Annotated in this window: 202 protein-coding genes and 1 pseudogene (2 of these 203 cut by a window edge); 95 read left to right on the plus strand and 108 right to left on the minus strand. The window is 72.5% G+C overall.

Annotated features, from left to right (window positions below):
* The 3 genes in view from FRAEUI1C_RS17130 to FRAEUI1C_RS17140 are tightly spaced (each overlapping or abutting the next) and all read right to left on the minus strand, a layout consistent with a single transcriptional unit that may run on beyond the window.
* Positions 1–2,029: the 5' portion of a glycoside hydrolase family 2 gene (locus FRAEUI1C_RS17130; protein ID WP_013424574.1), read on the minus strand. 1,034 nt of this gene lie to the left of the window's left edge; the window shows 2,029 of its 3,063 coding nt (coding positions 1–2,029); it begins with the start codon at positions 2,027–2,029; its stop codon lies beyond the left edge, outside the window.
* Positions 2,026–3,282, minus strand: coding sequence for a galactokinase (gene galK / locus FRAEUI1C_RS17135; RefSeq protein ID WP_013424575.1), 1,257 nt, complete (start codon positions 3,280–3,282; stop codon positions 2,026–2,028). Before galK ends, FRAEUI1C_RS17130 begins: the two co-directional genes overlap by 4 nt.
* The gene (locus FRAEUI1C_RS17140) at positions 3,279–4,430 is read right to left on the minus strand and encodes a UDP-glucose--hexose-1-phosphate uridylyltransferase (protein ID WP_013424576.1); all 1,152 of its coding nucleotides are present in this window, start codon (positions 4,428–4,430) and stop codon (positions 3,279–3,281) included. The genes galK and FRAEUI1C_RS17140 overlap by 4 nt, the downstream gene beginning before the upstream one ends.
* 492 nt (positions 4,431–4,922) lie before the next feature.
* On the opposite strand from FRAEUI1C_RS17140, the gene FRAEUI1C_RS17145 reads away from it, so the two are divergent.
* The 6 genes from FRAEUI1C_RS17145 (at position 4,923) to FRAEUI1C_RS17170 (ending at position 9,565) form a co-directional block, all read left to right on the plus strand.
* Positions 4,923–5,921, plus strand: a complete 999-nt coding sequence (locus FRAEUI1C_RS17145) for an LLM class flavin-dependent oxidoreductase (RefSeq protein WP_013424577.1) — start codon at positions 4,923–4,925, stop codon at positions 5,919–5,921.
* Between the two features lie 74 nt (positions 5,922–5,995).
* Complete coding sequence (locus tag FRAEUI1C_RS17150; RefSeq protein WP_013424578.1) at positions 5,996–7,261, plus strand: aromatic ring-hydroxylating oxygenase subunit alpha; 1,266 nt, start codon at positions 5,996–5,998, stop codon at positions 7,259–7,261.
* Complete coding sequence (locus tag FRAEUI1C_RS17155; protein WP_013424579.1) at positions 7,245–7,568, plus strand: hypothetical protein; 324 nt, start codon at positions 7,245–7,247, stop codon at positions 7,566–7,568. Before FRAEUI1C_RS17150 ends, FRAEUI1C_RS17155 begins: the two co-directional genes overlap by 17 nt.
* Positions 7,569–7,594: 26 nt before the next feature.
* Positions 7,595–8,854 (plus strand): aromatic ring-hydroxylating oxygenase subunit alpha, encoded by a 1,260-nt coding sequence (locus FRAEUI1C_RS17160; protein ID WP_013424580.1) that lies wholly within the window; start codon positions 7,595–7,597, stop codon positions 8,852–8,854.
* Between the two features lie 4 nt (positions 8,855–8,858).
* Entirely contained in the window at positions 8,859–9,194 is a 336-nt protein-coding gene (locus tag FRAEUI1C_RS17165; RefSeq protein ID WP_013424581.1) for a hypothetical protein, read from the plus strand.
* Between the two features lie 59 nt (positions 9,195–9,253).
* A complete protein-coding gene (locus FRAEUI1C_RS17170; protein ID WP_013424582.1) occupies positions 9,254–9,565 on the plus strand; it encodes a DUF1330 domain-containing protein in 312 nt (103 codons plus the stop codon).
* A 100-nt stretch (positions 9,566–9,665) separates the two neighbouring features.
* On the opposite strand, the gene FRAEUI1C_RS17175 is transcribed toward FRAEUI1C_RS17170, so the two are convergent.
* Entirely contained in the window at positions 9,666–12,254 is a 2,589-nt protein-coding gene (locus FRAEUI1C_RS17175; RefSeq protein WP_013424583.1) for a family 78 glycoside hydrolase catalytic domain, read from the minus strand.
* Positions 12,255–12,517: 263 nt separating this feature from the next.
* Between FRAEUI1C_RS17175 and FRAEUI1C_RS17180 the strand changes: the two genes are divergently transcribed.
* The 4 genes from FRAEUI1C_RS17180 to FRAEUI1C_RS17195 all read left to right on the plus strand — a co-directional run bounded on the left by FRAEUI1C_RS17180 (position 12,518) and on the right by FRAEUI1C_RS17195 (position 17,497).
* Positions 12,518–13,735, plus strand: coding sequence for a phytanoyl-CoA dioxygenase family protein (locus FRAEUI1C_RS17180; protein WP_013424584.1), 1,218 nt, complete (start codon positions 12,518–12,520; stop codon positions 13,733–13,735).
* 21 nt (positions 13,736–13,756) lie between these two features.
* Positions 13,757–15,517 (plus strand): ABC transporter ATP-binding protein, encoded by a 1,761-nt coding sequence (locus tag FRAEUI1C_RS17185; RefSeq protein ID WP_013424585.1) that lies wholly within the window; start codon positions 13,757–13,759, stop codon positions 15,515–15,517.
* Between the two features lie 89 nt (positions 15,518–15,606).
* Positions 15,607–16,548, plus strand: a complete 942-nt coding sequence (locus FRAEUI1C_RS17190) for a helix-turn-helix transcriptional regulator (RefSeq protein WP_013424586.1) — start codon at positions 15,607–15,609, stop codon at positions 16,546–16,548.
* A gap of 61 nt (positions 16,549–16,609) precedes the next feature.
* Positions 16,610–17,497 carry an aldo/keto reductase gene (locus tag FRAEUI1C_RS17195; protein ID WP_013424587.1) on the plus strand — a complete coding sequence of 296 codons (888 nt, stop codon included), beginning with the start codon at positions 16,610–16,612 and terminating at the stop codon, positions 17,495–17,497.
* 21 nt (positions 17,498–17,518) lie between these two features.
* Here the strand turns inward: FRAEUI1C_RS17195 and FRAEUI1C_RS17200 are convergent, their stop codons facing one another.
* On the minus strand, positions 17,519–18,211 hold the full coding sequence (locus FRAEUI1C_RS17200) for a class I SAM-dependent methyltransferase (protein WP_041259424.1): 693 nt from the start codon (positions 18,209–18,211) through the stop codon (positions 17,519–17,521).
* Positions 18,212–19,020: 809 nt separating this feature from the next.
* Here FRAEUI1C_RS17200 and FRAEUI1C_RS17205 point away from each other — a divergent pair.
* Positions 19,021–19,740 carry an LmeA family phospholipid-binding protein gene (locus FRAEUI1C_RS17205; RefSeq protein WP_013424589.1) on the plus strand — a complete coding sequence of 240 codons (720 nt, stop codon included), beginning with the start codon at positions 19,021–19,023 and terminating at the stop codon, positions 19,738–19,740.
* Positions 19,741–19,758: 18 nt separating this feature from the next.
* On the opposite strand, the gene FRAEUI1C_RS17210 is transcribed toward FRAEUI1C_RS17205, so the two are convergent.
* The 17 genes from FRAEUI1C_RS17210 to FRAEUI1C_RS17285 all read right to left on the minus strand — a co-directional run bounded on the left by FRAEUI1C_RS17210 (position 19,759) and on the right by FRAEUI1C_RS17285 (position 38,185).
* Complete coding sequence (locus tag FRAEUI1C_RS17210; protein ID WP_013424590.1) at positions 19,759–20,463, minus strand: L-ribulose-5-phosphate 4-epimerase; 705 nt, start codon at positions 20,461–20,463, stop codon at positions 19,759–19,761.
* Positions 20,460–22,220: a ribulokinase gene (gene araB, locus FRAEUI1C_RS17215; protein ID WP_013424591.1), complete on the minus strand. Its 1,761-nt coding sequence runs from the start codon at positions 22,218–22,220 to the stop codon at positions 20,460–20,462. Before araB ends, FRAEUI1C_RS17210 begins: the two co-directional genes overlap by 4 nt.
* A 34-nt stretch (positions 22,221–22,254) precedes the next feature.
* Positions 22,255–23,787, minus strand: coding sequence for an L-arabinose isomerase (araA, locus tag FRAEUI1C_RS17220; RefSeq protein ID WP_013424592.1), 1,533 nt, complete (start codon positions 23,785–23,787; stop codon positions 22,255–22,257).
* Positions 23,788–23,941: 154 nt separating this feature from the next.
* A complete protein-coding gene (locus FRAEUI1C_RS17225) occupies positions 23,942–24,985 on the minus strand; it encodes a LacI family DNA-binding transcriptional regulator (RefSeq protein ID WP_013424593.1) in 1,044 nt (347 codons plus the stop codon).
* 177 nt (positions 24,986–25,162) lie between these two features.
* A complete protein-coding gene (locus FRAEUI1C_RS17230) occupies positions 25,163–25,966 on the minus strand; it encodes a class I SAM-dependent methyltransferase (protein ID WP_013424594.1) in 804 nt (267 codons plus the stop codon).
* Between the two features lie 24 nt (positions 25,967–25,990).
* Positions 25,991–27,313 (minus strand): LLM class flavin-dependent oxidoreductase, encoded by a 1,323-nt coding sequence (locus tag FRAEUI1C_RS17235; RefSeq protein WP_013424595.1) that lies wholly within the window; start codon positions 27,311–27,313, stop codon positions 25,991–25,993.
* A complete protein-coding gene (locus FRAEUI1C_RS17240; RefSeq protein ID WP_013424596.1) occupies positions 27,313–28,095 on the minus strand; it encodes an ABC transporter ATP-binding protein in 783 nt (260 codons plus the stop codon). Before FRAEUI1C_RS17240 ends, FRAEUI1C_RS17235 begins: the two co-directional genes overlap by 1 nt.
* Entirely contained in the window at positions 28,068–29,027 is a 960-nt protein-coding gene (locus FRAEUI1C_RS17245) for an ABC transporter permease (protein WP_013424597.1), read from the minus strand. Before FRAEUI1C_RS17245 ends, FRAEUI1C_RS17240 begins: the two co-directional genes overlap by 28 nt.
* Before the next feature lie 79 nt (positions 29,028–29,106).
* Positions 29,107–30,207, minus strand: coding sequence for an ABC transporter substrate-binding protein (locus FRAEUI1C_RS17250; protein ID WP_013424598.1), 1,101 nt, complete (start codon positions 30,205–30,207; stop codon positions 29,107–29,109).
* Positions 30,208–30,227: 20 nt separating this feature from the next.
* Positions 30,228–31,139: a TauD/TfdA dioxygenase family protein gene (locus tag FRAEUI1C_RS17255; RefSeq protein ID WP_013424599.1), complete on the minus strand. Its 912-nt coding sequence runs from the start codon at positions 31,137–31,139 to the stop codon at positions 30,228–30,230.
* Between the two features lie 61 nt (positions 31,140–31,200).
* Positions 31,201–32,808 carry a rhodanese-like domain-containing protein gene (locus FRAEUI1C_RS17260; protein ID WP_013424600.1) on the minus strand — a complete coding sequence of 536 codons (1,608 nt, stop codon included), beginning with the start codon at positions 32,806–32,808 and terminating at the stop codon, positions 31,201–31,203.
* 26 nt (positions 32,809–32,834) lie between these two features.
* Positions 32,835–34,070, minus strand: a complete 1,236-nt coding sequence (locus FRAEUI1C_RS17265) for an acyl-CoA dehydrogenase family protein (RefSeq protein WP_013424601.1) — start codon at positions 34,068–34,070, stop codon at positions 32,835–32,837.
* Positions 34,071–34,117: 47 nt separating this feature from the next.
* Positions 34,118–34,915: an SDR family NAD(P)-dependent oxidoreductase gene (locus FRAEUI1C_RS17270; protein WP_013424602.1), complete on the minus strand. Its 798-nt coding sequence runs from the start codon at positions 34,913–34,915 to the stop codon at positions 34,118–34,120.
* A gap of 259 nt (positions 34,916–35,174) precedes the next feature.
* Positions 35,175–35,315, minus strand: coding sequence for a putative leader peptide (locus FRAEUI1C_RS41930; RefSeq protein WP_368411197.1), 141 nt, complete (start codon positions 35,313–35,315; stop codon positions 35,175–35,177).
* A gap of 94 nt (positions 35,316–35,409) precedes the next feature.
* Complete coding sequence (locus tag FRAEUI1C_RS17275; protein WP_049806931.1) at positions 35,410–36,228, minus strand: IclR family transcriptional regulator; 819 nt, start codon at positions 36,226–36,228, stop codon at positions 35,410–35,412.
* Between the two features lie 29 nt (positions 36,229–36,257).
* The gene (locus FRAEUI1C_RS17280) at positions 36,258–37,172 is read right to left on the minus strand and encodes a TauD/TfdA dioxygenase family protein (protein ID WP_013424604.1); all 915 of its coding nucleotides are present in this window, start codon (positions 37,170–37,172) and stop codon (positions 36,258–36,260) included.
* 398 nt (positions 37,173–37,570) lie between these two features.
* The gene (locus FRAEUI1C_RS17285; RefSeq protein ID WP_013424605.1) at positions 37,571–38,185 is read right to left on the minus strand and encodes a TetR/AcrR family transcriptional regulator; all 615 of its coding nucleotides are present in this window, start codon (positions 38,183–38,185) and stop codon (positions 37,571–37,573) included.
* 82 nt (positions 38,186–38,267) lie between these two features.
* Here FRAEUI1C_RS17285 and FRAEUI1C_RS17290 point away from each other — a divergent pair, with 82 nt between their 5' ends.
* Complete coding sequence (locus tag FRAEUI1C_RS17290; RefSeq protein ID WP_013424606.1) at positions 38,268–39,143, plus strand: NmrA family NAD(P)-binding protein; 876 nt, start codon at positions 38,268–38,270, stop codon at positions 39,141–39,143.
* Positions 39,144–39,191: 48 nt separating this feature from the next.
* Here FRAEUI1C_RS17290 and FRAEUI1C_RS17295 read toward each other — a convergent pair whose 3' ends face one another.
* Both FRAEUI1C_RS17295 and FRAEUI1C_RS17300 read right to left on the minus strand, forming a co-directional pair.
* Positions 39,192–40,100, minus strand: coding sequence for a glutathione S-transferase C-terminal domain-containing protein (locus tag FRAEUI1C_RS17295; RefSeq protein WP_013424607.1), 909 nt, complete (start codon positions 40,098–40,100; stop codon positions 39,192–39,194).
* A gap of 110 nt (positions 40,101–40,210) precedes the next feature.
* Complete coding sequence (locus FRAEUI1C_RS17300) at positions 40,211–41,173, minus strand: zinc-binding dehydrogenase (protein WP_013424608.1); 963 nt, start codon at positions 41,171–41,173, stop codon at positions 40,211–40,213.
* A gap of 94 nt (positions 41,174–41,267) precedes the next feature.
* On the opposite strand from FRAEUI1C_RS17300, the gene FRAEUI1C_RS17305 reads away from it, so the two are divergent.
* The 8 genes from FRAEUI1C_RS17305 (at position 41,268) to FRAEUI1C_RS17340 (ending at position 47,713) form a co-directional block, all read left to right on the plus strand.
* Positions 41,268–41,894 carry a TetR/AcrR family transcriptional regulator gene (locus tag FRAEUI1C_RS17305; RefSeq protein ID WP_013424609.1) on the plus strand — a complete coding sequence of 209 codons (627 nt, stop codon included), beginning with the start codon at positions 41,268–41,270 and terminating at the stop codon, positions 41,892–41,894.
* Between the two features lie 187 nt (positions 41,895–42,081).
* Positions 42,082–42,855, plus strand: coding sequence for an SAM-dependent methyltransferase (locus FRAEUI1C_RS17310; protein WP_157735453.1), 774 nt, complete (start codon positions 42,082–42,084; stop codon positions 42,853–42,855).
* A 130-nt stretch (positions 42,856–42,985) separates the two neighbouring features.
* On the plus strand, positions 42,986–43,405 hold the full coding sequence (locus tag FRAEUI1C_RS17315) for a YciI family protein (protein ID WP_013424611.1): 420 nt from the start codon (positions 42,986–42,988) through the stop codon (positions 43,403–43,405).
* The gene (locus FRAEUI1C_RS17320) at positions 43,405–44,703 is read left to right on the plus strand and encodes an RNA polymerase sigma factor (protein WP_198318842.1); all 1,299 of its coding nucleotides are present in this window, start codon (positions 43,405–43,407) and stop codon (positions 44,701–44,703) included. Before FRAEUI1C_RS17315 ends, FRAEUI1C_RS17320 begins: the two co-directional genes overlap by 1 nt.
* A gap of 64 nt (positions 44,704–44,767) precedes the next feature.
* Positions 44,768–45,142 carry a hypothetical protein gene (locus FRAEUI1C_RS17325; protein ID WP_013424613.1) on the plus strand — a complete coding sequence of 125 codons (375 nt, stop codon included), beginning with the start codon at positions 44,768–44,770 and terminating at the stop codon, positions 45,140–45,142.
* A gap of 404 nt (positions 45,143–45,546) precedes the next feature.
* Positions 45,547–45,894 carry a hypothetical protein gene (locus tag FRAEUI1C_RS40230; protein ID WP_013424614.1) on the plus strand — a complete coding sequence of 116 codons (348 nt, stop codon included), beginning with the start codon at positions 45,547–45,549 and terminating at the stop codon, positions 45,892–45,894.
* An 11-nt stretch (positions 45,895–45,905) separates the two neighbouring features.
* Positions 45,906–46,388 carry a cation:proton antiporter regulatory subunit gene (locus tag FRAEUI1C_RS17335; RefSeq protein ID WP_041260965.1) on the plus strand — a complete coding sequence of 161 codons (483 nt, stop codon included), beginning with the start codon at positions 45,906–45,908 and terminating at the stop codon, positions 46,386–46,388.
* Between the two features lie 23 nt (positions 46,389–46,411).
* Entirely contained in the window at positions 46,412–47,713 is a 1,302-nt protein-coding gene (locus FRAEUI1C_RS17340) for a cation:proton antiporter (protein WP_013424616.1), read from the plus strand.
* Here FRAEUI1C_RS17340 and FRAEUI1C_RS17345 read toward each other — a convergent pair.
* Positions 47,700–48,728, minus strand: coding sequence for a zinc-dependent alcohol dehydrogenase (locus tag FRAEUI1C_RS17345; protein ID WP_013424617.1), 1,029 nt, complete (start codon positions 48,726–48,728; stop codon positions 47,700–47,702). The two genes, FRAEUI1C_RS17340 and FRAEUI1C_RS17345, sit on opposite strands and share 14 nt — an antisense overlap.
* A gap of 169 nt (positions 48,729–48,897) precedes the next feature.
* Between FRAEUI1C_RS17345 and FRAEUI1C_RS17350 the strand changes: the two genes are divergently transcribed.
* Positions 48,898–49,476: a TetR/AcrR family transcriptional regulator gene (locus tag FRAEUI1C_RS17350; RefSeq protein WP_013424618.1), complete on the plus strand. Its 579-nt coding sequence runs from the start codon at positions 48,898–48,900 to the stop codon at positions 49,474–49,476.
* An 84-nt stretch (positions 49,477–49,560) separates the two neighbouring features.
* Here FRAEUI1C_RS17350 and FRAEUI1C_RS17355 read toward each other — a convergent pair whose 3' ends face one another.
* On the minus strand, positions 49,561–49,893 hold the full coding sequence (locus FRAEUI1C_RS17355; RefSeq protein ID WP_013424619.1) for a putative quinol monooxygenase: 333 nt from the start codon (positions 49,891–49,893) through the stop codon (positions 49,561–49,563).
* A 501-nt stretch (positions 49,894–50,394) separates the two neighbouring features.
* On the opposite strand from FRAEUI1C_RS17355, the gene FRAEUI1C_RS17360 reads away from it, so the two are divergent.
* On the plus strand, positions 50,395–52,524 hold the full coding sequence (locus FRAEUI1C_RS17360) for a phosphocholine-specific phospholipase C (RefSeq protein ID WP_013424620.1): 2,130 nt from the start codon (positions 50,395–50,397) through the stop codon (positions 52,522–52,524).
* Positions 52,525–52,539: 15 nt separating this feature from the next.
* On the opposite strand, the gene FRAEUI1C_RS17365 is transcribed toward FRAEUI1C_RS17360, so the two are convergent.
* Positions 52,540–53,631, minus strand: a complete 1,092-nt coding sequence (locus tag FRAEUI1C_RS17365) for an enoyl-CoA hydratase/isomerase family protein (RefSeq protein WP_013424621.1) — start codon at positions 53,629–53,631, stop codon at positions 52,540–52,542.
* 264 nt (positions 53,632–53,895) lie between these two features.
* On the opposite strand from FRAEUI1C_RS17365, the gene FRAEUI1C_RS17370 reads away from it, so the two are divergent.
* Positions 53,896–55,203: a hypothetical protein gene (locus FRAEUI1C_RS17370; protein ID WP_013424622.1), complete on the plus strand. Its 1,308-nt coding sequence runs from the start codon at positions 53,896–53,898 to the stop codon at positions 55,201–55,203.
* Between the two features lie 6 nt (positions 55,204–55,209).
* Here the strand turns inward: FRAEUI1C_RS17370 and FRAEUI1C_RS17375 are convergent, their stop codons facing one another.
* A complete protein-coding gene (locus tag FRAEUI1C_RS17375) occupies positions 55,210–57,627 on the minus strand; it encodes a sensor domain-containing protein (protein ID WP_013424623.1) in 2,418 nt (805 codons plus the stop codon).
* Positions 57,628–57,998: 371 nt separating this feature from the next.
* On the opposite strand from FRAEUI1C_RS17375, the gene FRAEUI1C_RS17380 reads away from it, so the two are divergent.
* A complete protein-coding gene (locus FRAEUI1C_RS17380; RefSeq protein ID WP_013424624.1) occupies positions 57,999–59,594 on the plus strand; it encodes a GGDEF domain-containing protein in 1,596 nt (531 codons plus the stop codon).
* Here the strand turns inward: FRAEUI1C_RS17380 and yaaA are convergent.
* The 6 genes from yaaA to FRAEUI1C_RS17410 form a co-directional block, all read right to left on the minus strand.
* Positions 59,583–60,458: a peroxide stress protein YaaA gene (gene yaaA / locus FRAEUI1C_RS17385; RefSeq protein ID WP_013424625.1), complete on the minus strand. Its 876-nt coding sequence runs from the start codon at positions 60,456–60,458 to the stop codon at positions 59,583–59,585. The two genes, FRAEUI1C_RS17380 and yaaA, sit on opposite strands and share 12 nt — an antisense overlap.
* 63 nt (positions 60,459–60,521) lie before the next feature.
* Complete coding sequence (locus tag FRAEUI1C_RS17390) at positions 60,522–60,908, minus strand: hypothetical protein (RefSeq protein WP_013424626.1); 387 nt, start codon at positions 60,906–60,908, stop codon at positions 60,522–60,524.
* Positions 60,909–60,949: 41 nt separating this feature from the next.
* Positions 60,950–61,558 carry a hypothetical protein gene (locus FRAEUI1C_RS17395; RefSeq protein WP_013424627.1) on the minus strand — a complete coding sequence of 203 codons (609 nt, stop codon included), beginning with the start codon at positions 61,556–61,558 and terminating at the stop codon, positions 60,950–60,952.
* A gap of 52 nt (positions 61,559–61,610) precedes the next feature.
* Positions 61,611–62,957 carry a tetratricopeptide repeat protein gene (locus FRAEUI1C_RS17400; protein WP_013424628.1) on the minus strand — a complete coding sequence of 449 codons (1,347 nt, stop codon included), beginning with the start codon at positions 62,955–62,957 and terminating at the stop codon, positions 61,611–61,613.
* A gap of 7 nt (positions 62,958–62,964) precedes the next feature.
* Complete coding sequence (locus tag FRAEUI1C_RS17405) at positions 62,965–65,319, minus strand: terpene synthase family protein (RefSeq protein WP_013424629.1); 2,355 nt, start codon at positions 65,317–65,319, stop codon at positions 62,965–62,967.
* Between the two features lie 88 nt (positions 65,320–65,407).
* Positions 65,408–66,805, minus strand: a complete 1,398-nt coding sequence (locus tag FRAEUI1C_RS17410; RefSeq protein WP_013424630.1) for a family 2B encapsulin nanocompartment shell protein — start codon at positions 66,803–66,805, stop codon at positions 65,408–65,410.
* A gap of 1,420 nt (positions 66,806–68,225) precedes the next feature.
* Between FRAEUI1C_RS17410 and FRAEUI1C_RS17415 the strand changes: the two genes are divergently transcribed.
* A complete protein-coding gene (locus FRAEUI1C_RS17415; protein ID WP_013424631.1) occupies positions 68,226–68,681 on the plus strand; it encodes a hypothetical protein in 456 nt (151 codons plus the stop codon).
* Positions 68,678–68,905, plus strand: coding sequence for a helix-turn-helix transcriptional regulator (locus FRAEUI1C_RS17420; RefSeq protein ID WP_013424632.1), 228 nt, complete (start codon positions 68,678–68,680; stop codon positions 68,903–68,905). The genes FRAEUI1C_RS17415 and FRAEUI1C_RS17420 overlap by 4 nt, the downstream gene beginning before the upstream one ends.
* Positions 68,906–68,948: 43 nt before the next feature.
* On the opposite strand, the gene FRAEUI1C_RS17425 is transcribed toward FRAEUI1C_RS17420, so the two are convergent.
* Positions 68,949–70,172 carry an SfnB family sulfur acquisition oxidoreductase gene (locus tag FRAEUI1C_RS17425; protein WP_049806934.1) on the minus strand — a complete coding sequence of 408 codons (1,224 nt, stop codon included), beginning with the start codon at positions 70,170–70,172 and terminating at the stop codon, positions 68,949–68,951.
* Positions 70,173–70,476: 304 nt separating this feature from the next.
* Between FRAEUI1C_RS17425 and FRAEUI1C_RS17430 the strand changes: the two genes are divergently transcribed.
* Both FRAEUI1C_RS17430 and FRAEUI1C_RS17435 read left to right on the plus strand, forming a co-directional pair.
* Entirely contained in the window at positions 70,477–71,058 is a 582-nt protein-coding gene (locus FRAEUI1C_RS17430) for a DoxX family protein (RefSeq protein ID WP_013424634.1), read from the plus strand.
* 70 nt (positions 71,059–71,128) lie between these two features.
* Positions 71,129–72,019 carry an alpha/beta fold hydrolase gene (locus FRAEUI1C_RS17435; protein ID WP_013424635.1) on the plus strand — a complete coding sequence of 297 codons (891 nt, stop codon included), beginning with the start codon at positions 71,129–71,131 and terminating at the stop codon, positions 72,017–72,019.
* 218 nt (positions 72,020–72,237) lie between these two features.
* On the opposite strand, the gene FRAEUI1C_RS17440 is transcribed toward FRAEUI1C_RS17435, so the two are convergent.
* From FRAEUI1C_RS17440 to FRAEUI1C_RS17450, 3 genes are all read right to left on the minus strand, one after another.
* Positions 72,238–73,314, minus strand: a complete 1,077-nt coding sequence (locus tag FRAEUI1C_RS17440) for a nitronate monooxygenase (RefSeq protein WP_041259436.1) — start codon at positions 73,312–73,314, stop codon at positions 72,238–72,240.
* A gap of 421 nt (positions 73,315–73,735) precedes the next feature.
* A complete protein-coding gene (locus tag FRAEUI1C_RS17445; RefSeq protein ID WP_013424637.1) occupies positions 73,736–74,212 on the minus strand; it encodes a GyrI-like domain-containing protein in 477 nt (158 codons plus the stop codon).
* A gap of 62 nt (positions 74,213–74,274) precedes the next feature.
* Positions 74,275–75,927 (minus strand): alpha-keto acid decarboxylase family protein, encoded by a 1,653-nt coding sequence (locus tag FRAEUI1C_RS17450; protein ID WP_013424638.1) that lies wholly within the window; start codon positions 75,925–75,927, stop codon positions 74,275–74,277.
* 529 nt (positions 75,928–76,456) lie between these two features.
* Between FRAEUI1C_RS17450 and FRAEUI1C_RS17455 the strand changes: the two genes are divergently transcribed.
* Together FRAEUI1C_RS17455 and FRAEUI1C_RS17460 are read left to right on the plus strand one after the other, a co-directional pair.
* On the plus strand, positions 76,457–77,158 hold the full coding sequence (locus FRAEUI1C_RS17455) for a cysteine hydrolase family protein (protein ID WP_013424639.1): 702 nt from the start codon (positions 76,457–76,459) through the stop codon (positions 77,156–77,158).
* A 157-nt stretch (positions 77,159–77,315) separates the two neighbouring features.
* Positions 77,316–78,974 carry a permease family protein gene (locus FRAEUI1C_RS17460; protein ID WP_013424640.1) on the plus strand — a complete coding sequence of 553 codons (1,659 nt, stop codon included), beginning with the start codon at positions 77,316–77,318 and terminating at the stop codon, positions 78,972–78,974.
* A gap of 134 nt (positions 78,975–79,108) precedes the next feature.
* On the opposite strand, the gene FRAEUI1C_RS17465 is transcribed toward FRAEUI1C_RS17460, so the two are convergent.
* The 7 genes from FRAEUI1C_RS17465 to FRAEUI1C_RS17495 form a co-directional block, all read right to left on the minus strand.
* Entirely contained in the window at positions 79,109–80,251 is a 1,143-nt protein-coding gene (locus tag FRAEUI1C_RS17465) for an NDMA-dependent alcohol dehydrogenase (RefSeq protein ID WP_013424641.1), read from the minus strand.
* 90 nt (positions 80,252–80,341) lie between these two features.
* The gene (locus tag FRAEUI1C_RS17470) at positions 80,342–81,490 is read right to left on the minus strand and encodes an ABC transporter substrate-binding protein (protein WP_013424642.1); all 1,149 of its coding nucleotides are present in this window, start codon (positions 81,488–81,490) and stop codon (positions 80,342–80,344) included.
* Entirely contained in the window at positions 81,490–82,572 is a 1,083-nt protein-coding gene (locus tag FRAEUI1C_RS17475; protein ID WP_013424643.1) for a phosphotransferase, read from the minus strand. Before FRAEUI1C_RS17475 ends, FRAEUI1C_RS17470 begins: the two co-directional genes overlap by 1 nt.
* On the minus strand, positions 82,569–83,537 hold the full coding sequence (locus tag FRAEUI1C_RS17480; RefSeq protein ID WP_013424644.1) for an LLM class flavin-dependent oxidoreductase: 969 nt from the start codon (positions 83,535–83,537) through the stop codon (positions 82,569–82,571). The genes FRAEUI1C_RS17475 and FRAEUI1C_RS17480 overlap by 4 nt, the downstream gene beginning before the upstream one ends.
* 97 nt (positions 83,538–83,634) lie before the next feature.
* Entirely contained in the window at positions 83,635–84,996 is a 1,362-nt protein-coding gene (locus FRAEUI1C_RS17485; RefSeq protein WP_013424645.1) for an ABC transporter substrate-binding protein, read from the minus strand.
* A gap of 83 nt (positions 84,997–85,079) precedes the next feature.
* On the minus strand, positions 85,080–86,294 hold the full coding sequence (locus FRAEUI1C_RS17490) for a CaiB/BaiF CoA transferase family protein (RefSeq protein ID WP_013424646.1): 1,215 nt from the start codon (positions 86,292–86,294) through the stop codon (positions 85,080–85,082).
* Positions 86,295–86,396: 102 nt separating this feature from the next.
* Entirely contained in the window at positions 86,397–87,551 is a 1,155-nt protein-coding gene (locus tag FRAEUI1C_RS17495) for an amidohydrolase family protein (RefSeq protein WP_013424647.1), read from the minus strand.
* Between the two features lie 139 nt (positions 87,552–87,690).
* Here FRAEUI1C_RS17495 and FRAEUI1C_RS17500 point away from each other — a divergent pair, with 139 nt between their 5' ends.
* On the plus strand, positions 87,691–88,053 hold the full coding sequence (locus FRAEUI1C_RS17500; protein ID WP_013424648.1) for a DUF488 domain-containing protein: 363 nt from the start codon (positions 87,691–87,693) through the stop codon (positions 88,051–88,053).
* 30 nt (positions 88,054–88,083) lie between these two features.
* Here the strand turns inward: FRAEUI1C_RS17500 and FRAEUI1C_RS17505 are convergent, their stop codons facing one another.
* Positions 88,084–88,863, minus strand: coding sequence for an LON peptidase substrate-binding domain-containing protein (locus FRAEUI1C_RS17505; RefSeq protein WP_013424649.1), 780 nt, complete (start codon positions 88,861–88,863; stop codon positions 88,084–88,086).
* A 235-nt stretch (positions 88,864–89,098) separates the two neighbouring features.
* Between FRAEUI1C_RS17505 and FRAEUI1C_RS39045 the strand changes: the two genes are divergently transcribed.
* A complete protein-coding gene (locus FRAEUI1C_RS39045) occupies positions 89,099–89,596 on the plus strand; it encodes a hypothetical protein (protein ID WP_013424650.1) in 498 nt (165 codons plus the stop codon).
* Between the two features lie 5 nt (positions 89,597–89,601).
* On the opposite strand, the gene FRAEUI1C_RS17515 is transcribed toward FRAEUI1C_RS39045, so the two are convergent.
* Genes FRAEUI1C_RS17515 through FRAEUI1C_RS17525 form a run of 3 tightly spaced genes read right to left on the minus strand, consistent with a single transcriptional unit; the run spans position 89,602 to position 92,475 of the window.
* Positions 89,602–90,768: a bifunctional RNase H/acid phosphatase gene (locus FRAEUI1C_RS17515; RefSeq protein ID WP_013424651.1), complete on the minus strand. Its 1,167-nt coding sequence runs from the start codon at positions 90,766–90,768 to the stop codon at positions 89,602–89,604.
* Positions 90,769–91,512 (minus strand): zinc ribbon domain-containing protein, encoded by a 744-nt coding sequence (locus tag FRAEUI1C_RS17520; RefSeq protein ID WP_013424652.1) that lies wholly within the window; start codon positions 91,510–91,512, stop codon positions 90,769–90,771.
* Between the two features lie 30 nt (positions 91,513–91,542).
* Entirely contained in the window at positions 91,543–92,475 is a 933-nt protein-coding gene (locus FRAEUI1C_RS17525; RefSeq protein WP_013424653.1) for a Nif3-like dinuclear metal center hexameric protein, read from the minus strand.
* Between the two features lie 206 nt (positions 92,476–92,681).
* Between FRAEUI1C_RS17525 and FRAEUI1C_RS17530 the strand changes: the two genes are divergently transcribed.
* The 4 genes from FRAEUI1C_RS17530 to FRAEUI1C_RS17545 all read left to right on the plus strand — a co-directional run bounded on the left by FRAEUI1C_RS17530 (position 92,682) and on the right by FRAEUI1C_RS17545 (position 97,350).
* Positions 92,682–92,930 carry a hypothetical protein gene (locus tag FRAEUI1C_RS17530; RefSeq protein WP_013424654.1) on the plus strand — a complete coding sequence of 83 codons (249 nt, stop codon included), beginning with the start codon at positions 92,682–92,684 and terminating at the stop codon, positions 92,928–92,930.
* Positions 92,931–93,111: 181 nt separating this feature from the next.
* Complete coding sequence (locus tag FRAEUI1C_RS17535; RefSeq protein WP_013424655.1) at positions 93,112–95,286, plus strand: PLL family lectin; 2,175 nt, start codon at positions 93,112–93,114, stop codon at positions 95,284–95,286.
* Positions 95,287–95,622: 336 nt separating this feature from the next.
* Positions 95,623–96,336 carry a TetR/AcrR family transcriptional regulator gene (locus FRAEUI1C_RS17540; RefSeq protein WP_013424656.1) on the plus strand — a complete coding sequence of 238 codons (714 nt, stop codon included), beginning with the start codon at positions 95,623–95,625 and terminating at the stop codon, positions 96,334–96,336.
* Between the two features lie 15 nt (positions 96,337–96,351).
* Positions 96,352–97,350 (plus strand): epimerase, encoded by a 999-nt coding sequence (locus tag FRAEUI1C_RS17545; protein ID WP_013424657.1) that lies wholly within the window; start codon positions 96,352–96,354, stop codon positions 97,348–97,350.
* Here the strand turns inward: FRAEUI1C_RS17545 and FRAEUI1C_RS17550 are convergent.
* Positions 97,310–98,710: a pyridoxal phosphate-dependent decarboxylase family protein gene (locus FRAEUI1C_RS17550; protein ID WP_013424658.1), complete on the minus strand. Its 1,401-nt coding sequence runs from the start codon at positions 98,708–98,710 to the stop codon at positions 97,310–97,312. The genes FRAEUI1C_RS17545 and FRAEUI1C_RS17550 overlap by 41 nt on opposite strands.
* A gap of 80 nt (positions 98,711–98,790) precedes the next feature.
* Between FRAEUI1C_RS17550 and FRAEUI1C_RS17555 the strand changes: the two genes are divergently transcribed.
* Positions 98,791–101,046, plus strand: coding sequence for an MMPL family transporter (locus tag FRAEUI1C_RS17555; RefSeq protein WP_041259439.1), 2,256 nt, complete (start codon positions 98,791–98,793; stop codon positions 101,044–101,046).
* On the opposite strand, the gene FRAEUI1C_RS17560 is transcribed toward FRAEUI1C_RS17555, so the two are convergent.
* Positions 100,996–101,649: a cysteine hydrolase family protein gene (locus FRAEUI1C_RS17560; protein ID WP_013424660.1), complete on the minus strand. Its 654-nt coding sequence runs from the start codon at positions 101,647–101,649 to the stop codon at positions 100,996–100,998. The two genes, FRAEUI1C_RS17555 and FRAEUI1C_RS17560, sit on opposite strands and share 51 nt — an antisense overlap.
* Before the next feature lie 115 nt (positions 101,650–101,764).
* On the opposite strand from FRAEUI1C_RS17560, the gene FRAEUI1C_RS17565 reads away from it, so the two are divergent.
* A complete protein-coding gene (locus tag FRAEUI1C_RS17565) occupies positions 101,765–102,805 on the plus strand; it encodes a GlxA family transcriptional regulator (RefSeq protein ID WP_013424661.1) in 1,041 nt (346 codons plus the stop codon).
* Positions 102,806–102,864: 59 nt separating this feature from the next.
* On the opposite strand, the gene FRAEUI1C_RS17570 is transcribed toward FRAEUI1C_RS17565, so the two are convergent.
* The 3 genes from FRAEUI1C_RS17570 to FRAEUI1C_RS39625 all read right to left on the minus strand — a co-directional run bounded on the left by FRAEUI1C_RS17570 (position 102,865) and on the right by FRAEUI1C_RS39625 (position 105,506).
* Positions 102,865–103,164 carry a hypothetical protein gene (locus tag FRAEUI1C_RS17570; RefSeq protein ID WP_041259442.1) on the minus strand — a complete coding sequence of 100 codons (300 nt, stop codon included), beginning with the start codon at positions 103,162–103,164 and terminating at the stop codon, positions 102,865–102,867.
* Between the two features lie 724 nt (positions 103,165–103,888).
* On the minus strand, positions 103,889–104,251 hold the full coding sequence (locus FRAEUI1C_RS39620; RefSeq protein ID WP_013424662.1) for a hypothetical protein: 363 nt from the start codon (positions 104,249–104,251) through the stop codon (positions 103,889–103,891).
* Entirely contained in the window at positions 104,244–105,506 is a 1,263-nt protein-coding gene (locus FRAEUI1C_RS39625; RefSeq protein ID WP_013424663.1) for a ubiquitin family protein, read from the minus strand. Before FRAEUI1C_RS39625 ends, FRAEUI1C_RS39620 begins: the two co-directional genes overlap by 8 nt.
* Before the next feature lie 1,045 nt (positions 105,507–106,551).
* Here FRAEUI1C_RS39625 and FRAEUI1C_RS41115 point away from each other — a divergent pair.
* Together FRAEUI1C_RS41115 and FRAEUI1C_RS41120 are read left to right on the plus strand one after the other, a co-directional pair.
* Positions 106,552–106,773, plus strand: a pseudogene (locus FRAEUI1C_RS41115) (toll/interleukin-1 receptor domain-containing protein); the annotation flags it as partial.
* 113 nt (positions 106,774–106,886) lie between these two features.
* Entirely contained in the window at positions 106,887–107,030 is a 144-nt protein-coding gene (locus tag FRAEUI1C_RS41120; protein WP_232425463.1) for a tetratricopeptide repeat protein, read from the plus strand.
* A 213-nt stretch (positions 107,031–107,243) separates the two neighbouring features.
* Here the strand turns inward: FRAEUI1C_RS41120 and FRAEUI1C_RS41665 are convergent, their stop codons facing one another.
* Complete coding sequence (locus tag FRAEUI1C_RS41665; protein WP_013424666.1) at positions 107,244–107,858, minus strand: TetR/AcrR family transcriptional regulator; 615 nt, start codon at positions 107,856–107,858, stop codon at positions 107,244–107,246.
* Between the two features lie 123 nt (positions 107,859–107,981).
* Here FRAEUI1C_RS41665 and FRAEUI1C_RS17580 point away from each other — a divergent pair, with 123 nt between their 5' ends.
* The 4 genes from FRAEUI1C_RS17580 to FRAEUI1C_RS17595 all read left to right on the plus strand — a co-directional run bounded on the left by FRAEUI1C_RS17580 (position 107,982) and on the right by FRAEUI1C_RS17595 (position 110,563).
* Positions 107,982–108,410: an ester cyclase gene (locus FRAEUI1C_RS17580; protein ID WP_013424667.1), complete on the plus strand. Its 429-nt coding sequence runs from the start codon at positions 107,982–107,984 to the stop codon at positions 108,408–108,410.
* A gap of 64 nt (positions 108,411–108,474) precedes the next feature.
* A complete protein-coding gene (locus FRAEUI1C_RS17585) occupies positions 108,475–109,065 on the plus strand; it encodes an ester cyclase (RefSeq protein WP_013424668.1) in 591 nt (196 codons plus the stop codon).
* Positions 109,062–109,529 carry a hypothetical protein gene (locus FRAEUI1C_RS17590; RefSeq protein ID WP_041259444.1) on the plus strand — a complete coding sequence of 156 codons (468 nt, stop codon included), beginning with the start codon at positions 109,062–109,064 and terminating at the stop codon, positions 109,527–109,529. The genes FRAEUI1C_RS17585 and FRAEUI1C_RS17590 overlap by 4 nt, the downstream gene beginning before the upstream one ends.
* A 50-nt stretch (positions 109,530–109,579) precedes the next feature.
* Positions 109,580–110,563 carry a D-2-hydroxyacid dehydrogenase family protein gene (locus FRAEUI1C_RS17595; protein ID WP_013424670.1) on the plus strand — a complete coding sequence of 328 codons (984 nt, stop codon included), beginning with the start codon at positions 109,580–109,582 and terminating at the stop codon, positions 110,561–110,563.
* Here FRAEUI1C_RS17595 and FRAEUI1C_RS17600 read toward each other — a convergent pair.
* Positions 110,529–111,224 (minus strand): VOC family protein, encoded by a 696-nt coding sequence (locus FRAEUI1C_RS17600; protein ID WP_013424671.1) that lies wholly within the window; start codon positions 111,222–111,224, stop codon positions 110,529–110,531. The genes FRAEUI1C_RS17595 and FRAEUI1C_RS17600 overlap by 35 nt on opposite strands.
* Positions 111,225–111,617: 393 nt before the next feature.
* Here FRAEUI1C_RS17600 and FRAEUI1C_RS17605 point away from each other — a divergent pair, with 393 nt between their 5' ends.
* Positions 111,618–111,974 (plus strand): hypothetical protein, encoded by a 357-nt coding sequence (locus FRAEUI1C_RS17605; protein ID WP_232425464.1) that lies wholly within the window; start codon positions 111,618–111,620, stop codon positions 111,972–111,974.
* A gap of 132 nt (positions 111,975–112,106) precedes the next feature.
* Here the strand turns inward: FRAEUI1C_RS17605 and FRAEUI1C_RS36405 are convergent, their stop codons facing one another.
* The gene (locus tag FRAEUI1C_RS36405) at positions 112,107–113,825 is read right to left on the minus strand and encodes a deaminase (protein WP_013424673.1); all 1,719 of its coding nucleotides are present in this window, start codon (positions 113,823–113,825) and stop codon (positions 112,107–112,109) included.
* Positions 113,826–114,165: 340 nt separating this feature from the next.
* On the opposite strand from FRAEUI1C_RS36405, the gene FRAEUI1C_RS36410 reads away from it, so the two are divergent.
* Positions 114,166–114,528: a hypothetical protein gene (locus FRAEUI1C_RS36410; RefSeq protein WP_013424674.1), complete on the plus strand. Its 363-nt coding sequence runs from the start codon at positions 114,166–114,168 to the stop codon at positions 114,526–114,528.
* A gap of 26 nt (positions 114,529–114,554) precedes the next feature.
* Here FRAEUI1C_RS36410 and FRAEUI1C_RS17620 read toward each other — a convergent pair whose 3' ends face one another.
* A complete protein-coding gene (locus FRAEUI1C_RS17620) occupies positions 114,555–115,415 on the minus strand; it encodes a TIGR03620 family F420-dependent LLM class oxidoreductase (RefSeq protein WP_013424675.1) in 861 nt (286 codons plus the stop codon).
* Between the two features lie 280 nt (positions 115,416–115,695).
* On the opposite strand from FRAEUI1C_RS17620, the gene FRAEUI1C_RS17625 reads away from it, so the two are divergent.
* The 3 genes from FRAEUI1C_RS17625 to FRAEUI1C_RS17630 all read left to right on the plus strand — a co-directional run bounded on the left by FRAEUI1C_RS17625 (position 115,696) and on the right by FRAEUI1C_RS17630 (position 117,849).
* Positions 115,696–116,709: an alpha/beta fold hydrolase gene (locus tag FRAEUI1C_RS17625; RefSeq protein WP_157734971.1), complete on the plus strand. Its 1,014-nt coding sequence runs from the start codon at positions 115,696–115,698 to the stop codon at positions 116,707–116,709.
* A 34-nt stretch (positions 116,710–116,743) separates the two neighbouring features.
* Complete coding sequence (locus tag FRAEUI1C_RS39630; protein WP_013424677.1) at positions 116,744–116,902, plus strand: hypothetical protein; 159 nt, start codon at positions 116,744–116,746, stop codon at positions 116,900–116,902.
* A 200-nt stretch (positions 116,903–117,102) separates the two neighbouring features.
* Entirely contained in the window at positions 117,103–117,849 is a 747-nt protein-coding gene (locus FRAEUI1C_RS17630; RefSeq protein ID WP_013424678.1) for an ankyrin repeat domain-containing protein, read from the plus strand.
* A gap of 206 nt (positions 117,850–118,055) precedes the next feature.
* Here FRAEUI1C_RS17630 and phnF read toward each other — a convergent pair whose 3' ends face one another.
* A complete protein-coding gene (phnF, locus tag FRAEUI1C_RS17635; protein ID WP_041259446.1) occupies positions 118,056–118,811 on the minus strand; it encodes a phosphonate metabolism transcriptional regulator PhnF in 756 nt (251 codons plus the stop codon).
* Positions 118,812–119,002: 191 nt separating this feature from the next.
* Here phnF and phnG point away from each other — a divergent pair, with 191 nt between their 5' ends.
* From phnG to FRAEUI1C_RS17695, 12 genes are all read left to right on the plus strand, one after another.
* Positions 119,003–119,515 (plus strand): phosphonate C-P lyase system protein PhnG, encoded by a 513-nt coding sequence (gene phnG / locus FRAEUI1C_RS17640; protein WP_013424680.1) that lies wholly within the window; start codon positions 119,003–119,005, stop codon positions 119,513–119,515.
* Entirely contained in the window at positions 119,512–120,168 is a 657-nt protein-coding gene (phnH, locus tag FRAEUI1C_RS17645; RefSeq protein WP_013424681.1) for a phosphonate C-P lyase system protein PhnH, read from the plus strand. The genes phnG and phnH overlap by 4 nt, the downstream gene beginning before the upstream one ends.
* A gap of 4 nt (positions 120,169–120,172) precedes the next feature.
* The gene (locus FRAEUI1C_RS17650) at positions 120,173–121,309 is read left to right on the plus strand and encodes a carbon-phosphorus lyase complex subunit (protein ID WP_013424682.1); all 1,137 of its coding nucleotides are present in this window, start codon (positions 120,173–120,175) and stop codon (positions 121,307–121,309) included.
* The gene (locus tag FRAEUI1C_RS17655) at positions 121,306–122,262 is read left to right on the plus strand and encodes an alpha-D-ribose 1-methylphosphonate 5-phosphate C-P-lyase PhnJ (RefSeq protein ID WP_013424683.1); all 957 of its coding nucleotides are present in this window, start codon (positions 121,306–121,308) and stop codon (positions 122,260–122,262) included. The genes FRAEUI1C_RS17650 and FRAEUI1C_RS17655 overlap by 4 nt, the downstream gene beginning before the upstream one ends.
* A complete protein-coding gene (gene phnK, locus FRAEUI1C_RS17660; protein WP_013424684.1) occupies positions 122,259–123,059 on the plus strand; it encodes a phosphonate C-P lyase system protein PhnK in 801 nt (266 codons plus the stop codon). The genes FRAEUI1C_RS17655 and phnK overlap by 4 nt, the downstream gene beginning before the upstream one ends.
* 9 nt (positions 123,060–123,068) lie before the next feature.
* Positions 123,069–123,794, plus strand: coding sequence for a phosphonate C-P lyase system protein PhnL (phnL, locus tag FRAEUI1C_RS17665; RefSeq protein ID WP_013424685.1), 726 nt, complete (start codon positions 123,069–123,071; stop codon positions 123,792–123,794).
* Positions 123,791–124,549, plus strand: coding sequence for a DUF1045 domain-containing protein (locus tag FRAEUI1C_RS17670; RefSeq protein WP_013424686.1), 759 nt, complete (start codon positions 123,791–123,793; stop codon positions 124,547–124,549). The genes phnL and FRAEUI1C_RS17670 overlap by 4 nt, the downstream gene beginning before the upstream one ends.
* Entirely contained in the window at positions 124,546–125,721 is a 1,176-nt protein-coding gene (locus tag FRAEUI1C_RS17675; RefSeq protein ID WP_013424687.1) for an alpha-D-ribose 1-methylphosphonate 5-triphosphate diphosphatase, read from the plus strand. The genes FRAEUI1C_RS17670 and FRAEUI1C_RS17675 overlap by 4 nt, the downstream gene beginning before the upstream one ends.
* Entirely contained in the window at positions 125,718–126,290 is a 573-nt protein-coding gene (gene phnN / locus FRAEUI1C_RS17680; RefSeq protein WP_013424688.1) for a phosphonate metabolism protein/1,5-bisphosphokinase (PRPP-forming) PhnN, read from the plus strand. The genes FRAEUI1C_RS17675 and phnN overlap by 4 nt, the downstream gene beginning before the upstream one ends.
* Positions 126,291–126,636: 346 nt before the next feature.
* Positions 126,637–128,118: an MFS transporter gene (locus tag FRAEUI1C_RS17685; RefSeq protein ID WP_232425465.1), complete on the plus strand. Its 1,482-nt coding sequence runs from the start codon at positions 126,637–126,639 to the stop codon at positions 128,116–128,118.
* Complete coding sequence (locus FRAEUI1C_RS17690; RefSeq protein ID WP_013424690.1) at positions 128,115–128,828, plus strand: TetR/AcrR family transcriptional regulator; 714 nt, start codon at positions 128,115–128,117, stop codon at positions 128,826–128,828. Before FRAEUI1C_RS17685 ends, FRAEUI1C_RS17690 begins: the two co-directional genes overlap by 4 nt.
* A gap of 68 nt (positions 128,829–128,896) precedes the next feature.
* Positions 128,897–130,162: an NADH:flavin oxidoreductase gene (locus tag FRAEUI1C_RS17695; protein ID WP_013424691.1), complete on the plus strand. Its 1,266-nt coding sequence runs from the start codon at positions 128,897–128,899 to the stop codon at positions 130,160–130,162.
* Between the two features lie 90 nt (positions 130,163–130,252).
* Here FRAEUI1C_RS17695 and FRAEUI1C_RS17700 read toward each other — a convergent pair whose 3' ends face one another.
* From FRAEUI1C_RS17700 to FRAEUI1C_RS17720, 5 genes are all read right to left on the minus strand, one after another.
* Positions 130,253–130,504 carry an HGxxPAAW family protein gene (locus FRAEUI1C_RS17700; RefSeq protein WP_013424692.1) on the minus strand — a complete coding sequence of 84 codons (252 nt, stop codon included), beginning with the start codon at positions 130,502–130,504 and terminating at the stop codon, positions 130,253–130,255.
* Between the two features lie 132 nt (positions 130,505–130,636).
* Positions 130,637–131,758 (minus strand): EstA family serine hydrolase, encoded by a 1,122-nt coding sequence (locus FRAEUI1C_RS17705; protein ID WP_013424693.1) that lies wholly within the window; start codon positions 131,756–131,758, stop codon positions 130,637–130,639.
* A 174-nt stretch (positions 131,759–131,932) separates the two neighbouring features.
* Positions 131,933–132,991: a threonine aldolase family protein gene (locus tag FRAEUI1C_RS17710; RefSeq protein ID WP_013424694.1), complete on the minus strand. Its 1,059-nt coding sequence runs from the start codon at positions 132,989–132,991 to the stop codon at positions 131,933–131,935.
* Between the two features lie 36 nt (positions 132,992–133,027).
* On the minus strand, positions 133,028–133,645 hold the full coding sequence (locus FRAEUI1C_RS17715) for a peptide deformylase (protein WP_013424695.1): 618 nt from the start codon (positions 133,643–133,645) through the stop codon (positions 133,028–133,030).
* Positions 133,646–133,744: 99 nt separating this feature from the next.
* Entirely contained in the window at positions 133,745–135,532 is a 1,788-nt protein-coding gene (locus tag FRAEUI1C_RS17720) for a RyR domain-containing protein (protein ID WP_232425466.1), read from the minus strand.
* 268 nt (positions 135,533–135,800) lie between these two features.
* Here FRAEUI1C_RS17720 and mce point away from each other — a divergent pair, with 268 nt between their 5' ends.
* Positions 135,801–136,226 carry a methylmalonyl-CoA epimerase gene (gene mce / locus FRAEUI1C_RS17725; RefSeq protein WP_013424697.1) on the plus strand — a complete coding sequence of 142 codons (426 nt, stop codon included), beginning with the start codon at positions 135,801–135,803 and terminating at the stop codon, positions 136,224–136,226.
* A 73-nt stretch (positions 136,227–136,299) separates the two neighbouring features.
* Here the strand turns inward: mce and metK are convergent, their stop codons facing one another.
* The 3 genes from metK to FRAEUI1C_RS17740 form a co-directional block, all read right to left on the minus strand.
* Positions 136,300–137,556 (minus strand): methionine adenosyltransferase, encoded by a 1,257-nt coding sequence (gene metK / locus FRAEUI1C_RS17730; RefSeq protein WP_013424698.1) that lies wholly within the window; start codon positions 137,554–137,556, stop codon positions 136,300–136,302.
* A gap of 429 nt (positions 137,557–137,985) precedes the next feature.
* Positions 137,986–138,396 (minus strand): nitroreductase/quinone reductase family protein, encoded by a 411-nt coding sequence (locus FRAEUI1C_RS17735; RefSeq protein ID WP_013424699.1) that lies wholly within the window; start codon positions 138,394–138,396, stop codon positions 137,986–137,988.
* Between the two features lie 488 nt (positions 138,397–138,884).
* On the minus strand, positions 138,885–139,385 hold the full coding sequence (locus FRAEUI1C_RS17740; RefSeq protein WP_013424700.1) for a pyridoxamine 5'-phosphate oxidase family protein: 501 nt from the start codon (positions 139,383–139,385) through the stop codon (positions 138,885–138,887).
* A gap of 554 nt (positions 139,386–139,939) precedes the next feature.
* On the opposite strand from FRAEUI1C_RS17740, the gene FRAEUI1C_RS17745 reads away from it, so the two are divergent.
* The 3 genes from FRAEUI1C_RS17745 to FRAEUI1C_RS17755 all read left to right on the plus strand — a co-directional run bounded on the left by FRAEUI1C_RS17745 (position 139,940) and on the right by FRAEUI1C_RS17755 (position 142,643).
* Positions 139,940–140,872, plus strand: coding sequence for an NADP-dependent oxidoreductase (locus tag FRAEUI1C_RS17745; protein WP_013424701.1), 933 nt, complete (start codon positions 139,940–139,942; stop codon positions 140,870–140,872).
* A 312-nt stretch (positions 140,873–141,184) separates the two neighbouring features.
* Positions 141,185–142,093, plus strand: coding sequence for a Dyp-type peroxidase (locus FRAEUI1C_RS17750; protein ID WP_013424702.1), 909 nt, complete (start codon positions 141,185–141,187; stop codon positions 142,091–142,093).
* A gap of 73 nt (positions 142,094–142,166) precedes the next feature.
* Positions 142,167–142,643: a nuclear transport factor 2 family protein gene (locus FRAEUI1C_RS17755; protein WP_013424703.1), complete on the plus strand. Its 477-nt coding sequence runs from the start codon at positions 142,167–142,169 to the stop codon at positions 142,641–142,643.
* Positions 142,644–142,656: 13 nt separating this feature from the next.
* Here the strand turns inward: FRAEUI1C_RS17755 and FRAEUI1C_RS17760 are convergent, their stop codons facing one another.
* The 3 genes from FRAEUI1C_RS17760 to FRAEUI1C_RS17770 all read right to left on the minus strand — a co-directional run bounded on the left by FRAEUI1C_RS17760 (position 142,657) and on the right by FRAEUI1C_RS17770 (position 146,006).
* The gene (locus tag FRAEUI1C_RS17760) at positions 142,657–143,478 is read right to left on the minus strand and encodes a DUF427 domain-containing protein (protein ID WP_013424704.1); all 822 of its coding nucleotides are present in this window, start codon (positions 143,476–143,478) and stop codon (positions 142,657–142,659) included.
* 77 nt (positions 143,479–143,555) lie between these two features.
* Positions 143,556–145,289, minus strand: a complete 1,734-nt coding sequence (locus tag FRAEUI1C_RS17765; protein ID WP_013424705.1) for an AMP-binding protein — start codon at positions 145,287–145,289, stop codon at positions 143,556–143,558.
* 228 nt (positions 145,290–145,517) lie between these two features.
* The gene (locus tag FRAEUI1C_RS17770) at positions 145,518–146,006 is read right to left on the minus strand and encodes a cupin domain-containing protein (protein ID WP_013424706.1); all 489 of its coding nucleotides are present in this window, start codon (positions 146,004–146,006) and stop codon (positions 145,518–145,520) included.
* Between the two features lie 138 nt (positions 146,007–146,144).
* Between FRAEUI1C_RS17770 and FRAEUI1C_RS17775 the strand changes: the two genes are divergently transcribed.
* A complete protein-coding gene (locus FRAEUI1C_RS17775; protein WP_013424707.1) occupies positions 146,145–147,398 on the plus strand; it encodes an amidohydrolase family protein in 1,254 nt (417 codons plus the stop codon).
* 18 nt (positions 147,399–147,416) lie between these two features.
* The gene (locus FRAEUI1C_RS17780) at positions 147,417–147,947 is read left to right on the plus strand and encodes a MarR family winged helix-turn-helix transcriptional regulator (protein WP_013424708.1); all 531 of its coding nucleotides are present in this window, start codon (positions 147,417–147,419) and stop codon (positions 147,945–147,947) included.
* A 35-nt stretch (positions 147,948–147,982) separates the two neighbouring features.
* Here the strand turns inward: FRAEUI1C_RS17780 and FRAEUI1C_RS17785 are convergent, their stop codons facing one another.
* Positions 147,983–148,777 carry a GNAT family N-acetyltransferase gene (locus tag FRAEUI1C_RS17785; protein WP_041259449.1) on the minus strand — a complete coding sequence of 265 codons (795 nt, stop codon included), beginning with the start codon at positions 148,775–148,777 and terminating at the stop codon, positions 147,983–147,985.
* 183 nt (positions 148,778–148,960) lie between these two features.
* Between FRAEUI1C_RS17785 and FRAEUI1C_RS17790 the strand changes: the two genes are divergently transcribed.
* From FRAEUI1C_RS17790 to FRAEUI1C_RS38400, 3 genes are all read left to right on the plus strand, one after another.
* Positions 148,961–149,404, plus strand: a complete 444-nt coding sequence (locus FRAEUI1C_RS17790) for a cupin domain-containing protein (RefSeq protein ID WP_083819587.1) — start codon at positions 148,961–148,963, stop codon at positions 149,402–149,404.
* 176 nt (positions 149,405–149,580) lie between these two features.
* Positions 149,581–149,862, plus strand: coding sequence for an effector-associated domain EAD1-containing protein (locus tag FRAEUI1C_RS17795; protein ID WP_013424711.1), 282 nt, complete (start codon positions 149,581–149,583; stop codon positions 149,860–149,862).
* Positions 149,863–149,877: 15 nt separating this feature from the next.
* The gene (locus FRAEUI1C_RS38400) at positions 149,878–151,371 is read left to right on the plus strand and encodes a toll/interleukin-1 receptor domain-containing protein (protein WP_013424712.1); all 1,494 of its coding nucleotides are present in this window, start codon (positions 149,878–149,880) and stop codon (positions 151,369–151,371) included.
* A gap of 12 nt (positions 151,372–151,383) precedes the next feature.
* On the opposite strand, the gene FRAEUI1C_RS17805 is transcribed toward FRAEUI1C_RS38400, so the two are convergent.
* Positions 151,384–153,069, minus strand: a complete 1,686-nt coding sequence (locus FRAEUI1C_RS17805; protein WP_041259451.1) for an FAD-binding dehydrogenase — start codon at positions 153,067–153,069, stop codon at positions 151,384–151,386.
* A 493-nt stretch (positions 153,070–153,562) separates the two neighbouring features.
* Between FRAEUI1C_RS17805 and FRAEUI1C_RS17810 the strand changes: the two genes are divergently transcribed.
* Positions 153,563–154,267, plus strand: coding sequence for a Clp protease N-terminal domain-containing protein (locus FRAEUI1C_RS17810; RefSeq protein WP_049806935.1), 705 nt, complete (start codon positions 153,563–153,565; stop codon positions 154,265–154,267).
* Between the two features lie 82 nt (positions 154,268–154,349).
* On the opposite strand, the gene FRAEUI1C_RS17815 is transcribed toward FRAEUI1C_RS17810, so the two are convergent.
* Positions 154,350–157,031, minus strand: coding sequence for an ABC transporter permease subunit (locus tag FRAEUI1C_RS17815; RefSeq protein WP_013424715.1), 2,682 nt, complete (start codon positions 157,029–157,031; stop codon positions 154,350–154,352).
* Between the two features lie 177 nt (positions 157,032–157,208).
* Here FRAEUI1C_RS17815 and FRAEUI1C_RS17820 point away from each other — a divergent pair, with 177 nt between their 5' ends.
* From FRAEUI1C_RS17820 to FRAEUI1C_RS17835, 4 genes are all read left to right on the plus strand, one after another.
* Positions 157,209–157,949: an ABC transporter ATP-binding protein gene (locus tag FRAEUI1C_RS17820; RefSeq protein ID WP_013424716.1), complete on the plus strand. Its 741-nt coding sequence runs from the start codon at positions 157,209–157,211 to the stop codon at positions 157,947–157,949.
* 130 nt (positions 157,950–158,079) lie between these two features.
* Positions 158,080–159,306, plus strand: a complete 1,227-nt coding sequence (locus FRAEUI1C_RS17825; protein WP_013424717.1) for an ABC transporter substrate-binding protein — start codon at positions 158,080–158,082, stop codon at positions 159,304–159,306.
* Positions 159,307–159,427: 121 nt separating this feature from the next.
* Positions 159,428–159,904 carry an NUDIX domain-containing protein gene (locus tag FRAEUI1C_RS17830; protein WP_013424718.1) on the plus strand — a complete coding sequence of 159 codons (477 nt, stop codon included), beginning with the start codon at positions 159,428–159,430 and terminating at the stop codon, positions 159,902–159,904.
* Between the two features lie 500 nt (positions 159,905–160,404).
* On the plus strand, positions 160,405–161,943 hold the full coding sequence (locus FRAEUI1C_RS17835; RefSeq protein WP_198318594.1) for a hypothetical protein: 1,539 nt from the start codon (positions 160,405–160,407) through the stop codon (positions 161,941–161,943).
* A 253-nt stretch (positions 161,944–162,196) separates the two neighbouring features.
* Here FRAEUI1C_RS17835 and FRAEUI1C_RS17840 read toward each other — a convergent pair whose 3' ends face one another.
* The 5 genes from FRAEUI1C_RS17840 to FRAEUI1C_RS17865 all read right to left on the minus strand — a co-directional run bounded on the left by FRAEUI1C_RS17840 (position 162,197) and on the right by FRAEUI1C_RS17865 (position 167,062).
* A complete protein-coding gene (locus FRAEUI1C_RS17840) occupies positions 162,197–162,550 on the minus strand; it encodes a hypothetical protein (protein WP_041259455.1) in 354 nt (117 codons plus the stop codon).
* Positions 162,551–162,773: 223 nt separating this feature from the next.
* A complete protein-coding gene (locus FRAEUI1C_RS17845; RefSeq protein ID WP_013424721.1) occupies positions 162,774–163,868 on the minus strand; it encodes a glycoside hydrolase family 16 protein in 1,095 nt (364 codons plus the stop codon).
* A gap of 356 nt (positions 163,869–164,224) precedes the next feature.
* The gene (locus FRAEUI1C_RS36420; protein ID WP_013424722.1) at positions 164,225–165,340 is read right to left on the minus strand and encodes a hypothetical protein; all 1,116 of its coding nucleotides are present in this window, start codon (positions 165,338–165,340) and stop codon (positions 164,225–164,227) included.
* Between the two features lie 239 nt (positions 165,341–165,579).
* Positions 165,580–166,326, minus strand: coding sequence for a maleylpyruvate isomerase family mycothiol-dependent enzyme (locus FRAEUI1C_RS17860; protein WP_013424723.1), 747 nt, complete (start codon positions 166,324–166,326; stop codon positions 165,580–165,582).
* Between the two features lie 136 nt (positions 166,327–166,462).
* Positions 166,463–167,062: a TetR/AcrR family transcriptional regulator gene (locus FRAEUI1C_RS17865; RefSeq protein ID WP_013424724.1), complete on the minus strand. Its 600-nt coding sequence runs from the start codon at positions 167,060–167,062 to the stop codon at positions 166,463–166,465.
* A gap of 115 nt (positions 167,063–167,177) precedes the next feature.
* On the opposite strand from FRAEUI1C_RS17865, the gene FRAEUI1C_RS17870 reads away from it, so the two are divergent.
* The 4 genes from FRAEUI1C_RS17870 to FRAEUI1C_RS17885 all read left to right on the plus strand — a co-directional run bounded on the left by FRAEUI1C_RS17870 (position 167,178) and on the right by FRAEUI1C_RS17885 (position 173,212).
* On the plus strand, positions 167,178–167,975 hold the full coding sequence (locus FRAEUI1C_RS17870; protein WP_013424725.1) for a carboxymuconolactone decarboxylase family protein: 798 nt from the start codon (positions 167,178–167,180) through the stop codon (positions 167,973–167,975).
* 240 nt (positions 167,976–168,215) lie between these two features.
* Positions 168,216–171,521 (plus strand): ATP-binding protein, encoded by a 3,306-nt coding sequence (locus tag FRAEUI1C_RS17875; RefSeq protein ID WP_013424727.1) that lies wholly within the window; start codon positions 168,216–168,218, stop codon positions 171,519–171,521.
* Between the two features lie 45 nt (positions 171,522–171,566).
* A complete protein-coding gene (locus tag FRAEUI1C_RS17880; protein WP_013424728.1) occupies positions 171,567–172,211 on the plus strand; it encodes a hemerythrin domain-containing protein in 645 nt (214 codons plus the stop codon).
* Positions 172,211–173,212, plus strand: coding sequence for a pyridoxamine 5'-phosphate oxidase family protein (locus FRAEUI1C_RS17885; protein ID WP_013424729.1), 1,002 nt, complete (start codon positions 172,211–172,213; stop codon positions 173,210–173,212). The genes FRAEUI1C_RS17880 and FRAEUI1C_RS17885 overlap by 1 nt, the downstream gene beginning before the upstream one ends.
* A gap of 33 nt (positions 173,213–173,245) precedes the next feature.
* On the opposite strand, the gene FRAEUI1C_RS17890 is transcribed toward FRAEUI1C_RS17885, so the two are convergent.
* The 3 genes from FRAEUI1C_RS17890 to FRAEUI1C_RS17900 all read right to left on the minus strand — a co-directional run bounded on the left by FRAEUI1C_RS17890 (position 173,246) and on the right by FRAEUI1C_RS17900 (position 176,456).
* Positions 173,246–174,142 carry a hypothetical protein gene (locus FRAEUI1C_RS17890; protein WP_232425522.1) on the minus strand — a complete coding sequence of 299 codons (897 nt, stop codon included), beginning with the start codon at positions 174,140–174,142 and terminating at the stop codon, positions 173,246–173,248.
* A 347-nt stretch (positions 174,143–174,489) separates the two neighbouring features.
* Positions 174,490–176,067: an MFS transporter gene (locus FRAEUI1C_RS17895; protein ID WP_013424731.1), complete on the minus strand. Its 1,578-nt coding sequence runs from the start codon at positions 176,065–176,067 to the stop codon at positions 174,490–174,492.
* Positions 176,064–176,456: a cupin domain-containing protein gene (locus FRAEUI1C_RS17900; protein ID WP_013424732.1), complete on the minus strand. Its 393-nt coding sequence runs from the start codon at positions 176,454–176,456 to the stop codon at positions 176,064–176,066. The genes FRAEUI1C_RS17895 and FRAEUI1C_RS17900 overlap by 4 nt, the downstream gene beginning before the upstream one ends.
* Positions 176,457–176,654: 198 nt before the next feature.
* Between FRAEUI1C_RS17900 and FRAEUI1C_RS17905 the strand changes: the two genes are divergently transcribed.
* From FRAEUI1C_RS17905 to FRAEUI1C_RS17930, 6 genes are all read left to right on the plus strand, one after another.
* A complete protein-coding gene (locus tag FRAEUI1C_RS17905; protein WP_198318595.1) occupies positions 176,655–177,329 on the plus strand; it encodes a TetR/AcrR family transcriptional regulator in 675 nt (224 codons plus the stop codon).
* Between the two features lie 71 nt (positions 177,330–177,400).
* The gene (locus FRAEUI1C_RS17910; RefSeq protein ID WP_013424734.1) at positions 177,401–179,029 is read left to right on the plus strand and encodes an AAA family ATPase; all 1,629 of its coding nucleotides are present in this window, start codon (positions 177,401–177,403) and stop codon (positions 179,027–179,029) included.
* Positions 179,030–179,395: 366 nt separating this feature from the next.
* Entirely contained in the window at positions 179,396–181,210 is a 1,815-nt protein-coding gene (locus FRAEUI1C_RS17915) for a protein kinase domain-containing protein (protein ID WP_013424735.1), read from the plus strand.
* Positions 181,211–181,358: 148 nt separating this feature from the next.
* Positions 181,359–182,489, plus strand: coding sequence for a site-specific DNA-methyltransferase (locus tag FRAEUI1C_RS17920; protein WP_013424736.1), 1,131 nt, complete (start codon positions 181,359–181,361; stop codon positions 182,487–182,489).
* Between the two features lie 121 nt (positions 182,490–182,610).
* Complete coding sequence (locus tag FRAEUI1C_RS17925) at positions 182,611–183,729, plus strand: hypothetical protein (RefSeq protein WP_013424737.1); 1,119 nt, start codon at positions 182,611–182,613, stop codon at positions 183,727–183,729.
* Positions 183,730–183,772: 43 nt separating this feature from the next.
* The gene (locus FRAEUI1C_RS17930; RefSeq protein WP_013424738.1) at positions 183,773–185,983 is read left to right on the plus strand and encodes an ATP-binding protein; all 2,211 of its coding nucleotides are present in this window, start codon (positions 183,773–183,775) and stop codon (positions 185,981–185,983) included.
* Positions 185,984–186,047: 64 nt separating this feature from the next.
* Here FRAEUI1C_RS17930 and FRAEUI1C_RS36425 read toward each other — a convergent pair whose 3' ends face one another.
* Positions 186,048–187,088, minus strand: coding sequence for a Rieske 2Fe-2S domain-containing protein (locus tag FRAEUI1C_RS36425; protein ID WP_013424739.1), 1,041 nt, complete (start codon positions 187,086–187,088; stop codon positions 186,048–186,050).
* A 259-nt stretch (positions 187,089–187,347) separates the two neighbouring features.
* On the opposite strand from FRAEUI1C_RS36425, the gene FRAEUI1C_RS17940 reads away from it, so the two are divergent.
* Together FRAEUI1C_RS17940 and FRAEUI1C_RS17945 are read left to right on the plus strand one after the other, a co-directional pair.
* Positions 187,348–188,535, plus strand: coding sequence for a sigma-70 family RNA polymerase sigma factor (locus tag FRAEUI1C_RS17940; RefSeq protein WP_157734973.1), 1,188 nt, complete (start codon positions 187,348–187,350; stop codon positions 188,533–188,535).
* A 100-nt stretch (positions 188,536–188,635) separates the two neighbouring features.
* Complete coding sequence (locus tag FRAEUI1C_RS17945) at positions 188,636–188,935, plus strand: DUF1876 domain-containing protein (protein WP_013424741.1); 300 nt, start codon at positions 188,636–188,638, stop codon at positions 188,933–188,935.
* Between the two features lie 71 nt (positions 188,936–189,006).
* Here the strand turns inward: FRAEUI1C_RS17945 and FRAEUI1C_RS17950 are convergent, their stop codons facing one another.
* Positions 189,007–189,528 (minus strand): hypothetical protein, encoded by a 522-nt coding sequence (locus FRAEUI1C_RS17950; RefSeq protein WP_013424742.1) that lies wholly within the window; start codon positions 189,526–189,528, stop codon positions 189,007–189,009.
* A 173-nt stretch (positions 189,529–189,701) separates the two neighbouring features.
* Between FRAEUI1C_RS17950 and FRAEUI1C_RS17955 the strand changes: the two genes are divergently transcribed.
* Positions 189,702–190,445 carry a class I SAM-dependent DNA methyltransferase gene (locus FRAEUI1C_RS17955; protein WP_013424743.1) on the plus strand — a complete coding sequence of 248 codons (744 nt, stop codon included), beginning with the start codon at positions 189,702–189,704 and terminating at the stop codon, positions 190,443–190,445.
* A gap of 7 nt (positions 190,446–190,452) precedes the next feature.
* Here the strand turns inward: FRAEUI1C_RS17955 and FRAEUI1C_RS17960 are convergent, their stop codons facing one another.
* The 9 genes from FRAEUI1C_RS17960 to FRAEUI1C_RS18000 all read right to left on the minus strand — a co-directional run bounded on the left by FRAEUI1C_RS17960 (position 190,453) and on the right by FRAEUI1C_RS18000 (position 201,331).
* Entirely contained in the window at positions 190,453–191,469 is a 1,017-nt protein-coding gene (locus FRAEUI1C_RS17960) for an isopenicillin N synthase family dioxygenase (RefSeq protein ID WP_013424744.1), read from the minus strand.
* Positions 191,462–192,529 carry an isopenicillin N synthase family dioxygenase gene (locus FRAEUI1C_RS17965; protein WP_013424745.1) on the minus strand — a complete coding sequence of 356 codons (1,068 nt, stop codon included), beginning with the start codon at positions 192,527–192,529 and terminating at the stop codon, positions 191,462–191,464. Before FRAEUI1C_RS17965 ends, FRAEUI1C_RS17960 begins: the two co-directional genes overlap by 8 nt.
* A 156-nt stretch (positions 192,530–192,685) precedes the next feature.
* Positions 192,686–194,284 (minus strand): ABC transporter substrate-binding protein, encoded by a 1,599-nt coding sequence (locus FRAEUI1C_RS17970; RefSeq protein ID WP_013424746.1) that lies wholly within the window; start codon positions 194,282–194,284, stop codon positions 192,686–192,688.
* A 123-nt stretch (positions 194,285–194,407) separates the two neighbouring features.
* Positions 194,408–195,394: an ABC transporter permease gene (locus FRAEUI1C_RS17975; RefSeq protein ID WP_013424747.1), complete on the minus strand. Its 987-nt coding sequence runs from the start codon at positions 195,392–195,394 to the stop codon at positions 194,408–194,410.
* Entirely contained in the window at positions 195,391–196,257 is an 867-nt protein-coding gene (locus tag FRAEUI1C_RS17980) for an ABC transporter permease (RefSeq protein WP_013424748.1), read from the minus strand. The genes FRAEUI1C_RS17975 and FRAEUI1C_RS17980 overlap by 4 nt, the downstream gene beginning before the upstream one ends.
* Complete coding sequence (locus tag FRAEUI1C_RS17985; protein WP_013424749.1) at positions 196,254–198,146, minus strand: oligopeptide/dipeptide ABC transporter ATP-binding protein; 1,893 nt, start codon at positions 198,144–198,146, stop codon at positions 196,254–196,256. Before FRAEUI1C_RS17985 ends, FRAEUI1C_RS17980 begins: the two co-directional genes overlap by 4 nt.
* Complete coding sequence (locus FRAEUI1C_RS17990; RefSeq protein WP_013424750.1) at positions 198,139–199,032, minus strand: polysaccharide deacetylase family protein; 894 nt, start codon at positions 199,030–199,032, stop codon at positions 198,139–198,141. Before FRAEUI1C_RS17990 ends, FRAEUI1C_RS17985 begins: the two co-directional genes overlap by 8 nt.
* Positions 199,029–200,612, minus strand: coding sequence for an amidohydrolase family protein (locus tag FRAEUI1C_RS17995; protein WP_013424751.1), 1,584 nt, complete (start codon positions 200,610–200,612; stop codon positions 199,029–199,031). The genes FRAEUI1C_RS17990 and FRAEUI1C_RS17995 overlap by 4 nt, the downstream gene beginning before the upstream one ends.
* The gene (locus FRAEUI1C_RS18000) at positions 200,609–201,331 is read right to left on the minus strand and encodes an aspartate/glutamate racemase family protein (protein ID WP_232425034.1); all 723 of its coding nucleotides are present in this window, start codon (positions 201,329–201,331) and stop codon (positions 200,609–200,611) included. Before FRAEUI1C_RS18000 ends, FRAEUI1C_RS17995 begins: the two co-directional genes overlap by 4 nt.
* Positions 201,332–201,651: 320 nt before the next feature.
* Here FRAEUI1C_RS18000 and FRAEUI1C_RS18005 point away from each other — a divergent pair, with 320 nt between their 5' ends.
* Positions 201,652–202,434, plus strand: coding sequence for a GntR family transcriptional regulator (locus FRAEUI1C_RS18005; protein WP_013424753.1), 783 nt, complete (start codon positions 201,652–201,654; stop codon positions 202,432–202,434).
* A 324-nt stretch (positions 202,435–202,758) separates the two neighbouring features.
* Here FRAEUI1C_RS18005 and FRAEUI1C_RS18010 read toward each other — a convergent pair whose 3' ends face one another.
* From FRAEUI1C_RS18010 to FRAEUI1C_RS18020, 3 genes are all read right to left on the minus strand, one after another.
* Positions 202,759–203,208: a nitroreductase/quinone reductase family protein gene (locus FRAEUI1C_RS18010; RefSeq protein WP_013424754.1), complete on the minus strand. Its 450-nt coding sequence runs from the start codon at positions 203,206–203,208 to the stop codon at positions 202,759–202,761.
* Positions 203,209–203,407: 199 nt separating this feature from the next.
* Positions 203,408–204,448, minus strand: a complete 1,041-nt coding sequence (locus FRAEUI1C_RS18015; protein ID WP_013424755.1) for an LLM class F420-dependent oxidoreductase — start codon at positions 204,446–204,448, stop codon at positions 203,408–203,410.
* Positions 204,449–204,968: 520 nt separating this feature from the next.
* On the minus strand, positions 204,969–205,484 hold the full coding sequence (locus tag FRAEUI1C_RS18020; RefSeq protein ID WP_013424756.1) for a GNAT family N-acetyltransferase: 516 nt from the start codon (positions 205,482–205,484) through the stop codon (positions 204,969–204,971).
* 264 nt (positions 205,485–205,748) lie between these two features.
* Here FRAEUI1C_RS18020 and FRAEUI1C_RS36430 point away from each other — a divergent pair, with 264 nt between their 5' ends.
* The gene (locus FRAEUI1C_RS36430; protein WP_013424757.1) at positions 205,749–207,353 is read left to right on the plus strand and encodes an NHL domain-containing protein; all 1,605 of its coding nucleotides are present in this window, start codon (positions 205,749–205,751) and stop codon (positions 207,351–207,353) included.
* A gap of 58 nt (positions 207,354–207,411) precedes the next feature.
* On the opposite strand, the gene FRAEUI1C_RS18030 is transcribed toward FRAEUI1C_RS36430, so the two are convergent.
* The 5 genes from FRAEUI1C_RS18030 to FRAEUI1C_RS18050 all read right to left on the minus strand — a co-directional run bounded on the left by FRAEUI1C_RS18030 (position 207,412) and on the right by FRAEUI1C_RS18050 (position 210,514).
* Positions 207,412–208,191, minus strand: a complete 780-nt coding sequence (locus FRAEUI1C_RS18030) for a VOC family protein (protein WP_013424758.1) — start codon at positions 208,189–208,191, stop codon at positions 207,412–207,414.
* A 93-nt stretch (positions 208,192–208,284) separates the two neighbouring features.
* Positions 208,285–208,926: a LysE family translocator gene (locus tag FRAEUI1C_RS18035; RefSeq protein ID WP_013424759.1), complete on the minus strand. Its 642-nt coding sequence runs from the start codon at positions 208,924–208,926 to the stop codon at positions 208,285–208,287.
* A 73-nt stretch (positions 208,927–208,999) separates the two neighbouring features.
* Positions 209,000–209,665, minus strand: coding sequence for a TIGR03086 family metal-binding protein (locus tag FRAEUI1C_RS18040; protein ID WP_013424760.1), 666 nt, complete (start codon positions 209,663–209,665; stop codon positions 209,000–209,002).
* Between the two features lies 1 nt (position 209,666).
* Positions 209,667–210,149: an SRPBCC family protein gene (locus FRAEUI1C_RS18045; RefSeq protein ID WP_013424761.1), complete on the minus strand. Its 483-nt coding sequence runs from the start codon at positions 210,147–210,149 to the stop codon at positions 209,667–209,669.
* Positions 210,149–210,514, minus strand: a complete 366-nt coding sequence (locus tag FRAEUI1C_RS18050; protein WP_013424762.1) for an ArsR/SmtB family transcription factor — start codon at positions 210,512–210,514, stop codon at positions 210,149–210,151. Before FRAEUI1C_RS18050 ends, FRAEUI1C_RS18045 begins: the two co-directional genes overlap by 1 nt.
* Positions 210,515–210,937: 423 nt before the next feature.
* Here FRAEUI1C_RS18050 and FRAEUI1C_RS18055 point away from each other — a divergent pair, with 423 nt between their 5' ends.
* Positions 210,938–211,684 (plus strand): CoA transferase subunit A, encoded by a 747-nt coding sequence (locus tag FRAEUI1C_RS18055; protein WP_013424763.1) that lies wholly within the window; start codon positions 210,938–210,940, stop codon positions 211,682–211,684.
* Positions 211,681–212,322, plus strand: a complete 642-nt coding sequence (locus FRAEUI1C_RS18060; protein WP_013424764.1) for a CoA transferase subunit B — start codon at positions 211,681–211,683, stop codon at positions 212,320–212,322. Before FRAEUI1C_RS18055 ends, FRAEUI1C_RS18060 begins: the two co-directional genes overlap by 4 nt.
* A gap of 49 nt (positions 212,323–212,371) precedes the next feature.
* On the opposite strand, the gene FRAEUI1C_RS36435 is transcribed toward FRAEUI1C_RS18060, so the two are convergent.
* Positions 212,372–214,414: a serine/threonine-protein kinase gene (locus FRAEUI1C_RS36435; protein WP_013424765.1), complete on the minus strand. Its 2,043-nt coding sequence runs from the start codon at positions 214,412–214,414 to the stop codon at positions 212,372–212,374.
* A gap of 166 nt (positions 214,415–214,580) precedes the next feature.
* On the opposite strand from FRAEUI1C_RS36435, the gene FRAEUI1C_RS18070 reads away from it, so the two are divergent.
* Complete coding sequence (locus tag FRAEUI1C_RS18070) at positions 214,581–215,528, plus strand: aldo/keto reductase (RefSeq protein WP_013424766.1); 948 nt, start codon at positions 214,581–214,583, stop codon at positions 215,526–215,528.
* 278 nt (positions 215,529–215,806) lie between these two features.
* Here FRAEUI1C_RS18070 and FRAEUI1C_RS18075 read toward each other — a convergent pair whose 3' ends face one another.
* Both FRAEUI1C_RS18075 and FRAEUI1C_RS18080 read right to left on the minus strand, forming a co-directional pair.
* On the minus strand, positions 215,807–216,442 hold the full coding sequence (locus FRAEUI1C_RS18075; protein ID WP_041259463.1) for a response regulator: 636 nt from the start codon (positions 216,440–216,442) through the stop codon (positions 215,807–215,809).
* A gap of 419 nt (positions 216,443–216,861) precedes the next feature.
* The gene (locus tag FRAEUI1C_RS18080) at positions 216,862–217,497 is read right to left on the minus strand and encodes an FMN-dependent NADH-azoreductase (RefSeq protein WP_013424768.1); all 636 of its coding nucleotides are present in this window, start codon (positions 217,495–217,497) and stop codon (positions 216,862–216,864) included.
* Between the two features lie 154 nt (positions 217,498–217,651).
* Here FRAEUI1C_RS18080 and FRAEUI1C_RS18085 point away from each other — a divergent pair, with 154 nt between their 5' ends.
* Positions 217,652–218,245: a MarR family winged helix-turn-helix transcriptional regulator gene (locus FRAEUI1C_RS18085; RefSeq protein WP_013424769.1), complete on the plus strand. Its 594-nt coding sequence runs from the start codon at positions 217,652–217,654 to the stop codon at positions 218,243–218,245.
* 404 nt (positions 218,246–218,649) lie between these two features.
* On the opposite strand, the gene FRAEUI1C_RS18095 is transcribed toward FRAEUI1C_RS18085, so the two are convergent.
* The 5 genes from FRAEUI1C_RS18095 to FRAEUI1C_RS18115 all read right to left on the minus strand — a co-directional run bounded on the left by FRAEUI1C_RS18095 (position 218,650) and on the right by FRAEUI1C_RS18115 (position 224,325).
* The gene (locus tag FRAEUI1C_RS18095) at positions 218,650–219,543 is read right to left on the minus strand and encodes a hypothetical protein (RefSeq protein ID WP_013424770.1); all 894 of its coding nucleotides are present in this window, start codon (positions 219,541–219,543) and stop codon (positions 218,650–218,652) included.
* A 418-nt stretch (positions 219,544–219,961) separates the two neighbouring features.
* Positions 219,962–221,629, minus strand: a complete 1,668-nt coding sequence (locus FRAEUI1C_RS18100) for an ABC-F family ATP-binding cassette domain-containing protein (RefSeq protein WP_041259467.1) — start codon at positions 221,627–221,629, stop codon at positions 219,962–219,964.
* A gap of 390 nt (positions 221,630–222,019) precedes the next feature.
* A complete protein-coding gene (locus FRAEUI1C_RS18105; protein WP_013424772.1) occupies positions 222,020–222,760 on the minus strand; it encodes a DUF4262 domain-containing protein in 741 nt (246 codons plus the stop codon).
* Positions 222,761–223,273: 513 nt separating this feature from the next.
* A complete protein-coding gene (gene msrB / locus FRAEUI1C_RS18110) occupies positions 223,274–223,735 on the minus strand; it encodes a peptide-methionine (R)-S-oxide reductase MsrB (protein WP_013424774.1) in 462 nt (153 codons plus the stop codon).
* A gap of 176 nt (positions 223,736–223,911) precedes the next feature.
* Positions 223,912–224,325 (minus strand): hypothetical protein, encoded by a 414-nt coding sequence (locus FRAEUI1C_RS18115; RefSeq protein ID WP_013424775.1) that lies wholly within the window; start codon positions 224,323–224,325, stop codon positions 223,912–223,914.
* Between the two features lie 123 nt (positions 224,326–224,448).
* On the opposite strand from FRAEUI1C_RS18115, the gene FRAEUI1C_RS18120 reads away from it, so the two are divergent.
* Positions 224,449–224,748, plus strand: partial view of an RNA polymerase-binding protein RbpA gene (locus FRAEUI1C_RS18120; protein WP_013424776.1) — the 5' portion only. Its footprint extends 45 nt past the window's final position; 300 of the gene's 345 nt are visible here — the first part of the coding sequence; it begins with the start codon at positions 224,449–224,451; the stop codon falls past the right edge of the window.

The raw sequence follows: 224,748 nt of genomic DNA on the forward strand, positions 1-224,748 counted from the left end.
CCTGCAGCGCGAGGCGGAGCCGGGACAGGTCCTCGAACGTCTGCCGGTTCCGCAGCCGGACCCGGCCGAGCAGGGCCTCGTCCGCGCCGGACACGACGCGGACGGGGGCGAAGAGGTGGCGTGCCTCGTGGAAGGCGGGCTTGGGACTGTCGTCGGAGAAAAGGACGCCGTTGATGCAGATGACGCCGTCGTTGGGCTGGTCGCCGAAGTCCCCGCCGTAGCGGAACCGGCCGTCGCCGTCGGGGTCCAGCCCGTGGTCGTAGAGCTCCCAGATGAACCCGCCCTGCAGGCCGGGGGTGGACTCGAACAGGTCCCAGTAGGCGCCGAGCCCGCCGGTCGAGTTGCCCTGCGAGTAGGCGTACTCGCAGGCGATGACCGGCCGGTCCGCGTCGGGGTGCGCCGCGTAGGCCCGCAGCGCGTCGAGGACGGGGTACATGGGGCAGACGACGTCGCTGGCGTGGTGGCCGCCGAACCAGTCGTCGTTGATCGCCCCTTCGTAGTGCAGCGGCCGGGTCGGGTCGTACCGGCGGGCCCAGCCGGCGGCGGCGTCGTGGTTGGCGCCGTAGCCGCTCTCGTTGCCGAGTGACCAGAGGAGCACCGAGGGGTGGTTCTTGTCGCGCAGCACCATCCGGGACACCCGGTCGACGAACGCCCCGAGGTAGCGCGGGTCGGCGCTGACGGTCCCGGGATAGGCGTGGGCCTCGATGTTCGCCTCGGCCACGACGTACAGGCCGTACTCGTCGCACAGGTCGAGGAAACGCGGGTCGTTCGGGTAGTGGGACGTGCGGACCGCGTTGATGTTGAACGTCTTGAGCAGGCGCAGCTCGGCGCGGATCTGGTCTTCGGTGATGACCCGGCCGGTCCGCGCGTTGAAGTCGTGCCGGTTCACCCCCTGAATCCACACCCGGCCGCCGTTGACCAGCAGATCCCGGCCGCGGATCTCGACCCGGCGGAAACCCACCCGGACCGTGACCCGCTCGACGACCTCGCCGCCCGGCGCGACGAGCTCGACCTCCAGCGGATACAGACAGGGGTTCTCCGCCGACCACGGCGTGACCGCGAGGCCCTCGCTCTCGAAACGCACGAGGCCGGCGCGGGGCGGCAGCGCGCGGTCCTGCATCCGGCGCGCTCGCACCCGCTGCTCGTCGGACAGCGGCGCTCCCGACGGGGCCAGCGACAGCAGATCCAGCAGCCCGGCGGGGATCACCGAAGGCGGCGGCTGCTCGGGGTACCCGGAGTCGGCGCTGCCCTGCGGAACGCCCGCTCCCGCGCTTCCGCCCGGGACGCCCAGCGGCGCCGGTGCGAACAGATCGGCGAGACGGGTGCGTACCGTCCAGCCGGGCGCGGGCTCCCCGCAGCCGCCGACGGTCACGTCCAGCCGCAGCCGGCCGGCCGCCGTCGTGGCGTCGAAGTCGGCCACGGCCTGGAGGTCGGCGAGGTAGGTGGGGGCGGTGGTGTAGAGGTACACCGAGCGGGCGAGGCCGCCGTGCCACCACTGGTCCTGGTCCTCCACGTAGGTGGCGTCCGACCATTTCACGACCGTCAGCTCCAGGTCGTTCACGCCTGGCCGGACGAATCCGGTGACGTCGAACTCGGCCGCGAGGTGCGAGTCCTTGCTGAACCCGACGTCGTGGCCGTTGAGTCGAACCAGCAGCGCGCTCTCCGCCGCGCCGACGTGCAGGACGACCCGCCGCCCCGCCCACTCGCCCGCGGTGAACCGGCGCCGGTAGACCCCGGTCGGGTTCGCCGCCGGCGGGTGCGGGTAAGGGGCGTCGAACGGCAGGATGACGTTCGTGTACTGCGGACGATCCCCGCTGTCCTGCATCGTCCACAGACCCGGCACCTCGACAGGCCGCCACTGCTCGGCGCGTTCGGCGCGGGGGTCGGGCAGCAGCTGGAAATCCCAGACGCCGTCCAGCACGAGCCGCTCGGGATGCGGCGCCGCGTGCATCGGCACGCGGTTCCAGGAGACGAGCTCGGGCGCGTCCCAGGGCTGGACGGCGGCCAGGCCGGCCACGTTCACGGTCATTCTTGGCCGCTCTCCTTCATCGAGTCGTTGGTGGTGCGCGGCAGGTGCTCCTGGACAGGAATCAGCGAGGTTCCGCCGACCGGCCGGCAGAGGTGAACGACGCCGTCCCGTCCGGTCGCGGCGCGATAGTCGCCGAGGACCGCCCCCGCGAACGCGTCGGCCGATTGGGCGTCGACCAGCGCGAGGACGCAGCCGGCGAAGCCGCCGCCGGTCATCCGGGCGCCGTGGCAGCCTGGAGCGGTGCGGCAGGCGGCGACGGCCGCGTCGAGCTCGGGGCCGCAGACCTCGAAGTCGTCACGCAGGGACCGGTGACCGTCGAGCAGCACCGCCCCGGCGCGGGCGAGGTCCGAGCGCGCCAACGCGGCGACGACGTCCCGGACCCGCGTGTTCTCGGTGACGAGGTGCCGCGCCCGGCGCAGCTCCACCGGATCGAGGCGGTCCGCCGCGTCGGCCGGCAGGTGGTCTCCGAGGTCGCGCAGGCTGGCGACGCCGAGCCCGGCGGCGGCGCGCACGCACTCGGCGCGGCGCTGGCCGTAGGCGCTGGTCACCAGCTCCCGGCGGGTGCCGGTGTCCACGATCGCCACGACCACCGAGTCCGGCACCGCGACCGGGAGCATCGTGAGATCACGGAAGTCGATCCGCAGCGCGTGGCCGGCCGTCGAGGCGGCGCAGGCCAGCTGGTCGAGCAGCCCGGTCGCGGCGCCCACCCAGTGGTTCTCCGCCCGGTGGGCGAGCCTGGCCGCCGCGACCGGGTCCCAGTCTCGCCGCCAGGTGACCGCGCAGGCACGGGCGACGGCCAGCTCCAGGGCCGCGGACGACGACAGTCCGGCGCCGGCCGGCAGATCGCTGGCCAGCGACCCGTACCACCCTCGGGACGCGCCGGCGCCCGCGGCGGCCCCCATCGCCGCGACCACGCCCTCGACGTACCCGGCCCAGCCGGCCTGCGCCCGCGCCGCCCGGCCCGGCGGACCGGACGCGGACAGCGCGGGTGGTGGCAGGTGCACACGTGCCGGCGCCTCGCGATCCTCGGAGAACACCTCGATGAGCGCGCCGGCCTCCTCCGCCGGGCTGAACGCGAGGCACAGCTCCAGGCCGACGGCCAACGGCAGGCAGAGCCCGTCGTTGTAGTCGGTGTGCTCGCCGATCAGGTTCACCCGGCCGGGCGAGCGCACCAGGTAGCGGGGCGCGGCGCCGAAGGTCTCGACGAACGCCGCCACGGCCCGCCGCGCGGCGTCCGGGGCCTCGGCCGTCACGACGACCCCACGACGGCGCGCAGCATCGCCGCTGCCCGCTCCGGGGTGATGTCGCGCTGGGCGCCGGCGAGCATCTCGTAGCCGACGAGGAACTTCCGGACGGAGGCCGACCGGAGCAGCGGCGGATAGAAGTGCGCGTGCAGCTGCCAGTGGTCTGGCGCGCCCGACCGGGCCGGGGACGAGTCCGCGGGTCCAGGCGCGCCGTGCCAGCCCATCGAGTACGGGAACGGCACCCCGAACAGGCCGTCGTAGGCCGCCAGCAGGGTACGGATGATCACGACCAGGCTGGCGCGCAGCTCGTGGTCCAGCTCCGGGAGGCCCGCGACGGGGCGGACCGGGACGAGCATCGTCTCGAACGGCCAGACGGCCCAGTACGGCACGACCGCGAGCCAGGCACTGTTCGCGGCCACGACCCGTTCGCCCGCGGCACGTTCGATCTCGGCGTAGTCGACCAGCAGGCGCCGGCCGTGCCGGCGCAGGTAGCCGAGCTGGCGGGCGTCCTCGGCGGCGGGCTCGTCGGGCAGCGAGGCGCTGGCCCAGACCTGGCCGTGCGGATGCGGGCTGGAGGCCCCCATCGCGGCGCCGCGGTTCTCGAAGATCTGGACCCAACGCCACTGCCGGGCCAGCTCGGTGGCCTGGTCGACCCAGGTGTCGACGACCGCGCCCAGCTCGCCGTCGGACATCGCGGCGAGGTGCCGGTCGTGGCGTGGGCCGAAGCACAGCACGCGGCAGACACCGGCCTCCGGCTCGGACCGCAGCAGCTCGCCGACGTCGATCCCGCCGACCGTGAGGATGGACGCCGCGCGCCGGTCCTGGTCAGTGAGAGTTCGGTCGGCGTCGGGCCGCAGGGCCGGGAAGTCGTTGGTGAACACGTACGGGCCGACGTACGCGGGATTCCGGAGCTCGGGTCCGCCGCCGCCGCCTGGATCTCCGAGGTTGCGCAGGTTGCCGGGGCACAGTGGGCACGCCGCGTCGTGGCTGACGGCCTCGGGTGGGCTGACGGCCTGGCTGTCGCCGGACCAGGGCCGTCGATCCCGGCCGGCGGACACCAGAATCCACCTGCCTCGCAACGGATCGAACCGCCGGTGCGACGGCGGGGGAGCGTCGGGCGGCTCGCCACCTGGCGGGTGAGGGGTCAGCGCGTGCACTGGGCCGGTTCCCGGGCTGACGTGCGCACCTCACGCGGCGACACGTGTTCTGAGGCGTCGTTCGGCGGCATCGTCCGGCCTTCCGGTTCACGTGACGGATGGGCTAGTGCGCGCTAGTCACCGCGTACATGTACCAGATGGGGCCGGGTGTGGGCTACTCGCGAACGCTGCCGGGCGTCGGCGGCGGCTAATGCGCGTCCGGCAAGGTTCGCCGGCCCCGGCCGCCGCACCGGTCGTGCGACGGCTGCCGACCGCGGGCCCTCGCTTGCCGGGATCCGATCGGGGCGGGTCGCGCTGTTCCAGTCGTGACGGCTCTTTCGTCGCGACGGTTGCTCCACGGACCGCCGGTCCGTATCGTTACCGGTAAGCGGACCGGCGGTCCGGGCTGTGGCGCCCTCGGGACCCTGACTGTCAACCGGCGCCGAGGCCGGGGCCGCGGGCCGCCGCGGAGCACCATGCCGCCGCCCGTCGCCGTGTGGAAGGGATCTCGCTATGGGCTTCGAAAAGCCTGGCATCACACTGGCCTGCGGTTTACCGCCGGGGCCGGACTTCGCGGACCTCGCGGTGCTGGCCGAACAGCTTGGCTATGCCCGGGTCTGGATCTACGACTCGGCGCCGCTGTGGGAGGACCCCTTCGTCCACCTGGCCCTGGCCGCGCAGCGCACGACCCAGATCGGGCTGGGGACCGCCGTCCTGATTCCCCAGCAGCGCTCCGTCATGGCGATGGCCAGCGCGGTCGCGACCCTCGCCCGGATCTCCGAGGGCAGGTTCCTCGCCTGCTTCGGCACCGGCTTCACCGCCCGCCTCACCGTCGGCCAGCGCCCGATGACCCTGGACGCGCTGGGTGCCTACGTGACCGCGGTGCGCGCGCTGCTGGCCGGCGAGACGGCGGTCGTGGACGGGAAGCCGGTCCGGATGCTGCACGCCGACGGACTCGCGGCGCGGCGCCCGATCGAGGTTCCGCTGTGGCTGAGCGTCTTCGGCCCCCGCGGCACGGCCCTGGCCACCGACCTGGCCGACGGCGTGATCGGCCCACCCCACGCCACCCTGCCGACCGCGACGATCCTGTCCGGCACGGTGCTGGACCCGGGGGAGAACGCCGGGTCGGCCCGCGTCCGCGAAGCCGTCGGGCCCTGGCGGATCGTCGACTGGCACAACGCCTACGCCCGCGGCGGCGCGGCGGCGGTCGACGCCCTGCCCGGCGGCCAGGCCTGGCGCGAGGCCCTCGAGGCGCTCGCCCCCGAGGAGGAGCGTCACCTCCTCACCTTCGAGGGCCACGTCACCCACCTGACCGACCGTGACCGCGGCCTGCTCGACCACATCGACACCCGGATGATGATCGGCGACGCCACCCGCATCGCCAAAAGCCTCACCCGCCTCGGGACGGCCGGCTTCTCCGAGGTCATCTACACCCCGTCCGGGCCGGACATCGCCCGAGAACTGACCGCGTTCATGGTCGCCCAGCCCGCACCGCTGCCGGCGACGGTCTGACCTTCGACCCGCCGTGCGGCCGCCAAGGCCGTCGCCGACCACGTAGTCGCCGACCTCGTAGAGGAGAGAAGCCCGTGCCCCATTTCGCCAAGCCCTCGGCGGGGAGCTGGACCCAGCATTACCCCGAGCTGGGAACGGCGCCCGTCGACTACACCGACTCCGTCGACCCGGCCTTCTACGAGAAGGAGCGAGTCGCCATCTTCCGCCGGTCCTGGCTGAACGTCGGCCGGGTCGAGCAGGTCCCGCGCACGGGCAGCTACTTCACCAAGGAGCTGGCCGTCCTCGACACCTCGCTGATCGTCGTGAAGGGAGCGGACGGCACGATCCGCGCCTTCCACAACGTCTGCCGGCACCGGGGCAACAAGCTCGTCTGGAACGACTTCCCCGGTGAGGAGTCGTCCGGGGTGTGCCGGCAGTTCATCTGCAAGTACCACGCCTGGCGCTACGACCTGACCGGGAAGCTGACCTTCATCCAGCAGGAGGGTGAGTTCTTCGACGTCGACAAGGAGCAGTACGGCCTCAAGGAGGTCCCCTGCGACGTCTGGGAAGGCTTCATCTTCATCAACCTGGAGCCCCAGGAGAGCCTGACCGAGTACCTCGGCGACCTGGCGAAGGGCATCGAGGGCTACCCGTTCCACGAGATGACCTCGGTCTACACCTACAAGGCCGAGGTGGGCAGCAACTGGAAGCTGTTCATCGACGCGTTCGCGGAGTTCTACCACGCCCCGGTGCTGCACCATAAGCAGGCGGTGAAGAACGAGGCCGAGAAGCTCGTCGGCTACGGGTTCGAGGCGCTGCACTACGAGCTGCGCAGCCCGCACTCCATGGTCTCCTCGTGGGGCGGCATGGCCCCGCCCAAGGACCCGTCCATGGTCAAGCCGATCGAACGGGCGCTGCGCAGCGGCCTGTTCGGCCCGTGGGACCGGCCCGCGATCGACGGCCTGGACCCCCTGCCGCCCTCGATCAACCCGTCCCGGTCGCCGTCGTGGGGCACCGACTCGTTCGAGTTCTTCCCGAACTTCACGCTGCTGTTCTGGGCGCCCGGCTGGTACCTGACCTACAACTACTGGCCGACCGCGGTCGACCGGCACCAGTTCGAGGCGAACCTCTACTTCGTGCCCGCGAAGAGTGCCCGGGAGCGGCTGGCCCAGGAGCTGGCGACCGTCACGTTCAAGGAGTACGCGCTCCAGGACGGCAACACCCTGGAGGCGACGCAGTCGATGCTCGCGTCCCGTGTCGTCTCCGAGTTCCCGCTGTGCGACCAGGAAATCCTGCTCCGGCACCTGCACAAGGTCGTCGGTGACCGCGTCAAGGAGTACACCGATGCCGCTGCCCGCTGAGTTCTCCGACCTGGAGCCGTACCTGGACTGGGCGCTGCCCACCGAGTCCGAGCGCTACGCCCGCCGGCTGGCCTCCTCGCTGGAGGACATGCAGACCTTCTACGACGCGGCGTTCGCCCGCCTCGAAGAAGCCATCGTCTACTGCGACAAGCACCCGTACGACGACCTGCCCGACGACGTCCGCACGCTGCTGCAGCTCATGCAGTCGCTGGTGATGGTCTCGTTCCCGGTCGAGGTCTGGAAGCAGGCCCGGGTGCCCGACAGCGGCGCCGCGTACCTGACCGTCACCGCCGAGCCGGTGGTCTGACCAGCCGAGATCGGAGGAGGTCCGCGATGGCGCTGTATCCCAAGCCCGCCGAGGGAAGCTGGACCGAGCATTTCCCCGGCGTCGGGACGGGCGTGCTCTCCTACGAGGACTGCATCTCACCCGAGTTCTACAAGGCCGAGAGCGAGGCGATCTTCAAGCGGGCCTGGCTGAACGTCGGGCGCGTCGAGGACGTGCCCCGCCCGGGCAGCTACTTCACGAAGGAGATCGAGGTCGCGACGACCTCGCTCCTCGTCGTCCGTGACCTGTCCGGCGAGGTCAGGGCGTTCCACAACGTCTGCCGCCACCGCGGCAACAAGCTGATGTGGAACGACTACCCCCGCGAGGAGACCGCCGGCTCGTGCCGGGCGTTCACCTGCAAATACCACGGCTGGCGTTACGACCTCACCGGCAAGCTCACCTTCGTCCAGCAGGAGGGTGAGTTCTTCGACCTCGACAAGGCCGACTACGGGCTGATCCCGGTGGCCTGCGAGGTGTGGGCGGGTTTCATCTTCATCAACCTGGCCAAGGACCCCGAGCCGCTCCAGGATTTCCTGGGTTCGATGGTCACCGAGCTGACCGGGTACCCGTTCGACGCGCTGACCGAGCGGTACGACTTCACCGCCGACATCCGGTGCAACTGGAAGATCTTCCTGGACGCGTTCCAGGAGTACTACCACGTGCCGGTCCTGCACTCCCAGGAGGCGACCCCCACAGCACGGCCGAAGATGCCCGGGTTCGAGGCGCCGTACTACAACCTCGACGGGCCGCACCGGATGGTCGCCACCTCGGGGGCGCCGCGCCGGCGCTGGCCCGCCGACTACCAGTACCCGATCGAGATCGCGACCCGCAGCGGGCTGTTCGGCCCGTGGAACGAGCCCGACCTCGGCGACGACCTGCCCGGCGTGAACCCCGGCGGAATCAAGGCCTGGCAGATGAGCAACTTCCAGATCTTCCCGAACATGGAGATCCTGATCTGGCAGACCGGCTGGTACATGCTCTACCGCTACTGGCCGACGTCGCACGAGAGCCACCGCTTCGAGGGCTCGCTGTTCTTCCCGCCCGCGAAGACCGCCAGCGACCGTGCCGCCCAGGAATGCGCCGTCGTCATGTTCAAGGAGTTCGCGCTCCAGGACGCCGGAATGCTCGTCGGCACCCAGCAGGGCCTCGCCTCGCGGGCCGTCCGCGACGACTTCCCGCTCAGCGACCAGGAACTGCTGGTGCGCCACTTCCACAACTCGGTCGCCAGCTGGGTCGACGGGTACCAGCGCGAGAAGGCGGGGGTGTGACGCGATGAGCGACCCCGTGCTTCCCGCGGACTTCGCGGACCTGGAACCGTTCGCCGCTACCTGGTGCCTGGCGACCGAGCCGGAACGCTACGCGCGCCGCATGGCCAGCACGATGGCCGAGCTGGAGGCGTTCTACAGCGCCGCGTTCCCGCGCGTCGCGGACGCGCTCGGGTACTGCGACAAGTTCCCGCTCGACGATCTGCCCGACGACGCCCGTCAGCTGCTGCAGCTCGTGCACTCGCTCATCATGGCCGCGATGTGCGTCGAGATCTGGCACCAGCCGAACGTCATCGACGGCGCCGAGGCCGTCCTCGACCGCGTCGCGGAACCACTGCCCTAGCCAGCATTGCCCTAACCACCTGCACACCATTCAGATCCCAGGACACCGGAGGAACACGGATGGCCAAGGGCTACGTCCTGCTCACGGAAGCCATCAAGGACCCGGCCGGCATGGAGGCCTACGGCCGGGCGTCGGCGCCGTCGATGATCGAAAGCGGGGCCAGGGTCCTCGCCGTCGACACGGAGCCCCAGCTGCTCGAAGGCACCTGGCACGGGAACCGGACCGTACTCGTCGAGTTCGCGTCGGTCGAGGCCGCCCAGGCGTGGTACGACTCGGCCGGCTACGAGAAGGCGAAGCCCCTGCGGTGGGCCGCCGCCGACTGCAACGCCGTCATCCTCACCGGCTTCGAGATGCCGGCCCGACGGGGCTGACGGCCCGCGAATCGAAGGCGCCTTCGACCCGGAGCTGCTCCGGGCCGAAGGCGCCTTCCGCGTTCGTCACTACCTGGACGCCGCGGACCGCGATACTCCCTCAGGCCGTGTATTCGTGAGTCCCGGGGCCCACGACGTGCTCCGTGCCGTTCGGCAGCCGCACGTCGGCGGTGGTGTTCGGCGGCAGGGTCACCGTCAGGTGAAGGTCCGTTCCGGTTCGGGTCCAGGAGCTCGCCACCGTGCCGTAGACGCTGGTGTAACGCGCTTGGGCGGACGTCAGGCTGCCGCCCGGCACCGGGGCGATGGTGAAGTGGTTCTCCCCGGTGACGCGCAGGCCGGCGACCGTGTCGAACAGCCACTGGCAGACGGCGCCGGGGGAGTAGTGGTTCCGGCTTTCCTTGCCCTCCCAGTCCTCCCAGACCGTTGTCGCGCCCGCCTTGACCTCGGCGAGCCAGCTCGGCGCGTCCTCGTTGTCCAGCATCCGGTAGGCGATCTCGGGGTGACCGGCCGCGGTGAGCGTCGGCAGCACGAACGGCGTCGACAGGAAACCGGTGTTGACGTGGAAGTCCCGGTTCTTCACCGCCTGCACGAGCCGGTCCTCCAGACGGCGCTTCACGTCGCCGTCGGCGAGGCCCAGCGCGAGCGGGCGCACGAGCTTCGCCTGCCGGTCGGTGTCGAGAGTGCCGTCGCGCAGGAACTGGTGCGTGTACGCGGCCTTCGCGCCTTGGGCGTACTCGGCGAACAGGTCCGCGTCCGCGGTCTCGCCGAGCACGGTCGCGATCTCGGCCAGGTGCGTCATCGTGTAGTGCAGGTAGGCCGTCGCCTCCTCGGGCATCGGCGTGCGGCCGGGGGACGGGTCGCGGAACTCGGCCGCCTCCAGCCAGTCGCCGAGGTGCACGCCCTTCTCGTACAGGTATCGCGCGTGCGGGTTGTCGGCGGCGGCCTCGGGGTCGAGCGGGCCCGCGTTCGTGATCATGAACATCGCGTAGCGGCGCATCGCGTCATAGCAGTCGCGCAGGATGCTCTCGTCGCCGTAGCGCTTCCAGTAGCGGTAGGGGATGAGCACCACCGCGTCGGCCCACCCGACGGAGCCGCCGGTGGTGTCGTAGAGCATCGACGTGCCGTTGTAGGGGATGACGGCGGACAGCTTCCCGTCGGCGAGCTGCCCGTCGCGGACATCCCGCAGCCATTTGCGGAAGAACGCGCCGACGTCCATCAGGTAGGCGGCCGTGTCGAAGAAGACCTGGGCGTCGCCGGTCCAGCCGAGGCGCTCTCGGGTCGGGCAGTCCGTGGGCACGTCGAGGAAGTTGCCCTTCATGCTCCACCGGGTGTTCTCCAGGAACCGGTTGACTCCCTCGTGCGAGGTGACGCACGTGCCGGTCTGCTCCATGGCGGAGTACACCGCGATCGCCTCGAAGTCCGCCGGGTCGATGTCGAGGTCGGTCTCGACGAGGGCGTAGCGGAACCCGAAGACGGCGAAGCGGGTCACGTAGTGGTCGGTGCCGCCGCTGGCGGTGAACACGACCTCCTGCTTCGGCGTGGGCTGCAGCTCGCCCTTGATCTCGCTCTCCTGGCCGGTGAGGAGGAGGATCTCGACGTCGCGGCCGAACTCGTGCACGGGCTTGCGTAGCTGGAAGTTCCGCTGGGTGAACTCGCCGGCCCCGTCGAGGATCTCGCCGAGGCGCAGGGTGAGCCGCTGGCCCGCGCGTCCCGAGACCGTGAAGGCGACGAACCCGGCCAGGTTCTGCCCGAAGTCGAGGACGCGCGCCCCGCTCGGGGTCGTCAGCAGCCGGGCGGGGAACCGTTCGTGCTCGGTCACCGGCACGTTGTCGGCCGCGGTGGGGATCATCGTCTCGGTCGTGATCCGGGCGTGGCCCGAGTAGCTCGGCGCGAGCCGGGCGTCGTAGACCTCGCCGTCCTGCAGGTCGGCGAACCGCACCGGGCCGTCGTCGCTCCACCGGAACCGCTCATCGCTGCCGACGGTCTCGGTGGAGCCGTCCGGATACGTCAGCTCCAGCTGGGCCAGCAGCCTCGTCTCGCGGCCGAACACGTGCGTGGCCCCGAACGCGCCGAGCGACCCGCGATACCAGCCGTCGGCCAGGCGCACCTCCAGCACGTTGTCCGCGGCGAGCAGGCTCGTCACGTCGAAGGTCTGGTAGTGCAGGCGGTGACGGTAGTCGGTGGCACCGGGACCGAGACGGGCCTCGCTCACCGGCTCGCCGTTCAGCACGGCCTCGTAGACGCCGGCCGCGGTGATGTACAGGCGGGCGGCCAGGACCGGCTCCCGTACGCGGAAGTCGCGGCGGAAGTGGTCGACCGGGTAGCGCACGTCGGGCTCGGGCGTGTAGTCACCGGTGATCCACTCGGCGGTCCAGTCGGCCGGGTCGAGCAGTCCCAGCTCGAACCACGACTCGGCGGGCGGTCCCGCGGCGCCGGCCTCGTCCCAGAGGACGACCGACCAGTCGACGCGGTCGCGGCTGCCCAGCGGGACGCCCTCATACCGAACGTGGGTCATCCGTGACGAGGCGACCTTGCCGGTGTCCCACACCGTCTCGCCGCCGCGGCGGGCCACGACCTGGTAGGCCGTCTGCCGCAGGCCGCCGTCCGCGTTCCAGTAGAGGCGGGGCGCGGTGATCCCCAGGCCGAGCGGCTCGGTGAGGTACTCGGTGCGCAGCCGGATCGCTCTCATCGCCTGCCCTGTTCGTCGCTGGACGTCGGGCCGCTCTCGGCCGACGGCGGCTTCCCCGTGGTCCTCGTGCGAAGATCCCGTCGTAACTAGCGCCCGCTAGCGTGGCGACGAAGCTACCAGCGGTCCGCTAGAGCGGGCAAGTTTCGTCGACACTGTTCCAACAAGAGTGATGCATCTATATTGATGGAATCTGGCGAGGCGTTCCGCCCGGCCGCACGGCCGCCGCCGCACCGCCCGCCAAGCCCGAACGGAGGAGGTAGACCATGTCGATCGCCCTGGACCGCCGGACCCGTCTCGACTCGGACCTGCGCACGTTAGGGATGGCGGAGTTCCTCGCCGGTGACTTCCCGGATCTCGTCGTGCGCCACGGCGCCCTGGTGGCGCGCGGTGTCGAGGCGTTCGGCGCGCCGCCGCTCGCCATCGAGACCGCCGACGGTTCCTGGTCGTTCGCCGCCGACGGCGGCACGCTGGCCGTCTCGCCCGGAGTCGCGCCCGGTGCGCTCGTGGTGACGCTCGACGGGGACGCGTTGTCCGACTGGTTGCAGAACCAGCGCTCGTTCAACGCGATGATCACCGCCCGCGAGCTGCGGTATCGCGGTGGCGGCGAGTGGGACGTGTCGGTCTGGGACTCGCTGTGGCTCACGCTGCTGGAGGGCTGGCCGGTCGTGGACGACGGGATCGAGTTCCTCGACCGCCACGGGGCACCGCTGGACCTCGGCCGCGTGCTCACCCCGGACGACGACCCGGCCGAGGTCGCGCACTTCCTGCGCGAGGCCGGGTTCCTGCACCTGCGCGGCTGGCTCGACCCGGCCGACATGCGGAAGGTCTCGGACGAGATCGACCGCGCGCTCCCGGACTACCACGAGGGTGACGGCCGGTCCTGGTGGGCGACCGTCGCCGGCGGGACCCGTCGCTGCGTCCGGCTCCAGGAGTTCGTCGAGAGGTCCCCGACGACCGCGGCGATCCTGAACGGCGCCCGCTGGGACCAGCTGCGCCGCATGCTGGCCGGCGACGACGAGCTCGTCCGTAAGACCGGTGCCCGTGGCCTGGAGGCACTCATCAAGCCGCGCGACGTCGTCGCCGGCGCGTCGGACGTGAGCTTCCACCGGGACTGCCACTTCGGCCGGCACGCCTACCAGTGTTCCGGCACCGTCGTGGGTATCGCCGTCACCGCCAGCGGCGAGGCGAACGGGCAGCTACGCGTCGTCGCGGGCTCCCACCGGGTGCTGATGCCGGTGGAGATCGCCAAGACCAGGCCCTACCTGCCCGTCGTCGCCGTGCCGACCGAACCGGGAGACCTCACCGTGCACCTGAGCTGCACGCTGCACGAGTCGACCCCGCCGCTCCTGGCGGAACGCCGCGTCATGTACACCGGCTTCTCGCTCGCCCCGCGCGAGCCGGCGGCCGGCGGCAGCCAGGCGCTCTCCGACCTGCGCGAGCGGGTGTCCCGGCTGCTGCTCGAACAGGGCTCCCGGCCATGACCGCCACCCGCGAGAACGCCGATGGCGCGTAGCGACGCGGCGCGGACGTCCGCGCCGCGCACCCTGTTCGGGCACGCCGGCGACGGCGCCTGGCTCCTCGTCGGCGGCTACGTGCTCATCCTCGTCGACGCCGTAGCGCAGAGCCTCACACCCGCGGTGTTCCGGGTCGTCCTCAACCGCATCCAGCACGACCCGCACCAGTTCGTCCGCACCGGCTGGCAGGGGCCGGCGCTGGGCGCGGCAGCCATCGCCGGGACGTTCCTCGTCGCGGCGTACCTGGCGCACACCTGGACCCGCCGCGGTGCGGCGCGGTGGGCCAACAACCTGCGCGGCGCCCTGTACGAGCATGTGCAGCGCCTGTCGATGGACTTCTTCCACCGCTCCCACGTCGGCGACCTCGCCGCCCTGATCAACCAGGACACCGAGCGGCTGGAACTGGCGGTCTGGCAGGGCCTGACGCTGTGGTGGGCGGTGGCGCTGCTGCTCATCTCGGTGGGGCTCATCGCGTGGGTCGACCCGTGGATGGCGCTGCTCGCGGTCGGGCTGCTCGCCGTGGCCGTGGTGTGGACCCTGCTGGTCCTGCCACGGCTGCGCCGCCACACCCGCGACATCCGGGACGAGCTCGGCCGGACCTCCGGGACGCTCGCCGAGATGCTGGGCGTGAACGCGCTCCTGAAGGCGTTCAACGCCGAGGACCACGCGCTGGGCCAGGTCCGCGACGGCACCGAGCGGATTCGCGCCGGCTCGGAGACCTTCGCGCGGCTCCAGCATCGCTACGCCGACCCGCTGGGCTTCCACCTCTCGTTCGTCGCGCCGTTCCTGCTGCTGTTCGTCGGGGCGTGGCGGTCGGCGACCGGAACGCTGGAGATCGGCGACGTGGTCGCCATCTGGGGCTTCTGGATGCGCGGGTCGACCGCGCTGACGGCGGTCATAACGACCCTGCCGGAGGTCCTGGCCGGCATGGCCGCCAGCGAGCGCACCGCGGAGCTGCTCGACGAACGGCCCGCCGTGGCCGACCGGCCCCACGCGCCGGCGCTGGCCGTCACGCGGGGTGGCGTCGCCTTCGAAGGGGTCTCGTTCGCCTACCCGGGACGGGAGTCACGGCTGGTCCTCGACCGGTTCGACCTGACGCTCGAGCCCGGCCAGACGACCGCGCTCGTCGGTCCGTCCGGGGCGGGGAAGTCCACCGTCGCCCAGCTGCTCCTCCGGTTCTTCGACCCGACCGGCGGCCGGGTGACGATCGACGGCCGCGATCTGCGCGAGGTCACCCAGGCCTCGGTGCGCGCCGCCATCGGTGTCGTGTTCCAGGACTCCGTGCTGGTCAGCGGCTCGCTGGCGCGCAACCTGCGACTGGCCAGGCCGACCGCGACCGACGAGGAGATCGTCACCGCGCTGGAGGCGGCGAACGCGTGGGAGTTCGTCCGGGCCTGGGACGACGGCGTCGAGACCGAGCTCGGCGAACGCGGCGTGACCCTCTCCGGTGGCCAGCGCCAACGCCTCGCCATCGCCCGGGTCATGCTGAAGGACCCGGCCATCGTGGTCCTGGACGAGGCGACCAGCGCGCTTGACGCGTCCGGCGAGCGCCTGGTGCTCGGCGCCCTCGACCGGCTGCTCGCCGGCAGGACGTCGCTCGTCATCGCCCATCGCATCGCGACCGTCCGCCAGGCCGACCAGATCGTGGTCGTCGAACGCGGCCGCGTCGGCGACATCGGCACGCACTCCTCGCTGCTGCGTACGTCGGCGACCTATCGCTCCTACTGCCGGGAGCAGGCCGTCGCGTAGGGGCGTCGTGCCCAACCGACGGGTGACACAACCGTGAGGGGTACCAGCGGTGACTCCCGCGCGGCCGAACCCGCGCCTACCGTCGAACCATGACAGGCAACTCCAGTGATCACCGTGGTGAGGTGCGCGAGTTCCTGACCTCGCGCCGAGCGCGGCTGTCCCCGCGGCAGGCGGGGCTGGCCGCGTTCGGCGCCAACCGCCGGGTGCCCGGCCTGCGCCGGGAGGAGGTCGCGGCCCTCGCCGGTGTCAGCGTCGCCTACTACACCCGCCTGGAACGCGGGAATCTCGTCGGCGTCTCCGAGTCCGTGCTCAACGCGGTCGCCGGCGCGCTGCGGCTCGACGACGCCGAGCGGGACCACCTGTTCGACCTGGCCCGGGCCGCCAACCTGTCCGCGTCCGCCCGGTCCGGGGCGAGCGCCACGCGGGCCCGGGTGCCGGCCGGGATCCAGCAGGTGCTCGACGCGATCACCGACGCGCCGGCGGACGTGCGCAACGGCCGGCGGGACATTCTCGCGTCCAACAGGCTCGCCTACGCGCTGTACAGCGAGGTCCACGCCGAGCCGGTCCAGCCGGCGAACCTCGCGCGGTTCACCTTCCTCAACCCGAAGGCGCGGGACTTCTTCGTCGACTGGCCCAAGGCCGCCCATGACATCGTCGCGGGCCTGCGGATCGAGGCCGGTCGCCACCCCTACGACAAGCCGCTGTCGGACCTGGTCGGGGAACTGTCGACCCGCAGCGAGGAGTTCCGCGTCCGGTGGGCGTCGCACAACGTGCGGCACCACACCTCGGGCACGAAGAAGCTGCGCCACCCGGTGGTCGGCGAGATCGAGCTCGCGTTCCAGGCGTTCGCGCTGCCCGGCGACGCCGGCCTGAACCTGTTCGTCTACACGGCCGCGCCGGACTCCCCGGCGCAGGAGGCGCTGCGGTTCCTGGCCAGCTGGGCCGACGGCCAACCCCCGGCCCCAGCGGGCGGAATCTCGTCGCGCGACGGCGACCCGGCTGGCGCGCCCTCGCGTGCCGCCAACGCCTGATCCCCGCGCGCGACGCCGCGGCCGTCCGTGGCGTCCGCGCTTTAGTGAATGGAGGCTCGTCATGACTGTTCCGACGTTCACGCTCAACAACGGTGTCGAGATGCCCGCGCTCGGCTTCGGTGTGTTCCAGACCCCTCCGGCCGAGACCATCGCCGCGGTCCGGGCGGCGTTGGAGACCGGGTACCGGCACGTCGACACCGCGGCCGCCTACTTCAACGAGCGCGAGGTCGGCCAGGCCATCGCCAGCTCGGGCCTCGACCGGTCGGAGGTGTTCATCGAGACGAAGGTCTGGATCTCCGACTTCGGCTACGAGCAGACACTGCACGCGTTCGACAAGAGCGCCGCCAAGCTCGGCGTCGACGTCATCGACCTGTTCATCCTGCACCAGGCGCTGCCGTCGGCGTTCGAACGGACCATCGCCGCCTACCAGGCGCTGGAGAAGCTGTTGGCCGATGGGAAGGTCCGCGCCATCGGCGTCAGCAACTTCATGCCCGACCACCTCGACCGCCTGCTGGCGGCGACCGAGATCGTGGCGGCGGTCAACCAGGTCGAGCTCCACCCGTACTTCACCCAGCCCGACGTCCAGGCCGCCGACGCCAAGCACGGCGTTCTCACCCAGGCGTGGTCGCCCCTTGGCGGCATCACCTTCTACCGGACCAAGAACGGGCTCGGCAGCACGCTTGAGGACCCGACCATCACCGCGATCGCCGCCGAGCACGGCAGGACCGCCGCACAGGTCATGCTGCGCTGGGGCCTGCAGCAGGGCCGTTCGGTGATTCCGAAGTCGGTCAAGCCCGCCCGCATCGCCGAGAACTTCGCCGTGTTCGACTTCGATCTCACCCCCGGCCAGCTCGACGCGCTCGACGCGCTGAACACCGGTGTGCGCGGCGGCCCAGCGCCCGAGGACATCACCCTCGAAGCATTCGGCCGCGCCATCCCCGAAGCCTGACCGGCAGCGCGCTATCTGGCGCTATTCGGTCGGCCGCAGCGGCCTCGGTGCGTCGGGGCTGCCGGCGTCGAAGACCGGTTTCTCCCAGGTCAGGAGGTAGCGCCAGAACAGGAGCCGCCGGACTCGCACGCCGGGCAGGACAGCGGCGGCCTGGCGCGCGACCTCTCGCGTGGTCAGCGGCGGGTTCATGACGACGGGCATGCCCGTGCGCGTGTGATGTTCGTGCGAGAACGTGCTGGTGCCCCACAGCAGCCTGTTCGCGAGAAAGACGACCCCGAGCGTGTGGTGCGCGATGGCCGCGACGAACTCGACGGGCCATTCGTGACGCAGGTCCAGGCGGGGGAGGGCGACGGCGGCGAGGATGCCGCCGGGCCTCAGGCCCGCCGCGAGCACCGGAAGCGTTTCCGGCAGCGGCATGTGGTGCAGTGCGCTGATCGAGACGATCGCGTCGTAGTCCTTGGCCGGCAGCGGGTCGGTCAGCACGTCCGCGAGCACGCAGTGAACGTTGTCAGGCGTGGTCTGCCTCGCCTGCTCGATCATCGGCGCGTCGCGGTCGACGGCGTCCACCTGGTCGCTGTGTTCGGCGAGCCGGGCCGCGAACTCCCCGGCGCCGCAGCCGACGTCGAGCACCCGCCGGCAGGGCCGCGGCAGCTGGCGCAGCAACAGCCGTTGGTAGTAGGCGTTGTGAGACCAGTTGTGAGACCAGCGCGGCACAGCCACACTATGCCGCCGCCCGGTCACCACCTCGCGGGCGGCTCCCCTCCGATTACCGACGGTCGACGCGAGTCCTTTGGCGCGGCGCCAGTCCGACCCGTGTGGTGGGGTTTGGGATGGCGCGCGCGGTCACCTGCTACAGCTGACCGCCGCCTGAGCAGTAGGAACCCGAGGTTCGCCTCGGTCCTCGAATTCCCCGGACCGCTGCTTCGACCCTCGAATCGACCCCGCTGGCCTGTTCAAGGGCCGAATCCAAGAGAAGCCCGTGCGGCTCGGCGCTGTCCCACGACCTTGATCAACGGTGGGTCCCGCGCGACCAAGGACGCGCGTTTCGTTCCGTCTCGTCGGCGGGCTGGGCGGGGCCGTCGTGCTCGGGGCGTGGGGTACCGCGTTCGTGGTAGTCGGGAATGCCTCCTGGGAGATGACGACGCGGGGGGTCGGTCCGGGGAGCCTGGTGAGACAGATCGGATCGGCCCCTCAGGCGCCGCCTGTCACCGCTGTCTCGCGCTCGGACGAAGGTCCGTCGCCGGCTCGGCGACGAGTGGGGGTCCGGCGACGAGAGACGGAGCCCCCACGACGTGAGTCCTACGCAGGAAGCCGGGGACGACACCGACGCCCGTACCTGGCCGATCGGGCGCAGGACCGGCAGGCCCCGGGGGCCTCGCGGTCCCGAGGCCAGGGAGAGCTGGGGACCGACCGGGGCAGTGCTGCCAGGCGAGTCCCGACCGCCGACGTTCGCGGCGACCACGCCTGAGAGCTCGGGGACGCCCGGGAGAACCGGCCGCCGACGCCCTTGGCGGCGGATTCTGGTGGCCCTCCTGGTTCTGCAGCTGGTGGGTCTCGCCGTCGTGGACCGGGTGGCGGCTCACCTCGCCGCGTCGCAGATGGTCAGCCAGGTCCAGAAGAGCCAGCAGCTGCCGACGAAGCCCGAGGCGTCCGTCGGCGGTTTCCCGTTCCTGACGCAGGTCGTCGCGGGGAACTACAAGGACATCGGGCTTCGGATTCATCGGGTCGCCGTCTCCGACCTGTGCGTCGACGACATCGACCTGCATGTCCGCGGCGCGCACCTGCCGCTGCGCAAGCTGATCGGCAACGATGTGACGACGATGCCGATCGACCGGGTGGTCGGCACGGTAAAGCTGACCTACGCGGACCTGAACGCCTATCTCGCCGGCCAGCCGGGAGACGTCCGGCTGGCCGCGGCCAAGAACGGCATGCGGGTCTCGGCGCCGGTCGACGTGCCGATCGTCGGGCAGGTCAAGGTGTTCGGCGATGTGCGGGCCACCGTCCTGGACAACCGGCTCACGATCGCGCCGACCGCGCTGGGAGTCGACGGCCTGGGCGCCCTGAGTATCCCGGCCGGTGCCGTGCGGACCCTGACCGTCGACGTGCCGCTGTCCGGACTGCCGATGAACCTTCGGCTGACCGAGGCGCGGACGACCTCGGCCGGCGTCGAGGTCACCGCGGAGGCTGATCATCTCAACCTGGACACGACCAAGACCTCGACCACCCAGCTGCGCGGCTGCTGAACCGAGCGGCCGTCCCACTCAGCCGGACGGGGTCGGCTGGTCGTGTTGGCCGTAGGCGTTCTGGTAGCGGTTGTAGAGCCGGTCGACCATGTCCGGGGGGATCGCCTTGGGGATGCCGAGCTGGTGGGCGTAATGGGCGCTGCGGGCGACGTCCTCGCACATGACGGCGGCCTTCACGGCGGCGCGGGCGTCGGGGCCGATGGTGAAGACACCGTGGTTGGCCATCAGCACGGCGGGGGAGCGGTGGCCGTCGAGGGTGTCGACGATGCCGCGCCCGATGGAGTCGTCGCCGATGGCGGACAGCGGGCCGACCGGGATGGGCCCGCCGAACTCGTCGGCCATCGCGGACAGCACGCAGGGGATCGGCTCGTGGCGGGCGGCCCAGGCGCAGGCGTAGGGGGAGTGGGTGTGCACGACGCCGCCGACGTCGGGGCGGTGGCGGTAGACGTAGGCGTGCGCCGCGGTGTCGCTGGACGGGCTGAGCCCGCCGTCGAGCACGGCGCCGTGCAGGTCGCAGACGACCATCGTCGCGGCGCTCAGCGCGGCGTAGTCGATACCGGACGGCTTGATCACCATGACCTCGTGGCCGTCGGCGCCGCGGGCGCGGGCGGAGACGTTGCCGGAGGTCCAGGCGACCAGGCCGTTGTCGACGAGGGACAGGTGCAGCTCGACGAGCCGCTCGCGGGCCTCGGCGACGCCGGGCCAGTGGGGCTGGGCGCTCATCGCGGGTCTCCCGTCAGGGTGGTCGGTTCGCGGCGGTCGGCCGTACCGGGAGAGGCCAGGGCCGGCGCGGGCTCGCGGCGGGCCGCGTCGCGCATCCCGCGCAGCCTGCGCATGACCCCGGCGGACGCGGTCCCCGCGGCGCCGAAGTAGTCGTGCAGGGTGCGGTAGTCGGCGTAGAGACGGGTGTAGGCGTCGTGCCGGGCCGGGTCGGGCCGGTAGGCGTCGCGGTGCACCCGGCCCATGACTGCCGCGGCGGCCGGGACGTCGGGGTAGGCGCCGGCGGCGACGGCCGCGTGGATGGCGGAGCCGAGCGCCGGGGCCTGGCTGGTCGCGGCGATGTGGATCGGGTAGCCGAGGACGTCGGCGTACAGCTGCATGAGGGTGGTGTTCTGGGTCAGCCCGCCGGCGGCGTAGAACTCCGCCACGGGGACGCCGGCGTCGCGGAAGGCCTCCAGGATGCGGCGGGTGCCGAAGGCGGTCGCCTCCAGCAGCGCCCGGTAGACGTGCTCGGGACGGGACGCCAGGGTCAGGCCGACGATCACGCCGGACAGCGTGTGGTCGACGAGGATCGACCGGTTACCGTTCATCCAGTCCAGCGCGAGCAGGCCGTGGGCGCCGACGGGGTCGTCGGCGGTCAGCGCGGTCAGGTGCTGGTGCAGGGAGATCCCCGCGGTCCGCGCCGCGTCGCGGTAGGAGCCGGGGACGTGGTGCTCGGTCCACCAGGCGAACAGGTCGCCGACGCCGGACTGGCCGGCCTCGTAGCCGTAGCGGCCGGCGATGATGCCGCCGTCGACGACGCCGCACATCCCGGGGACCTCGGCGAGGGTGTCGGCGGACATGACGTGGCAGGTGGACGTGCCCATCACCGCGAGCAGGTGGCCGGGCTCGGTGACCCCGACCGCGGGGGCGCTGACGTGGGCGTCCACGTTGCCGGCCGCGACGACGATGCCGGCGGGCAGGCCGGTCCACCCGGCGGCGCGCTCGGTCAGGCGCCCGGCGGGCGCGCCGAGCGGGAGCAGCCCGGTGGACAGGCGGGTGTCCGCGTAGTCGGCGAACGCCGGGTTGAGCGCCGCGAAGAAGCCCGGGGTCGGGTAGGCGCCGTCCTGGAGGATTCCCTTGTAGCCGGCGGTGCAGGCGTTGCGGGTCTCGACGCCGGTGAGCTGCCAGACGATCCAGTCGGCGGCCTCGATCCAGCGCTCGGTGGCCGCGTAGGCCTCCGGGTCCTCCTCGAGGACCTGCAGGGCCTTGGCGACCTGCCACTCGCTGGAGATCTTCCCGCCGTAGCGGGTGATCCAGGGCTCGCGGCGGGCGTGGGCGAGGGCGTTGATCCGGTCCGCGTGCGGCTGGGCGGCGTGGTGTTTCCACAGCTTCGGCCAGGCGTGCGGCCGGTCGCCGTAGCCGGGCAGCTCGCACAGCGGCGTCCCGTCCGCGGTCGTCGGGAGCACCGTACAGGCGGTGAAGTCGGTACCGATCCCGATGATCTGGGCGGGGTCCACGCCCGCGTCCCGCACGGCGGCGGGGACGGCGGTGGCCAGGACGGCGATCCAGTCGCGCGGGTTCTGCAGCGCCCAGTCGGGCGGCAGCGTCCGCCCGCCGGGCAGCCGGGTGTCGATCACGCCGTCGGGGTAGGCGTGCACGGCGGTCGCCAGCTCGTGGCCGTCGCGGACCCGGATCACGCTGGCGCGGCCGGACAGGGTGCCGAAGTCGATGCCGACGACGCACGCGTCGGCCGCGGCGGGCTCGGCGGTGGTGGTCATGAGGCTCCTCGTCCAGGGTCGTGCGGGGGCTGGCCTACCGGTGGCGGTCGAGCCGGAAGTGCAGGTCGTTCAGCCGCAGGTCGCCGACGAAGGACCGGACCGTGGTGTCCGCGTCGATGAGCGCGAGCTCGGTGCCGGTCATCCCGGCGAACATCTCCACCATGTCGACGTCCACGGCGGTGCTCAGGACGGTGTGGTGCGGCCCGCCGGCCGTCAGCCAGCACTCGGCGGACGTCGCCAGGGTCGGCCGCGGCGTCCAGACCGCGCAGGCCACCGGAAGCCTCGGCAGCTCGTGGTCGGGCTCCACGACGTCGATCGCGTTGGCGATCATCCGGAACCGGTCGCCCAGGTCGCACAGGCCGACCACGACGCCCGGCCCCGGCGCGGCGGTGAACCGCAGCCGGACCGGGTCCTCGCGGCCACCGATGCTCAGCGGGTGGATCTCGACCGTGGGCCGGGCGGCGGAGATGGTCGGGCAGACCTCCAGCATGTGGGCGCCGAGGATGCGCTGCGGCCCGGGGCCCAGGTGGTAGGTGTAGTCCTCCATGAACGACGTGCCGCCGGGCAGGCCGGCGCCCATCGTCTTGACGGCCCGCAGGAGCAGCGCGGTCTTCCAGTCGCCCTCGCCGCCGAAGCCGTAGCCGTCCGCCATCAGCCGCTGCACCGCGAGGCCGGGGAGCTGGCGCAGCCCACCGAGATCCTCGAAGTTGGTCGTGAACGCCCGGTAGCCGCCGTCGGTGAGGAACTGGCGCAGACCGGCCTCGACCCGGGCCGCGTAGCGCAGCGCGTCGTGGCGCGGGCCGCCGGCGCGCAGCTCGGGGGCGACGTCGTACAGCTCGTCGTAGACGTCGACCAGCTCGTCGATCGCCACGCCGCCGACCGCGTCCACCACGGCGACCAGGTCGTTGATCGAGTACGTGTTCACGGCGACGCCGAACCGGATCTCGGCGGCGACCTTGTCGCCCTCGGTCACGGCCACACCGCGCATGTTGTCGCCGAAGCGGACGAGGCGCATGCCGCGCAGGTCGGCGCGGGCGATCGCGACCCGGGCCCAGGCCCCGACGCGGTGGCGGGTCAGCGCGTCGTCCACGTGCCCGACGACGGTCACCCGGGGCAGGCGCAGCCGGGTCTGGATGTAGCCGAACTCGCGGTCGCCGTGGGCGGCCTGGTTGAGGTTCATGAAGTCCATGTCCAGGCTGTCCCAGGGGAGCGCCTGGTTGGCCTGGGTGTGCAGGTGCAGCAGCGGCTTGTCCAGCGCCTCCAGCCCCCGGATCCACATCTTCGCCGGGGAGAACGTGTGCATCCAGGCGATCACCCCGACGCACGACGGGTCCGCGTTGGCCCGCTGGCAGGCGTCGGCGATGGCGTCGGCGTCGGTCAGCACCGGCCGCCAGACAACCTGCGCCGGGATCGTGGCGTCGCCGTCGAGCCCGGCCGCGATGTGGCGCGACTGCGCGGCGACCTGGTCGAGCGTCTCGGGCCCGTACAGGTGCTGGCTTCCGGTGAGGAACCAGACGGTGGCGCCGGACAGCGCGGGCAGCGCCGGGGAAAGCGCGGGCAACGACATACAGCCTCGTCCCAGGGGAAATGCCGGCACCGGCACACGGAATGGGCAGAGCGCGCCGGCGGATGGACGACCGGGCGGGAACCGGACAGGCTCGATGTTAGCGCTAACATTTCGGGCGTCAAGGGAACGTCGGCGAGCGGGTCGGGACGACGATCTACTGGTCGCCGGGGCGCCGCGCCGCCGCGGCGCGCGGCCTCGCGCCGGCCGCGCGGCGCGGCGGGGCGACGCTCTCGCGCTCGACCAGGCAGGGCGGGATCGGCGCGAGACGCGGCAACCCGCCCGCCGGCGGGTCGTCCATCTGGGCCCGCAGCAGGTGAACGGCCTGGGCGGCGACGGCCTCGAAGTCCGGGCGGACGGTCGTCAGCGCCGGGCTGACGTAGCCCGCCTCCGGGATGTCGTCGAACCCCACGACGCTCACGTCGCGGGGCACCGACCGGCCGGCCTCGCGCAGCGCCTTCATGATGCCCAGCGCCAGATGGTCGTTGGCGGCGAAGACCGCGCGCGCCCGCGGGATCCCCGCGAGCAGCTGCCCCGCCTCGTACCCGGAGTCCAGCGACCAGTTCGCGGTGATGACCGGTGGTATCTCGGCGCCGGCGTCGAGCAGCGCCTGCCGCCAGCCGGCCACCCGCTCGGCGCTGTCGAACCAGTCCGGCGGCCCGGACACGTGCCAGACCGTCTCGTGCCCCGCCGCCAGCAGGCACTGCGTCGCCAGCCGGGCTCCGAGCCGCTGGTCGACGGTCACCAGGCGCCGCGGGCGGGCCGGGTCGCCGTCGATGACCACCAGCGGCAGGTCGTCCGGAACGTCGTCCAGCGCCTCGTTCGCCGACCGGACCGGCGCGATCACCACGATCCCGGCCACCCGCTGCTCCAGCAGCCGGGTGACCGCGTCGACGATCGAGGACCGGTCGAGCACCGGCACGCTGGCCACGCCGACGGCGAAACCGTCCGCGCTCACCGCCCGCTCGACGGCGGTCAGCACCGCCGTCGGCCCGTACAGCGCCGTGTTCTGCGCGACGATCCCGACGACGTGGGAGCGGCCGGTGACCAGCGCCCGGGCCGCCCGGTTCGGCCGGTACCCGAGTTGCTCCATCGCCGCGCGCACTCGCAGCCGCGTCTGCTCCTTGACGTTCGGGTGGTCGTTCAGCACCCGCGAGACCGTCTGGTGCGACACGCCGGCCAGCCGGGCGACGTCGGTCATCCCCGGCGGCCGCCGGGCCGCCGGGCGGTCCCGAGCCTCGCCCTCTGCCGCGGGTGGAAATTCGCTGGACCCGCGACGTTCGCCGAACCCGGATGGTGTTTGCCGTCCCGCCATGTTAGCGATCACTTTAGCATTGACCGAAGGCGGGTTGGCGCAGCGCGACTGGCTGCGCGGACCTCAGGCCGGTCGGCGGCCCCAGGCGATGGCCGTCGCGAACGCGAGATCGAAGAACGCCGGATCCGCCAGCAGTTCCAGCGCCTGGTCCAGCGTGTCGTCCGAGGCGAGGTCGAACTCCCGGATGCGCGCACGCAGCCGGGTCAGGGTCAGTGTCCAGCACAGAGCCGAGGCGTTGGCGCCTCCGGTGGCCGGGAGGTGGGCGGTCGTCCCGACGCCGACGAGGTTCCGGTCAGCCAGCGGGCCTGGGAAGCGCCGCGCCCAGGTCGAGTCGGTGCCGATGGTCTTCGCCAGGACCTGGCCGATCGCGTGCATTGCCTGGCCGAACGGAGGGTGCGGGGACGAGTCGAGCGGGAAGTTGGCGATCGACTCGATCACGATCGTGCCGCCCGGCCGAAGCCAGGTGACCAGGCGGTCCAGGACCTTGTCGCGCTCGGGGAGATGCTCCAGGACGAAGCGGGCATGGATGAGGTCGAACGGCGCCCCGTCCGGTGGCGGATCCCGGGTGATGTCGTGCCGCAGGACCGTCAGGCACTCGGCGGTCAGCCCGGTCAGGTGACCGGTGTCGATGTCGGTCGCGACGACCTGGCCCGTGGCGGCGACCCGGCCGGCGAGCCAGGCCGCGATCGACCCGCCGCCGGCACCGACCTCCAGGCACCGCCAGCCCGCGGCGACGCCCAGCTCGTCCAGGACCCGGATGGTCGTCGGGTCGCAGACCGTGGCCATGGCCGCGAGCCGGGCCCGTTCGGCCGCCTCCGGGCCCCCGAGCACGTCGTCCGCATATCGGAGCTTCCGCTGGCTGGACACCGTTCAGACCCTAGCGTTTCAACATCACTTCGCGTACTGGTTGGCCGGGTGGGGGAGGCCGAGATGGTGGCGCAGGGTGTTTCCGGTGTATTCGGAGCGGAAGAGCCCGCGCCGGCGCAGTTCGGGGGTGACGTGCTCGACGAAGGCTTCCAGCCCGGACGGGAAGACGTCGAAGTTGAGGTTGAAGCCGTCGGCGGCCCGGCTGCGGAACCAGTGCTCGATGCTGTCGACGATCTGCTCCGGCGAGCCGACCACCTGGCGGTGGCCACCGCCGTTGCTGAGCAGGAGCTCGCGGACGGTGTAGCCGCGGTCGCGGGCGAGGTTCACCGTGGCCTCGAAGAAGCCCCGGGAACCGGCGAACTGGCCGACGTCGGCGAGCAGGTCGTAGGGAAGCTCGCGGTCGAGGTGGACGTCGGCGGGGTCGAGGCCCAGCTGCGCGGCCAGCCGGGGCAGCTCCAGGTCATACGGGAACAGTGCGTCCAGCTCGGCCTTGCGGGCGAACGCCTCCGCCTCGGTGGAGCCGATGATCGGGAACAGCCCGGGAAGAATGACCAATGCGGCCGGCTCGCGCCCGAAAAGCCGGGCCCGGTGCTTCAGGTCCGCGTAGAAGTCGACGGCTTCCCGATGGGTGGTCTGCGCGGTGAAGACCACGTCGGCGATCCGGGCCGCGAAGCGTTTCCCGGTCTCGGACGACCCCGCCTGGACCAGCACCGGGCGGCCCTGTGGCGAGCGCGGCACGTTGAGCGGGCCGCGCACGGAGAAATGCTCTCCCTCGTGGTGGATCGGGCGTAGCCGGGCCGCGTCGGCGAACACGTCGGCCTCCTGATCGGCGATGATCGCGTCGTCGTCCCAGCTGTCCCAGAGCTTGGTCAGGACGTCGACGAACTCCTCCGCCCGGTCGTAGCGGGCCTCGTGGTCGGGCACCTCGTGGACGCCGAAGTTCGCGGCGGCGCGCGGCGAGTAGGAGGTGACGACGTTGAGCGCGGCACGGCCCCGGCTGAGGTGGTCCAGTGAGGAGAACCGGCGGGCCAGGTTGAACGGGTCGTTGAACGTCGTCGACGCGGTGCCGATGAGGCCGACGTGCTCGGTGGTCCGGGCGAGCGCGGCGAGCAGGACCGTCGGCTCCAGGGCCTGCCACGGCTTCTCGGCCGGTTCGGAGATCAGCGCGACGCCGTCGGAGAGGAAGACCGCGTCGAACGTGCCCTGCTCGGCCAGCCGGGCTATCTCCGTGAAGTAGTCGATGTCGAGAAACGACCGGGGATCGTCCTGGAACCGCCAGGCGCCCGGGTGCTTGCCGGCGTCGAGGATGTTGACGTTGAGGTGCAGCTCGCGGTCGTCGGAGGTCATCACCGGCTCGTTTCGTCGGTCGGGGAGTCGGGCCCGGTGCTGACGCCGATCTCGGTCAGCAGCGTCCGGCGCAGGTCCTCGAAGGCGGCGCCGCCGCGGGAGCGCGGCCGGGGGATGTCGACGGGACGGTCGAGGCTCTTGTGGCCCGCCTTGAGCACGGCGACGCGGTCGGCGAGCAGGATCGCCTCGTCGATGTCGTGCGTGACGAGCAGGACCGACGGGTTGTGCCGGGCGCAGAGCTGGGCGACCAGGCTGTGCATCCGGATCCTCGTCAGCGCGTCGAGGGCGGCGAACGGCTCGTCGAGCAGCAGCAGCTTGGGCTCCCGCACCAGCGCCCTGGCCAGCGCGACCCGCTGGGCCTCGCCGCCGGACAGGGTGCGCGGCCAGTCGTCGGCGTGGTCGGCCAGGCCCACCTCGGCCAGGGCGTCGTTCGCCGCGGCGCGTGACGCGAGCGCCTTGGGCCGGCCGAGGACGACGTTCTTCCAGACCGGCATCGACGGAATGAGGCGGGGCTCCTGGAAGACCACCGAGCAGGCCGCCGGGACGTGGATGGTGCCGTCGTCGACCGTCTCCAGCTCGCAGAGGATCTTCAGCAGGGTGCTCTTGCCGCTGCCGGACGCGCCGAGCAGGGCGACGAACTCGCCGGGAGCGATGTCGAGGTCGAAATCGGTGAGAACCCGCTTGTCCCCGAACGACTTCGCCGCGCCCCGGATATGGACGGAATGGGTGGTCGGCGGCGCCTCGACTGTCGTCGTCACGCGCTCACCACCGTGGCTCGCCATGGCAGCAGCACTCTCTCCAGGATGCGGACGAAAAGGTCGATGAGCAGCCCGAGCACCGTGTAGACGAGGAGCAGGGCGAGAATGATGTCGTTGCGGAAGGCGTCCTGCGCGTTCCCGACCAGGTAGCCGAGACCGGAGTCGGCGTTGATCTGCTCGGCGGCGATGAGGGCGAGAATGGAGACGCCCATCGAGTACCGGAGCCCGACGAGTATTCCGGGCATCGCGTTCGGAATGATAATCCGCCGGGTCAGCGCGAAACCGCGGACACCGAAGACGCGGGCCGCCTCGATCAGCTTCGGGTCGATCGCCCGGACGGCGGCATAGGTGTTCAGGTAGATCGGGAACGTGCACGCGAACGCGATCAGCACCGTCTTCGCCGTCTCGCCGATGCCGAACCACACGACGACGAGCGGCGTGATGGCCAGGAACGGGATCATCCGGACCATCTGCATCGTGGCGTCGAGCAGTTCCTCGCCGAGCCGGCTGAGGCCCGTGGTCAGCCCGAACACGAGCCCGACGGCGAGCCCCAGGGCCAGGCCGACCCCGGCGCGGCGCAGGGAGATCGACAGCGCGTCCTGCAGCTGGTGGGTGGAGATCAGATGGCCGAGCGCGTCGACGACGGTCGGCGGCGAGTCGAGGATGCGCGCGGGAATCAGGCCGGTCTCGGAGCCGACCGCCCAGGCCACCAGGACGGCGACCGGGACCGCGAGCCGCAGCGCGCGGCGCAGGCCGCGCACGGGCGAGCCGCCCCTGCGGTCGCCCGCGGCCGGAGCGGAACGGCTGAGGTCGCGGCTGCCGCCGGCAGGGGCCGGTGGGGCGGTGGCCGGCGGGGCGGTGGCGGGCGGGTGCCGGGGCGGCGACAACTGTTCGGGTTCGATGGCCGGGCTCGCCGGCGCGGGCGCGGTATTGACCGCGATGGGATGCGAGGGCATCGCTTACCTCTGCCTGTGAACGGTCGGGAAAGGCGAGAGGCCGCCCGTCCGTGGGCGGACGGCCTCTCGCCGGGATGGGTCAGCTGGTGGGCTGCGGCACGCCGTTCGCCGCGTTCCCGGCTGAGATGACCGCGTTGAACGACTGGTCGTACTGGGCGCTGACGTCGACCTTCGTCTTGATGACGCCGCCCTCGACCAGCAGGTCGGCGAGGGCCTGCTCCTTGGTGATGATCTCCGGCGTGGTCGGGGTCAGGTAACTGCCGATGGCCTTGGCCTCTTCCAGCGAGTACTTCGCCGGCACGTTCCCGACCGTCTCCGACAGCTTGGCCAGCGCCGGCAGGTTCTTCGGGTACCAGGCGTAGAACTTCGTCAGGCGGGTGAGCACGTCGGAGAACGCGGCCCGCTTCGCCGGGTCCTTCAGGGCCTTCGTGCTGGCCACGAACGCGTTGAGCCCGGGCAGGCCGATGTCGTCCTGCGTGGCGATGACCCGGGCGGTTCCCTCCGCGATGAAGGGGACGGCGACAGAGGTCGAGGTGCTCAGGACGTCGGTGGCGCCGGCCGCGAAGGTGCTGCCCTGCGTCGCGGCCTGAATGACGATCGGCGTCACGTCGTCGGGGGTCAGACCGGCCTTCTTGAGGTCCAGCAGGTACTGGGCCTGGATGTTGCCGCCGTTGTTGTAGGCGTACCGCTTGCCCTTGATGTCGGCGAGGCTGGTGATGCCGGACTTCGTCGTCGCGATGGTCTCGTAGATCGGGTAGGTGGTGGCCAGGACGCCGATCGTCTTGGCCGGCGCGTTCTCGGCGGTCCACGGCGTCGCGCCGTTCGCGTTGGCCAGGGTGACGGAGACGTCACCGAAGTTCACGCCCGCGTCGATCGCGTTCGCCAACAGGGCCGTCATCATCGGGGCCGGGCCGGCGAACGTCGACCACGAGACCTTGTACGGCGTGTCGTCGAAGATTCCCGAGGCCTTGATCTGGGCCGATTCGCTGGCGGTGATCTGACCCAGTCGCAGGGTCACCTTGCTCAGGTCGGGAGTGGCCGCGGCCGTGCCCGACGTGGCCGGGGTCGCGGCGGAACCCCCCGAGCTGGAGCAGGCCGCCGCGGTGAGCCCGAGGCTGAGGGCGACGAGGACAACGACGCCCCGTCTGTTGCGCGCGAGCCTAGTGGTGGAGCCCTTCACGATGTTTCCCTTTCGATGTGCTAAATGCTGTGGGAGTGATTCTTGGTGCGTTCCGCCGGGTCAGGGCCGGTAGGGGCGCTGCCTCGCAGCTGCACGCGGTGGACGATGCGCACCGCGTCGGGGTCGAAATCGTCGGCGCGCCGGTGCCAGATCGCCCGGTTGTCCCAGAAACCGACACCACCGTTGTTCCAGCGGTACTGGATGATGTTGTCGATATCGAGAGTGTGGTCGTAGAGCAGCTCCAGCAGAGCCGCGCTTTCCCGTGGGGAAAGGCCCTTGATCGCGCGGGTGAATCCCGGGTTGACGAAGAGGCCCTTGCGGCCGGTCTCAGGGTGAACGGCGACCACCGGATGCTCGACGAAGCCTCCGTCGACCGGCTCGTCCTCCCACACGCCGGTCGCGCTGATACCGCCGCCGGCGCGGCTCGGCCGGCCGAACGAGTGGATCGCGACGAGGCCGTCGAGCAGGTCGTGGATCGGCGGGCTCAGCGTTTCGTAGGCGGCCTGCGCCGACGCGAACAGCGTCGCCCCACCCACCGGGGGGAGCTTGACGATGTTGAAGACCGAGCCGGCCGGCGGCGTCGCCTGGAAGGTGATGTCGACGTGCCAGCCGTGGTGGCGCCCGACCTTGACGTACTCCTCCCGGAACTCGCGGCTGTCGAACGCGACGACCTCCCGGTGGTCCGCGTCGACGGGCGCGAGGATCGCGCTCGGCGCCGTGAGCTCGCCGAAATTGCGGGTGAAGGCGACCTGCTGGTCGATGGTGAGGTGCTGTTCGGGAAAGAAGACGACCTGATAGTCGAGCCACGCCTGGCGCAGCGCGGCCACGGTCTCGGCGTCCAAAGGCCCGCGCAGGTCCACCCCGGTGATCTCGGCGCCGAACGCCGCGTTCAGGGGGCGAATCTGCAGGTTCTGAACGGTGGTCACGGTCACGGCAGTGCTCCTTACCGGTCTCGTGGATGAGGGCTGTCGACAACGGCTAGAGAGATGACGGCTAGAGAAAGGTCCTGAACGGCACGGTGTCGTCCTCGCGCAGCTCGGCGACGAGGCCGATCTCCCAGGCCAGGTAGCGGCGGAACCCCTCCTTCTGCCGCTCGGGATCGGATTCGAACCAGCCGTGGCGAATCGCGTCCTCGGCGGGAGCCACGAAATGCCCGTCCCCGGCCTCGACCGGGAATCCGGCCGCGACCCAGGCCGCGGTTCCACCGGCCAGGACCTTGACCGGCCGGTCGGTGGCGGCGGCTAGCTCGGGCGCCGCCAAACGGGCGACGACGCCGTCCGGGGAGGTCAGCACGACGGCGCCGTCGCCGGGCAGTTCCGCCGCCGCGTCGGCGAGCCGGGCCCGCGGGGCGAACACGGCGCCCGGCAGATGACCCGCCAGGTAGCCGTTGCTCGGCGCCAGGTCCACGACCAGCGGAGCCGTGGCCGAACCGAGGGCGTCGCGCAGCGCGCCCGCCTCGACCAGGTCGACCTCGGCGAGCCCGAGCACGACCGGCGCGACCGGGCCGGTCTCCAGCTCCGCGCCGGAGTCGGTGCTGGTGACGAACACCTCGCCCCAGCCGATCTGGGTGACCCAGGAGGCCGCCACGGTGGCGCGCACCAGGTCGGGCCCGTCGACCAGCACGATCCGGGCGTTGTGCGTGCCGACGTGCCGGAAGACCCACGGCGCGAGATCCCAGCTCGGCGCCGACAGCGAGCCCGGCACGTGGCCGGCCTCGAACTCCTCGCGCGGCCGGACGTCGAGCAGGTACACCGAGCGTTCGTCACCCTCGGCCTGGAACCGGCGCAGCGTCGGGCCGTCGATGGTCCGGATGCCGAAGCGCTCGGCGACGCCGCGGGCCCGGGCCCGCGCGGTCTCGACGTTCGCCGGCCGCGGCGGCGGCGCGGCCGAGGCCTTGCCGTGGTCGAGGGTGTGCCCTTCGAGGATCCAGGACTGGGTGCCGCCCTCCAGCGCGACCACCCGGTTGGGCAGCCCGGCGTTGATCAGGGTCTGGGCGCCGATGATGCTGCGGGTGCGCCCGGCGCAGTTGACGACGACCAGCGCGTCCGGCGAGGCGACGACCTCGTCGACGCGGTAGACGAGCTCGGCGCCCGGGATGGACGTGCCGCCCGGCAGGCTGTGGACCTGGAACTCCTCCAGCGGCCGGCTGTCGAGGATCACGACGTCGCGGCCCTCGGCCTGCGCCGCGAGCAGCTCGGCGACGGTGACGTGCGGGGTCTTGTAGACGTCCTCGACGAACTCGCCGAACGCCTGCCCGACCACGTGGTCGCCGCCGGTGTGCACCTTGTGGCCCGCGTCGGCCCAGGCGCGCAGCCCGCCGTCCAGCGGCCGCACGTCGGAGTAGCCCAGCTCGGTGAGGCGCCGCGCCGCCCGCGCCGCCAGGCCCTCGTCGCCGCTGTCGTACACGACGACCGGCGTCGAGCGGCGGGGGACCAGGGTGTCGATCCTCGTCTCCAGGACGCCGAGCGGCGCGGCGACCCCGAGCAGGATGGAGCCGCGCTCCGCGGTGACGCGGGCGTCCCGGACGTCGAGCAGGGCGAACTCACCGCTGGCGCCCAGCAGGGTGTGGAGGTCTTCCGCCGAAATGGCCGAGCCCGTCATGTGCATTCTCCTGATCGAGATGAACGCTAGAAGTAGGCGCCGTTGGGCAGCGGTGTTCCGCTGATCAGGTGGGCGCCGATCCGCTGCGCCTTGTAGCTGCGCGGATTGTGCGAGGCGAGGGTGCGAATGTTGCGCCAGTGCCGGTCGAGATGCGCGCCGCGGCGGGCGGCCGTGGCGCCGCCCGCGTCGAAGAGGGCCGTCGCGGCACGCTGCGCCAGCTCGTCGATCACGACCTTGGCTTTCGCGGCCTTCAATGCGGCGGCGGCGTCCAGGTCGGGATTTCCGTCGCCGGCCAGAATGGCCGAGACGGAGGCGTCCAACGTATCGGCGGCATCGAGGACGAGGGCCTCGGCCGCATAGGCAGCGCTGGCGATATAACCGACCGTCTCCTGGAGGATTGGGTCATCGACGGGACGCTCGGCGGGCGCATGGTAGAAGGTGCGCACCCGTTCCCGGACGAGAGCCGCCGCGTCCTGCGCGACCTGCCGCAGAATGCCCGCGATGACGGTCGTCAGCCACAGCTGCGGAAACGTCGCCGGATAGGCCGAGCCCTTGTCCGACCAGGCGTCCTGACCGGACAGGAAGTCCTCGGGGGCCAGGCGGACCCCGGAGAACCGGGTGGTGCCGCTCCCGGTGAGCCGTTGGCCGATCCCGTCCCAGTCGTCCTCGTGGATCACCCCGGCGCGGTCGGCGGGGACGACCACCTGCGTGGTGGCGCCGTCGGCGGTACCGGCGGAGACCACGATGAAGTCCGCGTACAGGTTTCCCGTGCTGTAGACCTTCGTCCCGTCCAGCCGGAAGCCGTCGGCGTCGGGCGTCACGGCCGTCGAGTGGGCCTGCTCCCGCTGGCCGATGTTGGGCGTGCCCGGCTCGGACGACGAGGCCCCGAACAGGGCGCCGCCGAGCACCCTGGCCAGCAGCGGGTCCTCGGCGCCGGCCGCGGCGCGCAGCCGGCCCTCGACGATCAGGAAGTGGTTGCGCAGGCTCTGCGCGATGTTCGGGTCGGCCGCGCCCAGGTCGAGCACGGTCTCGAACAGCTCACGGATCGAGGCCCCGCCGCCGCCCCACGCGGCCGGCAGCCGCAACGCGCCCAGGCGCGCCTGGCGGATCAGCGCGAACTGCTCCCAGGGCGGCCGGGCGTCGTGCTCGCGGTCGGGCTCGCCCTGCGCGAGCCGCGCGAGCAGGGCGCGCAGCTCGGCGGATCGGGGCCGCACCGCGGTGGCGACGCAATCGGGCACGTCGAGCGTTTCCAGGGTCGTCATCTGCCAGCTCCGGGCGAGGTCGATCGGGTCGTCATCGGGGCGGCGGCTCAGTAGTAGACGGAGCCGACGAGGCCGCCGCCGGCCGCGATCGCGTCGCCGGTGATGCTCACGCTGCGGGGCGAGGCCAGGAAGGCGACGACGTCGGCGACCTCGTGGGCCTCGACGATCCGGCCGATGGAGGTGTTGACCGCCCGCCGGATGCTGTCCGGGCTGGCGTCCGCGCCGGCGCCCGATGCCTCGGCCAGCAGCGCGGCGTTGGTGTCGGTGCGGGTCGCCCCCGGGTGGACGACCGTCACGTTCACCCCGTGCGGGCCGAGCTCGTCGGCGAGGTTCTTGGTCAGCGCGGCGACGCTGACGTTGCGGATGGTGCGCACGATCGAGTGCGTCTGCCGGGCGCCCAGGCCGCTGATGTTGATGATCCGGCCCCAGCCCTGGGCGGTCAGAAGCGGCGCGACGGCCCGGCTGGTCCGCAGGTAGCCGACGACCTTGATGTTCACGTCGGCCCAGAACGCCTCGTCGGTGGTCTCGGCCAGGGGCGGGAACGGGTAGCCGGCCGTCTGGTTCGAGGCGTTGTTGACCAGGATGTCGACGCCGCCGAGCCGTTGTACGGTCTCGTCGACGAGGCGGCGGACCGACTCGTCGTCGCCGGTGTCGGTCGCCACGGCGAACACCTTGCGGCCGTGGCGTTGCGCCACCTGCTCGGCGGCACGTTCCAGCTTGTCGGCCGAGCGCGCGGCCAGCACGAGGTCGACGCCCTCCGCCGCCAGGGCGTGCGCGATCGCCAGTCCGATTCCCTGGCTCGCGCCGGTCACTATGGCGCGCTTGTCGGTGAGTCCGAGGTCCATGGCGTTCTCTTTCTGGGCAGCGTGAACCGCACGCGGGGGACAGCCGTCGCCGCATGACGGAATGACAAGGAGAACGGTCGTCGGAAACCGCGGAGACCGTTGCCGAAAAGACCGCGTTCCGGGGAATCCGACGCGTCGAAGGACGCGGCGGTGCGCGGGGTTTGGGCGTTCCGGACAGCGACCGATGACCGAGAGAATCGGCGCGGAAGCAGTCAGAGAGGCCGGGCCCGCGCGGCCCGCCGAAAACGTGAGCTAAATGCTACGGACAGACTGCGCCACTGTTACGCATGAGATCGACATGGCGTCGCCTGGTCAGAAGAAGGACGCGACCGGATGGCCGCGGCGCTCCGGTATGAGCGCGGCGGCGGTCCTGCGACGTCACGTCGCGGTCGACAGTCACAATGGCCTCCTTCTGAGATTCACGCTACCTGCTGGGCGAGCGCCGGTAAAGACCTAATTCCCGCGATGCGGCAAAAACCACTGATCCAGTGAACTTACGGCGTGGGCGGGCTCGCGAAGCCGGCCGGCCGGCCCGGGAAGAGGGAGAGCGGCAGGCTGAGCGCGCCGGCCGCCGCCGCGAGTTCGAGGCCGAGCCGTGGCAGGGCGTCCAGCGGGAGCGACCGGGTCGTGCCGACCACGCCGAGGGCCGCGACCACCCGCCCGTCGTCGCCCCGGACCGGGACGGCGACGCCGCGCCGGTCCGGCTGGTACTCGACGTCTTCCAGCGCGTAGGCCCGCGCGACGGTCCGGTCCAGCTCCGCCGCGAGATCCTCGGCCGAGTCGATCGTCGCGTCCGTGAACCGTGACAGGGAGCCGGGCGCACCCGCGGTCCCGTCGGCCACCCGGCCGCCGTCGGGTGCCGCGTAGGCGAGCAGCACCTTCCCGAGCGCGGTCGCGTGCAGCGGCAGGCGCGGCGACGCCCGCGGGTCAGGCAGGCCGGAACCGTCGCCGGCCGCGCCCAGGACGGCCGCCACCTCGCCGTCGACCCGAACGGCCAGCGTGACCGGCAGTCCGGTCCGCACGCCCAGGCTCTCGACCACCTCACGGGTGCTGGCGACGTCCCCGCCGTCCAGCACGGACCGGGCCAGCCGCAGCAGGGCCGGACCGGGCAGGTAGCGCTCCGACTGAGGCTCCCGCCAGAGCAGCCCCGCCTGGGTGAGCGTCCGCAGCAGGCGGTACGCCGTGCTGGTCGTCAGCCCGGTGGCCGCCGCGAGCTCCGTCAGGGTCCTGTCCCGCTGGCCGTCGGCGAAGCAGTCGAGCAGGCTGGCCGCCCGCAGCACGGACTGGACGGTGTTCGGATCGGTGCGGGCCACCCGACCAGTATCGAGATCGGGAGAGGCCGTCACCAACGGTCGTCCACCGGTTCGGCTGGGCGCACGTCGTAGACGCCCACCCGGTGCAGGATGCGGGGCCCCGGCGCGTCGGTCGCCCGCATCAGCGTCGACCGCATGTCGACCAGCACGACCGTGCCCGGCTCGGCCGGATAGGAGGCCTCGTGCTCCGGGCTGGTCAGATGGTCGACCAGGCGTTCCAGCAGCCGCCGGCCCTGCGCCGCCGGCACCCCGACGAGAGCCTGCGTGCTCCAGGGGTCGATGAACAGGCCGAGCCGGCCCGTCTCCGGGTGCACGCGCACGACCGGGTGCTCGACGGGGTCGACCCGGGTGATCGTGCGCCCGTTCCAGCGGCCCGGGCCGAACGCGCGCAGGTACTCGTCCAGGGCCGGGGCGTGGTGCACCCCGCGAACCCCCCGCAACCGGGCCTTGAGGTCCGGGTCGAGCGCGTCGTAGGCCGACTCCCGGGACAGCCACCGCAGCGTGGTCCCGCCGGGAGGGGCGACCCGCAGGTAGAGCACCAGCACCGCGGCCGGCTCCGGCATGTACTGCATGACGCTGTGCCAGGCGTCGAGGCCGCCGTCCCACCGGCGGCTGTCGATGACCTTGATCTGTGGGTACGCCCGGTTGAGGCCCGGGATGACCGCGCTCGACGGCGTCACCCGGCCGAACCTGGCCGCCAGGGCGATGTGCTGGTCCGGGTCGAGGATCTGGTCCGGGACGGCCACGACCCCGTGGCGCAGCAGGAGCCCGCGCAACGACGAGCTGTCCTCGTCGGTGACGTTGGCGAGGTTGAGTCCGCGCACCTCGACCCCGAACCGGTCCGACAGCGGTTTCCACGAGGGCGCCACGCCGAGCGCCGAGACAGGCGTGCGGCCGACCGGTACCCGCACGAGCTTTCCGGGGCTGTGTATCTGGTTGAGCATGCCGAGCCCTCTTCACGTTCAGGACGGGTCGAGCGTGGGTCCGTGACGGACGCCCGATGGTCCGGCGCCCACGCGACGCCGGCGCGCAGGCCGGCGGTGTGGTGTCGGTAGCGCGTCGTCGCGCGTGGCTGGACGTCCTGCGTCGCAACCTCAGGAGCTGAACGGGTTCGAAAAGGCCGGGGCCGGTGGGCTCCCAGAGCCGGCCGGCTGTCGCGGGTCGTCAGCGACAGAGACGGCTGGCGACCCGCATCAGGTCGACGGCGCGTCGGCTGGTCAGCGAGACCGCCACCAGCGCGGATCCCGCGCCTCGCGGCGCGAGGCCGCGGCGGAGGACCGGGGACGGCTGCATGGTCGGCAGCGTACTCCTACTTTTCCCATAGGTGTAGTGGGTAAGACGCTCACGCCCTGGCCTCGGCCGGCGGAAGGCCCATGCCGGCGGCCGTGAACTCCAGCAGGCGATCGGCCTGCTCGGGCGATCCGTGCTCCCGTAGCCACGCGGCCGCGTTCATCAGCGCGAAGACGTCGCGTCCCGCGACGTCTTCGCGGATGCGGCCGGCCGCGCGGGCCCGCTCGACCAGGCGCTCGCCGATGGCGTCCATCCGCGCGCAGCTGGCGTGCAGCTCCGACGCCTCGTCGCCGACGCCGTCGACGAGCACGCTGGCCAGGCCCTGGTAGGCGGCGGCATGCTCGACGACCATCCGCATCCACGCCGTGAGCGCCTCGCCCGCGTCGCCCGGGGTTCCAGGGAGTGCGGGCTCGGTGAGCAGGTCGGCGCCGCGGCCGAACAGCTCCTCGTTGCGGTCGCGCAGCAGCGCCCGGAGCAGCGCGCGGCGGTTCGGGAAGTGGCTGTAGAGCGTGCCGATCGCGACGCCGGCCCGCCGGGCGACGTGCTCCAGCGGCGCGTCGACCCCGCGTTCCCGGAACTCGGTGTCGGCCGCGGCGAGCAGCAGCTCGGCGTTGCGCCGGGCGTCGGCCCGTGGCGCGCGCCGCCGGGTCGGCGGTCCGGCGGTCAACGCGACCGTCTCTTGTTAAGTCGAGGCACCCTCAATATCCTTTCTCGAGGCACCCTCAGATTACCGAAGCGGAGAGCGCGACATGATCCTCATTACCGGCGCGACCGGGTCCATCGGCACGAGGCTGGTGCGGCGCCTGCGCGAGCTCGACGTGCCGTTCCGGGCGATGGTGCGCGACGAGGCGAAGGGCCGGGCGCTCGGCTGCGACGTCGTGGTTGGCGACTTCGACGACCCGGACTCGGTCGCGGCGGCCCTCGCCGGGGTGGACCGGCTGTTCCTCAACGGCGCCGGCGCGGTCCCCACCTCCGGCCCGCGCCAGCCGATGGTCGGCCAGCAGCTCGCCGCGATCGACACGGCCGTCGCGGCCGGCGTCCAGGCGATCGTCAAGGTGTCGGTCTGGGGCGCGCGCCAGGGCGCCAAGCTCGCCGCCGGCGCGCACTGGGAGATCGAGCGGCATCTGGCCGCGGCACCGGTCGCGTCCGCGGTGCTGCAGCCGAGCGGGTTCATGCAGAACTTCCTGACCGGCGCCGGCGCCTTCAGCGAGAACGGCGACCTGCTCGGCATCGCCGGCGGCGCCCGGGTGTCGTACATCGACTGCTTCGACATCGCCGCGTGCGCCGCGGTGCTGCTGACCGGGGCCGAGCCCGCTCGTGGGACCTTCGTGCTGACGGGGCCCGAGGCACTGACCCAGGCGGAGATCGCCGCCCGGCTGTCGGCCGCGTTCGGCCGGCCGGTCGGGTCGCTGGAGCTGCCACCGCGCGAGATGACGGCCCGGCTCGTCGCGCAGGGCGTTCCCGCGTCGTTCGCCGCCGACGTGGCCGAGCTGTGGGACGAGATCGCGGACGGGAGCCTGGCCGCGGTCACCCCGACCGTGCGCGAGCTGACCGGCGCCGATCCGCGGACCTTCGAGCGGTTCCTGGCGGACCTCGACCTCGGCGCCGACCTCGGCGTGCGCTGAGCCGGGCCCGGGTGCGGGGACGGTGGCCGGCCCGCGCCCGTGTGTCGCCTACCCGGTGGGAGCGGCGTCCCAGCCGGCCAGGACGGCGGCGGGCTCGCTGAAGGTGGAGAAGTCGGTCGTGGCCCGGAACGCGGGGAGCTGGTAGAGGGCGCGGGCGTAGGCCCACAGCCGCGGATAGTCGGACAGCGGCGGCAGGGTCGCCAGGTCGCCGGCGCGGCCGCGGTAGCGGACCAGCGACACCCACAGCCGCACGTCGGCCTCGGTCAGCTGGCCGCCGACCAGGTAGTCGGCGTCGGCCAGCCGGGCGTCGAGCCGCGCGAACGCGGCCAGCAACGTCGCGCGGACCGCCTCGTCCCGCGCCGCCCGATGCGTGCCGTGGTTCACCGCCGGCCCGATCCACCCGTCGAGCTCGGCGATCTCCGCGCGCAGATGCTCGGGGTAGGTGTCGGCGCCGGTCGACCACTGGCCGAACTGGGTGGCCAGGTCGATCCCCAGGCTGACGAAGTCGTTCGAGACGACCTGGCGGGTCTCGCGGTCCCACAGCGTCGGCACGGAGACGTGACCGTCGAAGCCGGGCTCGGTCGCCTCGTAGGCGTCCCGCAGCAGGGTGAAGCCGTTCACCGGGTCAGGCCCGTATGTCTCACGGAACGCCCAGCCGCGGGCGTCGCGGGTGTTGTCGACGTAGGAGAGGCTGATGACGTCCTCGAGACCGCGCAGGGCGCGCTGCAGCAGGACACGCTGCGCCCACGGGCAGAACCAGCCGGAGTAGAGGTGGTAGCGGCCCGGCTCGGCCGGGAACCCGCTCGACCCGTCCGCGGTGATCCGACCGGTGAACCGGTACAGCGGCCGGGCGTCCGCCGGGTCCCGCCTGATCGTGTACGGGCCGTGGGCCGCCACGTCGGTGGGGCTGGCGTACGCGGGCTCGGTGGTCCGGGAGATGACGGGGGCCTCGGACATGGGCGTCCTCATTCCTGTCGGAGCCGGCGCTGCTCACGCGCCCACGTTCACAAGGCGACCCCAATTCCAACTATTCCGGTGAAGCTGGCGGGCCGACCTCGGCCGTCAGGTCAGGTCAGTAGCGCGATACGGCCGAAGACCTCGCCGGCGGCCATCTTCTGGTGGGCCAGGACGGCCTTCTCCAGGGGCAGCGCCTCGTGGACGACCGAGCGCAGCTCGCCGCGGGCCGTGTCGGTGAACAGCTTGGCGGTCACCGCGAGCTGGTCCGCCTCGGGCACGGTGTTCGCGCTGAAGGTGGCGAACGACAGCGACTTCTGGAACGCCGCGAACATCGGCAGGCCGAAATCCGCAGGTGGGTCTCCGGCGACCGCGCCGACGGCCACCAGGCGGCCGTTCGGGTTGAGCAGCGCGAAGAACGACGGCAGGTCCCGGCCGGCGATGACGTCGATGATGACGTCGTAGCCGGCCGGTCCGTCCGGTTCTCCCACCCCGGCGCGGTCCAGCACGTGGGTCGCGCCGAGCGCGCGCAGCCGCGCTCCACGCTCGGGCGACGACGTCGTGACCGCGACCGCGCCCGCTCCCGCCCGCGCCGCGAGCTGGACGGTCATGATCCCGATGCCGCCGGCCGCGCCGCGCACCAGCACGGACTCGCCGGGCGCGAAGCGGGCGTGCCGCAGGCCGAAGTGAGCCACCCGGCCCGAGGTCCCGAGCGTCACCGCGTCGACGGCCGACACGTCCGCGGCCAGGGGGATGAGCCCCTCGACCGGGGCGACGGCAAGCTCGGCGTAGCCGCCGCCCAGCCCGAGGAAGGTCCACACCCGTCGCCCGACCCAGGCGGGGTCGACGCCGGGCCCGACCGCGGCGACGGTGCCCGCGATCTCCCCGCCGAGGATGTGGCCCCGCTGGAAACCGTAGGCGGCGACGGCCCCACTGCGGATCACGGCGTCGACGCCGCCGACCCCGATCGCCTCGATGGCGATCAGAACCTGACCCTCGGCCGGACTCGGGTTGGGAAGATCGATGACGGCGAGCCCCTCGGGGTCTCCGAACGCCTGGATCGCAACTGCCTTCACGGTCGTCTCCGGTTCTGGACCCGTTGGTCCTCGATCTGCTGCGGACCGGCCGACCGTAACGGAGCACCCCGTCCGTTTGGCTAAAGTGAGAGCGATGGCCGTCCAAGTGAGAGCGACGCTGCGCTCCGACGCCCGTGACAACCGCGGTCGCATCCTCGCGGTCGCGCGCGCCGCGTTCGCCGCCGAGGGCCTTGACGTGCCCATCCGGGAGATCGCCCGGCGCGCCGGGGTCGGCGTCGCGACCGTCTACCGGCACTTCCCGACCAAGGAGACGCTGGAGGCCGCCGCCTTCGCCGAGCAGATGGCACTGTGCTCGGCGATCGTCGACGAGGGGCTCGCGGCCGACGACCCGTGGCGCGGCTTCGCCCTGGTGATCGAGAAGCTCATGGAGCTGCACGCCCTCGACCGGGGATTCGCCCGCGCGTTCACCTCCCGGCTGCCCCAGACGGCCGAGTTCGCCGCCGACCGGGACCGGGCCCTGCGGATGCTGCTCGAACTCGTGCGGCGCGCGAAGACGGCGGGTTTCCTGCGGGACGACTTCGTGCTGGAGGACATCAGCCTGGCGCTGATGGCGAACGAGGGCATCCGCGCCGAGTCCGCCAGGATGCGGGTGGCGGCCTCCCGGCGCTTCGCCGCCCTGATGCTCCAGTCGTTCCAGGCCAACCCCGTGCGGGCGCCGCTCCCGCCGCCCGTGCGCCTGCCGCTGTCCAGGGTCCAGTAGCCGTCAGGCCGGGTGGTCGACCGTCCCGACCGGCCGGAGGGTCGCCGCGCGGAGCAGAAGAGCGGCGCCGCCGGTTCATCCGTTCCCGGATGGTCTACGGTGGGCAGGCTGGCGAGGCGGTTTGGTCCGGGGAGTGCAAGTGGCGGCAGACGTGGTACCTGGTTCGGACAAGTCCCCAGTGCCCCTCCTGGACACCACGGTGCCGCACTCCGCGCGGGTGTGGAACTACTGGCTGGGCGGCAAGGACAACTACCCGGTCGACCGGGTGGTCGGGGAGCAGGTCCGCGAGGTCTACCCGGAGATCATCGACGTCGCGCGCGAGTCGCGCGGCTTCCTCTCCCGCGTGGTGAGCTTCCTGGCCGGGGAGGTGGGCATCCGCCAGTTCCTCGACATCGGCACCGGCCTGCCCACGGCGGGCAACACCCACGAGGTCGCGCAGGCCATCGCCCCGGACGCCCGCGTCGTCTACGTCGACCGGGACCCACTGGTCCTGGTCCATGCCCGCGCCCTGCTGACCAGCACTCCGCAGGGCGTGACCGCCTACGTCGAGGCTGACGTCCGCGACCCCAGGACGATCCTCGCGGCGGCCGGCGACGTCCTCGACTTCACCCGCCCGATCGGCCTGATGATGCTCGGCGTGCTGGGCAACGTCGCCGACACCGACGAGGCGTGCGAGATCGTGGCCAGGCTGATCGACGCGGTTCCCGCCGGCAGCTACCTGGTCGTCAACGACGGCACGATCGCCAGCGCCGAGGAGGCCCAGGGGGCGATCGAGGCGGCCCGCCGCCGCAAGGAGGCCGGCGACCCGTACTACCCGCGGACGCCCGCGCAGATCGCCAGGTACTTCGACGGGCTCGATCTTGTCGAGCCCGGGGTGGTGTCCACCCCGCTGTGGCGGCCCGAGCCCGGCACCAGCCCACGGCCGATCGGCAGCCACGGAGCGGTCGCCCGCAAGGCCTAGCCGCGCCCCGGGTCCGGGGCTGCGCGAACTCGCGGGGCGCGCTGAGTTGCGCGTGTCGATCCGGGGCTATGCCATTCGACCTACGGGTGAGCGGGTCGAACGGCGGCCCCCGAGATCACGGGAGACAGCGATGCCCCGATTCATGTTGATCATGCGCGCCACCGACGAGGCCCTGGCGCAGATGATGGCGACCCCGTTCGAGGAGATGCTCGAGAAGGTCGGCCGGTTCAACGAGGAGATGATCAAGGCGGGGGTGCTGGTCGCCGCCGAGGGCCTGGACGATCCGAGCCAGGGTGTGGTGGTCGACTTCAGCGGCGAGACGCCGGTGGTCACCGACGGGCCGTACGGCGAGACGAAGGAGCTGTTCGGCGGCTTCTACGTCATCGACGTCGCCTCGAAGGCGGACGCGGTCGAGTGGGCCCGGCGCCTGCCGGCGATGACCGGCTCGAAGTGCGAGATCCGCCGGGTGCCGACCATCGACGAGTTCCCGCAGGACAACGAGTGGGTCATCAAGGAGCTGGCGTGGCGCGAGCGGACCGGCCAGGTCTGATGCCCGTGGCGACCGACGGCCCGCCGAGCGAGTCCGCTCGGCGGGCCGTCGAGGCCGTCTGGCGGATCGAGTCCCCGCGCATCGTCGCCGCGCTCGCCCGCTACACCGGCGACTTCGCCCTCGCCGAGGACGTCGCCCAGGAGGCCCTGGCGGAGGCCCTGGTCAGCTGGTCGCGCGACGGGGCGCCGACGAACCCGGTGGGCTGGCTGCTCGCGACCGCGCGGCGGCGCGCGATCGACGGTTTCCGCCGCAGGTCGGCCCTCGACGAGCGGTACGCCACCTTCGCCAGGGAGCTCGGCGAGGGCGAGGCGAACGCCGGCGCGACGCCGCGGGGCCGCTCGGATGACCTGCCCTGGGACCCCGACCGGATCGATGACGACACGCTCGCCCTGATGTTCATCTCCTGCCACCCGGTGCTCTCGCCCGAAGCGCGCGCGGCCCTGACGCTGCGCGCGGTCGGCGGCCTGCGCACGGAGGAGATCGCCCGGGCGTTCCTCGTCCCCGTGCCGACCATCCAGGCGCGGATCACCCGGGCGAAGAAGACGATCGCCGCGGCCGGTGTGCCGTTCGAGCTGCCACCGGCCGAGCAGCGGCGCGAGCGCCTCGGCGGCGTCCTGAGCGTGCTCTACGTGATCTTCACGGAGGGCTCGACGGCCACGGCCGGCGACCGGCTGCTGCGCCCGGAGCTCGCCCACGAGGCGATCCGGCTGGCCCGGATGCTGTCCGCGCTGCTGCCCGCCGAGCCGGAGGTGTTCGGTCTGCTCGCCCTGTGCGAGCTCACCGCGGCGCGTTTCCCGGCGCGCACCGGGCCCGACGGCGAGCCGGTGCTCCTGGAGGACCAGGACCGCCGGCTGTGGGACCGGTCCGCGATCCGGCGCGGCCGGGCCGCGCTCGCCCGCGCCACGGCGGTCGGGCGCGGCCTCGGGCCCTACGGGCTGCAGGCCGCGATCGCCGACTGCCACGCGTCGGCGCCGTCCGTCCCGGACACCGACTGGGAACGCGTCGTACTCCTGTACGAGGCGCTCGGCCGGGTGGCGCCCTCGCCGGTCGTCGAGCTCAACCGGGCCGTCGCCGTCGCCATGGCGCACGGTCCGCGCCAGGCTCTGGAGATGGTCGACGAGCTGGTCGCCTCCGACCGGCTGTCCGGCTCCCATCTGCTCCCGAGCGTCCGCGGCGAGCTGCTCACCCGGCTCGGCCGGACCGAGGAGGCCCGTGCGGAGCTGACCCTCGCCGCCCGGCTGTGCCGCAACACCCACGAACGGTCAGTCCTGCTCCGCAAGGCCGCCGCCCTGCCCTGACGGAACCGCGCGCCGGGCCTCGCGGTCCGTGTCCGGGTGTCGCGGCCTCGTCTATCCTGGGCGAATGGTCACCATCCGGCGCCGGGGCTTCGGCGCGCTCTGGGTGGTGGCGTTGCTCGTGGTCGGCCTGTGGGGCGCGGACACGAGCGGGGCCGGTTCCGGTGTGGGTGTCTCGGGCCGGGCGCTGGCCGTCGTCTCCACGGTCGCGGGCCACCACGCGGATGTCGTCTTCCCTCGCGTCGACGGCCACTCGGTGGTGTCGGCGAAGCTGGCTCAGGATCACCCGGGCGCCTCGGCCGTCGCGGCCGAGCTCCTCGCGCTCCTGCTGCCCGGCTACGTCTGGTGGCGGCGCGGCGTCGGCCGGGGTGGCGGGCCGGATCAGCACGCCGGCGTGCTGGGTGCCCGCGGCCCACCCGCCAGCCTGGCGACGCCCCGGTAGACCCCTGCGCCCTGCTCGCCGCCTGCGCGAGCGAAGGCTCGCCGCCGGCCCAGCCCTCCTTGTGAGCGGCCGGTGGCGCGGGCTCCTGCCCGCTGACCGGCGTCGCGTCGCCCTTCAGATCGACCTGCCGCGCGTCCGGCCCTGCCGGATGCCGCGCGAGCGACGCCACGCGGTGTCCCGAGACGCTGACGGCGATCTTGCCGCCGTCGGGCGGTGTCTCGTCGCGCGCTGTGCGCCTTTTCACGCTCACCTGCCGGCCGACCGTTCGAGGGTCGGGCCGTCGTAGCCGCGTCGGCTGACGCGCGTCCTCTCGTCGCGCGAAGCCGAGGCGGTCACCCACGCCTTGCCTGGTGCTGTCCGTCCGTGACGGGCCGCGGCCAGGGACATCGTCATGGAGGAGAATCTTGCACTCAGGACTCGAATGGGGCCGTGTGCTGATCGCGGTCCTGCTTCTCGGTTGCCTGTTCGCCGTGCCCGCGATCGTCGTCCTGCGCGACCAGCGCAGGGATCTTCGCCGGTTCGGCCCGGGTTCGCTGTCGCGGCCCGTTCGCTACACCCCGGAGGGGAAGTCGTTCCGCGAAGGGCTGCCGTTGCCTCCGGCTGGCGGCCTCGCTGACCGGACGACCGGCGGCCCTGCCGACCGGGCCGCCGACGACCTGCTGACCAAGCCGCTGCTCGGCGGCGGCGCTGTGCTCAGACCGACCCCCGGTGCCGAGGTCTCCGCGACGAGCACGGCTGCTGAGCGCCGATGAAGGGCGAACCCGTGGAGATCGAGGAGACCGCGCTGCCCGGGATCGGGTTGCGGCATGAGTTCACGACGCGGGCTGGGCGTCGGGTGGGGGTGGTGTCGCATCACAAGGGCCGCCGCGAGCTGGTGATCTACGACGCGGAGGATCCGGACGCGGTGGCGGACGCGGTGGCGTTGACGGCGGAGGAGGGCGATGTGCTCTCCGAGCTGTTGGGGGCGCCGCACATCGTGGAGAAGCTGGCGAATCTGAACAAGGTGTTCGCGGGTCTGGTCGGGGAGCGGATTCGGATCTCGGCGGATTCTCCGTACGCGGGTCGGCCGTTGGGTGACACGCAGGCCCGGACGCGTACCGGTGCGTCGATCGTGGCGGTGGTGCGTGATCAGGAGGTTCTTGCCTCGCCTCGTCCGGATTTCCGGTTCGCGCCGGACGACGTGGTCGTGGTCGTCGGGACGCCGGAGAACACCGCCGCCGTGGCTGACCTGTTCCGCACCGGCTGACCTGACACGGAAGGGGCCACCGCGTGCATGACATCGCTTCCGTCTTCATCGAGCTCGGCGGAGTGCTGTTCTGCCTTGGCATCATTGGGCATGTCGCCGCTCGGATCGGGATCTCGCCGATCCCGTTCTACCTGCTCGCCGGCCTCGCGTTCGGCCACGGCGGCCTGCTCCCGCTCGGCGCCAGCGAGACCTTCATCGAGACCGGCGCCGAGATCGGCGTCGTCCTGCTCCTGCTCACCCTCGGCCTGGAATACACCGCCGACGAACTGATCCACGGCCTGCGCCGCCAAGCCCCCGCCGGCGTCCTGGACCTCGTCCTGAACGCCGCCCCGGGTGTGGCGGCCGCGCTGCTGCTCGGCTGGGGCGGCCGCGCGGCCGTCGTCCTGGGCGGCGTCACCGCCATCTCGTCGTCCGGCATCATCGCCAAGGTCCTCGGCGACCTGGGCCGCCTCGGCAACCGTGAGACGCCGGTGGTGCTCTCGGTCCTCGTGCTGGAGGACCTGGCGATGGCGGTGTACCTGCCGATCCTCACCGCGCTGCTGGCGCACCAGACGGTCGCCCGCGGCTCGCTGACGCTCGCGGTCGCGCTCGGGGCGCTGGTGGGGGTGCTCTACGTGGCGCTGAAGCACGGAGCCAAGGTCACCCTGCTGGTGTTCAACCCCAAATCGGATCGCAACGACGAGATCCTGCTGCTGCGGGCACTCGGGCTCGCCCTGCTCGTCGCCGGCGTCGCCCAGCGCCTCGACGTCTCGGCGGCCGTCGGCGCGTTCCTCGTCGGCATCGCCCTCTCGGGCCCGGTCGCCGAGAGCGCCACCGAGGTGCTGACCCCGCTGCGGGATCTGTTCGCCGCTGTGTTCTTCGTCTTCTTCGGACTGCAGACCGACCCGGCCGCGATCCCGCCGGCGTTGGCCGTGGCGTCGCTGCTGGCGATCGCCGGTGTCGCGACGAAGGTCCTCACCGGGTGGTGGGCGGCGCGGCGGGCGGGGATCGCGACCCTCGGCCGGTTCCGGGCCGGGGCCGCGCTGGTCGCCCGCGGCGAGTTCTCGATCGTCATCGCCGGCCTCGCCGTCGCCGCCGGGGTGAACCCGAAACTGGGGCCGCTCGCCGCCAGCTACGTGCTGCTGATGGCCGTCCTCGGCCCGCTCGCCGCCCGGTTCGCCGAGCCCGTCACCCGAACCGCGCTGCGCCGTCGGCGCCGCGCACCCCCGGCGGCGGTCTCCGAGGTCTCGGAGGCCGCCGGTCACAACCACCAGAGGGCCGAAACGGCGATCACGGGGACGCCGGAACCGTCGAGCCCGACCGGAGGCGGCGCTAGGCGCGGGTGATGACGGTCTTGCCGCGCAGCGCGGCCCACGCCTGGGGCGCGGACTCCCAGTCGGCGACCGTCTCGACGGCTGGCAGCAGGTCCAGCCCGGTGGCGAGCAGCTCGAGGACGCGGGGGATGTCGGCGCGGGCGTTGGCGCGCCCGGTGACGAAACGGATGCCGCTCATATAGAGGTCGAGGATCGGCAGCGGGAAGGTCCCGCCGTAGTAGATGCCGGTGTCGGTGCAGAGGCCGAACGGCCAGGTCGCCTTCAGCGTCGCGGCCAGGCTCGCCGGGTTGGCCGAGGTGCTGACGGTGATCGGGTAGGGGTCCGCCTGCGGGTCGGGCAGCGCGGCGTCCACCGGGCGCGCGCCGAGTCGCTCGGCGGCCCGCAGGCGCTGCGGGTCGGTGTCGACGTAGTCGACGCGCGCGCCGAGCGCGACGGCGAACGCGGCGGCGTAGACGCCGACGGACAGCCCACCGGTCACCAGGACGCGACGGTCGGCCTCGTCGAGGGCGGCGAGCTCGTCGGCGTGGGGGCCGATCGTTCGCCACCCGTCGGGGATGTTGTCCGACATCGACGCCACCGCGATCGGGTCCAGGCCTGCCGGCAGCGGGATGAGCATGGCGTCGGCGTACGGGACCGAGACGAGGTCGGCGAGGAACCCGCCGGCGTCCAGACCGGCGATCGAGCCCAGCCCGTACATCGCCAGGGGTGGGACCGAGCCACAGCTGCCCGTGACACCGCGCCGGCATTCGCGGCAGTGCCCGCAGCTCAGCTGGAACGGGACGATGACGCGCTCGCCGGGCCGCACCCGGGTGACGGCGTCTCCTACCGCGACGACCTCGGCGACGCCCTCGTGGCCCTGGGCGTAGCCCGGCGGCAGCAGTGCGCGGGACTGGGCGACCGCGACGTCGAGGTCGCAGCAGGCGACCGCGAGGGGGCGCACGATCGCCTGGTCCGGGCTGACGAGCTCGGGATCGGCTGCGTCGTGCCAGCTGTAGTGGCCGGGGGCATCCAGGACGAGTTGCCGCACGACGTTCCTCGATTCGAGAAAGGAGCACACCTGTCGGCTCCGAGTGGACGGGACCACGTCCGCCGCGGCCGTAGCCACGCCTTCCGCCCTGGCTATAACGACTGTCATAAACCGCGGTCGACGGTACTCTATGACGACCGTTATAGCCAGAGAGAGGGCGCCGAGGGCCATGCCGATCCCGCCGTCTCGTCAGCGGATCGTCGCGGGAGCGGCCGACATGATCCGTCGCCGGGGCCTCAACGCCACCAGCATCCGCGAGGTCGCCAAGCACGCCCAGACCCCGCTGGGCTCCACCTACCACTACTTCCCCGGAGGGAAGCCGCAACTGGTCACGGAGGCGGTCCGTTTCGCCGGCGAGACCGTCACCACGACGCTGCGCACGATGCTGCGGGCCGGGCCGGTCGACGGGCTCGGCGCCTTCTTCGACCTCTGGCGCCAGATCCTCACCGGCACCGATTTCCAGGCTGGCTGCCCCGTCCTCGCGGTCTCGATCGAGGAGCCCGCGGACGACGCGCGTTTCACGGTCCTGGCCGCGGCGGCGGACGTGTTCGGCGCGTGGGAGGACCAGCTAGCCGAATCGCTGCGACTGCACGGCGCCGACCCCGCGGACGCCGAATCGCTCGCCACGCTCGTCATCGCCGCTATCGAAGGCGCGGTCGCCATGTGCCGCGCCCAACGCAGCACCCGAACACTCGACCGCGTCGCCACCCAGGTCGACACACTGATCCGCGCCGCGGTCGACCGCTGACGCCTGGCAGCTCCCGGATGCCGGCCGAGCCCCTTCCGCGCTGACGCTCCCGTGTCGCCTTGATCGGTGCGGAGGCTTCGACGGTCAGGGCCGGTTCGGGACTGTCATCTCGCCGAGTTGGGACCAGTCGTCGCCGGGGACGGTCACGTTCACGATGCGCGGGGTCTCCACGAGATGGTCGGGCAGGGTCCGTCGCGCGGCGAGGAAGTGCGCCGACTGGACGTGGGCGGTGCCGGCCTCGTCGTCCCGGAACGCCTCGACCAGCACGTATTCGGTCGGATCCTCGAGGCTGCGTGACCAGTCGAACCACAGGCAGCCCGGCTCGCCGCGGGTGGCCTGGGTGAAGTCCTCGACGATCGCCGGCCACCGGTCCGCGTCCGCGGGCAGCACCCGGAACCTGACGACGATGAAGATCATCTGACTCCTCCGAGGTGTGCGTGGGCCCGCGAGCGCACCCTGGGCGGCCACGGCGGTCCCGATGGTGACCATCGCGACCATTGTGACCCACCGCGAGCGGTCCTCCGGGCCAGGCCGCGTGCCTCGTGTCCGCCGGCCGCGGCCGGCGTGGCACGAGCCCGCCAGCCCAGGCCGAGCCCTTCCCTGCGCGCGCCGAGATGCCACCGGCGACGGGACCGGGTGATGTGTCCCCGCGGTCCCGTCGCGGACAACCGGTGTTCATCTTCGGCAGAACTGCCTGACGGGTGACGGACGGGCGGCGTTCCGCTGGGATTCATCGAATCGATCCGGATGCGGATCGGTGTTTGCCAGTAGCGTCGCGGCGTCCATCTCGGTCCGGTCAAAAGAGCGTTATGGCTATGCGTGAGGCGCCGGCGCGCGGAATCGCGCGGTGACTTCGTCGGCGAACAACTCGGCTCATGCCGCTCTCACCGGAAAAGCCAATCGGAGGACGTGAACAGCATGGACGGCAACAGCGGAGCCAGCTTCGACGACCCGGGGCCCGGCACCGACTACCGCGCCCCGCAGCCCTTCGTGGCGTCGGTCAACCGCCGCCGGTTCCTGCAGTGGGGCGGCGCGGTCGCCGGCGCGATGGCGCTGGCCGGACCTGGCGGCGTGGCCGAGGCCACGAGGGCCAGGGCGAGCGGGCTCGCGTCCAGCGCCACCGGGACGATCTCGGACCTGAAGCACGTGGTGATCCTGATGCAGGAGAACCGCAGCTTCGACCACTACTTCGGCAGCCTCCAGGGCGTCCGCGGCTTCGGCGACAAGCAGGCGTTCCGCTTCCAGAGCGGCAACACCATCTTCCAGCAGCCGGACACCGGCCGCAGCGACGGCGGCTACCTGCTGCCGTGGCGGATGAACTCCACGACGATGAACGCGATGAACGCCGGTGACCTGGACCATTCCTGGACCGGTGACCACAGCGCCCGCAACTCCGGCCTGTGGAACAAATGGGTCTCGGCCAAGGGCGAGCAGTCGATGGGTTACCTCACCCGCGCCGACCTGCCGTTCAACTACGCGCTGGCCGACGCGTTCACCATCTGCGACGGCTACCACCAGGCGATCATGGGTCCGACCAGCCCGAACCGGATGTACTTCTGGACCGGAACGTCGAGCGGGGCGACCACCAACCCCGCCGACTACACGGTCAAGTTCACCAATGTGAAAACCTATCCGGAACAGCTGACGGCGGCCGGCATCAGCTGGCAGGTGTACACCAACCACGAGGTCGGCGACGGCAGCGGCGCCGACGGCTGGGTCGGCGACTACGGCGACAACCCGCTGTGGTTCTACAAGCAGTACCAGACGTCGATGAAGGCCAACACGACCGCCGGCCAGCAGCTGGCGATCCGCGGGGCGGTCCAGCCCTGGCAGGCCAGCGCGGGCACCCCGCTCGGGCCGAACCACGTCAACCACGTCCTGGCCCAGTTCCTCGCCGACTGCGCGGCGGGCACGATCCCGCAGGTCTCGTGGATCGTCGCGCCCTACTCCTACTCCGAGCACCCCGCGGCGAGCCCCGCCTACGGCGCGCACTACACCCGGGCCGTCCTCGAGGCCCTGATGGGCAACCAGGCCCTCTGGGAGAGCACGGCACTGTTCGTCACCTACGACGAGCACGACGGCTACTTCGACCACGCCCTGCCGCCGGCGCCGGAGACGAGCTACACCAACGAGTTCATCAGCAGCCAGCCGATCGGCATGGGCACCCGCGTGCCGATGCTCATCTGCTCGCCCTGGACCCGGGGTGGCTGGGTCGACTCCAACACCTACGACCACACGTCGATGAACCGGTTCCTCCAGACCTGGACCGGGGCCCCGCTGGTGAACGTCACCGCCTGGCGCAACCTGGTCAGCTCGGACCTCACCGCGGCGTTCGACTTCGCGAACCCCGACTTCTCGATCCCGTCGCTGCCGGACACCGTGCCGCTGATCAACCAGTCGGACGCGGCGAAGTCCCTGCCGGCGGTCAAGCCGCCCGCCTCCGGCGCGCAGGTGGCGCCGGTCCAGGAGGCGGGCACCCGCCCGCACCGGCCGACGCGCCACATGCCGCACGCCGACGTCGCGGTCAACCGCTCCACCGGCGTGGTCACCGCCACCATGTCCAACTCCGGCAGCCTGGGCGTCTCGCTGTTCGTCTTCCCCGACCAGTACCTGACCGCCTCGGCGACGCCGTTCACCGTCGTCAACGGCACGAACAAGACCTACACCTGGAACACGTCGTCGACGTCCGCGAAGTACGCCTTCTCCATCTACGGGCCCGACCGGTTCGTCCGCTCGTTCGCCGGCAACGTGGTCGCGGCCAGCCAGAGCACCGGCGCGGTTCCGCAGGTGTCGGCGACCCCGGTCACGGCGGCGGCGGGCGGCGGCGTCGCCGTGCTCAAGATCGCCCTGGGCAACGCCGGGCAGCAGGCGGTCACCTACACCCTCACGCCCAACGACTACGCCGGCACGACCCAGACGGTCCCGATCGCCCTCAACGGCTCCGCCACGATCACCTGGCCCGTGGACGCCAACGGCTACTACGACGTGATCGTCAAGGCCGACACCGCTGACGGCTACACGCGCCGTTACGCGGGCCGCATCCAGTAGGAGCCGCGCGCCGGCTCACCTCGTGCTCGCGCGGGCGACGCCCCGGGCGAGTACGAGGTCGCCGCCGGCCGGGGCGGCGAAGAACTCGCTGACGCGAGCGTCGTCGACGTCGGCGAGCGTGCCGGGCGACCAGCGCGGCGACCGGTCCTTGTCGATGATCTGGGCGCGGATGCCCTCGGCCAGGTCGTGGTGGCGCAGGCAGGCGACGGAGACCCGGAACTCGCTCACCAGCGCGGCGTCCAGGTCCGCGAGCGCCGCCGCGCGGCGCAGCGCGGCGAGGGTGACGGTGAGCGCCGTCGGCGACTTCGCCGCGATCTCGTCCGCCGCCGCGGCGGCCGCCGGGTCGCCGTGCGCGCGCAGCCGGTCGAGGATGTCCGCGACGCTGCCCGCCGCGTAGCAGGAGTCGATCCAGCCGCGGGCGGCGGCGAGGGTCCCCTCACCCGGGGGCACGGCCAGCGTGGCGAGGGCGTCCGCCGGTGGCTTGCCGGCGACCAGGAGATCGACCAGCTCCGGCAGCCGGTCGGCGGGGACCAGGTGGTCGGCGAGGCCGCCGGCGATCGCGTCCGCGCCGGACAGCGTGCCGGCGGTCAGCGCGGCGTGGGTGCCGGTCTCGCCCGGCATCCGGGACAGCAGCCAGGTGCCGCCGACGTCGGGCACGAGCCCGATGCCGGTCTCCGGCATGCCGATCTTCGAGCGCTCCGTGACGACCCGGACCGAGCCGTGCGCGGAGATCCCGACGCCGCCGCCCATCACGAGGCCGTCCATCAGCGCGACGTAGGGCTTCGGGTACCGGGCGATCAACGAGTTCAGCCGGTACTCGTCGGCCCAGAAGCCGATCGAGGCGGTTCCGCCGGTCAGGGCGTCCTGGTGGAACAGCCGGACGTCGCCGCCGGCGCAGAGCCCGCGCGTGCCGGCGCCGTCGACGAGCACGCAGGTGATCGCGTCGTCGGCGGCCCAGTCGTCCAGCGCCTCGGTCATCGCTAGCACCATGGCGTGGGACAGCGCGTTGATCGCCTTCGGCCGGTTGAGGGTGAGGCGGCCGACGGAGCCCTCGACGCGGCGAATCACCTGGTCGGTGCCGTCAGCCGGCCTGGCGGCGGTGCTCATCGGGCCGCCGCCGGCACCGTGCGGGACACGGCCACCCAGCTGGTCCTGTTCGTGGCCTCTAGGGCGGGGCGCTCCCGGCGGTCTCGCACGATGACATCGTCGGCCAGGCCTGGGCAGACCCGCGCCGTGTCGAGACGGCGCTCACAGACGTCGCGCCGCGGCCGACCGTGGTCCGGACCGGGATTCCGGTGACTGGCATCACTCCTTGGGTCGCGGGCGGTAGCATTCGCCCGGCTGGTCGGGCGAGGGGTGGGGGAATTCGACATGACCCGTATCGGATTCGAATGGCAGTTCAAACCCGGACAACTCGCCATGAAAAGCATGGCCGGCGTCCAGCTCGCCCTGCCCTCGAAAAGTCTCGTGTTCCGGGCCGACGGCGTCGGGGTGAACATCGAGTCGGACTCCGGTGAGGTCGAAATCGTCACCGACCCGGTGGACGAATGGGACGACCTGGTTCCCCAGCTCGTTCTCATCGGTGACCTGATGAGCGTGCTGTCGAGCGTCGCGCCGGACCCGGCGAAGCTCACCAACCAGCGGGTGGCCGCGCTGCTGGCCCCGCTGTTCGGCCAGGGCCTGGCCGATCCGAGCGCCCGGTCCCGCCGGGGCGCCGGCCTGGTCACCGACGGCCAGCTGCTCGCGGTCAACGCCCAGGGGAACCTCCAGACGGCCCTCGCGGCACCCGAGATGAGGGTCAGCCTGCCGCACAGGGGAAAGCGGTCGCTCGTCTTCGCCGCGCCGGGCCCGGTGTACGACACGGTCACCGTCGTGGCGAACAACGAGGTGCGGCCCGTCCTGCTGCCGGCCAACACCAAGATCGCGATCGAGGCGACCGGCACCGTCATGACCGGGGTCGCGCAGTGCACGATCGACGCCGACCTGACCGACGTCGAGAGCCTGATCAGTCCCTACTACCCCGGCGTGACGGCGAAGGTCGACGGCTGGGTCGGCGCCAACAACGGGGTGACCTTCGAGCTGCGGGCCCTGTTCGCGCTGGTCGCCTACTACCTCCACGCTTTCAGCCAGCCGAGCATCAGGTACTCCAACGAGGGTCCCAAGACCGGGTTCAACCTGTTACCCCGGATGAATCTCCGCTCGATCTACCGGATGCTGCTCGACGACGACGACCGCACGGAATTCGACGCCGTCGTCCGCACCATTCCGGGCGCCGAGCTGAATGCCGTGGTCTGCCCCGAGGACTACAAGGCCGGCACCGACCGGATCGTCAACCCGTTGACCCTGGCGCAGTGGCTCACCTCGATCCGCAACGGGGACCTGGGCGCCGGGGTGCCGACGCTCGACCGCGACTACTCCGGTCTCGGGCCCCGGGGTGTGGACTACGACGCCATGTCGCCGCCGCTGGGTTATCCGGCCCACGCCCACCCGGCGCGCACCTCGACGTGGTTCACCTACGCCATGGGGCGGACCAACGCCGTCCCGGACGGCCCAGTCGTCCTCGAGTACCGGGACGTCCAGGCCTTCGGTGTGAAGAAGGAGTCGGTCACCTTCGAGCAGTTCGTCGACGTGGCCGCCAACGCCGCCCGCGCCGCCGGCGTCCAGGGCGTCCCGGCCTGACCGCGGTCACCAGGGGGGCGTGAGCGCTGCCGGGCCGACGGCGGCGCCCTGGGCGAGGTCGCAGCCGAGTGCGCGGATCCTGGCGAGCTGGGCCGGGGTGTCCACCCCCTGTGCCGCGACGGCGAGGTGCAGGAGGTCGGCGAAGCGGACGATGCCCGCGATGATGGCGATGCCGACGTCGCCGTCGTCCAGATTGTGGATGTGCCGGTCGCTGAGGCGGATGCCGCCGAGGCCCGGGGGAATGTTGTCCTTGGTGATCGCTCGGATCGGGCCCAGCTCGGTGAAGTCGAGCCGGGTCTCGACGCCGGCCGCGGCGAGGTCCCCGATGGCCGTGTTGACGTTGCGGTAGTCGAGCTGCCACATCGTGTCGGGGATGAGCACGCCGAGCCTGGGGCCGCGCGGATGGCGCGGTCCGGAACCCCGAACATGGCTGATGATCTGGTCCCGCAACGCGGACTCGCCCAGGCCGCGCTCGGAGATCCGGATCCACAGGTGCCGGCACGCGTCGTCGGCGTGCTCGCCGGCCGGGGCGTCGACCTCGCCCGCGTCGCCGAGCGGCGGGGGAGTGGGGGCCGCGTCGAGGGTGCGCAGGGCGCTGTCGACGAGCCACTGGTCGAGGTCGCCGCTCAGTCCCGCCTCGAAGGCGATCGGCTCGATCTCCTCCGGCCCGAGCAGGCGCCCGCCGGGCTGCGGCCAGCAGGGCACGGCCTCCGCGGCCGCCACCGTGCCGGAACTGGACGCGATCGGCTGGAACAGCGGCACCAGCCGCCCGGCGGCGACGGCCTGCCGCAGCTCCGTGACCCCCGCCAGGTGCGTCGCGACGGTCTCGCGGATCGTGTCGTCGTAGGCGACGCAGCGTCCCGGCCCACGGCGCTTGGCGGCGTACATGGCCAGGTCGGCGGCGTCGAGGACCTGTTCGGCGTCGGTGAGGTCGGGGCCGGCCAGCGCGATCCCGATGCTGGCGCCGACGCTGACCAGGCGGCGCAGCCGCACGGGCGGCGTGAGCGCGTGGATCACCCGCTCGCCGATGGCGCGCAGGTCCTCCAGGCCGCCGACTCCCTCGCACAACACGGCGAACTCGTCGCCTGCCAGCCTGCCGACGAGGTCGGTCGGGCGGCCCAGCTGGCGCAGCCGGCCGGCGACCGCCTGCAGAAGCTCGTCGCCGGCGTGATGCCCCAGCGTGTCGTTCACGGCCTTGAAGCCGTCCAAGTCGATGTACAGGACGCCGGTCCGGCGCGTGTCCGGTCGGCCCTGGGCCAGGCTTCGCCGGAGGTGATCGAGGATCGCGACGCGGTTGGGCAGGCCGGTGAGCGGGTCGTGCAGCGACCGGAACCGGGCGGCGTTCTCCATCCGGATGCGCAGCACCGCGGAGCCGAGGATCGCGACCACGGAGCGGATGAAGGCGACGTCGTCGCTGGTCAGGCCCGGCGCGGCGCGGCGGACGGTGACCGTCGCGACCGGCTCATCGGTGTGTCCCACGGGCATCCGGACGAGGGTGGGCGCCGCGTCCGCGTCCCGGCCGGCTTCGGCGTCGGGACCGGCCCGGCCGGCCGCGCCGTCAGGGCAGGGCTCCACCGTGATCCGGTCGGCGTTGACCTGATCGGTGAGCGCGCTGATGCCCAGATCCCACAGGGCCAGCTCGTCGCCGATCTCCAGGGCGTACTGCGCCAGGTTGGCGAGCGCCGTCTGGCGGGCCGTCCGGTCCAACAGCTCGGCGGTCGCCCGTTCGCGTTCGGTCACGTCGCTGACGACCCCACCGACCGCGGTCCGCCCAGCGGCGGACACCGGGACCAGGTGGACGTCGTACCAGCACCGGCCGGACGGCACCACGCTGTGGACGCGCTGGCCTCCCATCGCACTGCGCACCATCTCCAGGACGGCGGGCTCGTCGCCGAGCGCCTCGTGGAGGCCGGAGCCGGCAGCGTTCCCGGGCGACTCGCGGGCCGTTCCGGCGCTCGCCACCACCTGTCCCTCGCGATCGAGGAGGAACACCGAGACCGGAGTGCTGTCGAGCACGAGCTGGAGCTGCTGGTGGGTCGAGACGTACTCGGTGATGTCCTGGAGCTGCGTGAGGAAGCACCGGTCGCCGTCGATGGTGACGATGCCCCCCGAGGCGAGGACGTGAGCGACCGTGCCGTCGGGGCGCAGGAACCGGATCACCCGGCGGCCCGCCTCGCCGACGCGCCTCCAGGACTGCTGACTGAAGGCCGCGTTCAGCTCGTCGACCTGCGTCGGGTCGATCATCTCGCGCCAGTCCAGGCCGACGAGTTCGGCCTCGCTCCGACCGATCAGCGCGCAGGCCGCGGTGTTGACGCGGCGCAGCCGGCCGTCCGCGATGCGGGTGACTGTCAGACCGATCTGAAGCTGATGGAAGAGGTCGACGAATCCCATCTCCCGGTCGTGTTCGTCGCCGCCACTCGACACGTCGCCTCCCCGCCGATGGCAGGACGCCGCGCGGCCCGTCCGCCGACGGCCGCGACTCTGCGCCGGTACAGGCCTCTACCCCGTGCCGCGGCGACCAACCGGGGCATGCCTGGTCTCCGCCGCCGAGGACCTGGTGCGAGCACGGGCAATGACCGCGGCCTCCCGCCTCTGGTCGGTTCGCTATCCGGGGGTCGGGCAGGACTTCTGAGGGTGCCGCGGTGCCCCGGCGAGGCGCGCGGCCGTGCGTCGGTCGCTTTGAGTGTCCAGATGGTCGCGTTGTGGTGAAGGGAGGTGTGGTGGCGGGGCTCCGCGGAGTCGGGGGCGCAGCGCCAGGCCCTCGGCGATCGGCTGGACGGACCGGCGGGTCCTGGGTGTTCCGTCGGGCCGCTGTCGGCGGTGCGCTGCTCGTCGCGCTGGCCGGGGTGTTCGCGGTGGTGCTGGGCTCGGCGCCCGCGCGGATCGCCACGGTGGCCGTCGCCTGCGTCTCCGAGGCCGTCGCCTCGGTCGCCTGCCTCTGGAGCGCTCGACGTGCCGAGCCCGGTGACCGGCGATGGCGGGTGCTCATCGGTGTCTTCGCGGTCGGCCTCGGGGCGGGCGGCCTGCTGACACTGGTGACGCTAGTCAGCAGTGCCTCGATCTCGGCCAACGTGACCTCGGAGTATTCCGGCCTGATCGTCTTCTACGGCCTGGCCCTGGCCGGGTTGCTGTCCCTGCCGACCTGCCCGTTCGAGGACCGGGGCGCCCACCGGACGCGGGCCGGGCCGAGCCGCTGGCATGTGATCGTCGTGCTCGACAGCGTGCTGATCGTCGGCTCGATCCTCCTGGTGCAATGGGGGACGTCACTGGAGGACCTCATCCGGACCAGCGCGCCCGACCCGGCGGAGGTCGCCTTCGCGCTCGTGCACCAGGTCGCCGGGCTGATCCTCACCGCGACGGTGCTGCTGATCGGGACGTTCCGCCGGCCGCGGGAGCCGGCGACGCTGGCGCTGCTGGGCGCCGGTCTGCTGTCCTACGCCCTCACGAACGGCCTGCTCGTCTACCGCTTCGCCCATGGCGACTATGACCTTCCGGCGTGGAGCATGCTGCCGATCATCGTCTCCGTTCAGTTGATCACCCTCGCCGCGTTGACGCCGGTGGGCGGTCAGGGAAACCGCGACGGTGAGGCGATGGCCGCTCCGCGGGCGGTGTGGGCGCATGCCGCCCTGCCGTATGCCGTGCTCGGCGTCGCCGGGGTGCTGATTCTCGGCAGGCTCGTGGCGGGGGCGCCCCTTGACCGGGTCGAGGCGTATGGAACCGTCTCGCTGCTCGTCCTCGCGCTCGCCCGGCAGATGATGACCATCGCCGAGAACACCCACCTGCTCGCCGAGGTGCGGGTGCGGGAGGGGCAGCTGCGGCATCAGGCCTTTCATGACCCGTTGACCGGCCTGGCGAACCGCGCCCTGTTCAGCCGGCGCCTGGCGCGCGCGGTCGGCGGCGACCACCCGCCAAGCGGCGCCGGCAGCACCCCTGGCGGCGGTGCGCTCGCCGGCCGCGAGGCCGTCGCGGTCCTGTTCGTCGACCTGGACCACTTCAAGGGGGTCAACGACGCCTTCGGGCACGCCGTCGGCGACGAGCTGCTGAAGATCAGCGCGGCCCGGCTGTGCGCGGCGGTCCGCGCCACGGACACGGTCGCGCGTCTCGGCGGCGACGAGTTCGCCGTCATTCTCGCCGGCCACGGCCCGGACAAGCCGGTCCAGATCGCCCAGCGGCTCGCGGCCGCGGTGGAGGAGCCCTGCGAGCTGGCTGGCCGCCGCTACGACCCCCGCGCCAGCCTCGGCCTCGTCACCCTCGACCACGCCGGACCGACGTGCCCCGACACGTTGCTCCACCAGGCTGACCTGGCCATGTACGCCGCGAAACGCGAACGCTCCCGCAGACTGGTCGTCTACGACCCGGTCCTGTCCACCGGGACTGTCTCAACCACGTGAGGCGCCGCGCGTGGATGTGCCCGGCGGGGTCCAACGGGTGATGACGTCGAGGGCGGGGGTAGTCGGGCTGCCGTGTGGCTCGGCGGCGAGGCCGGCGGACTCGGCTACCTCGGCCACGTCGTCGATGGTCTTCAGCGGGCGGTCGGCGGCCTCGGCCAGCAGCAGCGCCCGGGTCAGCAGGCCCTTGGCCTGCTTCGCCTGGTAGCTGAGCGGGCGGCGAACCCAGCGCCCGCCGACGCGTTTCTCCGTCAACGCGCGAACGGGGAGGGCTCCCGCCCGCAGCGGCCCGGTGAGGCGGGGCACGGTCGCGTAGTCCGAGGAGCGAAGATCCACGATCAGGTGCTCGCCGGTGGCGGTCGGCGCGGCGGCGAGCAGGTCGGGCAGAATCGGCGCGAGTTGGGCGCGCCAGAAGGTCGCGAGGACGGTCGGGCCGGCGCTGCCGGCCAGGCCGGGGATCGCCGCCGCCATGGCGACCCGCTGGTCGGGCAGCGGCTCGGCCGCGCCGGTGAGGCCGAACGCGCCGTTGGAGACGAACAGGGCCCGGTCGGCGGCGGCTCGCGCGGCCGGTGGGAGCGTCGCCGGGGCGAGTGCCTCGTAGAGCACGCCGACGAACCGGTCGAGCGCGCGCATCGTCGGCGCGTCCAGGATCGCGACGTTCGCGGCCAGATCCGCCTCGGCGCGCGAGGCCGGCAGCCGCAGCGCGACGACCGCCGCGGCCGGGTCGTCGCGGCAGAAGGCGGCGACCGCTCGTGCCACCTCGGCCCGGGCCGCCGCGAGCGGGCCGTCGCCGAACCCGGCCGTCCGCAGCGACGGCCCGTCGCCACCCTCGGCCTTCGCCTCGCTCGGCGGCAGCAGGATCCGCACGTACCCGACCTCATCTCGCGATGTCGACGTCCCGGCGGCCAACCTACGGCGTCGGCGGTCACCCTAGGGCGTCGGCGGGCGGCCTTCGAGCGGATTCGCGGCGATCCGGCCGGCGACGTTCTTCCGGACCGACGCGGCGGCGGCACTGCCCGGCTTGCGCCTGGCCTGGTCCTCGAAGCAGGCCACGAACTCGGTGCCGAATCCCAGCCGTGGATAGCGGGCGAGCACCTGCGCCCTCGCGTCCGGCGGGAACTCCCGTGGCCGCGGACCGACGACCTCCCAGCTTGTGGCGACCTGCAGGAGGTGGGCCTCGTCGAAGGCGATGCCGTGCGCGGTGCCGTACCTCGCTCCCCACAGGTAGGAGCGGACGGAATGGTTGACCAGCGCGGGGGAGCAGAAACGGGTGGCCACGGCCAGCGCGGCCTCGGCGGCGGGCGTCACCGGGAACATGGGGCCCAGCCTCGCACGCGGTCCGTTTTCCGATCCGTACGTCAGGGCCGGGCGACAGCCTGCTCCGGCCGGCCGCCGGCAGGGAGGACGACCGTCGCGGCCAGCGCCGTCCGGTGGTCCTTCGACCACGGTGGCCCGAGGCTGGCGCGTGGGCCGTACAGCACCTTCTCGGCTCGCTCGCCCAGGAGACGGGCCGCCTCTCGCTCGACGGTGGTGGCGTTGTACTGGTGCACGGCCCAGCCCCGGTCGAGGGCGAGCCCGGCGAGCACCTGGAGGTACATCACGGAGTCGGCGCGGCTCTCATAGGGCACGCGACGCTGGACGGCGAGGTCGGCGGGGAAGTCGGCCGGCCAGGAGCGCAGCGACAGCGAGCCGATCGGCTCGGACAACGCGGCGGCCAGCTCGTCCAGCGCGCCGGCCGTGGCCCGGACCACCGACGCCCGCACGTTCGCGACCAGTGCGGCGAGGGCGCCGTCGTCCAACGGCTCCGCTCGCTGGTGGAGCACGTGCGGCCCGCCCTCGTGGTGGACCGGCGCCGCGGGGAGACCGGGCTCGATCAGCTCGATCCGCCGCCGGTCCACGACCGTGTGGTCCGTCGTGGCGGTGACGGCCACGGCCCAGCCGTAGTGATGGGCGATGCCGAGACGCACCCGTCGATTCTGCCCGGCCGGCCGCGGCGGGTGTCGCGCTGGCTGGCGGCGGTCACCAGGTGAGCCAGGTGTCGTCGCCGCCGTTCGCGGCGAGCAGGGCGCGTGCCGACGGCTCGGCGGGTGGCTTGCGCGCGACCCGCTCGGTGACCAGCGCGCGGGCGAGGCCGGCCTGCCCGGACCGCGCCGCTGCGGCGATCAGGGTCAGGTCGATGATGTCGCGCTGGGCGTGGCTCCCGCCGACCGCGTGGGCGTCGGAGCGCAGGTCCAGAAGCAGGTCCACCGCGGTCCGCGGCTCCCCGTCGGCGAACGCCGAGAAGGCGGTGAGCAGGCCGTGCCCGGCCCGTTCGGCGGCCTGGCGGTTGGCGGGAGCGGTCAGGTCCCGGTTGGCGGCGACCACCTGGGCCGCCCGGGCGTGGTCGCCCGCCAGCCCGAAGGCCATGACCGCGTGCCAGTCGTTGAAGATGTAGGTAGGTGCGCCGCCGACCAGGTCGCGGATGTCGGTCGCGAGCGCGGCGGCGCGGGTGGTCACGTCCGTGCCGTACAGGGCGAGGCGCCACAGCAGCGCGGCCGCGTCGACGATGTCGAGCCACTCGGTCGAGCTGACGGCGCGGACCCGCTCGTCATACAGCGCGAGCGCGTCGTCGGCCCGGCCCTGCTCCAGCAGGTACAGCCCGAGATGCCACCAGTTGTGCACCGCGAAGTAGCTGTCCCGCCAGTCGGGCGCCGACGACGTCAGGAACGCCACGCCCTCCGGGAGGCTGCCCTCCATCTCGAAGACGTGGGCCAGCGCGTGCACGGCCCACACGTCCCGGGGGCCCCGGGCGAGGGCCCGGCGGGCGGCGTCCTCCGCTGCCCGGTAGTCGGCGTTCTCCTCGAGGCCGAAGGCGTACATGCCCTGGACGAACCCCCAGGCCGGGTCGGTTTCCGGCCAGGCGGGAAGCACTCTCGCCACGAGGTCGCGCAGCTCGCGGCGGTCGCCGAGGAAGAAGGAGAGATCCTGGGCGATCTTCAGGGCCAGCAGGTCGCGGGGGTTGGCGACCAGGGCGCGCCGCAGCGCGCGGGTGGCCGCGTGCCAGTCGCCGTCCGCCCAGGCCCTGGCCGCGGCCAGGTGGTGGGCCTCGCGCGAGGCGGCCGGGCTCGCGTCGGCCGGCCCCAGCGGTTCGAGGAGCTGGCCGGCCTGGGCGACGCCGTCGGCGGTGGTCGCGTAGAGGGCCAGGTAGGCGCGGAAGATCCGCGCGAGCGCCAGCTCGCCGTCCGCCGCGATCGCGGCCTCGGCCCCGCCGACCGGGTCCCCGGTGAGCCCGACTAGATCTTCGATCGCCTGGTCCAGCACGCCAACGGCGCCGCCGTCGGCCGCCCGTACGGGGACCCCCCAGCGGTCCACGCGGATCTCGCTCATGGCGCGATTATCGCGGTCGAGCGGGCGGCGGCCGGTGGCCACGCGGCCCGGATGGGGACGAGGTCGCGCCCAGACCGCCTGACGACCGACGGGTGAGGCTTGCCAGCCGCGCCGCCGAGGTGCCCAGACCGACCGGAGACCCGAACGGTGGGACACCGGCCGCGGGATGCTGACGTAGCTCGGATTCGTCGTAGCGGCGGGTGCCCTGGTGCCACCGCAGGATTCCGGCGAGCCAGTTCCTCAGGTCCTCGACGTAGGTCAGCAGCGCGCCCTGAGCGTCCTCGGCCAGGTCGTACGTCTCGAACAGCGCCGGCAGTTCCTGTTCGACGATGTGCTCGAACTGCAGCATGCGCGCGGTCATGAGATCGTTGACCACCGTGACGGCACGCTCGCGGGAGCAGCCCAGGAACTTCTCGGCAACCAGGACGCCGTTGTGCAGCTCGCCCTCGAACTGGATCTCCTTCTGATAGGAGAAGAGGTCGTTCAGAAGGGTGGCGTAGTCCGAGGCCGAGCTCTCCAGTGCCCTGATCGGGCGGGTCGCGTAGATCTCCGTTGGCACCAGCCGCTCGCCGCTCACCCGGGCGAGGGCCATGGTCAGGTCGGAGCCGAAGGTCGCCCGCCGCATCTCGAGGTAGTCGATCGGGTCGGGAATCCGGTTCTCGGCCTGGTTCGCGAGTTCCCACAGCCAGCTGTCGAGCATGAGGTCGATCGCCGCGCGGAAGGATCGTCGCGCACTCAGGCTCAACGGCGGGGCGGTGCGGGCCCACAGGTCCGCGAGTCCGCGCTCCAGCGCAAGGAGCGGCGGCGGCGTCGCCCCGGCGAGGGTGGCGAACTCGACCGGCAGGAACTGCCGCAGGCGCTCGTTGCACGCCCGCGCCCCGGCGAGGTCCCGCGCCCGGCCGAAGATGACGGGGTAGTAGTCGTCCGCGTAGGTGCCCCAGGTCAGCCAGCAGGCCGAGAGCAGCAGGTCGGCCTGGCTCGCATCCGGGTCGAGCCCGGCCGAGCAGAGTGGGAAGTCGTACGAGACGAGCTTGTGCTCATCCCAGATTCCCGGCACCTGCGCGAGTAGCCCCATGTCCCGGGCCCACCGGACGCTGTCCCGGCGGCAGCCTGGAAGGTGCGGGTTGTCGCCCACGGGGAAGGGCATGTACGGCGCTGGCGCCCGTGAGGGCCCGACGACCTGGAACGGGACGTGGCTGAAGGCGCGCCCGCGTTGCGGCGCGGTCGCCAGGACCGATTCCAGCGGCCGGGCGATGGACGAGCCCAGCCCGGTCGGGCCGTGCGGAAGAATGCCGCGATCGGCCACCCGCTGCGAGGTCTCGGCGATACCGTCGGGCCGAGGTCCGTCGTTCATGTACCGGCTGGACCGCAGGTGCCACTCGTGGCCGCCCGACTGCCAGTCCTGCAGGCCCTTCACGTACGCGACGACGGCGGCGCGGGCGAGCGGGTCGATCCCGTTCTCCTCGAGAACGGGTGGGACCTCGCTGATCGCCGTGTGCTCGAACTGGTGCAGCCTGGACGTGAGCAGATCGTTGACCAGCTCGGCCGCGGACTGGGTGTCGCAGTCGAGGAAACGCTCGATGACCAGGACTCCGTTGCTCAGCTCGCCTTCGAGCTCGACCTCGCGCTGGTAGGAGAACAGGTCGTTCCGCAGGTGAATCGCGTCGGCGAAGGTGTCCCGCAACACCCGCATCGGGCGCAGGCCGGCTATGGCCGCGGGCACCTCGGCGTCCGCGGCGTGCTCGACCAGGTTCGCGGACCACGGCGCGCCGCCGACCTTGCGCCTCATCTCGATGTACTCGATCGGATTGGCGACCCGGTTCGCGTTGATGTTGGCCAGTTCCCAGAGGGATTCGTCCAGCAGGTTGCGCGTGCTCACCACGAACCGCTGGCGCCAGGCCGCGCTCCGGTCCGGGACAGTACGCGCCCACAGGTCGGCCAGGCCGCGCTCGACCGGGTTCGTCGGGGCATCCTGGCCGGTCGGGGCCTCCCCGGCCACGGCGCCTGCGTCGACCGGCATGAAGGCGCGCAACCGGTCGAGGTAGTCGCGGGCGCCGGCCATGTCGCCTGTCCGTTTGAACAGCTCCAGGAAATGGTCGTCGAAATAGAAGACCCAGACGTACCAGTCCGTGACCAGGTTGAGCCGGTCGGCCGAGGAATCCGGGTGGGTGTAGGCACACAGCAGGGCGTAGTCGTGGGCGTCGAAGTCCTGCTCGCTCCAGATCACCTCGCCGCCGGGGGCGGGGCCGATCATCTCCATCTCGGCGGCCCAGGCTCTGCTGTGCGTCCGGGCCGCGTCCAGGTGCGGGCTCAGTCGCGCCGGGTAGGGGACGTAGAACCGCGGAAGCGTGAAAGGCTTCATGGGTGCTCCGCGTCCTCCTTTCTGAAGGGGAGTGGGGGCGCCGGCGCCGCGCGGCGGGTCGATGGCCGCGCGGCGCCGGCGGGCGGTCCTAGCGTCCGATCTCGACGCTCTCCAGCACGCCGAGGGCGTCGGGAACCAGGACGGCCGCGGAGTAGTAGGCCGTCACCAGGTAGGAGATGATGGCCTTCTCGCTGATTCCCATGAATCGAACGGAGAGGCCCGGCTCGATCTCGTCGGGAATGCCCACGTTGTTCAGCCCGATGACGCCCTGATTCTCTTCGCCGGTGCGCATCGCGATGATGGACGTGCTGCCGGAAGCGCTGACGGGAATCTTGTTGACCGGCAGCAGCGGAACGCCGCGCCACGCCGGCACCTGCTGGTCGTGGAACGGCACCGTGGCCGGGTAGATGCCCCGCGCGGTGCATTCGCGGCCGAAGGCGGCGATCGCGCGCGGGTGCGCAAGCAGAACATGCGTGCTGCGCCGCCGGCTGAGGAGCTCGTCCAGGTCGTCCGGGGTCGGCGGCCCCGAACGGGTGTGAATGCGCTGGCGCAGGTCGACGTTGTGGAGCAGGCCGAAGTCGGAGTTGTTCACCAACTCGTGCTCCTGGCGCTCGCGCAGCGCCTCGACGGTGAGCCGGAGCTGGTGCTCGAGCTGGTTCATCGGCTCGTTGTAGAGGTCGGCCACCCGGCTGTGGATCCGCAGCACGGTCTGGGCGACGCTGAGCTCGTACTCGCGGGGAGCCAGCTCGTAGTCGACGAACGTGCCCGGGAGCGCCGGCTCGCCGACGTGGCCGGCCGCGATCGAGATCTCGGCCTCGCCCTGTTTGTTCCGCGCCGGCGCGGGACGGCTCCGGTAGTCGTCAATCCAGGCCCGCAGCGTGTCCGAGGCGTCCACGACCTCCTGGAACCGCTGGCGCGGCAGCGCGAGCACCGTGGTCCTGGTCAGCGCGCGGACGGTGTGGTCCCAGGTCGTGTCCGGTCCGACCAGCACGTCGGCGCCGAAGTACTCGCCGTCGCTGAGGATTCCGAGCGACCGCTCGTCATCGAAGGCGCCGGGACCGAACCGCCCCACCTTGCCGTGGGCGATGAGGACGACCTCGGCCGCGGCGGCGCCGGCTTCGGCGAGAATCTCCCCGGGGGAGTACTCACGCTGGACGAAGGCGTCAGCCAGCGTGGTGAGCTCGCCACCGTCGAAGCCGCGCAGCACCGGCAGCTCGGTCAGCTCGGCCGGGACGACCCGGACGTCCGACCCGGTGTTGGTGAACGTGAGGAGGCCGTCGCCGACGACATAGGTGAGACGTCGGTTGACCCGGTACACGCCACCCGCCGTGTGCACCCAGGGCAGGACCCGCAGCAGCCAGCGGGACGAGATCTCCTGCATCTGCGGAACGGACTTGGTGGTGGTCGCGAGATTCCTAGCGGCCGCGGTGCTGAGGCTCAGCGGCTGATCCGGTGCCTCGGTGGTGGCGTTGACAGGCTCGGTCATGGCATGCATCACCCATCTGTGTTGCCGCGGGACGGAGTCGCCGCGCCTCGGTCGGTATCGCCTGAAATCGCCCATGCCTGTCGAATGGCTGATCGCGAACGCGAATAAGTGATCGCGAACGAGCGAACAGATGGCTGCCGCGCGGAATACTCCGCAGGACATGGCGTTACGCGGCCCTACCTGAATGGGCCATAGACGCGGTACTGGATGGGCGTTCACAGGCAAGGTCCCGCCAGCAGCGGGCGGGATTGGTTTCGGCCAGTCGGAATGTACGCCGCCGGCCGCGGCGAAAGCTTCCCGCATCCCACCCGGGAGCGGCAAGAACTTCCCCTGACCAATCGGCGAGTGGCTCAATGTGACGGTCCTGCTATGACCCGAGGTCGGCGACGCCAGGGAAGGCCCGGACACACGGTGTGAAGATCGTTGTCACAGGTCCGAACATGACTCGCGGTCATGTGCCCGGTGCGGGCCGGGGGGCGGATTCGCGAAGCCGATGCGTCTCGTTGTCGTTCCACCGGCGACGAGGCTTGTCGTAGGCGCACCGCCGCGGGTGCGGCGTCAACGTATGAGAGGCCGGCCGAGGCGCTGGTTTGGCCTAGCTGCGCCGAGTCGATGAATATTGTCCCGGCGGTGGTCGTCTCGTCGATTGATGCTGTCGCCTTTGCCGCGCGATCGGCCGCGCGTCTCAGGGGCGAGGTGCGACGCGGTCGACTTTCGTGGAGCACGCACGCCACGAGATTTCCAGGGCGACCAGCCCGGCCGGCCTCGCGCGGCCGCGACGGTCGCCCGCACCGGCGGCCGACCGCCGAGGCCGAGGTGCTGCTCAGGGCGCGGTCCGCTGGGCCTGCGGCAAGCCGGAGCCCCCGAGCCGGACTGCGTCGGTCGCCGCGCACCGAGCCGCTGCGGCTTTGGGCGCTCGGGCCAGCCGGTAGTGATCGTGTCGGAGGCTTTAGCCTCTAACGACCTGGGACTAAAGGCTCCACTGCATTCCCCAGAGAACTAGTCCCTCGTCGGCTGGGCTGCCGCACGCCGACGGTAGCCGAGGAATGGGTACTCCCCGACGGCTAGGAGCGGTGGCCGGGGCAGTTCCCGCTACTTTCGATATTGGGGGCGTAGCCGACCGCGTGGTCTGGGGGATCGCGTCACGCCAGCGAGTTCGTCGGGTGAGCAGGGGTGCCTCGACGGTGTGGTCTCCCGGCTCGGCGGCCGCGCGCTGACGTGAGGAGTCGGCGGCCGCCCCCGGCACCATCCGTAGCGGTCGGGCGGACCTGGGGGCCCGAACGGACGGTGCCGCAGGGCGCCGGGGTAGTTCGTGGTCACTACGGCTGACTACCAGGCACTGACCAGCCGGCCCAGCCGGACGCCCCGGTCTCCGGCGGCCCTCGCGGGCCTGGCCGAGTCCGAGTCTGGGCGTGCCTGGATGACAAGCAAGCTTGACTATATGGAAAGCAGTCTTTACATTTGGCGCATGGTTAACGAGGCTCGACAGGACAACGTGACCCGCGACGCCCGCAGGGCGATCTTGATCGACGGCGTTCCGGTCTCCCTCTTCGGGATGATCGCGCTGGCGCTGGGCAGTTCCCCCGACCAGACCACCGCCGAGAAGGCCTGGTGGCTCGGCGTGACCGGCGCCTTCACGCTCTCCGTCGTATGGGTCCTGGTGCGGGCGTTCCGGCGCGCCGACGAGTATCAGCGCAAGATCCAGCTGGAGAGCATGGCGATCGCCTTCGCGGCGGTCCTCGTGGGCCTTCAGGTCGCCGTCCTGCTCGACGCCGCCGACATCGTCGGTCTGCGCGCCCTCAGCGAGGTGATCGTCATCGGAGGCGTCGGGCTCTGGCTCGTCGTCGCGGACCTGCGCACCCGCCTGCACCGGTGAGAAACCGGCTGCGCGCGCTGCGAGCCGAGCGCCGCTGGAGTCAGGCGGACCTGGCCGACCGATGCCAGGTGTCCCGGCAGACCATCAACGCCATCGAGACCGGACGCTACGACCCCGGCCTGCCCCTGGCGTTCACCCTCGCCGACATCTTCGACCTTGCCATTGAGGACATCTTCTTCCCCGACCGGTCCGAGGCCGCCACCGAATCCGGCGCACGCCGCTGATGCGGCCGTCAGCCGTGCGCCGGGGTCGGTGGCGGTCCAGACTTCAGATCTGGCCGTGATTCGGGGGAAGCGCGTCGTTGAGGTGGAAGTTGCCGACGTGGTGGTACTTCCAGTCGACCGGGTCGTGGCTGGCGTGGGTGCGGGCGTTGCGCCAGTGCCGGCTCAGGTCGTGGCGTTCGTCGGCGGCGCTCGCGCCGGAGAGGGCGAACAGGTCGCTGGCCACCTCGGCGGCGATCTCGCTGCCGAAGGCCTTGGCCTGCGCCACCGCGAGCGAGCCTCGCGCGGCCTCCCGCGCGTCCCAGGGACGCCGCCCGATCTCGTCCAGCTGGCCGGCGGCCCAGGCCAGCAGCTGCTCGGCGGCGCGTACCCGGGTCGCCAGCCTGCCGTAGCGCAGGATCGTGTGCGGGTCCTGCGCCGCGGTCTCGACCCAGCCGCCGCGGGCGGCCTCGAAGAACGGCCTGGCCCGGTCGCGCACGAACGCGCCGGCATCGCGCAGCGCGCCGCCGGCGATGCCGACCTGGATCGCGGCGTGCACGAGCTGCGCGCGGGCCCCGAGCTGCTGGGGACCCTCGAACGCCTGGTAGTAGGGGATGACGAGATCCGGGTCCACGGGCACGCCCCGTAGCGTCGTCGTGCCGCTGACGGTCGCGCGTTGGCCCATGACGTCCCAGTCGTCGTCGACGGTGACGCCGGGGGCGTGGCGTTCGACGAACGCGAGGACGAGACGCCCGGCGCCGTCGAGCGCCGTCACCCCGATCCAGCGGGCGGTGATCGACCCGGTGCTGTAGTACTTGATCCCGTCCAGGCGCAGCCCGTCGCCGTCCGGGCGCAGCCGGGTTCTCAGGTCCTGGGCGTGCCGGCCGCCGCGCTCGGCGAGCCCGCTGCCGAACCGGGCGCCGGCGAGCATGTCCGCGAACAGGCGGCGCTGCTGCGCCGTGGTTCCCCACCCGGCCAGCACGTCGGCGAACAGGAAGTGGCCCTGCGGTACCTGGGCGATGGCCGGGTCGACGGCGGCGATCACGCGGACGACCTCGGCGAGCGTGACCGGCGAGACGTCGGCGCCGCCGTGCTCGGCCGGCACCGTGATCCCGAGCAGCCCGCTGGCATCCAGCGCGGCCAGCGCCTCCACCGGCACCGCGCCCGAGCGGTCCCGTTCGATCACCCCGTCGGCGATGGCCTCGGCATAGCGCCGCGCGGCGCCGATCGCCTCCACGTCCGACCCGATCACCGGGCCGGCCACCCGATCCCCCGCCAGCGGACGGCTCATCCGGACAGGTCACCCCCGCCGGGCCGAGCACCCCGGCACACGGCTCCCGGCCCGCCACCCACCGCCGCCGCCCGCCGTGTCTCGCCGCGACCTAAGCCAAGATCCACCATAATCCCCAATCCCGGTCGACAAAGTTTGTGGCAGCATCATGCCGTTAATGTGGATCGTTCGGCAACCATGGGGAAAGAGGTAATGGTCCCGACGCCGCGGCCCGACGGGTTTGAGCCTGAGTGCGTGCCGCGCGAGCGGGCAGACCCTGTCGTGACCACAGCTCACCGCCTCGGTCCTGGGAGAGGGGGTCGACATGGGACTCCTCGCCGAGCGGCACCTGGCGCCGCACCGGACGCCCTACCCTGTGCCGTTTCTTTCGCCTCCGCGTGGCTCGTCCCGCGCGGCCGATTCCGCGGCCGATGTCGGGCGGCTGCTCCTGCGGTTGACCGTCGGCCTGCTGCTCGCCGGGCACGGTGCCCAGAAGCTGTTCGGCCTGTTCGGCGGCGAGGGCCTCTCGGCGACCGGCGTGGGCTTCGAGCACCTGGGCTACCACCCCGGCACCCTGTTCGCCGGGCTCGCCGGCACCTCGGAGCTCCTCGGCGGCCTCGGCCTCGCCGCCGGCCTGCTCACCCCGCTGTCGGCCGCGATCGTCGTCGGCGTCATGATCAACGCGATGGTCGTGACGGCGTCCCACGGGCTGTGGGGCACCAACGGAGGCTTCGAGTACCCACTGACCATCGCGATCGTCGCTCTCACCGTGGCGGCGATCGGTGCCGGGCGTCTCGCGCTCGACCGCCTGTTCCTGCGCCGCGATGGCGGACTGCCCGAGATGCTCTTCGCCCTCTGTCTGGGCGGGGCCAGCGCCGGGATCGTCCTGGCCGTCGCGGGAGTGTGAGTCCACCTGCGCAGGTGGCCGCCTGGCCGGGAATGCGATGATCGTGGCTGTGCGGCCGAGTAGACGGACGATGCTGCTGGCTGTCCCGACGGCCGCGGCCGGTGCCGTCGCCGGCGCCTGGTGGGTCCGGGGAACGGGCGGCCAGTCGGCGCCGGGGCCGGCGGCTCCGGCAGGCGGCGGCCCGGCTGCACGGCAGTCGCCCTCACCCGCGACCGCCCCCGCCGTGACGGTGGTTCCGACCGGGCCCGCGCTGGTGACCCAGACCCAGTTCCACAGCGCCGCGCGCGGCCGGACCGTCTCGATGGTGGTCGTGTCGCCGGCGGTGGGCCCGCTCGACGGCCTGCCGGTGTGCCTCGTCCTGCACGGACGGGGCGACGACGCCCGGCGCGGGGTGGCCCTGCTTGCCCTGGACTCGGCGTTGGCGGTGGCGGTGCGGGCGGGAGCGTCGCCGTTCGTGGCCGTCGCCGTCGACGGTGGCGAGGCGTACTGGCACCGGCGCGCGGCCGGCGACGACCCCGAGCAGATGATTCTCGCCGAGGTCCTCCCGCGGCTCGCGGCCCAGGGGCTGCGGACCAGCCGGCTGGCGGCACTCGGCTGGTCGATGGGCGGCTACGGCGCCCTGCTGCTCGCCGAGCGCCACCCCGACCTGGTCGCCGCCGTGGCCGCGAGCAGCCCGGCGATGTGGCGGACCTACGGCGCCAGCGCGCCCGGGGCGTTCGACTCGGCCGCCGACTTCGCCGCCCACCGCGTGCTCGGGCAGCCGCCGGCGACGGGCGTGGCGTACCGGATCGACTGCGGGCGCGGCGACCCGTTCTACGCGGTCTCCCGCCAGTCCGCCGACGAGCTGGCGGCCGGCGAACGCGCCTTCGGCGCGGGCGGGCACGATCCCACCTTCTGGCGCGCGGCGTTGCCCGCCCAGCTCGCCTTCGTCGCCCGCGCGCTCGCCCCGGCGCCGTCGTGAGGGAGCGGTCGACCGACGTCGAGGACCCGCCGCCCTCGGTGTCGAGTCGCGTTGGCCCGGGCCTCCCATGATCGTCGTTTCGGCCCTCGGGTGGTCGTAGCCGGCGCTGGTTCGTAGCCATCAGAGGGCGAAAACAGCGATCAGGACGACGGGCGGACGTTGACGGTCACGGCACCAGGCCGGACCGGCGGAATCCGCGCGGGGGCCGTGGCAGGTGGTCACAGGGGTGGCGCGAGGGTGGACCGTGCTGTGGCCAGCGCCTGCTGGGCCTGCGCGTGCCATTCGGCGACCAGGGTCCCGGCGGGCACGTCCCTGCTCAGGGCCGCCGCCTGGCCGGCCCAGAGGTTGACCAGCTCCGGGTCGCCGCGTCGTCGGCCCTCGGCCCGCAGCGGCGCGGTGATCCGGTGGACCTGCGGGTACGCCGCCGGCGCGTGGGACCCATGGTCCCGGGTGAACGCGTTGTCGAGCCCGCGGGCGAGACGCCCGGTGAAGGCGCGGCTGACGACGGTCTGGCGGCCGCTGGTCAGCGCCGCCCGGTGGACCGGCGACGTCCCGGCCTCGGGGGTGCGCAGGAACGCCGTCCCGACGACGGCGGCGCTCGCGCCCGCCGCCAGCACAGCGGCGACGCCGGCGCCGTCCGCGATGCCGCCCGCCGCGAGCAGCGGCAGGTCGACCGACGCGCGGACCCTGGCCAGCAGCGGCAGCAGGGCAAGCCGCCCGGTGGCGCCCTCGGTGTCGTCCGGGTCGAGGCCGCCGCGGTGGCCGCCGGCCTCCCAGCCCTGCGCGATGAGCGCGTCCGCGCCGCGCGCGGCGGCGGCCAGCGCCTGCCGCTCGTCGGTGACGGTGATGGCGACCGGAATGCCGGCGTCGTGGCAGCGGGCGACGGCCGCGCTCGGCGGCAGCCCGAACGCGAAGCTGACCAGCGCCGGCCGGGCCAGGACCACCACGTCGAGCTTCGCCGCGAAGTCGTCGTCGTCCGCGTCCTCTTCCGGATAGGGCTCGCCGGGTGTCACACCGAGCTCGGCCGCGAGGGGTCGCAGGCGCTCGGCGTAGTCCGCGACGGCCTGGGCTCGCGCGGCCGCCGGCCCGCCGACGAACAGGTTGGCCGCGAACGGCCGGTCGGTCAGCGCCCGCGTGCGTGCGAGGTCCGCGGCGAACCGGTCGGCGCTCAGATACCCGGCCGCGAGTGTCCCGAGCCCGCCGGCCGCGCCCACCGCGGCGGCGAGCTCCGGGGTCGAGGGCCCACCCGCCATCGGGGCGCACACGATCCGGGTCGGCACGCCTGGCAGCTCCATACCGCCGACTGTGCCATGGCCATCAGCTCGGGACCGGGCGGCGGTCCGGCCACGCCAGGACCCTCGGAAGGCCGGGGCGCCAACCGCGGTCCGGCCACGGCAAGGTCGGCGCCACACTCAGCCCCTGCCGCCCAGGTTTCCCCTGCGCAGCCAGCGATCAAGGGGGTCACATCCCCAGCGGGACGCCTTGATCATTCGTTGCGTAGGCAAGACGGCGTTCGATGCCCGGGTTTGTCCACCGTTTCCCTGCGCAGTTCTCGATCACGGTCCGGCACCTTGCCCAACCAGCTGGATGATCGGCGTCTGCGCAGGCAGATAGGCGTCTTGGCGGGCCGGGGCGACGCCGGTGGGCCGGGCACAGCTCGGTCAAGTCGGGAGATCGGGCCCTGGCCGGGGCGCCAGCGCCTGCTGGCGGGTGAGGTCATTCCGACCTGGCGGCCAGTGCGTAGAGGATGGTGGTCTCGATCTTGGATTCGTCCTCGTGCCAGTCGCCGTAGACCTCGATACTCCACGCGCCGATGGTCTCGGCGTGCTCGCGGCACCAGGCGTGGATGGCCGCGTGCGCGTCCGGCAGGCCGCCGTACCCGCCGCGATGGACGGTCCGGGCGGCGCGGCCCGTCGGGGACTCGACGCATGCGACCAGGCCCTGCGGCGGGAAGGGACGGGTCACCTCGACGCCGAAGTCGACGTCGAGGCCGGCCTCGGGGCCGCCTGCGGCGTGGTGGTAGACGAAGACGTTGTGGCCGTCGTCGCGCAGGCCGGGCTGGCCGCGCAGGAACGCCCAGACCTCGTCCAGCGCGGCCCGGAAGGCCGTGGGAACCTCGCCGGGGCGGACCTGGCGGCGGACCGCGGCGAGTACCTTCGGGGCCACGGTCGCGACCTCGACCACATACGTCATGGACCAACTCTGCCAGCCGTCGTCATCGGCCGGCGCGAACGGTCGGCGCGGGCGCGGCGCTCTCAGCCGGCGTAGAGGCTGCCGAGGTTCTCGTGCATCCGGGTCGCCAGCGGTGGCGCCGCGTGGCTGTCGGTCAGCACCTCGATGTAGCAGCCGGTGCTGGCGTGCCGGGCCGTGTCCAGCGCCCGGTCGAGCTCGGCGCAGGTCGAGACGCGGGCGGTGAACCAGTCCTCGCAGCCGAGCACCCTGGGCAGTTCGGCGTAGTGCCACCGGGCCAGGTCGTTGTACGCGAGGTCCGGGTGCTTGCACAGCAGCCGTTCGATCAGATAGCCGGAGTTGTTCAGCACGAACACCACCGGCCTGAGCCGGTACCGGCCGAACTGGCTGATCTCCTGGGCCGTCAGCTGGTGCGAGCCCTCGCCGGTGATCAGCACGACGCGGCGGTCCGGGCCGGCGGCGACGGCGGCTCCGACGGCCGCGGGGGTGGCCCAGCCGATCGACCCCCACAGCGTCTGGTTCTCGAACGTCGCCCCGTAGGGAAGCCGGGCGAAGGCCATGCCCATCGAGCAGGTCCCGGTCTCCGCGACGACGATGTCGCGCGGTCGCAGGAACCTCTCCCAGCGCGGGTACAGAGTGCCGGCGGTGAGGGGGTCGTCGCCGCTGCCCGGTTCGGAGCGCATCCGGACCACGCCGGCGGACGGTCGCGGCCAGGTCCGCGTCGGCAGCCGGGCCGCGAGCGCGGTCAGCAGGTCCCTCATCTCGACGCTCGGGTAGGTCATGGCGCCGACCTGGACGTGATGGTGGCGGATGTCGACGGTTCTCGCCGGGTCGAGGTTGGCCGTGAACGCGCCGGAGTTGAAGTCGTGCATCAGCGCGCCGACCAGGACCACGACGTCACCGTCCTCGACCAGGCGCCGGACGTCCTCGTTCATCAGCTTGCCGTCGTACATGCCGACGAACCCGGGCTGGTCCTCGTCCAGCACCCCCTTGTCGGCGACCATGGTGGCGAAGGGCAGGCCGGAGGCGTCGACCAGCCGCTGCAGGTGCCGGCCCAGGCCCGCGCGGACGGCGAGGGCGCCGGGCAGCAGGCAGGCGCTGCCCGCGTGGCGCAGCCGGTCCGCCACCGCCGCGACCGCGGCGTCGAGCTGAGCCGGGTCGCTGGCCGGGGCGGGCAGCTCGGGCGCCTCGCTCGCCACCGGCAGCTCGGCCAGGTCGGCGGGGAACGCCAGGTAGACCGGGCGGCGGTGGTAGATCGCCGCGGCGATCAGGCGTTCCGTCTCGGCGGCCACGTTCTGCGGGGTCATGATCGCGCTGGCGCAGACCACCGGGTCGGACATCCGCTGGAAGAGGTCGAACTCGCCGTTTCCGAGGGTGTGGTGCACGAGCGCGTGGCGGGCCTGTACCGGCATCTTCGGCATGCCCACCAGATGGAAGACCGGGAGATGCTCGGTGTAGGCGCCGGCGATGCCGTTGATGGCGCTCAGCTCGCCGACGCCGTAGGTGGTGCTCACCGCTCCCATTCCGTGGACCCTGGCGTAGCCGTCCGCGCAGTACGCGGCGTTCAGCTCGTTGCAGTTGCCCATCCACTGGATGTCCGGATGCGCGATCACGGCGTCGTCGACGGGGAAGGCGTAGTCACCGGGGACCCCGAACACGTGGCGGATCCCGAGATCCCGCAGCCGGTTCAGCACGTGCTGGATCACGGTCGTGACCATCGGGGGAGCCCCTCCGTCGAGTGCCGGTCCGACGCGCGGCCACCTGGGCCGCCAGGTCCGCCTGGGCCGCCAGGTCCGGCCGGTGACCCGCGCCGACGGCTGTCTCTGTCGTCTCGCGAGCGGACAACTCAGGGCTCGGTACCCGTACCGGCGGCCCTCTAACGAATCCGCGCGACAGCAGGTAACGGAACGACTACGGCGGGACCTGCGGGCCACCTCGACCGGAGCTGTATACGAGCTCGGATCCGAGGCTGTATACGTCCTTTACTGATCCGTTACACGGCGACACGCGCCCCGAAACCGGACAGCCCCAGAGTCTTCGCAAGGCAGCGGCATCCAGCCCGAGGTCCCGACCGAACCGCACCGCAAGGCTCCCAATCCGGGGTGACCGCGCGGCTCACTCCTGCCCCGGCGCCGATCCCTGTCCCCGCCCGGCAATCCGTGACGTGAGCCGACGGCCGCCCCGGCCGGTTTGGATTCTCAGGCCACCGCACACCGTCCCCGTCTCCGCCGATGACAGGACCCTGGAATGACGAGCGCTCCACTCACCGTCCCGGCCCGTCCATACGAATTCACCTTTGATCCAGCGACGACGGCCCTCGTCGTCATCGACATGCAGCGCGACTTCATGGAGCCGGGCGGTTTCGGTGAGAGCCTCGGCAACGACGTGTCCCAGCTGCGGAGCACCATCGAGCCGCTGAAGGCGGTCTTCGCCGCCGCCCGCGCCGCGGGCCTTACCGTCATCCACACCCGGGAGGGCCACCTGCCGGATCTCTCGGACCTTCCCCCGGCGAAGCTGAACCGGGGGAACGCGTCGCTGAAAATCGGCGACCTGGGCCCGAAGGGCCGCATTCTCATTCGCGGGGAATACGGCCAGGACATCATCGACGAGCTCGCGCCGATCGAGGGCGAGTTCGTCGTCGACAAGCCCGGCAAGGGTGCTTTCTACGCGACCTCGTTCGGCGACATCCTGACCGAGAAGGGCATCACGAGTCTCGTCGTCACCGGGGTCACGACCGAGGTGTGCGTGCACACCACGGTCCGCGAGGCCAACGACCGGGGCTATGAATGCCTGGTGCTGTCCGACTGCGTCGGCAGCTACTTCCCGGAGTTCCAGCGGGTGGCGCTGGAGATGATCGCGGCACAGGGCGGCATCTTCGGGTGGGTCGCGCCGTCGGCCGCCTTCATCGAGGCGCTCGCGCCCCTTCCGGCGGCCTCGGCCGCCCAGTAACACCAGCCCTCAGCACCACCCGTCGCGCTGCCGGGCCATCACCGGGCGGCGACGCGGGAATTCGGACGCCGTGCTCCCGGGGGGACCGGTCCGCGTCCGCGAACAGCACGGGGACAGCCGCGCCGCGGCCGGGCCCACATTCATTGAGGAGTCTGTCATGGTGAAGTTTCCAGGGACGGGCGGCACAGCGACCGCCGGTCCGCCGCTGTGGGTCCGGGGGGACCTCAACGCGTTCTTCGGGCTCGGTATCAACGTCCTGGTCAACGTCCTGGTCCTGACCGGGCTGTGCATCGGCGTCGTCGGTATCCCGAAGGGTGACGTTCTCGGCACGATCCTGCCGGCGCTCGGCATCGCGCTGATCATCGGGAACGTGTACTACACGTACCTGGGCCGCCGGCTCGCGGCGAAGACGGGCCGCACCGACGTCACGGCGATGCCATACGGCCCCAGCGTGCCGCACATGTTCATCGTCACGTTCGTCATCATGCTGCCGATCTACCTGAAGACGAAGGACCCGTTCAAGGCCTGGGAAGCCGGCATGGCCTGGGCCTTCATCATCGGCGTGATCGTCATGCTCGGCGCCTTCGTCGGCCCGACGATCCGCCGGTACGCCCCCCGCGCGGCGATGCTGGGCACGCTGGCCGGTATCTCGGTCGCCTTCATCTCGATGCGCCCGGCCGGGCAGATGTGGGAGGCGGCCTGGATCTCGCTGCCCGTCTTCGCCCTGCTCATCGTCGGGCTGATGACCGACATCAAGCTGCCGTTCAACCTGCCGATCGGCGCGGTCGCGCTGCTGCTGGGCACGGCGATCGGCTGGGCCGGCGGCTACATGCACCCGCCGGAGGTCACCTCGGCGGCGAAGGACATCGCGCTGGCCCTGCCCGACTTCCGGTTCGACATGCTCTTCCACGGGCTGAAGGACCTCTCGCCGCTGCTCGCGACGGCCATCCCGCTCGGCGTCTACAACTTCACCGAGGGCATGACCAACGTGGAGAGCGCCGCCTCCGCCGGTGACAGCTACAACCTGCGCGCGATCCTGCTGGCCGACGGCTTCGGCGCCGTGGTCGGCTCCTGCCTGGGCTCGCCGTTCCCGCCGGCCGTCTACATCGGCCACCCGGGCTGGAAGGGCGCCGGCGGCCGCACCGGCTACTCGCTGGCCACCGGACTGGTGATCGCGGTCCTGTGCTTCTTCAGCCTGTTCAGCCTGCTCGGCGCGATCCTGCCGCTGCCGGCGATCGTGCCGATCCTGCTCTACATCGGCCTGCTGATCGGCGCCCAGGCCTTCCAGGTCTCGCCCCGGGCGCACGCCGCGGCGGTGGTCGCTGCCCTCTTGCCCAACATCGCCTCGTGGGCGGTCGGCCTGATGGACAACGTGCTGTCCGCCGCCGGCACGAGCGCGAGCCAGGTCGGCTACGACAAGATCAACCAGGCGGGAGTCGTCTACAAGGGTTTGATGATCTTTGGTGAGGGGGCCATCCTCGCCGGCCTGGTGCTGGGCTCGATCGTCGCCTTCGTCATCGACAAACGGTTCGTGTCGGCGGCGGTGTTCTCGGCGCTGGGCTCGGTGCTGTCGTTCATCGGCCTGATCCACGGGCCCAAGGTCGAGTGGGACGCCAACGGCCAGGTCGCCCTGGGCTACCTGATCCTGGCCGCCGTCTGCGTCGCCTTCGCCCTGACGAAGCCCACGCCGCGGGTGCCGGACGCCGACGAGATCGAGCTGGAGCGCATCCACGGCGTGCCGCAGCAGGTCAAGAAGAAGGACAAGGACAGCGAGGACGCCCCGGCGACGGAGGTGCCGGCCGCCGCCACGGGCTGACCGACCTGGGACACGGCCCGGTGCCGGGGGGGCACCGGGCCCGTTCTCGCACGCGTCCCACGGTTCAGCCCGGCGAGGCGCGCGCCTGACCCGGGCGCGCCCCGCCGGCCGCACCGTGCCGGGCCCGTCCCCGGTCACGCCTCCCTGGGCTTGGCGGCGTCGAAGCGGACCACCCCGCGCAGGTTGCGGCCGGCGCGCAGGTCGGCGTAGCCCTCGTTGAGGGTCTCGAGGGTGTAGGTGCTGGTGATCAGCTCGTCGAGCTTGAGCCGGCCCTGCTGGTAGAGGGCCAGCATCGCCGGGATGTCCTTCGACGGGCTGGAGGCGCCGAACAGCGAGCCCTGGATCCGCTTCTGGAACAGCACGAGGTCGCGGATCGAGACCGGGATGCCGAGGTCCTCGTCGGCGCGGCCCAGGCCGACCAGGACGCAGGTCCCGGCCTTGCGGATCGCGGCCACGCCGGCGGCGATGTGCTCTGGCCTGGTCACGCCCACGCAGACGATGGCCGCGTCGGCGCCCTGCCCGTTGGTGAAGCCACGGGCCAGATCGGTCGCCTCGGCCATCGTGGCGACCGCGTGCGTCGCGCCGAGGGTGAGCGCCGCCGCCAGCTTCCACTCGACCGGGTCGACGGCGATGACCACCGACGCGCCCGCGTGCGCGGCCCCCTGCACCGCGTTGATGCCGATCCCGCCGACACCCATCACGATGACGACGTCACCCGGCCGCACCTCGGCCGACCGGACGGCGGCGCCCCACCCGGTGCTGACCCCGCAGCTGGTCAGGCAGGCCGCCTCCAACGAGATCCCGTCCGGGCAGCGCACCGCCGACTGCACGGAGACGGTCGTCAGCTCGCTGAACGTCGAGACGCCGGCGGCCTGGCTGACGGGCCGGCCGCCGAGCGTCATGCGGCGGGTGCCGTCGGCGCGGACCCCGGACAGCACCCGGGCGCCGTTGTCGCACAGGTTCTGCATCCCCGAGGCGCACCACCGGCACGTGCCGCACATCGGCAGGAAGGACAGCACTACCCGGTCACCGACCTGCCACCCCGGCGTGTGCGGGCCGACCTCCTCGACGATGCCGGCGCCCTCGTGGCCACCGGCCATCGGCAGCGAACCGTCCGCGACGGGCAGGTCACCGGTGACGATGTGGTCGTCCGAGTGGCACAGGCCGGCCGCCACCATCCGGACGAGCAGCTCGTCCTGGCGCGGCGGCTCCAGCTCGACCTCGGCCAGCTCCCATTTGCCGGGCTGCTCGAACAGCACGGCCGCTTTCGTCAACACCGCGGTTCCTCCGGTGGATCAGTGAACCTTTTCCATTGCCGTTTGAGTGCAGGGCTCGCCTCGACAATCGGACCCATAAATGGAAAAGGTTCAGTAGTCGTCCGTGGTCTCGAACAGGCCTTCGTATTCGAGCTTCCCGTCCCGGACCCGTCCGTAGTGCAGCCAGTCGCCCTTGAACATCTGGTGGTCGAACGGCCCGCCGGCGATGTGGGTGTTCGGTCCGCCGGTGACGGCCGGCATGAACCGGATCCGCTCCAGGCCGGTCTTGACTCCCTGCCCGGTGAGGACCGGGGCCCGGTACAGCGCCTCGACGACGGTCGCGGCCATGTCGTAGGCGAGGCCGGGGATGGCGTTCGGCCACATCCACGGGTCCTCGCCGAACCGGGTGACGAACCGCTCGTGGAACCGGTGCATCCGTGGGTTCGCCGGGCACCACTGATCGATGCCGACCCAGCCCTCGAGCTGCTCGAAGCCCCAGATGTACTGCATGAACGCGGTCGTCATGATCCTCGGCGGGTCCCAGTCGGCCCGCTCCAGCGCGGCGCGTACGGCTCCTGAGACGACCAGGCCGCCGTAGCCCAGCCAGGCCAGGGCGTCGGCGTTCGCGGCCCGCAGCCGGCCGAACGCGTCGGCCAGCTCGTCGACGGTGGTCGCGTTCGTGATCTCCTCGACCGCGGTGACCCTGATCCCGAGGCGGCGGGTCTCCTGCCGGAAGAACCGGACGTACTCCTCGGAGATCGGCGACCAGGGCGCGACGACGGCGACGCTGCGGTGGCCCTGGCGCTTGAGCCAGTTGACCATCAGGGCCGGGTCGCCGCCGACGTCGCCGTTGCCGAGCCGGAAGCAGTACTCGCCGTGGAAGCCGTCGGTGCCGCACATGCTGACCAGCGGGACGTGGGCGGCGTTCGCGTGCTCGGCGAGCGCGAGCGCCGAGTCGGTGTAGTTCGCGCCGACGACGGCCAGGCAGCCCGCGTCGACGAGGCGCTGAAACGCGTCGATGCCGCCCTTCGCCGTGCCCTGCGGCAGCCCGGCGTCCTGCTCGAACAGGAACTCGTAGCGGCGGTCGAGCAGGCCGCGCTCGGTCCCCTCGTCGAACGCCATCCGGATCTCGCGCTCGAACCGGGCCCACTCCATGCCCAGCCAGCCGATCTTGATGGGGGCCAGCCTTAACCAGCGGTCCTCGATGGAGGGCGTGGGCGGCTTCGCGGTCACCGGCAGTTTCGCGGACGACGTGGTCATCACCACTCCTTGTCGAGTTCGACGGCGGCCAGTGCGTCATGGTCGGCCGCCGCGGTGCCGAGACGGGTGAGCAGCAGGGCGGTGACGGCCGGGTCGACCCTCAGCGTGATGCCCCACAGGAAGAAGCCGTGCACGATGCCGCGCCGGACGCCGAGCCAGGCGTCGTCCCAGGCCGGCGGCTCGACGCCGCCCGCGCGCAGCCGGTCCAGGTAGTGCCGCACGAGGTCGCGCTCGGCGCCGCGGCGGTCCTCGACGGTCAGCGCCGACGCCAGGTGGTAGCCGACGTCGAGGTACCAGGGCCCGCGCTGGACGAGCTGCCAGTCGACGAACGACGGCCGGCCGGCGCCGTCGAGGTAGACGTTGCCGACGTGCGCGTCGCCGTGGATCACGGCCCAGCCGTCGGCGGCGGCCGAGCGCGCGGCCAGGGTCCGGTAGGCGGCGGCGAGCCGCTCGGCGTCGCGGGCCGGCTCGGGCACGCCCGCGCCGATCGGGCCGGCGAAGTTCTCCCTGATCTCGGTGACCCCGCGCCGGATCAGGTAGCTGTCCAACCGGGGAGCGAGCCAGCCGGCGGTGGCGAGCGCGGGCCGGTTCCAGGTCGCCGCGTGCAGGCTGGCGAGCTGGTCGAGGCTCTCGGCCGCCTGGTCCGGGGTGTAGGGGCTGCGGGCGTCGAGGAACGTGGCGCCCTCGGTGACGACGTCCTCGGTGATCACGACGGCGTTGTGCGACGCCGGGTCGACGTCGGCGTAGACGCTGCGCAGGGTCCGCAGCCCGGTGCCGGCGGCGACGTCGCGGTAGAAGAAGGCCTCCGGCTCGCCCGCCTGCCGGAACTCCCGCCCCGCCTCGGTGAAGTAGCCCTTGGCGCACAGGTTCGGCGACAGGCCGGCGGCGGGCGCGCCGTCGGCCCACTCGACGTGGAACCGGGCGTTCGTCGCCACCCGGCTGATGACCGGTCCTGGCGTGACCGTCCGGACCTCGACCCCGGGGAACCGCCGGGCCAGCGCGGCGGTGAGCCACCCCGGCGTGAGCAGCTCGTCGAGGGTGTCGGGCAGCGGCGGCGACGTCGGCGCCGCCGGAGCCGTCATAACCTCGCTCCGGCGGCGCGCAGCCGCGGCGCGAGATCGGTCAGGGCCTGTAGGACCATGTCTTCTCCTCCGTCCCGGGAGGCCGGCAGCAGCGCCAGATGGCGCGCTCCGGCCGCGATGTACTCGCCGAGGCGTGCCTCGACCTGCTCGGGGGTCCCCGCGACCGCGACGCGGTCGATCATCGCCGCGAAGTCCTGCCGGTAGGTGCCGCCGAGGAACTCGGCCGCCCGGCGGCGGGCCCGGTCGCCGTCGTCGTCGATGACGAACGGCAGATAGGCGGCCCAGGTGAACCCGTCGAGGTCCCGGCCGACCGCGGCGGCCTCGGCCCGGACCATCGCGACCGAACGGGCGTACCGCTCGGCCGAGTAGAGGTACGGCATCCAGCCGTCCCCGAGGCGGGCGGCGCGGCGCATCGCGACGGGCTGCCGGCCGGCGACGAGGACCGGCGGCCCGCCCGGCTGGCTCGGCGCCGGCGCCATCCGCACTCCTTGCATCGGGAACAGCGGTCCGTCCCAGGTCACCGGCTCGCCCGTCCACAGCTCGCGCAGCAGGCCGATCGCCTCGTCGGTGCGCCGCCCCCGGCCGGCGAGCGGCACCCCGCAGGCGTCGAACTCGGCCGGGTACTCACCGCCCACGCCGGCACCGAGGGCGATGCGCCCGCCGGTCGCCACGTCGAGGTCGGCGAGCTGCTTCGCGACGATCGCGGGCTGGTAGAGCGGCAGCAGCAGCACCGCGGTCCCGACCACCGCCCGCTCGGCCTGCGCGCTGAGCCGGGCGAGCCAGGCCAGCGCCTCCGGGCCGCCGTTCGGCGACGCGACATGGCCGCCGACCCACAGCGCCTCGGCGCCGGCGGTCTCGGCGGCGGCGACACCGGCCCGGGTCCGTGGGGCGACGCAGCCGAAGCTCACCCGGTCGGCCGCGAGAACCGTCCTCGCCTGCCGCGTCGCCTCGTCCAGCTCGGTCATGCGCCGCCCTCCCTTGTCTTCCTGCCCTGGGGGTCTTCCTGCCCTGGGGCCGGGACCGTGTCCCGACCCCAGGGTGTGGCCACGCCACTGGCCTGGGCTACTGGTTGGCCACCAGCGGGGTGCAGGAGAGCTTGACGGTCGGGAGGTACTTGCCGCCGGAGAGCTGGACCACCGCGGCGCACGGGGCGGACGCCGTGTGGTTGACCGGCCACTGGGTCTGGGCGACGGCGCCGGCGACGTTGTAGCTGTAGCCGCCGCCGTTCAGGGTCTTCAGCAGACTGGCGACGGTGAGGTCGCGGCCGGTCTTCCTGACCGCGTCGAGGAACATGTCCGCCGACCAGTAGCCGGCCATCGCGGTGAGGCCGATCGGCTCGCTGGGGGCGTACTTGGCGAAGTCGGCCCGCATCTGGTCATCAGCCGCCGAGCCGCTCTCCGCCGGTGCCCACTGGAGCAGCGTGTAGGTCCCGTCCAGGTCCTTGAACCCGGCCAGCCGCGGGTCGTAGCCGAGCGGCGTGAGGATCTTCCCCTGGTAGCCGGCCGCGCGGAGCGCATCGATGATCTTGATGGCCGGCGAGAAGTCCACGATCGTGACGACCAGATCCGGCGGCGCGCCGTGGTTGGCGTGCATCAGGGCGTTCACGATGGCCGTCGGGTCGTTGAGCCCGGAGGCCGGCACCGGGTTCTCGACATACGGGACGGCGATCCCGGATGCCTTGATCGCCTTCGCGGACAGCTTCACGCCGTTGACCGCGGAGTCGAGGTCGACGCCGACGACGGCCGCGCTCCTGCCGGACCCGTCACCGCCGAGGATGGCCCGGGCGGCCATGCCCCACGCGCTCGGGATCGTGCTGCCGCCCGGGCCGGAGACCAGGCAGCCGGTGATGCCGAAGCCGAGGGCCGTACCGCAGTAGTCCGCGCTCACTCCCCAGCCGAAGAAGGGCGTGTCGGTCTTGCAGAACACGTCCGAGAAGTTGCCCGCGCGGGCGACCGCGGGCACGGCGGCGAAGACCCCGTCGTTGGCCAGGGACTCGGCCTGCGTGATGAGCCTCGTCGGGTCGGAGCCGTCGTCGCGGGTGCCGACGTAGGTGATCGTGCGCCCGTTCACGCCGCCCTCCGCGTTGGCGCGCTCGAAGCGGATCTTCGCGCCGACGTCCATGCCCGTGTTCACCGGTCCGCTGGAGCTGGTCTGGGTGATCAGGCCGCCGACCTTGATCTCGGTGTCGGTCACGCCGCGGCTCTGCGGCCCGGTCGGGTTCGGGCAGCCAAGCTTCGCCGGGTCGACGGTGATGCCGCTGTTGCTCCAGCCCGTGTCGGGCCCCGGCGTGAACGCCGCCGGCCCTACCGTGGCCGCCCCGGTGGCCTTCGGGGACGTGGCGCCACTGCCGCCGCACGCGGCGGCGGCGGTGACTAAGAAGATTCCGGCGACGGCGAGTGACGCGAGTCTTCGGGTCGAGCCCATCAGAAGCCTCCATATTTGTCTTTGTCACCCGGAAAACGGCATGGCAGGGCCGGGCAATCGGGCGACGAGTTTCCGGTACGGAACTAGAGGACGGCGCCGGACTCCTTGAGGCGCAGGATGTCGTCCCAGGTGTAGCCGTGTTCGAGCAGGACGTCCTCGGTGTGCTCGCCATGTCCTGGCGCCGGCGAGAGCGTCGGCGGCGTGTCGTCGAACTGCGCGGGGCTCGCCACCAGCGGGTATTCGCCGGACTCCTTCTTGACGGTCGTGACGAAGCTGTTCGCCCGGGACTGCGGGTCGGTCGCCGCCTCCCGGGCGGTCTGCACCAGCGACCACGGCGTCGCGAGCCGCCCGAGCAGCTCGGCCCAGTACGCCAGCCCCTGCCCGGCGAAGATCTCGTCCAGGACGGCGATGCAGGCCGGCGCGTTCGCGGCCCGGGCCGCGGCGGTGGCGAACCTGGGGTCGGTGAGGACGTCGGCCCGGTCGACCGCCTGGAAGAACTCGACGACGTGCTTCTCGGTCTGGATGCCGGAGAGGTAGACCAGCCGGTGGTCACGGGTCTGGTAGGCGGCGACGAACGGGTTGGGCAGCGCCGTGTGGCGGTTGCGGGGAATCGCGTCGATGTCGTAGAGCTGGCTCGCGACGACCCCGGGGGAGAACATCCACAGCCCCGACGACAGCAGCGAGACATCGACCACCGCGCCCTTCCCGGTCCGTTCCCTGCGGAACAGCGCCGCCGCGATCCCGCCGGCCAGGAAGGCGCCGGACGCGAGGTCGCCGAGCGCCGGGCCGGGCTGCGGGACGAACTCGTCGCTGACCTGGCTCGCGGCCTGCGCCATGCCGGTGCGGGCCCAGAAGTCGGTGTGGTCGAAGCCGCCCGCGTCGCGCTCCGGCCCCCGCGGGCCGTGCCCGCTGGCCCGGGCGTAGACGAGGCCCGGGCGCACGGCGGCCAGGTCGTCGACGTCGATGCGGAACCGGCGCCGCGCGTCGGGCAGCAGGTTGGTGATGAACACGTCCGCCGAGCGGACCAGCGTCGCCAGGACCGCCTGGCCGTCGGGGGTGCGCTGGTCGACGCCGACGCAGCGCTTTCCCCGGTTGGTGATCTCCCACATGAACGCGACGCCGACCTCGCGGTCCGGCAGGCCGGCGATCGGGTTGCCGTTCATCGGGTCGAGCGTGCCGGGCGGCACGACCTTGATGACGTCGGCGCCCCAGTCGGCGAGCACCGCTCCGGCGGACGGCGCGAAGGCGTACATCGACGCCTCCACCACGCGTACTCCGGACAGCAGGTCGTAGGGCATGGCACTCCGTTTTCTAGGGCGCGTGTTTTCCAGGGGCGCGTGATTTCCGGGCCCGGTCGTCATCCGTGGGCTGTCCGCCGCCGGCCGGGGCGGCGTGGGGCGTCAGAGCCGCAGCAGCGCGCGCAGGTTGCCCTCGGCGATCTTCACGGCGTCCTCGGCGGGAACGTCGGCGAGGGTCTTCTCGAGGTAGGCGCGGTTGTTCGGCCACAGGCCGTCGCCGTGCGGGTAGTCGCCCTCGAACAGCAGGTTGTCGACGGGCACGTCGCCGAGGCTGCGCAGCGCGAACCGCTCGTCGACGAGGCAGGCGTACATGTGCCGGGCGAAGACCTCACGCGGCGGCCGGGAGTCCTTGATCCCCGCCTGGCCGATCGTGATGTCCGTGCTGATCCGGTTGTCGTGGAACGCCTTCTCGGCCCGCTCCAGGATGTAGGGCACCCAGCCGGCGCCGCCCTCGGAGAGAATCACCTTCAGCCGCGGGAAACGCTCCAGGATTCCGCTGAACAGCCAGTCGACGCAGGCCATCATCGAGTTCAGCCCGATCAGCGAGACGAGCACCGGCGGGGGAGCGTCCGGCGACGTCGTCAGCAGCCGCGACGACGAGCCGATGTGCATGCAGATCGGGATGCCCGCGTCGTCGGCGATGGCCCACAGCGGGTCCCAGTGGTCCGTGTGCACCGATGGCAGGCCGAGCACCGTCGGGTTCTCGGAGAACGCCACCGTCCGGGCGCCCTTCGCCAGCACCCGCTTCAGCTCGGCGACCGCCGCGTCGAGGTCGTTCAGGGGCAGGATGGCCGCCCCGTACAGCCGGTCGCGGTCGGTCGCGCACCATTCGTCGAGCAGGTAGTCGTTGTAGGTGCGCAGGCAGGCCTGGGCGAGCTCGTGGTCGGAGACGTTCAGGAAGAACCGGTGCCCGGCGAAGCGCGCGTAGTTGGGGAAGCAGAGCTGGCCCCACACCCCGTCGATGTCCATGTCGGCCAGGCGCGCGTCCGGGTCGTAGCAGCCGGGCCGGATCTCGTCGAACCGCGCCGTGCCCGGTGCCGGCGGGTAGCCGGCCTCGGAGAAGCCGGACAGCGGGCGGCACGAGCCCATCGGGATGTAGGTGAGCTCGCCCTCGTAGCGCCAGGCCTGGCGGCCGTCGACCTCGACGATCCGCGGGCAGTCGTCGCGGAACCTCGCCGGCACGCGGTCGACCCACAGGTGCGCTGGCTCGATGAGGTGGTCGTCTGCTGAGAGGATCTTGGTGGACTCGGGCAACATCGGCGTTCCTCCCTCTCTAGTCAGGCGACTATAGCCAGGTGGCTAGACGGGCGCAAGGCTCGGCCAGCGGGTAGGAAGGTCGTGCGGCGCCGGTGGCGGGACGTCGTCGTCGGAATGGCAGCGCGACGGGGGAGGGCGAATGGGCGCAGCGGCGAAGGTGCAGGTGCGGCGGGCCTACGAGGCGCCGGCGACGACCGACGGCACCCGCGTCCTGGTGGACCGGCTCTGGCCGCGCGGGCTGGCCAGGGCCGAGGCGAGCCTGGACGAGTGGTGCAAGCAGGTCGCCCCGTCCACGGAGCTGCGCACCTGGTACGCCCATGACCCGGAGCGCTTCGAGGAGTTCGGCCGCCGCTACCGCCAGGAGCTGGCGCAGCCCGAGCGGGCCGAGGCGCTGGCGCACCTGCGCGAGCTGGCCCGGAGCGCGACGTTGACGCTGCTCACCGCGACCCGCCAGCCCGAGATCAGCGAGGCGCAGGTACTGGCCGAGCTGCTCCGCGACTGAGCCGCCCGGGCGCGACCACCGGCGCCGGGCCTAGTTGAGACTGGGCGGGATGCGGGTCAGGTTGGGGCTCGCGACGGTCGTGATCGAGTTCAGCAGGCCCAGCTCGCGGCGCAGCAGGGACTGCTCGGCCCGCAGCCGGCTCAGGGCGTTCGGGGCCTCCAGCAGCTCCTGGCGCCGAGCGATGTCGGGCACGACGGCGGCAGCGACCAGATAGGACAGCGTCACCGGGTCGTCGGGCAGGTCGGGCAGCTCGATGTCGAGGGCCTTGTTCTCCGCGAGCTTCGCGGTGTAGTCGCGCAGCAGGCCCTGGACCACCGGGACCAGGGCCGTCGCGGCCGCGGCGTCGCCGCTGTCGTCGGCCAGGTAGGTGACGTCGCCGACGAGGTAGGGCCGGCTGTCGGTGTCGACGGAGCGCAGCACGAACCGGCGTTCGCCGACGGTCCGCAGGGAGTAGCGGCCGTCCGGCAGGCGCTCCGCCCGGCGCACCAGCGCGGTGCAGCCGACCCGGTACAGCTCGGGGGTCTGCGCGCCGACCTCGCGACCGAGCTTGATCGCGACCACACCGAACTGGCGGGGCACGTCGTCGGGCAGCTCCAGCAGCTCCCCGACGAGCTCCCGGTAGCGCGGCTCGAAGATCTGCAGCGGCAGCAGCAGGCCGGGCAGCAGCACGGTCCCCAGCGGGAAGAGCGCCAGCCGCTCGGTCGGCGGCTCGCTCCCGGCGCCGCGCGGCGCCGGCTCGCCGCCCGTCGCGCCGCCGTCTGTCGGGTCGTCGCCCGCCGCGCCACCCGCGCCGGTGGGATCGTCCGTCACCGTCGTCGCCTCCGTCCCTCGGTGCCCATCGTCGCACCGCGACCACCTGTGTGCCCCGGCCATGACCAGGCTCGCGGACCCGGTCGCGCGGCGGGGAGCCGGCGATGACCGCTCTGTCGTGGTGCTGCTACGATCCGCTGTCAAATATGTCGGATCTGTCATCGGGTGCCCGGCATCGGACAGTTCCGGTGGCCGGTGTGGCGCGCTACCGTGGCGTTGGGGGAGGTGGCGTCTCGTGACCGGCCAGACGACCGACGGTGCGCAGGACTCGCCCACCGGGTGCGAGCCGGTGGAGCTGCTGGTCGTCCTCGCCCCGGGCAGCGGGACACCGCCCGGCCCGGGCGCCCCGCCACCGCCGCCGGTCGCCGTCCCGCCGGTCGGCGCGCGCCCGGCGTACGCGCCGCCGCCCCCGCCGACCCGGCCGCTGACCGCCCTGGAGGCGCTCGGCGAGGTCGTCCCGGTCCACCACGAGTACGCGCCCCGGCTGGCCCTCGTCGAGCTGCCGCTCGCCGACGTGCCGCGGATCGCCGCGCTGCCCTACGTCGTCGGCGTCTACGAGGCCGCGCCGCCCCCCGAGATCCTCGCGACGCTCGGTGACCTTGAGCTGATCTTCGTGCGGGCCTGGCTCAGCCGGCTGGGCGGCGACGCCCAGCACGGCGACGACGACCGCACCGGCCAGGGCCTGCCCTGGGACGCGCCCGGCTACGAGCCTCCCGACGCCGCCACGGGCTGAGCGCGCTACTCGCCGGCCAGCGAGGCGCCCGGCAGGTGGCTCACGTCGTTGAAGGCGTGCAGGACGGCCGGTCCGTCCGCGTACCAGGCGATCGTCGTCAGCGACGCCAGATCCAGATGGAGCCGGTAGAAGACCCCGGGGCCGGCGGCCAGCGCCAGCGACGCGGCCGATTTGATCGGCCCCATGTGGGTGACGACGAGCAGCCGGCCGCCGGGGCGTTCGGCCCGGTGCCGGTCGAGCGCGACCCGGACTCGTTCGATCGTCGCCGCGAGGCTCTCCCCGCCGGGCGGCGGGACGGCCGGGTCGGCCAGCCACGCGGACAGCTCGTCCGGGTGGCGTTCCCGCGCCTCGGCGAACGTCAGCCCCTCCCACACCCCGAAGTCGGTCTCCCGCAGCTGCTCGTCGACGACGAGCTCCACCTCGTCGCGCCCGGCCGCCGGGGCCAGGCCGGGCAGCGCCGCCTCGGCGGTCTGGCGGGCCCGGCGCAGCGGTGAGGTGAGGACGGCGTCGAACGCCTCGCCGCGCAGCCGGCCCGCCGCCGCCGCGGCCTGGGCCAGACCGACCTCGGTCAGCGGCGCGTCGACCAGGCCGCCGAACCGCTTCTCGACCGACACCTTCGTCTGGCCGTGGCGCAGCAGCACCGTCCAGGTCGGCGGCGCGGGCGGCGCGACCCAGCCGGTCAGCCGCCGGGTGGCCGGGGTCTCGACCGGAGCCGGGTCGGGGGACTGCGGCGTCGACGGCTCCCAGGTGCGGCCCGCGGCCGCCGCGTCCATCGCCTCGTTGGCCAGCCGGTCGGCGTCCTTGTTGCGCTCGCGCGGAATCCACCGGTAGCGGACCGGGGACGGCCTAGCGGCGACGAGCTCGGCCGCCTCGGCCGCCAGCGGCCGCATCGCCGGGTGCTTGATCTTCCACCGGCCGCTCATCTGCTCGACGACGAGCTTCGAGTCCATCCGGACCTCGACGTCGGCGTCCGGCGCCACCTCGGCCGCGGCCCGCAGCCCCGCGATCAGCCCCTGGTACTCGGCGACGTTGTTGGTGGCGACGCCGATCGCGCCGGCCCGCTCGGCCAGCAGGGCGCCACTGTCGGCGTCCCGCACGAGAGCGCCGTACCCGGCCGGGCCGGGGTTGCCCCGCGACCCGCCGTCAGCCTCGATGACGACCTTCGCCGCCACCTAGAGCCCCGACTCGGCGGTGCGGACCAGGATCCGGCGGCACTCCTCACAGCGGACCACCTCGTCGGCGGCCGCGGCCGCGACCTCGCGCAGCTCGGCGCCCGAGAGCTCCAGGTGGCAGCCCTCGCACCGGCGGCGGACCAGCTTCGCCGCGCCGACGCCGTTCGAGCTCGCGCGGATCTTCTCGTAGAGCGTCACCAGCGGCGCGGGCAGCACCGGGGCGAGCTTGTCGCGCTCCCGGCGCTGGTCGCCGGCCTGCGCGTCGATCTGGCCGAACGCCTCGTCCCGGGCCCGGGCGGCGACGTCGAGCTCGCCCTGGACCCGGTCGCGCTCGGCGGCGAGCGTGACCAGCCGGCCGTCGAGCTCCTCCGCGGCCTCCATCTTCTCCAGTGCCTCGTCCTCCAGGACGCCCTGCCGGCGCGCCAGTGACGCCAGCTCCGCCTGCAGGTTCTCCAGCTCGCGGGCGTTCCCGACCTGGCCGGACTCCAGCCGGCGGCGGTCCCGGTCGGCCCGCGAGCGCACCAGGTCGATCTCGTCGTCGAGCCGTCGCTGCGTCCGGCTCAGGTCGCTGATCTCGGTCTCGACCCGGACGATGTCGGCCTTCAACGCCTCGACGGCCTTCGCGTGCTCGGCGATGACGGCGAGCTCCGGCAGGTCACGGCGCCGCGCCGCCAGCCGGTCCAGGCTGGAGTCGAGGACCTGCAGGTCGAGGAGGCGGAGCTGGGTGGCTGGGTCGGCCTTCATCGAATGTCAGGGACTCCTCGGCAGGCAGGGCTACTGGGCTTCGGTGGCGGGCACGCCAGCCGCCGGGCTGGCTGTGCCGTCCGGACGTGCGGTGGGCAGGTGCAGCCGCCACGGGTCGGTGACGAGCGTCGACACCGACGTGACCACGGTACGGCCGCGGGCCGCGAGGGCGGTCGTGAGCCGCTCGGCCGCATGGGTGAGCCAGGGCCACTCGCTGGCCCAGTGCGCCACGTCGACGATCGTGACCGGCAGCGCGGCGACCGCGTCGAGCACGTGGTGGTGGCGCCCGTCGGCGGTGAGGAACACGTCGGCGCCGGCCGCGGCCGCCGCGGCGGCGAGCTCCCCGCCGGAGCCGCCGCAGACGGCGACGCGGCGGACCGGCCGGTCGGGGTCGCCGGTGGCGCGGACCCCGGCGGCGGTCGCCGGCAGCGCGTCGGCGACCCGGGCGCAGAACGCCGACAGCGGCTCGACGGCCGGCAGTTCGCCGATCCGCCCGAGCCCCGGGTTGGCTGTGCCCCCGGTGAGCGGGCGGCCCTCGGTGAGCGGGCGGACGTCCAGGAGGCCGAGCGCCGCGGCGAGCGCGTCGTTGACGCCGCGGCAGGCCACATCGGCATTCGTGTGCGCGGTGAAGAGCGCGGCGCCGGCCCGGATCAGCGTCGTGACGACCCGGCCGCCGGCGGTCGTGGTGGCGACGCCGTGCACGCCACGCAGGAACAACGGGTGGTGGGTGACGAGCAGGCCGGCGCCGAGCGCGGCCGCCTCGGCGGCGACCTCCACGGTCGGGTCGACGGCGAAGTGGACCCGGCCCACCGTGGCACCCGGCTCGCCGACCGAGAGCCCGACGGCGTCCCACGACTCGGCGAACCCGGGCGGGTAGGCCTCCTCGAGGGCGGCGACGCAGTCGGCCACGGTCGCCGGCCGCCCGGCACCCCCGGCCGGCGCCGCGTTCGGAAGATCGGTCATCGACCCGACCCTACCGGCGGCGCGCGGGCCGACGGCCGCGCGGCGCGGGCCGGCCGCGACGGCCGCGCGAATTCCCACCGGGCCGTCTTCTGGCCGCCCACCGGAGAACTCCGCCGACACGCACGCGCTACGTTTCTTCGGTCACTGCCACACAGACCGCCCACATCGGGACGTGTCTGGCATCTACGACGAAGAGGAGACCACGGATGGCCGACGTGTCGGTTCGTTTCCAGGTCGCCGGCGACTCCGAGATCGTGCTCAACCTGGCAACAGGCCAAGCGGTCCGGCTCGTCGAGGCGATCATGCGTAAGGTCTCCGAGGCCATGAGCGCGCAGGCCGCGCAGGCCAGTCAGAACGGCCTGTCACCGGGCATGCCGATGCAGATGCCGGCCTGGCCCGACATGTCCGGCGGCCCGTCGACCGGTGGCGGCCCGCAGCACCGGATGCCCGGCTGAGCCAGCCGCGATTCCAGCGGCCCTGATTTGGGCCGGTACCAGACCGGACGTCCGAACGCGATAGCGAGACGCGGTAGGACGGTGTCTAGCTCTCCGGAACCATGACATCCGGCGGGTTTGGCGCGATACAAATCCCCACGGGTCTCCCCACGGCGCACCAATGAGAGGACAAAAGATCATTATGGCGGGGGATGTTCCGGCCGACGAGCGGGTGTTCATCGCGCCCGGCGCGTCCGACGCCATGGTGGCCGGACCGCGGGAGGCCGTGATCGCGGCCGGGCCAGCCGGCCAGCAGCCCACCGCCGCGTCGACCGGCGCCGATCCCGAGGCGGGCGAGCGGACACTGCACCGCTACGGCCGGGTCCACGTGTTCGGCGCCCCCGGCAGCGGCGACGGCCCGGCGGCCGCCGTCGCGAAGCCGGTCCCGGGCGCCGCGAATGGCTCCTACGGGCCGGTGGACGGCACCGTCGTCGCCACCGCGGGCCTGGCCGGGCTCGACCGCACCGAGACCCTCGGCCTGGAGGCCTTCCGGCTGCGCGCGAGCGCCGCCTACCGCCGGGCCAAGCAGGTCCGGCCCCGCGCCGGCGAGCCGTGGGACATGGACCGCCCGTGCACCGACGTCGCGCCCCCGCACGGCGCCTCCGGTCACGCCCACCCGGCCGCGCCGCCGGCGGCCGGCGCTCCCGCCGCCACGGCGACCCTCGTCGCGACGGCGACCAGCGGGGACGGGGGCGGCGCGGCCAGCGACGCCAACTCCACGGCCGGGCCACTGAGCTCCTACCTCGAAGGCTCCGTAGCCGTCGGCCTGATCATGGTCGAGGGGCCGACCGCCGACCTGCAGTTCACCGCCGCCGAGCGGACGAAGGTCGTCGCCGAGGCCCAGAACGGCCTGTCGTGGCTGGCCACCAGCAACCCGGCCGCCGGGATCACCTTCAGCTACGACATCCAGATCGTGCGGCTGACCCAGCCCGCGGACGCCTCCCAGTCGGACCTCGAGGCCTACTGGCGCGACCCGACGATGGCGAAGCTCGGCTACCAGGCCAACTTCGACGGCGTCTACGACTACGCGAACGCGATCCGCTCCCGGCTGGGCACCGCGTGGGGCTATGTCGCGTTCGTCACCAAGTACCCGGTGCAGTACTTCGCCTACGCCGCGATCGGCGGCCCGCGGATCGTGCTCACCTACGCCAACGACGGCTGGGGCCCGGACAACCTCGACCGGGTGTTCGCCCACGAGTCCAGCCACGTGTTCGGCGCCGTCGACGAGTACGGCTCGTCCGGCTGCGACTGCGGTGGCTCCTTCGGCCGCTTCGGCGCGCCCAACGGCAACTGCGACTCGTGCGCGCCGAACCCCGTCGACTGCCTGATGCGGGGCAACACCTTCGCGTTCTGCCGGTTCACCCCGGCGCACATCGGCTGGGGCCGCGGCGCGTCGGGCAACCCCGTGCTGGTCCAGTCCAAGGGCCTGGGCCACCTCGGGCAGTTCCAGCTGGTCGTGCCGTCGTCGTTCGACGGGCTGACCCACCGCTGGGAGAACTTCGACCAGCCCGGCTACCCGTGGGAGGACCCGTTCCAGACCGCGCAGGCCCTCGGCAAGCTCGACGCGGTCACGATGATCCAGTCCAACCTGTCGAACCCGGGCTCGCTGGAGTGCGTCGTGCGGGTCGGGGCCGATCTCTACCACCTGTGGCGGGACAGCACCGGAGCCTTCGTCTGGTCGACGCCCACCAAGATCGCGACGGGCGCGGCCGGGGTGCCGTCGTTCGTGCAGGGCGGCTACGGCGCCCACGGCAACTTCGAGATGCTCTACCCCGCCACCGGCACCGGCCTGATATCCATGTGGCGCAACAACGACGCCTTCCTCTACCCGTGGAGCACCCCGCGCCAGATCCTGCCCGAGCTCGGCCACATCGACGCGGTGAGCCTGATCCAGGGGGACCGGGGCACACCGCCGGGCGCGCTGGAGGCGGTGATCCGGGCCGGCACGAGGCTCGGGCACATCTGGCGTGACCAGACGCCCGCGGCGGCCTGGCACCTGACCACCTGGTTCGGCGACGGCACCGCCGGCAACCCGGTGCTGATCGAGAGCAGCTTCCCCGGCGCCCGCAACTTCGAGGTCGTCGTCCCGTCCGCGACCTCCGGGCTGATCCACTTCTACCGGAACAACCAGGCGGCCGGCACACCGTGGAGCGGCCCGCGGCCGTTCGCCACCAACCTCGGCAAGGTCGACGCGGTCGCGATGATGCAGTCCACCTTCCAGGGCCACCTGGAAGTGGTCGTCCGCATCGCCGACCGGCTCTACCAGATGTTCCGCGACGCCTCCGGCGCCTGGTTCCCCGCCAACCGCATCGCCTAGCCCGGGGCGGGGGCGCGGCCCCTGCTCGCGGTGAGCCGCGCTCGCGCGGCCTTGATCGCCGTTTTGGCCCTGGGGCGATCGTGACGAGGGCGTTTTCACAACCACCGCAGGGCCGAAACCGCGATCATGACGGTGGAGCGGCTCTCGCTACCGGGTCCGTACGCCGTGCGCCGGCTTCCTGATCACCCGGACGCCCGGATCGGGCTCCATTCCTACCTCGCGGTCGACTACGGACGAGATTCGCGACCATCACATAGGACCCACGCAGGTTGAACGTGTTCAAACCGCGCGGTAGTGTTCGGTTTGAACGAGTTCAACTCTGCCCGGGAGCCGCGTATGAGTGCAGGTGACGGTGCCGGTCAGGCCGCGCGGCTGGCCGAGCGGGTGGCGAAGGGTGTCGCGACGCGGGAGCTGATTCTCCAGACCGCTCTGGCCTCGTTCCGGGACCGTGGCTACGACCAGACGACGATGCGCGCCGTCGCCCAGTCCGCCGGAGTCTCCCTGGGTAACGCCTACTACTACTTCGGTTCGAAGGAGGAGCTGGTCCAGGAGTTCTACGCCCTGATCCAGGACGGACACCGGCTCCGGGCCGCCGACGCGTTGCGGGGCCGTGGGCTCGCGGAGCGGCTGCGCGGGGTGCTGCACGCCGGCATCGACGAGATGTCGCCGTACCACGAGTTCGCCGGGTCGTTCATCCGGGTGGCGATCGCGCCGACCTCGGCGTCGAGCCCGTTCAGCCCCGAATCGACCGCGGCCCGTTCCGCCGCCATCGGGCTGTTCCGCGAGGTGCTCGCCGGTTCCGACGCCCATCCCGGAGGCCCGCTCGCCAAGGACCTTCCCGAGCTGCTCTGGCTCGCCTACCTCGGCATCACGCTCTTCTGGGTCTACGACACCTCGCCGGGCCAGGCCCGCACCCGCCGGCTGGTCGACTCGTCCGCCCGGATGATCGCCCGAACCGTCTCGCTCACCCGGCTCCCGGTGCTGCGGGCCGCCGCCGACGACCTGCACACCCTGCTGGCCGACCTGCGCGTGAGCGCCGACCACCGATAGCGAGGGCGGGACGCCATGAAGATCGTCATGCCGGGCGGTACCGGGCACCTGGGGCGTCTGCTCACGGGCTCACTGCGGACCGCGGGACACGAGGTGGTCGTCCTCAGCCGGCGCCCGGACGCGCAGGTGCCCGGCGCCCGCGTCGTGCCCTGGGACGGGGGCACCACGGGGGAGTGGGCCGCCGAGCTCGACGGCTCCGACGCGGTGATCAACCTCGCCGGGCGCAGCGTGAACTGCCGCTACACCGACGCCAACCTGCGGGAGATGATGGCCTCGCGGGTCGACTCGGCCACCGTCGTCGGCGCCGCGATCGCCCAGGCGGCCCAGCCGCCGCGGGTGTGGCTGCAGATGAGCACGGCCACGATCTACGCGCACACCTACGAGCACGCCAACGACGAGGCGACCGGTGTCCTGGGCGGCTCCGAGGCCGGCGTCCCGGCCTACTGGGCCTACAGCGTCGACATCGCCCGGAACTGGGAACGAGCCCAGGCCGACGCCCCGACCCCGGCCACCCGCAAGGTCGCGCTCCGCACGTCGATCGTCATGGCCCCCGCCCCCGGCGGCGCCTTCGACATGCTGCTGCGCCTGACCCGGCGCGGCCTCGGCGGGCCGGTCGCCGGTGGCCGGCAGTACATGTCCTGGATTCACGGCGACGACCTGGCCCGGGCCGTCGACCTCCTCCTGGACCGGGACGACCTCGCGGGCCCGGTCAACCTCGCCACCGCCAGTCCGCTGCCGATGCGCGTCTTCATGGCGGCCCTGCGCGAGGCGGCCGGCGTCCCGATCGGGCTGCCGGCGACGCGGTGGATGGCCGAGCTCGGTGCCCTCGTTCTGCGCAGCGACACCGAGCTGCTCCTGAAGAGCCGCCGGGTGGTGCCGGGGCGGCTGCTCGACGCGGGTTTCGCCTTCGAGTTCCCCACCTGGCCCGAGGCCGCCCGCGATCTCGTGGCCCGGGCCGGTGCGACCGACGGCGTCAGGCCGCGGCGCGCACCCGGGCGGCGCAGGCGAGGATGACGTCGGCGGCGAACGCCGCGTCGTCGGGGCCGGTCTTCCAGGACGAGACGCTGACCCGCAGGGCGGGCGCGCCGTCCCACTGGGTGCCGCCGCACCAGATCCGGCCGTCGGCCTGGATCTCGGCGATCAGCGCCGACGTGGCCGCCGCGTCCGGCCCGTCCGGGCCGTCGACGCGCAGCAGGACCTGGTTGAGGACGACGTCGTTGAGCACCGTCAGCTCGGGCCGCAGCCGGTCGGCGATCAGGGTGGCCGCGTCGCAGGAGCGGGCGACGAGGTCCGCGACCCCGGCCCGGCCCAGGGTGCGCAGCGCCGCCCACACCTCGACCTGACGGGCCCGCTGCGAGGACTGCGGGGTGTGGTGCATCGCGTCGAACGTGTCGCCCATGGGCGTGTAGCCGGCCGCCGCGGTGAACGTGTGCCGCAGGTGGGCCGGGTCGCGGACGAAGGCGATGCCGCAGTCGTGGGTGACGTTGAGCCACTTGTGGCCGTCGGTGGCCCACGAGTCGGCCCGGTCGAGCCCGGCGCACAGCCGGTCCCGACGGGCCGGATCGGCCAGCGCCCACAGGCCGAACGCGCCGTCGACGTGCAGCCAGCCCTTCGCCTCGGCCGGGCGGCGGGCCAGCCAGTCGGCGATGTCGTCGAACGGGTCGAACGCGCCGGTGTTCACCTCGCCGGCCTGGGCGCAGACCAGCACCGGGCCGGGCAGGTCGGGCAGCAGGTCGGCCCGCAGCCGGCCCTGCTCGTCGGTCGGGACGATGTGCACCCGGGAACGCCCCAGCCCCACCAGGCCGAGCGACTTGCGCAGGGTCGAATGGGCGCCGGCCCCGACGACGACGTCGAACGCGGGGGCGCCGAACAGGCCGTCGGCCTGCGCGTCCCAGCCGAGCCGGCCGAGCAGCGCGTCGCGGGCGGCGGCCAGGCTCGCCGCGTTCGCCATCGTGGCGCCGGTGACGTAGGCGACGGCCGCGCCGGCCGGCAGGCCGAGGACGTCGAGCAGCCAGCCCCGGGTCACCTCGTGCAGCCGGGCCGCCGCCGGGGACATCGCGGGCAGGGCGGCGTTCTGGTCCCACGCGCTGGCCAGCCACGAGGCGCCGAGCGCCGCGGGCAGCGTCGCGCCGATCACGAAGCCGAAGTAGTGCGCGCCGGCGGAGGCCATGGTGGCGGGGCTGCCGGCGGCGTGCAGCAGCTTCAGCGTCTGCTCGGCGGGCGCGCCGGTCGCCGGCAGCGGCTCGTCGAACACGGCCAGCCCCGCGAGCGCCGCCGCGTCCGGTGCCGCCGGGCGGTCGTCGACCGTCACGGCGTACTCCAGCGCCATTCCGGCGGCGGCGCGAAGCAGGTCCTGGTCGTCGTCTCGGTCCACCGGCCCATCCTGCCGGACAATCGGCCCAGCGCGGCCCAGATCGGGCCTGGGCGGACAGCGCATGGCCTACCGTGTCGGCCATGACAGCACCTCGGCCGGGCCCGGTGGCCCGGGCTGGCCGGTTCTGTGCCCGGCACGGATGGTGGGTCGTCGCCGGCTGGGTCCTGCTGCTCGTCGCCGCGACGGTCGGCCACCGCCTCGCGGGTGGTGGCTACTCGGACGACTTCCAGCTGCCCCGCTCGTCGGCCCAGCAGGGCGCCGACCTGCTGCGGGCCCACGCGCCGAAGGCCGGGGGCCTGGGTAGCCAGGTCGTGTTCACCGTCGAGGCCGGCGCGCTGCGCTCCCACGCGTCCCAGCTGTCCGCGGCGGCGGGCAACCTCGCGAGGCTTCCGCACGTCCTGGCCGTCAGCGACCCGCTGGCCGCGGCGACCGTGTCGACGGACGGCCGGACCGCCTACGCGACGGTGCGTTTCGACGTCAAGCCGGTGACCCTGGGGCGGTCCTACCTCGCGACCGTCGACCAGGCGGTCGCCGTGGCCCGCGATGCCGGGGTGAAGGTCGACTACGGCGGCGCCCTGGGCAACGCCGCGCGGCCGAAGGCGAACGAGGCACGTTCGGAGATCATCGGCATCGCCGTCGCGATCGTCGTGCTGCTGGTCGGGTTCGGCAGCGTCTACGCGGCCGGGCTGCCGATCCTCACGGCACTGTTCGGCGTCGGCACCGGCGTCGGGGTGCTCGGCATGGTCGCGTCGGTGACCACGTTCTCATCGGTGTCCCCCACGCTCGGCATCATGATCGGGCTCGGCGTCGGGATCGACTACGCGCTGTTCCTGTCCACCCGGCACCGCCAGCTCGTCATGGACGGGGTCGAGCCGGTCGAGGCGGTCGCCCGCACGCTCGCCACCAGCGGTCGGTCCGTGCTCGTCGCGGCGGCGACGGTCGTCATCGCGATGCTCGGCCTGTTCGCCTCCGGGATCGGCTTCGTCGGCAAGCTGGGCCTGGCCGCCTCGATCACCGTAGCGGTGTCCGCGCTGGCCGCGATCACGCTCGTGCCGGCCCTGCTGGGCCTGGCCGGTCGCCGCATCGACCGGCTGTGGGTGCGCCGTCCCGTCGCCGAGGCGCCCACCGACGCGGGCGGGACCGGCTGGCACCGGTACGCGGCGGCGGTGGGCCGCCATCCGTGGCGGTTCCTGGGCGCCGGGGTCGCCGCGCTGGCCGTGCTGGCGGTCCCGCTGCTGTCGATGACCCTCGGGCACGTCGACGCGGGCGCCGACCCGACCTCCTACACCGACCGCCGCGCCTACGACGCCATCACCGACGCGTTCGGGCCGGGGGCGAACGGCCCGCTCACGGTCGTCATCCAACTGGCCGGCGGTGAGTCGGGCGCGGCCCTGGCTCCGGGCCTCGACCGCGCGCTGGCCCGCACGCCGGGCGTCGCCACGGTCATCCCGGCCCGCACCACCGGCGACGGCGCGCTGCTCGTCGCCACCGTCCTGCCGGCCACCGGCCCGCAGGACCCGGCCACCGACCACCTGCTCGCCCGGCTGCACGCCGACACGCTGCCCGCCGTGGTCGCCGGGACCGGCAGCCACGGCTACGTGACGGGGAACCTGCCGGCGAACCTCGACTTCCGCGACCAGGTCTCCGCTCGGCTGCCGGTCATCATCGCCGTCGTCATCCTCGCGGCGTTCCTGCTGCTGCTCGTCAGCTTCCGCAGCCCGTTCCTCGCGTTCAAGGCCGCGCTGCTCAACCTGTTCTCGATCGGCGCCGCCTACGGCGTCGTCGTCGCGGTCTTCCAGTGGGGCTGGGGCGGCTCGCTGCTCGGCGTCGACGAGAAGGTGCCCATCGAGTCGTACGTGCCGATGATGATGTTCGCCATCGTGTTCGGGCTGTCGATGGACTACGAGGTCTTCCTGCTGTCCCGGGTCCGCGAGCGGTGGCTCGCCACCGGCGACAACGGCCGCAGCGTCGCGGACGGGCTCGCCGCGACCGCCCGGGTCATCACCTGCGCGGCCCTCATCATGACCAGCGTCTTCCTCGCGTTCCTGCTCTCCAGCAACGTCGTCATCAAGATGATCGCGCTCGGGCTGGGCGCCAGCGTGCTCATCGACGCCTCCCTGATCCGGCTCGTCGTCGTCCCGGCGGCCATGTTCCTGCTCGGCCGGGCCAACTGGTGGCTGCCCGGCTGGCTCGACCGCGCGCTGCCCCGGCTCGAAGCCGACTCCGGGCCTCACTCGGTGCCCGCGCCCAGGCCGGAATCCGAGCCGGCGCCCGAGCCGGTGGTCTCAGACGGCGGTGGCCGCGAGGGCGGACTCGGGCAGCGAACTGGCGGGTAGCCGGCCGCCGCCGCGCAGCGCCGCGAGCCACGCCTCGGTGGTGCCGACCGCCGCCATTCCGCCGTGAAGCACCGTAAGCGCCCGCTCGTGCATCTGCCGCGCGTCCAGCGTGCCGACGCTGTTCGCGTAGGCGATCGTGCCGGTGGCGTCCGCCAGCACCTCCACGGAGAACCCGGCGTGCACGGCCTGCCGGGTGGTCGTGTCGACGCACCAGTGCGTCATGAAGCCGACGACCGTCAGCGTGTCGATCGCGTGGGCGCGCAGCCAGGCCTCCAGGCCGGTGCCGGTGAACGAGCCGGGCAGTGTCTTGCGGAACAGCGCGTCGCGCGGACGCCCGCCGACCGCGGGGTGGAGCTCCCAGCCGGAGCTGCCCACGGCGAACAGGGGAGAGTCGGCCGGCGCGTCGTGCTGGATGACGACGACGGGCACTCCTGACTCGCGTGCAGCGTCCATCGCCGCGGTCACGTTCGCCATCGCCACGGCGAACGGCGGGTGGGCTATCGGCAGCGCGCCGTCGGCGTCGTACTCGTTCTGGACGTCGATCACGACGAGTGCGCGCCGGACGGATCCGACCGCCGTCGTCTCGATCGGCCTTTCGGTCATCGGTGTCGCCCTCCTGAGCGCTGGGTACCGGCCTGTGCCGGCACACCGTCAGGTTCGCGCCTCGGCCGGCCCGATCGTGAGTGGCTTGAAAGCCACCTTCCGATAGGATCACGCCATGATCGCCGATGCTCCGCCACCCGTCGGCACGCCGGTGCCCGCAGAATCCCTGGCGCGCGCGGCGTCCCGAGCGCGGAGCACGTCCGCCGTGGCGGTCGTCTTCGGTGACGACATCCCGATGTTCGAGGCGTCGGTGCCCGCGCGCGTGTTCGGTGGCGCCGCCGGGCATCCGGACATGCCACGGTTCGACGTGCTGGCGGTCGCGGGCGAACCGGCACCCCTGCGGACCTCGGCCGGCATCACCCTCGACCCGCCGCACGGGCTCGACGCGCTGGAGTCGGCCGGCATCGTGATCGTGCCGGGCTGGCGCGAGCCCGGCCGCGGCGAACCGCCGTCCGCCGAGCTGCTCGACGGGTTGGTCACGGCGCACCGCGATGGCGCCACGGTCGTCGGGCTGTGTCTGGGCGCGTTCGTCCTCGCCGCCGCCGGGCTGTTGGACGGGCGCAGAGCGACGACACACTGGGCGCACGCCGCGACGCTCGCCCACGACCATCCTGAGGTGCGCGTCGACCCCGACGTGCTCTACGTCGACGAGGGCAGCGTGGTCACCAGCGCCGGCAGCGCGGCCGGCATCGACGCCTGTCTGCACCTGCTGCGCCGCGGGCATGGCCCGGCCGCGGCGAACGCGGTGGCCCGGGCGCTCGTCGTCGCGCCGCATCGAGCCGGTGGCCAGACGCAGTACATCGAACGCCCGGTCCCCACGCCGCGGACCGGCGACGCGCTGGCGGCGGCGGTCGAGTTCGCGCTGGCCAACCTCGCCGACGTCGACCTGGACGTCGACGCGATGGCCGGGCGCGCGCATATGAGCCGGCGGACCTTCGACCGGCGCTTTCGCGCGCACGTCGGCAGCTCGCCCCTACAGTGGCTGCTCGGCCAGCGGGTGCTGCGGGCGCGGCAGTTGCTGGAGTCGAGCGACCTCGGCGTCGAGGCAGTCGCCGGGCTCGCCGGGTTCTCGGACGGCGTGGCACTGCGGCCGCATTTCCGCCGGCTGGTCGGTGTGTCACCCCAGGCCTACCGCGCCACGTTCGCGTCCAGGTGACCGCCCAGGCCCACCCTCGCCGTCGACAGCGAAGCGAGACCTGGCGCTGATCGTGTGGGTCAGCCGTTGAGGACGGTGATGGTGCGGCCGGCCGGGCTGGTCGCGGTGGTGAGGGTGGTGCGTTCGTCGATGGTCGGGGCGTCGGGGCGTTGGTCGAAGATGGCGAGGGTGCCGGTGTCGAGGCCGAGTCGGCTGAGGTAGCGGTCGAGCTGTTTGAGTCCGGCGTTGAGGGGGTTCGGCCGGCCGGCGCGCCAGTTCTTGATCTCGATGGCTTCGCGTTGAAGGTGGTGGGTGCGGTCGGGCCCTTCGTAGGGCCAGCGGATGTGGAGGTCGATGCGTCCGGAGCCGACGGCGTACAAGGAAGGCTACGAGGCATTCAACGCCGTCACACTCGGCTACCTCGGACGCGGCGACCAGGGCGAACACCACGCCCGCAACTCACTGGCCCTGCTCGAACCCACAGGCCGGCACAACCAGCTCGCCGGATCCCACCTCGCGCTCGCCCGCGCATTCCTCCGACGGCCCCACCCCGACCCCGAACAGGCCGCCGCCGCGATCCGCGACGCCTTGACAGCCGCCCGAGGCAACGACCACGGACGGACCGCCAACGCAGCCGCCGGGATATACCGCCACCTCGCAGCCAAACCAGAATGGGGCCGCCTCCCCGCAATCCGCGAGCTAGCCGACCAACTCCCAGCCCGCCGAGCACTACCGCCAGGCGCCACCGTCTAGCCCTCCGAACAGCACAAAGCCACCGCAAAGACCACCCGAACCACCTTCAGATACCGCCTGCCTGACGCGCGAGAACTCGCGGCCTTATTGTGCGGTGGAACTAACGGTCTGCCATTGCGAGGCCAATTGTGGCTATGTCGTCAAGTCGGGCGCTGCTTCATTACCGGGGCCTGCGGCCCGCGTACCTAGGCTTGTGGAATACGGCGATCTCGGCTAACGGACGTGGCACCCTGGCTACCAACGCTCCGGTCGCCGCGCCGTTAACCGCCGCTCCTGGGCCGGCGCAGAGGGGCGACGATCGCCTCGACGTGATTAGATGGTCCGGCGCGAGCGCCGACGACTATCGGTCATTCACCCTTTTACCAAGGTCAGGATCGAGCTGACGATCTCAATTGCTGGCCCAGCAATGTCTGCCGCGCCAGACACCACATCCTTAAGTGCCTGTAGCGTACCTTTCAGCGTAATTCGACTTTTCGACTTAGTTGCAACTCCGTCCGCAATCTCATGCACCGCCTGCACGGCATCTTCTTTGTCTGATGCGGCTAGATCGTCGCTGTCGAGAATGATGCTTACCAGTGCTTCCAGTCGCTCAAGCAGTTCGCGGCTGTCGTCACCCGCCGAAGAAACGTAGGTATTCTGGAAGTCGCGAATTACGGTATCTTTGGGCCGGTTGATAAATGTCGTCTGGCCGTGAAAATTGAACTGATCAGCCATCATCATCCACCTTAAGTGGGCCTTCGCCTGGCCCGAACGACGGTCGATTAAGAAACACTGTATTGCCAAAGAAAGTGTAAGTATTCGAAGCGCCGCCACCCTCCTGCGGCTTGAGGGCAGAAACGATAGCCTGGTGTCGTCGGCTAATTTCATTCCATTGCAAATTCTTGCTCGCCGCGTCTGCGGGTAGGACAGTGCCGGTCGGTCCGTGAGCGGCATGTCGCCCACGGCCGCTCCCCTCCGGAAGAGCCCGTCCGTAACCGTAATGTGCACCACGCCGGACGTCCATAGGCTTGGTCGGGTGGTCGCCCATGACAGTTGCCAGCTGAGAAAACAGCTTCCGGAAGTAGTCGGGAGTTGGCGATGCCGGAATGGGAAATACTAGGGGAGGTTCGTTGCTCGACGGGGCCAGTAAAGCGATACATGGAAGCTGATCTGCGCGAACGTTTAAAGCCGCGGCGATCTCATAGACACGCCGCCGATCATACGGCTTGTAAAATAGCCAACGAAGCTGCGCAAACATCTGGAAGGTCTCCGGGTCCAGATGTTCTCGCCAGTACTTCTTCGCTTCCCGCCAATCGCTTGGCTTCTCGACGACCAGAAGGCGAAGGGTTCCGCCAGAGAGAATATTTAATTCAAGGAAGTACCGTCGTATATACGCTGCGATACCCGCGTCTTCGTCCGTATATAGGACGGCCCCCCAGAGGTATTCACCACCCTGGGGTGGCTCCCCACGGTCGGATCTAATCGCGTCGAACCAGAATTCCGGGTCAGGTCCCGGACCGAGCATGTAGGACGCTTCGGCCGGGTGTTCAATTCGGAGGGTGAGGATGTCTCCGTCGTCGATACCCTCTGCCGCCAGAGATCGGTTGCCTGGTAGCTCTCGTTCAGTACCGGACTCCGTCAGCCATATCCTCGGACCGACGGATCTCTCCTGAATCTTTAGTGGGTGCGGCCACCCAATTCTACGTGGTAGATTATTTGCGGTCCCCTCATCCATCGCCCTTTGCACAGCAACGTTAATCACCTTGTCTATGCGAGTCTTGGCGTCAACTTCGATCTCGAAAGTGACCCGCTCGATCTCCGCCGTCAGTTTCTCGACGTCCAGCGTGGCAGGGTCGCCCCTGCCTGAGCCTGGCTGCTCCGCTTCCTCACGCTCAAACGAATCTCGTATGTAATAGGCAAGTTTCCGCGCCAATGAAGCTTCGCCGGTGACCGCATGATCACCTTCAAGTTTGTAAATTCTGATACGCACTCGACACCCCCGCCGTCGTGTGTACTAACTCGGCCGCCGAGTGCCCATGCGGACAAGCCGGATGCTCAGCGTAGCGGATGCCAACGAGCCGCTCCAATGGACTCCGGCTCGTTACCTTGCACGTCCTGCACGTGGGAAGGCGATGTCCGCCGAGATCACCGGTACCGCCGGACCTCGCGCACCAGCACAGGCGTCCGGTCGGGGTTGCGTCGGTGCCGAGGCTGAGCCTGAGCGATGACGCACGTTCGACCAGCGGCCACGGGGTATGCCAGTGGCCAGTCGTGGCACTGAAGCTTCCGTGTTGAGCCGCGAGCCAAGGCCCAGGCTCTGGATCAACGGCGCGCGCACGGGCTGCTGGCGGCGACTCCTGCTCGCGTTCTGCGGTGCCACGACTGGGCTCGAACGACTCGACCCGAAGATCACGTCGCGAACTTTTCTGTACGGGTTTTAAGGGCGGCCTTCGGCCGCCGCGCCGTGCCCGCCGCACGCGCCACGCACGGGTGAGGCCCCGCCCCAGGGCCCCGCCTCGCTTCGCTCGGCACCCCGGACGTGTCGGGCTGCCACCCCGCCCGCGCGTGTCGGAGCGTCGGGCCCGTCGCCACGGACCAGGAAGGCCACCGCGGAATCCGTCAGCACACCCCACGATCCGATCCGCCGGACGCCCACGCGAGACCGCCCGCAGCGGCCTGCACCCGGCGCGGCAAGGGAGCCGACGTCGCACGGCGAGAATAGCCATCGCAGCGGCGCGCGGCGGGTATCTGTGGGATGCCCATTTCCCGGCGGTGCCAATGGTCTACCGGAATGCCGCCGGTATCAAGGGCGGGCTACGCCCGTCGGTAGGTCTATCACCCTACGGGCGACCCTTGACACCGACACCATTCCGCTAAGTTCGGCACCCATGGGGGATGGGAGCAAAAAATGGGAGGGCCGAAGACAGCCGCCCCAAGGAAGTTCCCACGGGCGCACCGGACCCGCGGAGAGCCGCCAGGCCCGCGCACACAGGGAAACGCCGCGCGCCCGAGAAGTGCCCACGTCGCAGTTCCGCATGCAGGAAGGCATGGAAACCGCCCAACGCACCGTCGCCGTCCTGTCCAACGCCTACCTCACTTCGGTCTTCGGTCAGGAGGAGTGGCAGACCGCTCACCGCAAGGACCCCCGCGGCTTCACCCGCAAACTGCTCCCCATCCGGATCGAGGACTGCCAGCGGCCCGGGGTCCTAGGCGGCATTGTCTCCATCGACCTGTTCGGCCACGACCCCGAACAGGCAAGCGGCCAGCTCCTACGCAACGTCCGCCACGCACTCGACGGCCGCGCCAAACCCGACAGAGCCCCAGACTTCCCCGTGCAACGCCTACACCCACCGGCCGACGAACCCACGGCTTGGGTGATCGGCAGGCGGCCCGGACGCTGTACGAGGTCACCCTCGAACGCCGCCGACGCACCCTCGGCCCCGACCACGCCAACACCCTCCACACCGCGCACAACCTCGCGAAGGCGGGCAAGCGGACCCGACAGCGCGACTGACCGTCGCACCAGCGGGCAACCGTGGCGGTCAGATTCGTGCTACGACTTTCTGGTTGCGTAGGCGATGACCCTAAGGCCCCCTCGACCACTCGATAATATGACGCAGGTCATATATGTCGCCAAGCCAATGACCGAGCCTGGTCGCAACCGTTTGAGGGCCAAACTCGGGATCATGATCAAGGCTGGCCGTCAGTCGGGCGGCTCAAGGGGCGGCTACGGCGTCGCCGGGTCGAGCAGCTCGCGGACCAGTGTGTGCGCGACCCATTCCTCGAACGCGGCGGGTGACCAGCCGGACTCGACGACGAGCTCGCCGTACACGCCGGGGGCCGCGAGCGCGCGGTAGATCGCCTGCCCCTGGGCCACGGGGACCCGCAGGGTGCCGTCGAGCGACGCGATGATCGCGTCCATCACCTGGTTGCGGCCGGCGAGCTTGGCCTGCAGGAGCGCCCGGGTCTCGGCGTCCTCGTCGGAGGCCGCCGCGAACAGGGTCACCACGTCGAAGCCGGCCTCGTACAGCGCCCGTAGCCAGTGGGCGGCCGCGTGCAGCCGCGACCTCGGGTCGGGCTCGGCGATCGTCACCTCGGCCAGGCCGCGGGCGTCGGCCTGCTCCAGCCAGCGCTCGCAGATGGCCGAGAGGATCTCCCGCTTCGCGCCGAAGGCCGAGTAGACGGTCCTCGCCGCGACGCCGGCCTCGGCCGCGATCGCCTCCATGCTCGTCGCCCGGTAGCCCCGGGCCGCGAACAGCCGGCGGGCCGCCTCGGCGATGCGGTCGCGGGTCTGCTGCGCCTGGATCTGGCGGTACGTGGGTGTGTTGACAGCCGGAGCCACGTGGGTACAGTAGCACTGCCTTCGATGCAGTGACGCTGCATCGAAAGCACTATAGGTGCAGTGAGAGCAGCTCGACTGCACTCAATTCCGCGCCTCGGCGCATGATCAGGAAAGGAACAGGTCGTGGACACCGAAGCGAACAAGCGCACCGTCCGCCGCGTCTTCGAGGAGGCCTTCACCCAGGGCGACCTCGACGTCGTCGACGCCTGCCTGGCCCCCGAGGCCGTCGACCGGCACCCCTTCGCCGACGACGAGCCGGACTTCCGCGCTCACCTGAAGGGCAACATCCGGATGCTGCGCGCTGCCCTCCCCGACCTGGCGGCCTCGGTCGAGGACCTGGTCGCCGAGGGTGACCGGGTCGCCGCCCGCGTCCACCTCACCGGCACCCACACCGGCGCACCGCTGTTCGGGATCGCGCCGACCGGCAGCCGGGTGGCCGTCGAGCAGTTCCACATCGTCCAGTGCGACGAGGGCGCCCGCGGCGTCCGGCACTGGGCCTACGTCGGCGTCGACCAGCTCGCGGCGCAGGTCGCGGTCACCGCCGCGATCTGACGCCGTCACACCTTCCGAGCCGGCGGCGGCCCCACGTCAGGGGCCGCCGCCGAGAGGAGCCACCATGATCGACCACACCGCGGCGCGCGCCCTGCCGCCCGCCGCCCCGACGGACCCGGCGACCGTCGAACGCCTGGTCCGCGAGCAGTTCGCGGTCATCGAGACCGGAGACCTGGACCTCGCCGACGGCAACGTCACCCCGGACTACGTCAACCACCGGGCCGGCCACGAGCCGCCCGCGGCCCGCGGGCGGGGCCCGGAGGCCCTGAAGGCGACCGCGCTCTGGCTGCGGCGGGCCTTCAGCGAGCCGCGTTTCGACATCCACCACATCGAGGTGACGGGGGACCGCGCCACCGTCTGGGCGACCCTGCACGCCACCCACACCGGCCCGTTCGTCGTCCACGACTCGCCCGACGGCGCCGTGACCGAGGTCTTCCCGCCGACCGGCCGCCCCTTCGCCGCCCGGCACGTGCACTGGTTCCGCGTCGCCGACGGGGCGATCGCCGAGCACGACGCCGTCCGCGACGACCTCGACATGGCCAAACAGCTCGGCTGGATCCCGCCGCGACCGGCGTACATCGCGCGGATGGTCCTCGCGCGGCGGCGGGAACGCTCCCGCGCCTCCCGTCCCGCCGACACCGCACCCAGGAGATGATCATCATGTACCGCAAGGCCCGGCCGTTCGCCCTCGCCGTCCTCGCGCTGGCGGTGGCCGCCGGCTGCCACGCCGGCGACGGCGCCACCTCGACAGCCCGGCCGGCGTCGGCGCCGGCCGCGAGCGGGTCGCCCGCGCGGACCGGCACCTCGGCCGACGCGGACACGGCGTTCTGCGCCCTGGCCCGGGCGAAGGGAGCCGCGAACCTCAACGTGTTCGACGGCGACTCGACCACCCCGGAGCAGGAGCGCCAGGTCCTGGCCAACATCGACGACCTGACCACCGCCGCCCCCGCCGTCATCCACCCGGACTTCGTCCGGTTCGATGCCTTCGAGCACGCGCTGCTCGCCGAGAACGGCACCCCCGACCCGGCGCTCTCCCAGGAGGCCGGTGGCCAGGAGCTGCGGGACTCGCTGCAGAACATCAGCGACTACCTCGGTCAGCACTGCGGCATCCACGCCTGACCCACGACGCGCGGCGGGCGTCCGCCGACCAACCCGGCAAGGAGACGGCGATGAAGGTCGCGATACTCGACGACTGGTTCGACACCCTGCGCACCCTCGACTGCTTCGACCGGCTCGCCGGCCACGACGTGACGGTCTTCCACGACCACGTCGAGGACGTCGACCTGCTGGCCGAGCGGCTGCGCGAGCACGAGGCGCTGGTGCTCATCCGGGAGCGGACCGAGGTCCGGGCGCCGCTGGTCGAGCGGCTGCCGCGGCTGCGGCTGATCAGCCAGCGCAGCGTCTACCCGCACATCGACGTCGACGCGTGCACCCGGGCCGGGGTCGTCGTGTCGTCGAACCTGCACACCGACTCGCCGTCCTACGCGACGGCCGAGCTGACCTGGGGCCTCATCCTCGCGGCGATGCGCCAGATCCCCCAGCAGACGCAGTCGCTGCGGGCCGGAACCTGGCAGGCCGGCGTCGGCCACACCCTCCGGTCGAGGACCCTCGGTATCTACGGCTACGGCCGGATCGGCGCGGTCGTCGCCGGCTACGGCCGGGCGTTCGGCATGCGGGTGCAGGTGTGGGGCCGGCCGGAGTCGCTCGCCAGGGCGGCCGCCGACGGCCACACCCCGGCGCCGACCAGGGAGGCGTTCTTCGCGACGTCGGACGTGCTGTCCCTGCACCTGCGGCTCGTCGACGCGACCCGCGGCCTGGTCACCGCGGCGGACCTCGCGGGGATGAAGCCGACCGCGGTGCTCGTCAACACCAGCCGCGCGGGCCTCGTGGAGCCGGGCGCGCTGGTGGCCGCGCTGCGCGCCGGCCGGCCGGGCGGCGCGGCGGTGGACGTGTTCGAGGACGAACCGCTGCGCGACCCCGAACACCCGCTGCTCGCCCTGCCGAACGTCGTCGCCACCCCGCACATCGGCTACGTCACCAGGGAGGAGTGGGACCTGCAGTTCGCCGACGTGTTCGACCAGATCAACGCCTACGCCGCCGGCCAGCCGATCAACGTCATCAACCCCGAGGTCCTTCGGCGCCGGCCGGGCTGAGCTGGCCGGCGGCGAGCTCGGCGGACGGCCTGGGTGCGCCTGAGGTCCGAGGCGCGCCGAGCTCCCAGGCGAACCCGTCCGGGTCGGTGAACGCACCGACCTCGCCGCCGATCACGAGCCGGTGCGACCCGGACCCGCCGGGCGAGACCCCGGCGTCCTTGGCGAGGGCCTTGTGCCGGTAAAGCCCCAGCTTGACCGGGCTGGACGGGGTGTCGAACTGGACGTACATCGGGCCGAAGCTCTTCGCCACCGCGAGCCCGTGCTCGACGTAGAACCGCTTGCTCGCGCCCACGTCGGTCACCCCGAGCAGGAGCACCAGGTCGTCGACCTCCCGGCTCGGCGGGGCGGTGTCCTTCTTCGCCGAGGTCGCGATCTTCCAGATCGTCCCGTCCGGGGCCCGCAGGACGCCGCCGTAGCCCCAGAAGGACTTCGCGGCCGGCTTCAGCGCCGTCGCTCCGGCGGCCAGGGCCGCGTCGAAGAGGCTGTCGGCGTTGGCGGGCTGGGACACCGTGAGCGAGAGGGTGAAGCCGCGGAAGCCGTCGGTAGGCGCGTCCGAGGCGCGCAGCCGGAGCTGGTCGCCCAGCCCGAAGGCGGTGTCGTAGAAGGCGGTGGCGGCGGCGGTGTCGGCCACCTCAAGGGTGACGAAGTCGATGGAAGCCATGCCGCTGACGCTAGGTGCGGACGGGCGCCCGACGCTTCTCCATTCCTGACCGATCCAACCGACTTCGCGGCCCGACCCACCCCGTCACCCGGCGTGACGTCGTGCCGCCGGTCGCGGGCGGCACATCCGCGTCACCCGGCCGGGTTCACCCGCGGGAGGTGGCCATGACGTGGGTGGTCCGGTGTTTCTCCCGAGTTTCCTTCACAGACGGTGGTCCGGTGCATTCATTGGACGATTATCGGTCCCATTTTCGCGTCGAACCACTGTGTCGAAACAAACCTGAATGGTGCCCCTTCAAATACCTGGAGGGCCGCGAATAACGTTTCCAACATCGGGTAACCCCATCGGCGGACAGGAGTCGTATCCGACAGGAGAGGTTGCTTCATCATGAGAATGCGAAAGACTGTAAGTCTTCTTGCCTCGACCGGCGCCGCCGGCGCGCTCATCCTGGGCTCCGCTCTTCCCGCCGGCGCGGATCCGAACAGTCCGAACGTGGGGATCACCGGTGCTGCCCGATGTCCGGCCAGCCTCGCGACGGGCGTGGCGATCACCACGTCGGCGGGCGAGTCGGACACGTCCGGCGTCAGCGCGGGTGGCTTCTACAGCCTGAGCCTGCAGCAGGTTCCGTCGGTCGGCACCGTCGCCACGTTCAGCGTCGAGTGCAGCAACGGCTCGGACAGCTTCAGCCGGACCCGCCTCATCACCAGGCCGATCAGCGGCAAGGTGGTCTCGGTGAACCTGTTCTCGTAACAGGTCGCAGTCGTTGAACGCCCGCTGAGAACGCGTACTCCTGGCCCGTTTGGCAGCGCCGTCGCGGCCGCCACCGGACTGTTCGGTGGCGGCCGCTTCGCGTGTCGCGTCATCCGGCGGAGAGGCGGGGTCCTAGGGCGCGGTGCCGTCGAGCGTGCCGGCGATCCGGTCCAGCAGGGCCTCCAGGTCGGCCAGCGGCGCGCAGTCGGCCCGGGGACGACCGTCGGGCAGCGCGGCGAGGACGCGCATCTCGGTGACGAGGCGGGTCAGGCCGTCGGTCTCCGCGAACGCCGGATCGCTGATGCTCGGGCGCAGCGCGGCCTCGTGGGCCCGCCAGATCACGGCCCGCCCGTCGAGGCGGATCGGCTCACCGGCGGTGCGCCGCACGTCGTCGGCCTTGCGCGGCACCCAGGAGAACAGGTCCGACAGCCGGTTGTGCGAGAAGCCGGAGAACGGCTCGATCGAGACCCGGTCCGGCCGGCCGGTCGGCCCGGCGTGGCTGGGCCTGGGGGAGACCGGCTCCGGGAACAGGTCGATCGCGTCGCGGTGCAGCTCGCCGCCCTTGCTCTTCTGGTAGGGCTCCAGGTAGACGACCCGGGCCAGGCCCGAGGCGATGATGTTGCGGGTGCACTCGTGGCAGGGCAGCGTCGTGGAGTAGAGGGTGCCGCCGCCGATGGCGATGCCGCGCCTGGCGGCCGAGGTGATCGCGACCATCTCGGCGTGGGTCGTGCGGCCGTACTCGATGACGTCGAACAGGTCGGCGTCCCGGATGTCCTCGTCGTTGATGGCCAGCTGGGTCAGCTCGGCGATCGTGCGTTTCTGCAGCTCCGGGGTGAACCAGCCGGGGCGCAGCCGGGCCAGCAGGTCGGCGAGGATCTGGGCCCGGATGCCGTCGGAGGCGTCCAGCCCGGCCATGAACTCGCGGCCGTCCGGCTGGCTCTCGGTGTGGTAGTAGCCGCCGCCGGCCTTCGGCACCTCGTTCGCGCCGACCGCGACGATCTGCTCGTCGACCATGATCGCCGTGCCGACCCGGCGCGCGAGCACCGCCGTCGTCAGCGAGCCGCGATAGGCCGCCGCCATCCCCAGCTCGTCCATGGTCAGCGTGTGGAACGGATGGCTGTGGATGCACTCGACCAGCCGGCGCACGTGCCGGCGGGTCTGGGTCGGGTCGTCGCACCGGACGAACAGGTCGCACCGCTCCAGCGCCGCCGACGACGACAGCCGCATCCCACGGCCCACCGGCGGCGCGGTCAGGCTCGTCGCGAGGCCGAAGTCCCGGTCGACGGCATGGGTGGCGGCCCGCTCGGCGTCGGTGGCGTCGAGGCCGGAGCTGCGTTCGAACAGCTGCGCGAGCAGCCGGGCCCGCTCCGGGCGGGGCGCGTCCGCGGCGATGAAGAAGGCCCGCCGGCCGTAGACCTGGCGCAGCGTCTCCACCTCGGCCTTGTGGCTCAGACCGTCCAGGACGAACGCGCGAGGCCTGGTGTGGTCGACCGACGCGTCACCGCGGATCCGGTGGATCTCCCGGACCCCGGCGAGCGCGACCCCGTCGGCCCGGCCCAGCTCGTCGCGCAGCCGGTCTCCGGCGTCCATCAGCAGCTCGCGGCGGGTCGGCTCGTCCGCCGGGGTGTCCGGGGACGAGACCAGCGGGGCGAGCAGCGTGTCCAGGTCGATCCGGAACACCAGGTAGTTCGCCGCGGCGAGGGCGGCGTGCAGCTCCTGCACCACCGGCGCGATCTCGGTGCCGACGGTCCGCACGATCCCGAACACCAGCTCGGGGGTGCGCAGATGCTCCGCGAGGCCCAGCTGGCAGCCCGCGGTGTCCCGGCGCGTCGCCGTGCGCTTCTCAGCCATGATCTTCTGGTCGGCCCTCCCCGGTCCTCACCGTTTCAGCGTGCCTGCCCTGTCTGTGTCCGCGGCCCCGGACCGGTCGAGCCCGGGGCGGCGGGGGTGTCGACCATAGGCCGCATTGGCCCGCGGGCCAACCGCGGGGCCCGCCTGGCCACCAGCCGGTGCCGCGTACGGCCGGCCGGACCGGGGAGCGGGCGCTTTCGGTTGGCGAGGACATCGCTGGGCATCCTTGGGCGGGGCCGGCGCCCTGGACCCGCTCCTGCCCGCGTCGACCCGGTCTGACCCGAGACGGGAGGCCCCGGTGGCCAGTGGTCCCGACGCCTCGCCTGCTAGGGAGTTCTTGATGGAGATCGAACAACACCCCCTCGTCGTGCGGTTCAGCTGCCGCCGCTGCGGCTGGCAGTGGCGGGAGAGCTTCGAGCTGGTCCGGTGGTCGGACTACGACGGCGACGACTTCGAGGCGTACTTCCACCGAGGCGTCCCCGTGCCCTCGCCGGCGCTGGGGCGCCGCTGCGCGGCCTGCGGGGGCCTGCGGGTCGACTGGACGGACGTGGCGTTCCTGCCGCGCCGCAGGGCCGTCACCGAGTGGCCGGCGGGACCGGCGGGCAGCGCCCAGCCGGTACGCCCCGAGCCGAAGGCACCGACCCTGCGGTGGCTGACCAGGGCCGCCCACCAGCGCCAGCCGATGACCCGCCGCTTCCCCTGACCGTGCCCTCGACCGCCGCGGGTGGTTCAGCCCAGCAGCGCGGGAGCCAGCCGGCGCCATTCGTCGGTGGGGAAGGAATTGTCGGCGTTGATGACCTGCACGCAGACATGGTCCGCGCCCGCGGCCTGGTGCTCGCGGACCCGCCGCGCGATCGCCGCCTCGTCGCCGACGGCGATCGTCGCGTCGACGATGCGGTCGCTGACCTCGGTGACGTCGTCGTCGGTGAAACCGAGCCGGCGCAGGCTGTTCGAGTAGTTCGGCAGCTGGAGGTAGCCCGCCAGGAACTTCCGCGCGATCGCGAGCCCGGCCGCCCGGTCCTCGGTGAGCACGACGGTCTGCTCCGGGGCGAGCAGCGGCCCGGCGCCCAGCGCGGCGCGCGCGGCCGCGGTGTGCTCGGGCGTGACGAGGTACGGGTGCGCGCCACCGGCCCGGGTCCTGGCCACCTCCAGCATCTTCGGGCCGAGCGCGGCGAGCACCCGGCCGGCCACCGGGACCGGCGGGACCGCCGCGTCGAGGGCGTCGAGGAAGCCCGCCATCGCCCGTAGCGGCTGCCGGTAGCGGCCCTGCTCCTGCTGGTCGATCAGCGGGGCGTGGCTCACCCCGATGCCGAGCAGCAGCCGCTCGCCGAACTTCTCGACCAGCGCCGCCCGCCCGACGGCGACATCGGCCGGCTCGTGCATCCACAGGTTCAGGATCCCGGTGGCGATCACCGCCCGCCGGGTCGCGCCCAGCAGGTTCTCCAGCGCGTCGAACAGCGGCCCGCCCATGTCCGGTATCCACAGCGCGCGGAAGCCCAGGTCGTCGAGCTCGGCGGCGGCCGCGGCAGCGGCGCCCGGGTCACCGAACCGCAGCTGCATGCTCCAGATGCCGACGCCGTCCAGCTTCATGCCGCCACGCTCCTCTGCCTGGTCGGTGCCTGGTCCGCTCCGCCGGGTTCGCCCAGGGCGGCCCGCCCGTCACGCTGACCGTATCGAGCGGGTCGCCGGCCCGGCCACCGGGACCGGTTTGATGTCATCGGGCGATGACTCGTGATTTGCTGGGAGGTCGACGGGGGTCGGCCGTGGCGCCGCCCGCCGGTGGTGGTGGGGTCAAGGTGGTGCGCCGCCAGGCGTGACGGTGGGTCAGGAGTGGCCCGGCGCGGTGGTGGCGGCACGGAAGGGGTGGCCGGTGAGCGTCCAGGAGCAGGACCCGAGCCCGCGCGGCGACGGCGGGGGCGAACGGCCGCCGGCGGCCGCGACCAGCTTCACGGCCGGCGGGCTGCGGTTCGCCGCCGACCGCTGGGACCCGCCGGCAGGCGGGCCCCGCCACGGCCTCGTGCTGCTGCTGCACGGCGGCGGCCAGACCCGGCACTCCTGGCGACGCACGGGCGAACGGCTCGCCGAGCTCGGCTGGTCGGCCGTCGCCGTCGACGCCCGCGGCCACGGCGACACCGACTGGGACCCGGGCCAGGACTACAGCCACCACGCGATGGCCGACGACCTCGGCGAGATCGTCGCCCAGCTCGGCGAGCCGCCGGTGCTGGTCGGCGCGTCGATGGGCGGCATCACGGCACTGCTCGCCCAGGCCCGCACGCCGTCGCTGGGCCGGGCCCTCGTGCTGGTCGACATCACCCCCAGGCTGGAGCCCGCCGGCATCAAGCACATCTTCGAGTTCATGACGTCCGCGCCGGACGGGTTCGCGACCCTCGAGGACGCGGCGGACGCGATCGCCGCCTACAACCCGAACCGGCCGAAGCCCACCAACCTGTCCGGCCTGAAGAAGAACCTGCGGCTGCGGGACGGCCGCTGGCACTGGCACTGGGACCCGGCGTTCATGAAGATCCGCGACGAGGCCCGCCGCGAGCTCGGCGACGAGGCGCTGCCCGACGCGCACCGGCCCGACCTGTTCTCCGGCGCCGCGGACATGACCGCGCAGGAGTTCGCCGCCGAGGCGGAGAAGACGCTGCAGACCGACGCGCTGCGCGCCGCCGCCCAGGCGATCCGCGTCCCGGCCCTGCTGGTGCGCGGCAAGCAGTCCGACATCGTCAGCGACGAGGGTGTGACCGAGCTGCTGGAGCTCATCCCGCACGCCGAGTACGTCGACGTCACCGGCGCCGGCCACATGGTCGCCGGCGACGACAACGACGTCTTCGCCGGCCGCCTCGGCGACTTCCTGACCCGCCTGCCGCCGGTCACGGACTGACCGGCGCAACGTCGGCAGGGGCGGGAGAGCCGGCGTGACGGACGTCGGTCCGTCCGGCCAGCTGGAAGCGGAGACCTTGGAACACCAGCGGTACTGGTTCGACGACGACGCGGTGCCGGCCGTCGCCGAGGCCACCCGAATCCAGGAGCATGCACGGCCGGGCGAGATTTCCGTACGTGCCCGGACTGAATGACGCTCGCGATGTGCCGAGGATTCCGCCAGCCGGAGGCGATTCGCCGCGCCGACGCGCTGTCACGAGCCGCGCTCCGGACTACTCCTGCCGACTTCGAGCCCTGACCCGACGGACCGGGGCGGTGACCTCGCCCGCGCGCCTGGATCGGTCCCCGTCCTGGCACGGCTGGCCCTGCTGGCCGCGGCTGCGATGATGCGCCCATGACGCAGGAGCCGACGGGCCGGCTGATTCCCGGGGATGACCCGGCCGCGGTCGACCTGGTGCTCGCGGTGCGCGGCGGCGATGCCGCGACCGTCAGCCGGCTGCTGGCCGACGATCCGGGTCTGGCCTCCGTTCGGATCGGCGCCCGCGCGGGTACGCGCACCGCGCTGCACGTAGTCACCGACTGGCCAGGATATTTCCCGAGCGGCCCCCACATCGCACGCCTGCTGCTGGCCGCGGGCGCCGATCCGAACGCCCGGACGACCGGCCGTGGGCCGGGGGAGACTCCGTTGCACTGGGCGGCCAGCAGCGACGACGTCGATGTCGCGGTCGCGCTGATCGACGGGGGTGCTGACCTCGATGCGGCGGACGGGTCGATCGGTACCCCTCTGGCCAACGCGGTCGGCTACGGCTGTTGGCATGTCGCTCGTCTCGTCGTGGCCCGGGGCGCGCGGGTCGCCGAGCCCTGGCAGGCCGCCGCCCTGGGCATCCTCGACCGGCTCGACGAGCTACTCGGCGACCAGCCAGACCCCGACGAGGTGTCGAAGGCGTTCTGGCACGCCTGCTCGGGCGGCCAGCGCCGCGCCGCGGACTACCTGTTGGCGCGCGGGGCCGACCTCCAGTGGGTGCCCCCATATGCCGAAGGCACGCCGCTGGACGCGGCGGGCGGGCTGGATACCCAGCGGGAGAACGTGGTCACCTGGCTGCGTGAGAAGGGTGCCCGTCCGGCCTCCTCGGGTGCCTAGTTCCGCATCCCGCGACGTCGGCTTTGCCTGGCGGCGACTTGATCGTCGTTTTGGCCCGCTGGTGGTCGTGAATCGGGCCTGGTCGCAGCCATTTCAGGGCCCAACTCGCGATCATTGCCTGGGGTCCGGCACGAGCCGACCTTGACGGGCCCGGCACCGGCGTCGCGGCCGGTCCGCGGGCCCCGGCGGTGGGCTGACGGGAGCCGTTACGCCGGGCCGTCCAGTTCCAGGTCGGCGTGGCCGATGTCCAGCTCGACGCGGGCGGCGACGAACCGGGTGATGCCGAGCTGCAACGGGGTGCCGTCCATCAGCGTGTCCAGGGACCTGGTGACGAGCACGACCGAACCGGCCGCCAGCTCGAGGTCGGCCGCCTCGGCCGCCGTGGCGTGCCGCGCGCTGACCGTGGTCGCGGCCCGGACGTAGTCGTCGACGCCGACGGCCCGCAGCGCCGCGGTGATCGACCCGTCGAGGCCGAAGCGCTCCGCGAGCCCGGGCACCCGGTCGGCCGCGAACCAGTGGGTGCCGCGTGAGGTCGGCAGACCGTCGATCGACGACGCGGTCTCCAGCCGCAGGGCGGCGCCGTCGCCGAGGGCGAGCCGCTCGGCGACCTCGGCCGGGGGTGCCGGTTCGACCACGGACGCGAGCAGCCGGCGCCCGGCGCCGCCACGGCTGCCGAGGCTGTCGCTGAAGCGGGTGCGCGCGCCGATCCGGTGGACCAGCACCGTGTGCTCGGCGACGAAGGTCCCGCTGCCGCGGCGGGCGACGACCAGGTGCTCGGCGGCGAGCGCGGCCATGGCCTGGCGCACGGTGTTGCGGTGCACGCCGAACCGCTCGGCGAGCTCGCCCTCGGCCGGCAGCTTCGCCCCCGGTGCCCGGGTGCCGCCGACGATCTCCCGGCGCAGCTCCTCGGCGATCAGGCGCCAGGCGGCGTAACCGCTGGGGGACCTGCTCTGCGTCGTCATGACGTCCGGAACTCTACCCACCTCCACGGGCCGCGTTTCCCGGCCGTTCACCCGCTGTCGTACAGATCGCTGCTTGTCCGACGTGGCGCGAATGCCCGGTTGTGCGGTAGCGTCAAGTTGTCCAGATAATTGGACAACTTACGACGACAACCTGGCGGACCACCAGTCGGACAAGGGTGACGGAGGATGCGGTGACGTCACAGACGCTCGCGGCCGACAGCACGGAGAGCGGCGAGAGCGCGGACACGGCCGTCGAGGCCCGGCGGCGATGGATGCGGACGCTCGCGATGGCCAGCCCGGCCGCCCTGGCCGCGGCCTGGCTCGGCTGGGAGCCCAAGCCGGCCGTGCAGGCGGTCCGCGGCCCTGAGGCGGGCCTCGTCATGGTGCGGGCGCGGATCGACGGCGGCGGGGCCCGGTTCAACCTGGGGGAGGCGACCGTCACCCGCGCCACCGTGCGCCTGCACGGCGAGCCGCTGGCCGCCGACGCCGTCGGCACCTGCTACGCGCTCGGCATCGACCTGGAGCACGCCCGGCTCGCGGCCGTCTTCGACGGCCTGCTGACCGACGCCGGCCAGCGCGAGCGGGTGCTCGCCGAGGTCATCGCCCCGCTCGAGGCGGCCCAGGCCGAGCGGGACGAGACCCGCCAGGCCGAGGCCCGCAGCACGCTCGTGGACTTCTTCTCAGTCGCCAGGGAGCACGCGTGAGCCCCGCCGCGGGAACCGCTCCCGCCATCCCGGCCCCCGGCTTCGCCGACCCCGCGCGGGACGCGCAGCGTGCGTTCCGCGCCGTGCTCGACGCGCTCGCCCACCCCACCCGGTCCTATCCGCTGGCCGGGCCGGCCGAGCCGCCCGCCGCGCTGGGCCGAGGGCTCGCGGCCGTCGCGCTCACCCTGCTCGACGAGGACTGCGCCGTCTGGCTCGGCGGCGCGCTCGGGCGCGACCCCGAGACGGCCGCCTGGCTCAGCTTCCACACCGGCACCCGACGCGCCGAGGACCCGGCCGCGGCCGGCTTCGTCCTGACCGGCCCGGACGCGCTGCCGCCGCTGGCCTCGCTCGCGCTCGGCACGGACGAGGCGCCGCACCTGTCCGCGACGGTCGTCCTCGACGTCCGCGCCGCCAGGGGACCGGCCCGCTTCCAGGCCCGCGGGCCCGGCATCGACGGGGCCGCGACGCTCGCGGCCCCGTGGGCGCCGGCCGGCTTCGCCGACGCGTGGCGCCAGAACACCGGGCTCTTCCCGCGGGGGGTCGACCTGCTGCTGGTCGGCGCCGACACGGTCACCGCCCTGCCCCGCACCACCCACCTGACCGCGGCCGACACCAGCTCCGTCACCGACTCCGACTCCGACGAGGAGGCCTGAACCGATGTACGTCGCGGTCAAGGGCGGGGAACGCGCCATCGCCAACGCCCACGCCCTGCTGGCCAAGCAGGGACGCGGGGACCCGGGGCTGCCACCGATCGAGCCGTCGGCCGTCGCCGGCCAGCTCGGGGTGCTGGTGTCGCGCGTGATGGCCGAGGGGTCGCTGTACGACCCGGAGCTGGCCGCGCGGGCCATCCTGCAGGCCCAGGGGGACGTGCTGGAGGCCGTCACGCTGGTGCGCTCCTACCGCACGACCCTGCCCCGGTTCGGCTACACGCTGCCGGTGGACACGGCCGCGCTGCCCCCGCAGCGCCGCGTCTCGGCGACGTTCAAGGACCTGCCCGGCGGCCAGCAGCTCGGCGCCACCTTCGACTACACCCACCGCCTGTTCACCGACCGCCCCACCGCCGGCCCGCGGGCCGGCGCGGCGGCCGGGCCGGCGCCGGCCATGCCACGGGTCACCGACCTGCTCGGCGCGAGCGCCCTGGTCGAGCCCGACCGGGCCCCCGGCGCCGGCGACCCGGAGCCGGCCGACCTCACCCGGGAGCCCAGCGTCTTCCCGCTGAGCCGGGCCGAGCGGCTGCAGGCGCTCGCCCGCGCCGACGAGGGTTTCCTGCTCGGCCTCGGCTACTCGACCCAGCGGGGCTTCGGGAGCACGCACCCGTTCGCCGGGGAGATCCGCGTCGGCGAGGTCGAGGTCGAGCTGGACGCGCCCGAGCTCGGCTTCGCCGTGCCGCTCGGCCGGGTCGAGGTCACCGAATGCCAGATGATCAATCAGTTCCAGGGCAACGGCGACACCCCCGCCCAGTTCACCCGCGGCTACGGCCTGGCCTTCGGCCGCGGCGAGCGCAAGGCGATGGCGATGTCGCTGGTCGACCGGGCGCTGCGCGCCGGCGAGTTCGGCGAGCGCGTCGTCGCCCCGGCACAGGACGAGGAGTTCGTCATCAGCCACAGCGACAACGTCCAGGCCACCGGCTTCGTGGAACACCTGAAGCTGCCGCACTACGTCGACTTCCAGGCCGAGCTCGGCCTCGTCCGCCGGCTCCAGGCCGAGTTCCACGCCCGCGCCGCCGCCGAGGCGGCCACCCCGGACCCGGCGGGCGCGGACGAGATCCGCGCTCTCGCGGAGGCGGGCACATGAGCCCGACCCCGCTCGCCGACCCCGCCACCGCCACCGATCCCGGGCGGACACCAGGCCTCGTCGGCTACAACGTCGGCTACCTCGACGAGCAGACGAAGCGGATGATCCGCCGGGCGCTGCTGAAGGCCGTCGCGGTCCCGGGCTTCCAGGTGCCGTTCGCGTCCCGCGAGGTGCCGATGCCGCGCGGCTGGGGCACCGGCGGCGTGCAGGTCACCGCCGCGATCCTCGGCCAGGACGACGTGCTGAAGGTCATCGACCAGGGCGCCGACGACACCACCAACGCCGTGTCGATCCGCTCGTTCTTCGCCGACGTCGCCGGGGTGCGCACCACGACCCGGACCCTCGACGCGACCGTCATCCAGACCCGCCACCGCATCCCCGAGACGCCGCTGGCCGACGGCCAGACGATCGTCTACCAGGTGCCGGGGCCGGAGCCGCTGCGGTTCCTGGAGCCACGCGAGACCGAGACCCGCCGCCTGCACGCGCTGGCGGACTACGGCCTCATGTACGTGAAGCTCTACGAGGACATCGCCCGGCACGGCCACGTGACGACCACCTACGACTACCCCGTCCTGGTCGCGGGCCGCTACCTCATGGCGCCGTCGCCGATCCCGAGCTTCGACAACCCGAAGCTGCACCGCAACCCGGCGCTGCAGCTGTTCGGCGCCGGGCGTGAGAAGCGCATCTACGCGGTGCCCCCGTACACCGACGTCGAGAGCCTGGGCTTCGAGGACCACCCGTTCGAGCCGCAGCGCTTCGACGCGCCCTGCGCGATCTGCGGCTCCACCGGCGTCTACCTCGACGAGGTCATCACCGACGACGCCGGTGGGTCGATGTTCGTCTGCTCCGACACCGACCACTGCGAGCAGATGGCCGCCGCCGATGCCGCGGCCGCTCCTGCCGCCGATGCCGCGGCCGCTCCTGCCGCCGAGGACACGGAGGTGACCGCGTGACCGTCCGGGACCTCAGCCCGGCCAGCGCGCAGCCGCTGCTGGAGGTCCGCGGCGCGGGCCACCGCTACGGCGACCGTTGGGGCTGCCGCGACGTCGACCTCGACCTGTGGCCCGGCGAGGTGGTCGCCGTCGTCGGCGAGTCGGGCTCGGGCAAGTCGACGCTGCTCGGCACGCTCGCCCAGCGGCTGCCGCTGACCGAGGGCACCGTGCGCTACCGGACGGCCGACGACGCGGTGGTGGACCTGGCCGAGATCGGCGAGCGCGCGGTGCGGGACCTCTGGCGCTCCGAGTGGGGCTTCGTCCACCAGAACCCCGCCGACGGTCTGCGGATGCATGTGAGCGCGGGCGGCAACGTCGGCGAGCCGCTGATGGCGACGGGCTGGCGCCACTACGGCCGCATCCGCGCCGCCGCCGGCGAGTGGCTGCGGCGGGTGGAGATCCCCGACGACCGGATCGACGACGCCCCGGTCACGTTCTCCGGCGGCATGCGCCAGCGGCTGCAGATCGCCCGCAACCTCGTGGTCTCGCCGCGCCTGGTGTATATGGACGAGCCCACCAGCGGCCTGGACGTGTCGGTGCAGGCCCGGCTGCTCGACCTGATCCGCTCGCTGGTGACCGAGCTCGGCCTGGCCGTGATCATCGTGACGCACGACCTCGCCGTCGCCCGGCTCATCTCGCACCGGACCCTCGTGATGAAGGACGGCCGCGTGATCGAGTCCGGCCTCACCGACCGGGTGCTCGACGACCCGCAGGCCGCCTACACCCAGCTCCTCGTCTCCTCGATCCTGCAGGGGTGATCAGCGCCCATGACCACACCGGTCCTCGCCGTGTCCGGCGTCGACAAGACCTTCACCATGCACCTGCAGGGCGGCCAGCTGCTGCCCGTGCTGCGCGGCCTGTCCTTCGAGGTGCACGCCGGTGAGTGCGTCGCGCTCGGCGGCTCCTCGGGCGCGGGCAAGAGCTCGATCCTCAAGATGGTCTACGGCAACTACGCCGCCGAGCGCGGCAGCATCGTCCTGCGAACCCCGGGCGGCGCCGTCGGCAGCGCGATCGACGTGGCTGCCGCCGGCCCCCGCCAGGTCCTCGTCGCCCGCCGCGACACGATGGGCTACGTCAGCCAGTTCCTGCGCTGCGTGCCCCGCGTGGGCGCCCTGCAGATCGTCGCCGAGCCGCTCGTCGAGCGCGGCGCGCCCCCGGCGCGGGCACGCGACCGGGCGGCCGAGCTGCTCACCCGGCTCGCGATCCCCGAACGGCTGTGGAGCCTGCCCCCGGCGACGTTCTCCGGCGGCGAGCAGCAACGTGTCAACATCGCCCGCGGCTTCGTGACCTCGCTGCCGCTGCTGCTGCTGGACGAGCCGACCGCCTCCCTCGACGCCCGCAACCGCGACGTCGTCACCGAGCTGATCCGGGAGAAGCGCGCCCGGGGCACCGCCCTGCTCGGCATCTTCCACGACGCAACGGTGCGCGAGGCCGTCGCCGACCGCGTCATCGAGGTCGAGCGGTTCGCCCCCGCCCTCGGAGCGGCCGCGTGACCTGGCGGTTCGCGATCTACACCGCGCCCGGTACCGGGTCGGGCGACGCCCGCGGCGTGGCACTGCGGGAACGGGCCGAGCAGTGGCTCGGCCGCGGTGTCTCGGGAGACCCGGTCACGCCCGGCACGCCCGCGGGCTGGACCCGTCCGGGCATCGACGCGATCACCGTCGACGCCCGCCGCTACGGCTTCCACGGCACGCTCAAGGCGCCGTTCCGCCTCGCGGAGGGGCGCACGGCCGCCGAGCTCGACGCCGCCCTGGCCCGCTTCGCGGCGGCCCACCACGGGGCGGTGATCCCCGCCCTGTCCCTCGTCCGCATGGGTGGCTTCTTCGCGCTGGTGCCCGGTGGGCCGGCGGCGCGGCTGTCGGCGCTCGCCGCCGACGTCACCACGAGCTTCGACGGGTTCCGCGCCCCGCCGACGGACGCCGAGCTCGCCCGGCGCAACCCCGCCGCGCTCACCCCCCGCCAGCGCGAGCTGCTGTCCGCGTGGGGCTACCCGTACGTGCTCGACGAGTTCCGCTTCCACCTCACCCTCACCGACCGCGTCCCGCCGGACCGCCAGCCCGACGTGGAACGCACCCTGACGGGCTGGTTCGCCGCCTCCCTCGGGGCGACCGTGCCCGTCGACACGCTCGCGCTGTTCACCGAGGCCGAGCCCGGCGCCCCCTTCGCGCTGCACGCGGTGTACCCGCTGCGGCCGATCCCCGTACCCGCGCAGACCGAAGCCTTGACAGAAAGCAAAGGAACGCGATGACGCGCGACACCGTCCTGTCCAACGCCCGCATCGTCCTGCCCGACGAGGTCCTGCACGGCTCGGTGCTGATCCGGGACGGCCGGATCGCGGACATCGGCTCCGACCCGGCCGCCCCCGGCGAGGACCTCGACGGCGACCACCTGCTGCCCGGCGTCGTCGAGCTGCACACCGACCATCTGGAGTACCACTTCTCGCCCCGGCCGGGCGTGCGCTGGGACGCGCTGCCGGCCGTGCTCGCCAGCGACGCCCAGCTCGCGGCGGGGGGAGCGACGACCGTGCTCGACGCCGTGCGCGTCGGCGCCGGCACCTCCGGCAGCCGCGACGTGGCCGCCCGGACGGCCCGGCAGCTGGCCGACTCGATCGAGCTGGCCGCCGAGGCCGGCCTGCTGCGCGCCGAGCACGCGCTGCACGTCCGCTGCGAGGTGTCCGCCGAGGACTGCCTCGACGCGTTCGGCGCGTTCGTCGACGACCCGTACGTGCGCCTGGTCTCCCTGATGGACCACACCCCCGGCCAGCGCCAGTACGCCGACCTCGAGGTCTTCAAGCGGTTCCACGTCGGCAAGGGCCTGATCGCGGAGTCCGAGTTCGACGCCTTCGTCGGGCCGCTGGTCGAACGGTCCGCGCGCTACTCCGACGTCCACCGCCGCGAGATCGCGCGACTGGCCGCGCAGCGCGGCATTCCCATGGCGACCCACGACGACGCCACCTCCGACCACGTCGCCGAGTCGGTCGCCCTCGGCGGGCGCATCTCGGAGTTCCCGACCACCGTGCTCGCCGCCGCCGAGGCCGCCAAGCACGGCCAGCAGATCGTCATGGGCGCCCCCAACATCGTCCGCGGCGGCAGCCAGTCCGGCAACGTCGCCGCCGCCGAGCTGCTGGAGCTCGGGCTGCTGCACATGCTGTCCTCCGACTACGTGCCGTCGAGCCCGCTGCAGGCCGTCTTCCAGCTCGCCGCCGACGGCGTGATCGGGCTGCCCGAGGGCGCCGCGCTGGTCAGCGGCAACCCGGCGCGGTCGGTCGGCCTCGACGACCGCGGCGAGATCACGGTCGGCCGGCGCGCCGACCTCGTCCGGGTGCGCTCGCACGACCTGCCGGGCGACGAGCGCCACCCCCGCGGGCTGCGCGTGCCGGTCGTGCGCGAGGTGTACCGCGAGGGGGTGCGGGTGTCGTGACCGAGCGGATCGGCCCCGGCGCGTTCGTCGCGGTCGTCGGCGCCAGCGGCGTCGGCAAGGACGCCCTGATGGCCTACGCCCGGGAGCGGTCGGAGGCCGTCGCCCACTTCCCGCGGCGTGTCATCACCCGGCCGTCGGGTCCCGGCGAGGACCACGAGCCGGTGACCGAGGAGCAGTTCACCGCGGCCCGCGAGCGCGGCGAGCTCGCCGTGTGGTGGCCCGCGCACGGCCTGCGCTACGGCATCCCGGCCTCGGCCGACGTCGCGGTGGGCGCCGGCCGGGTGGTCGTCGCCAACGTCTCGCGCGCCGTGCTCGACGAGCTCGCCGGCCGCTACCAGCGGCTGGTCGTGGTCCGGGTGACCGTGTCGGACGAGGTACGCGCCCAGCGGCTGCGGGCCCGCGGCCGCGAGCCCGAGCCCGGCATCGGGCAGCGGCTTGCCCGCCCCGACCCCGCCCCGGGCCACCAGGCCGACACGGTGATCCAGAACGACGGCACCCTCGCCGACGGCGGCGACCAGCTACTCCGCGTCATCCTCGACGCGGCAGGAGCCCCCCTCGCCACCGGCTGACCGTCGCCCCGCCTCGCCACCCCAGCAAGGCGGGGCCTTCGCCATCCTGCGACGGGTCCCCTTGATCGCCGTTTCGGCCCTCCGGTGGTCGTGACCGGGCCGGTTTAACAGCCACTTGAGGGCCAAAACGGCGATCAAGGCGGCGGGCGGACCTTGGCGACATTGTCGACGCCTGTCGCCGCGAGCGGTCTTAGGTCGACATCTCGATCGCGCCGGCGGTGGGACTGGTTCGGCCTGCGTCCGGCCGGAGCGCCCGCTCGATGTCATCGTAGGATGTCATCGGACGTGGACATGTCGAGGTGGGGGTGGGGCGGCGATGGGCCTGGGCGGCGGCAGCGGGAGTGCGGTGGGGCGGCCCCGGTTGCTGGTGGGGGCGCTGGTCTACACCGGGCTCGTGGTGTCGCTGATCGGGACGCTGGGGACGCCGTTGATCCCGCTGATCGTGCGGGACCAGCACGTGTCGTTCGTGGCGGCGCAGTGGATGCTGACGGTGACCCTGCTGGTCGGCGCGGTCGCCGGGCCGACGCTGGGCCGGCTCGGTGACGGGCCTCGGCGCAAGGGCGTGCTCATGGGCGGCCTGGGCTCGGTGCTGGCGGGCGCGGCCGTCGCGGCGACCGCGGGGAACTTCCCGCAGCTGCTGGTGGGCCGGGCGCTGATGGGCCTCGGCCTGGGCCTGATGCCGCTGACGTTCGCGATCGCCCGGGACTGCCTGCCCCGGCCGATGAACCTGCGGGTCGTCGCGATGCTGTCGGTGACCGTGGCGAGCGGCACCGGCCTCGGGTACCCGCTGACCGGCACGATCGCCGACCACGTCGACTACCACTTCGCCTTCTGGCTGGCCGCTGTGCTCGGCGCGGTCGCGATCGGCCTGATCGCCGTCGCCGTGCCCGGCGCGGCCCCGGCCGACGCGGGGGTGGACCGGCCGCGCAGGCCGTTCGACGTTCCGGGCGCCCTGCTGATCGGCCTGTCGCTGGGGACGGTGCTGCTCGGGTTCAGCGAGGCGACGAGCTGGGGCTGGGCCTCGCCGGCCGTGCTCGGGCTGTTCGCCGCCGGGATCGTGCTCGCGGCCGGCTGGTTCGCCGTCGAACGGACCAGCAGGGCCCCGCTCGTCGAGCTGCGTTACCTGACCCCGCTGCCGGTGCTGGTCAGCAACGGTGCCGCGGTCTTCATGGGCTTCGGCCTGTTCGGGATCGTCTCGCTGATCATCCGGCTGGTCGAGACGCCGCTGTCAGCCGGCTACGGGTTCGGCGGGGGAGTGTCGCTGGCCGGCCTGGTGATCATGCCGCTGTCGGTGGGGACCCTGGTGGCTACGCGGGCCGCGCGGGTGGTCGAGCGGCGGTACGGCACCGCGACCGTGCTGCTGCTCGGTGGGCTGCTGGTCGCGACGGCCGGCTTCGGGCTGGCCCTGCGGCGCGACCACCTCCTCGAGGTCGGCCTCGCGACGGCGCTGATGGGCACCGGGATCGGGACGTCGTTCGCCGCGATGCCGACGCTTATCATCACGCACGTGCCGCCGGCCGAGACCGGCAGCGCGACCAGCTTCAACCAGGCCCTGCGAGTGGTGGGAGGGTCGATGGGCAGTGCCCTGGTGGCCTCGATGCTGGCCGGTTTCACACCGGCCGGTGGCCTGCTGCCCCGCGACGGCGGCTACACGGTGGCGTTCCTGCTGCTCGGCGCCGTGAGCCTGCTCGGCGGGCTGCTGAGCCTCGTGCTGCGCCAGGGCCGTGCCTCGGCCAGCCCGGTGCCGGCGGGCGCACGGCCCGCGGTCCTGCCGGTGGGGGGCGGGGGCGCCCCGAACCCCGCGACCGGACCGGCGGCGACCGCGTGACCCCCGCCGGCCCGGCCGTGGACGCGGCGGCCCGCCGCCGTGACGCCGGGCGCAGCCGGGCCCGGCTGCTCGCCGCCGCCACCGAGCTGTTCGCCGAACGCGGCTACACCGGCACGGCGCTGCGGGCCGTCGCCGAGCGGGCCGGCGTCGACGCCGCCCTGATCGCCCGCTACTACGGCGGCAAGGACGGCCTCTACCAGGCGGTCCTCGCCGCCGACCCGGTCGTCGGCGCCGCGCGCGACACCGGCGCCGCGGCCGTCGTCGAGGCGCCCGCCCCGACGAGCGACGGCGACGAGCGCCCGCGCGAGGACCGGCCCGGCCCCGTCGTCGCCGAGAACGCGGCGCCCGACGTCGACGGCGACCAGGACGCGAACGTCGCGCTCGCCGAGCTGCTCGCCCGGATGGTCGAGCGGTGGCGCGACGGGCCGGCGAGCACGGTCGGCCAGAACGTCTTCCGCTGCGACCTGGACGACGCCGCCCGGGCCGCGACCGCCAGCCGGCTGGCCCAGCAGGTGCTCCCGGTGCTGCGGGCGGTCGGGCCCGGATCCGCCGGCGGCCCCGACGCCGAGCTGCGCGCGGAGCTCGCCGCGATGGTGCTGCTCGGCATCGGCGTCGCCAGGACCGCTGGCACCCTGCCGGCGCTCGCCGCCGCCGACCCGGACCGCCTCGCCGAGCTCCTCCGCGAGCTTCTCGACACCGCGCTCGGCTGACCCTCCGGCCGGGCACCGGAACCCGCTTTTCTGATGCACCGTCAGATTCGGCGGTGGATAGTGCAGCTGTGAACGAAGCCAAGGCCGCCCCGCCGGCCGATCGCGCCGCCGCCCTCCCGACGGGCGCCGCCGAGCCGGAGACCTCGGCGGCGCCCGCGCCGGACGTCTTCGCGCCGGCGATGCTCGGCCCGGTCCGGCTGCGCAACCGGGTGATCAAGTCGGCGACCTTCGAGGGCCGGACCCCGAAGGGGCTGGTCACCGACGAGCTGATCGACTACCACCTGGCGCCCGCGTCCGGCGGGGTCGGCCTGACGACCGTCGCCTACTGCGCCGTCGCCCCCGAGGGCCGCACCGACCGCCACCAGATCCACCTGCGCCCCGAGGCGCTGCCCGGCCTGCGGCGCCTCACCGAGGCCGTGCATGCCACCGGCGCCGCGGTCTCCGCGCAGCTCGGCCACGCCGGGCCGGTCGCCAACGGCGCGTCGAACCGGGCGCCGTCGCTCGCGCCGACCCGCCGGTTCAGCCCGTTCGGCGGGGTGACGAGGGCGACGACGCCGGCCGACATCGAACGCATCGTCGCCGCCCACGCGCAGGCGGCCCGGTACGCGGCCGACGCCGGCTTCGACGCCGTCGAGCTGCACTTCGGCCACAACTACCTGGCCAGCGCGTTCCTGTCGCCGAAGCTGAACCGGCGGACCGACGGCTACGGCGGCACCCTCGAGGGCCGGGCCCGGTTCGCCCGGGAGATCGCCGGCGCGGTCCGCGCCGAGGTCGGCGGGCAGCTGGCGGTGCTGGCGAAGCTGAACATGGACGACGGTGTCCCCGGCGGGCTGTGGCTGGACGAGTCGCTGCGGGTCGCCCGGTGGCTGGAGGAGGACGGGACGCTCGACGCGCTCGTGCTCACCTGCGGCAGCTCGCTGCTCAACCCGATGTACCTGTTCCGCGGCGAGGCGCCGGTCCGCGAGTTCGCCGACGCGTTCCACGGCGTCACCAGGGCCGGGCTGAGGCTCGTCGGCCCGCGGTTCCTCAAGGCCTATCCGTACCAGCCGCTCTACATGCTCGACTATGCCCGCCAGTTCCGGGCGGCGCTCACGATGCCGCTGGTCCTGCTCGGCGGCGTCACGGACAAGGCCGGGATGGACACGGCGATGGCCGAGGGCTTCCAGTTCGTCGCGATGGCCCGCGCGCTGCTGCGCGAGCCCGACCTGGTCAACCGGCTGCGGGCCGACGCGACCACGAGGTCATTGTGCGTGCACTGCAACAAGTGCATGCCGACGATCTACTCCAGCTCCCGCTGCGTCCTGGTCACCCCGGCGCCGGTCCGCGAGCGGTAGGCACCGGGAACGACGAAGCGGCCCGAACCCCGAAGGGTGCGGGCCGCTTCGGCTGCGCGTCGCCGAACCGTCGGCCGTGGCCGCCGGAACCTAGGCGATCTCGCGGCGGTCGCGCCCGCCGATCGGCCACAGGTCGCGGCTGGCCGACTCGTCCACGTCCTCCATGATGCCGGTGGCCAGGGCGATGACGGACCCGAGGACCACCACGGCGGCCCCGATGATCGAGATCGGCCAGGACGCCAGGCAGACCCCGAACGTGCCGACGATGGTGCCGATGGTGATGACCGCGACCATCACCCAGGACAGGGGCTTGGCGCGGTGCGCCTCGTGCGTGTCGCTCACCAGTGGACCCTCCGTGCGTGCCTGCGCGGTCTGGACGGTCATCCGCCCCAGGCCGATGCTATCGGGCCCGGCCGACTGGCAGGCCGGCGCCGTGACCGCCGCCTCGCGCGGGCGCCGGCCGCACCGGGCGGCTTACTGCGGGAGCGGCGCCAGCCCGAGACAGTCGCGCAGCGTGTTCTCCACCGCGGTCGAGCGCTCGTGGTCACCCATCGACCCGGTCAGGAACGCGTAGGCGTAACGGCCCTCCCGGCTGGCCCAGCCGAGGCTGCCGCCCAGCCCGCCCATGCCGAACCCGTCGTCGTCGACGCCGAAGCCGAGCCCCCAGGCGTTCGTCCCACCCATGACGCGGTCGACGCCTGAGCACTGCGCGCCGGACGCCTCGGCGAGCAGCCCTGGCCCGAGCAGCCGGCCGGACAGCAGCGCCGCGTACAGGCCGGCGACGGCGCGGGCCGTCCCGTGCCCGTTGACCGCCGGGATCTCGGCGGCCCGCAGTGGCGCGCTGTTGACGACCGCTCCGTCCTGGATGCCCGGCGGGTTGCCGACCGCGCGCCGGTACAGCTCGGGCCGGCCGGCCGCGATCCGCTCCCGGAAGGCGGCGTCGAGGCCGGTGAGCTCCACGCACCGGCGCTGCTCGGCCGGCCGCAGGCCGACGGAGAAGTCCAGGCCCAGCGGTCCGCACACCTGGGCCCGCAGGAACTCCCCGAACCGGCGGCCGTCGACACGGCGGACCAGCTCGCCGACCAGGTGGCCGTAGAACAGCGCGCTCTCGCCGTGCGCCGTGCCGGGTGTCCACAGCGGCGTGGTGGCGGCGAGCTCGGCGCAGATCAGCTCCCAGTCGAACAGCGCCGCCGTCGACAGCGGCTGCGCCAACGCCACCAGGCCGGCCTGGTGGGCGAGCACGTGGCGGACCGTCGCCGGCGCCGCGAAGCCGGGCCAGTAGCGGCTCACCCGCGCGTCGAGGTCGAGCTGGCCGCGTTCGACGAGCAGCAGCGCGCAGACGGCCGCGAACGGCTTCGTCACCGAGTACGGCATGACGAGGCTGTCCCGGTCCCACCCGGTCGTCCCGGCGGCGTCGGCCCGCCCGCCCCACAGGTCGGCGACCCAGGCTCCGTCGTGCCACACGGCGACGGCCGCGCCCGTGCCTGCCGCCTCGGCGAGCACCCGCTCGAACGCGGCCCGCACGGGCTCGAAGCCCGGCGCGACCGTGCCCCGCGCGACCGCGCCGTCCGTCGAGGCGGACCCGGGAGACGTCATGAGGGCGATCCAGGAGACGTCATGACGGCGATTCTGGGGGCCGAATCCGCGCGCCGGCCCCGTTTCCGCCGACCTGGCGCGTGCCGTGGCCGTCACGGGCCCACGCCGCTGGCCCGTTCAGGCGCGCAGGGCCGTCACGTCGTGGCGCAGCGGTGGCGAGGGACGGCCCGGCGGTCAGCCGGCGAGGAGCCGGGCGAGGATGTCGCCCGCCGCGCGGACGTCGGCGTCGTCCACGTCCAGGTGGGTCAGGATGCGGACCTCGCGCGGCCCGGAGGCCCCGACGAGGACGCCCTCCTCCCGGGCCCGGGCGATGAACGCGGCCGCGTCGTCCACCCGCACGAAGATCATGTTGGTGTCGACGTTCTTGGGCTCCACGCGGCCCGGCGCGGCGTCGGCGAGCACCGCGGCGAGCCCCGCGGCCCGCCGGTGGTCATCGGCGAGCCGGTCCAGGTGATGGCGCAGCGCGTACAGGCCGGCGGCGGCGAGCACCCCGGCCTGGCGCATCCCGCCGCCGAGCCGCTTGCGCCACACCTTGGCGCGGGCGACGTGCGCCGCGTCGCCGACGACGAGCGACCCGACCGGGGCGCCCAGCCCCTTCGACAGGCAGACCGACAGCGTCCCGAACAGCTGGCCCAGCTGGCTGGGCTCGACGCCGAGGCCGACCGCGGCGTTCCACAGCCGGGCACCGTCGCAGTGCAGCACCACCTCGGCGGCGTCGGTGACGGCGCGCAGCCGCTCCAGGCGCTCCACCGGGATGATCCGGCCCCCGCCGCGGGCCCAGGTGTTCTCCACCGCGACCACGCTCGTCGCCACCATCCCGTGTCCGGCCTCGGGCGCTTCCGGCCGGGTCGGCCAGGTCCTGGCGCCGGGCCGGATCTGCTCGGCGATCACCGCCAGGTCCAGGTCGACGGCCAGGCCCGCGAGCGTCCGGGTCTGCACACCGCCGAGCACGGCCAGCCCGCCCAGCTCGTAGGTGACGACGTGCGCCTCGGTGTCCGCGAGGATCTCGGTGCCGAACTCGGCGTTGGCGCGCAGCGCGCAGAAGTTGCCCATCGTCCCGCTCGGCACGAACAGCGCGGCCTCATGGCCGAGCAGGCCGGCGCCATACTCCTCCAGCGCCCGGACCGTCGGGTCCTCGCCGTAGACGTCGTCGCCGAGCTCGGCCGTCGCCATCGCCCGGCGCATCCCGTCCGTCGGCTGGGTCACCGTGTCGCTGCGCAGGTCGATGGTCATGCCTCGCCACGATACGGAGACCGGCGGCCCGGCCGGTCAGCGGAGGCGGCGCAGGGCGCCGAGGAACCCGCCCGGGGCGTCGCCCGCCGGGTCCGGCGTGGCGAAGGCCGCGTCGCGCAGGGCGCGCTGCGCGGAGCGCCGGGTCAGCCCGGTCAGCCGGTCGACGTACAGGGTGCCGGCCAGGTGGTCGGCCTCGTGCTGCAGGCAGCGCGCCAGCAGGCCCGTGCCGGCGTACTCGACCGGGTCGCCGGCCGCGTCGACGCCCCGGACCGTCGCCGCCGCGGCCCTGGCCGTCGCGTAGTGCAGCCCGGGGATCGACAGGCAGCCCTCCTGGTCGTTCTGCTCACCGGGGCCGAGCTCGAGGACCGGGTTCGCGACGACCCTCGGCGCCCGACCGCGCGCCCGCCCGGCCGCCTCGGGGACCGCGTCGTCCTCGTGCCGGTCCGGCCGGTTCGGCTGCCAGTCGGTGTCGAAGACGAACAGCCGCAGCCCGACGCCGACCTGCGGCGCGGCCAGCCCCACCCCGGGCGCCGCGTACATCGTCTCGATCATGTCGTCGACCAGCCGGCGCAGCCGGTCGTCGAAGACCGTCACCGGCCCGGCTGGCGTGCGCAGCACCGGGTCGCCGAGGACCCGGATCGGCAGGACGGTCACGCGGCCCGCCCCCGACGGCGAGCGGTGGGCGCGCCCGGCGGCACGCGGCGGGCCGGCGGCACGGGGGAGATCGTCACGCGAGCGCAGTCCTCGGCAGTCTCAGCCGGCCGCGGCCGGGGTCGGGAACCGGACCACACGGTAGCCGGCGCCGGCGAGCAGCTCCGGGATCAGGCGCACCATCTGGGCGTCCTTCTCCTTCGTCTCCGCCGACAGCTCGTCATACGGCCGGATGTCCGGATGCAGCAGCCTGTCGTTGTCCCGGACGTCGCCGAACGACCAGCCGTTCGCGACCCGGTTGCGCATCCAGCGCTCGTGCTCCCAGCGCGACAGCCGGTCGACCTCGTCGGCGGTGAACGCGAACTCCTCGGGGGCGGCGGCCATCCGCGCGCTGGCGCAGCCGATCAGGCGCAGCTTGGTCTCGATGTCGCGCGCCTGGTCGTAGTTGTTCGACCGGTACTTCTCCGGCAGGTTCTCCCACGCGACCAGGGCCTCGTTGTCGTCGCGCACCTCGCCGGACTCCAGCCGCTGCCGGCAGTAGTCGACGTGGATCGCCTCGGCCCACGCCTCCAGCCGGTCGTCGGGCGCGTCGTCCGGATCGCACGCCCGCTCCCGCTCGGGGAAGAAGTCCAGATCGTCGTAGAGCGCGGCCATCGGGCCTTGCCTTTCTGTGCTGCCTGGGCGAAGCGCCTCGCCCAGTGGGCTCATCCGGTCGACCCGGACCACCACCGACCGGCGCGTCGGTGGTCGGGATGTCGCGAGCGCCTTGCGCAACGCCAGCTCGGCGTCCGCGTAGCAGACGAAGATCTGGGTGACGAAGGCGCCGGGGTGGCTCGGGTGGACGAGCTGGTCGAGGCCGAGGGCGTCGACCTCGCTCTCCTCGCAGGCGATGTCGAGCATGTCCTCGACGACCCCGTACCGCCGGCACAGCCGGTCGACGAGGCTGGCGGCCTGCTCGTCGACGACGACCACCGCGAGCCGCCCGCCGGCTCCCCCCAGCGCCCGGTGCCGGCGGCGGGCGATCTCCACGACCAGCTCGCGGCCGAACGTGGACAGCCCGGCCACGACGACCGGTTCGGAGCCCACCGGGTCCCAGCGCGGCCGGACCTCGTCCAGCAGCAGCCGGGCCCCCAGCCGGGCCGGGTTGTAGAACTCGATGGTCACCGGGTCGCTCGCCGGGCGGCGCAGCAGCAGCATCCACATCGCGTCGAGCACGTCCGGGTCGGACTCCTCGACGAGGCAGCGCAGCGGGTCGGTGCCGGCGCGGCCCGCCGCCCTCGCGACGGTCTGGGCCGCGGTGACGACGGCGCCGTTGTGCCCGGTCGCCGGCCCGGTGACGTAGAGCCGCTGGGCCCGCCCCACGCCGGCCGCGCGCAGCAGCGCCTCGCTCGCCGGGTCGCCGACGAGCACCGTCACCCCGTCGCCGCCGACCAGGTCGACCAGGTCGGCCCGGCCGTGCTCGGCGACGAGCACCACCCGGACCCGCGCCGCGCGCAGCTTCGCCACCAGCGCGAGGGCGCCCGGCCCGGACCCGCAGACCACGACATGGCCGCTGGCCAGCCGGGCCCGCAGCCGGGCCGTCGGCAGCACCAGCACGTCCGCGAGCGCGTAGAGCGTCGCCGCCGGCGCGAGGAACCGGGCCACCTGCAGCGGCACGGAAAGGGCCGTGTCGGGCAGGGCGGGGGGCTGGAAGACGAACAGGCCGAGCGAGCCGTACAGCAGGTCCAGGAAATGGCTCCCGAAAGAGCCGGGCACGGCCGCGGCGCGGTCCATTCGCCACTGGCCGACGACGGCGAGCGCGACGGCCGCGACGGCCGCGAGCGCGCACAGCAGCCGCCAGGCCCGTGGCCCGACGAGGAGACCCCGCGCCGCGGCGCGCACGGTATTCACGCGCCGCCGACGCCCGCTGCCGTCCACCCTGCTCCTTCGAGCCGCTCCTCCGATTGGCCGCGAGTCCGAACATTATGCCGGTCGCGTCTGGATCCGCCCACGGTCGCGACATCTGATTGCCGACAGGAGCTGTCCGAACGGGCCGCACGTGGCGTCGTCCGGAATAGCGCGGCGAAGCCGAGCGGAAAGTGTGCGGACGGCGCGGTAGTCGCGCGTGTCACGCCGGCAACGGTGGACTGCGCCGACGGCGCCGGGAGACGCTACCGGCGTGCTGACGAGGATCGATCACGTCGGGATCGCGGTGGCCTCTCTCGAGGACACCATCCCGATCTACGAGCAGGCCTTCAACCTGAAGTGCGTGCACCAGGAGACCAACGACCGCCAGGGCGTGCGCGAGGCGATGCTGCTCGTCCACGACGGCGATACGGGCGGCTCCTACGTGCAGCTGCTCGAGCCGATCCGGGAGGACACCCCGGTGGGCAAGTTCCTGGCCAAGCGTGGCCCGGGCATCCACCACATCGCCTACGGCGTCCATGACATCGACGCGGCGCTGGCCTCGCTCACCGTCAGCGGGTTCGACCTGGTGAACAAGACCCCCGTGCACGGCACCTCGGACAGCCGCATCGCCTTCATCCACCCGAAGGGCCTCGGCGGTGTCCTCACCGAACTAGTCGAAGCCGCGGGCCGCCACTAGCTCACCGCGGCCACCGACGGCCGCCGGTCCGGGCGAGGTCGCATCCCCCGGGCCGGCGGCTCCCAGCGGTGGGCTAGTTGCTGGCGGTCGCGGCGCGCAGCGCGGCGGCGCGGTCGGACCGCTCCCAGGTGAAGTCCGGCAGCGGGCGGCCGAAGTGGCCGTAGGCGGCGGTCTGCTGGTAGATCGGGCGCAGCAGGTCCAGGTCGCGGATGATCGCGGCGGGGCGCAGGTCGAACACCTCGGTGACGGCGCGTTCGATGAGCGCGGGGGAGACCTGCTCGGTCCCGAACGTCTCGACGAACAGGCCGACCGGCTCGGCCTTGCCGATCGCGTACGCGACCTGCAGCTCCACCCGGCGGGCGAGGCCGGCGGCCACCACGTTGCGGGCCACCCAGCGCAGCGCGTAGGCCGCCGACCGGTCGACCTTCGACGGGTCCTTGCCCGAGAACGCCCCGCCGCCGTGACGCGCGTACCCGCCGTAGGTGTCGATGATGATCTTGCGGCCGGTGAGGCCCGCGTCGGCCCCGGGGCCGCCGAGCTCGAAGCGGCCGGTCGGGTTCACCAGCAGCCGGTAGCCGTCGACCTCCAGGCCGGCCCGGCTGCCGAGCTCCTCGGCGAGACGCTTGAGCTCCGGCTCGACGACGTGGGTCCGGATGTCCGGGGCGAGCCGTCCGTCGAGGTCGAGGCCCGGCTCGTGGTGCGCCGAGACGACGACGGTGTCCAGCCGCGCCGGCCGGTCGCCGTCGTACTCGATCGTCACCTGGGTCTTGCCGTCCGGGCGCAGGTACGGCAGGGACCGGTCGTGCCGGACGGCGGCGAGCCGGCCCGCCAGCCGGTGTGCCAGCATGATCGGCAGCGGCATCAGCGCGGGAGTCTCGTCGCTCGCGTAGCCGAACATGATTCCCTGGTCGCCGGCGCCCTGGCGGGAGAGCTCGTCGTCCCGGCCCGCGTGCCCGCGCGCGCCGCCCTGGGCCGACGCCCCCAGACCGGTCCGGGCCTCGTAGGCGTTGTCGACGCCCTGGGCGATGTCCGGCGACTGCTGGCCGATGGACACCAGCACCTCGACCTTCGCCGCGTCGAAGCCGGTCGCGGCGTCGTACCCGATGCCGGCGAGCGTGCGCCGGACGGTACCGACGACGTCCACGTCGGCGTCGCTCGTCACCTCGCCGGCGACGTGCACCTTCCCGTTCGCGACGAGCGTCTCGACCGCCACCCGCGACCGCCGGTCCGCGGCCAGATACGCGTCCAGCAGGGCGTCGCTGACCTGGTCGGCCGCTTTGTCGGGATGGCCCTCGGTAACGGATTCCGACGTGAATAGGCGCCTGGACATAACAATCCTTCCTTCGGGCGGTGAGGCAGCGCTGACAGTCGCCCATCGTCGCCCCCACCGGCCGCGTCGCCCGGCATTAGTGACGGCCCGGCCCCGGGTGCGTCCTCCCCGCGCCGGGCGTTCCACTCACCCATGCGTAAGCGGCGAGAAATACCCTGGCGGCCCTGTATCCCGGGTTGTCACACCGGAATGTCCGACCGCGGCCGAATGCCCTCCGCCGCCCGCCGCACCGAATCCCGGCGGGGTGGCGCCGGTGCCTCCTCTGACAAGGCGCCCCGTCCCCGAAACCAGCAAGATCGCTGTTCTCGCCCTCGCGTGGCTGTAGCCGCGGCGGTTTTGTGACCAGCGAGGGCCGAAACGACGATCAAGCCAGCGGGCCGACCTCGCCGGACCCGGCGCTGGGCGGTCGTGGTCGGCGCCGCCGCCGGGTCAGCCGCGCGGGCGCAGGCGGACCAGCGGGATCCTGCGGTCGCCGGCCTTCTTCTGGTAGTCGGCGAAGGTCTGCGACTGGCCGACGAAGCCGGCCCATTCGCGGTCGTAGTCGGCCCCGGTGAGCTCGCTGGCGGTCACCGCGACCGTTCCCTGCTCGGCGGTCTCGATCGTGGTGTCCGGGTGCGCGACCAGGTTGTGGTACCAGGACGGGTGCGAGGGCGCTCCGGCGAACGACGCGGCCACGACCCAGTCGTCGCCGGAACGGCGGCCGAGCACCGGGGTCACCCGTTCCGCACCGCTCTTGGCGCCGACGGTGTGCAGCAGCACCAGGCTGCGGCCGAAGCCGCCGGTCGTCACCTCGCCGTGGTTCGCGCGGAACTCGGCGATGACGGTCTCGTTCCAGCTCATCGGAACGCTCCTCGTTGTCGGGATGCCAGCAGGTCCAGACGCCCCGCGCCGCGGGCGCGAGCCCGCCCGCGCGGTTCGGTCGTCGTGGACGGTAACGCCGCCAGCGACCTGATCCGTCCCACGCCGCACCTGCGCGCGCTCCGGCGAACGGCCTGAGATCTGAGTCCCGTAGGGAGAACCGGGCATGGAGGCGGGTGCCCGGTGTCTGCTGCCCGGCGCTGGCCGGACAGCCGGTCCGGCGCCGAAAGTGGCAACTCGTGTGGCTGTCAGCCGGTCTGGTGAAAAGGTGCCTTTACCTGCCGCCTGATCGCTGACGTGGCCTGAATCAGGGACCACTCATACCTGATGGGGTCCGCGGGCGGGATTCAAACCGCACTCATGGGAAGTCTGGGACCGGGCGGGCGTTGTCGGGGCGACACCGGTTCTCGCGGGCGGTCGGGGCGCTCAGGCACAGCGTCCGGCGAGTCCGTGTCCGCTGGGCCTCCCGGCTATGCGAAGGCCCAGCGGGTGGGGGAGCCGGTGAAGTTGGAGTCGGTCAGCGCGAAGGCGGTGCTGGGACGCAGCCGGAAGGTGACGTTCGCGGCGAAGAAGGAGACCGGATAGTCGGTCCGGTATTTCGTGTTCACCGCGGCCGTGAAGTGGCCGATCGTGGTGGCCGCGCGGATCCGGTCGGTGCGGCCCTCGACGACGACCGGTTCGGCCGCGTTGTCGGTGGTCAGCGTCGCGAAGGGGCGGATCGAGAGGTTGCGGGCCTTGCGGGACTCCTCGCCGGAGCTGAACCAGAGGGCGTCACCGAGCCAGACGCCCCAGACCGGCATGACATGCGGGCGCCCGTCCGGCCGGACCGTCGCCAGCCAGTAGTCGTGCGACGCGGCCAGCCGTTCGACCGCCCAGCTCCACGGCAGCAGACCGCCGCCCTCGTCGGCCGGCAGCGTCCCGTAGCCCGGCATGTACGGCCTGCTCGCGATCGGTTCCAACTGTGTACCCATGATCGCCCCTCCCCAGCGGGATGTCGGCTCGGGACCATCATCCCGTGCCGAGGCGACTTTCGGTCGATATCCAGCTGATCTCGTGTCGCCGCGATCGAGCGCGACCGCGAGGCCTCCTGATGAGCCCGCTCGAGGCTGCTGCCAGCGTCTGCGCTGGTCGGAGCGCTGATCCGCCCAGGTCGAGTCCTGGATCTCCGGAGGGCTGACGGCGGCGATCGCGGACGGTATGGAGATGATCCGCCGGGGGCGACGCCGACGTCGTTGCCGCGGGCGGTGCGGAGGCGCCGGTCACCGGCCTGACGCTGGTTCTGCGCCGGGTTGCCCGGCCGGGCGCGGCGTCTGACCATCTACAGACTGATGGGCGCCCGCTTCGACCCAGGGCTGGTCGGCCTCGCCGATGGTTCGACCTCTCCAGAGCAACGAGGCCCTGGCCCGGATGATTCTCACCCACGATCAGGTGGAGGGGCGGGCATTCGAGGGATTCGGGCCCGTGGCGAGCTCCGCACCGCGATCCGGCCCGATGATCCGTGGCCTGAGCTGCTGAGAGGACTGCCATGCAAGCTGTCACCGTTCGAGACCGCGCTGCCGGCGTCGGTGGGCTCTCCCTGACGGAGCTGCCGTACCCCCATGCCGCCGAGAACGACGTCGTCGTGCGGGTGCACGCCGCGGGGTTCACCCCCGGAGAGCTTGACTGGCCCGGAACGTGGACGGATCGCGCCGGCCGCGATCGGACGCCGAGCGTGCCCGGGCATGATCTGTCGGGTGTCGTCGCGGCGCTGGGTTACGGAACCACCGGTCTGACCGTCGGCCAGCGGGTCTTCGGACCGACCGACTGGGCCCGCGACGGCTCGCTGGCCGAGTACACGGCGGTGGAGGCCCGCAACCTCGTCCCGCTTCCGGCGGACGTCGACCATGTCGTGGCCGCCGCGCTGCCGATCTCCGGGCTGACCGCCTGGCAGGGCCTGTTCGACCACGGCCGCCTCGCGACAGGCCAGACCGTTCTGATCCACGGCGCCGCGGGAGCCGTCGGTTCGATCGCGGTGCAGCTCGCGCGTGAGGTCGGGGCCCGGGTGATCGGCACGGGGCGGGCCTCCGCCAGGGACACCGCACTCGCTCTGGGCGCGGATGAGTTCCTGGACCTGCAGTCCGATCGGCTGGAGGATGCCGGCAAGGTCGACGTAGTGTTCGACGTGATCGGCGGCGAGGTTCTCGAGCGCTCGGCCGCCCTGGTGCGCGCTGGTGGCACGCTCGTCACCATCGCCGCGCCACCCAAGGTCCTACCCAGGGGCGGGCGGGCGGTCTTCTTCGTCGTCGAACCCGATCGGGTCCGGCTCGCGGACCTGGCCCAGCGGCTTCGGGACGGACGCCTCAAGCCGATCGTCGGGGCCGTGCGAACGCTCCCGGAAACGCCCTCCGCGTTCGCGCCCGACGGCCGCGCTCCCGGCAAGCCGATCATCAGGGTCGCGGAAAACGAAGAGCCGTCGTGATCGAAATACGGTCCGCGTCCGGCTGAGGCCCCGCCGCCCGCCGGGCGCGGGGCTTGTCCGTGCCCACCCGGCATCAGACGCCTGCCTACTGGTCCCTGTCCGCCTGGATCACGTCGGCCGGTGAGCGGACGTTCCGGCCGGCCCGTCGTGACGATCACCATGCCCCCGGCGAGCGTCGGTCCCCGCTGTGTAGCGTCGGCGCCGGGTGCCCCCGCGCCGGGCGTCAGCGCGCGCGGCCGTCGACGGCCCCGAATCAGTCGTGTCGGAACGCGGGCGGCCACGAGGCCGCCCGCGGAGGGAGCGGATGGGTACGTGACGCAAGCGGGGATCTTCGGGCTCGGCGCGCCGGAGCACAGCTACCTGGAACTGGACCTCGTCGACGGCGCGTCCGCCGTCGACCTCGTGAAGGCGGCCGCCGGTCTCGCCGGCCCGCTGTCGACCGGCGGCGGGGTCAACCTCGTCGTCGGTTTCCGGCCCGAGCTGTGGGTCGAGGTCGTCGCCGACGGGCTGCCGGCCGGTGTCACCGGCTTCCGCGCGCCGATCGTCGGCGCCGACGGCTTCCAGATGCCGGCCACCCAGCACGACGCCTGGCTGTGGATCGCCGGCAGCGACCGGACCACCGTCTACACGAACTCCCGCGAGGTGCTCGCCGCGGTCGCCGACGTCGCGACGGTCGCCACCGAGACCGGCGGCTGGGTCTACGCGCACAACCGCGACCTGACCGGCTTCGTCGACGGCACCGAGAACCCGTCGCTGCTGGACGCCCCGGGCGTCGCGATCGTCGCCGAGGGGCCCGGTGCCGGCGGAAGCGTCCTGCTCTTCCAGCGGTGGACCCACTCCACCGACGCCTGGGAGGCGCTGCCCGTCGCCGAGCAGGAGAAGGTCATCGGCCGGACCAAGGCCGACAGCGTCGAGCTGACCGAGGACGCCCAGCCGGCGACGTCGCACGTCTCCCGCAACGTGGTCGAGGAGGACGGCGCCGAGCTGAAGATCTTCCGACGTAACGTCGCCTACGGCACGGCGACCGACCACGGCACGATGTTCGTCGGCTTCGCCGCCCAGCAGCGCATCCTCGACCTGATGCTGCGGCGCATGGCCGGCGCCACCGAGGACGGCCTGCGCGACGCGCTGACCCGGTACACGACCCCGGTCAGCGGCGCGTACTACTTCATCCCGCCGGTCGCCGCTCTCGCCGGCTTCGCGCCCGAGGACGCCGACTGACCGCTGCTCACGGGCGTCGGCCGCGCGTGAGCGGCGCGACTGGGGAGACACCGTGGTCCTAGGCTGACCAGCCATGGAGCAATGGGAGCTGATCGCTCGGGAGCAGGTGCGGGACACGGTCGCCGCGTACAACCACAGCGGCGACCGGTTCCTGCTGGACGAGCTGGCGGCCTGCTTCACCGTCGACGGCGTGCTGGAGTCGAAGGGCGACTGGGCCGCGCACGGCCGGGCGGAGATCGTGCGGACGCTGTCGGGCGTCCGCGCGACCGAGCCGGTGGCCGCCGCCGGCTCGGTCGACGGGAACGACGACGCGGGCGCGCGCCGGCCGTCGTTCGTCCGGCACTTCGTGACCAACCTGCGGTTCGACGAGGTCACCCCGGAGCGGATCCGGACGTCCGCCTACTTCGCGGTCCTGACCGCCGCCGGGCTCGACCACTGGGGCCGCTACCGGGACGTCCTGGTGCCCGCCGAGGGACGGTGGCTGTTCGCGCATCGCGTCGTCCGGACCGACGCGATGATTCCCGGCTCGCCCTTCCAGCGGCGGGACTGACGCTCCGGCCGGCTCAGGTGTGGGCGCCGTCGACGTAGACGTCGACCTTCTCGTCGTAGAAGCAGACCAGGCCGGCCACCTTGATGCTCTCGGGCAGCGGGGTCCGGTAGATCCAGACGACGTCCTCGTGGACCCTGCCGTCGACCTCGACCGAGAAGTAGCCGGCGGTGCCCTTGTAGGGGCAGTGGGTCGCCGAGTCCGACGGGCGCAGCAGCTCGGTCTTCACGTCGGTCAGCGGCAGGTAGTACCGGGGCCGCAGGCCGGTCTCGAACAGGACCACGGGCCGGACCGAGTCGGCGACCGTCACCCCGCCGATCTCGACGGTCACGTGCCGCGAGCTGGCCATCACGTCGACCCGGTGGTACGGGTTGCGCGCGTGCCCGTAGACGATCTCGTCCTCCTCCAGCCAGGTGTCCATCGCGTCCCAGTCGAGCCGGACCAGGCCCTGGAACTCGGGGACCGGCGAGTCGGGATAGGTGCCGGCCGCGTCCTCGGCCCGGTGGCCGCCGATCACCACGTCATGGCGGGCGGCGTCGCCCCGGCTCGGCGAGCGCACGGTCTTCCCGTTCGGCTCCAGCGCGGCCCGGACATCCTCGGCGGGCACGTAGTACACGGGGTAGTGCGGCCCTTCCCAGACCAGGACCGGCCGGATCGTGTCGACGACGACATGACCGGCGAGCAACGCCCGCACCCGCTTGTGCGCCTGCTCGGCGTGCACCCGGCCGCGGGCGTTCGCCGCCGACGGCTTCGCGGTGCCCACCTCCGGCAGACCGGCCCTGTCGTTGGTCGCCGGGGTCGTGGTGGTAGTGGTGGTCGGGCCGGTCGTGGTCGTCATGAGTGCCTCATCTCTTCCCTCGTCCGCTCCCAGGCGCAACCGCCAGGCGGCCCGCGTCGTTCCCGGCCGGCGCGGGTTCAGCCCTTCAGCTCGGGGAACTGGTCGTCGCGCCATTCGGCAGTGCTCGCCCCGTCGACGCGGGCGTTCTCCTGTTCCCGCAGGTCGACCCGGCGGATCTTCCCGGAGATCGTCTTGGGCAGCTCCGCGAACTCCAGGCGGCGGACCCGCTGGAACGGGGCCAGATGCTCGCGGGCGTACCGCAGGATCGACAGCGCGGTGTCCCGGTCCGGCAGGTGGCCGGCGCTCAGGGTGACGTAGGCCTTCGGCACCGCGAGCCGCACCGGGTCCGGAGCGGGAACGACCGCCGCCTCGGCGACCGCCGGATGCTCGATGAGCACGCTTTCCAGCTCAAACGGGCTGATCTTGTAGTCGGAGGCCTTGAACACGTCGTCGGTGCGGCCGATGAAGGTGATGTAGCCGTCCTCGTCGCGGCTGGCGACGTCGCCGGTGTGGAAGAAGCCGCCGGCGTTGGCTTCGGCGTCGCGGGCCGGGTCGTCGGTGTAGCCCGTCATCAACGGCAGCGGCCGGCCGCCGGACCGCAGATCGAGGCAGATCTCGCCTTCGGCACCGTTCACGGCCCCGGTGAGCGGGTCGACGAGCACCACCGGGTAGCCAGGCGACGGACGGCCCATCGAACCGGGCTTCACCGCACAGCCGGGGGTGTTGCCTACGGCCAGCGTCATCTCGGTCTGGCCGAAGCCGTCGCGGATCGTCAGCCCCCAGGCGGACCGGACCTGCTCGATGACCTCGGGGTTCAGCGGCTCACCCGCGCCGAGCAGCTCGCGCAGCCCGGATGGCCGGCCCGCGGACAGGTCGGCCTGGATCAGCATCCGCCACACGGTCGGCGGGGCGCAGAACGTGGAGACGGCCTCGGCACGCAGCTGGCCGAGCAGCGCCGCCGCGTCGAACCGCGTGTAGTTGTAGACGAAGATCGTCGCCTCGGCGCTCCATGGCGCGAAGAAGGAGCTCCAGGCGTGCTTCGCCCACCCCGGCGAGCTGATGTTGAGGTGGACGTCCCCGGGCCGCAGCCCGATCCAGTACATCGTCGTGAGATGGCCGACCGGATAGGAGACCTGGGTGTGCTCGACCAGCTTCGGCCGGCTGGTCGTCCCCGAGGTGAAGTAGAGCAGCAGGGTGTCGCCCGGAGCGGTACCAGGATGGGCGACGTAGGGCGCCTCGATCGCGTAGGCGTCCTCGTAGCGCAGCCAGCCGGGCTCCGGGACGGCCTCCCCACGCACGGCGATCCGCGTCAGCCCGGCCGGCAGCTGGTCGAACTTCGCCTGGCTGGACGCGTCGACGATCACGTGGCGGGCGTCGGTGCGGGCGAGGCGCTCGGCGAGGTCGGCCGGGCCGAGCGCGGTCGTCGTCGGCATGATCACCGCGCCCAGCTTCATGATCGCGAGCATCGACTCCCAGAGCTCGACCTGGTTGCCGAGCATCAGCATCACCCGGTCGCCCCGACCGACGCCGGCCTGGGACAGCCAACGCGCCACCTGGCTCGACCGGTGGCTCAGCTCGGCGTAGGTCAGCGACGCGCGCCGGCCGTCCTCCTCGACGACGACCAGCGCCGGTGAGTCGGGCCGCTCCCGGGCCACCGCGTCGAACCAGTCGACGGCCCAATTGAAGGTGCCGCCCAGATCCGGCCAGCGGAAGGTGTCGACCGCCTGTTGGTAGTCGCGGCCCATCGAGAGCAGCTGGTCGCGGGCCTGCCGGTACGCGTCCGTCGCCGGGTTCGCCGAGCCCTCGCTCATGACCGTGCCTCCTCGGCGCTGTGACCCGCCGTGCCCGTGGCTGTGGTTGGTCGTCCGATACGCGCGCCAGACGCTACCCGTCCCGGGAACGGCGTGTGGATGGATCTCGGCGGCCGCTCCGACGGCCCATTGGGGCTGGTGATCGCGGTTTTGGCCCTCCTGTGGTCGTGAACTGGCCCTGATCGCGACCACCCGAGGGCCAGAACGGAGATCAAGGCCCGGCCACGCCTAGCCGCCGTCCGCCTCGCGCAGGCCGGCCTGGTGGTCGGTGCGGGGGGCTAGCCAGTCGGGCCAGGGGACCGGGGGATTGGGCAGCGGCTCGATGCCCCGGGAGGCGAGAAGGCCGGCGAAACCCTCCGGGTCGGCCGGGACCGCGCGGGGATCCCCGGTCATCACCTCGTAGAGGGTCGCGCCCTCGGGGCCCGCGACCAGCGGGCCGAACTCGGCGCCGTGCTCCAGCGTGAGATGCGTGCCCGCGGGGCACGGCCGGTCACCGACGAGCACCTCACCGGCGAGCACGAAGACGAAGTGGTCGGAGGCGTGGCCGTGCCGCTCGACGACCATGCCCGGGTCGTAGCGCGCGTAGATGACCATCCGTTCCGGTGACCACTCGAGGAACTTCTCCCACACCGACACGCGCCGCCCGCCCGGATGAGCCTGCGCCTTCACCTCGTGCCACGGGACCTCTCCCACCGACACGATCTTCAGCTCCGCCATGGCGCCGTACCTCCTGTCCGCGACCCGCTGACAGCGGGAGGGCCGCCGGGTAGCTTGGTGAAAAGTAGCTTTCCGGAAAGCGATCGGCAATCCAGCTCTGATCAGGGCGTCCGCGCCCGGGACCTAGGGGGCCGCCCGATGACCGTGACCGACGACAGCACCGCGCCCGGGACCGTCACCCCGGCGCCGCAGGACTTCCCGAAGATCATTTCGGTGGACGACCACATCCTGGAGCCACGCGAGTTATGGCAGCGCGAGCTGCCCGCGTCGATGCGCGACCGCGGCCCCAAGGTCGTCCGCGACCGGCTGACGCTGCACTTCTCCGGCGGCCACTACGGCTTCGAACGCGGCGCCCCCGACGGCCGCTGGTGCGACCTGTGGCTCTACGACGACCTCGTCTACCCGACCGGCCTGCTGCACGCCTCCGCCGGCGTCCCGCCGGCCGAGGTGAAGAACCTGCCGGCCGTCTACGAGGACTTCCGCCCCGGCACCTACGACCGGGACGCCCGGCTGCTCGACATGGACACCAACCACGTCGAGGCGGCGATCAACTTCCCGAACACGTTCCCCCGGTTCTGCGGCCAGGGCTTCTCCGAGCGGCCGGACAAGGAGGTCGCGCTCGCCTGCATCCAGATCTACAACGACTGGATGATCGACGAGTGGGCCGGCGGCCCCGGCCGGGGCCGGCTGATCCCGCTCACCCTCATCCCGCTGTGGGACCCCGCGCTCGCCGCCGCCGAGGTGCGCCGGTGCGCGGCCAAGGGCTCGTACGCGGTGTCGTTCTCGGAGAACCCGAGCAAGCTCGGCTTCGCCTCGATCCACTCCGGCGCCTGGGACGTGCTCTTCCAGGCCTGCGAGGAGACCGGCACGGTCGTCACGATGCACATCGGCTCGTCCTCGACGCTGCCCTCGACGTCGCCGGACGCGCCGCTGGCTGTCAGCATGTCGCTGTCGTCGCAGAACGCCGAGGGCTCGCTCTGTGACTGGATCTTCTCCGGAACGCTGGACCGGTTCCCCGGGCTGACCATCGTCTACGCCGAGAGCCAGGTCGGCTGGATGCCGTACCTGCTGGAGCGGATGGACCTGGTCTGGAAGGGCGACGTCGGCGGCGGCGCCCGGCTGCCGAACCCGCCGAGCAGCTACGTGAAGGGGCGCGTCTACGGCTGCCTGTTCGACGACCAGCACGGCCTGCTGTCCCGCGCCGAGGTCGGCCTCGACCAGATCGTCTTCGAGACCGACTACCCGCACACCGACGGCACCTGGCCGAACTCGCTGGCCGTCGCCCACCGGCTGTGCGCGGGCGCGGACATGACCGCCCCGGAGGTCTACAAGTTCGTCCGCGGCAACGCCATCCGCGCCTTCGGCCTGGAGCGTTTCGGCATCAAGGAGTGAATCCGTAGAGTCCCGAGAATGTCGAACGGGCGGGCCATGACCCGCGGTGAGCGCGCGCCGGCGCGCGCCGCCGGGGCGACGGTCAGCGAGCCCGGCTGGGTCGACGAGGTCGGCCTGACCGGGCACGCCGGCCTGCTCGCCCGGCTGGTCCGGCTCAACATGCTCGTCTCCGCGGCGCTCGACGGCCTGGTCGAGCCCTATGGCCTGACGGTCGCGGACTACCTGGTGCTCGGCGCGATCCGCCGTTCGCCGGGCGGCCGGGGCGCGCCGAGCCGGCTGTGCCGGGTGCTCGGGCGCACCAGCGGCGGCATGACCCTGACGCTCGACCGCCTCGCCACCGCCGGCCTGGTCCGCCGGGCCCCCGACCCGTCCGACCGCCGCCGGATCACCGTCGAGCTGACCGCCGCCGGCGACGCGCTCAGCCGCGAGGTCAACGACCGGCTGCACGCCTGGGAGTCCGCGCTCGACCTCCCGGAGCCGCTGCGGGCCGAGCTCAACGGCGCCCTCGACACCGTTCTCGACGCGGTCACGCCCGCCGCGGCCCGGTAGCCGGCCCGGGCGCCTGGTGGAGGTTCGCGCCGCGGTCAGTCCGTCCCGGCCGGGGCCCTGACGTACGGGACGGTGCCGCCGACGACGTGCAGGCCGAGGCGGCGCAGGATCGGGCGGCTGTCGTCGGAGGCGTCGACCTGCAGCAGCGGGTAGCCCAGCGCGACGGCCCGGGCGGCGCGGTGCGCGACGAGGGCCCGGTAGAGGCCACGCCGGCGGTAGGCCGCCAGCGTGCTGCCGCCCCACAGCCCCGCGACCCGGGTGCCGGACAGCGGGACCAGCCAGGCGGTGCTCACCATCTGGGCGCCGTCCTCGACGACGAAGATCTCGACGGGCTCGGTGGCGCCGCGCAGCCGGTTCTCCAGGTCGTCGGCGAGCCACGACCAGTCGTCGTCCCAGACCGCGCTGGCCAGCGCCGCGACGCGTTCCAGGTCGGCGCGGTCCGAGACCTGGCGCATCGTGAGCCCCGCCGGCAGGACCGGGGTTCCCGCGAGGGCCGCCGACTCGCCGAGGACGAGCGCCTCATGAGCCTCGGCGACCGCGCCGCGGGCGGTCAGCATCGGGCGCAGGTCCGCCCGGTCGTGGTCGAACGTCTTCCACTCGAAACCCAGGCCGCGCACGGCGTAGTAGGCGAAGGTCCGGTCGACCAGCGACTCCAGCGCGCCGGCGCCGAGGCTCTCGGCACCCTCGGTGAGCATGGCGAAGCCGCCGTTGATGGTCAGACACCGGGTCAGCGGGCCGTCCCGCTCGCCGAGCCACCCGGCCGGCAGACGGTTCGGGAACGACCCCCGTACCTGCGCGTCGTACACGTCCAGCAACTTCTCCGCACACACGCGCACGAGCGTCGCACAACGGACGGCACGGCCCGAAATTGTTTGCCGCGCCGGAGCCGACTGGTTCGGCGGCGCCGGGACGAGCACGGAGCGTGTCCAGGTCTCGGGCGCGGAGCGGCCCGGGCGCGGCCCCGTTCTTCCAACGGCGACCCGCGGCCGGCGGGGCGGCGCGATGATGAAACGGTGAGCATCGAACAGGGCCGTCCGGTGGAGCTGGCGAAGGCACTCGGGAGCTTCGAGCAGCTGTGGAGCCCGCGCATCGTGACCCGGGTGAACGACTACGACGTGCGCGTCGCGAAGGTCGCCGGCGAGCACATCTGGCACGTTCACGACGACACCGACGAGTTCTTCCTGGTCGTCGAGGGGGAGCTGCACATCGCGCTGCGCGGCGCGCAGGCCGCCGGGGCTGACGGCGGCGCGGAGGAGCGGACCGTCGTCCTGCCGAAGGGCGCCGTCTTCGTCGTCCCGCGCGGCGTCGAACACCGCCCGTCGTCGCCGGGCGGAGCCTCGATCCTCATGTTCGAACCCACCGGAACGCCCACCGTCGGCGACCGTCATGACCCGATCCCCGACCACGTCGACGCCACCACCGGGCACACATTGGACCTGGCCGAAACGGCCGGCTGACGGCGGCGGACACGCCGGGAATGCCGGCGCTTTGTCAGCGGTGAGTCGCTCCGCCCGCCGAGTAGGATCTCCGGTGTCGGCCGGGCGCACAGAAGTCCGGGCGAGGTGACGGGGTGCCGGAGACGGCGCGCGGTGGACATTGTGCCGCTGACAGCTGGCACACGGGGGCGTGGCGAGTGAACCTTCTGAGTGACCGTGAGCTGGCTGAGCTGGCGCGGGTCTACTACCAGCCGTTCAGCGTGTCCCAGCTGCTCCAGCGGGCTGGTCTCGACTCTTCGCGGCAGCCGGTGATCTCGGGCGCCTACAGCTCGGCCATGTACTGGCAGGCTGTGAACAACTACATCGGAGATTCCCGCGACCCTGACCTGCGGGGCCGCATTCTCAACCTCGCACGCTCCGACTACCCGGCGAACTCGGTGTTCGTCCGGGGCGTCGCGGACGCGGCGTCCGGTCGGTAACGGGACGCCGGACCGATGAGCACCCTTCCTCCCGAGCAGCTTCGCGAGCTCGCACGGGTCTACCGAGACCTGGTGCGGGCGCCGCAGCTGCTCAATCGCGCGCGCATGGATCCGACCAGGCAGCCGCAGATCGCGCATGTCTCCGACGCGGCGGCGTACTGGCAGGCGGTGAACGAATATCTCTCGGACAGCGGGGACGTCGGCCTGCGGGACCGCATTCTGGAATGTGCGCGCGCAGACTACCCGGTCAACCCCTTGTTCGGGCCGGCGACGGACGGCCAGGTCGGGCAGTCGTGGAGAACCGGCGGCCGTTTCGACTCTGACACGCCGTCCGGACTGTCCGCGTTCGGCTTCATAATAGGGCTCGACGCCGAGAGTTACGGCTCCCGCGACACGGTTTCCCAACGCGTGCTGCGGGACGGTCTGGAGAAGATCTTCCGGAAGGCTCTGCGCGACGCTGGGATCGCGGAGGGACCGCTTCAGGACCAGGACCGGGGGGACGGATTCCTGGGCGTGGTCTCGTCTTCGGCGGTTCCGGTGGAGCGAGTCGTCCAGGACTTCGTGAACCGGCTTCGTGCGGCCCTCCGGTTCCACAACCACGGGCAGGACGGCAAGGGACGGATCCGGCTGCGCCTCGCGCTCCATCAGGGATATGTCATCCCTGACCGAACCGGCTGGGCAGGGACGCCCATTGTGGAATGCGCCCGCCTTCTGGACGCGGACCAGCTGCGTGCGGCGCTGAGGCAGGACCCCGAGATCGACCTCGTGCTCATCGCGTCCGACGAGCTGTATCAGTCGGTGATCAAGCAGGGCTTCGACGGGATCGACCCGCGCGTGTACCGCAGGGTGGAGGTCGTCGAAAAGGAGTTCCGCTCCACTGCCTGGTTGTCCATCCCTGAGCGCGGGATCAGTGGAGTCAGGTCTGGCAGCGACAATCAGGCCGCCGGCCAGCCCGGAGCCTCGCCAGGTCATGGCGCAGGAGGCCCGGCCGCGGAACCGGCGGTGAAGTCGAGGCGGCCCGCACCCGAGCCTCAGATCGCGCGGAAGGCGAACAACGACAAACGAGGGGACTTCCTCATCTCGGCTGCCCCGGACGATGACGGCTGGGGTGGCTGGATTGCCTGGTACCTGAAAGGGGAGGGCTACACCGTCCGGCTGGACTCCTGGGATCTGCACGGGGGGGACAAGACGGTCGAAGCGCTGGACGTCGCGGTGAGGTCCTTCGATCGGACGATCGCCGTTCTGTCGCCGGGCTACCTCGCTTCATCCGAGGTACGGGCGGCCTGGCAACACGCGTGGATGGAAGATCCGAATGGCCTCGAACGCACACTGATCCCGGTCCGGGTCGCGTGGTGTGAGCCGGCGGGCCTGCTACGCGGTATTCGCTACATCGATCTGGTCGGTCTCGATGAAGCGGAGGCGAAAAAGCACCTCAAGGAGCAGATCCGCCGCTCGGTCACCGGCAACGGGCGCCCCACGGAACAGCCGCCGTTCCCCGGACGCCGCTAAGATCCGGCCCGGTCAGCTGACCGCCGCCGCGGCCGCCCGGCCGGCGGCGCGGCCGGAGAAGAGGCAGCCGCCTAGGAAGGTGCCTTCCAGCGCGCGGTAGCCGTGGACGCCCCCGCCGCCGAAACCCGCGACCTCGCCCGCGGCATACAGACCTGGCATGGCGTCCCGCCCGTTCGGGCGCATGACCTGGCTGTCGAGATTCGTCTCCAGGCCGCCGAGGGTCTTGCGGGTCAGCAGGTGCAGCTTCACGGCGATCAGCGGGCCGGCCTTGGGGTCGAGCATTCTGTGTGGCGTCGCGACGCGGATGAGCTTGTCTCCCCGGTAGCGCCGGGCGCCGCGCAGGGCGGCGATCTGCAGGTCCTTCGTGTACGGGTTGGCCATTTCCCGGTCGCGGGCCAGGACCTGGCGTTCGACGTCCTCATGACGCAGCAGCGGCGTCGGCGTGAGCGCGTTCATCCCGTCGACGAGGGAGCGCAGGTCGTCGCGGACGACGAAGTCGACGCCGTGCTTCTTGAACGCCTCGACCGGGCCCGGAGCGCCCTCACCGAAACGGCGCCGCAGCAGCAGGCGGATGTCCTTCCCGGTCAGGTCCGGGTTCTGCTCGGAGCCGGAGAGCGCGAACTCCTTCTCGATGATCTTCTGCGTCAGGATGAACCAGGTGTAGTCGTAGCCGGTGCGCTGGATGTGGGCGAGCGTGCCGAGCGTGTCGAAACCGGGGAACAGCGGCGGCGGAAGCAACGCGCCGGTCGCGTCGAACCAGAGCGACGACGGCCCGGGCAGGATGCGGATGCCGTGGCCCGGCCAGATCGGGTCCCAGTTGGTGATGCCCTCCGTGTAGTGCCACATCCGGTCGCGGTTCACGACGCTCGCGCCGGCGGTCTCGCTGATCGCGAGCATCCGGCCGTCGACGTGGGCCGGGACCCCGGTGAGCATGTGTTTCGGCGGCTCGCCGAGCCGCCGCGGCCAGTTGGCCCTGACCAGTTCCTGGTTGCCGCCGATCCCGCCCGAGGTGACGATCACGGCCTGCGCCCGCAGGGAGAACTCACCGACGCCGGTGCGGGATGACGCGTGGCCGCGCGCGGTGCCGGTGGTCTCCAGCACGGTGCCGTGCACGCCGTCGACCTGCCCGGCCGTCACCGCCAGCCCGTCCACCTGATGCCGGAACCGGAACGTCACCAGGCCGGCCTCGGCCGCGGCGCGCACCCGCCGGGCGAACGGCGCGACCACACCGGGTCCGGTGCCCCAGGTCAGGTGGAACCGCGGTACCGAGTTCCCCGGCCCGTCGGCGCCCCAGCCGCCGCGTTCCGCCCATCCGACGACCGGGAACCAGCGCACCCCCATCGCGTGCAGCCAGGCCCGCTTCTCCCCGGCGGCCCACTCCACATAGGCCCGCGCCCACTGACGCGGCCAGTGGTCCTCACGTTCCCGGTCGAACCCCGCCGTTCCCAGCCAGTCCTGCCAGGCGAGATCGAACGAGTCCCGAACACCCATGCGGCGCTGCTCCGGCGAGTCGACGAAGAACAGCCCGCCCAATGACCAGAACGCCTGTCCCCCCAGGTTCGCCTCGTTCTCCTGCTCGACGACGATCACTCGACGGCCCGCGTCCGCGAGCTCCGCCGTCGCCACCAGCCCTGCCAGGCCCGCCCCTACGACGATCACATCCGCGTCGTAACCGCCGTCCGCCACATCCGCTCCCATCCCTGGGCCCGAGCCACCGTCGCGGCTCCACCGCCCCACCGCACCGCCGTCGCCCGTCGACCGGTACCGGCCACCCTGCGCCCACGACGGACCAGGGTCAACCGCACAGCTGGGACAGCGGTGCGCGACGGCGCTGATCGTCAACTGCGCAGGGATAAATTCGGCAAACTGGGGCAGGGAACGACCATTTCCCGGACCCAACTGGCGATCATCGCCAACCTTTCCGGCGCAAGAGCGCGATGATCGCCAATTGCGCAGGGTAACCGCGGCCACGGGGTGCGCGGAGCAGCGACCCACGCGCAGGTCCTCGGCTACTCGGCTACTCCGCTTCGAATGGTCCGCCCCTCCGCACCTGGGCGCGGATACCCATCTCGATGCGCGTAGCGAGGGCGAGATGGTCCCGAAACCGGCCAATCCCTTGTCTGACGAGGCCCGGCGCTCGACGATCCACGTTCAGAAGGGTCATAGCGGACCGTTCGGCAGGGAGCAGGCGATGTTCGAGAGGTTCACCGACGAGGCCCGACGCTCGATCATCTGCGCTCAGGAGGAGTCCAAGGCGCTCGGCCACGACCGCATCGGCACCGAGCACCTGTTGCTCGGCCTGTTCCACGACGACGTGGGCGGCGCGGCGGTGACCCTGCAGTCCTTCGGCGTCACCCTCGACGCGGCCAGGGACGCGGTCGTGGCGCTGGTCGGTCGTGGCGACGGCCCGTCGCACGGCCATATCCCGTTCACGCCGCGGGCGAAGCGGGTCCTGGAGCGCTCGCTGCGCGCGGCCCTCAAGCTTGATCACAGCTACATCGGGTCCGAGCATCTGCTGCTGGGACTGCTGGATGAAGGGGAGGGCGCCGCCGCCGACCTGTTCGCCGGGCTCGCGATCGACCCGCGGGAGGCGCGGCGGCGGGCCAGGTCCGCGCTGGCCGCGGCGCCGCCCCCGGGCTCGCCGCCCGGGCCGACGAGCCCGCCGCCCTTTGCCGCCTACGACCAGGCCAACAGGCAGGCCCGGGATCTCGCTCGCCAGCTCGAGACCGTGCGCGCGGCGAAGGACGCGGCGCTCGACGACGGAGACGCCACCCAGGCGATCACGCTGCGCAAACGGGAACGGATGATCCTCGCGGTCCGCGCCGGCCTGCTCCGGGACATCGCGGCGGCCGAGGCGCCGCCCACGCCGCCGCCCGCCGAACAGCCGCCGGACTGACGCGAGAAGCTACGGCGCCCGGGCCCCGAAGAACAGCTGCCGTGAAAGGCCGGCGGCGATCTCCAGGGTCGAGGCGTGCGACTCAGTGACCAGGCGTGGCCGCCGGGACCTCTGCCTCGGGCGGGGCGGCCGGCTGCGCGATCTCGTCCGCGGCGCCGAGGTAGGCGTCCCGGACCGCGGAGCTGGCGCGGATCTCCTCGGGGGTGCCGTCGGCGAGGACCCCGCCCTGGTGCAGGACGACGATCCGGTCGCACGCGGACATCACCAGTGCCATGTCGTGGTCGACGACGAGCACGGCGAGGCCGTCGTCGTGGGCGAGCTCGCGCAGGCTCGCGGCCAGCGCGGTGATCTCCGTCATCGACAGGCCGGCGCCCGGCTCGTCCAGCAGCACCGCGGCGGGGTTGGCCGCCAGGGCCCGGGCGATCCCGACCAGGCGGCGCTTGGCCATCGGCAGCTCACCCGGCAGCCTGGCCAGGTCCTCGGTCAGCCCGAACCGCTCCAGCGCCGCCCGCGCCGGCGCGGTCAGCCGCCCGCCGGTGTGGCCCGCGTTCTCCGCGGCGACCCGCAGGTTCTGCGCGACGGTCAGGTCCTCGAACAGCTCGCCGGCCTGGAAGACCCGGCCGAGCCCGGCGCGGGCCCTGGCGTCCGGCGCCCGCCCGGCCAGCGCGTGCTCGCCGAGGCGTACCTGGCCCTGGCTGGTCGGGGCGAAGCCGCCGACCGCGTCGAGCAGCGTCGTCTTGCCGGCGCCGTTCGGGCCGACCAGACCCGTCACGATCCCGGGCGGCGCGGTCAGGGTCGCCGCGGCGACGGCCGTCACCCCGCCGAACCGTACGGTCACCTCGTCCGCGACGAGCGCGGCGCCGCGCCGCGAGCTGGCCGTGCCGGTGGGCAACGGCGCCGGGTCGTGCTGGAAGCGCCGGCGCCACGCGACGCCGTTCTCGTGGACCAGGACGGTCAGCACCAGGCCCGCGCCGAAGATCGTCGCGTAGTTGTCGGTGACGAAGCCGATGTGCAGGTCGGAGATGGCCAGGTAGAGCAGCCCCCCGAGCCCGAGCACGCCACCGAGCAGGCCGCCGGTCACCGACGTCACGCCCGCGATCACGGCGAGGCTGACCAGGTTGATCGAATCCATGAACGCGAACTGCTCGAACGTCACGGACGAGGTGCGCATCGCCAGCAGCGCCCCGGCGGCGCCGGCGAGGGCCGCGGAGATCACGAAGGCCGACAGCTTCGCCCGCGCGACGCTGATGCCGACCGACGCCGCGGCCCGCTCGTTGGTCCGGACCACCAGCAGGCGGCGGCCGAGCCCGGAGCGGCGGACGGCGACGACCGCCGCGCCCGCGAGCACCAGCCAGAACAGGCAGTAGTAGCCGTAGCGGTCGGGGTGGGTGGCGGCGTCCACCGGCAGGCCGAACAGCCTCGGCGGGCGTGGCTGCATCCCGGTGATGCCGCCGGTGTAGTGGGTGCTCTCGAACAGCACCCCGGACACGGCGACCGCCATCCCCATCGTCAGGATCGCCAGGTTCACGCCGCGGACCCGCAGTGCCGGCAGGCCGACCAGCAGGCCGGCGACGGCTCCGACGGCCGCGCCCGCGACCGGCGCCAGCAGGAACGGCAGGTGGACGCCGATGTCGAGGCGGACGGCCGCGTAGGCGCCGAGCCCGGCGACCGTCAGCTGGGCGAGGCTGATCTGGTTGGCGTACCCGACGAGCACGACGAGCGACAGCACGAGGATCGCGCCGATCGCCGAGGTCGTCGCCGCGTCGCGCCAACTCGCGTTGCCCGTCGCGAGCACCACCGCCGCCGCGGCCAGCGCGACCGCGACGGGCAGCGGGCGGAACAGCCCGGCGGCGACCGGGGCCGCCGGTACCGCCGGCAGCCGGTTGCTGGCCCGGTCGCGCCGGAACACCAGCACCAGCATGACCGCGACGAACGGCACCGTCTGCGGCCAGCCGAGCTGGTACTGCTGGGGAACGTACTGCCCGACCAGGTGGGTGACGACGCCCTCGCCGACCCCGAGGCCGAGGCCACCGGCCAGCGCGGTCAGGTAGCCGTCGAACCGGCCGACGAGCGCGGCGGCGAGCGCGAACGCCATGACGGTGAGCATCGCCGTGTCGAACTGCCCGACGATCGGGGCGACCAGGATGCCGGCGGCCGCCGCGAGCGCCGAGCCCAGCGCCCAGTTCAGGCTGCCGAGCAGGTGCGGCGACCCGCCGAGCGCCTGGGCGGCCGACTCGTGCTCGGCCATCGCCCTGGTCATCAGCGGCAGCCGGGCCCACGCCGACCAGGCGGCGAGCAGCGCGACGACCACGACCGCGAGGGCGAAGATCACGATCCGCTCCGCCGGGATCGTGATCCCGGCCAGGTGGACCGGCGTGGCGGGCAGTGAGCTGTCCGGGACGCGGGCGGCGTTCGGGAAGACGCTGTGCGCCAGGCCGACCAGGAAGCCGAGCAGCCCGAGCGTCGCGACCATCCGGGACAGCTGGGTGCGGTGGCGGATGGGGCGGATGACGAGCAGGTAGACCAGCGCGCCGAAGACGGCGGCGGCGATGAGCGTCAGAACGGCGGCCGCCGGGCCGGGCAGATGCGCGCTGTCCCGTAAGGAATAGAAGACCAGCGCTCCCCACAGGGCTATTCCGCCCTGTGCGAAGTTGATAGTCCGTGAGCCGCGGTGGATTGTCACGATACCGACGGCGCTCACCGCGTAAACGCCACCGACGCCGAGTCCCAACAGCGCGAACTGCAGGATGGTCCGCGGATCCATGCGCACTCCTCTTATCTCCAGACCGCGCCGGATTCCCATTGCGGACCGTTGCGGCCCGAGTGTAGGCTTGTGAGCGTTCACTCGCAAACGGCGCGACCATGGTCCGACGACCATGGTCGCGGGCCGCCGGCGGCCTGCCAGCCGACGGCGTGCCACAGCGGAGTTCGGAGGATCCGGATGGCTGACGGGGATGCGGCTGGCGGTCCCGCCTTAGCCGGTGGCGTCGGTGTCGACGAGGGCCAGGCGGCGATCGAGGCCCGCGGGCTGTCGGTCGGCTACGGCAGGGTGCCGGTGCTGCACGGGGTCGACCTGACGGTGCGGCCGGGCGAGGTCGTCGCGCTGCTCGGCCCGAACGGCGCGGGCAAGACCACGCTGCTGCGCGCGCTCGCCGGCTACCTGCGCCCAACCGCGGGCACGATCGCGCTGTTCGGACAGCCGTGCGGCCGGATGCCGGTCTACCGGCGGTGCCGGCGGGGCCTGTCGTTCATGGGGGAGGAGCGGCACATCTTCCCCGGGCTGACCGTCCGCCAGTCGCTGCGGCTGGTGCGTGCCCAGGAGGGCGCCCTCGACCTGTTCCCGGCTCTCGCCGACCGCGGCCGCCACCGTGGCGCGCTGCTGTCCGGCGGTGAGCAGCAGATGCTCGCGCTGACGCTCGCCCTCGCCCGCGGCCCCAGGCTGCTCCTCATCGACGAGCTGTCCCTGGGGCTCGCGCCGCTGGTACGTGAACGCCTACTCGATACCGTGCGCGCGACCGCCGACCGTGGCGTCGGCGTTCTTCTCGTCGAGCAGAACGCCCGCTCGGTGCTGCGGCGGGCCGACCGCGCGTATGTCCTGCGCCGCGGGGAGCTGGTCCGAGAAGGCCCCGCCGATGAATGGCTGTCCGATTTGGACGGTCTTGCGTCGCTTTACCTGTCCTAGTCGGAGCGGCTCGGACCGGTGAGTCCCCGTGGCCGGAAGCGGCCCGGCCGGACTCCGTCACCAACCAACCCACCTGATTGCCGGCGCCTTTTCGCGGGCCGGTTTCCCTCGCCAGTACAAAGGAGTTCTCATGTCCAGGAAGTTCCGGGGGGCGCCGGCCGCGGCGTTACTCGCGCTCGCCGTGCTGGCCGCCGCCTGCGGGAGCAGCGGGGGAGCGACGACCACGTCGGCCACGGCGAGCGCCCCGGCGGGCACCCCGATCAAGATCGCCGCGATCGGGGCGCTGTCCGGCGGCGTCAGCAGCAACCCGGAATACGCCTCCGGCGCGGACGCGGCCGTGAAGGCCATCAACGCGAGCGGCGGGATCAAGGGCCGCCCGCTGCAGCTGAAGCTCTGCGACAACCACCAGAACGGCTCCGACTCGGCCGCCTGCTACCGCGACATCCTCGCCGACAAGTCGATCGTCGCGATCGCCGGCGGGTCGGACAACTACCACGACGCGACAGCGGCCCAGATCGAGGCCGCCCAGATGCCGATCATCGGCCAGTTCCCGGTGTCGAAGTTCGACCTGACGAACCCGCTGTCGTTCAATGTCAACGGCGCCGTCGTCGTCGGCTTCAACGGGCTGGCCCAGCAGGTCGCGGCCAGCGGCGCCAAGAAGATCGGGCTGGTCACCCTCGACATCCCGACCGCCGACGTCATCCGCTCCACGGTCGACGGTGTGCTGTCCAAGGCCGGGGTGAAGGTCGTCAACGACGTGCGGATCGCCCCGACCACCGCCGACCTGAGCGCCCCGGCCCAGCAGGCGACGCAGGGGAGCCCGGACGCCGTCATCTGGCTGACCTTCTCCGCGCAGACCAGCGTCGCCGTGAAGGCACTGCGCTCGACCGGCTACCAGAAGGACATCGCGTTCGCCGGCAGCGCCTTCAGCCGCAAGGAGTTGGAGACGATGGGCTCGGGCGGCCCGCTGACGACCGGTCTGGTGTTCCCGCCGGCCTGGGACGTGTCGACGGCGTTCGGCAAGCAGTACAACGCGGACATGAAGGCCTATGAGCCGAACGGCAAGCTCGACGAGCTCGGCCTCGGCAGCTGGCTCGGCGTGAAGATCTTCGCCCAGCTCGCCGCGACCCTTCCGACGATCGACCGGGCGTCCGTCCTCGCCGGGCTCAAGCAGCTGTCGCAGGTCGACACGGGCGGGCTGACGCCCGCGGTGAGCTTCGCGGCCAAGAGCCCGCTGCCCTACGCCGCCGTCTACAACCCGGCCTACACGATCGTCGAGGTCAAGGGCGGCAAGGCGAGCTGGGACGGCGACCTGCACGAGTTCGGCACCGGCACGGTCCTCAAGCCCGCCGCCTGACATCGGCTCACCCACGCCCGGCCCGCTCCCAGGCGGCCGGGCGCGGGTGCGGGCCCGGTGACAGGCCGCCCGACACCGGCCACGCCGGACCCACGGACGCCGGTCGGCCTGCCGGTGGACAATGCGCGGTGTGCGCCGCGTCGACTACTACCACGTGCCCGCGGCTCCCGCGCCGAACTCGCTGGTGGTCGGTGGCTGCGCGGTCGTACCGGACCAGGACGGCCGGATCCTGCTGCAACGGCGGGCCGACAACGGCGAATGGGCGCTGCCCGGCGGCGGGATGGACCTCGGCGAGACGTTCGCCGGCTGCATCATCCGGGAGGTCCGCGAGGAGACCGGGTTCGACGTCGTCGTCGACCGGATCGTCGGGATCTACTCGGACCCGGAGCACGTCTTCGCGTACGAGAACGGCGAGGTCCGCCAGCAGTTCTCGATCTGCTGCGCCTGCACCCTCGTCGGCGGCTCGCTGGCGGTCAGCGACGAGTCGACCGCGGTGGCCTTCTTCACCCTCGACGAGATCGCGGGCCTCGGCATGCACCCGTCGCACCGCATCCGCATCCGCGACTACCTGGCGGACGAGGCACCGTTTCTCCGATAGTCGCCACGGCGGTCCGGCGCGCCCCGGCCACGGCTCGACCGGCCCGGCGGCGCGGCGCCGGCCCCGCGTGACCATCCGGAATCACCCGAGGTCTGGACAAATGGGCCGTTGGCGGCAAAGCTGTCGCTTGTTCGCGAGTCCCTTGGGGGGGACTGAGCGGAGGCACCAGTGTTCCTGACGTCCACGACATCCTCGCCATCCGCGCGCCGGAAAGGCCGGCTACGCCCGCAGCGGGCCTAGCCCATAGGTGCCAACGAGCACCGTTCCGTGAGACGCCGCGATAGGCCCGGCCCGCGACCTCCGTCGTGACTGCCGCGTAACAGGAAACCAATTCGCCCATTGTCGGGCGCCCCGACCGGCCTGCCGCGCCGGCGATGACGGCTGCGCGCGGGCCGCGCCCACGCAATGGGTATCCACGCATACGCGTGCTGAGAAGGGACATTTCTATGTCGTCCTCGGCGCAACGGCGCTCGTTGAGCGGCCGATCCGCCTGCGCATTCATGGCCACGGTGTACCGTGCGCGCACCAGTCAGGTCACCATCCCCGGGCGAGTCGTCGTCGCGCTGGCCGGGCTGTTGGCACTGGCCCTGGTCACGGCGGGCTGCCAACCCAACGGGATCCCGATCCAGTCCGGGCCCGGCGGCACGGTCCACCCCAGCGGAACGCCCGCCCCCAGCGGATCCTCGACCCCGACCAGCACCCCGAGTCCCACCCCGACCGGTACTCCCACTCCCAGCCCTCCGAGCACGAACTGCACGCTGATCGTGCCGGCGAACCCCCTGTCAGCCGCGGGCCTCTCGACGCCGTACCAGATGACGGCGACGGATCCGACCGCCGGGCCCTGCCACGAGGCGAACATCGCCCAGTCCGCCTTCGTCCAGGGCGCAATCCTCACCCCGGGCGGAAATCTGACGCTGTACGACCCGCTGGTGATCGACGCTGGCACCCAGCCCGCCGTGCCGCCGGCCATGGCCCAGGTGCCGCAGGGAGCCACGGTCGCCCTCTGGTTCGGATTCAACGGCGACAACCTGACGATCCGGTCCGCCGACGGGACGAACAGCCTCGCCCAGGGCAACTGCGTCAACGGCCTGAACGGATCCATTTTCGGACAGTTCGCGGACTGTAACGCCGCCGCCTTCTTCCAGTCCGCCAACGCCCTCATCCGTGCCGGCACGTTGCGGGTACCCGCGGTGGGGCAGGCGAAGGACGGCCTGCCATGCCCCACGGTCCGCGACTTCTCCGTCATCGACCAGGATCAAAGCGACAATGTGACGGCGCAGTACCTGGCGCTCCCCAACGGTCAGACCGCGCAGCGCAACGCCGCGGCCGTCGCCGCCATGGGAAACAACACGGTCGACCTCGCGAACGCGAGCGACAATCTGCTGCTGGACGTGTTCATCCTCCCGACGCTCGGTTGCGCACCCTGGACCCAGCCGAATGGCGCCAACGACGGCCAGGCAGAGTCGTCGCTCCCGTTGAACGAGTTGCAGGCCATGGTGTTCCAGGCCGCCCCGGTCGCACTGGTGCCGCTGAACAACCCGATGACGCTCGTCAACAACAACCAGAGCGCCGCGAAGACGAACCTCTACCGGGCGGGCGTCGACCAACCCCAGATCGGCGCTGGCGCGAGCGGCGACGGCGCCACCTACTGCACCAACCTGTTCAACGATCCGCGCGGCATCCGACGGGTCTTCGCCGGCCAGACGATCTTCGCGGCCGGCCCGTCGCCGGACCAGGCGACGGGGACCAACCTGTTCACCTTCCTCGCGGCGCGGGCGAACGAGTCCTTCGACAACCTCAGCTGCGCGTCCTACGGCCTGACCAATCCCATCACTCTGACCCTGGACGGGAACGGCGTCGTCACCGCGGCCACCATCGCGCCGGCCACCGGCGTCCCGGCCACGACACCTGCGCCCAGCACGGTGCCCGCGAGCCCAACGGCCACCCGTTCGCCCACCAGGCCGCCGACGACCAGGCCGGCCCCGCCGCGCAACGGGCGGCACCAGGTCGGCATGCGGGGCAGGTTCCGCAACTGGTAGCGCGCCGGGCGGTGAACGGTGGACGCCCCGGCCTTCGTCCGGCTCGACTGAGGAGAGGAATTCCCATGATCCGTGTGCCCGGAAAACGGGGGACCACTCGGTGCGCGGCCGAGATCCCACCGCCTCGATGTGCGGGAACACCTGACCCATCGCTCGCCGTGCACCTGGCCGAGAAGGAGCGTTCCGCCGGCCGGCGGCCCTGGAGGACGCTCGTCCTGCTCGTACCGGCGACCGCCGCCGCCCTCTCGGCCTGTCAACGACCCACGGACGCGGCGGCCGACAATCCGGCGCCGCGGCCGACGACGACAGTCACGTCCCCCTCGGCGACAGCGTTCTCCGTTGCGAGCGGCGTCGCGTCCGATCCCGCGCGGACGACCGGAATGCCGGCGGCCGCCGGCCCGCTCCTGGCCGGCGGCGACCTGCGCGCGGCGCCCTCGCCAGCTCCGGCAAGGACACCGTCCTCGACGCCGGTGACGATGCCGGTGACGATGCCGGACCCGGCGCCGGCCAGGACCACGGCGCCGGCCGTGACCTCACACCCGCCCGCGCCTGCCCCCCCGCGCACGACGCCGCCCGCGCAGGTCCCGGGCACGACGCCGTCCGGCATCCCGTTCACCGTGGCACCGCACCAGAAGTGGTGACCAGCGCTGTGACCGCGAAGGTCGGTCCGGCGGAGTGATCGCCGTTGTCGCCCTCAGATGGTTCGTGAATCGGGTCTTCTCGCGACCATTCGAGGGCGACAACGGCGATCAGGTTGAGGGTTCGGAGCGGGCAGACGTTGTCGGAGGCGGCACCGGAGGCGCTCCGCGGCGAGGGTGACGGAGAAGCCGTCATTCTCGCTGGTATACCCGCAGCCAGTCGATGTCCATGCTCGCTGGGAACGGGGTACTGGCATCCGGGCCGCCCTTCAAGGGCGGCCAGGTTCCGCCGACGCTCAGATTCGCGATGATGAAGAAGGGGACGTCCTTGAGCGCGCCAGGATCGGTGACGGTCGCGCCCATCTTCTTACCGTCGAGATACCAGGTCAGGCCGGTCGCCTGCCAGTCGAGCCCGAACGTGTGCCAGGTGGCGGAGGCGTCGGCGATGGTGGCCTTCTGCGGCGAGCACGGGTGGCCGCACGCGCCACCATCGCCGCCCCAGTGCGCGGTGAAGTGATATTCCGTCGGGCTGTTGCCGGGGATTTCGAAAACGTCGAACTCGCCGCTGTCCGGCCACCCTCCGCCGCCGACGTTGCTCGCTGGTAGCTCCCACATCGAGGGCCAGAAGCCGTCACCTCGCGGTATACGGACCCGTCCTTCGTAGTACCCGTACGTGTAGGTGAAGCCGCGGTAGCCGGCTGGCGCCGGCCCAAAGGAGGCCGGCCACGGTCCGGTGCTCACCATGCCCGAAGAGATCTGCCCGTTGGCGTCCTTGGTGGTGACGAGGTGGAGCTGGCCGCCGGAGACGTCGACGTTGGCGTTGTCGGTGGTCGCCGTGTTGAAGATCTGCAGCTCGTTGTTCCAGGGCAGGCAGTACGAGCGAAAGCTCGGATTGCACAGCTGCCACTTCGTCCGGTCGAGCGACGTACCGGAGAACTCGTCGTCGAAGGCGAGCTTCCAACGCTCGCCGGCTCCGGGCTGAGGTCCGTCCGGGGCGGCCGGAGCCGTGACCTGGAGGCCTGGAGTCGTGGCGTCGCCCGGAGCCGGTGTGGCCGACTCCGTCGTGGCCGTGTCCGGCGAGGTCGCCGGAGTGCTCGGCAGCGGGACCGCCGGGGCCGCGAAATCGACCGAGACGGATGACGACACGTCGCCCGCTCTGACGCTGATCACCAGCGGCCCCGAATACCCCGCCGGCAGCCGGAAACCCAGCCGCAGTCGGCCGTCGGCGTCGACCCTGAGATGGGCCTCGCCCCCGAAGGGACCCGCCGTCGCGCTTATGTCCGCCACCGAGCCTGGTGGAAAGCTCCGTGCCTGAACGACCAGTACATTCGAGTCAAACGCCGTCGCGAGGACCGAGGGTCCGCTCGTGCTCGGCGTCGCGCTTCCGGGGGAAGCGACTTCCCCGGCCACCGATGTCGCCTCGACAGCGGACGCGCTGGCGGCAATGGCCAACAGGATGAAGCCGGCGGCGACGGTCAGCCGCCGCACCGGCCGCCGGTGCCGAACCATTCCAGAACAATAAAAGGGCGACCCGGCGATTTACGCGAAAAATAATACTTTGTCCGCTTGTTGTCGCGGTGTCGTCGGTGGCCGCGCCCGATGGTGGCGTCCAGAGGCAGGCCCGCCGGGAACGAGCCGGTTCGCTAGTTCCACAGGGTGGCGTGCGCGGTGCCGTCCGAGGCCGCGCACTGGCCGACGACCCGACCGAGGTCGTTGATGGCCCGCGCCGCGCAGCGGGCGCCGCCCACGAGCAGCCCGAGTCTGGTCGGCGAGCTGCCCGCCCAGCGGACGGCGTAGGGCGTCCCGTCGGGTGTGCGGCTCTCGCCGGCGATGGTGCCGACGGCGTTGATGGCTACGGGGTCGCTGCTCCCACCGAGCGAGCCGAGGGGCGTCGCGTGCCCGTGCCACCACCGGAAGGCATGGGTCGTGGCGTTCACACCCGCTGGATAGGCGAAGGCAGCGATCTGGCCGGCGTCGTTGATGGCGACCGCCTCGCTCCCGGCCATCCCCAGGGTGCCGAGGTCGATGACGCGACCCGCGCGCCACAGCGCCGCGTGGTAGGCGCCGCTCGGCGTGGCGGAGTAGCCGACGATGTCACCGCTCGCGTTGATCGCCGTCGGATTGGCATCAGCGCCGCCGAGGGTGGGCAGGGCGCTCCAGTGCCCGGTCGCGTTTCCGCTCCGATTCCATTCGGCGCCGTGGATCACTCCGTCGGCCGTGGACGCCTGGCCGATGACCTGGCCCCGAAGATTGACGGCGGTCGCCGTGCTGAAGGATCCACCGAGGGTGCCGAGATCGATGGTCTGGCCGGCGTGCCAGAGCTGGGCGTGCGGTGAGCCCCCATTGACGTACCGGCTGCCGACGACATCACCGACCGCGTTCTGGTCGGTCACCGTGAAACCAAGCGGCAGGAGCTTGCCGTTCTTGAGAACGAATCCGGTGGAATCGATCCAGCTGGTGTTTCCCGCGATCTGGCCGGCAAAGTTGATCTCAGTCGGGATGTTGCCGCTGGCCGGTAGCCGGGTGCGCTGGCCGTGCGACCAGAGAATACCGTTCCCGGCGAAGGGCCCGGGCGGCGTGGAGTAGCCGACGACAGCGCCCAGATCGTTGATCGCGGCGGCCGTCGTGGGAACACCGTCAAGCTGGCCCAGATCGACCGGCGGCACGACCCGCCCCTGCTCGGCGAACGCCGGGGTACCGGCGGCCAGGAGCAGCGCGGCCAACGTCGGGCCGAGAACCATCCCACGGCGAAACCGCATCCGCCACTCCTTGGACACTGTTGTCAACAACTGTGTTCCGTGGTCCGCGGGGTGACCCTAACGCCCATCCGGAAACATGAACAGGTCTCAATCTTCCGCGAGCTCTGCCGTGGTGGATGGATGATCGGCGGCATCGACACAAAACCGCAGGTCAGATTTCTGAAACTCAACCGCTGCCAGAAAAGGCCAGCCACGCGCGGGTGGCCGACCGCGGTTCGTCTCCGCTGCTTCGCGGGCGTTCAGAGCGCGTAGGTGCGCAGCAGGGCCAGGGCGAGGGCGGCGTCGGTGCCGCGGGTGGTCAGGCCCGCCGCGGCGGGGGCGAGGCGCCGGGCGGCGACCCGGCAGAAGGCGCCGGCCGGCCCGCTGATCACCGAGCTGGCGTCGGGCGGTCCGTACGCCCAGAGGGTGACACCGTCCGGTGCGGTGAGTTCGCACCGGACCGGGGGAGCCTGCTCGCCGGCGGTCGCGAACGCATAGGGCAGCGTGCGGTGGGCGAGCCAGGCGACATGGCGAAGCCGGTCGGTGTCCGGGAACGGGATCGCGAGTGGCTCGGTGATGTCGAGCGCGTGGGCCCAGTGCTCGCTGAGCCTCGTCGTGGCGAGGACCGCCGGTCGCAGCGGGGCCGCGACCCAGGTCAGTGGCGTGTCCGGGTCGGCCTGGCGCAGGGCCGCCACGGAGGCGGTCCTGGCCGCGCGCCACCGCGCGTAGACGAGGCCGGGCTCGGCCCGCTCGCGGCGCACCCAGGCGTCCATCGCCGCGTCCACCGGGTCGTCGTCGGCCGTCGCGCCGACGGGTGGGCGGGTGCCGGCCGGGCCGGCGGCGATGGTCTCGGCGACCGACTCCTCGGTCTGCGCCAGATGGAGGACCACGTCGGCGACGCTCCAGCCGGCCGCGGCCGAGGGCGCCGTCCAGGCTGCCTGGTCAAGGCCGGCGAGGACCTGGTCAAGGCTGTCCAGCTCGGCTTCCAGATCGTCAAAGATCCCCATGGCGGAAGCGTAGGTCCTGACAGGGGCGGGGCGACGGATCGTCACCGGGCGGACAGCGCCGGGCTGAGGCGCCAGCAGCCCGGCCGCGCCGGGCACAGTCCTGGTCACGCGAACTGGCTGAAACCCTCAGCGACCCTCAGCGCTCGGCGACGCGGCTCTCGGTGTCGGCGCCGGACAGCAGGACGGCGGCGATGCCACGCGCCCGCCGGGCCGCGTCCGCGCAACCCTCGCGCACCGAGGTGACGATGGCACCGTCCATCAGCAGGATGAACTGGTCGGCGAGCGCGGCGTGACCGAGGTAGCCGGCGTCCTGGAGCAGCCTGTCGACGTACTCGACGACCTTGCGTTTGTGGTCGGCGGCGACGAGGTGGGCCGCGCTGGCGGGGTCGGCCGCCTCGACCATCGTGTTGATGAACGCGCAGCCGCGGAAGTCCTGACGGGCGAACCTGTCGGCCAGGGCGTCGAACACCGCCAGCGGCCGCTGCCGCGCGGGGAGGTCCGGAAGCTCGCCAAGCCGCGCCTCGACCGCCTCGCTCAGCCATTCCCGCCACCGGTCGTCGCGGCCCCGCAGGACCTCGACGACGAGGTCCTCCTTGGTGGCGAAGTGGCGGTAGAACGAGGCCCTGCCGACCCCGGACTCGGCGAGGATCCGGTCGAGGCCGGTGGCCTGCACGCCGTGGGCGTAGAAGAGCTCCTCGGAGGTCTCCAGCAGCCGCTGCCGTGCCCGGGTAGCCATGCCGTGATGGTACCGATCCGTACCGACTTCGGGCCAGATCGTTCACCGGGATGGTACCGTTCGATACCGTCTTAGCCGATTCGGTACCGAACGGTGCCGTCCTGGGAGGTTCGCAGTGCCGCGGATACCGCTCATCACCGCCGACCAGTCCACAGCCGAACAGCGCGACCTGCTCGAGCAGACCCGGCGGCAGCTGGGGCGCGTGCCGAACCTCTACGCCGCGTTGGCGGCCGGTCCGGCCGCGCTGCGGGGATACCTCGCCCTGCGCGACGCGCTGGCGGCGGGTGCGCTGGACGCTCGGCTGCGCGAACAGCTGGCGCTGCTCGTCGCGCACGAGAACGGGTGCGAGTACTGCCTCGCCGCGCACACCCTGCGCGGCCGCCGGATGGGGATGAGTGACGAGGAACTGGCCGGGGTGAGACAGGCCTGCGCCGCCGAGGCGCACCCCCACGCCGTGCTGCGGGTCGCCCGCCAGGTGATCCGGTCGGGTGGCCGGCTCACCGACGACCAGCTCGCCGAGGCGCGCGAGAACGGGATGACCGACGGCGAACTCGCCGAGACCGTCGCGCACGTCGCGCTCAACATCCTGTCCAACTACTACAACCACCTGGCGCGACCCGACCTCGACTTCCCCTCGGCCCCCGCGGTGCCGGACGCCGACGACCGGCCAGCCGACGCGCCCGAGCGGTCGGCTCGACATCAGCGGAACGGCTCCCTGAACTGGCGGGAGGGTGCGACCGTCGCCCTGGCCGACGGCTATCACCTCACCGACGGAACCGGCGAGGCCGTGTCCCGCCTGAGCGATGTGAGGGTCGCCTTCGAGGGCGGCTTCGCGCACGTCGCGGTTCCAGGCGTCGACGCGGTGCAGGTCGTGTCGGCCCCAGCCGTCCAGGTGGTCGTCCTTCGGGCCTGAAGCGTCCCGCGCCGCGGCTACCGGCACGCGGCCCGTCGTGCCTGGTCCAGCGGGCCGGTGGCCAGGGGGCCCAGCGCTCGCCGCGGGTTTCGTAGAGTTGGGATCAGCGTCCGTACGGAGGGTCCTGAGTGCTGTGACTCGCTGGTTCAACACGGCGGGGCCGCGCGTGCCGAGCAAGCACCACGGCCAGGCGTGGATCCGGCGCGAGGCGCTCATCGACGACGCGCCCGACGAGGACCCGTGCGGCTGAACGTCCTCGGGCCCATGGAGCTCGTCGTGGCCGGGCAGGCCGTACCGGTCGGACCGCCGAAGCAGCGAGCCCTGCTGGCCCTCCTCGCGATGCACGCCGACCGCGTGCTCCCCGCGGACCTCCTGGCCGACCGGCTGTGGTCCGGCAACCCACCGGCCAGCGCCCAGGGCGGCCTGCAGGTCCACGTCTCCAACCTGCGGCGCCGGCTGGAGCCCGACCGGCGGCCCGGCGCGGCCCCGACCGTCCTGGTCAGCGCCGCCGACGGGTACGGCCTGATGACCGGCGGCCTCGACCTGGATACCAGGGACTTCGAGAGGCTCAGGTCGGCCGGGTCCGGCCATCTGGCCGAGGGCCGGCACCAGGACGCGGCGGACGCCCTCGCCGAGGCGCTCGACCTGTGGCGGGGCGACCCGTACGCGGACGTGCGGTCCGAGGGGTGGGCACAGCCGGAGATCGGCCGGCTGGAACAGGTGCGGCTCGACGCGGTGGAGGGGCTGGCCACGGCCCTGCTGGAGCTCGGCCGCCACACGGACGTGCTCGCGCGGCTGGACTCGTTCGTCCGCGAGCATCCCCTGCGGGAGCGGGCCTGGGAACTGCTGGCGCTGGCCCACTACCGGGCGGGCCGGCAGGCGGCGGCCCTCGACTGCCTGCGACGGGCGCGGGAGGTGCTCGCCGACGAGCTGGGCATCGACCCCGGGCCGCGGCTGCGCGACCTCGAAGGCGCGGTGCTGCGCCAGGACGCCGCGCTGCTCCCGGCGGAGCGGCCCGCCACGGCGTCACGCCCGCGGCGGCCCCCGACACCGACACCGAACCAGACGACGGCGCGCGGGGCCGCCCGGCCAGCGGCGGACCAGCCGGTCTTCGTCGGCCGCGCGAGCGCGCTGGAGGTCCTGCGCGAGGCGGCGAAGACAGCGTCCGCCGTAGGGCAGGTCGTGCTGGTGGACGGCGAGCCGGGCGTCGGCAAGACCAGCCTGCTCAGGCGGTTCCGCGCGACCGCCGACGTGCCGGTCGGCTGGGGGTCGAGTCCCGACCACGAGACCGCGCCCGCCCTGTGGCCCTGGGAACGGGTCCTGCGCGACCTCGCCGCCACGACCCCGCGGGACACCCTGCCCGACGAGGTGGACAGGTTCCTGACGGGTGGGCTGGAGGCGATCCCGTCGTCCGACGCGCAGGGGGCGCGGCTGCGGTTCTTCGAGGCGGTCGGCGCGTTCCTGGCCGCCGCCGGCCCGGTGGTCGTCGTGCTCGAGGACATCCACGCGGCGGACGACGCGACGCTGCGGCTCCTGGTCCACGTGGCGTCCACCGCCCGGCCCGGCCTGCTGCTGGTGGCGACGTTCCGGCGGCACGAGGCGTCGGCGCTCACCGGCACGCTGTCGGCGCTCTCGCGGCTCGGCGCGCGCAGGCTCGGCCTCGACGGGCTCCCGGCCGAGGAGGTCCGGGTGCTCGTCCGGGAGCTGTCCGGCCGCGACCCGGGCAGCGGCAGGGCCGAGGAGCTGCGCCGGCGCACCGCCGGGAACCCGTTCTTCCTCACGGAGCTCGCCCGGGCGGGGGACGAGCTGCCACAGGGCGTGCTGGACGTCGTGCTGCACCGGGTGGCGGCCCTGGGGGAGGAGACAGCCCGCGTGCTGGAGCTCGCCGCCGTGATGGGCGACGAGTTCGAGGCGGCCGTCCTGGCCCAGATCGCCGGCACCACGGTCGGCGACCTGCTGCGGCCGCTCGACGCGACCCTCGGCGCGGGCCTGGTCCGGGAATCGTCGTACCGCCTGGGCGGGTACGAGTTCGCGCACGCCCTGGTGACGGACGCGTTGCTGTCACGCCGGTCGCGGCTGTGGCGGGCGCGCGTCCACGAGCAGGTCGCGGGCGTCCTCACCCGCGTCCACGGGGACCGGGACGACCGCGCCGCGGTGATCGCGCGGCACTGGCTGGCGGCGGCGGAGCTGGGCGCCCAGCCCGCCCGGATGGCGATGGGCTCCTGCGCCCGCGCCGCGCGGGCGGCCCTGCGGCGGCACGCGCCCGACGACGCGGCCGGGTCGTGGCAGGAGGCGCTGGCGGCGGCCGAGCTGGCGGGAGCCGGCGCGGCCGAGCGGTTCGAGCTCGCCGTCGGGCTGGCCGACAGCCGCTACGCCGCCGGGCGGTTCGACGAGGGCTACGAGGCCGTCGAGCAGGCGCTCGCCCTGGCCGGCACCGACCCGGAGCTGGCCGTGCGGGCCGCCGACATCGCGATGGGCCACGGCGTCTGGGTGCCCTTCCGGTACGGCCTGGACGTGGCCGCGGTGCGGGACGCGATGGACCGGGCCGCGCGGGAGCTGCCGCCGGCCACGCCGGCCTGGGCGACGGCCCAGGCCGTCCGGGCCGTCGTGCTCGCCCAGACCGGTCGCGAGGACGAGGTCGACCCGGTCTCGTCGCTGGCCGTGGCGGCGGCCGAGCGCCTGGGCGACCCCGCCGTGGCGCGGCGCGTGCTGCACCTGCGGCTGCTGGCCCTGCAGGGCCAGGACTTCATCGAGCAGCGCGCGGAGACCGCGCGCCGGCTGCTGGCCGAGCCGGGCCTGTCGTCCCAGCTCAGGGTGATCGCCCAGCACTACCTGCTCGATCATCTCGTCGAGCGCGGCGAGGTGGCGGCGGCCCGCGCGCTGCTGGCGGAGATCGACGCGCTGCTACGGGACCTGCACAATCCCACGCTGGCCATGCAGTCGGCGGTGGCGCACGCAGGGCTCGACCTGTTCCAGGGCGTGCCCGACCCGGCCCGCCACTTCGAGCCCGTCAGGGCGACCCTGTCGTTCGCCGATCTCGCCTACTACGAGGCGAGCCTGCTCGCCGTACGCGCCGAGACGCTCCTGCAGGCGGACCGCCTCGGCGCGCAGGTGGCGTGGCTGGAGGAGATGCACCGGCACACGGGAATGGCGGGGTTCGGCTACGCCCTGGCCTACGCGCTGGCGGACCTGGGCGAGCGGGAGCGCGCGCGGCGGCTCCTGGTGGAGACCCCCCTGCCTCCGCGTGACTACCACTGGGCGATGGCGGCCATGTGCCGGCTGCACGCGGCGATCCGGCTCGGCGAGCTGGACGTCGTGCGGGAGGTCCACGACGCGTTGCGGCCCTTCGCCGGACTGCTGCACGTGAACGGCACGTGCAGCACCGTCGACGGGGCGTACGACGGCCATCTGGGGGAGGCCCTGCTGGCGCTCGGCGATCACGAGCGGGCGCGCGCCCACCTGGAGGCGGCCGTACGCCTGCTGGAGCAGGCGGGCGCGGGCTACTGGCTGGCAAGGGCCCGACAAGCGCTCGGCAAGTGCACGTAAAGGCAGGTCACGCACCCTGTTTCCGACACGTGAGGAAACAGACTGATGATCATGCCAGAACACCTGACCGGATTCCTGCTTTTGCACGCCGGTTTCCGCGCCGAGTTCGGCCGCCTGGCCGCGGCGTGCGCCAACCCGCGTGACGACGCGCACGAGGAACTGCTGGAGGAGCAGCTCGCGCTCGTGCTGGACCTGCTGCACGCCCACCACGCGCACGAGGACGCCGGCCTGTGGCCCACGCTCGTCGGCCGCGCCCCTCAGGCGGCGGATCGGCTGGCCGAGCTGGAGTCCGAGCATTCCGGGCTGGACCCGCTCCTTGCGGCCGCCTCCGACCGCGGGGTGCCCCTGGCCGAGCGCGCGCCCACCCTGCGGCGGCTGCACGAGCTCGTCAACGAGCACCTCGACCACGAGGAGCTGGCCGCCGTTCCGCTCATGCTCCGTTGCCTCACCCTCGACGACGTCGAGGCCGACCGGCGCCAGGCGATGGACGACTTCGGCCGCCGCCGGGCCCCGGTCATCTTCGGCTGGCTCGCCTCCAGCGCGGACGCCGAGCTGCTGTCGAGGTCGTACGCCGACCTGCCCGCCGTGGCCAGGCTCCTGTTCCGCCTGTTCTGGTGGCCGGCCTACCGGCGGCGCTTCACCCGCCTGTACGGCGCCACTCTTCCCGCGAACGCTCTCCTGGAGTCGTGATGACCGCATCCGCCCTGACCACCTGGCCGCCCGAGGTTGCCGGCATCGTCGGCCGCGCGCTGGTCTGCGAGTACGCCTCGCTCACCCGCGACGGCCGGCCCGTCACCTGGCCCGTCACGCCCTACGTCGGCGCGGCCGGCACCCTCGACGTGAGCACCGGGCTCACCTACCCCGACAAGGCCGAGCGCGCCCGGCGCGACCCGCGCGTCGCGCTGCTCTGCTCCGACGCCGGCAACACCGCGCTGGATGATGGTCGTCCCCGGGCACCCGTCGTCCTCGTGCAGGGCCGGGCGACCGTACGCGACGCGGATCTGCAGGCCAACACCGACCGGTACGTCCGCGAGTCGCTGGCCAAGACCGGCGCCGGGTTCGCCCGGATGCCGTGGTTCCTGGTGAGGCGGCTGGGCTGGTACTTCGCCCGTGTCTGGGTGGAGGTGACCCCCGAGAGGATCCTCTGGTGGCCCGAGGGCGACCTGTCCAGGACGCCCGAGGTCTGGACGGCCCCCGGGGACGTCGTGGTCCCGGCCTCCGACCCCGCCCCCACGAGCCCCCGGCTGCCGAGCAGATCGGCCCCGCCAACCGACTGGCGGCCCTTCGCCGACCGGGCCGCGCGGCTGGGCGAGCCCGTCGTCACCCTGGTCGCCGACGGCCTGCCGCTGGTGGTGCCCACCCGCTCGGCCGTACGTACCGAGGCCGGCTTCGACCTGCGGCTGCCGGTGGGCGTCCAGGCGGCCGGCGGGCCGGTGTGCCTGACCTTCCACCGGCACGGCTCGGCCATGGAGTGGCAGGAGAACGTCGTGCTCGTCGGGACGGCGACCGCGGAGCGAGACCGGCTCAGCGTGCGGGTAGAGCGGGCCCTGAACGACTGGAGCCTCCCCGAGAACCGCCGTGAGCGGAACCGTTCCTTCCTCGGCCAGGGCAAGCTGCTCAGGAAGCGCCTGGCGGCCGAGGCCGCCCGCCGCGGCCAGCCCGTCCCCCGCGTCCGCCGCCCCCAGGCCTGACACCCGGGCTCGGCGCCGCGACTCGTCGGGTGGTCACACTGCCGTGCAGCGGGCGTGGACGTCCCCGAAGCCGGGCCTCGCAAGATCGATGTCGATCGGGCCGGTGATGACGGGGCGGTCGAGGATGCACTGCTGGTGCGTGACGGTGTCCAGGACGTAGAGCTGCTGACCGCCGGTGTACATCGCGCCGCTGTCCCAGTGGTCGGCGCCCGTGCTGGTGACGACCGCGAACGAGGCGATCCGGTAGCCGGTGGACGAGTGCGCCTCGCCGCCGAAGATCGTGATCCGGGCGCGGCCCGCGGCGACGGGCCGGCCGCCGTCCGTCAGCCGGCCGCCGAAGTGCGTGGTGCCCGGATCGGCGAGGGTGGCCAGGGTGATGCGGCCCACGGGCGGCGAGTACGACCAGCCGTTGGCGTAGTGGTCGAACCGGCTCACGTCGAACCGGGGATGAACGTACACGGAGTCGAGGTCCACCTGTGGGTAGAACTCGACCGACAGGGCGCTGGCCCGTGCTCCCCAGTTGGTGGTCAACATTCCGCCGTGCACCAGATCGGGCTGTGTGTTGCCCATGAAGTAGCCGTGCGGGAACAAAAGCCCGCCGCCGACGGGGAACCGGGTGTAGGTGGCATAGCTGCTCGGGGTCTGGCAGGCGTTCACGAACGTGTCGCCGGTGCCGTTGGAAGGATTGAAGTTCTGGCAGGGCAGATACTGGTTGGAGCCGGACCCGAACACCAGGTCGACGCCGACGGCACCACTGATCGGCACCGGATTTCCGTACCGGTCGGTGTATCCCTCGAACGGAATTGCCACGCCGTTCCCACGGAAGGGATTGATGGCGTACTGGGTGGTGTCGGCGGCCAGCGCCGTGCTGGGCAGCAGGACGAGAAGGGCGACCGTGGTCACCAGCAGCGGCAACGACCTGCGCAGCATCGCGGTCACCGGCGACGTCCTCCCCTTTCGCGCGTCCGAGGTCGGTGACGAGTACATGCGAAAGGCTCGGGCGCCTGGCCGCACTTCCACTGCTGGACACCGAATCATCGGCCTGACGCCATCTACGCCGTTGAAGCGGTCATGTCCGGCTCGCCCGGCCGGGAGATCGAGATCGAATTCAGCCGTCGCCACCCGCGCAGCATAGCCACCTGGGCGCACGTGCATCGCCCGTAAATCACGGCGGCCGAGCCTGCGATCAGGAGATGTTGAGGCCCGGTGCCGGCTGGTCAGATTCAGGCCCGGCACCGAATTGGCGGGCTTGGCCATTTTTGCTGGCGCGGCCCCGGTTACCTGGATATGAAGGTCGTGACCGTACCCGAATCACTGGTGTCGGTGACTGTCCGGGAATTGCCGGAGGGGCTCGGGTTCAATCCCGTGGATCGGTGAAACGGTTCGCCGCCGCCAGGCGCTGGCCGGTCCGGCGCCCGTACGGGTGACGCGGAGGGTCGGGCCGGCAGGAGCAGAAACGCCAGGACGGCGGCCAACGCGAGAAGCAGTCCGCCGACGCCCACGGCGGTCGCGTACCCGGCGGCGGCGCTGGCACGGGCGTCGCCGTGGTGATGACCGGCCACGGTGATCGCCACCGTGGCCAGGGCGGCCAGACCGATCGAGCCGCCGATCTGCCGGGAGCTGGTGATCAGCCCGGCGGCCATACCCGCCTCGGCCGGGGCGACGCCCACCGTCGCGGCCGTCCCCATGGGCACCACACACAGGCCAATGCCGATGCTCGCGACGGTCGAGGGGCCGAGGATCGAGACGACGAAGCTCCCGTGTACGCCGAGCGTCGCGGCGAACCAGCCGAGTCCGACCGCAGCCAGGGCGCCGCCGCCGGCCAGGAGCAGGCGTCCTTCCACCCAGGCGACCAGCCGGGAGGCCAGGGTCGAGCCGAACGGCATGCCGGCGCAGAACGGCAGGAACGCCAGCCCCGTGGTCGCCGCCGAGTAGCCCAGCACCTGTTGGAGATAGAGCGAGACGAAGTAGAAGGCGGTGAACTGGCCGGAGAACAGAAGCAGCACGAAGACGTTGGCGACGACGACCGAGCGATGGGTGAGCAGCCGCGGGCGCAGCAGCGGCGCCGGCGCGCGGGTCTCGACCAAGGCGAACGACGCGAGAAGAGCCAGGGCCAGGGCGAGGGTGATCAGGGTGGTCGCCGACCCCCAGGGGTGGGTGTCCGTGCGGACCACCGCGAGGACCAACACGGAGGTTCCCGCTGTGACCAGCAGCGCGCCGGGCGCGTCCAGTCGCGGAGGATGGCCGTTCGCGCGGTCGGCCGGGATCCCGCGCAGCGCCGCCACCAGCACGAACGCCACCATCGGCACGTTCAGGAACAGCACGATCCGCCAGTCCGCCCACTGTGTCAGCACGCCGCCGGCGAGAACCCCCACCGCGCCACCGACCGCGGCCGCGGCCCCCCACAGCCCGAGTGCCCGTGCTCGGGCCGGTCCGGCCGGAACATGCACGGAGATGAGGGTGAAGGCGATCGGGGCGAGAACGGCCGCACCGACGCCCTGCGCGGCGCGGGCGGCGATGAGCTCGGCCGGATTCTGGGCGAGCCCTCCGGCGAGGCTGGCGACCCCGAAGACGACCAGCCCGGCGAGTAGCGCCCGGCGCCGTCCAATCTGGTCGCCGATCCGGCCCCCCAACATGATCAGGCCACCGAACGTCAACGAATAGGCATTGATCACCCAGGTCAGGTCGCCGGGGCTGAAGTGGAGCGCCGAGCGGATGTGCGGCAGCGCCACGTTCACCACCGACGTGTCCAGGGCGACCATCGCCTGCACCGACAGCACGACCACGAGCAGCCACCTGGATGATCGGGCCCGCTCGTGCGGGGTGGTCGGCTCGGCTGAGCGGGAGTCGGTCATACCCGCTTCTCCAGCCGCGATCCGGCCCGCAGCGCGATGCTCATCAGGTCGCTCGGGGCATCCAGCTCGAAGCGGTGCCAGCAGTTCCGTGGTACGACGAACCCCGTCCCCGCCGCCAGCGTGACAGCCCGCTGCGTCTCCGGCGCCCCGTGCGTCTCCGGCGAACGCAGGTACAGGCGCGCCTGGCCGACCAGGACGCAGACGCCCTCGTCGCTGCCGGGATGGATCTCCCAGTGGTCGCTGTGCACGTCCTGGTCGGTCTCGGCGTGCGTGACCGCGACCGTCCAGCCTTCGTCGTCGGCATCCATGCGCCGCTCCTCGACGGTGATGGTCCCCTCGGGGCGCAGGCGCAGTACGGCGGTGAACAGGTCGACGGGTGTGCCATCCATCGGCGGTCTCCTGGTTGAGCACGAGGGAATGTCTGGGGCGCTGGCCGACGGGCCGGAAGCGTCTCGATCACGGCACCCCGACTTTAGGAACATGTTCGAAAAGTAGCTCGATGCTCGATCGGATGTCGAGAGCGGGGCGTCGGAACGTGACCCAGGACACTCGGTCGGGCCGCGGGCGGGCCGGGGCATGATGGGCGCGTGAAGCCCTCAGTGCCGCCGGCCCCGGCACCCGGACGGATGGGACGCCCACCCCGCACCTCCCGCGTCGAGATCATGGCCGCGGCCCGCCACCTGATCGACCGGGACGGCTGGGAGAAGCTGACGATGCGTCGGCTCGCCGCCGAGGTGGGCACCGCGCCGACGACGCTCTACCACCACGTGCGCGACAAGGACGATCTGCTCACCCAGCTACTGGACGACTACGCCGACCGGATGCCTCGCCCGGCCATGCCCCTTGACCCGCGCGAACGCGTCATCACGGCCGCGACCGTCATCCGGGACACGCTGGCCGCCTGGCCCTGGGTCGTCGAAGTGCTGACCCGGGACGACCAGGTGGGCCGCGCGGCACTGTGGATGGTCGAGACGGTGCTCGCGGGCGCGGTCGAGTGCGGATGCTCCCCCGAACAGGCCGTCGACCTGTACCGGAGCATCTGGTACTACACCGCCGGCGAGATCCTCATCCGGGCCACTCGCGGCCGTGACAGGCCGGACAGCTCCCGCCCGGGCTCGCGGGACGACCGGATCCGGGCGGTCGACGCCGCCGAGCTGCCGCACCTGGCGGCGTTGGCGGACCGTTGGGCCAGCCTGACCAGCCGGGACACCTACGCCCTGGGCCTGCGCAGCCTCGTCGACGGATTCCTCCAGGCCCTGTGAAGGCAACGGTTCGTCCACCACGGGTTCCGTAGAGTTGCGATCAGTGGCGCGGGTCCGGAAGGCGGTGGGTGGTGGTCCGCTCGTTCAACACGACGGGGCCGTGTGTGCTGAGCGATCACTACATGATCCCGGCCTCGGCGCGGCTACCCGAAGTCCCTGATCTCGTTGAGCACAGCAAGTATTTCGTCTTGCACGCTCCCCGCCAGACGGGCAAGACGACGGCGCTGCGTGCGCTGGCAGCCGAACTGACCGCGGGTGGCCGCTATGCGGCCGTGGTGCTGTCGATGGAGGCTGGCCAGCCTTGGACGGACGATATCGGTGCGGCGACTCGAGCGATCCTGACGGGCGCCGGTCGAACGGCACGAATCAACCTGCCGGCCGATCTGCGTCCACCGCCCTGGCCGAACAGCTGGGACGAAGGCCTGCTCTCGGACGCGTTCGCCGTCTGGGCGGAGGCCTGTCCGCGTCCGCTGGTCCTTTTCCTCGATGAGATCGACTCTCTGGGCGGGCGCACCCTGCTCAGTGTGCTTCGTCAACTGCGTGACGGTTTCGCCGACCGCCCCACCGGTTTTCCGGCGTCGGTGGCGCTCTGTGGGCTACGCGACGTCCGTGACTGCCACTCCCGTGAGATCGCTTCGCGATCCCTCGGGTCCCCGGAGGTGGCATCTGGTGGCGACCCGACCACCCTGACGTCGCCGAGTCCGTTCAACATTGCGGTGGCGTCCCTGCGGCTGAGTGATTTCACCCTTGATGAGGTCCAGGAACTCTACGGCCAGCACACGACGGAGACCGGTCAGCGGTTCACTCCGCAAGCGGTGGAATATGCCTATGCGTTGACGATGGGCCAGCCGTGGCTGGTCAACGCTCTTGCCTACGAGATCATTAATCGCATGGCGGTCCCGGCGGCGAGGTCGATCACTAACGACGATGTCGACGAGGCGGCCGAGCGGATCATCGTGGCGCGGGCGACCCATGTGGACTCTCTGCTCGACAAGCTCCGAGACCGTCGGGTACGGCGGATCATCGAACCCATCCTCGCCGGCACGGAGGTTCGCTTCGACCCTTTCGCCGACGACCTCGCCTACACCGTGGACCTTGGCCTGGTCCGACGGACCGCCTCGACGGTGGAGATCGCCAACCCCATCTACCGGAACGTGATCACCCGAGTTCTGGCCGACGGACTCTTCGAAGGCGTCGTCGGAGCGCCTCAGTCGCGATCGTTCGTGCTGCCCGACGGGCGACTCGACCTGGACGGGCTGCTCGCGCGTTTCGCCGAGTTCTGGCACAACAGCGAGGACCTCCTCCAGGCCGACGTGCCCTACCGAGAGGTGACCCCGCACGTCACCCTGCTCGGCTATCTTGACCGCGCGATAAATGGCAGCGGTTTCGTCGACCGGGAGTACGGCGTCGGCCGCGGCGCCCTCGACCTGCTCATCCGCTGGAACCACACCGGACCCGAGGGCAAGCCCGTCGTCCAGCGCCAAGCCCTCGAGGTCAAGACCCACCGCCCAGGCGACCCCGACCCAACCTTTGCCGGTATCAGCCAGCTGGACGGCTACCTGCTACGCCTCGGCCTCCCCGACGGCCATCTTGTGATCTTCGACCAGCGCCCCGCCGAACGGAAACGCGTCGCCACCGAGCTTGGCGCCCAAACCACAACGAGCCCCAGCGGGCGAACCATCACGACTGTGCGTATCTGACGGGCCTGCCACAGCCCGCGGAATTGAGCTCGGCCAGGAACCTTGGTCAGCCGGCGAGGCCGAGGTCGCGCAGCGCCTTGCGGTAGGCGACGCCGAGGGCCCACATGCCCCGACCAAGTCTCCGGGCGCGGGCGGCCATGGAGCGAGGCCGCTGAACCGTATCGGTCCGGCGCGGTGAGCTGCTGGTAAGTCGAGGAGCTGATCGAGGGTGTCGTCGGTCAGGACGCGGGCGGTCCATGCCGTTAGCCAGCGGGGCGATCCGCTGCTGCGCGACCAGTGAGTCACTGCGCACGGGATGTAGTCGAGTATTTCATCGTTGAGTGGTCGTAATGGTGCGTATTGTCAGGTGGCAGGCGGTAACAGGCTATGAGCGTAGGGGAGTCTGTGGAGAGCACACCACCTGGCACGTCGGCACCTGCCTGGGCCGCGGCCTTCTCTCGTCTCGACTCGCAGGACCCCCGGACGATCAGCGGGTATCTGCTCAGAGCCCGGATCGGCGCGGGCGGGATGGGCGCGGTGTATCTCTCCTACACCCCCGGCGGGAGGCCCGTCGCCGTCAAGGTCGCTCGCCCGGAGTTCGCCTCCGACCCGGAGTTCCGCCGCCGCTTCGAGAAGGAGGTGAAGATCGCCCAGCGCGTTCAGGGCCTCTACACGGTCCCGGTCGTCGACTTCGATCCGAATGCGACACTTCCCTGGCTGGCCACGGCGTACGTGCCCGCGCCCTCGCTCGCCTCAGCTGTGGCGCGGCAGGGTCCGTTGCCCAAGGAGACCGTACTCGTGATGGTCGCCGGGGTTGCCGAGGCACTGCAGTCCATCCACGCAGCCGGGGTCATCCACCGTGATCTGAAGCCCGGCAACGTCCTGCTCGCCGCGGACGGACCCCGAGTCATCGATTTCGGGATCTCGCGAGCAGTCGAGGCCACCTCAGCGGCCTTGACGGCAACCGGCGCGCGAGTCGGCACACCCGCCTTCATGGCCCCTGAGCAGGTGCGCGGAAAGGTCCTCGGGCCGGCCGGCGACCTGTTCTCTCTCGGTTCCACCGCCTACTACGCGGTGACGGGTGAGTTCCCGTTCGGCGGGGACGCGGCGGTCTTCCACCGCATCACGCAGGAACAGCCCGACTGGGAGAGCTGCCCCGACGAGCTGCGACCGCTGCTGGAACGCTGCATCGAGAAGGACCCGGAGTCCCGGCCCACCCCCGCCGAGCTGATCGAGATGTGCCGGGCGGCCTCCACCGACGAACGGCTGCGCATCGGCGACGGCTGGCTTCCCGCGACAGTGCACGCCGACCTCACCCGCTACGCGCTTACCGAGGCGGCGCCGTCCCTGGCAGTAGATCCGACGCCGGCTCCTACGCCAGTAGCGAGTCAGCCGATGGCCGGGCCCGCCCCTTGGCCGTTCCAGCCGCCCGTCCCGCCGCAGCAGGGCTACGTCCCACGACAGCAAGGCTACGTGCCGCCGCTGCAGGTCCCCCGCCCGTGGTCACCAGCCGTGCCGCCGCACCCGCGCCGCCCGTTCCGCTGGACCTCGCCGTTGGTTCTGGGCGCGGTGGGCGGCGCGTTGGTACTGGTCCTCCTGATCGTCCTGATCGCCAGCCTGGGCAACGGGGCGGGCGGCGGGGACAACGCCACCAACCGGCCCGGCGCCACGACCGTCGCCGCCCCGCCGTCGGACGGAGCCGGCGCTGACGGCGGAGCCGCCAGTCCGTCCAGCTCGGCGGTCGTCCAGAGCGTGCCGCCCGCCCCGCTCGACAGCTATCTCGCGGATCTGGATGTCGTGCAGCGTGATCTGGGATATGCCGGCAACGAAGACGCGGGGGATGCCACGATCAGTGGCGTTACCTACGTCCACAGCGTGCGGCTCACCGCCCGGTACGGCCCGTATGACGGCGACAGTAAGGTTTCCGTATACGTGGAATACGATCTCGGGCGCCACTACGCCCGGTTCCGCGCGACCGTGGGACTCGCGGACCAGGCGACGAGCGGCACGGTCTACGAGATCGCAATCGCTGGCGACGGCCGCTCGCTGTTTTCACGGACTGTCCAGCTTGGCGACTCCGTCCCCGTCGACCTCGACATCACCGGCGTCCTGCGACTACGCCTGACCTTGACCAAAGTGCAGGCCGACACCGAGGACAGATCGGTCGCCGTATTCGGCGACGCTAGGATCACCGCCGGCTAGCAGGCACGAGTAAAGGGGCGGACGTGCTGGTGACGGTACATTGCTTCGTTATCCGCCATGCGACGCGGGAACAACCGCCTGAGTATCTAGCCTGCCGGGGCGCAGAACCCAGAACCCGGACGTCACGGTCTCAGCAGACTGATAACCCGTGGCGGTGACCCTACCGGCCCCTTCCGCCGGCTGGACCGAGGACGCACTGCGGCTGAACGCCGTCTGCCCGTACTACACAATGTTTCCACTGGATTTTCCGCTCCAGCACCTTGCCGCTCGTCCCGGCATCAGTCGCGTGCTCGACCCATTCTGTGGGCGGGGAACGACGCTGTATGCGGCCCGCCTTGCCGGTGTGCCCGCCGTCGGCATCGATATCAGTCCAGTCGCGGCTGCTATCGCCCAGGCCAAGCTCATCGAGATCACACCCCGTGCGGTGGTCCGTCTTGCTCGGCAGATTCTTGATGGTGGACAACACGGTGACGCACCTGAAGGTGAGTTCTGGCGTTGGTGCTACGAGCGGGAGACGCTGGTTGAGCTGGTCGCATTGCGCGGTGCGCTTATGAAAGCTGAGACACCGACGGCCGCGATGCTGCGGGCGGTGCTGCTCGGTATTCTTCACGGCCCGCGAAACAAGAGACTGCCTTCCTACCTGTCGAATCAGATGCCACGCACGTACGCGGCCAAGCCGTCCTACGCGGTGACCTTTTGGAAGAAGCGTGGTCTGGAACCCGCGCGAGTCCCGGCTCTCGAGGTCATCGAACGGCGGGCCGGATACCTGCTGGCCGCGACGCCGCCTCCGTCTGGTGGGAAGGTTTATCTCGGCGACTGCGCCGAGACGCTGAGTGGGCTGCGCCAGCGCTTTGACCTAGTAGTCACATCCCCTCCCTACTACGGCATGCGTACGTACATGGCGGACCAGTGGCTGCGCTCCTGGTTCCTTGGCGGGCCGCCGGACGTTTCCTACGGCACCCAGGGGCAGATTGCCCGTCAGCCGAACCAGGACGCGTTCGTCCAGGCGCTCGCCGCCGTATGGGCGGCCGCGGCGCGGCGCTGCCGCCAGGGCGCCCGGCTCGCGGTTCGCTTCGGCGCTCTGCCCTCGGCCAGCGTCGACCCGGAGAAAATGCTGGTGCGATCGGTGAGAGCGGCGAAGGCAGGCTGGATCGTCAGGGAGGTCCGACCCGCCGGCACGCCGCCGAAGCGCGTTAGGCAGGCGGCGCAGTTCGGCCGGGCGGGCGCCGCCGTCGACGAGGTCGATGTGGTGGCCGAACTGATCGGGCTGCCTCGGTAGGCGGGTGGTGTGACCATTTCCCGTCGTTCGCCGCCGGAATGTCGGTGTTTCGTGCCATGCTGTGCTTACGCGGCGACAAACCGCTCGTCCGTGACGGTTCGGGTGCGCCGTTGGGGGACATATGTTCGACGCGGACCAGATTGGCCAACTCAGGCGCCTGATCGGGGAACAGGTCGAGGCCGGTCGTGCGGAGCTCGACACGCTGGTCGAACAGACGCGCGGCATGAAGGTCACGGCGATCAGGCCCAGGGTCGCGACGTCGGTGGCGTTGATGGCCTCCGACGGAGGCAACAACAAGGTCGCCTTCAACCCGTTCTACCTTCAGGTCATCCGCGTGGTCGACTCCAATGGCAAGGAACTGTGCCTGGAAGTCGTCTCCCCGTTGTCGGACATCGCGGAGCTCGGGCGGCGCCAGTTCGACGAGAGCGGCAGCCCGCGTACCGCGCTGGGCCGGATGATGAACGATCTGGGGACCCAGAGCCTGCGCGAGCTGTCTCCCATGATGTCGGGGAGATCGCCCAGCTGGGTGCTCGTGTTCCGTGACCTATGTGAGTGGGCCACGCTGTATGACCTCGTGTGCTACCGCGACTACGCGGCCGATACGCTGATTGTCCGCGACGGCCTGCTACGCAGCAAGATTTTCCATGGCGACCTGTTCGTGCGGATGGGCGAGCGGATATACGCCGCCATCGAGCGGGTTCGTCGCGAGGACCGGCGCCGGATCTGGCTCGTCGGGCTCGCCAAGAAGACCCAGGTTCTGGAGTACTATCGGCTGGCGATCTCATTGTGCGGCGTGTTCGACAACGGCGTGCCCTGCTTCTCCAGGGTTCCCGAGACGATGCTCGAGAAGGCATACGTCTGGGATGAATACACCCGCGACGTGAGCGACGACTCCCGGGGGGAGAAGCCGAAATTCAGCATCGGTTCGATGTATTTCGTGCGCTTCGGCCCGTATTCCGGAGACCCCATCTGGACTGTCGACCTGATGGCCCGCCAGGATGGGGATGCGCAGGCCATCTTCGGATACCTGCAGGCTGACGCGGTCGCCGGCTTCCCTATTCCATTCTACCCCGACTGCATCCAGCAGGCCGACGCGTTCTCGCGTGTCGCGGACCTCGACCTTGATCTCATCGAGGATCACCTGGTCGACGCCATCCGCGACCAGGTCGGCGGCGCGAAGGCCCCGGTCGTCGACGCCCTTCGGCTGGCCTCCGACGTAGCGGCCCGCCGCTACGAGTAAGCCGTCCCTGCCTGGTCCTTTGACCTGTGGAGAGCGAACCGCCATGACCCTGTTCGACCCCGCCAAGGTCATCGGTACGTTCCGCGGCTTCGCCGAGAGCGGTTTGGAGTTCCACGCCGACCTCGTCCTGCCGCACCACGACGACTTCCAGACGACGGCCATGCACGGCCAGTTCGTCCTCGTCCAGCTCGAGCACGAGCGCGAGGCAATCCTCGGACGAATCACCACCATCGCCTCCCAGGGGCGACTGGTCTCCCCGATTGGCGAGGACTACGCCACGCGCGCGGTACGTGACCGGCGGCCCATCCCGGACGAGCTGCGCGAGCGCTACCTGAAGTACAAGGTCGATATCCGCATCCTCGGCGTACTGCGTGAGGAGGGTGACAAGCACATCTTTGTACCCAGCCATCGCCGTCTGCCCCAGGTAGGCGCCCAGGTCGCGTTCCTGTCTGACGACCTTCTCGCCGAGGTCGTGAACGCGAATGACGTCTCCGACGGCTCCGTGCCCATCGGCTATCTCGCCTTCGGCGAGTTCGTCTACGCGGGAAACGACCCGAGGGCCGGCGACGATCGGGCCTGGATGCGCATCCAACACCCAGTAATCACGCCGACCTTCCAGATCGAGAAGCTCATCGCGCGGCGCAGCTTCGTCTTCGCGCGTGCCGGCTTCGGCAAGTCCAACCTCGTCAAGCTGCTGTTCTCGGCCCTCTACAAAGGGATGCCCACCGTCCCGCGAACCAGCGGAAGGGCACCGGTCGGCACGGTGATCTTCGATCCGGATGGCGAGTACTTCTGGCCCGACTTCAAGGGCCGGCCCGCGCTGTGCGACGTGCCGCACCTGCGCGACAAGATCGTCGTCTTCACGAACCGCAAAGGCCCCAGCCCGTTCTATGACTCCTTCGTCGTGAACGGGGTCAAACTGAATATCAAGGAGCTGCCCCCGGCGCGGGTCCTGGGTATCGCGCTCCCCCCGGAGCGGCAGGACAACCAGAATGTGATCAAGCTCAAGGCGCTGGATCGGCCCAGGTGGGGCCAGCTCGTCGACCTGATCCACCGCTACAAGCTCGCGGTGGACCCTGCTGAAGTCAACAGGATCCTCGACGTCGGAACCAGGGCGCTCGGAGAGGCGGAGATCGGAGCCGCGATCAGCAACATGACGCGTGTCGTAGGCGCCCTGCACGACCCCGGAAGCCAACTGCTGAGCACCCTGAAGGACTGTCTGGCCCAGGGAAAGCTGTGCGTGGTCGACATCTCGCAGATGCGCGGCGCCCAGGGACTACAGCTCGCGGGCGTGATCCTCGGCGACATTTTCGAGCACAACCAGAACCAGTTCACCGAGGCCGAGCCGCACACAGTTCCGACCATCGCGGTCATCGAGGAGGCCCAGTCGGTCCTCGGCGGTGCCAGCCAGCGCGAGGATGGCCCCTTCGTCTCCTGGGTCAAGGAGGGCCGCAAGTACGACCTCGGCGCCCTGCTCATCACGCAGCAGCCCGGCAGCCTCCCCCACGAGCTTCTCAGCCAGGGCGACAACTTCTTCGTGTTCCACCTGCTCTCCCAGGGCGATCTGAGCTCTCTGAAGAAGGCCAACGCGCACTTCTCGGACGACCTGCTGGCCACACTGCTCAACGAGCCCCTCGTCGGGAACGGGATCTACTGGTCCAGCGCACCGGGCAGCGACCAGCGATCCCGCACGTACCCGATCCCCGTACGTGTCTTGAGCTTCGAGGGAGCCTACGAAAGGGCTGATCCCGACTACAACATCCCGGCCCCCGATCACTTCGCCTCCCGGGCACGCGCGGCGGTCGAGGCACGCCGCGGCGAGGCTCAGGCAGCGGTCGCCCGTCTGCCCGCCCGCCGCGGCGGCGAGACCGCTGTCCCGGGCGACACGGCAACCCCCGGCGACGACAGCGACATCGCGATCGCGCACCTCGCCGAAGACAGCAACTTCCAGCGGCGAATCAACAGCCCGACAGGAATCAAGTGGGGTCATATGGCCCACATCCTCAAAGAGAAGGCGCCCGATCACGTGAGGCGCGCGGGCCCGGCTGCCCAGTTCCAATGGGGAAGGGAGCTGGTCAAGGTGGCGCTGGAACGGCTGTACGGGAACAGGTGGTCCAGCGACAACCGCCTGGACGAGAACGGCAGGCCGACCGTGTTCGTAAGGCTCAGCAATCACGTGCCGACGACGGACGGGGCCGGCGAGCGCGAGGCGCCGCCGGTGCCCCCGTGGGCCGACGACGAGCCCCCTTTCTAGGATCGCGTCGCTCCGGCGCTGATGGTCGGGCGGGTCGAGCGTTGCCGGGTGGCGGCGACTGCGGTCAGCCGGCGAAGCCGAGGTCGCGCAGCGCCTTGCGGTAGGCGACGCCGAGGGCGTCGAAGGCGCGGTGTGCCTCGGTCGCGGCGAACACCCGCGCGGGGCGCTGCGACTCGACGATCGCCTTGTCCGGCGCCCAGATGCGGTCTTCGACCGCCTGCAGTCCGGCCCCGTCCACCAGGACGTCCCCATGCACGGCCGGGTCGAACGCGCTCATCCAGTACAGGCGCAACGTCGTCGCCGAGGTCGGGGCGCTCACGGAGAACATGACGCTGCCCGGCCCGTTCGCGCCGCCCAGCCAGACCGCGAACGGCAGCTCGATGCGGTACTGGAAGAACGTCTCCCCGACGGGCCGGCGGCCGTCCGGGCCCGGCTCGGCGACCGGGTTGACGCTGGGGTAGCGGTAGTCGGCCTCGACGGTCCAGTCGGTGCGGTGGACCGCGTACGGCTCGACCGCCAGCACCTCGGCGTTGCCGAACGTGTCGGTGTGCAGGACCGAGAAATGGCCGATGTCGCAGAAGTTCTCGACCTGGCGGGCCGCCTGGCCGGTCCAGTCCTGGACCGTGCCGACGTAGCTGGGCCAGCCGAGGTCCTCGATCTGCGGGAAGCGGGGGCGGGGCCTGGCCTGCTGGGTCTCGTCGACCAGGCAGGCCCAGACCAGCCCGGCGGCCTCCTCGACGCGGACCGGCCGCGCGGCGATGACGTCGGGGATGTTCTGGCCTGGCTGCTGTGGGATGTCGACGCAGCGGCCCGCGCCGTCGAACGCCCACGCGTGGTAGCCGCAGCGCAGCCGCCCGGCGGGGTCGACGGCGCCGCCGGACAGCGGCACGCCACGGTGCGGGCAGCGGTCGACCAGTGCGGCCACGTCGCCGGACGGCCGGCGCCACAGCACCAGCGGGACCTCGCACAGCTCGGCGTGCGCCGGCGCGGCCCTGACATCCGTCGACCGCGCGACCGGATGCCAGTAGCGGGCGGCCGCGGCGAGAAAGGCTTCGTCCAGCACCGCCTCGGTGACCGGGCCAGACCGCTCGGACTCGAGTCCCACTCTGTTGTCCACGCCGTTGACATGCTGGCCGCGCGCTATGCGATCTTGGCCTGAACCCGCAGGCGACAAGGCGGCGCCGGAACCTTCGAGGTAGTCGTGCAACGCGGCCAACGGAGCGGGATCGACGACGGTCACACCCTGGACCGTAGGTATGCCGGATTGCGGCCGCATTGCGGTTCAGCAAACGTCGGCGAGCCTCGCGCACGTCCGGGTGGGGGTGCGGCGCGAAACTGTCGGACCCGCGTTGCATCATCGCGGTATGACCCAGGGCTCGTCCGCGATCTCCTCCGGCTCCCCGTCCTCCGGCTCGCAGTCTTCAAGCTTGCTGTCCTCCGGCCAGCCGGCTGTCGACCCGCCGCCGTCCGACGAGTCCGCGGCCGGCGTGGCCACGGAGCAGCTGAGCCGGGCGGAGCTGGAGGAACGCCTGGCCGGGTATCGCGGCGAGCTCACCGGCTACTGCTACCGGATGCTCGGCTCGCCGTTCGAGGCCGAGGACGCCGTCCAGGACACGATGGTCCGCGCCTGGCGTGCCCTCGACCGGTTCGAGGGCCGGTCGTCGCTGCGCACCTGGCTCTACCGGATCGCCACCAACGTGTGCACGGACGCGCTGGCCGGCCGGACGCGGCGGGCCAGGCCCGTCGACCTCACCGGGCCGTCCGCGCCGACGGACGCGGTCCCGGCGCCGCTGCCGGAGGCGACCTGGGTGCTGCCGGCACCGGACGCCGCCGTGCTGTCCGGCGGCGCGGCGGGCGGCCCGATCGATCCGGCGGACCAGGCCGTCGCCCGCGAGTCGGTCCGGCTCGCCCTGGTCGTGGCCCTGCAGCGGCTCGCGCCACGCCAGCGCGCTGTCCTGATCCTGCGGGAGGTGCTCGGCTGGCCGGCCGCGGAGACCGCGCAGCTGCTCGACACGACCGTCGCGTCGGTCAACAGCGCCCTGCAGCGGGCTCGGGCGACGCTCGCGGCCAGCGACGTCACCGCCAGTGACCCGCTGCGTCCCGCCGACGACCAGCAACGCGACCTGCTGGCCCGGTACGTGACCGCGTTCGAGAGCTACGACATGACAGCCCTCACCGCGCTGCTGCGCGACGACGCGACCCTGACGATGCCGCCGCTGGAGATGTGGATGCGCGGCCCGCAGGACATCGTCGGCTTCATGCTCGGGCATGGCGCGGTCTGCCGGGACTCCCGGCTGGTCCCGAGCCTGGCCAACGGGAGCCCGGCCTTCGGCCAGTACCACCGGGCGGCGCCGGGGGAGGCCGAGCTGCGAGCCGCCGTCACCGGCTCCGAGGTCCGGCCGCTGCCGGCGGAGGCGCTGGACGGCGGCTACGTCCCGTGGTCACTGATCGTTATCGACGTCACGGACGGGAAGATCGCCGGTCTGCACCACTTCCTCGACACCGACCGCCTGTTCCCGCTGTTCGGCCTGCCCCCTTATCTGCCAGCCTGATCCGTGGTCCGGCCGGACGCTCGCCGGTCCGGGCGGTCGACGCGGCGCCCAGCGGGAACGCTCTGAGCGAGCCAAACCCCGACTGATGGCGGTGAGCACGATGACGAAGACATGGAACGTAGCTGTGACGTTGACCGAGGAAGGCGGTCGCACCAGGGCCGAGGCGCATCTGCACGGCACCGGAACCAGCCAGCTGGGCCTCGGTTTGGCGGGCATGGGCGGCGGTGAGCTGCGGGCCAAGGGCCTGGCCCGGTGCCACCCGAACGACGCGGACGTCCCGGCGATCGGCGACGAGGTGGCGGTGTCCAGGGCCCTCTCGGACCTGGCCCATCAGCTGCTCGACGCCGCCGCGCGCACCATCGAGTCCCGGACCGGCGAGCGGGCCTACGTCCTGCCGTAGCCGCCGGTGCCGCGCCCGCCGGGGTCGCCGGGCTAGCGCCTTGCCGGCGGTCGGCCCGAGACCGGGGTCGCTCAGACGCGCAGTGACGCGGGCTGGCCGCGGGTCGGCAGGCCGACCTTGTCGGGGACGACGCGGTCGATGCCGTCGAGGAGCCGTTCCGACGGCTCGGGCCACCACCGGCCGGTCGGCAGGCTCTGGAGTGCGCGGCGCAGCTCACGGGCGTCGGAGCGGATCGGGACGACCCGTGCCGGCGCCGCCGCGGCGAGGACACCGAGGTACCAGTGCCGGCGGGTCTCGGGCCAGCCGTCCGGGTCGAGCAGCACCAGGCTGTCGGGCAGGTCGACCTCGCCGCGGCGGAACCGGGCGACGGCCGCCGTGACCGCGACCTCCAGGTCGCCGACGGCTCCCGCCTCGTCGTAGCGGGCGGTCCACGCGGCCGCGACCTCGGCGAGCGGGTCGGCGTCATGGACGACGTACGGCGTCGCGGCGCCGCGGCACTCCTGCCAGGCGGCGGCCGCTCGCGCGCCTGGCGGCAACGTGTCGTCGGCGAGCACGAGTGTCACGTTCGCCGCGCCGGTGAGCGAGGTCAGCACTGACCGCGCCACCTGGTCCGGTGAACCGGCCGGGTCCGGCCCGACGACACACACCACGGTTGAGGAAACCCGATGCACACCGCGACGCTACGCCTCGCCGGGCCACCGCCGGCGCCCGCGGCGGGCGCGAAAATGCGGCTGAGTGATCGTCAAAGCGCGGGTACGGTACCGCTGTGCTGGACGCAGACGGATATTTTCCCGCCGAGGTCGCGGACCGGTATGACGCCGACTCGGCGGATCGGTTCGCGCCCGCCGCGGTGGATCCAGCCGTCGACCTGCTGACGGAGCTCGCGGGTGACGGGCGGGCCCTGGAATTCGGGGTCGGCACCGGGCGGATCGCGCTGCCGCTGGTCCGCCGGGGCGTCCCCGTCCATGGCATCGACCTGTCGACGGCGATGGTGGCTCAGTTGCGCGCCAAGCCCGACGGCGCGGCGGTCGACGTCACGATCGGGGACTTCGCGACGACGGTCGTCGGTGGCACGTTCGCGGTCGCCTATCTGGTGTTCAACACGATCAACAACCTGACGACGCAGGAAGCCCAGGTGGCGTGCTTCCGCAATGCCGCCCGCCACCTCGCGCCGGGCGGGTTCTTCGTCGTGGAGGTCGGGGTTCCGGAGCTGCGGAAGCTGCCGCCGGGGCAGACCGTCGTGCCGTTCCAGGTGGGCGCCGGGGCATGGGCGTACGACGTGTATGACACGTCGACCCAGTTTCTGAGCTCGAACTATGTCGAGGTCGCCGCCGGGCGGGGTCGGTTCCGCGCGATTCCCTTCCGTTACGTCTGGCCGGCGGAGCTCGACCTGATGGCCCAGCTCGCCGGCCTGCGCCCGTACGCGCGCTGGGAGGACTGGGCCAGACGTCCGTTCACCCACGAGAGCCCCGGCCATGTCTCTGTCTGGCGTCGGCCGCAAACCGACTAGGAACGGCTCAGGCGGCGCCGGCGGCGGAGCTCGCGAGCTGGCGGCGGGCTCGGGCATCGAGCCAGTCGCCGGCGCGGATGGGGGTGAACCGGGCCGGGTTCTCGGCTGTGACGCAGGTGGGCACCGGCTCGACGAGGGTGGCCGGGTAGGCGTCGACGAAGTAGGCGACGCTGCGCCGCACGACCGGTCCGGTGGTCTGGGACGGCGGGGGCAGCACCCGGTGCAGGGTCGAGGTCCAGCGGTCGTTGGTCCACATCGCGAGCAGATCGCCGATGTTCGCGACCAGCTGGCCCGGCTCCGGGGTGACGGAACGCCATTCGTCGCCCTGGCGGATCTGGAGGCCGGGGACGCCGTCGGTCCACAGCAGGGTCAGCACCCCGAAGTCGGTGTGCGCCCCGCGGCGCAGCTGGCCGGGCAGCGGGTCGGGGGCGCCGGCGGGCCGGGCGTAGAAGTTGGCGCGGGTCGAGACGGGGGCGTCGGCGAGCAGGTCGACCAGCCAGTGCTCACCCTGGCCGAGCGCGAGGCTCATCGCGCCGAGGACCGCCTCGGCGACGCGGCCCATCGCTGCCTCATAGTCGCGGTAGGCCGCCTCCCAGCCGGAGGGTCGGGCCGGCCACACGTTCGTCGGGTACCAGGCGCGATACCGGTCGAACCGGGGTCCGGCGGCGTCGGAGCGGCTGAAGCTCATCGCCTCGAACAGGTCCGGCGGCGTGGGATTGTCGGCGGTATAGGCCGACGCCTCCTCCCCGAACGCCGTGTAGCCGATGTTGTTGCCGTCGGGCTCCTTGGGGAGCACCATCGCGAGCTTCTCCGCCGGGGGCAGCGCGAAGAACGCGTCGCAGCCGGCGACCCAGCCGTCCATCACCTGGTCCGGGAGGCCGTGGCCCTCCAGGAGCAGGAAGCCGGTCTCCCGGCAGGACCGGTCGACGGCGGTGGCGATGGCGCGCCGGGCGGCCGGGTCGCCGGACCACCAGCCGCTCAGGTCGACCGGTGTGTCGTGGATCGAGGACCTGCGCTCAGGCATCGAGGGCCGCCGAGACCGTGTGGTAGCCGAGCTCCTTGCGGGAGATGTGCTCGCCGGCGATGACCGGGCTGTAGTCGGGCCGGCCGGCGACGACGGGAAGCGCCGGCGCGACCAGCGCGTCGGGGTTCGGCTGCTGGAAGTAGGCGACGGAGGAGCGGCCCGTCGCGGCGCCGTCGGCGGAGTTGACGACCCGATGCGGGGTGGCCGGCAGCAGGCCGCCGGTCCAGCGCTCCAGCATGTCGCCGATGTTGATCACCAGGGAGCCGGGGACGAACGGCACCTGCCACCAGCGGCCCTCCGCGAAGACCTCCAGGCCGCCGGGCTCGCTCGGCCGGTACAGCAGGGTCAGCGCGCCGTGGTCGGTGTGCGGCCGGTTGCGCAGCATGGGGCTGCCGGACACGCTGCCGGCCCGGGGCGGGTAGTGATTGGCGGCGAGGTTGTTGAAGTGCCGGTCGAACTTGTCGGCGAACCAGTCCTTCGGCAGGCCGACGCCGAGCGCGACCAGTTCGAGCAGCCGGTCGCCGAGCGCGGTCATCGCCCGGTAGTAGTCCTCCCAGACGCCGCGCAGCGACGCCGGCCGGCTCGGCCAGAGGTTCGGCCAGCGCCACAGCCTCGCCTGGGCGCTGCCGTCGGGATAGTCGTCGACTGGCTCCAGCTGGTTGATCAGGAGCGATTCCATCATGTTCGGGGCGCGGACCGGCCCGGAGTCGTCGGGCACCGGCTCGTAGCCGCGGATCACCTCGGGTGCGGGGAAGCCGACCTCCAGCTTCTCCGCGAGTGGCAGCGCGAAGAACGCCGCCGACTCGGCGCAGAACCGCTCGAACAGGCCGAGGTCCACGCCGTGGCCGGTGATGACGGCGAAGCCGGTGTGCCGGAACGAGGCGACGAGCCGCTCGGCGACGGCGGCCTCGCCGGCCGCGCTCACGCCGGCGCTGCCGGTGCCGATCGCCGCCGCGACGTCGAGGACGGTGACCGTCGCGACGCCGGCGCTGGTGTCGCCGTCCGTCGACCGGTCCTCAATGAAGATCGCCGACGGAGCCGGGAGGCCACTGTCGTCCATTGCTCGCTCCTTCGCGGTTTGGTCGGGTGCGGTGCGGCGATCAAGAAGTGGGTCGGGGCTGCCCAGGCTTTCGGGCGGCCGCCGGCGACGGCTGATCGCCGGGCGGCCCGCCGCCGCGCCGCGTTGGGGTGCGGGGGCGGCGGCGGGCCGGGGCTGTCACGACTTGGCGATGCCGATCTTGGAGAAGTCGACCTCGAAGGCGCCGATGTTGTGCGCCTCGGCGATCCCTGTGATCCACTTCTGGGCCAGGATCCAGTCGTTGTTGTTCGACAGGTGGTAGTAGCAGCCGTTCTTCGTGTACTCCTGCGCGGCCTTCACGTAGAGGCTGGTGTCACCGGTGGCGACGGCCTGGTCGAGGGTCGCGTTGACCGACGGCACGTCGCACTGCAGGAAGTCGATGCCGCCGGACTTGTCCCAGAAGACGTGGCCCCACATGTAGGGGTCACCGCCGTCGGGGCCGTTGGAGGCGTCGATGAACGTGTCGGGGCCCTTGGTGGGGTCCTCGGACCAGGAGAAGACCTGGTCGGTGGTGTAGCCCTGGACCTTCGCGTCGAGGCCGTCGGCCTGCAGCGCGGCGGCGATGATGTTCGCCATCTTCTGGCCGTTGGGCTGGTTGGTCTGGAAGCCGACGGTGAGGCTCTTGTCGGTCGCGGTCTTCGCGTAGGCGGCCATCACCGACGGGTCGTAGGTGATGTCCTGCTTGTCCGTGCCGGCGGGCAGCATGCCGCGGGCGTAGCTGGTGGTGGCCGGTGTGGCGAACTTGTCGCCGAGGACCTGGGAGACCAGCTGCTTCTGGTTGATCGACTGCAGGTACGCCATCCGGGCCGGCTGGGTGGCGAAGAAGTCCTTGTTCGGGTTGGTGGTGATCTGCGCGGTCGCCATCATCGGCAGGAAGTAGTTGTCGACCGGGCGGCTCGCGTAGCGCGGGATCGCCGAGGACGGCAGCGCGTTGACGAGCAGCTGGACGTCACCCTTGTCGAACGCCAGCTCCAGCGCCGAGACGTCGGTGTAGACGGGCAGCCGGATCGTCTTGAACGGCGACGTGCCACCCCAGTACTTGGCGTACTGCGTCAGCACGTACAGCCGGCCGACCTCGGCGGTGGTCAGCTCGTACGGCCCGGCCCCCAGGTCGTGGGTCTTCAGGTAGGTCTGCGCCTGGTCGGTGCCCGCGTGGTCCTTGAGGCCGGTGGGGGAGAGCATCTTCGGGCCGAACGGCGAGGCCAGGTAGTTCAGGAACGCCGAGTTCGCCGACTTGAGGTGCACCACGGCGGTCAGGTCGTCCGGGGTGTCGACCGAGGCCACGATCGCCGCGAGGTAGGCCGGGCCCCCGTTGATCGACGCCATCCGGGCGATCGACGGCATGACGGCCGCCGAGGTGAACGGGGTGCCGTCGTGGAACGTCACGCCCGAGCGCAGGTGGAAGGTGTAGGTGAGCTTGTCGGCGCTGACGTCCCACGAGGTCGCGAGCTGCGGGGCGATCTTCACCTGGTCGGTGTTGGGGGCGTAGGTGACCAGGCCGTCGTAGACGTTCTTCATGATGGCGATGCCGTTGCCGGCGTAGAAGGTCGCCGGGTCGGGTGGCATGCCGATGTCGCCGAGCAGGCCGACGGTGAGCGTGCCGTCGGTCGGCGGCTTGCTGGCCGGGCTGGCCGAGGACGAGCTGCCGCCGCCGCAGGCGGCGAGGGTGGCCGCGAGCACGGCCGCGACCGCGGCGGCCGCGGTTTTGGCCGCGCGCCGTCCGAGGGTGCGATTCATGGGTGAAGGTCCAATCAGACGAGCGGAGGGCGGACGGGCGGGGCGGGTGTCGACGGGCGCTGTCGACCGGGGGCGTGAGGCGGGGTTCAGGGGGCGGCGGCGTTCGCAGGGCCGGCCGGGGGTCTAGAGGGCCACGCGTGGGTCGGCGAGGGTCTGGAGCACGTCGACGACGGCGTTGGCGACGATGTAGATGGCGCCGAGCAGCAACGTCACCCCGGCGATCGCGGGGAAGTCGCCGCTGGCGATGGAGTCGCCCAGGTAGGAGCCGATCCCGGGCCAGCTGAAGATCTTCTCGACGACGACGACGCCGGCGAACATGGAGCCGAGCTGCAGGCCGGACATCGACAGCGCCGGCCCGACGGCGTTGCGGGCCACGTGCCGGGCGACGACGGCGCCCTCGCGCAGGCCCTTGGCCCGCGCGGTGCGGACGTGGTCGGCGCGCAGTGTCGTCTCGACGCTGGAGCGCAGGATCCGCCCGATCGCGATGGCCGGGGCGATCGCCAGCGCCAGCGCGGGCAGCAGCAGATGGCGCAGTGCCTGGCCGAACAGCCCGGGATTGCCGTGCAGCACGCTGTCGAGCAGCAGGAACCCGGTCGGCGACGATGTGTCCGCGCCGCGCCCGGCGGCCGGCAGCCAGCCGAGGTCGGCGTAGAACACGACGATCCCGAGCACCCCGAGCAGGAACACCGGCGCCGACGCGGCGACGAGCAGCAGCCCGCGGACCGGCGCGCTGCCGCGTATCCGCAGTGCCCCGGAGAACGCGTAGCCGGCGCCGAGCAGCGCCGCGAGGACGAAGGCGGCGAAGACCAGCTCCAGCGTCGCCGGGAAGAAGTCCCCGAGGTCGGTGCCGATCGAGCGGCGGGTCCGCAGCGACGTGCCCAGGTCGCCCTGGGCGGCGTGGCCGACGTAGCTGAAGTACTGCTCGAACAGTGGCCGGTCGAGGCCGAGCCGGTGGCGGACCTCGGCGATCTGCCCGGGTGACGCCTTGGCGCCCAGGTAGGCGGCGGCCGGGTCGGAGTCGGACAGGTGCTGGAGCACGAACAGCACCAGCAGCAGCAGGAGCAGGAGGCCGACGGCGATCCCGGCGCGGTGCAGCGCGAACCGCCTCATGACCGGCCTCCCAGCAGCCGGCGCAGCGCGTCCCCGCTGAGGTTCGCGATCAGGGTCAGGGCCAGGACGGCGAGGCCCGGGATGATCGGGACCCATTTCTGGCCGAGCAGCTGGTCGAGGGTGCTCGCCGTGTCGGCGCCGAGCTCCGGTGCCGGCTGTTGCTGGCCCAGGCCGATGAACGACAGGCCGGCGAGCAGCAGGATCACGTTGCCGATGTCGAGGCTCGCGGACACCACCGCGCTCGGCACGACCCCGGGCAGCAGATGGCGCACCACGATCCGGACCGGGCCGACGCCGGCCAGCCGGGCGGCCTCGACATGGGGCCTGGCGGCGAGCGCCCGCACCTCGCCGCGGATGATCCGGGCGTAGTACGGCCACCAGACCAGCGAGATCCCGATCAGGGTGTGCAGCAGGCTCGGGCCCAGCGCGGACACGATCGCGATCGCGACGAGCGCGCCCGGCATCGCGAGGAACAGGTCGGTGGTCCGCATCAGGACGGCGTCGACCCAGCCGCCGGCCGCGCCCGCGATCAGGCCGACGGTCCCGCCGACGACCAGGCCGACGGCGACGACGAGCAGCGCGGACAGCCAGCTGGCCCGCATCCCGAGCAGCACCCGGGACAGCAGGTCACGCCCGATCGAGTCGGTGCCGAGCAGGTGGTGGGGCGAGAGCGGGGCGAGGTCGAGATCCCCGACCGGCGACACCGGGTTGTAGGGCGCGAGGACCGGCGCGAGCAGCGCGACGAGGGTGACCAGGCCGAGCAGCCCGACGAGCGCCCGGTCGACCCAGTACGAGCGGCCCCGGCGCAGCCGGCCGGCCAGGTCGACGTTGAACCGGGTGGGCAGGGTGGCGACCGTGCTCATGCGGACTCCACGGCATCAAGAGGTCGGTGGTCGAGGCGGGGCACGGCGGCCAGCAACGCCCGGGTGCGCTCGTGCGCCGGCGCGGTCAGGACGATGTCGGTGGCGCCGGTCTCGACGACCTCGCCGTCGGCGATGACGGCGATCCGGTCGCCCATCAGCCGGGCCACGGCCAGGTCGTGGGTGACGAACACGACCGCCATCCCGAACCGGGCCCGCAGGTCACGGATGAGATCGAGCACGGTCGCGGCCAGCGAGGCGTCCAGGGCGCTGGTCGGCTCGTCGCACAGCAGCACGGCCGGTGGGACGAGGACCGCGCGGGCCAGGCCGATCCGCTGGCGCTGCCCGCCGGACAGCTCCGCCGGCCGGGCGGCGAGCACCGCGTCGGGCAGGCCGAGCAGCCCGAGGGTCTCGGTGATCCTGGCCGCCGTCTGGGCCTTGCCCAGGCGCAGGGGGCGCAGCCGTTCGCGCAGCTGGCTGCCGACCGACAGCCACGGGGTCAGCGACGAGCCGGCGTCCTGGAAGACCATCTGCGCGCCGCCGTGGACCACCGCGGTCCCGTCGGTCGGCTTCGTCAGGCCGGCGATGACGCGCAGCAGCGTCGACTTGCCCGAGCCGCTCTCGCCGACGACGGCCAGCGCCTCGCCCGCGCGGACGTCCAGGTCGACGCCGCGTAGCGCGTGCACGACGTGCTTGGGGCCCCGTCCGCTCTTCGCCGTGAACCGGCAGTGCAGGCCGCGGATCTCGACGACGGGCTCGCCGGTCGGCTCCGCCGCGAGCGCGGCCTTCGCGGCGGCGTGCGGGCGGGTTGGGATGGGCAGCATGGCGGAGTGGACCGGGGTGGGCGGCGCGGCCACGACGGGCGCGACGTCGGCCGCCGGGCGCCAGCAGGCCCGCAGGTGGTGTGGCCGGTAGCGCTCGATCGGCGGCTGGTCGGTCGCGCACCGCTCGACCACCAGCGGGCAGCGGGTGTGGTACGCGCAGCCGGTGAGCCGGGCGGCGACGTCGCCGGCCTCCGGGGGCAGCGTCCGCAGCGCGCCGGTCCGCGGGGTGTCGAGGTCGAGGCGGGCGCCGAGCAGGCCGGCGGTGTAGGGGTGGGCGGCGTGGTGCAGCACGTCGCCGGTCGGGCCGACCTCGGCGAGCCGGCCCTGGTAGAGCACCGCGATCCGGTCGGTGAGCTGCGCGGCGACGGCCAGGTCGTGGGTGATGAACAGGACCGCGCAGCCGAGCTCGTCGCGCAGCTCGCCGAGCAGGGCGAGCAACTGCGCCTGGACGGTGACGTCGAGCGCGGTCGTCGGCTCGTCGGCGATCACCAGCGCCGGGGTCCCGGTCAGCGCGATCGCGGCCATCACCCGTTGGCGCAGCCCGCCGGACAGCTCGTGCGGGAACGCCCGCAGCCGCCGGCCCGGCTCGGGGACCCCGACGGCGGTGAGCAGCCGGACCGCCTCGGCCTCGTCGCGGCTGACCTCGGTGATCTGCCGGCCGACCCGCATCGTCGGGTTCAGCGACGTCATCGGGTCCTGGAAGATGACGCCCAGGTTCTGGCGGCGCAGCCGGCGCAGCTCGGCCGCCGAGCCATGCACGACGTCGGTGCCCGCGACCCGGATCTCCCCGTCGACCACCGGGCGGGACGCGGCCGGCAGCAGGCCCATCAGGGCCAGCGCCAGCACGCTCTTGCCCGAGCCGGACTCGCCGACCAGGCCGACGATCTCACCGGGCGCGATCTCCAGGTCGACGCCGCGCAGCACCGGCGACGTCACCCCGTTGCGGGTCAGCGACACCGTCAGTCCGCGGACGCTCGCCACCGGCCCGGCCGTCAGGGTCTCGGCCGCCGGGGTCCTGGCCCCCGCGACCTCGGTCACGGCCTCCTGCGTCACCGCGGGCTCAGCCATCGCGGCCTCCGGCGGTCGCGGGCGGCGGCGGGCACAGAGCGGCGAACGCGGCGTGGATGTCGCCGGGCCGGGCCAGCCAGGCCCGGTCGCGCCGGGCCGCGAGGTGCGCGAGCGCCCGGGTCACCTGGCGCAGCCGGAACGGCACCCCGGAGATGAACGAGTGCAGCACGATGCTCATCACCAGCGGCCCGTCGCCTGCCGCGAGCAGCTCGTCGAACTCGTCGACGATCATGTCGGCGAACGTCGAGGCGTCGACGTGGCGGCCGATCACCGAGCTGGAGTCGTTCAGCTCCAGCGCGTACGGGATCGACAGCAGCGGGCCGGTGGTGGTGCGCAGCCAGAACGGCCGGTCGTCGGCGCGCAGGTCGAGCAGGTAGCGGTAGCCGGTCGCCGCCAGCAGGTCGATCGTGTCCGGCGTGTGGGTGAGCCACGGGCTCGACCAGCCGCCGGGGCGGGCGCCCTCCTCCTTCTCGATCCGGCCGGCGACCGCGTCCAGGTAGTCGCGTTCCTGGCCGGCGGGCAGGTCTGCGAGCGAGTCGGAGTTCGAGATCCCGTGCCCGACCAGCTCCGCGCCGGCCGCGCGGGCCGCATCCGTCACCGCCGGTGCCGCGTCGTAGACCTGGGTGTTGAGCAGCAGCGTCGGCGGGATGCCGAGCGAGCCGAGCCGGTCGAGCAGGCGGAACACCCCGACCCGGTTGCCGTAGTCACGCCAGGCGCCGTTGACCAGGTCGGGCGCCGGCACGTCCGGCAGCAGGTCCTCGACGTGGCCCTCGCCCGCCCGGTAGTCCTCCACCCCGATCGCCACGTACACGGCCAGACGCCGGCCACCCGGCCAGCTCCCCGGTGACGGCGAGGTGATCGGGTCGTAGTCGTAGCGGCGTGTCATCGGCTGCCCACCCATCTCGTCAGGCCGACGTCGACGGCGGCCGCCTGGCGGACCATCCGCTGGTACGTCGGGTACAGCCGTCGCGCCCCCGCCTCGCGGCGGGCGAGCAGGCCGGGGCGGGTGGCGGCGAACAGCTCCCTGGCCTCGGCGAGCAGCGCCGCCTCGTCGACGCTGGTGACCGTGCCGTGCTCGGCGACGACGGCGCCGTCGACCATGGTCAGCACGACGCTGCCGCCGGACTCGCAGTAGACGAGCTGGCCGGCCAGGTCGTTCAGCGGCGTGAACGCGGGGGAGTGCAGGTCGAGCAGGGCCAGGTCGGCGAGCGCGCCGGGCACGATCCGGCCGAGCTCGCCCCGACGCAGCATCGCGGCCGCGCCGCCGGTCCACAGCGCGTCGAGCACCTCGGCCGGGGCCGGCCACCGCTCGCTGTCCAGGCCGGTGACGTTGTGGATCAGGCCGGCGAGTTTGACGACGTTCCACAGGTCGGCGGCGTCGTTGCAGATCGCCTCGTCGACGCCGAGGGCGACCGGGATGCCGCGGTCGAGCATCGCCCGCAGCGGCATCACCCCGCTGCCCAGGCGCAGGTTGCTGACCGGGTTGTGCACGACGACCGCGCCCGCCGAGGCGATCAGGTCGAGGTCCGCGTCGTCGGTCCACACCGCGTGGATCACGTTCGTCCGGGCGTTGAGCAGGCCCAGCTCGGCGGTATACCGAACCAGCGAGCGGCCTGCGAAGCGCGGCTGGGCGCTGGCGAGGACCCGCTGGGTCTTCGTCTCCAACATGTGCGCGTAGAGCGGCACGTGGTGGCGGGCGGACAGCTCGTCGAGCGCGCCGAAGTACTCGGGGCTGACCCGCTGCGGCGCGGAGATCGACACCGCGGCCGTCAGCCGGCCGCCGGCGGCGCCGTGCCAGGTGTCGAACAGGTACCCGTACAGCTCCAGCAGCTCGTCGCGCGACCGGGGGCCGGGCGCGTCGATCGCGGCCCGCAGCTCCGCCGGGGCGAGGCCGTCGAGGAACGGCAGCTTCTCGGCCTCGGTCAGCTCCGGCTGGTCGAGCGCGACGGCGGCCCGGATCCCGCAGTCGCGGTAGGCCTGGAGGACCGCGTCGATGATCTCCGGTTCGGGCCAGGGCATGAAGAACGCGTCGTCCTGGACGGACGTGGTGCCGGTGCGCAGCATCTCCAGAGCGGCCAGCATCGTGCGCAGGTAGGCCTCGCGCGGGCTCGGCGGTGCCGCGTCGGCCGGGGTCTCGAAGAGCATGAACAGCTCGAGGGGCATGCTCGGCAGGTCGCCCTTGAGATGGTTCGCCGGCGAGTGGAAATGGGCGTTGATCATGCCCGGGATCAGCAGGTGGTGGCCGTGCCCGGCCACGACGCGGCCCGGGGCCGGCCGGCCCGGCTGGGTCGCGTCGGCGCCGACGGCGGCGATCCGGTTGCCGACGACGAGCACGTCCGTCGGGCCGGTCGCGTGCCCTGGGGCGTCCCGGTCGTAGACGAGGACGTCGCGGAACAGGATCGAGGTCGTCGCGGCTCGCCGGTCTGGCGCGGCGCCAGCCGGCACAGGTACCGAGGCCGCGCTCATGCCGGCACCGGCCCGAGCCGCTCGGGCGGGGCGTAGGTCGCCACCCGGGACGTCGACAGCCGCTGCGCGAGCAGGCCCTCGACCAGGGTGACCGCCGCGGCGACCCCCTCCACGACGGGCACGCCGAGCCGCTCGGTCAGCGGCCCGACCAGGTCGGCGAGGCCCGCGCAGCCGAGCACGATCGCCTCGGCGCCGTCTGCGGCCAGCGCGGCGGCCGCCTCACCGGCGACCGCGTCCAGCAGGTGCAGCGAGCCGCCGTGCACCTCGGCGACCGGCTCCTCGATCGCGCGCACGGTCGCCCGGTGCGCGAGGCCGGTCTCGCGCAGCACCCGGTGCGACTGCTCGCGGGTCCGCGGCGGCAGCGTGACGACGCTGAACCGGGCGGCCAGCAGCGCGGCGGTGAACAGCGCCGCCTCCGTCATCCCGACGACCGGGCCGCGGGCGGTCTCCTTCGCCGCCGGCAGGCCCGTGTCGCCGAAGCAGGCGATCACATAGCCGTCGACGCCGGTCGTCTCGCCGGTCCTGACCTGCTCCAGGACGGCGAGCGCGCCCCAGACCTCGTCGGTGTTGCTCTCGACCGACTCGACACCGCGGGCCGCTGTCGACCCGACCAGCCGGGTCGACGGGCCGGCCACCGCCTCGGCGCCGGCGAGCACCGTCCGGGTCATCGAGGCGGTGGTGTTCGGATTGACGATCATGATCGTCCGCGGCGCGCTCACCGGGCCGCCACCGCCCGGGTGGCGGCTGGTCCGGCGCCTCGGCCGGGCCTCGCCCGCATCAGGTCCACGAGGCGAAACGGTATACAACTCGGTGTTTCGGTCGAGAAAAGTTTGGGCTACGTTCCCGGTAGCGCGGGGATCTAGCATTAACGATCATGAAAACGGTATTCCGTCTCACGTCCGGACCGGGCTCTGGCGGGTTAGCGTTGCGGGGCCGGGGCGTCCGGCCGCGGCCGTCGGCTGATCGTCCGCTGGCGCGGCCGGGATGCGACCATGGAGCCACCAGGCAGCCTGGGACAGCGGGAGGGGACCCCACACCGATGGCCACGCCGATCACGGCCGACGTGCCCGCGCAGGATCCGGCGGCCCAGGATCGAGTAGCCCAGGATCGCGTTTCCCAAGATCCGGCGGCGCAGGATTCAGCGGCCCAGGATCCGAAGGGCCCGGGGGAGTCGCTGTCCCGCCGGATCTACGACCAGCTGCGCGAGGGCATCATCCGGGGCCGGTACCCGCAGGGCACCCGCCTGGCCGAGCAGCGTCTCGCCGAGGAGCTCAGCGTCTCCCGGGTGCCGCTGCGCGAGGCCGTCCCGCTGCTGGCCGTCGACGGTTTCGTGCGCACGCTGCCCCGCCGGGGCGCCGTCGTGAACACCTGGACCCTGGGCATGGCCCACGAGCTGTTCGACCTGCGGCTGTGCATGGAGGTCGGCGCGGCCCGGTTCGCCGCCCGCCAGGTCGGCCTCGGCCGGTCGGCGCAGCCGCTGCGCGACGTGCTCGAACGCTCCCGCGAGGGCGTCCGGACCCGCGACGCCTACCGGATCGCCGCCGACAGCACCGAGTTCCACGAGGTGGTCGTCGACCTGACCGCGAACACCCTCATGCGCTCGGTCATGCGCTCGGTCACCGGCCGGATGATGTGGCTGTTCTACCTGACGTCCGACCTCGACGCCGACGACGCCCTCGACGGCCACGAGGAGCTGCTCAGCGCGATCGAGTCCGGCAAGGAACGCGTCGCCGAGGCCGTCGCCTACGCCCACATCGAGCGTGACCGCGACGAGTCCATGCGCGTCCTCGTAGAACGCCGCGGCATCGCCAACCTGGCGTAACGCCGCGCCCGCCACGCTGCCCGGCCCGGCCTTCCTCCGCCCGGCCTGCCCTGGTGCGGCCTGGCCCAGCGCGGCCCGGCTGGCGGCTGGCGGCAATCGCTCGGCTGGTGGGATCGCCCGACCCGGTGCGGCCCGGCCGGCGGCTGGTGGGGTCGCCTGGCCGGCGGCGATCGCCTGGCGACGATGATCGGCGGTTTGGCCCTGGCGTGGTCGTGACCGGCGCGTTCTCACAGCCACCCGAGGGCTGAAACGGCGATCATGGGCGTGCGGCTGGCGTGGTGCGGCGCGGGCCGGCCGGAATCGGCGGGCGGGCGGTGCCCAGGATCAGCGGGACGCGCCTTCGATGACGACGAGGGGGATCTCGCGCTCGACCTGGCTCTGCATGTCGCGCATCCGCTGGTTGAAGGCCGCGAGAGCCGTCAGTAGGCGCTCCCGCTCGGCGCCTTCGGCGGTCGAGGCGACGGCGGTGTAGCGGATGACGGCGCCGCCCGCGCCGGGCAGCTCGACGGTCACGACCGGGTTGGCGGTCAGGTTGAGGTACCAGTCGGGGTGTGTCGGCGCGGCGTTGTTGGCCGCCCACAGCACGATCCGGCCCGGCCCGTCCTCGAAGAACGCCAACGGTGTGGTCCGCTCCGCGCCGGTCCGCGCGCCGACGGTGGTCAGCAGGACCAGCCGCGAGCCCTTGATCATTCCCTCGGTGAGCTGGCCGCCGTTCGCTCGGAACTGTTCGATGACCTCGCGGTTGAACGCCCGCATGTCACTCGGCATCGTCATCGCGCGCTCCTGGCTCTCGTCGCTCGGACGGTAGCCAGGCTACCCGCGGCGGATCAAGGCGCGACCCGATGCGCCTTGGCGCGCACGCGACACCGGCGGCCACCCGCACCCTGGCGACCGGCGGCCCTCCCCTGCACGGCGGCCCTCCCCGCACGGCTGCGATCCGCGAGCCTGAGCCGCCTGAGCCATTCCGGCGCGCTCAGCCGATCCAGCCGCGGAGCTGCTCGACCAGCGCGACGCGGGAGCGATGGTCCGGCGCCAGTGGGGTGACGTTGAGCGTCGTCGCGCCCGCCTCGGCGTACTCGGCGAGCTTCTCGCGGACCTCGCCCTCGGAGCCCACCATCGCGGTGGCCCGCAGCAGGTCGGCCGGGACGGCGGCCTCGGCCTCCTTCTTCTTCCCATCGAGGTATAGGTCCTGGATAAGAGCTGCTTCCTTCTCGTAGCCGTACCGCTGGGCGAGGCTGTTGTAGAAGTTCTTGCCCTTGGCGCCCATGCCTCCGATGTAGAGCGCGAACATCGGGCGCATCAGGTCCAGCCAGCTCTCGGCGTCGTCGCCGATCGCCAGCGGCGCCTGCACGACGACGTCGAGGTCGCCGAGCTCCGGGTCACGCTTCGCCTTCCCGGCCGCGAGCGACGCGCCCCACACGTCGCCGGCCCGCCCCGGGTGGAAGAAGAACGGCTGCCAGCCCTCCGCCTTCTCGGCGGCCAGCTCGACGTTCTTCGGCCCGATCGCGGCGATGAAGATCGGGATATGGGTCCGGACGGGATGGTTGATCAGCTTCAGCGGCTTGCCCAGCCCTGTGCCCTGCTCGGGCGGCAGCGGCAGCGTGTAGTGCTTGCCCTGGTACTCGAGCCGGTCCCGGCGCCAGACCGCCCGGCAGATGTCGATGATCTCCCGGGTCCGGCCCAGCGGCGCGTCGTAGGGGACGCCGTGGAACCCTTCGATGACCTGCGGGCCGGACGCGCCGAGCCCGAGGGTGAACCGGCCGCCGGAGACGTAGTCCAGGCCCGCGGCCGTCATCGCGGTCAGCGTCGGGGTCCGGGTGTAGATCGGCAGGATGCCCGCGGCCAGCTCGATGCGCGCGGTCCGGGCGGCCAGGAAGCCGAGCTGGCTGACGGCGTCGAACGAGTACGCCTCGGCCACGAAGACGATGTCCAGGCCGGCCTTCTCGTAGTCCGCGAGCTCCTCGACCGCCTCGGCGAACCCACCGCCGTACGACAGCTGCATCCCGATCCGCACCTGGCCGCGCCTCCCTGCCCAGCTCGGCGCCGTGCTCCGCCACGGACGCGGCGGCACAGCGATACGAAGCGTCAGCCTAGGCTGATCACCCCCCACCACGCGAGATGATCGGCCCGTGTGTGTCCTCTGACTGCCCTGTGCGGTCGTGGCGGTGAAGACCTAGGTCACCAAGGTCACCCTTGAGGCGCCCTAGGGACTTTCCCGTTGATCTTCAGTTCGGTCTTCGCGACCGGATTCCATACCCAACTGGCGATCTTCGCCCATTTCCGGCCCCCGCGACCAGCATGATCGCGAACCACGTATGGATAAATGAGACATACAGGACCCAGGGTGCCGGTTTGCATACCAAGTCCTCGATCATCGCCTCGCGGAGGACTGCCGCCGGCCGGTGATCGCCAGTTGGGTATGGATTTCGTTCTGCCCGGCCGCCGCGAGGGACGGGCTTCGGGTGCTTCCCGTCGATCCTGGACAAGCCGTCTCTATTGACGGGCACGTCCCCAGTCCGTCCTCGCCGGGGCAGTTATGCGGGAGCGCTGACGTCGAGGCGGTAGTAGCGCAGGGCGTCGGCTTCGCGGACGAACGCGAAGCCGTTCTTGGTCAGCACCCGTTGTGAGGCGAGGTTGTCCGAGTCCGTGTCGGCGAGCATGGCGCGAACGCCCTGATGAGACCGGCACAGTTCCACGAGCCGTCCGACAGCCTCGGTGGCGTACCCATGCCCCCGCGCCGTGGGCACGAGCCCATATCCGAGCACGACCTGACCGTCGTCGTCGGGTGGTCCGAAGAATCCGATGGTCCCGACGGCGACGGAATCCAGGTCGATTCGGTAGTTGCCGAACGGTGCCGGGTCCACGCCCGATGAGGCGAGGTGCAGAAAGCCGCGGACGCCGTCGCGGTCGTCCTCTCGTGGGAAACCGTCGGCCCACCGGTCCTGGGCGTTCGGAGCCTCCTCGACGATGCGCCTGCTCTCCTCGACCGTAAGCGGATGCAGACACAACCGCGGCGTCAGAAGGTCGGGAGTGCGCTGAACCGCCGTCACCGGGCGAGCATATGGGCGATCGCCAGGCGACAGCCGATGGTCACCGAATCCGCACCTCAGCCCCGGCGGGTGCCGCCGCCGTGCGCCGGACGGCCGGCACCTGGCGCCGAGCGGCGCGGCTGAGCCACGCACCGTCGCCAGGCCGGTGAGCGGCATCGCCCAGGTGTCGTGGCCTCCCGGCGAACCTCTAGGCTCCCGACGTTCGAGGTCACGTCCCACTTGGCAGTGGCTGACCGTTTCCGGTGCGGGCGAGGACAGGACGGCATGACGGCTGGCGCGACACCGATCGACGAGACACCCGCGTCCGCGGGGATGGAGGAACCCGCCAGCGAACGGCCCGACCAGTCGCCGACCGCCGCCGTGCCCGCCGACCTGCCGGCGTCTCGTGATGGCATCGCGGCCGGTGAGACACGGGCGCCGTCCGTCGGCGACGCCCCGGCCGGCGCGCCAGCGGACGAGCACCCGTGGCCGGTGCCAGAAGGCCACCCCGCCGCGCTGCCGCCCCCCGCGGACGTGGCCTGGCCCATCCCGGAGAGCGTGCCCGCTGCCGCGGGGCAACCGTGGTCGGTGCCCGAGCCTGGACTCGGCCAGGCGGCGGCGCCGGGCCTAGCGCCGGGGGCCGAGGCGTCTGATCGAGGCCGCGGGCCGGCTGGCCGTCCGTGGCTGGTGGGGCTGGCCGTCGGCGTGGTCCTCGTGCTTGTGGCCGGGGCGGTGGTCATCGGCGTCAGCCTGCGCGCCGACGGGGGCAGCTCGTCCGCCGCGCTGGCGGCCCCGGCGCGGACGACGGCGCCGGCCCCGCCCTCGCCCAGTCCCACCCGGGCCTACGCTCCCGTGCCCGCCGGGGGCCCAGGCCCCGCCTACTCCGGCGCGACGCTTCCGCTGGACGGGATCCGGCCCGAGTACGTGTCGGTGAGCCGGGACGGCGTCCTCTACGTCTCCGGGTACACGTTCAACCGAGCCACGGTCTACCGGATCGACCCGGACGGCACCGTGACGCCGATCATCGGCGACGAGAAGGTGTCCTCGGTGGGCGGGGAATCGTCGGCCGGGATATCCGGCGCCGGGCAGGTCGACTGGGACGACGCGGGCAACCTGTACGTCCCGGACATCAACGGCTACCGCATCCGCAAGATCGACACCGCCGGCGTCGTCACCACCGTGGCGGGCGTCGGGCTGGAAGGGGACTCCGGCGACGGCGGCCCCGCCGTCGAGGCGCGGGTCGGCCGGGTGGAGGACGTCGCGGTCCTCGGCGACGGCACCATCTACTTCGGGGACCTGCAGAGCAACCGGGTCCGCAGGATCACGCCCGAAGGAATCATCACCACGGTCGCCGGAACCGGCCAGCCGGGCTTCACCCGCGGCCCGGCGAGCGCGACGTCCGCCAAGCTCGGCGGGCCGAACACGATCGAGGACGCGCCCGACGGCAGCATCTACTTCACCAACATCGCCAGCGGCACCGTCCAGCGGATCAGCCCCGACGGTCGGCTGACCACCGTCGCCGGCAGCGGCTACTGGGACATCAGCGCCAACGGCCGAGCCGGTGAGGGCCGTCGGGCCACCTCGTCGGCGGTACGGCTGACCGTCCCGAGCCTCGGGCTCGGTCCCGACGGATCCCTCTACCTGGTCAGCCCCGGCCGCGCGAACGTGCGGAAGGTCGGTCCCGACGGCGTCATCAGGACGATCGCGGGGACCGGCGGGGAGGGCGCGGCCGGCGACGGTGGCCCCGCGACGGCGGCGACCTTCCTGCAGCCCCGGGCGGTGGCCGCCGACGTGACCGGCGCGGTCTACGTCGTGGACGGCGGCAACGAGCAGGTGCGCCGGATCGCCACCGACGGGACCATCACCACCGTCGTCAGGTCCACCGGGTAGGCACCGCGACCCGGGTCCGCCCGCGCGAAGGCGGTGCCCGCTGCCCGCGCCGAGCCCGTCAGGGCGCCGCGGTGGTCGGCTGGAGGATGGAGAAGTGGGCGCCCAGAGGGTCGTTGGCGACGGCGAACCGGCCCGGCGGGATGTCGGTGGGCGGGACCGGCACGGAGCCGCCGAGACGGGCGATCTCGGCGGCGCAGGCGTCGGCGTCCTCGACCTGCAGGTAGACCATCCAGTGGGCCGGGATCTCGGGCGGCCAGACCTCGTTCATCCGCATCAGCCCGCCGAACCGTCGACCGCCGAGCGACCAGTAGACGTAGGTGACGCCGCCGCCCAGGCTCTCGCGCTCCCCGGTCCAGCCGAACACCTCCTCGTAGAAGGCCACCGCGGCGTCGGCGTCGCGGACCGCCAGCTCGGTCCAGCACAGCGCGCCCGGCTCGTCGACGAGCTCGACCCCGGGGTTGGCCCGCGGCTGCCACAGCCCGATCGGCGCGCCCTCGACGTCCGCGAGCACAGCGAGCCGGCCGGCGTCGAGGACGTCCCTCGGCTCGACGAGGACCTTGCCGCCGGCCGCCAGCGCCCGCCGCGCCGTCGCGTCGGCGTCGGCCACCCCGAGGTAGGTCATCCAGACGTTCGGATACCCGGGGAAGGCGGGACCCGCGCCGGCGACCCGCCGGCCCCGCAGCGCCAGCTCGGTGTACCCGCCGGCGGCCGGATCTGGCGACCGGCGGGCCTCCCAACCGAACAGCGCGGTGTAGAACGCGACGGCGGCGTCGACGTCCGCTGTGGTGACGTCGATCCAGGCGGGCGTGTTCGGAACGGCGGTGATGACCTCGGCCATGGCGTGCTCCCTCAGGCGGTGGGCCGTGACCCGGTCACCGTAGCCGCGGCCTGCGACAGAACGAACGCGGCGAACGTGGCAGCTACGAGCGGCTCAGGGCTCGACGGCCAAGCGGACGCCGAACGCGATCAGGATGAGGCCGGTCACCCGGTCGACCCAGCGGCGGACCGGGCCGTCGGCCATCCAGCGCATGACCGGCCCGGACAGGGCGAGCAACGCGCCGTAGTAGCCCGCCGTCAGCACGACGAAGATCCCGCCGAGCAGCAGCGAGGTCCCCGCGACCGGGGCGTCCGCCGGGATGAACCCCGGCAGGAACGTCATGAAGAAGACGCCGACCTTGGGATTCAGCAGATCCGTCAGGATTCCGGCGGTGAACCCGGTCCCCACCAGTCCGCCGCGCCGGCCGCGAGCGGGCTCGGTGCCGCCCGCGACGGCGTCGGCCTGATCCTCGTGGGGCCGGGCGCGCAGTGTCGCCAGGCCCATCCAGCCCAGGTAGAGCGCGCCCGCGACCCGCAGCCCGAGGTAGGCGTCGTGGCTCGCGGTCAGCAGTGCCGACAGGCCCAGCGCCGCCCCGACGACCCAGACGACCAGCCCGGTCATCACACCGAGCGACGCCCGTACCGCGGCCCGGCGCCCGCCAGCCATCAGGTTGCGCACCACGACGAGCGTGTCCGGCCCCGGCAGCAGCACGATGAGGACCGAGGCGACGGTGAACGTGGCGACGTCGACGAGCACCGCAGAAGCGTACGAGGCGTCGAACGGCGGAACTACCGGATTTCAGGGCCGCCCGGGCCGGTGCCAGGCACGCTCACGCCTGGGGCGAGAACGACGGATCGCGGCCGATGAACGCGACGAGGCGGGTCCGCGGGTCGGAACCGGCCGGGACCTCGACACGCGGGCCGTACTGGCCGGAGTCCCGGAGCAGGCCCTCGATCGGTTCCATCCCGGCCAGCAGCGTCGCGCACAGGTCGGGGTCGAGGCTGTCGTCCTGGCCGGTGGCGCGGGCGAGATCCCAGGTGTGCATGAAGATGTCGACCGTGTAGAACTGGTCGATCGCGGGGGCCAGCGGGTGCTCGCCGACCATCGGATGACGCAGCTTCCGGTCCGCGGTCGCCGGGTCGTCCAGCAATGCCTGGACCGCGTCGGCGTGGACCTGCCAGGCGGCGGCCGGGTCCACGTCGACCGACGGTCCGCGGGCCAGCTCGATGCCGGTCCCGTCCGCCAGGAAGCTGGGGAACCACTCGCACAGGTGGCGGACGACGTCGCGCGCCGTCCACTGCGGCACCGGCGTGGGGGCGTCCCAGTCCTTGGTGCCGAGAACCCGTTCGGTGAACCCCGCCGCGACCGCGCGGTGGCGTTCCGCCGGCCGGTCCGCCAGTGCCGTGAGCGATCCGCCGTCGCTCGCCTCCCGTGGCTGACCGGTCCGGTGCGTGTCCTGGCGCCCGTCTGGTGCGGTGGATCGTCCTTCGGCCATGTCAGGCGTCCAGGGCGCGCAGGAGGGCGTCCAGCTTCAGGTAGCCCTGTTCGACCCCGGTCTCCATGCCGCTGTTCAGGAACGCGTCCCGGCTCTCGAAACTGTCGACCAGCGACTGGGCGTGCAGGCGGGTACGGCCGTCGCCGAGGTCCTCGAACCACATCGTCTCGAGCGCCACCTGGTCCGGCGCGCCCTCGTAGGTGAAGGTCTGGACCAGGCGCGCGGGGCCGACCTCGTGGAACGACCCGTGGAAGGCGTGCTCGACGCCGTCCCGGGCGCCGACGTAACGCCAGCTTCCACCGGTGCGCGCGTCCCAGTAGTCGATCGTGGTCTCGAAGCCGTCCGGGCCGACCCACTGGGCGAACAGCGCGGGGTCCGTGTGGGCGCGCACGAGCTGCGCGGGTGTGGCGTGGAAGTCGCGGGTCATCCGGATGAGTGGCACGTTCGGGTCCGCTTCGACCGTGACCGTCTTGGTGGTGGCCATCAGGCTGTCTCCCTCTCTGGTTGTTCGTCGTCCTGGATGGGTCTGTCGTCGTCGGCCATGGCGGCGAGGACGGCGTCGAGGCGCTGGTAACGCCGTTCGGCCTCGCGGCGGTACCGCTCCAGCCAGGCCGTCGCCAGGTCGAAGACCTGGGCCTCCAGGTGCACCGGGCTGCGGTGCGCGGCTCCCGCCCGGCTGACGAGCCCGGCCTGCTCCAGCACCTTCAGATGCTTGGAGACCGCCTGCACCGACACCTCGTAGGGCGCCGCCAGCTCGCCGACCGTCGCGTCACCGTCGGTGAGCCGGGCGACGAGGTCCCGCCGGGTCGGGTCGGCCAGCGCCGCGAACACCCGGGAAAGCTGGTCCACACCCCCACCTCCTCAACCGCTCGGTTGACGAAACCCTCTCGCAGTCCGACGTCGATGTCAACCATCCGGTTGAGATCTCCCGATGCCGCCGCCCCCGCCTCACGTGGGACCGCCCGATCGGGCCAAGATCGCCGTCTTGGCCCTCGGAGGGTCGCGTTCGAGGCCGGATCGCGGCCACTCCAGGGCCAAACCGGCGATCATCCTGGCGGCTGGCGGCTGGCGGCTGGCGGCTGGCGGCGGAGTGTCCGGTCGGAACGAGTGTCGGCTACGCGGGCTGAGGATCGGCCGCGAGAGTGGTCCTCTCCGATCGTGAGAGGGGACGTGGCAGTCTTGGGGGGCGGCCGTTTCGGACACGCTGGACGTACTGGTTAGTCGCCATTAACCTGACGCGGTTGGTGGGACGAGGTGGGAGGCGGGTGAGCGGTGGACAAGGTGGTGGCGGCCGCGGCCGACGCGGTGGCGGACATCGGCGACGGGGCCTCGCTGGCGGTGGGCGGGTTCGGCCTGTGCGGCATCCCCAGCGTGCTGATCGACGCGTTGCACGAGGCCGGGGTCTCCGGGCTGAAGACGGTGAGCAACAACTGCGGCGTCGACGGCTGGGGCCTGGGCGTCCTGCTACGGGCCGGCAAGATCGCGCGGACGACGGGCTCCTACGTCGGGGAGAACAAGGAGTTCGAGCGGCAGTTCCTCGCCGGTGAGCTGGAGGTCGAGCTCGTACCGCAGGGCACCCTGGCCGAGCGGCTGCGTGCCGGCGGCGCCGGTATCCCCGCGTTCTACACGCCCGCCGGCGTCGGCACCCAGATCGCCGACGGGGGCCTGCCGCTGCGCTACGACGGCAAGGGCGGTGTCGCCCTCGCCTCCGAGCCGAAGGAGACGAGGGCCTTCGACGGCGTCGACTACGTGCTGGAGCGCGCGATCGTCACGGACTTCGCGCTGGTGCACGCCTGGAAGGGCGATCGGCACGGCAACCTCGTCTACAAGGAGAGCGCGGCGAACTTCAACCCGCTGTGCGCCGCAGCGGGGAAGGTCACCATCGCCGAGGTCGAGGAGCTCGTCGAGCCCGGCGAGCTCGATCCCGCCGAGATCCACACCCCGGGCATCTTCGTCCAGCGGGTCGTGCACGCGCCGGACGTCGTGAAGCGCATCGAGAAGAGGACGGTGTCGGCGTGAGCCTGTCCCGTACGGAGCTGGCCGCCCGGGTCGCCCAGGAGCTGGAGGACGGCCAGTACGTCAACCTCGGGATCGGCCTGCCGACCCTCGTGCCGAACTACCTGCCGGAGGGCGTCCACGTCGTCCTGCACTCGGAGAACGGTGTCCTCGGCGTCGGCCCCTACCCGACCGAGGACAACGTCGACCCGGACCTGATCAACGCGGGCAAGGAGACCGTCACGGTCCTGCCCGGGTCGTCGTTCTTCGACTCCGCGACGTCGTTCTCGATGATCCGCGGCGGACACGTCGACGTCGCCGTCCTCGGCGCGATGCAGGTCTCCGCGACCGGCGACCTGGCCAACTGGATGATCCCCGGCAAGATGGTCAAGGGCATGGGCGGCGCGATGGACCTCGTCCACGGCGCCCGCAAGGTCATCGTGATGATGGAGCACACCGCCAAGGACGGCAGCCACAAGCTGGTCGACGCCTGCTCCCTGCCGCTGACCGGCAAGGCCTGCGTGCATCGCGTCATCACCGACCTGGCCGTCCTCGACGTCGTCCCCGGCACCGGTTTCGTCCTGCGCGAGCTGGCCCCCGGCATCACCGTCGCCGAGGTCCGCAAGGCCACCGGCCCCGAACTGACGGTCGCGCTGGACTGAGACCCTGGAGAGACACCTGGGCGCAGAGCCGGCGCCGGGCCGCTGGGTTTCAGCCGGCGGCGGGTGGTGTGGGGGAGGCGTTGGCCGACTCGATCGGGACGCGGAGCTTGGGGCCGGCGCCGATCGAGTTGCGGGCCTCGATGTAGACGGTGACCCCGGCCGCGCAGTCCGCACCGTCCGCGGCCGTGGTGCAGTTCAGCAGGAAGGTCGGCGAGGTGCTGGTGGTGACGGTGGTGGCCGCACCGTTCCCGGTCACGGCGATGCGGTAGTCGACCTGGCTGTCGCCGCCGAGGTCCGCGGGCGGATCCCAGGTCAGGCGGCGGCTCCCCGGACCGGGAATGGTCTGGACGACGTTCCTGACCTGTCCTGGCGCCACGCAGCCGACGGCGTCGACCGGCGTGGACGGGGTCGAGCCGCCGGGGCCGACGGCGGTCACCGTGAACGAGCGGCTGGTGCAGTCGGGCACCTTCACGGCGACGGTGGTGCGCCCGGCGGCGACGGTCCTGGTCGCGAGGCCGGTGGCGGCGATCTGGTAGCTGGTGACCGCTCCGCCGTCGGGCTGGGTGATCGTCAGCGAGACCGCGCCCGACTGGGCCGTCGCCCGCAGGACCGGCTGGGCCGGCGCGCCAGCCGACGGCGAGGCGGTCGCGGTCGCCGACGGGGTGGCTGGCGACGTGGGCTCCGCCGAGGCGGACGGCCCGGGCCCGGTATTGCTTGACGGGTCCCCGGGCGCGCTCGCCGACGGTTCAGAGGTGAGCCCGACCGTGGGCCCGGAGTCGGCCCCGGTGTCGCTCGCGGGACTGCCATGCCCCGCCGACCGCAGCGCGACCGCGATTCCCGTGCCGGCCAGCACCAGCACGACGATGGCGGCGATCAGCAGCATGAGCCCACGGCGCGACCGGTCGGGGCGCCGGCGGCCGGCGGCACCCGGCGGCAGGACCCGATCCGGCGGCGGCGCCGAACCGGGTTCGGACCCTGGCAGGCTGGCCGGCCCCCAGGCTCGGGCGTCCGGCGAGCGGTGGGCGCGGCTGGCCGGCAGGTCGGTCCGAGTCTCGGCCACCGCGTCGTCGGCGAGGAAACGGTTGAGGACGGTGGGCTGGGCGCCGTCGTCGTCGGGCCCGCCGGGCACGTGTGTCGTGAGGTTGCGGTCCCAGTCCGGCGTCAGGCTCCACGTCGGCACGGACTCGTGGGTCCGCGGGCCCGACGTCGACGAGTCCGGGCGGCCCAGCCGGGGCAGCGCGGGCAGGCCGGAGAACGTCGGTTCCAGCGCCGCCAGGGTCGCGATGGCCTGGGACGCGGTCGGGCGGTCGTCGGGCTGCTTGGCGAGCATCGCGGCGAGCAGGTCCCAGAGCTGGTCGGCCAGGTCCGGGGGCCGCACGGGGGTCTCGTTGACGTGGCGGAGCAGCACGGCGATCGCGGGGCCGCCGACGAACGGCGGCTGGCCCGCGAGCAGCTCGTAGAACAGGCAGCCGGTCGAGTAGATGTCGACGGCGGGCGTGGTCGGCTGGGCGCTGGCCAGCTCGGGGGCCAGGTACGACGGCGTCCCCAGGATCCCGGTGCCGGTCGTCAGCGACGGGCCCTCCAGCTGGCGGGCGATGCCGAAGTCGGTGAGGACCGCGTCGTCCCCGTCGAGCAGCACGTTCTCCGGTTTGACGTCGCGGTGCACGACGCCGGCCTCGTGCGCCCGCCGCAGGGCGACCAGTACCTGGCCGGTCAGCCGGCCCGCGTCCGTCGGGGTGAGCGTGCCGCGGCGGCGCAGCAGGCCGCGCAGGTCGCCGTCGGGAAGGTAGTCCATGACGATGCCGACGCGGTCGTCCTCGGCGATGAGGTGCCGAATCCGGATGACGTGCCGGTCTGCGAGCCGGGCGACGACCGAGCACTCCCGCAGCAGCCGGGCGACCACCTGCGAGTCGTCGGCCAGTTCCTGGCGCAGCAGCTTGACGGCGACCAGCTCGCCGTTCGGGGTGACCGCGCGGCGGACCTCCCCGGTCGCCCCGCGACCGAGCACCGTGCCGATCCGCAGGTCGCCGAGCGCGAACTCGTCCTCGGCGGTCATCCCGCCCAGGCCCGCGCCCGCCCAACCGCCGTCCATCGGTTCCGCTCCCCTTGTGTCAACCCGCCAATCCTCCCATAGGCCCGATCCGGGCCTGGAGAACCGGTCGTCCGGGGCCGGGGCACCCGCCGGCCACGCCCCTGCGCTGGCGCGCGGCGGGACCGTAGTCTCCGATCAGGTGGGAGTCGTCGTGAGCGGAGGGTCCATGCAGACACGGCCGTTGGGCACGAGCGGGCCGGCGGTGTCCGTCGTTGGGCTGGGTTGTAACAACTTCGGAATGAAGATCGACGCCGTGGCGACGGCGGCGGTCGTGGGTGCCGCGCTTGACGCCGGGATCACCCATTTCGACACGGCCGAGATGTACGGCGGCGGGAAGTCGGAGGAGTACCTCGGCGCGGCCCTCGGGTCCCGGCGTGACGAGGTCGTCATCGCGACCAAGGTGCTGCCGCGCCCGGCGGACGAGCCCTACACCCCCGGCATTCTGCGTCGGCGCATCCTGGCGGGCTGTGAGGGCAGCCTGCGCCGGCTGGGCACCGACCGGATCGACGTCTACTACCAGCACTATGTCGACGCCGACGCCCCGAACGCCGAGGCCATGGACACGTTCAACGAGCTCGTCGAGGCGGGCAAGATGCGCCACCTCGCCTGCTCCAACGTCACGGGGCCGCAGATCGAGGAGCGGGCCTCCTACGCCGACGAGCACCGGGTCGCGCCGTTCACGGCGGCCCAGATCGAATGGAGCCTGCTGTCCCGGAGCGTCGAGGCGCAGATCGTGCCGGCGGCGGTGAAGGCCGGGATGGGGATCGTTCCCTACTTCCCGCTGGCCTCCGGCCTGCTCTCCGGCAAGTACCAGGCGGGTGTGCCGTTCCCGGCGGGATCGCGGCTCGCTGACCTGCCGTTCTTCGCCCGGACCGCGACCGCGGAGAACTTCGCCTACATCGACGCGCTGACGGCGTTCGCGCGGGAGCGGGGCCACACGATCCTGGAGCTGGCGATCGCCTGGCTCGCGGCCCAGACCGGCGTCTCCAGCGTCATCGCCGGGGCGACCAGGCCCGAGCAGGTCGCCGCGAACGCGGCGGCGGCCGCCTGGGAACTCACCGCCGCCGACCTGACCGCCCTCGACAGAATCCCGCCCCCGCCTGCGGCCGCCTGACGCCTGCCCGGCCCGGCGAGCGCTGCCCGGGCGGCACGTTGGTGGTTGTGATCGCCGTTTCGGCCCTGACATGGCCGTAGAAAGCCGCTGACAACAACCACGCGAGGGCCCAAACGGCGATCATGGCCCGGGAGCCGGGAGCCGGGAGCCGGGAGCCGGGAGCCGGGAGCCGGGAGCCGGGAGCCGGGAGCCGGGAGCCGGGAGCCGGGAGCCGGGAGCCGGGAGCCGGGAGCCGGCTACGGCCGGCTGGCCGGCGGTGGCTGGGCTCGGCTGGTGGGCTACTTCTCGACGCGGGCGGCGAAGACCGCGGCCTGGGTGCGGCTGGTCAGTTCCAGCTTGACCAGGATCGAGGAGACGTAGTTCTTCACCGTCTTCTCGGACAGGTGGATCCGGCTGGCGATCTGCCGGTTGGTGAGGCCCTCGGCGACCAGGTGCAGGATCTCCCGCTCGCGGGTGCCGAGCGCGGCGAGTTTCGGGTCCTGGGTCGGGCCCTCGCGCAGGCGGGTGAGGACACGCTGGGTGACGGCCGGGTCGAGCAGCGACCGGCCCGCGGCGATCGTGCGGATCGCGCCGATCAGGTCGGTGCCCTTGATCTGCTTGAGCAGGTAGCCGGCCGCCCCGGCCATGATCGCGGAGAACAGCGCGTCGTCGTCGTCATACGACGTCAGGATCAGGCAGCCGATCTCCGGATGCGCGGAGCGGATGTCCCGGCAGACGTCGATGCCGCTGCCGTCCTCCAGCCGGGCGTCGAGCACGGCGACGTTCGGCGCGGCGGCCGGCAGCCGCCGCAGGGCCTCGGCGGCCGTCGACGCCTCGCCGACCACCTGGATGTCGCCGGTGTCCTCGAGCATCTCGCGGATGCCGCGACGCACGATCTCGTGGTCATCCAGCAGGAACACCCGCACATCACTCATGATCCATACGATACCCGGTTCATCCAGCTCAGAGCGGCTCCTCGGGCCTGCCCCTGCCGTTCGGACCAGCCACTACGGGCTCCGGGACGGGCCGATCGGCCCGGTCGATGGGCCCACTCTACGGGCCAAAATGACCGCCCTGGCGGCCCGTGCGGCCCCTCGTTCCGACGGGCCGTTGGGGCGGGGCGCCTCATCGGTCGGGAATGGCGCAGGTCGAGAGGTCATGGCCGCGGCCACACCATCGGCTGGCGGCCGGGCGTGGGCCGGTGCCTGACCTTCCGACCGGCCACCGAGGTAACCGGGAAACGGACGCGCCCACCGGCCCGGCCCGGCCCGCCGGCCCGGGTGGACCGGGCTGGCGGACGAGTGCCGACGGGCGCGTCCGTGCGCGCCGGACAAGGCGCGCTCGGCGGCGTCGCTCAGGCGCCGACGCGGACCTTGACGGCGTCGGTCGCGGCGGCCCGCGAGGCGTGGAACAGCGGCTGGAACTCGGCCAGCGCCGGGTTGACGGTCGAGAGGGTCATGTGGACGTTGACGAACTCGACGTCGTCGGCGCCCAGCGACTCGACGATGTGGGTCAGGTACGGCGTCACGTGGTCCCAGCCGTCCTTCGGGGTGCCCGGCCCGTAGGACCCGCCCTGGGAGGTCACGATGGTGACCTTCTTGCCGTTGAGCAGGCCCGGGTTCGTGCCGTCGGCCATGGTCATGCCCGGGACGATGAGCTGGTCGAGCCAGGCCTTGAGGGTCGAGGCGATCGAGAAGTTGTACATCGGCGCGGTGAAGACCACCTCGTCCGCGGCGGCCACCTCGCCGATGTAGGTGCTACGGGCCTTGACGGCCTCGACCTGCTCCGGGGTCCGCTGGTCCTCGGGGGTCATCCCGGCGGAGACGGCGGTCCAGTCCAGGTGCGCCGGGGGCTGAGCCGCGAGGTCGCGGTAGGTGACGATCCCGTCAGGGTTCCGGGCCTGCCACTCGGCGACGTACTCGCGCGAGACCGCGCGGGAGACGGAGTTGTCGCCGGCGAAGCTCGACTCGATGTGGAGCAGGTGGGCCATTGGTGACTCCTCGTGAGGACGTTCGGGGCGCCCGCTGCCGTGCGGCTTGCCCCTAGATCGGCTATAGAACAGATCGTCTATCGAACAGATTAGTTGCTGCGCCGCTCATCGTAAACACTGACGAACGGAAGTCATTCCGGGGTACCCTCGTGCGATGGCGCAGCTAACGGGAGCCGGGGCCGACGAGGCCCTCAACGGCCCGTGCGCCGCGGAACCCGACTGTCCTCCCGCCAACGTCGACGCCCTGGTCACGGACGACATGGCCAGGGACCTCGGCTGGCTGGTCGGCCAGATCCAGCACGGCTACCTGGCCGCCGCGTCGGCGGCGGTCGACTCGGTGCCGGGCGGCCTGCGCGGCCTGTATGTGCTGGGAGCCTCACTCTGCGGCCGGGCGCCCAACCAGATCGAGGTCGCCCGCCGGTTCGGGATCGACCGAACGGTCATGGTCCACCTCATCGACCAGATGGAGGACGCCGGCCTCGTCGAGCGCCGGCCCGACCCGGCCGACCGGCGCGCCCGCATGATCGTCGGCACCGACCACGGCCGGGCCGCCTACGACGCGGCCCAGGACCGGCTGCGTCTCGTGGAGGACCACATCCTCGCTCCGCTGGCCGAGGATGAGCGGGGCTCGTTCGCCTCGATGGCTCGCCGTGTCGTCGAGCACCTGGTCTCCATCGATCCCACTCAGGCCGAGTCGGCCTGCCAGCGCGCCTCCGGCGAGCTGGACAAGCACGCTCCGCTCACCTGACTCCGGATCTTACGGTCGGCCGCCCGCGCCCGCGCGCCGTTTCGCGCGACGCAGACGCCCTTTCGGCGCGCGGATACTGGCTCGCGTGAGTGATCGCGACCCGCTGCCCCTGGCCGCCGACGAGGACGGTAACCTCCTGGTCGCGTTCCACCAGATCGCTGAGGACGCCGACCTCCGCGACGCCCCACTGCCCGCGTCCCTGCTCGCCCTCTGGACCGACGACGGCCGCCTCCTGCTGGTGTTCGACCGCCGTCGGCAGCGGTGGGAGCTGCCCGGCGGGCTGATCGACGCGGGCGAGACAGCGTGCGGCCCCTCGATCTGTACCTGGGACAGCTCGCCCGGCCACGTCTTGGGCGTCTGGCCTGAGTCCACGGGGGCGCCGCGAGTTGTCCACCCCCGTGGACTCAGGCCTGCTCTGGGGCCGCCTCGGGCCCGGCGCTCTCGGCGGCCTGCTCCGGCCCGTCGGACGGGGGGCTGACCGCGAGGCGGACGAGGTCCTCGAGGCTCAGCCCGTCGTCCAGGTGGTCGAAGCAGGCGACGAGCAGGGCCAGCGCCGCGGTGCCGAGCAGCGAGGTGCGCCGTTCGTGGTCGAAGACCCGGCCGTCGTCCTCGACCATCAGGCGTACCTGCATGCCCTCGGTGACGGCCGTCATGATGAAGTTGAGGTCCTCGATGGTGAGGCCGGCCCGGGGCTTCAGGCCGCGGGCGGCGGCCGCCTTCTCGTAGGAGTCCTGCCAGGCCTGGGTGCTGATCCGGTACATCTCCTGGACCGTCGAGCGGGCGATCTCGTCCCGGGCGGCCATCGCCGCGCCGATCAGCCACGTCCGCATCGCCGGGCTGTTCTGGCTGACGATCAGGTCCTGGTAGGCGGCGTCGTGGACGGCGCGGACGACGTCCTCGGCGTCGGCGAGGCGGTCGCGGGCCTCCGCGGTGCGGTCGGCGATCTCCTGCCAGTGCGCCCCGCGCAGGCTGTAGGACAGCACGTCGCGGATGAAGTCCGGCTGGTAGGGCCAGCGGTCGCGGAACGTGCCCTCCGAGCCGTGCAGCCGCTCGCCGCTGCGGGCGACCTCGTCGATCACGGCGCGCTGCGACAGCCAGCGGAACAGCGGCCGGTCCTCGGGGTCGGCCCCCTCGGCCGGGCCGAGCTGGGCGTCGATCAGCCGCCGCCCCGCCTCCAGGTACTCGCGGGTCAGCTCGTCGTTGGCGAGCAGCTTGCGTCCGGCGTCGGTCTTGCGCCGGGCGGCACGCATGAGTCCGGACAGGACGGGGGACAGGTCCTCGTCGGGCGCTTCCGTCACGACCGCTCTCCTTGGGCGAGGGCGCGGCACTATCACAGCGAGCACAGCCTAACAACGTCTCGGCGGCCGATGACGGCACATCCTCGGATATCCGAGGACGGGCATGGGAGCACGTCGCTGAAAGGACGCGACCGCGAGCTGGCTCGGCCTTTCGGACTACGCAAGGCTTAGCCCCGACGACGGGGCGTGGGGAACCCGCCACGTGGTCGTGGGCGCTGGGGGGTGTCCACGCAGGGAGGGCCGGCCGGGGCCAGCGTCTCAGACCTTCTACGGGGGGGATGGTCTGAGCCGCTGTCCCCGGTGGCTCGAAACGCTCACACTCATGATCCCCGCCGGCTCCTGGCGCCCGGCGGGGATCAGTCGTCTCCGGAGGCTTCGTCTCCGGGGGCTTCTGCCCGCCGCGCGGGCGCCCGTGGGCCTACAGGGCCGACTCGGTGACCTGGCCGGCCTCGACGTGCAGGCGGCGGGTGACGCGGACGGCGTCGAGCATCCGGCGGTCGTGGCTGACCAGCAGCAGCGTGCCCGGGTAGGTCTCGAGCGCGGACTCCAACTGCTCGATCGCCGGCAGGTCGAGGTGGTTCGTCGGCTCGTCGAGCACGAGGCAGTTGACCCCGACGGCCTGCAGCAGCGCGAGCCCGGCCCGGGTCCGTTCGCCGGGGGAGAGGGCACCCGCCGGCCGGGTCATCTGGTCGGCGGCCAGGCCGAACTTGGCGAACAGGGTGCGCACCTCGGCCATCACCCAGCCGGTGGCCTCCTCGGCGATCGTGAGCGTCGTCTTCTCGCCGCGGAACCGGTCCCGGGCCTGGTCGACCTGCCCGACGCGCACGCCCGAGCCGAGCGTCGCCGTCCCGGCGGCCAGCGGCACCCGGCCCAGCAGCGCGGCGAGCAGCGTCGACTTGCCGCCGCCGTTCGGCCCGGTGATGACGACACGGTCCGCCCAGGACAGCGTCAGGTCGACCGGCCCGAGCCGGAAGCCGCCCGCCGTGGCGGCCGGCTCCGCCGGGTACTCGACGACCGCGCCGGCCAGAGTGGCGACCACGTCGCCGGAGCGGGGCGCCGCGGCGATCGTCATCCGCAGCTGCCACTCCTTGCGCGGCTCGTCGACCTCCTCCAGCCGGTTCAGCTTCGTCTCCAGGTTGCGGACCCGGGACGCGCTCTTCGTCGCCGCCTCGATCTTGTAGCTGCGCACCGACCGGTCGTTGTCCGGGACCTTCCGCTTGGCCCGGATCGCGCCGCGCACCGACTGCTCGCGCTGGCGCTGCACCTGGGAGACCAGGCCGGCCCGGGTGTCCGCGTAGTCCTCGTAGCGTTCGCGGGCATGCCGGCGGTCGATGTCGCGCGCCTCCAGGTAGGCCTCCCAACCGCCCGCGTAGTGGGTGACGTCGCGGCGGTGCTGGTCGATCTCGGCGACGCTGTCGATCACCCGGTCGAGGAAGGCCCGGTCGTGGCTGACGACGACCAGCGCGCCGGAGATCCCGGTGACGAACCGTTCCAGCCGTTCGAGGCCGTCGAAGTCCAGGTCGTTCGTCGGCTCGTCGAGCAGGGTGATGTCGAAGCGGGACAGCAGTACCGCGGCGAGTGACCCGCGGGCGGCCTGGCCGCCGGAGAGCGCGGTCGTCGGCGCGTCCAGCGCGTCCGCGGGCAGGCCCAGCTCGGCGCAGACCTGCTCGGCACGCACATCGAGGTCGGCGCCGCCGATCGCGAGCCACCGTTCGAGGGCCACGGCGTAGGCGTCGTCGGCGCCGGCGCGGCCCTCGGTGAGCGCCTCGGTGGCCTCGTCGAGGGCGGCCTGCGCGGCGGCGACGCCGGTGCGCCGCTCCAGGAAGGCGCGCAGCGTCTCGCCGGGGCGGCGGTCCGGCTCCTGCGGCAGCAGGCCGACGTTGGCCGACGGTGGCGAGAGCTCGACCCGGCCTGCGTCCAGCACCGCCTGGCCGGCCAGGGACCGCAGCAGCGTCGACTTGCCGACCCCGTTGGGGCCGACGACGCCGACCCGGTCGCCCGGCGCGACAGTGAGGTCCACTCCGTCGAGGACCACCTGCCCTCCGCGGACGACGGACAGGCCAGAGGCGACAAGGGTGGCGGACACGCTCCTATTCTGCTCGCCGCCGAGAGCAGGCCCGCGGCCCCGGAGCAGGGCAGTGGGCCCCGCCCCGGGGCGGGATCGCGTGAGGGGGCTGTTGCCTGGCTCGGCTGGACGCTCGACGCCTCGCGAGGCGCAGTCTGGCCGCAGACCGCGGATCACCGGAAGGCCCACAAGATAGTCAACGGTGTTGACCTGCGCTCGACACCGATGTTGATCTTTAGGCGCTCAGAACCCCATAAGGCCCCTACGGGGCTCACAACAAACAGAGTCACCTTGGCCGTCACCGGCCGGGTGAACGCCTGCGCCGATGAGACCGCGGTCGCCCCGGCGAGGCCAGCCAGCCGCAGCCCGCCGGTCTCGCGTCCTGAGGGCGGCGGCTGGCTGGCGCGTTGGTCAGCCGATCCTGACGGGCGGCGGGGTGACGTCGTCCTCCTCGTCGAGGGCACCGCGCGGACGGCGGCCCTCGACGCCCGGACCGGTCTCGTCCTCCCGGTCGTCGTCGTCCTCGTCGTCGAGGCCGGTGAAAGGGTCCAGCGGGTAGTGCAGGACGGGCTGGGCGTCCCGTGGCAGGACCCAGCCGGGCTCCCAGGGCAGGTTGCCGGCGGGGTCGCACCAGATGACCTGGAGCGCGTCGACGGGCGGGCCGTCGGTGGGCTGGTAGCGGCGGTTGGCGGCGACGAGGAGGTCGCCGCTGTTGTCGGGGTCGACGTCGAGGAGCGCGAGGCGGGGCCAGCCGGGGAAGTCGGCGCACTGCTGGCGGGTACCGAGGCGCTGGCCGTCGCGGACGTGGTCGCACAGGACGTTCAGGATCCGCGCGGCGACGTGGGACCGTAGCCCCGTGATGATCAGTTCGGGATGCCGGTCGTAGGCCGTGAGGCCGACGGTGTACGCGAGGCGTGGCCGGCAGTGGAGGGCGGGGGCGGCCTGCAACGCCCAGCCGTGGGCGGCGATGGCCTCGTCGATCAGGGCGTCGTACCGGGTCTCGAACTGTTCGCACAGCTCGTCGAGGAGCCGCTCGGGGTCGACGAGCTGGGCGGGCCGAGCGGCGCCGCCGGCCGGGTAGCGGCCCGGGCTGGGGAAGGTGGCTGTCGGTCGCGGGTGGGGCCGGGGGCCAGGGTCGCGGGTGGTGGTCATGGCGTCTCCTGCTGTTGGCGGGAACGCCCCCGAGTGGTGCCGGCGGGCCGGCTGCGGTTCGTCCGGGGTGTGTCAGTGGGCCGTCTGGCCGCGGGTGGTGCCGTGGTCCTCCGATGGGTCACCGTAGTCGCTGGTGGCGGGGCCGGGAGGCTGGCTGTGGATACCGGAGCGCCGGCCACAGCGATCGCGGCCGAAGGGCCGGGACTGGGGTTCCGGTGGGCCCGCCGACCGGCGTGGGTGACCGGCCGGGGACCGGGTGTCTGGGAGCGGGCGCGGCGACCTGCGGAGCGTTGCCCCCTATGGCTTTCGGCCGCGCACCGCTCGGACGAGCCGGGCCGGATGGTGCCTGGTGCCGCCTCCGGCGAGCTTCGCCCGTTCCGGCGTCCCCATGATCGCCGATTCGGCCCTGGGATGGTCGTGTCCTGCGCTGTCGCACAGCCACCAGAGGGCGTAGTCAGCGGTCATGGCGACTCGGGCCCTGATCGAGCCAGGGCCAGAGCGGGCGCGGGTGGTTCAGCTTGCGGTGTCGGGGTTCAGGTCGAGGGCGAGGCTGTTCATGCAGTAGCGCTGCCCGGTGGGCTGGGGGCCGTCGGGGAAGACGTGGCCGAGGTGGGAGCCGCAGCGGCCGCAGCGGACCTCCGTGCGGACCATGCCGTGGGAGCTGTCGTCCACGAACTCGACGGCGTCCGGGGTGAGGGGAGCGTAGAAGCTGGGCCAGCCGGAGCCGGAGTCGTACTTGGTGTCCGAGGAGAACAGCGGGTTCCCGCAGGCGCCGCACTGGTAGGTGCCGGTCTCCTTGCTGTAGGTGTAGGCGCCGGTGAAGGGGCGCTCGGTGGCGGCCTGGCGCAGGATCTGGTAGCGGGCCGGGTCGAGGACGGAGCGCCATTCGGCGTCGGTGCGGGTCACCTTGTCGGCCGTGGCCGGCTCCGTCGTCCGGGCGGTCGCCGGGGCGGCGGGGTCGAGCTGGTCGCTCATGGTGTGTTCCTCCGTTCGGCGGGGTGGGTGGCGGCGGGGGCTGCCGGGGTCCGGAAGGCCTGGACGCTGTGTGCACTGGGTCGTGGCGAGTTTCCGGTCGCTCGGCGCATGGGGTGTAGCGGTGGCGGCGCGGGTGGCATTCCCGCGGGTCGGCTGGGTGACGGCCGGGGTGGTTGTCAGGGGGTGGCGTTGTCTGGGTCTGGGTTGGTGAGGGCGGGGAGCGCGGCGGCGGCCGCGCCGGCGCCGAGGAGGGCGGCGAGGGTGCCGGCGGCGGGGGCCAGGTCGCGGCGGGCCGTGGCGGTGGCGAGGACGGTGGCGTCGACGGCGTCGGCGATCAGGCCGGCCCAGACCCAGCTGTCGGTGGGCTGGCGGCGGCTGAGGGCGTGCAGGAGCCCGGCGCCGAGGGCGAGGTCGCGGCCGCCGAGGAGGCGGGCGGTCCAGGCGGTGCGTTCGGCGGTGACGCGGTCGACGCCGGTGGCGCGCAGGGCGGTGGCGGGGCGTGTGAGGGCGGCGACGCCGAGGCCGCAGCGGGCGAGGGCGAACAGGCCCAGGTAGGGGCGGACCCCGATACGCTGCGTGATGGCTGACATCGGCTGGACACGCGGTATGGCCACGGTCTCGTTACCGACCCTTCCGTTGTGGGAACGTCTCGGCTGGCCGGGTCGTTCAAACTGCTGAGACACGGGTAATCGACAACGCTCGGAGGGGTTTCTATGGGCGAACGCGTATTGCGGGGCAGCCGTCTCGGCGCGGTGTCCTACGAGACCGACCGCAGCACGGAGCTTGCGCCGCGGCAGACCGCGTCGTACGACTGTCCGAACGGTCACCAGTTCACCATGCCATTCGCGGCTGAGGCCGAGGTTCCCTCGGTCTGGGAGTGCCGTGTCTGCGGTGAGGCCTCGGTGATCGTGGACGGGGAACGGCCGGAGCCGAAGAAGGCCAAGCCGCCGCGTACGCACTGGGACATGCTGATGGAGCGCCGGACGACCGCGGACCTTGAGGAGGTCCTGGCG

This window comes from Pseudofrankia inefficax, from assembly GCF_000166135.1.
GTDB lineage: Bacteria > Actinomycetota > Actinomycetes > Frankiales > Frankiaceae > Pseudofrankia > Pseudofrankia inefficax.

What these genes read in the sequence shown, in the direction of transcription:
- FRAEUI1C_RS17360 (WP_013424620.1), top strand. Translation starts at nt 50,395, where the DNA reads ATGGACGGCAACAGCGGAGCCAGCTTCGACGACCCGGGGCCCGGCACC.
- FRAEUI1C_RS17940 (WP_157734973.1), top strand. Translation starts at nt 187,348, where the DNA reads ATGACCCAGGGCTCGTCCGCGATCTCCTCCGGCTCCCCGTCCTCCGGC.
- FRAEUI1C_RS18115 (WP_013424775.1), bottom strand. Translation starts at nt 224,325, where the DNA reads ATGTCAGCCATCACGCAGCGTATCGGGGTCCGCCCCTACCTGGGCCTG.
- FRAEUI1C_RS17600 (WP_013424671.1), bottom strand. Translation starts at nt 111,224, where the DNA reads ATGGCTTCCATCGACTTCGTCACCCTTGAGGTGGCCGACACCGCCGCC.
- FRAEUI1C_RS17555 (WP_041259439.1), top strand. Translation starts at nt 98,791, where the DNA reads ATGACAGCACCTCGGCCGGGCCCGGTGGCCCGGGCTGGCCGGTTCTGT.
- FRAEUI1C_RS17210 (WP_013424590.1), bottom strand. Translation starts at nt 20,463, where the DNA reads ATGAGCGCCCAGCCCCACTGGCCCGGCGTCGCCGAGGCCCGCGAGCGG.
- FRAEUI1C_RS17270 (WP_013424602.1), bottom strand. Translation starts at nt 34,915, where the DNA reads ATGGACCTCGGACTCACCGACAAGCGCGCCATAGTGACCGGCGCGAGC.
- FRAEUI1C_RS17365 (WP_013424621.1), bottom strand. Translation starts at nt 53,631, where the DNA reads ATGAGCACCGCCGCCAGGCCGGCTGACGGCACCGACCAGGTGATTCGC.
- FRAEUI1C_RS17450 (WP_013424638.1), bottom strand. Translation starts at nt 75,927, where the DNA reads ATGGTCACGACCGTGATCCAGCACGTGCTGAACCGGCTGCGGGATCTC.
- FRAEUI1C_RS17900 (WP_013424732.1), bottom strand. Translation starts at nt 176,456, where the DNA reads ATGGATGGCACACCCGTCGACCTGTTCACCGCCGTACTGCGCCTGCGC.
- FRAEUI1C_RS17155 (WP_013424579.1), top strand. Translation starts at nt 7,245, where the DNA reads ATGCCGCTGCCCGCTGAGTTCTCCGACCTGGAGCCGTACCTGGACTGG.
- FRAEUI1C_RS17945 (WP_013424741.1), top strand. Translation starts at nt 188,636, where the DNA reads ATGACGAAGACATGGAACGTAGCTGTGACGTTGACCGAGGAAGGCGGT.
- FRAEUI1C_RS17405 (WP_013424629.1), bottom strand. Translation starts at nt 65,319, where the DNA reads ATGAAGCCTTTCACGCTTCCGCGGTTCTACGTCCCCTACCCGGCGCGA.
- FRAEUI1C_RS17485 (WP_013424645.1), bottom strand. Translation starts at nt 84,996, where the DNA reads ATGGGCTCGACCCGAAGACTCGCGTCACTCGCCGTCGCCGGAATCTTC.
- FRAEUI1C_RS17530 (WP_013424654.1), top strand. Translation starts at nt 92,682, where the DNA reads ATGGCCGACGTGTCGGTTCGTTTCCAGGTCGCCGGCGACTCCGAGATC.
- FRAEUI1C_RS17930 (WP_013424738.1), top strand. Translation starts at nt 183,773, where the DNA reads ATGACCCTGTTCGACCCCGCCAAGGTCATCGGTACGTTCCGCGGCTTC.
- FRAEUI1C_RS17965 (WP_013424745.1), bottom strand. Translation starts at nt 192,529, where the DNA reads ATGGACGACAGTGGCCTCCCGGCTCCGTCGGCGATCTTCATTGAGGAC.
- FRAEUI1C_RS17840 (WP_041259455.1), bottom strand. Translation starts at nt 162,550, where the DNA reads ATGCCGGACGGCGTCGTGCCCGGGACCTGCGCGGGCGGCGTCGTGCGC.
- FRAEUI1C_RS17410 (WP_013424630.1), bottom strand. Translation starts at nt 66,805, where the DNA reads ATGACCGAGCCTGTCAACGCCACCACCGAGGCACCGGATCAGCCGCTG.
- FRAEUI1C_RS17190 (WP_013424586.1), top strand. Translation starts at nt 15,607, where the DNA reads ATGACAGGCAACTCCAGTGATCACCGTGGTGAGGTGCGCGAGTTCCTG.
- FRAEUI1C_RS17865 (WP_013424724.1), bottom strand. Translation starts at nt 167,062, where the DNA reads ATGGCTACCCGGGCACGGCAGCGGCTGCTGGAGACCTCCGAGGAGCTC.
- FRAEUI1C_RS17655 (WP_013424683.1), top strand. Translation starts at nt 121,306, where the DNA reads ATGAGCCCGACCCCGCTCGCCGACCCCGCCACCGCCACCGATCCCGGG.
- FRAEUI1C_RS17180 (WP_013424584.1), top strand. Translation starts at nt 12,518, where the DNA reads ATGTCGATCGCCCTGGACCGCCGGACCCGTCTCGACTCGGACCTGCGC.
- FRAEUI1C_RS17780 (WP_013424708.1), top strand. Translation starts at nt 147,417, where the DNA reads ATGTCGAACGGGCGGGCCATGACCCGCGGTGAGCGCGCGCCGGCGCGC.
- FRAEUI1C_RS17535 (WP_013424655.1), top strand. Translation starts at nt 93,112, where the DNA reads ATGGCGGGGGATGTTCCGGCCGACGAGCGGGTGTTCATCGCGCCCGGC.
- FRAEUI1C_RS17225 (WP_013424593.1), bottom strand. Translation starts at nt 24,985, where the DNA reads ATGACCGACGTCGCCCGGCTGGCCGGCGTGTCGCACCAGACGGTCTCG.
- FRAEUI1C_RS17880 (WP_013424728.1), top strand. Translation starts at nt 171,567, where the DNA reads ATGATCATGCCAGAACACCTGACCGGATTCCTGCTTTTGCACGCCGGT.
- FRAEUI1C_RS17980 (WP_013424748.1), bottom strand. Translation starts at nt 196,257, where the DNA reads ATGAGCACGGTCGCCACCCTGCCCACCCGGTTCAACGTCGACCTGGCC.
- FRAEUI1C_RS17960 (WP_013424744.1), bottom strand. Translation starts at nt 191,469, where the DNA reads ATGCCTGAGCGCAGGTCCTCGATCCACGACACACCGGTCGACCTGAGC.
- FRAEUI1C_RS17435 (WP_013424635.1), top strand. Translation starts at nt 71,129, where the DNA reads ATGCTGCTGGCTGTCCCGACGGCCGCGGCCGGTGCCGTCGCCGGCGCC.
- FRAEUI1C_RS17460 (WP_013424640.1), top strand. Translation starts at nt 77,316, where the DNA reads ATGGTGAAGTTTCCAGGGACGGGCGGCACAGCGACCGCCGGTCCGCCG.
- FRAEUI1C_RS17975 (WP_013424747.1), bottom strand. Translation starts at nt 195,394, where the DNA reads ATGAGGCGGTTCGCGCTGCACCGCGCCGGGATCGCCGTCGGCCTCCTG.
- FRAEUI1C_RS17315 (WP_013424611.1), top strand. Translation starts at nt 42,986, where the DNA reads ATGCCCCGATTCATGTTGATCATGCGCGCCACCGACGAGGCCCTGGCG.
- FRAEUI1C_RS17170 (WP_013424582.1), top strand. Translation starts at nt 9,254, where the DNA reads ATGGCCAAGGGCTACGTCCTGCTCACGGAAGCCATCAAGGACCCGGCC.
- FRAEUI1C_RS17185 (WP_013424585.1), top strand. Translation starts at nt 13,757, where the DNA reads ATGGCGCGTAGCGACGCGGCGCGGACGTCCGCGCCGCGCACCCTGTTC.
- FRAEUI1C_RS17990 (WP_013424750.1), bottom strand. Translation starts at nt 199,032, where the DNA reads ATGACACGCCGCTACGACTACGACCCGATCACCTCGCCGTCACCGGGG.
- FRAEUI1C_RS17290 (WP_013424606.1), top strand. Translation starts at nt 38,268, where the DNA reads ATGATCCTCATTACCGGCGCGACCGGGTCCATCGGCACGAGGCTGGTG.
- FRAEUI1C_RS36405 (WP_013424673.1), bottom strand. Translation starts at nt 113,825, where the DNA reads ATGGCTGAGAAGCGCACGGCGACGCGCCGGGACACCGCGGGCTGCCAG.
- FRAEUI1C_RS17430 (WP_013424634.1), top strand. Translation starts at nt 70,477, where the DNA reads ATGGGACTCCTCGCCGAGCGGCACCTGGCGCCGCACCGGACGCCCTAC.
- FRAEUI1C_RS17175 (WP_013424583.1), bottom strand. Translation starts at nt 12,254, where the DNA reads ATGAGAGCGATCCGGCTGCGCACCGAGTACCTCACCGAGCCGCTCGGC.
- FRAEUI1C_RS17735 (WP_013424699.1), bottom strand. Translation starts at nt 138,396, where the DNA reads ATGAGCTGGAACGAGACCGTCATCGCCGAGTTCCGCGCGAACCACGGC.
- FRAEUI1C_RS17740 (WP_013424700.1), bottom strand. Translation starts at nt 139,385, where the DNA reads ATGGGTACACAGTTGGAACCGATCGCGAGCAGGCCGTACATGCCGGGC.
- msrB (WP_013424774.1), bottom strand. Translation starts at nt 223,735, where the DNA reads ATGAGCGACCAGCTCGACCCCGCCGCCCCGGCGACCGCCCGGACGACG.
- FRAEUI1C_RS17605 (WP_232425464.1), top strand. Translation starts at nt 111,618, where the DNA reads ATGCGAAAGACTGTAAGTCTTCTTGCCTCGACCGGCGCCGCCGGCGCG.
- FRAEUI1C_RS17355 (WP_013424619.1), bottom strand. Translation starts at nt 49,893, where the DNA reads ATGATCTTCATCGTCGTCAGGTTCCGGGTGCTGCCCGCGGACGCGGAC.
- FRAEUI1C_RS17400 (WP_013424628.1), bottom strand. Translation starts at nt 62,957, where the DNA reads ATGAGCGAGATCCGCGTGGACCGCTGGGGGGTCCCCGTACGGGCGGCC.
- FRAEUI1C_RS17915 (WP_013424735.1), top strand. Translation starts at nt 179,396, where the DNA reads ATGAGCGTAGGGGAGTCTGTGGAGAGCACACCACCTGGCACGTCGGCA.
- FRAEUI1C_RS17830 (WP_013424718.1), top strand. Translation starts at nt 159,428, where the DNA reads ATGCGCGGTGTGCGCCGCGTCGACTACTACCACGTGCCCGCGGCTCCC.
- FRAEUI1C_RS17545 (WP_013424657.1), top strand. Translation starts at nt 96,352, where the DNA reads ATGAAGATCGTCATGCCGGGCGGTACCGGGCACCTGGGGCGTCTGCTC.
- FRAEUI1C_RS17195 (WP_013424587.1), top strand. Translation starts at nt 16,610, where the DNA reads ATGACTGTTCCGACGTTCACGCTCAACAACGGTGTCGAGATGCCCGCG.
- FRAEUI1C_RS17925 (WP_013424737.1), top strand. Translation starts at nt 182,611, where the DNA reads ATGTTCGACGCGGACCAGATTGGCCAACTCAGGCGCCTGATCGGGGAA.
- FRAEUI1C_RS17755 (WP_013424703.1), top strand. Translation starts at nt 142,167, where the DNA reads ATGGAGCAATGGGAGCTGATCGCTCGGGAGCAGGTGCGGGACACGGTC.
- FRAEUI1C_RS18040 (WP_013424760.1), bottom strand. Translation starts at nt 209,665, where the DNA reads ATGGCCGAAGGACGATCCACCGCACCAGACGGGCGCCAGGACACGCAC.
- FRAEUI1C_RS17480 (WP_013424644.1), bottom strand. Translation starts at nt 83,537, where the DNA reads ATGACCGAGCTGGACGAGGCGACGCGGCAGGCGAGGACGGTTCTCGCG.
- FRAEUI1C_RS17650 (WP_013424682.1), top strand. Translation starts at nt 120,173, where the DNA reads ATGTACGTCGCGGTCAAGGGCGGGGAACGCGCCATCGCCAACGCCCAC.
- FRAEUI1C_RS17630 (WP_013424678.1), top strand. Translation starts at nt 117,103, where the DNA reads ATGACGCAGGAGCCGACGGGCCGGCTGATTCCCGGGGATGACCCGGCC.
- FRAEUI1C_RS17260 (WP_013424600.1), bottom strand. Translation starts at nt 32,808, where the DNA reads ATGACGGGCTCGGCCATTTCGGCGGAAGACCTCCACACCCTGCTGGGC.
- FRAEUI1C_RS17425 (WP_049806934.1), bottom strand. Translation starts at nt 70,172, where the DNA reads ATGAGCCGTCCGCTGGCGGGGGATCGGGTGGCCGGCCCGGTGATCGGG.
- FRAEUI1C_RS36430 (WP_013424757.1), top strand. Translation starts at nt 205,749, where the DNA reads ATGACGGCTGGCGCGACACCGATCGACGAGACACCCGCGTCCGCGGGG.
- FRAEUI1C_RS17370 (WP_013424622.1), top strand. Translation starts at nt 53,896, where the DNA reads ATGACCCGTATCGGATTCGAATGGCAGTTCAAACCCGGACAACTCGCC.
- FRAEUI1C_RS17490 (WP_013424646.1), bottom strand. Translation starts at nt 86,294, where the DNA reads ATGCCCTACGACCTGCTGTCCGGAGTACGCGTGGTGGAGGCGTCGATG.
- FRAEUI1C_RS17495 (WP_013424647.1), bottom strand. Translation starts at nt 87,551, where the DNA reads ATGTTGCCCGAGTCCACCAAGATCCTCTCAGCAGACGACCACCTCATC.
- FRAEUI1C_RS18070 (WP_013424766.1), top strand. Translation starts at nt 214,581, where the DNA reads ATGCAGACACGGCCGTTGGGCACGAGCGGGCCGGCGGTGTCCGTCGTT.
- FRAEUI1C_RS17585 (WP_013424668.1), top strand. Translation starts at nt 108,475, where the DNA reads ATGATCGACCACACCGCGGCGCGCGCCCTGCCGCCCGCCGCCCCGACG.
- FRAEUI1C_RS17455 (WP_013424639.1), top strand. Translation starts at nt 76,457, where the DNA reads ATGACGAGCGCTCCACTCACCGTCCCGGCCCGTCCATACGAATTCACC.
- FRAEUI1C_RS17815 (WP_013424715.1), bottom strand. Translation starts at nt 157,031, where the DNA reads ATGGATCCGCGGACCATCCTGCAGTTCGCGCTGTTGGGACTCGGCGTC.
- FRAEUI1C_RS17540 (WP_013424656.1), top strand. Translation starts at nt 95,623, where the DNA reads ATGAGTGCAGGTGACGGTGCCGGTCAGGCCGCGCGGCTGGCCGAGCGG.
- FRAEUI1C_RS17295 (WP_013424607.1), bottom strand. Translation starts at nt 40,100, where the DNA reads ATGTCCGAGGCCCCCGTCATCTCCCGGACCACCGAGCCCGCGTACGCC.
- FRAEUI1C_RS17885 (WP_013424729.1), top strand. Translation starts at nt 172,211, where the DNA reads ATGACCGCATCCGCCCTGACCACCTGGCCGCCCGAGGTTGCCGGCATC.
- FRAEUI1C_RS18005 (WP_013424753.1), top strand. Translation starts at nt 201,652, where the DNA reads ATGGCCACGCCGATCACGGCCGACGTGCCCGCGCAGGATCCGGCGGCC.
- FRAEUI1C_RS18075 (WP_041259463.1), bottom strand. Translation starts at nt 216,442, where the DNA reads ATGAGTGATGTGCGGGTGTTCCTGCTGGATGACCACGAGATCGTGCGT.
- FRAEUI1C_RS17280 (WP_013424604.1), bottom strand. Translation starts at nt 37,172, where the DNA reads ATGCTCAACCAGATACACAGCCCCGGAAAGCTCGTGCGGGTACCGGTC.
- FRAEUI1C_RS17995 (WP_013424751.1), bottom strand. Translation starts at nt 200,612, where the DNA reads ATGAGCGCGGCCTCGGTACCTGTGCCGGCTGGCGCCGCGCCAGACCGG.
- FRAEUI1C_RS17710 (WP_013424694.1), bottom strand. Translation starts at nt 132,991, where the DNA reads ATGACCATCGACCTGCGCAGCGACACGGTGACCCAGCCGACGGACGGG.
- FRAEUI1C_RS18080 (WP_013424768.1), bottom strand. Translation starts at nt 217,497, where the DNA reads ATGGCCCACCTGCTCCACATCGAGTCGAGCTTCGCCGGCGACAACTCC.
- FRAEUI1C_RS17165 (WP_013424581.1), top strand. Translation starts at nt 8,859, where the DNA reads ATGAGCGACCCCGTGCTTCCCGCGGACTTCGCGGACCTGGAACCGTTC.
- FRAEUI1C_RS17835 (WP_198318594.1), top strand. Translation starts at nt 160,405, where the DNA reads ATGGCCACGGTGTACCGTGCGCGCACCAGTCAGGTCACCATCCCCGGG.
- FRAEUI1C_RS17145 (WP_013424577.1), top strand. Translation starts at nt 4,923, where the DNA reads ATGGGCTTCGAAAAGCCTGGCATCACACTGGCCTGCGGTTTACCGCCG.
- FRAEUI1C_RS17240 (WP_013424596.1), bottom strand. Translation starts at nt 28,095, where the DNA reads ATGGCGAGCCACGGTGGTGAGCGCGTGACGACGACAGTCGAGGCGCCG.
- FRAEUI1C_RS17825 (WP_013424717.1), top strand. Translation starts at nt 158,080, where the DNA reads ATGTCCAGGAAGTTCCGGGGGGCGCCGGCCGCGGCGTTACTCGCGCTC.
- FRAEUI1C_RS18105 (WP_013424772.1), bottom strand. Translation starts at nt 222,760, where the DNA reads ATGACCACCACCCGCGACCCTGGCCCCCGGCCCCACCCGCGACCGACA.
- FRAEUI1C_RS17415 (WP_013424631.1), top strand. Translation starts at nt 68,226, where the DNA reads ATGACAAGCAAGCTTGACTATATGGAAAGCAGTCTTTACATTTGGCGC.
- araA (WP_013424592.1), bottom strand. Translation starts at nt 23,787, where the DNA reads ATGTCGTTGCCCGCGCTTTCCCCGGCGCTGCCCGCGCTGTCCGGCGCC.
- FRAEUI1C_RS17320 (WP_198318842.1), top strand. Translation starts at nt 43,405, where the DNA reads ATGCCCGTGGCGACCGACGGCCCGCCGAGCGAGTCCGCTCGGCGGGCC.
- FRAEUI1C_RS17390 (WP_013424626.1), bottom strand. Translation starts at nt 60,908, where the DNA reads ATGTTCCCGGTGACGCCCGCCGCCGAGGCCGCGCTGGCCGTGGCCACC.
- FRAEUI1C_RS17860 (WP_013424723.1), bottom strand. Translation starts at nt 166,326, where the DNA reads ATGGGGATCTTTGACGATCTGGAAGCCGAGCTGGACAGCCTTGACCAG.
- FRAEUI1C_RS17325 (WP_013424613.1), top strand. Translation starts at nt 44,768, where the DNA reads ATGGTCACCATCCGGCGCCGGGGCTTCGGCGCGCTCTGGGTGGTGGCG.
- FRAEUI1C_RS17305 (WP_013424609.1), top strand. Translation starts at nt 41,268, where the DNA reads ATGGCCGTCCAAGTGAGAGCGACGCTGCGCTCCGACGCCCGTGACAAC.
- FRAEUI1C_RS17675 (WP_013424687.1), top strand. Translation starts at nt 124,546, where the DNA reads ATGACGCGCGACACCGTCCTGTCCAACGCCCGCATCGTCCTGCCCGAC.
- FRAEUI1C_RS18085 (WP_013424769.1), top strand. Translation starts at nt 217,652, where the DNA reads ATGGCGCAGCTAACGGGAGCCGGGGCCGACGAGGCCCTCAACGGCCCG.
- FRAEUI1C_RS39620 (WP_013424662.1), bottom strand. Translation starts at nt 104,251, where the DNA reads ATGGCTGATCAGTTCAATTTTCACGGCCAGACGACATTTATCAACCGG.
- FRAEUI1C_RS17595 (WP_013424670.1), top strand. Translation starts at nt 109,580, where the DNA reads ATGAAGGTCGCGATACTCGACGACTGGTTCGACACCCTGCGCACCCTC.
- FRAEUI1C_RS17470 (WP_013424642.1), bottom strand. Translation starts at nt 81,490, where the DNA reads ATGACCACGTCGTCCGCGAAACTGCCGGTGACCGCGAAGCCGCCCACG.
- FRAEUI1C_RS17705 (WP_013424693.1), bottom strand. Translation starts at nt 131,758, where the DNA reads ATGACGTCTCCCGGGTCCGCCTCGACGGACGGCGCGGTCGCGCGGGGC.
- FRAEUI1C_RS17745 (WP_013424701.1), top strand. Translation starts at nt 139,940, where the DNA reads ATGCAAGCTGTCACCGTTCGAGACCGCGCTGCCGGCGTCGGTGGGCTC.
- FRAEUI1C_RS17810 (WP_049806935.1), top strand. Translation starts at nt 153,563, where the DNA reads ATGTTCGAGAGGTTCACCGACGAGGCCCGACGCTCGATCATCTGCGCT.
- FRAEUI1C_RS17265 (WP_013424601.1), bottom strand. Translation starts at nt 34,070, where the DNA reads ATGACGACCCTGGAAACGCTCGACGTGCCCGATTGCGTCGCCACCGCG.
- FRAEUI1C_RS17565 (WP_013424661.1), top strand. Translation starts at nt 101,765, where the DNA reads ATGATCGCCGATGCTCCGCCACCCGTCGGCACGCCGGTGCCCGCAGAA.
- FRAEUI1C_RS17475 (WP_013424643.1), bottom strand. Translation starts at nt 82,572, where the DNA reads ATGACGGCTCCGGCGGCGCCGACGTCGCCGCCGCTGCCCGACACCCTC.
- FRAEUI1C_RS17760 (WP_013424704.1), bottom strand. Translation starts at nt 143,478, where the DNA reads ATGACGACCACGACCGGCCCGACCACCACTACCACCACGACCCCGGCG.
- FRAEUI1C_RS17525 (WP_013424653.1), bottom strand. Translation starts at nt 92,475, where the DNA reads ATGACCGATCTTCCGAACGCGGCGCCGGCCGGGGGTGCCGGGCGGCCG.
- FRAEUI1C_RS36435 (WP_013424765.1), bottom strand. Translation starts at nt 214,414, where the DNA reads ATGGACGGCGGTTGGGCGGGCGCGGGCCTGGGCGGGATGACCGCCGAG.
- FRAEUI1C_RS17445 (WP_013424637.1), bottom strand. Translation starts at nt 74,212, where the DNA reads ATGACGTATGTGGTCGAGGTCGCGACCGTGGCCCCGAAGGTACTCGCC.
- FRAEUI1C_RS17620 (WP_013424675.1), bottom strand. Translation starts at nt 115,415, where the DNA reads ATGAAGCTGGACGGCGTCGGCATCTGGAGCATGCAGCTGCGGTTCGGT.
- FRAEUI1C_RS17765 (WP_013424705.1), bottom strand. Translation starts at nt 145,289, where the DNA reads ATGAGCGAGGGCTCGGCGAACCCGGCGACGGACGCGTACCGGCAGGCC.
- FRAEUI1C_RS17890 (WP_232425522.1), bottom strand. Translation starts at nt 174,142, where the DNA reads ATGCTGCGCAGGTCGTTGCCGCTGCTGGTGACCACGGTCGCCCTTCTC.
- araB (WP_013424591.1), bottom strand. Translation starts at nt 22,220, where the DNA reads ATGACCACCACCGCCGAGCCCGCCGCGGCCGACGCGTGCGTCGTCGGC.
- FRAEUI1C_RS17440 (WP_041259436.1), bottom strand. Translation starts at nt 73,314, where the DNA reads ATGGAGCTGCCAGGCGTGCCGACCCGGATCGTGTGCGCCCCGATGGCG.
- FRAEUI1C_RS17820 (WP_013424716.1), top strand. Translation starts at nt 157,209, where the DNA reads ATGGCTGACGGGGATGCGGCTGGCGGTCCCGCCTTAGCCGGTGGCGTC.
- FRAEUI1C_RS36410 (WP_013424674.1), top strand. Translation starts at nt 114,166, where the DNA reads ATGGAGATCGAACAACACCCCCTCGTCGTGCGGTTCAGCTGCCGCCGC.
- FRAEUI1C_RS18010 (WP_013424754.1), bottom strand. Translation starts at nt 203,208, where the DNA reads ATGACGATGCCGAGTGACATGCGGGCGTTCAACCGCGAGGTCATCGAA.
- phnL (WP_013424685.1), top strand. Translation starts at nt 123,069, where the DNA reads ATGACCACACCGGTCCTCGCCGTGTCCGGCGTCGACAAGACCTTCACC.
- FRAEUI1C_RS17245 (WP_013424597.1), bottom strand. Translation starts at nt 29,027, where the DNA reads ATGCCCTCGCATCCCATCGCGGTCAATACCGCGCCCGCGCCGGCGAGC.
- metK (WP_013424698.1), bottom strand. Translation starts at nt 137,556, where the DNA reads ATGTCCAGGCGCCTATTCACGTCGGAATCCGTTACCGAGGGCCATCCC.
- FRAEUI1C_RS17500 (WP_013424648.1), top strand. Translation starts at nt 87,691, where the DNA reads ATGGGCGCAGCGGCGAAGGTGCAGGTGCGGCGGGCCTACGAGGCGCCG.
- FRAEUI1C_RS17970 (WP_013424746.1), bottom strand. Translation starts at nt 194,284, where the DNA reads ATGAATCGCACCCTCGGACGGCGCGCGGCCAAAACCGCGGCCGCCGCG.
- FRAEUI1C_RS17895 (WP_013424731.1), bottom strand. Translation starts at nt 176,067, where the DNA reads ATGACCGACTCCCGCTCAGCCGAGCCGACCACCCCGCACGAGCGGGCC.
- FRAEUI1C_RS18045 (WP_013424761.1), bottom strand. Translation starts at nt 210,149, where the DNA reads ATGGCCACCACCAAGACGGTCACGGTCGAAGCGGACCCGAACGTGCCA.
- phnF (WP_041259446.1), bottom strand. Translation starts at nt 118,811, where the DNA reads ATGACGACGCAGAGCAGGTCCCCCAGCGGTTACGCCGCCTGGCGCCTG.
- FRAEUI1C_RS17770 (WP_013424706.1), bottom strand. Translation starts at nt 146,006, where the DNA reads ATGGCGGAGCTGAAGATCGTGTCGGTGGGAGAGGTCCCGTGGCACGAG.
- FRAEUI1C_RS17805 (WP_041259451.1), bottom strand. Translation starts at nt 153,069, where the DNA reads ATGGGAGCGGATGTGGCGGACGGCGGTTACGACGCGGATGTGATCGTC.
- FRAEUI1C_RS17235 (WP_013424595.1), bottom strand. Translation starts at nt 27,313, where the DNA reads ATGACCTCCGACGACCGCGAGCTGCACCTCAACGTCAACATCCTCGAC.
- FRAEUI1C_RS18030 (WP_013424758.1), bottom strand. Translation starts at nt 208,191, where the DNA reads ATGGCCGAGGTCATCACCGCCGTTCCGAACACGCCCGCCTGGATCGAC.
- FRAEUI1C_RS17590 (WP_041259444.1), top strand. Translation starts at nt 109,062, where the DNA reads ATGATCATCATGTACCGCAAGGCCCGGCCGTTCGCCCTCGCCGTCCTC.
- FRAEUI1C_RS17520 (WP_013424652.1), bottom strand. Translation starts at nt 91,512, where the DNA reads ATGAAGGCCGACCCAGCCACCCAGCTCCGCCTCCTCGACCTGCAGGTC.
- FRAEUI1C_RS36420 (WP_013424722.1), bottom strand. Translation starts at nt 165,340, where the DNA reads ATGCGGTTTCGCCGTGGGATGGTTCTCGGCCCGACGTTGGCCGCGCTG.
- FRAEUI1C_RS38400 (WP_013424712.1), top strand. Translation starts at nt 149,878, where the DNA reads ATGAGCACCCTTCCTCCCGAGCAGCTTCGCGAGCTCGCACGGGTCTAC.
- FRAEUI1C_RS17985 (WP_013424749.1), bottom strand. Translation starts at nt 198,146, where the DNA reads ATGGCTGAGCCCGCGGTGACGCAGGAGGCCGTGACCGAGGTCGCGGGG.
- FRAEUI1C_RS17560 (WP_013424660.1), bottom strand. Translation starts at nt 101,649, where the DNA reads ATGACCGAAAGGCCGATCGAGACGACGGCGGTCGGATCCGTCCGGCGC.
- FRAEUI1C_RS17160 (WP_013424580.1), top strand. Translation starts at nt 7,595, where the DNA reads ATGGCGCTGTATCCCAAGCCCGCCGAGGGAAGCTGGACCGAGCATTTC.
- FRAEUI1C_RS17350 (WP_013424618.1), top strand. Translation starts at nt 48,898, where the DNA reads ATGCCGATCCCGCCGTCTCGTCAGCGGATCGTCGCGGGAGCGGCCGAC.
- FRAEUI1C_RS17775 (WP_013424707.1), top strand. Translation starts at nt 146,145, where the DNA reads ATGACCGTGACCGACGACAGCACCGCGCCCGGGACCGTCACCCCGGCG.